This is a genomic window from Pseudomonas sp. Z18(2022), assembly GCF_036346535.1.
GTDB lineage: Bacteria > Pseudomonadota > Gammaproteobacteria > Pseudomonadales > Pseudomonadaceae > Aquipseudomonas > Aquipseudomonas yamanorum_A.
Genome location: NZ_JAOTOA010000002.1, coordinates 170043 through 400728, shown reverse-complemented (window position 1 = coordinate 400728; position 230686 = coordinate 170043). Strand labels below are relative to the sequence as shown.

The 230686-nt window shown below is 60.9% G+C and carries 195 protein-coding genes, 2 tRNA genes and 3 pseudogenes (2 of these 200 only partly in view); 105 read left to right on the top strand and 95 right to left on the bottom strand.

Annotation, left to right across the window (positions count from 1 at the left end; translation table 11 throughout):
- A protein-coding gene (glnE, locus tag V3W39_RS07105) for a bifunctional [glutamate--ammonia ligase]-adenylyl-L-tyrosine phosphorylase/[glutamate--ammonia-ligase] adenylyltransferase (RefSeq protein WP_330212424.1) crosses the window boundary here: on the bottom strand, positions 1 to 2392 show its 5' portion. The gene continues 548 nt to the left of window position 1, outside the view; only the first 2392 of its 2940 coding nucleotides appear in the window; it begins with the start codon at positions 2390 to 2392; its stop codon lies off the left edge, out of view.
- Positions 2393 to 2775: 383 nt separating this feature from the next.
- Between glnE and aceE the strand changes: the two genes are divergently transcribed.
- The 4 genes from aceE to msrA all read left to right on the top strand — a co-directional run bounded on the left by aceE (position 2776) and on the right by msrA (position 10804).
- Positions 2776 to 5421 (top strand): pyruvate dehydrogenase (acetyl-transferring), homodimeric type, encoded by a 2646-nt coding sequence (aceE, locus tag V3W39_RS07100; RefSeq protein ID WP_177041194.1) that lies wholly within the window; start codon positions 2776 to 2778, stop codon positions 5419 to 5421.
- Positions 5422 to 5432: 11 nt separating this feature from the next.
- Positions 5433 to 7076, top strand: coding sequence for a dihydrolipoyllysine-residue acetyltransferase (gene aceF, locus V3W39_RS07095; RefSeq protein WP_177041192.1), 1644 nt, complete (start codon positions 5433 to 5435; stop codon positions 7074 to 7076).
- Between the two features lie 315 nt (positions 7077 to 7391).
- The gene (locus tag V3W39_RS07090; RefSeq protein WP_177076095.1) at positions 7392 to 10082 is read left to right on the top strand and encodes a putative bifunctional diguanylate cyclase/phosphodiesterase; all 2691 of its coding nucleotides are present in this window, start codon (positions 7392 to 7394) and stop codon (positions 10080 to 10082) included.
- 74 nt (positions 10083 to 10156) lie between these two features.
- The gene (gene msrA / locus V3W39_RS07085) at positions 10157 to 10804 is read left to right on the top strand and encodes a peptide-methionine (S)-S-oxide reductase MsrA (protein ID WP_177041524.1); all 648 of its coding nucleotides are present in this window, start codon (positions 10157 to 10159) and stop codon (positions 10802 to 10804) included.
- Between the two features lie 98 nt (positions 10805 to 10902).
- On the opposite strand, the gene V3W39_RS07080 is transcribed toward msrA, so the two are convergent.
- Entirely contained in the window at positions 10903 to 11739 is an 837-nt protein-coding gene (locus tag V3W39_RS07080; protein WP_076015494.1) for a 23S rRNA (adenine(2030)-N(6))-methyltransferase RlmJ, read from the bottom strand.
- Positions 11740 to 11913: 174 nt separating this feature from the next.
- Here V3W39_RS07080 and V3W39_RS07075 point away from each other — a divergent pair, with 174 nt between their 5' ends.
- Complete coding sequence (locus V3W39_RS07075; protein ID WP_330212423.1) at positions 11914 to 13191, top strand: O-acetylhomoserine aminocarboxypropyltransferase/cysteine synthase family protein; 1278 nt, start codon at positions 11914 to 11916, stop codon at positions 13189 to 13191.
- Here V3W39_RS07075 and V3W39_RS07070 read toward each other — a convergent pair.
- Positions 13177 to 13890: a DUF4123 domain-containing protein gene (locus tag V3W39_RS07070; protein WP_330212422.1), complete on the bottom strand. Its 714-nt coding sequence runs from the start codon at positions 13888 to 13890 to the stop codon at positions 13177 to 13179. The genes V3W39_RS07075 and V3W39_RS07070 overlap by 15 nt on opposite strands.
- Positions 13887 to 15908, bottom strand: coding sequence for a type VI secretion system Vgr family protein (locus tag V3W39_RS07065; protein WP_330212421.1), 2022 nt, complete (start codon positions 15906 to 15908; stop codon positions 13887 to 13889). Before V3W39_RS07065 ends, V3W39_RS07070 begins: the two co-directional genes overlap by 4 nt.
- Before the next feature lie 187 nt (positions 15909 to 16095).
- On the opposite strand from V3W39_RS07065, the gene V3W39_RS07060 reads away from it, so the two are divergent.
- The 3 genes from V3W39_RS07060 (at position 16096) to V3W39_RS07050 (ending at position 17745) form a co-directional block, all read left to right on the top strand.
- Positions 16096 to 16590, top strand: coding sequence for a DUF2165 family protein (locus V3W39_RS07060; RefSeq protein WP_177076087.1), 495 nt, complete (start codon positions 16096 to 16098; stop codon positions 16588 to 16590).
- A 173-nt stretch (positions 16591 to 16763) separates the two neighbouring features.
- Entirely contained in the window at positions 16764 to 17366 is a 603-nt protein-coding gene (locus V3W39_RS07055) for a hypothetical protein (protein ID WP_256352261.1), read from the top strand.
- Positions 17356 to 17745, top strand: coding sequence for a hypothetical protein (locus V3W39_RS07050; RefSeq protein ID WP_330212420.1), 390 nt, complete (start codon positions 17356 to 17358; stop codon positions 17743 to 17745). The genes V3W39_RS07055 and V3W39_RS07050 overlap by 11 nt, the downstream gene beginning before the upstream one ends.
- Positions 17746 to 17840: 95 nt before the next feature.
- Here the strand turns inward: V3W39_RS07050 and putP are convergent, their stop codons facing one another.
- Positions 17841 to 19325, bottom strand: a complete 1485-nt coding sequence (gene putP / locus V3W39_RS07045) for a sodium/proline symporter PutP (protein ID WP_010169263.1) — start codon at positions 19323 to 19325, stop codon at positions 17841 to 17843.
- 122 nt (positions 19326 to 19447) lie between these two features.
- Positions 19448 to 19753: a hypothetical protein gene (locus tag V3W39_RS07040; protein ID WP_177041178.1), complete on the bottom strand. Its 306-nt coding sequence runs from the start codon at positions 19751 to 19753 to the stop codon at positions 19448 to 19450.
- A gap of 29 nt (positions 19754 to 19782) precedes the next feature.
- On the opposite strand from V3W39_RS07040, the gene putA reads away from it, so the two are divergent.
- Complete coding sequence (gene putA, locus V3W39_RS07035) at positions 19783 to 23736, top strand: trifunctional transcriptional regulator/proline dehydrogenase/L-glutamate gamma-semialdehyde dehydrogenase (RefSeq protein ID WP_330212419.1); 3954 nt, start codon at positions 19783 to 19785, stop codon at positions 23734 to 23736.
- 236 nt (positions 23737 to 23972) lie between these two features.
- Positions 23973 to 25775, top strand: a complete 1803-nt coding sequence (locus V3W39_RS07030; RefSeq protein ID WP_330212418.1) for an acyl-CoA dehydrogenase — start codon at positions 23973 to 23975, stop codon at positions 25773 to 25775.
- On the opposite strand, the gene V3W39_RS07025 is transcribed toward V3W39_RS07030, so the two are convergent.
- Complete coding sequence (locus V3W39_RS07025; protein ID WP_003209415.1) at positions 25772 to 26065, bottom strand: cell division protein ZapA; 294 nt, start codon at positions 26063 to 26065, stop codon at positions 25772 to 25774. The two genes, V3W39_RS07030 and V3W39_RS07025, sit on opposite strands and share 4 nt — an antisense overlap.
- Positions 26062 to 26292, bottom strand: a complete 231-nt coding sequence (locus V3W39_RS07020; protein ID WP_003209413.1) for a hypothetical protein — start codon at positions 26290 to 26292, stop codon at positions 26062 to 26064. The genes V3W39_RS07025 and V3W39_RS07020 overlap by 4 nt, the downstream gene beginning before the upstream one ends.
- Positions 26293 to 26515: 223 nt before the next feature.
- Here V3W39_RS07020 and V3W39_RS33745 point away from each other — a divergent pair.
- The 5 genes and pseudogenes from V3W39_RS33745 to selO all read left to right on the top strand — a co-directional run.
- A pseudogene (locus V3W39_RS33745) lies at positions 26516 to 27289 on the top strand (MCP four helix bundle domain-containing protein); the annotation flags it as partial.
- Positions 27290 to 27322: 33 nt separating this feature from the next.
- Positions 27323 to 28195 (top strand): methyl-accepting chemotaxis protein, encoded by an 873-nt coding sequence (locus V3W39_RS33740; protein WP_405046157.1) that lies wholly within the window; start codon positions 27323 to 27325, stop codon positions 28193 to 28195.
- Positions 28196 to 28427: 232 nt separating this feature from the next.
- Positions 28428 to 30170 carry a potassium/proton antiporter gene (locus tag V3W39_RS07010; RefSeq protein WP_177041170.1) on the top strand — a complete coding sequence of 581 codons (1743 nt, stop codon included), beginning with the start codon at positions 28428 to 28430 and terminating at the stop codon, positions 30168 to 30170.
- Positions 30171 to 30240: 70 nt separating this feature from the next.
- Positions 30241 to 33591 carry a mechanosensitive channel MscK gene (mscK, locus tag V3W39_RS07005; protein WP_177041168.1) on the top strand — a complete coding sequence of 1117 codons (3351 nt, stop codon included), beginning with the start codon at positions 30241 to 30243 and terminating at the stop codon, positions 33589 to 33591.
- 50 nt (positions 33592 to 33641) lie between these two features.
- The gene (gene selO / locus V3W39_RS07000; RefSeq protein ID WP_330212417.1) at positions 33642 to 35105 is read left to right on the top strand and encodes a protein adenylyltransferase SelO; all 1464 of its coding nucleotides are present in this window, start codon (positions 33642 to 33644) and stop codon (positions 35103 to 35105) included.
- Positions 35106 to 35110: 5 nt separating this feature from the next.
- Here the strand turns inward: selO and V3W39_RS06995 are convergent, their stop codons facing one another.
- Together V3W39_RS06995 and V3W39_RS06990 are read right to left on the bottom strand one after the other, a co-directional pair.
- Positions 35111 to 35512 carry a helix-turn-helix domain-containing protein gene (locus V3W39_RS06995; RefSeq protein WP_177076072.1) on the bottom strand — a complete coding sequence of 134 codons (402 nt, stop codon included), beginning with the start codon at positions 35510 to 35512 and terminating at the stop codon, positions 35111 to 35113.
- Positions 35509 to 35805, bottom strand: a complete 297-nt coding sequence (locus V3W39_RS06990) for a type II toxin-antitoxin system HigB family toxin (RefSeq protein ID WP_177076070.1) — start codon at positions 35803 to 35805, stop codon at positions 35509 to 35511. The genes V3W39_RS06995 and V3W39_RS06990 overlap by 4 nt, the downstream gene beginning before the upstream one ends.
- 236 nt (positions 35806 to 36041) lie before the next feature.
- Between V3W39_RS06990 and trxC the strand changes: the two genes are divergently transcribed.
- Entirely contained in the window at positions 36042 to 36476 is a 435-nt protein-coding gene (trxC, locus tag V3W39_RS06985) for a thioredoxin TrxC (RefSeq protein ID WP_177076068.1), read from the top strand.
- Here the strand turns inward: trxC and V3W39_RS06980 are convergent.
- On the bottom strand, positions 36464 to 36700 hold the full coding sequence (locus tag V3W39_RS06980) for a DUF6124 family protein (protein ID WP_330212416.1): 237 nt from the start codon (positions 36698 to 36700) through the stop codon (positions 36464 to 36466). The genes trxC and V3W39_RS06980 overlap by 13 nt on opposite strands.
- Positions 36701 to 37002: 302 nt before the next feature.
- Positions 37003 to 37773, bottom strand: a complete 771-nt coding sequence (locus V3W39_RS06975; RefSeq protein ID WP_003209397.1) for a ParA family protein — start codon at positions 37771 to 37773, stop codon at positions 37003 to 37005.
- A gap of 347 nt (positions 37774 to 38120) precedes the next feature.
- Between V3W39_RS06975 and V3W39_RS06970 the strand changes: the two genes are divergently transcribed.
- The 19 genes from V3W39_RS06970 (at position 38121) to V3W39_RS06880 (ending at position 54404) form a co-directional block, all read left to right on the top strand.
- Positions 38121 to 38843: a beta-ketoacyl synthase chain length factor gene (locus tag V3W39_RS06970; RefSeq protein ID WP_177041160.1), complete on the top strand. Its 723-nt coding sequence runs from the start codon at positions 38121 to 38123 to the stop codon at positions 38841 to 38843.
- The gene (locus V3W39_RS06965; protein ID WP_330212415.1) at positions 38819 to 39631 is read left to right on the top strand and encodes a lysophospholipid acyltransferase family protein; all 813 of its coding nucleotides are present in this window, start codon (positions 38819 to 38821) and stop codon (positions 39629 to 39631) included. Before V3W39_RS06970 ends, V3W39_RS06965 begins: the two co-directional genes overlap by 25 nt.
- Complete coding sequence (locus tag V3W39_RS06960; RefSeq protein ID WP_008439197.1) at positions 39609 to 39878, top strand: phosphopantetheine-binding protein; 270 nt, start codon at positions 39609 to 39611, stop codon at positions 39876 to 39878. Before V3W39_RS06965 ends, V3W39_RS06960 begins: the two co-directional genes overlap by 23 nt.
- Positions 39879 to 39887: 9 nt before the next feature.
- On the top strand, positions 39888 to 40142 hold the full coding sequence (locus V3W39_RS06955) for an acyl carrier protein (RefSeq protein ID WP_003209389.1): 255 nt from the start codon (positions 39888 to 39890) through the stop codon (positions 40140 to 40142).
- Positions 40139 to 40684 carry a hypothetical protein gene (locus V3W39_RS06950; protein ID WP_177076066.1) on the top strand — a complete coding sequence of 182 codons (546 nt, stop codon included), beginning with the start codon at positions 40139 to 40141 and terminating at the stop codon, positions 40682 to 40684. The genes V3W39_RS06955 and V3W39_RS06950 overlap by 4 nt, the downstream gene beginning before the upstream one ends.
- Positions 40681 to 42351 (top strand): ApeI family dehydratase, encoded by a 1671-nt coding sequence (locus tag V3W39_RS06945; protein ID WP_330212414.1) that lies wholly within the window; start codon positions 40681 to 40683, stop codon positions 42349 to 42351. The genes V3W39_RS06950 and V3W39_RS06945 overlap by 4 nt, the downstream gene beginning before the upstream one ends.
- A 185-nt stretch (positions 42352 to 42536) precedes the next feature.
- Positions 42537 to 43271 (top strand): glycosyltransferase family 2 protein, encoded by a 735-nt coding sequence (locus tag V3W39_RS06940; protein WP_330212413.1) that lies wholly within the window; start codon positions 42537 to 42539, stop codon positions 43269 to 43271.
- Positions 43268 to 44203: an LpxL/LpxP family acyltransferase gene (locus V3W39_RS06935; protein WP_330212412.1), complete on the top strand. Its 936-nt coding sequence runs from the start codon at positions 43268 to 43270 to the stop codon at positions 44201 to 44203. Before V3W39_RS06940 ends, V3W39_RS06935 begins: the two co-directional genes overlap by 4 nt.
- On the top strand, positions 44187 to 45728 hold the full coding sequence (locus tag V3W39_RS06930) for an HAL/PAL/TAL family ammonia-lyase (RefSeq protein ID WP_177076064.1): 1542 nt from the start codon (positions 44187 to 44189) through the stop codon (positions 45726 to 45728). Before V3W39_RS06935 ends, V3W39_RS06930 begins: the two co-directional genes overlap by 17 nt.
- Positions 45721 to 46146 carry an acyl-CoA thioesterase gene (locus V3W39_RS06925; protein ID WP_177041146.1) on the top strand — a complete coding sequence of 142 codons (426 nt, stop codon included), beginning with the start codon at positions 45721 to 45723 and terminating at the stop codon, positions 46144 to 46146. Before V3W39_RS06930 ends, V3W39_RS06925 begins: the two co-directional genes overlap by 8 nt.
- A gap of 32 nt (positions 46147 to 46178) precedes the next feature.
- Positions 46179 to 46841: an outer membrane lipoprotein carrier protein LolA gene (locus tag V3W39_RS06920; RefSeq protein ID WP_177041522.1), complete on the top strand. Its 663-nt coding sequence runs from the start codon at positions 46179 to 46181 to the stop codon at positions 46839 to 46841.
- Entirely contained in the window at positions 46831 to 49149 is a 2319-nt protein-coding gene (locus V3W39_RS06915) for an MMPL family transporter (protein WP_177114263.1), read from the top strand. Before V3W39_RS06920 ends, V3W39_RS06915 begins: the two co-directional genes overlap by 11 nt.
- Entirely contained in the window at positions 49146 to 49880 is a 735-nt protein-coding gene (locus V3W39_RS06910) for a class I SAM-dependent methyltransferase (RefSeq protein WP_169386550.1), read from the top strand. Before V3W39_RS06915 ends, V3W39_RS06910 begins: the two co-directional genes overlap by 4 nt.
- A complete protein-coding gene (locus V3W39_RS06905) occupies positions 49877 to 50362 on the top strand; it encodes a hypothetical protein (protein ID WP_330212411.1) in 486 nt (161 codons plus the stop codon). Before V3W39_RS06910 ends, V3W39_RS06905 begins: the two co-directional genes overlap by 4 nt.
- Entirely contained in the window at positions 50359 to 51525 is a 1167-nt protein-coding gene (locus tag V3W39_RS06900; RefSeq protein WP_330212410.1) for a beta-ketoacyl-[acyl-carrier-protein] synthase family protein, read from the top strand. Before V3W39_RS06905 ends, V3W39_RS06900 begins: the two co-directional genes overlap by 4 nt.
- A complete protein-coding gene (locus V3W39_RS06895) occupies positions 51522 to 51983 on the top strand; it encodes a hotdog family protein (RefSeq protein ID WP_177041139.1) in 462 nt (153 codons plus the stop codon). Before V3W39_RS06900 ends, V3W39_RS06895 begins: the two co-directional genes overlap by 4 nt.
- Positions 51980 to 52708, top strand: coding sequence for a 3-oxoacyl-ACP reductase FabG (gene fabG, locus V3W39_RS06890; protein ID WP_076015466.1), 729 nt, complete (start codon positions 51980 to 51982; stop codon positions 52706 to 52708). The genes V3W39_RS06895 and fabG overlap by 4 nt, the downstream gene beginning before the upstream one ends.
- Positions 52708 to 53934, top strand: a complete 1227-nt coding sequence (locus tag V3W39_RS06885; protein WP_330212409.1) for a beta-ketoacyl-ACP synthase — start codon at positions 52708 to 52710, stop codon at positions 53932 to 53934. The genes fabG and V3W39_RS06885 overlap by 1 nt, the downstream gene beginning before the upstream one ends.
- A 26-nt stretch (positions 53935 to 53960) precedes the next feature.
- Positions 53961 to 54404, top strand: coding sequence for a hypothetical protein (locus tag V3W39_RS06880; protein ID WP_177041135.1), 444 nt, complete (start codon positions 53961 to 53963; stop codon positions 54402 to 54404).
- Positions 54405 to 54752: 348 nt separating this feature from the next.
- Here the strand turns inward: V3W39_RS06880 and V3W39_RS06875 are convergent, their stop codons facing one another.
- Entirely contained in the window at positions 54753 to 55643 is an 891-nt protein-coding gene (locus V3W39_RS06875; protein ID WP_177041132.1) for a LysR family transcriptional regulator, read from the bottom strand.
- 124 nt (positions 55644 to 55767) lie between these two features.
- Here V3W39_RS06875 and V3W39_RS06870 point away from each other — a divergent pair, with 124 nt between their 5' ends.
- On the top strand, positions 55768 to 57042 hold the full coding sequence (locus V3W39_RS06870) for an MFS transporter (protein ID WP_177076050.1): 1275 nt from the start codon (positions 55768 to 55770) through the stop codon (positions 57040 to 57042).
- A gap of 28 nt (positions 57043 to 57070) precedes the next feature.
- On the opposite strand, the gene V3W39_RS06865 is transcribed toward V3W39_RS06870, so the two are convergent.
- The 12 genes from V3W39_RS06865 to pilM form a co-directional block, all read right to left on the bottom strand.
- Positions 57071 to 58318: a type II toxin-antitoxin system HipA family toxin gene (locus V3W39_RS06865; protein ID WP_330212474.1), complete on the bottom strand. Its 1248-nt coding sequence runs from the start codon at positions 58316 to 58318 to the stop codon at positions 57071 to 57073.
- A gap of 16 nt (positions 58319 to 58334) precedes the next feature.
- On the bottom strand, positions 58335 to 58586 hold the full coding sequence (locus tag V3W39_RS06860; RefSeq protein ID WP_177076046.1) for a helix-turn-helix transcriptional regulator: 252 nt from the start codon (positions 58584 to 58586) through the stop codon (positions 58335 to 58337).
- A gap of 151 nt (positions 58587 to 58737) precedes the next feature.
- Positions 58738 to 59805, bottom strand: coding sequence for a uroporphyrinogen decarboxylase (hemE, locus tag V3W39_RS06855; protein ID WP_003209355.1), 1068 nt, complete (start codon positions 59803 to 59805; stop codon positions 58738 to 58740).
- 239 nt (positions 59806 to 60044) lie between these two features.
- The gene (locus V3W39_RS06850; protein ID WP_177041123.1) at positions 60045 to 61463 is read right to left on the bottom strand and encodes an FAD-dependent oxidoreductase; all 1419 of its coding nucleotides are present in this window, start codon (positions 61461 to 61463) and stop codon (positions 60045 to 60047) included.
- 32 nt (positions 61464 to 61495) lie between these two features.
- Positions 61496 to 65941, bottom strand: a complete 4446-nt coding sequence (gene gltB, locus V3W39_RS06845; protein WP_177076042.1) for a glutamate synthase large subunit — start codon at positions 65939 to 65941, stop codon at positions 61496 to 61498.
- 348 nt (positions 65942 to 66289) lie between these two features.
- Positions 66290 to 67843: an SPOR domain-containing protein gene (locus V3W39_RS06840; protein WP_330212408.1), complete on the bottom strand. Its 1554-nt coding sequence runs from the start codon at positions 67841 to 67843 to the stop codon at positions 66290 to 66292.
- 10 nt (positions 67844 to 67853) lie between these two features.
- Complete coding sequence (gene aroB / locus V3W39_RS06835; protein WP_330212407.1) at positions 67854 to 68954, bottom strand: 3-dehydroquinate synthase; 1101 nt, start codon at positions 68952 to 68954, stop codon at positions 67854 to 67856.
- Between the two features lie 147 nt (positions 68955 to 69101).
- Positions 69102 to 69620 (bottom strand): shikimate kinase AroK, encoded by a 519-nt coding sequence (gene aroK, locus V3W39_RS06830; RefSeq protein ID WP_003209345.1) that lies wholly within the window; start codon positions 69618 to 69620, stop codon positions 69102 to 69104.
- A 4-nt stretch (positions 69621 to 69624) separates the two neighbouring features.
- Positions 69625 to 70962: a type IV pilus secretin PilQ gene (locus V3W39_RS06825; protein ID WP_330212473.1), complete on the bottom strand. Its 1338-nt coding sequence runs from the start codon at positions 70960 to 70962 to the stop codon at positions 69625 to 69627.
- Positions 70963 to 71031: 69 nt separating this feature from the next.
- Positions 71032 to 72048 (bottom strand): pilus assembly protein PilP, encoded by a 1017-nt coding sequence (locus V3W39_RS06820; protein WP_330212406.1) that lies wholly within the window; start codon positions 72046 to 72048, stop codon positions 71032 to 71034.
- Positions 72045 to 72596: a PilN domain-containing protein gene (locus V3W39_RS06815; RefSeq protein WP_177041116.1), complete on the bottom strand. Its 552-nt coding sequence runs from the start codon at positions 72594 to 72596 to the stop codon at positions 72045 to 72047. The genes V3W39_RS06820 and V3W39_RS06815 overlap by 4 nt, the downstream gene beginning before the upstream one ends.
- Positions 72596 to 73249: a type IV pilus biogenesis protein PilM gene (pilM, locus tag V3W39_RS06810; protein ID WP_330212405.1), complete on the bottom strand. Its 654-nt coding sequence runs from the start codon at positions 73247 to 73249 to the stop codon at positions 72596 to 72598. Before pilM ends, V3W39_RS06815 begins: the two co-directional genes overlap by 1 nt.
- Before the next feature lie 220 nt (positions 73250 to 73469).
- Here pilM and V3W39_RS06805 point away from each other — a divergent pair, with 220 nt between their 5' ends.
- Positions 73470 to 75926 carry a penicillin-binding protein 1A gene (locus V3W39_RS06805; RefSeq protein WP_442968396.1) on the top strand — a complete coding sequence of 819 codons (2457 nt, stop codon included), beginning with the start codon at positions 73470 to 73472 and terminating at the stop codon, positions 75924 to 75926.
- 196 nt (positions 75927 to 76122) lie between these two features.
- Here V3W39_RS06805 and V3W39_RS06800 read toward each other — a convergent pair whose 3' ends face one another.
- The 3 genes from V3W39_RS06800 to rpmE form a co-directional block, all read right to left on the bottom strand.
- The gene (locus V3W39_RS06800) at positions 76123 to 77391 is read right to left on the bottom strand and encodes a malic enzyme-like NAD(P)-binding protein (RefSeq protein ID WP_177076036.1); all 1269 of its coding nucleotides are present in this window, start codon (positions 77389 to 77391) and stop codon (positions 76123 to 76125) included.
- 182 nt (positions 77392 to 77573) lie between these two features.
- Positions 77574 to 78362 (bottom strand): thermonuclease family protein, encoded by a 789-nt coding sequence (locus V3W39_RS06795; RefSeq protein ID WP_442968395.1) that lies wholly within the window; start codon positions 78360 to 78362, stop codon positions 77574 to 77576.
- 41 nt (positions 78363 to 78403) lie between these two features.
- The gene (rpmE, locus tag V3W39_RS06790) at positions 78404 to 78634 is read right to left on the bottom strand and encodes a 50S ribosomal protein L31 (protein WP_003209330.1); all 231 of its coding nucleotides are present in this window, start codon (positions 78632 to 78634) and stop codon (positions 78404 to 78406) included.
- Positions 78635 to 78930: 296 nt separating this feature from the next.
- Here rpmE and V3W39_RS06785 point away from each other — a divergent pair, with 296 nt between their 5' ends.
- The 10 genes from V3W39_RS06785 to V3W39_RS06740 all read left to right on the top strand — a co-directional run bounded on the left by V3W39_RS06785 (position 78931) and on the right by V3W39_RS06740 (position 91786).
- Positions 78931 to 81150 (top strand): primosomal protein N', encoded by a 2220-nt coding sequence (locus V3W39_RS06785; RefSeq protein WP_330212402.1) that lies wholly within the window; start codon positions 78931 to 78933, stop codon positions 81148 to 81150.
- Between the two features lie 234 nt (positions 81151 to 81384).
- Entirely contained in the window at positions 81385 to 83121 is a 1737-nt protein-coding gene (argS, locus tag V3W39_RS06780) for an arginine--tRNA ligase (protein ID WP_330212401.1), read from the top strand.
- 1 nt (position 83122) lies between these two features.
- On the top strand, positions 83123 to 83827 hold the full coding sequence (locus V3W39_RS06775) for an SPOR domain-containing protein (RefSeq protein ID WP_177041109.1): 705 nt from the start codon (positions 83123 to 83125) through the stop codon (positions 83825 to 83827).
- A 212-nt stretch (positions 83828 to 84039) separates the two neighbouring features.
- Positions 84040 to 84570 (top strand): ATP-dependent protease subunit HslV, encoded by a 531-nt coding sequence (gene hslV, locus V3W39_RS06770; RefSeq protein WP_177041108.1) that lies wholly within the window; start codon positions 84040 to 84042, stop codon positions 84568 to 84570.
- A gap of 38 nt (positions 84571 to 84608) precedes the next feature.
- The gene (gene hslU / locus V3W39_RS06765) at positions 84609 to 85946 is read left to right on the top strand and encodes an ATP-dependent protease ATPase subunit HslU (protein ID WP_177041107.1); all 1338 of its coding nucleotides are present in this window, start codon (positions 84609 to 84611) and stop codon (positions 85944 to 85946) included.
- A 103-nt stretch (positions 85947 to 86049) separates the two neighbouring features.
- Positions 86050 to 86427: a DUF971 domain-containing protein gene (locus tag V3W39_RS06760; protein ID WP_330212400.1), complete on the top strand. Its 378-nt coding sequence runs from the start codon at positions 86050 to 86052 to the stop codon at positions 86425 to 86427.
- 249 nt (positions 86428 to 86676) lie between these two features.
- Positions 86677 to 88356 (top strand): class II poly(R)-hydroxyalkanoic acid synthase, encoded by a 1680-nt coding sequence (gene phaC, locus V3W39_RS06755; protein ID WP_330212399.1) that lies wholly within the window; start codon positions 86677 to 86679, stop codon positions 88354 to 88356.
- Positions 88357 to 88508: 152 nt separating this feature from the next.
- Positions 88509 to 89354 (top strand): poly(3-hydroxyalkanoate) depolymerase, encoded by an 846-nt coding sequence (gene phaZ / locus V3W39_RS06750; protein WP_010169185.1) that lies wholly within the window; start codon positions 88509 to 88511, stop codon positions 89352 to 89354.
- A 101-nt stretch (positions 89355 to 89455) separates the two neighbouring features.
- Positions 89456 to 91138, top strand: coding sequence for a class II poly(R)-hydroxyalkanoic acid synthase (gene phaC, locus V3W39_RS06745; RefSeq protein WP_177041100.1), 1683 nt, complete (start codon positions 89456 to 89458; stop codon positions 91136 to 91138).
- A gap of 27 nt (positions 91139 to 91165) precedes the next feature.
- Positions 91166 to 91786: a TetR/AcrR family transcriptional regulator gene (locus tag V3W39_RS06740; protein WP_177041099.1), complete on the top strand. Its 621-nt coding sequence runs from the start codon at positions 91166 to 91168 to the stop codon at positions 91784 to 91786.
- A gap of 168 nt (positions 91787 to 91954) precedes the next feature.
- Here the strand turns inward: V3W39_RS06740 and V3W39_RS06735 are convergent, their stop codons facing one another.
- The 3 genes from V3W39_RS06735 to V3W39_RS06725 form a co-directional block, all read right to left on the bottom strand.
- Entirely contained in the window at positions 91955 to 92977 is a 1023-nt protein-coding gene (locus V3W39_RS06735; RefSeq protein WP_177076030.1) for a phasin family protein, read from the bottom strand.
- 12 nt (positions 92978 to 92989) lie between these two features.
- Positions 92990 to 93412: a phasin family protein gene (locus tag V3W39_RS06730; protein WP_177041095.1), complete on the bottom strand. Its 423-nt coding sequence runs from the start codon at positions 93410 to 93412 to the stop codon at positions 92990 to 92992.
- Between the two features lie 105 nt (positions 93413 to 93517).
- Positions 93518 to 93793, bottom strand: coding sequence for a polyhydroxyalkanoic acid system family protein (locus tag V3W39_RS06725; RefSeq protein ID WP_008439272.1), 276 nt, complete (start codon positions 93791 to 93793; stop codon positions 93518 to 93520).
- A gap of 143 nt (positions 93794 to 93936) precedes the next feature.
- Between V3W39_RS06725 and ubiE the strand changes: the two genes are divergently transcribed.
- The 11 genes from ubiE to V3W39_RS06670 all read left to right on the top strand — a co-directional run bounded on the left by ubiE (position 93937) and on the right by V3W39_RS06670 (position 104221).
- Positions 93937 to 94707, top strand: coding sequence for a bifunctional demethylmenaquinone methyltransferase/2-methoxy-6-polyprenyl-1,4-benzoquinol methylase UbiE (gene ubiE, locus V3W39_RS06720; RefSeq protein ID WP_003209306.1), 771 nt, complete (start codon positions 93937 to 93939; stop codon positions 94705 to 94707).
- Positions 94707 to 95330, top strand: a complete 624-nt coding sequence (locus V3W39_RS06715; protein ID WP_330212398.1) for a ubiquinone biosynthesis accessory factor UbiJ — start codon at positions 94707 to 94709, stop codon at positions 95328 to 95330. Before ubiE ends, V3W39_RS06715 begins: the two co-directional genes overlap by 1 nt.
- On the top strand, positions 95327 to 96931 hold the full coding sequence (ubiB, locus tag V3W39_RS06710) for a ubiquinone biosynthesis regulatory protein kinase UbiB (RefSeq protein ID WP_177041091.1): 1605 nt from the start codon (positions 95327 to 95329) through the stop codon (positions 96929 to 96931). The genes V3W39_RS06715 and ubiB overlap by 4 nt, the downstream gene beginning before the upstream one ends.
- A gap of 41 nt (positions 96932 to 96972) precedes the next feature.
- On the top strand, positions 96973 to 97365 hold the full coding sequence (hisI, locus tag V3W39_RS06705) for a phosphoribosyl-AMP cyclohydrolase (protein ID WP_010169173.1): 393 nt from the start codon (positions 96973 to 96975) through the stop codon (positions 97363 to 97365).
- Between the two features lie 2 nt (positions 97366 to 97367).
- Positions 97368 to 97700 carry a phosphoribosyl-ATP diphosphatase gene (locus V3W39_RS06700; protein WP_003209299.1) on the top strand — a complete coding sequence of 111 codons (333 nt, stop codon included), beginning with the start codon at positions 97368 to 97370 and terminating at the stop codon, positions 97698 to 97700.
- A gap of 25 nt (positions 97701 to 97725) precedes the next feature.
- Positions 97726 to 98004, top strand: coding sequence for a twin-arginine translocase TatA/TatE family subunit (locus V3W39_RS06695; RefSeq protein WP_017478213.1), 279 nt, complete (start codon positions 97726 to 97728; stop codon positions 98002 to 98004).
- Positions 98005 to 98014: 10 nt separating this feature from the next.
- Positions 98015 to 98461, top strand: a complete 447-nt coding sequence (gene tatB, locus V3W39_RS06690; RefSeq protein ID WP_177041089.1) for a Sec-independent protein translocase protein TatB — start codon at positions 98015 to 98017, stop codon at positions 98459 to 98461.
- Entirely contained in the window at positions 98458 to 99249 is a 792-nt protein-coding gene (gene tatC / locus V3W39_RS06685; RefSeq protein ID WP_003209295.1) for a twin-arginine translocase subunit TatC, read from the top strand. The genes tatB and tatC overlap by 4 nt, the downstream gene beginning before the upstream one ends.
- Entirely contained in the window at positions 99246 to 99953 is a 708-nt protein-coding gene (locus tag V3W39_RS06680; protein ID WP_177114293.1) for a 16S rRNA (uracil(1498)-N(3))-methyltransferase, read from the top strand. The genes tatC and V3W39_RS06680 overlap by 4 nt, the downstream gene beginning before the upstream one ends.
- Positions 99954 to 100226: 273 nt before the next feature.
- Positions 100227 to 102143 (top strand): methyl-accepting chemotaxis protein, encoded by a 1917-nt coding sequence (locus V3W39_RS06675; protein ID WP_330212397.1) that lies wholly within the window; start codon positions 100227 to 100229, stop codon positions 102141 to 102143.
- A 170-nt stretch (positions 102144 to 102313) separates the two neighbouring features.
- Positions 102314 to 104221, top strand: a complete 1908-nt coding sequence (locus tag V3W39_RS06670) for a HAMP domain-containing methyl-accepting chemotaxis protein (protein ID WP_330212396.1) — start codon at positions 102314 to 102316, stop codon at positions 104219 to 104221.
- A 156-nt stretch (positions 104222 to 104377) separates the two neighbouring features.
- Here V3W39_RS06670 and V3W39_RS06665 read toward each other — a convergent pair whose 3' ends face one another.
- The 22 genes and pseudogenes from V3W39_RS06665 to hutC all read right to left on the bottom strand — a co-directional run bounded on the left by V3W39_RS06665 (position 104378) and on the right by hutC (position 131338).
- Complete coding sequence (locus V3W39_RS06665; RefSeq protein WP_177041081.1) at positions 104378 to 105112, bottom strand: amino acid ABC transporter ATP-binding protein; 735 nt, start codon at positions 105110 to 105112, stop codon at positions 104378 to 104380.
- Entirely contained in the window at positions 105105 to 106064 is a 960-nt protein-coding gene (locus V3W39_RS06660; RefSeq protein ID WP_093202652.1) for an amino acid ABC transporter permease, read from the bottom strand. The genes V3W39_RS06665 and V3W39_RS06660 overlap by 8 nt, the downstream gene beginning before the upstream one ends.
- 142 nt (positions 106065 to 106206) lie before the next feature.
- Positions 106207 to 107004: a transporter substrate-binding domain-containing protein gene (locus V3W39_RS06655; protein ID WP_010169158.1), complete on the bottom strand. Its 798-nt coding sequence runs from the start codon at positions 107002 to 107004 to the stop codon at positions 106207 to 106209.
- A gap of 219 nt (positions 107005 to 107223) precedes the next feature.
- Entirely contained in the window at positions 107224 to 108027 is an 804-nt protein-coding gene (locus V3W39_RS06650; protein ID WP_177076024.1) for a transporter substrate-binding domain-containing protein, read from the bottom strand.
- Positions 108028 to 108247: 220 nt separating this feature from the next.
- Positions 108248 to 110838: pseudogene (mdoH, locus tag V3W39_RS06645) on the bottom strand (glucans biosynthesis glucosyltransferase MdoH).
- A complete protein-coding gene (locus V3W39_RS06640) occupies positions 110831 to 112582 on the bottom strand; it encodes a glucan biosynthesis protein G (protein WP_310503510.1) in 1752 nt (583 codons plus the stop codon). The pseudogene mdoH and the gene V3W39_RS06640 overlap by 8 nt, the downstream one beginning before the upstream one ends.
- 267 nt (positions 112583 to 112849) lie before the next feature.
- Entirely contained in the window at positions 112850 to 113287 is a 438-nt protein-coding gene (gene dtd / locus V3W39_RS06635; RefSeq protein ID WP_017478202.1) for a D-aminoacyl-tRNA deacylase, read from the bottom strand.
- A complete protein-coding gene (gene pip, locus V3W39_RS06630; RefSeq protein WP_330212395.1) occupies positions 113284 to 114255 on the bottom strand; it encodes a prolyl aminopeptidase in 972 nt (323 codons plus the stop codon). The genes dtd and pip overlap by 4 nt, the downstream gene beginning before the upstream one ends.
- 103 nt (positions 114256 to 114358) lie before the next feature.
- Positions 114359 to 115294 carry an alpha/beta hydrolase gene (locus V3W39_RS06625; RefSeq protein ID WP_177076019.1) on the bottom strand — a complete coding sequence of 312 codons (936 nt, stop codon included), beginning with the start codon at positions 115292 to 115294 and terminating at the stop codon, positions 114359 to 114361.
- 173 nt (positions 115295 to 115467) lie between these two features.
- Positions 115468 to 116415, bottom strand: a complete 948-nt coding sequence (locus V3W39_RS06620; RefSeq protein WP_177076017.1) for a choline ABC transporter substrate-binding protein — start codon at positions 116413 to 116415, stop codon at positions 115468 to 115470.
- A gap of 249 nt (positions 116416 to 116664) precedes the next feature.
- On the bottom strand, positions 116665 to 117465 hold the full coding sequence (gene hutG / locus V3W39_RS06615; protein ID WP_010169145.1) for an N-formylglutamate deformylase: 801 nt from the start codon (positions 117463 to 117465) through the stop codon (positions 116665 to 116667).
- A gap of 11 nt (positions 117466 to 117476) precedes the next feature.
- Positions 117477 to 118682 (bottom strand): imidazolonepropionase, encoded by a 1206-nt coding sequence (gene hutI, locus V3W39_RS06610; RefSeq protein ID WP_330212394.1) that lies wholly within the window; start codon positions 118680 to 118682, stop codon positions 117477 to 117479.
- A 17-nt stretch (positions 118683 to 118699) separates the two neighbouring features.
- The gene (locus V3W39_RS06605) at positions 118700 to 120106 is read right to left on the bottom strand and encodes an amino acid permease (protein WP_294737743.1); all 1407 of its coding nucleotides are present in this window, start codon (positions 120104 to 120106) and stop codon (positions 118700 to 118702) included.
- Between the two features lie 181 nt (positions 120107 to 120287).
- A complete protein-coding gene (hutH, locus tag V3W39_RS06600; RefSeq protein WP_085984627.1) occupies positions 120288 to 121826 on the bottom strand; it encodes a histidine ammonia-lyase in 1539 nt (512 codons plus the stop codon).
- A 114-nt stretch (positions 121827 to 121940) separates the two neighbouring features.
- The gene (locus tag V3W39_RS06595) at positions 121941 to 123464 is read right to left on the bottom strand and encodes an HAL/PAL/TAL family ammonia-lyase (RefSeq protein ID WP_330212393.1); all 1524 of its coding nucleotides are present in this window, start codon (positions 123462 to 123464) and stop codon (positions 121941 to 121943) included.
- Positions 123465 to 123601: 137 nt separating this feature from the next.
- Positions 123602 to 124426, bottom strand: coding sequence for a quaternary amine ABC transporter ATP-binding protein (locus tag V3W39_RS06590; RefSeq protein ID WP_259195232.1), 825 nt, complete (start codon positions 124424 to 124426; stop codon positions 123602 to 123604).
- A complete protein-coding gene (locus tag V3W39_RS06585) occupies positions 124423 to 125274 on the bottom strand; it encodes an ABC transporter permease (RefSeq protein ID WP_017478193.1) in 852 nt (283 codons plus the stop codon). The genes V3W39_RS06590 and V3W39_RS06585 overlap by 4 nt, the downstream gene beginning before the upstream one ends.
- Before the next feature lie 71 nt (positions 125275 to 125345).
- Complete coding sequence (locus V3W39_RS06580) at positions 125346 to 126311, bottom strand: ABC transporter substrate-binding protein (RefSeq protein ID WP_259195231.1); 966 nt, start codon at positions 126309 to 126311, stop codon at positions 125346 to 125348.
- Positions 126312 to 126380: 69 nt separating this feature from the next.
- Positions 126381 to 127838 carry a purine-cytosine permease family protein gene (locus tag V3W39_RS06575; RefSeq protein ID WP_177120403.1) on the bottom strand — a complete coding sequence of 486 codons (1458 nt, stop codon included), beginning with the start codon at positions 127836 to 127838 and terminating at the stop codon, positions 126381 to 126383.
- 150 nt (positions 127839 to 127988) lie between these two features.
- Entirely contained in the window at positions 127989 to 129659 is a 1671-nt protein-coding gene (gene hutU, locus V3W39_RS06570) for a urocanate hydratase (RefSeq protein WP_177041055.1), read from the bottom strand.
- Between the two features lie 411 nt (positions 129660 to 130070).
- Entirely contained in the window at positions 130071 to 130631 is a 561-nt protein-coding gene (locus V3W39_RS06565) for a HutD/Ves family protein (RefSeq protein ID WP_330212392.1), read from the bottom strand.
- Positions 130628 to 131338 carry a histidine utilization repressor gene (hutC, locus tag V3W39_RS06560; protein WP_003217980.1) on the bottom strand — a complete coding sequence of 237 codons (711 nt, stop codon included), beginning with the start codon at positions 131336 to 131338 and terminating at the stop codon, positions 130628 to 130630. Before hutC ends, V3W39_RS06565 begins: the two co-directional genes overlap by 4 nt.
- 147 nt (positions 131339 to 131485) lie before the next feature.
- On the opposite strand from hutC, the gene V3W39_RS06555 reads away from it, so the two are divergent.
- Complete coding sequence (locus V3W39_RS06555) at positions 131486 to 132850, top strand: formimidoylglutamate deiminase (protein WP_177114315.1); 1365 nt, start codon at positions 131486 to 131488, stop codon at positions 132848 to 132850.
- 113 nt (positions 132851 to 132963) lie between these two features.
- Here the strand turns inward: V3W39_RS06555 and V3W39_RS06550 are convergent, their stop codons facing one another.
- Both V3W39_RS06550 and V3W39_RS06545 read right to left on the bottom strand, forming a co-directional pair.
- A complete protein-coding gene (locus tag V3W39_RS06550; protein ID WP_177041051.1) occupies positions 132964 to 133533 on the bottom strand; it encodes a lipocalin family protein in 570 nt (189 codons plus the stop codon).
- Between the two features lie 32 nt (positions 133534 to 133565).
- Positions 133566 to 133820, bottom strand: a complete 255-nt coding sequence (locus tag V3W39_RS06545; RefSeq protein ID WP_003217986.1) for a hypothetical protein — start codon at positions 133818 to 133820, stop codon at positions 133566 to 133568.
- Positions 133821 to 134053: 233 nt separating this feature from the next.
- Here V3W39_RS06545 and V3W39_RS06540 point away from each other — a divergent pair, with 233 nt between their 5' ends.
- Positions 134054 to 134326 carry a type II toxin-antitoxin system Phd/YefM family antitoxin gene (locus V3W39_RS06540; RefSeq protein WP_177114317.1) on the top strand — a complete coding sequence of 91 codons (273 nt, stop codon included), beginning with the start codon at positions 134054 to 134056 and terminating at the stop codon, positions 134324 to 134326.
- Positions 134323 to 134646 carry a type II toxin-antitoxin system RelE/ParE family toxin gene (locus tag V3W39_RS06535; protein ID WP_330212391.1) on the top strand — a complete coding sequence of 108 codons (324 nt, stop codon included), beginning with the start codon at positions 134323 to 134325 and terminating at the stop codon, positions 134644 to 134646. The genes V3W39_RS06540 and V3W39_RS06535 overlap by 4 nt, the downstream gene beginning before the upstream one ends.
- A 56-nt stretch (positions 134647 to 134702) precedes the next feature.
- Here V3W39_RS06535 and V3W39_RS06530 read toward each other — a convergent pair whose 3' ends face one another.
- The 4 genes from V3W39_RS06530 to V3W39_RS06515 form a co-directional block, all read right to left on the bottom strand.
- Positions 134703 to 135713, bottom strand: a complete 1011-nt coding sequence (locus V3W39_RS06530) for a class 1 fructose-bisphosphatase (protein ID WP_177041047.1) — start codon at positions 135711 to 135713, stop codon at positions 134703 to 134705.
- Positions 135714 to 135820: 107 nt separating this feature from the next.
- Positions 135821 to 137176 (bottom strand): DUF3999 domain-containing protein, encoded by a 1356-nt coding sequence (locus V3W39_RS06525; RefSeq protein WP_330212390.1) that lies wholly within the window; start codon positions 137174 to 137176, stop codon positions 135821 to 135823.
- Positions 137176 to 140712: a DUF2339 domain-containing protein gene (locus V3W39_RS06520; RefSeq protein ID WP_330212389.1), complete on the bottom strand. Its 3537-nt coding sequence runs from the start codon at positions 140710 to 140712 to the stop codon at positions 137176 to 137178. The genes V3W39_RS06525 and V3W39_RS06520 overlap by 1 nt, the downstream gene beginning before the upstream one ends.
- Positions 140713 to 140886: 174 nt before the next feature.
- Complete coding sequence (locus V3W39_RS06515) at positions 140887 to 143337, bottom strand: glycogen/starch/alpha-glucan phosphorylase (protein ID WP_177041044.1); 2451 nt, start codon at positions 143335 to 143337, stop codon at positions 140887 to 140889.
- Between the two features lie 235 nt (positions 143338 to 143572).
- On the opposite strand from V3W39_RS06515, the gene V3W39_RS06510 reads away from it, so the two are divergent.
- Positions 143573 to 144007, top strand: coding sequence for a YkgJ family cysteine cluster protein (locus V3W39_RS06510; RefSeq protein WP_017478181.1), 435 nt, complete (start codon positions 143573 to 143575; stop codon positions 144005 to 144007).
- A gap of 195 nt (positions 144008 to 144202) precedes the next feature.
- Here the strand turns inward: V3W39_RS06510 and typA are convergent, their stop codons facing one another.
- A complete protein-coding gene (gene typA / locus V3W39_RS06505) occupies positions 144203 to 146023 on the bottom strand; it encodes a translational GTPase TypA (RefSeq protein ID WP_053140412.1) in 1821 nt (606 codons plus the stop codon).
- 139 nt (positions 146024 to 146162) lie between these two features.
- Positions 146163 to 147617: a tRNA uracil 4-sulfurtransferase ThiI gene (gene thiI, locus V3W39_RS06500; protein WP_063033503.1), complete on the bottom strand. Its 1455-nt coding sequence runs from the start codon at positions 147615 to 147617 to the stop codon at positions 146163 to 146165.
- Positions 147618 to 147951: 334 nt separating this feature from the next.
- On the opposite strand from thiI, the gene glnA reads away from it, so the two are divergent.
- From glnA to ntrC, 4 genes are all read left to right on the top strand, one after another.
- Positions 147952 to 149358: a glutamate--ammonia ligase gene (glnA, locus tag V3W39_RS06495; RefSeq protein ID WP_177041043.1), complete on the top strand. Its 1407-nt coding sequence runs from the start codon at positions 147952 to 147954 to the stop codon at positions 149356 to 149358.
- Positions 149359 to 149543: 185 nt separating this feature from the next.
- Entirely contained in the window at positions 149544 to 150080 is a 537-nt protein-coding gene (locus V3W39_RS06490; RefSeq protein WP_177114325.1) for a chorismate mutase, read from the top strand.
- 366 nt (positions 150081 to 150446) lie between these two features.
- Complete coding sequence (gene glnL / locus V3W39_RS06485; protein WP_003218001.1) at positions 150447 to 151532, top strand: nitrogen regulation protein NR(II); 1086 nt, start codon at positions 150447 to 150449, stop codon at positions 151530 to 151532.
- Positions 151529 to 152965 (top strand): nitrogen regulation protein NR(I), encoded by a 1437-nt coding sequence (gene ntrC, locus V3W39_RS06480; protein WP_008435682.1) that lies wholly within the window; start codon positions 151529 to 151531, stop codon positions 152963 to 152965. Before glnL ends, ntrC begins: the two co-directional genes overlap by 4 nt.
- Before the next feature lie 623 nt (positions 152966 to 153588).
- Here ntrC and V3W39_RS06475 read toward each other — a convergent pair.
- Positions 153589 to 154029 (bottom strand): hypothetical protein, encoded by a 441-nt coding sequence (locus V3W39_RS06475; RefSeq protein WP_177041041.1) that lies wholly within the window; start codon positions 154027 to 154029, stop codon positions 153589 to 153591.
- On the opposite strand from V3W39_RS06475, the gene V3W39_RS06470 reads away from it, so the two are divergent.
- Positions 154028 to 154483, top strand: coding sequence for a tRNA (cytidine(34)-2'-O)-methyltransferase (locus V3W39_RS06470; protein ID WP_003218007.1), 456 nt, complete (start codon positions 154028 to 154030; stop codon positions 154481 to 154483). The two genes, V3W39_RS06475 and V3W39_RS06470, sit on opposite strands and share 2 nt — an antisense overlap.
- Before the next feature lie 157 nt (positions 154484 to 154640).
- Here V3W39_RS06470 and secB read toward each other — a convergent pair whose 3' ends face one another.
- Genes secB through V3W39_RS06455 form a run of 3 tightly spaced genes read right to left on the bottom strand, consistent with a single transcriptional unit; the run spans position 154641 to position 155838 of the window.
- Positions 154641 to 155126, bottom strand: coding sequence for a protein-export chaperone SecB (gene secB, locus V3W39_RS06465; protein ID WP_003218009.1), 486 nt, complete (start codon positions 155124 to 155126; stop codon positions 154641 to 154643).
- 42 nt (positions 155127 to 155168) lie between these two features.
- Positions 155169 to 155423 carry a glutaredoxin 3 gene (gene grxC, locus V3W39_RS06460; RefSeq protein ID WP_177041040.1) on the bottom strand — a complete coding sequence of 85 codons (255 nt, stop codon included), beginning with the start codon at positions 155421 to 155423 and terminating at the stop codon, positions 155169 to 155171.
- A 1-nt stretch (position 155424) separates the two neighbouring features.
- The gene (locus V3W39_RS06455) at positions 155425 to 155838 is read right to left on the bottom strand and encodes a rhodanese-like domain-containing protein (RefSeq protein ID WP_177041037.1); all 414 of its coding nucleotides are present in this window, start codon (positions 155836 to 155838) and stop codon (positions 155425 to 155427) included.
- A gap of 151 nt (positions 155839 to 155989) precedes the next feature.
- On the opposite strand from V3W39_RS06455, the gene gpmI reads away from it, so the two are divergent.
- From gpmI to V3W39_RS06430, 5 genes are all read left to right on the top strand, one after another.
- A complete protein-coding gene (gene gpmI, locus V3W39_RS06450; RefSeq protein WP_330212388.1) occupies positions 155990 to 157516 on the top strand; it encodes a 2,3-bisphosphoglycerate-independent phosphoglycerate mutase in 1527 nt (508 codons plus the stop codon).
- A gap of 254 nt (positions 157517 to 157770) precedes the next feature.
- Positions 157771 to 159075, top strand: a complete 1305-nt coding sequence (locus V3W39_RS06445) for a murein hydrolase activator EnvC family protein (RefSeq protein ID WP_330212387.1) — start codon at positions 157771 to 157773, stop codon at positions 159073 to 159075.
- 31 nt (positions 159076 to 159106) lie between these two features.
- Positions 159107 to 160414, top strand: coding sequence for a S41 family peptidase (locus tag V3W39_RS06440; RefSeq protein ID WP_003218023.1), 1308 nt, complete (start codon positions 159107 to 159109; stop codon positions 160412 to 160414).
- Between the two features lies 1 nt (position 160415).
- A complete protein-coding gene (locus V3W39_RS06435) occupies positions 160416 to 161198 on the top strand; it encodes a divergent polysaccharide deacetylase family protein (protein ID WP_330212386.1) in 783 nt (260 codons plus the stop codon).
- Between the two features lie 133 nt (positions 161199 to 161331).
- Positions 161332 to 162648, top strand: a complete 1317-nt coding sequence (locus tag V3W39_RS06430) for a Vps62-related protein (protein WP_330212385.1) — start codon at positions 161332 to 161334, stop codon at positions 162646 to 162648.
- On the opposite strand, the gene V3W39_RS06425 is transcribed toward V3W39_RS06430, so the two are convergent.
- From V3W39_RS06425 to V3W39_RS06395, 7 genes are all read right to left on the bottom strand, one after another.
- Positions 162601 to 163359, bottom strand: a complete 759-nt coding sequence (locus V3W39_RS06425) for a substrate-binding periplasmic protein (RefSeq protein WP_177114330.1) — start codon at positions 163357 to 163359, stop codon at positions 162601 to 162603. The two genes, V3W39_RS06430 and V3W39_RS06425, sit on opposite strands and share 48 nt — an antisense overlap.
- A 66-nt stretch (positions 163360 to 163425) precedes the next feature.
- On the bottom strand, positions 163426 to 164196 hold the full coding sequence (gene hisF / locus V3W39_RS06420) for an imidazole glycerol phosphate synthase subunit HisF (protein WP_003218030.1): 771 nt from the start codon (positions 164194 to 164196) through the stop codon (positions 163426 to 163428).
- Positions 164197 to 164205: 9 nt separating this feature from the next.
- The gene (gene hisA, locus V3W39_RS06415) at positions 164206 to 164943 is read right to left on the bottom strand and encodes a 1-(5-phosphoribosyl)-5-[(5-phosphoribosylamino)methylideneamino]imidazole-4-carboxamide isomerase (protein ID WP_027605077.1); all 738 of its coding nucleotides are present in this window, start codon (positions 164941 to 164943) and stop codon (positions 164206 to 164208) included.
- Between the two features lie 39 nt (positions 164944 to 164982).
- Positions 164983 to 165240 (bottom strand): DUF2164 domain-containing protein, encoded by a 258-nt coding sequence (locus V3W39_RS06410; RefSeq protein WP_003218033.1) that lies wholly within the window; start codon positions 165238 to 165240, stop codon positions 164983 to 164985.
- Positions 165240 to 165878 carry an imidazole glycerol phosphate synthase subunit HisH gene (gene hisH / locus V3W39_RS06405; protein WP_177041031.1) on the bottom strand — a complete coding sequence of 213 codons (639 nt, stop codon included), beginning with the start codon at positions 165876 to 165878 and terminating at the stop codon, positions 165240 to 165242. Before hisH ends, V3W39_RS06410 begins: the two co-directional genes overlap by 1 nt.
- Positions 165878 to 166471, bottom strand: coding sequence for an imidazoleglycerol-phosphate dehydratase HisB (gene hisB / locus V3W39_RS06400; RefSeq protein WP_003218037.1), 594 nt, complete (start codon positions 166469 to 166471; stop codon positions 165878 to 165880). Before hisB ends, hisH begins: the two co-directional genes overlap by 1 nt.
- Positions 166472 to 166762: 291 nt before the next feature.
- Positions 166763 to 168424, bottom strand: coding sequence for an OFA family MFS transporter (locus V3W39_RS06395; RefSeq protein ID WP_177075986.1), 1662 nt, complete (start codon positions 168422 to 168424; stop codon positions 166763 to 166765).
- 324 nt (positions 168425 to 168748) lie between these two features.
- On the opposite strand from V3W39_RS06395, the gene V3W39_RS06390 reads away from it, so the two are divergent.
- The 4 genes from V3W39_RS06390 (at position 168749) to V3W39_RS06375 (ending at position 172477) form a co-directional block, all read left to right on the top strand.
- Positions 168749 to 170965 (top strand): AsmA family protein, encoded by a 2217-nt coding sequence (locus V3W39_RS06390; RefSeq protein ID WP_330212384.1) that lies wholly within the window; start codon positions 168749 to 168751, stop codon positions 170963 to 170965.
- The gene (mutY, locus tag V3W39_RS06385; protein WP_330212383.1) at positions 170962 to 172029 is read left to right on the top strand and encodes an A/G-specific adenine glycosylase; all 1068 of its coding nucleotides are present in this window, start codon (positions 170962 to 170964) and stop codon (positions 172027 to 172029) included. Before V3W39_RS06390 ends, mutY begins: the two co-directional genes overlap by 4 nt.
- Positions 172026 to 172298, top strand: a complete 273-nt coding sequence (locus tag V3W39_RS06380; RefSeq protein ID WP_010169058.1) for an oxidative damage protection protein — start codon at positions 172026 to 172028, stop codon at positions 172296 to 172298. Before mutY ends, V3W39_RS06380 begins: the two co-directional genes overlap by 4 nt.
- A gap of 103 nt (positions 172299 to 172401) precedes the next feature.
- A tRNA-Phe gene (locus tag V3W39_RS06375) sits at positions 172402 to 172477 on the top strand.
- Between the two features lie 91 nt (positions 172478 to 172568).
- On the opposite strand, the gene V3W39_RS06370 is transcribed toward V3W39_RS06375, so the two are convergent.
- The 3 genes from V3W39_RS06370 to V3W39_RS06360 form a co-directional block, all read right to left on the bottom strand.
- Positions 172569 to 172859, bottom strand: coding sequence for a hypothetical protein (locus V3W39_RS06370; RefSeq protein ID WP_256351878.1), 291 nt, complete (start codon positions 172857 to 172859; stop codon positions 172569 to 172571).
- Positions 172860 to 173092: 233 nt separating this feature from the next.
- A complete protein-coding gene (locus tag V3W39_RS06365; protein ID WP_330212382.1) occupies positions 173093 to 174733 on the bottom strand; it encodes an ArnT family glycosyltransferase in 1641 nt (546 codons plus the stop codon).
- An 87-nt stretch (positions 174734 to 174820) separates the two neighbouring features.
- Positions 174821 to 175786, bottom strand: coding sequence for an arsenic resistance protein (locus V3W39_RS06360; RefSeq protein WP_330212381.1), 966 nt, complete (start codon positions 175784 to 175786; stop codon positions 174821 to 174823).
- Between the two features lie 172 nt (positions 175787 to 175958).
- Between V3W39_RS06360 and V3W39_RS06355 the strand changes: the two are divergent.
- Positions 175959 to 176876 (top strand): annotated as a pseudogene (locus V3W39_RS06355) (alpha/beta hydrolase family protein); the annotation flags it as partial.
- 76 nt (positions 176877 to 176952) lie between these two features.
- Positions 176953 to 177366 (top strand): hypothetical protein, encoded by a 414-nt coding sequence (locus V3W39_RS06350; RefSeq protein WP_177075974.1) that lies wholly within the window; start codon positions 176953 to 176955, stop codon positions 177364 to 177366.
- Between the two features lie 141 nt (positions 177367 to 177507).
- On the opposite strand, the gene gabP is transcribed toward V3W39_RS06350, so the two are convergent.
- Entirely contained in the window at positions 177508 to 178899 is a 1392-nt protein-coding gene (gene gabP, locus V3W39_RS06345) for a GABA permease (RefSeq protein WP_177041023.1), read from the bottom strand.
- A gap of 554 nt (positions 178900 to 179453) precedes the next feature.
- On the opposite strand from gabP, the gene V3W39_RS06340 reads away from it, so the two are divergent.
- The 6 genes from V3W39_RS06340 (at position 179454) to V3W39_RS06315 (ending at position 183914) form a co-directional block, all read left to right on the top strand.
- On the top strand, positions 179454 to 180227 hold the full coding sequence (locus V3W39_RS06340; protein WP_169386600.1) for an ABC transporter ATP-binding protein: 774 nt from the start codon (positions 179454 to 179456) through the stop codon (positions 180225 to 180227).
- 13 nt (positions 180228 to 180240) lie between these two features.
- Positions 180241 to 180990: an ABC transporter substrate-binding protein gene (locus V3W39_RS06335; protein ID WP_010169040.1), complete on the top strand. Its 750-nt coding sequence runs from the start codon at positions 180241 to 180243 to the stop codon at positions 180988 to 180990.
- 73 nt (positions 180991 to 181063) lie between these two features.
- Positions 181064 to 181759, top strand: coding sequence for an ABC transporter permease (locus V3W39_RS06330; RefSeq protein WP_010169038.1), 696 nt, complete (start codon positions 181064 to 181066; stop codon positions 181757 to 181759).
- A gap of 38 nt (positions 181760 to 181797) precedes the next feature.
- Positions 181798 to 182487, top strand: coding sequence for an ABC transporter permease (locus V3W39_RS06325; RefSeq protein WP_029615812.1), 690 nt, complete (start codon positions 181798 to 181800; stop codon positions 182485 to 182487).
- The gene (locus V3W39_RS06320; RefSeq protein ID WP_330212380.1) at positions 182468 to 183682 is read left to right on the top strand and encodes a methyltransferase; all 1215 of its coding nucleotides are present in this window, start codon (positions 182468 to 182470) and stop codon (positions 183680 to 183682) included. The genes V3W39_RS06325 and V3W39_RS06320 overlap by 20 nt, the downstream gene beginning before the upstream one ends.
- Positions 183683 to 183707: 25 nt before the next feature.
- Positions 183708 to 183914 (top strand): hypothetical protein, encoded by a 207-nt coding sequence (locus V3W39_RS06315; RefSeq protein ID WP_177041021.1) that lies wholly within the window; start codon positions 183708 to 183710, stop codon positions 183912 to 183914.
- 10 nt (positions 183915 to 183924) lie between these two features.
- Here the strand turns inward: V3W39_RS06315 and bcsQ (V3W39_RS06310) are convergent, their stop codons facing one another.
- The 10 genes from bcsQ (V3W39_RS06310) to bcsQ (V3W39_RS06265) form a co-directional block, all read right to left on the bottom strand.
- A complete protein-coding gene (bcsQ, locus tag V3W39_RS06310) occupies positions 183925 to 184866 on the bottom strand; it encodes a cellulose biosynthesis protein BcsQ (RefSeq protein ID WP_330212379.1) in 942 nt (313 codons plus the stop codon).
- Between the two features lie 172 nt (positions 184867 to 185038).
- A complete protein-coding gene (locus tag V3W39_RS06305) occupies positions 185039 to 186166 on the bottom strand; it encodes an alginate O-acetyltransferase AlgX-related protein (protein WP_330212378.1) in 1128 nt (375 codons plus the stop codon).
- A gap of 12 nt (positions 186167 to 186178) precedes the next feature.
- On the bottom strand, positions 186179 to 187594 hold the full coding sequence (locus V3W39_RS06300) for an MBOAT family O-acyltransferase (RefSeq protein WP_177114350.1): 1416 nt from the start codon (positions 187592 to 187594) through the stop codon (positions 186179 to 186181).
- Positions 187595 to 187611: 17 nt separating this feature from the next.
- Positions 187612 to 188277 (bottom strand): alginate O-acetyltransferase AlgF, encoded by a 666-nt coding sequence (locus V3W39_RS06295; RefSeq protein WP_177041013.1) that lies wholly within the window; start codon positions 188275 to 188277, stop codon positions 187612 to 187614.
- Positions 188277 to 188948: an SGNH/GDSL hydrolase family protein gene (locus V3W39_RS06290; protein ID WP_010169025.1), complete on the bottom strand. Its 672-nt coding sequence runs from the start codon at positions 188946 to 188948 to the stop codon at positions 188277 to 188279. Before V3W39_RS06290 ends, V3W39_RS06295 begins: the two co-directional genes overlap by 1 nt.
- Before the next feature lie 16 nt (positions 188949 to 188964).
- Positions 188965 to 192816: a cellulose biosynthesis protein BcsC gene (locus V3W39_RS06285; RefSeq protein WP_330212377.1), complete on the bottom strand. Its 3852-nt coding sequence runs from the start codon at positions 192814 to 192816 to the stop codon at positions 188965 to 188967.
- Entirely contained in the window at positions 192798 to 193994 is a 1197-nt protein-coding gene (bcsZ, locus tag V3W39_RS06280) for a cellulose synthase complex periplasmic endoglucanase BcsZ (RefSeq protein WP_177120386.1), read from the bottom strand. The genes V3W39_RS06285 and bcsZ overlap by 19 nt, the downstream gene beginning before the upstream one ends.
- The gene (gene bcsB / locus V3W39_RS06275) at positions 193991 to 196249 is read right to left on the bottom strand and encodes a cellulose biosynthesis cyclic di-GMP-binding regulatory protein BcsB (RefSeq protein WP_177041007.1); all 2259 of its coding nucleotides are present in this window, start codon (positions 196247 to 196249) and stop codon (positions 193991 to 193993) included. Before bcsB ends, bcsZ begins: the two co-directional genes overlap by 4 nt.
- Positions 196246 to 198465 carry a UDP-forming cellulose synthase catalytic subunit gene (bcsA, locus tag V3W39_RS06270; RefSeq protein ID WP_177120384.1) on the bottom strand — a complete coding sequence of 740 codons (2220 nt, stop codon included), beginning with the start codon at positions 198463 to 198465 and terminating at the stop codon, positions 196246 to 196248. Before bcsA ends, bcsB begins: the two co-directional genes overlap by 4 nt.
- Positions 198462 to 199445 carry a cellulose biosynthesis protein BcsQ gene (bcsQ, locus tag V3W39_RS06265; RefSeq protein WP_177114437.1) on the bottom strand — a complete coding sequence of 328 codons (984 nt, stop codon included), beginning with the start codon at positions 199443 to 199445 and terminating at the stop codon, positions 198462 to 198464. The genes bcsA and bcsQ (V3W39_RS06265) overlap by 4 nt, the downstream gene beginning before the upstream one ends.
- 690 nt (positions 199446 to 200135) lie before the next feature.
- On the opposite strand from bcsQ (V3W39_RS06265), the gene V3W39_RS06260 reads away from it, so the two are divergent.
- Positions 200136 to 200372, top strand: coding sequence for a DUF2790 domain-containing protein (locus V3W39_RS06260; RefSeq protein WP_177041004.1), 237 nt, complete (start codon positions 200136 to 200138; stop codon positions 200370 to 200372).
- Positions 200373 to 200490: 118 nt separating this feature from the next.
- On the opposite strand, the gene V3W39_RS06255 is transcribed toward V3W39_RS06260, so the two are convergent.
- Positions 200491 to 200901, bottom strand: coding sequence for a hypothetical protein (locus tag V3W39_RS06255; protein ID WP_330212376.1), 411 nt, complete (start codon positions 200899 to 200901; stop codon positions 200491 to 200493).
- A gap of 285 nt (positions 200902 to 201186) precedes the next feature.
- On the opposite strand from V3W39_RS06255, the gene V3W39_RS06250 reads away from it, so the two are divergent.
- The 14 genes from V3W39_RS06250 (at position 201187) to V3W39_RS06185 (ending at position 215406) form a co-directional block, all read left to right on the top strand.
- Positions 201187 to 201262, top strand: a tRNA-Thr gene (locus V3W39_RS06250).
- Positions 201263 to 201426: 164 nt separating this feature from the next.
- Complete coding sequence (locus V3W39_RS06245) at positions 201427 to 202755, top strand: tyrosine-type recombinase/integrase (RefSeq protein ID WP_330212375.1); 1329 nt, start codon at positions 201427 to 201429, stop codon at positions 202753 to 202755.
- A 904-nt stretch (positions 202756 to 203659) separates the two neighbouring features.
- Positions 203660 to 204640, top strand: coding sequence for an integrase domain-containing protein (locus tag V3W39_RS06240; RefSeq protein ID WP_330212374.1), 981 nt, complete (start codon positions 203660 to 203662; stop codon positions 204638 to 204640).
- Positions 204637 to 204912 carry a hypothetical protein gene (locus V3W39_RS06235; RefSeq protein WP_330212373.1) on the top strand — a complete coding sequence of 92 codons (276 nt, stop codon included), beginning with the start codon at positions 204637 to 204639 and terminating at the stop codon, positions 204910 to 204912. Before V3W39_RS06240 ends, V3W39_RS06235 begins: the two co-directional genes overlap by 4 nt.
- A gap of 184 nt (positions 204913 to 205096) precedes the next feature.
- Positions 205097 to 205507, top strand: coding sequence for a hypothetical protein (locus tag V3W39_RS06230; protein ID WP_330212372.1), 411 nt, complete (start codon positions 205097 to 205099; stop codon positions 205505 to 205507).
- 76 nt (positions 205508 to 205583) lie between these two features.
- Positions 205584 to 206648 (top strand): restriction endonuclease, encoded by a 1065-nt coding sequence (locus tag V3W39_RS06225; RefSeq protein ID WP_330212371.1) that lies wholly within the window; start codon positions 205584 to 205586, stop codon positions 206646 to 206648.
- Positions 206649 to 207236: 588 nt separating this feature from the next.
- Positions 207237 to 208907: a P-loop ATPase, Sll1717 family gene (locus tag V3W39_RS06220; RefSeq protein WP_330212370.1), complete on the top strand. Its 1671-nt coding sequence runs from the start codon at positions 207237 to 207239 to the stop codon at positions 208905 to 208907.
- Between the two features lie 506 nt (positions 208908 to 209413).
- Positions 209414 to 210397, top strand: coding sequence for an AraC family transcriptional regulator (locus V3W39_RS06215; protein ID WP_330212369.1), 984 nt, complete (start codon positions 209414 to 209416; stop codon positions 210395 to 210397).
- Between the two features lie 157 nt (positions 210398 to 210554).
- Positions 210555 to 211589, top strand: coding sequence for a DUF1254 domain-containing protein (locus V3W39_RS06210; protein WP_330212368.1), 1035 nt, complete (start codon positions 210555 to 210557; stop codon positions 211587 to 211589).
- Between the two features lie 72 nt (positions 211590 to 211661).
- On the top strand, positions 211662 to 212504 hold the full coding sequence (locus V3W39_RS06205) for a MipA/OmpV family protein (RefSeq protein ID WP_259195198.1): 843 nt from the start codon (positions 211662 to 211664) through the stop codon (positions 212502 to 212504).
- A 14-nt stretch (positions 212505 to 212518) separates the two neighbouring features.
- Positions 212519 to 213331, top strand: coding sequence for an acid phosphatase (locus V3W39_RS06200; RefSeq protein WP_330212367.1), 813 nt, complete (start codon positions 212519 to 212521; stop codon positions 213329 to 213331).
- Positions 213332 to 213344: 13 nt separating this feature from the next.
- Entirely contained in the window at positions 213345 to 214103 is a 759-nt protein-coding gene (locus tag V3W39_RS06195; RefSeq protein ID WP_330212366.1) for a hypothetical protein, read from the top strand.
- A gap of 52 nt (positions 214104 to 214155) precedes the next feature.
- Positions 214156 to 214575 (top strand): hypothetical protein, encoded by a 420-nt coding sequence (locus V3W39_RS06190; protein ID WP_330212365.1) that lies wholly within the window; start codon positions 214156 to 214158, stop codon positions 214573 to 214575.
- A 489-nt stretch (positions 214576 to 215064) separates the two neighbouring features.
- Positions 215065 to 215406: a DUF6124 family protein gene (locus tag V3W39_RS06185; protein ID WP_259195192.1), complete on the top strand. Its 342-nt coding sequence runs from the start codon at positions 215065 to 215067 to the stop codon at positions 215404 to 215406.
- A 70-nt stretch (positions 215407 to 215476) separates the two neighbouring features.
- Here the strand turns inward: V3W39_RS06185 and V3W39_RS06180 are convergent, their stop codons facing one another.
- From V3W39_RS06180 to V3W39_RS06160, 5 genes are all read right to left on the bottom strand, one after another.
- Positions 215477 to 216187 (bottom strand): SDR family NAD(P)-dependent oxidoreductase, encoded by a 711-nt coding sequence (locus tag V3W39_RS06180; protein ID WP_330212364.1) that lies wholly within the window; start codon positions 216185 to 216187, stop codon positions 215477 to 215479.
- 31 nt (positions 216188 to 216218) lie between these two features.
- Positions 216219 to 216869, bottom strand: coding sequence for a DsbA family oxidoreductase (locus V3W39_RS06175; protein WP_330212363.1), 651 nt, complete (start codon positions 216867 to 216869; stop codon positions 216219 to 216221).
- Entirely contained in the window at positions 216866 to 217081 is a 216-nt protein-coding gene (locus V3W39_RS06170; protein WP_177075948.1) for a tautomerase family protein, read from the bottom strand. The genes V3W39_RS06175 and V3W39_RS06170 overlap by 4 nt, the downstream gene beginning before the upstream one ends.
- A 202-nt stretch (positions 217082 to 217283) precedes the next feature.
- The gene (locus V3W39_RS06165; protein WP_177040985.1) at positions 217284 to 218570 is read right to left on the bottom strand and encodes an OprD family porin; all 1287 of its coding nucleotides are present in this window, start codon (positions 218568 to 218570) and stop codon (positions 217284 to 217286) included.
- Between the two features lie 272 nt (positions 218571 to 218842).
- The gene (locus tag V3W39_RS06160) at positions 218843 to 219550 is read right to left on the bottom strand and encodes a DsbA family protein (protein ID WP_330212362.1); all 708 of its coding nucleotides are present in this window, start codon (positions 219548 to 219550) and stop codon (positions 218843 to 218845) included.
- A 227-nt stretch (positions 219551 to 219777) separates the two neighbouring features.
- On the opposite strand from V3W39_RS06160, the gene V3W39_RS06155 reads away from it, so the two are divergent.
- Entirely contained in the window at positions 219778 to 221850 is a 2073-nt protein-coding gene (locus V3W39_RS06155) for a TonB-dependent receptor (protein WP_330212361.1), read from the top strand.
- Between the two features lie 179 nt (positions 221851 to 222029).
- Here the strand turns inward: V3W39_RS06155 and V3W39_RS06150 are convergent, their stop codons facing one another.
- The 3 genes from V3W39_RS06150 to V3W39_RS06140 all read right to left on the bottom strand — a co-directional run bounded on the left by V3W39_RS06150 (position 222030) and on the right by V3W39_RS06140 (position 226639).
- Positions 222030 to 222242, bottom strand: a complete 213-nt coding sequence (locus tag V3W39_RS06150) for a hypothetical protein (RefSeq protein ID WP_177040979.1) — start codon at positions 222240 to 222242, stop codon at positions 222030 to 222032.
- A gap of 243 nt (positions 222243 to 222485) precedes the next feature.
- A complete protein-coding gene (gene aguA, locus V3W39_RS06145) occupies positions 222486 to 223592 on the bottom strand; it encodes an agmatine deiminase (protein WP_177114374.1) in 1107 nt (368 codons plus the stop codon).
- 137 nt (positions 223593 to 223729) lie between these two features.
- The gene (locus V3W39_RS06140) at positions 223730 to 226639 is read right to left on the bottom strand and encodes an aminotransferase (RefSeq protein WP_330212360.1); all 2910 of its coding nucleotides are present in this window, start codon (positions 226637 to 226639) and stop codon (positions 223730 to 223732) included.
- Positions 226640 to 226817: 178 nt separating this feature from the next.
- On the opposite strand from V3W39_RS06140, the gene rfbB reads away from it, so the two are divergent.
- The 5 genes in view from rfbB to V3W39_RS06115 are tightly spaced (at most 36 nt apart) and all read left to right on the top strand, a layout consistent with a single transcriptional unit that may run on beyond the window.
- Positions 226818 to 227900, top strand: coding sequence for a dTDP-glucose 4,6-dehydratase (gene rfbB / locus V3W39_RS06135; protein WP_330212359.1), 1083 nt, complete (start codon positions 226818 to 226820; stop codon positions 227898 to 227900).
- Complete coding sequence (rfbA, locus tag V3W39_RS06130; RefSeq protein ID WP_177040970.1) at positions 227897 to 228772, top strand: glucose-1-phosphate thymidylyltransferase RfbA; 876 nt, start codon at positions 227897 to 227899, stop codon at positions 228770 to 228772. The genes rfbB and rfbA overlap by 4 nt, the downstream gene beginning before the upstream one ends.
- Complete coding sequence (rfbC, locus tag V3W39_RS06125) at positions 228769 to 229314, top strand: dTDP-4-dehydrorhamnose 3,5-epimerase (RefSeq protein ID WP_177040969.1); 546 nt, start codon at positions 228769 to 228771, stop codon at positions 229312 to 229314. The genes rfbA and rfbC overlap by 4 nt, the downstream gene beginning before the upstream one ends.
- On the top strand, positions 229311 to 230192 hold the full coding sequence (gene rfbD, locus V3W39_RS06120) for a dTDP-4-dehydrorhamnose reductase (RefSeq protein WP_330212358.1): 882 nt from the start codon (positions 229311 to 229313) through the stop codon (positions 230190 to 230192). Before rfbC ends, rfbD begins: the two co-directional genes overlap by 4 nt.
- A 36-nt stretch (positions 230193 to 230228) precedes the next feature.
- Positions 230229 to 230686 carry the beginning of a sensor histidine kinase gene (locus V3W39_RS06115; RefSeq protein ID WP_177075934.1) on the top strand. The gene runs 1351 nt beyond the window's last position, so the window shows 458 of its 1809 coding nt (coding positions 1–458); its start codon is at positions 230229 to 230231; its stop codon lies beyond the right edge, outside the window.

The following is a 230686-nucleotide window of genomic DNA, read 5'->3' as shown; positions in this document are numbered from 1 at the left end:
CCTGGTAGCGCGCAAACGCCCCCAGGGAACTCACCAGCAAACCGGAGGCGCCCGACGGCCGCAGGCGCATGTCCACTTCATACAGCTGCCCGGAGTTGGTCTGGGTGGTCAGCAAGTGAATGATCCGCTGGCCCAACCGGGTAAAGAACTGCGCACCGTCGATCGGCTTGGCGCCATCGGTTTCGGCTTGCGGGTCACCGTCGTGGATGAACACCAGGTCCAAGTCCGAACCATGCCCCAATTCGATGCCGCCGACTTTCCCATAACCGACAATGATGAAGCCAGGATCGCACAAGGTGCCGTCCACCCGCTGTGGCGAGCCGTGGCGCGCGACGGTCTGGCGCCAGGCCAGGGCCAGCACTTGCTCGAGGATGGCTTCGGCGAGCCAGGTCAGGTAGTCGCTGACTTTCATCAGCGGCAGGCTGCCGGCGATTTCCGAGGCGGCCACCCGCAGGCGGTGGGCCAGCTTGAAGTGACGCAGGGCTTCCATCTGCTGCTCAAGGTCATCCTCGGGGATGCGTGTCAGGCGCTCGCGCAACTCGGCGGCCAGTTCCGGTGCCAATGGCGGCTTGAACAGGCGACCTTCGTTGAGCAATTCGTCCAGCAGCAGCGGGAAGCGGGTGATCTGCTCGGCAATCCACGGACTGGCGGCGCACAGGGTCAGCAGGCGACGCAAGGCGTCGGGGTTTTCCGTCAGCAGTACCAGATACGCAGAACGTCGGGCCACGGCCTCTACCAGCGGCAATACCCGTTCAAGTACCAGGTCCGGGTTGGCGTGCTCGACGGCCTGAGCCAGCAGGCGCGGAATAAATGCATCCAGACGCTCGCGCCCCAATCGCTGCATGGCGCGCAATTGCGGGCTGCTGCGCAGGCCAGCCAAGGCTTTCAAGGCTTTGGGCGCGTCGGTGAAACCGCCTTCCTGCAACTGCCGGCAAGCGGCCTCTTCGTCCTGGGACTCTTCCCACAGCGGCAACCACTCACCGCCCACCACCAACTCGCTTTCTTCGCCCTCTTCTTCGTCCGGGTCGGCGATCACCTGACGGAAATGCCAGTCCACCCGGCCACGCCAGTACATCAGGCGCTCATGGAACGCGGCCCAGTCCGGGAAGCCCATCATGAAGGCAATCCGCGCCTGGTCTTCGGTGCCGTCCGGAAGCATTTGGGTCTGGCGATCGGCAATCGCCTGGATCGCGTGCTCGGTGTAGCGCAGGAATTCATAGCCATCGCGCAGCTCGGCGATCACCGCCGGCGGCAGGTAGCCCTGGCCTTCCAGCGTGCCCAGCACTTTTAGCAGCGGCCGCTGTTGCAGGCTCAGGTCGCGGCCACCATGGATCAGCTGGAACGCCTGGGCGATAAATTCGACTTCGCGGATGCCGCCCGAGCCCAGCTTGATGTTCTCGGCCATGCCCTTGCGCCGCACTTCCTGCTGGATCAGCTGCTTCATGGTGCGCAGCGCTTCGATGGCGGAGAAATCCAGGTAACGCCGGTAGACAAACGGCCGGAGCATGTCGAGCAGTTGCGCGCCGGCCACCTGGTCACCGGCCACCACCCGCGCCTTGATCATCGCGTAGCGTTCCCAGTCGCGGCCCTGATCCTGGTAGTACTGCTCCAGCGCGTTGAAGCTGAGCACCAGCGCCCCGGCTGAACCGTAGGGCCGCAGGCGCATGTCGACGCGAAATACAAAGCCGTCGACGGTCATCGGGTCCAGGGCCTTGATCAGTTTTTGACCAAGGCGGATGAAGAACTCCTGGTTATCCAGCGGGCGCTTGACGCCCACGGTGTCGCCACCTTCCGGGTAGGCGAAGATCAGGTCGATATCGGACGACAGGTTCAACTCCACGGCGCCGAGCTTGCCCATGCCGAGGATGACCATGTGCTGCGGCTCGCCGCTGCGACGGCCGGTGGGCGTGCCGAACAGGACGCAGTGGCGCTGGTACAGCCACTGGTACGCCTGGTCGATGCTGGCGTCGGCCATGTCCGAGAGGTCACGGCAGGTTTGCACCAGGTCCGCCTGTCGGGTCAGGTCGCGCCAGATGATCCGCACTTGCTGGCGGGTGCGCTGGCGGCGCAGAACGCGGCCCAGTTCGTCTTCTGTTTCGGCTTGTTGCACGGCAGCCGCAATCTGGCCGCACAGCTCACCAGGGGCAAAGCTGCGGTCCAGTTCGCCCCAGGCCACCAGCTCCAACAACATCAAAGGGTCACGAACACTCTGTTCAATGACGAAATCACTGGCGGCGCACACACGGGCAAAGTCAGCCCAACGTTGCGGCGTCCACGCAGAAAGGCCATTATCGCCGTCCAATCCGGCCACGGCGTCACGAAATGACTGCTCGGCCCGCTTGGCAAATGGAAGCAGGATGGCCGGCAATTCGGCCTGCACTGGAAGGCTCATGGTCTATCCTTGATCGGCGCGTAAATGGCTTGTTGCTGTGAACGCAAGAACCACGCTCGGTGAAGGACTGTCGAACAAAGGTTATAAATAGCTGAAATTAAATTTATTTTGGCAGGCAACATCAAGATTTCACCTTTTCTTGTTCGCAAATGACCAACAATAACGATTATGCTCGCCAGCTAGACCGAGCAATCCGCTCAGTCTTGTGTAGTTTTACTACTCGTATATACATTCGAAAGGCTGAAATGGCCGACGATTTGTAGTAAAACTACAGGACGCCGAAGCAACCTTCGGCCATCCAAGAATTTATGTCGTCTGCCCACAAGGCCAGTCGCAAACTTCAGGCAACCGATTCTGGTAGCCTTTCCGCCCTGGAGCAAGCCATGCAAGACCTCGATCCCGTCGAAACCCAGGAATGGCTGGACGCCCTGGAATCGGTTCTCGACAAAGAAGGCGAAGACCGTGCTCACTACCTGATGACCCGTATGGGCGAACTCGCGACCCGCAGCGGCTCGCAACTGCCTTACGCCATCACTACGCCATACCGCAACACCATCCCTGTTACCCACGAAGCACGCATGCCTGGCGACCTGTTCATGGAACGCCGCATTCGCTCGCTGGTACGTTGGAACGCCATGGCGATGGTAATGCGCACGAACTTGAAAGATTCGGACCTGGGCGGTCACATCTCCAGCTTCGCTTCCAGCGCAACCCTGTATGACATCGGCTTCAACTACTTCTTCCAGGCCCCGACCGAAGAACACGGCGGCGACCTGATCTACTTCCAGGGCCACACCTCGCCAGGCGTCTACGCCCGTGCGTTCATGGAAGGCCGCATCACCGAAGAACAAATGAACAACTTCCGCCAGGAAGTCGACGGCCAGGGCCTCTCGTCCTATCCGCACCCTTGGCTGATGCCTGATTTCTGGCAGTTCCCGACGGTATCCATGGGCTTGGGCCCGATCCAGGCGATCTACCAGGCACGCTTCATGAAGTACCTGGAAGCCCGTGGCTTCATCCCTGAAGGCAAGCAGAAAGTCTGGTGCTTCCTGGGCGACGGCGAGTGCGACGAGCCGGAATCCCTGGGCGCCATCTCCCTGGCTGGCCGCGAGAAGCTGGACAACCTGATCTTCGTCATCAACTGCAACCTGCAGCGCCTCGACGGCCCGGTTCGCGGCAACGGCAAGATCATCCAGGAACTCGAAGGTGTGTTCCGTGGTGCTCAGTGGAACGTGACCAAAGTCATCTGGGGCCGTTTCTGGGACCCACTGCTGGCCAAGGACGTCGACGGTATCCTGCAACGTCGCATGGACGAAGTCATCGACGGCGAGTACCAGAACTACAAAGCCAAAGACGGCGCGTTCGTACGTGAACACTTCTTCAACACGCCTGAACTCAAGGCAATGGTTGCAGACCTGTCCGACGACGAGATCTGGAAACTCAACCGTGGCGGCCACGACCCGTACAAGGTCTACGCGGCGTACCACGAAGCGGTCAACCACAAAGAACAACCTACCGTCATCCTGGCCAAGACCATCAAGGGTTATGGCACCGGTGCCGGCGAAGCGAAAAACACGGCGCACAACACCAAGAAAGTCGATGTCGACAGCCTGAAGTTGTTCCGCGACCGCTTCGACATCCCGGTCAAGGACGAAGAGCTGGAGAACCTGCCGTTCTTCAAGCCAGAGCCAAACAGCGCCGAAGCCCGCTACCTCAGCGAGCGTCGCACTGCACTGGGCGGTTTCGTGCCACAGCGCCGCGCCAAGTCTTTCGACATTCCTACTCCGCCACTGGATACCCTCAAGGCTATCCTGGACGGCTCGGGCGACCGTGAAATCTCCACCACCATGGCCTTCGTGCGAATCCTCGCGCAGCTGGTCAAGGACAAGGAAATCGGCTCGCGTATCGTGCCGATCATCCCGGACGAAGCCCGTACCTTCGGTATGGAAGGCATGTTCCGTCAGTTGGGCATCTACTCCTCCGTCGGCCAGCTCTACGAGCCAGTCGATAAAGACCAGGTGATGTTCTACAAGGAAGACAAGAAGGGCCAGATCCTCGAAGAAGGCATCAACGAAGCGGGCGCCATGAGCTCCTTCATCGCTGCCGGTACTTCGTACTCCAGCCACAACCAGCCAATGCTGCCGTTCTACATCTTCTACTCGATGTTCGGCTTCCAGCGTATCGGCGACCTCGCCTGGGCCGCTGGCGACAGCCGTACCCGTGGCTTCCTGATCGGCGGCACCGCCGGCCGGACCACGCTGAACGGCGAAGGCCTGCAACACGAAGATGGTCACAGCCACATCCTGGCCGGCACCATCCCGAACTGCCGCACCTTTGATCCAACCTACGGCTATGAGCTGGCGGTGATCATCCAGGACGGCATGAAGAAGATGACCGAAGAGCAGCAGGACGTTTTCTACTACATCACCGTGATGAACGAGTCCTACCAGCAGCCAGCCATGCCGGCCGGTGTCGAGGAAGGCATCATCAAGGGCATGTACCTGCTCGAAGAAGACACCAAGGAAGCCGCTCACCACGTGCAACTGATGGGCTCCGGCACCATCCTGCGCGAAGTGCGTGAAGCTGCGAAAATCCTGCGTGAAGAGTTCAACGTCGGCGCTGACGTATGGAGCGTTACCAGCTTCAACGAACTGCGTCGCGACGGCCTGGCCGTAGAGCGCAGCAACCGCCTGCACCCGGGCCAGAAGCCTGCGCGCACCTACGTTGAAGAGTGCCTGGCTGGCCGTAAAGGTCCGGTGATCGCCTCTACCGACTACATGAAACTGTTTGCTGAACAAATTCGTCAGTGGGTACCGTCCAAGGAATTCAAAGTCCTGGGCACCGACGGTTTCGGCCGTAGTGACAGCCGCAAGAAGCTGCGTCACTTCTTCGAAGTCGACCGTCACTTCGTGGTGTTGGCAGCCCTGGAAGCCTTGGCTGACCGTGGTGAAATCGAACCTAAGGTGGTAGCAGACGCTATCGTCAAGTTCGGGATCAACCCGGAAAAACGCAACCCACTGGACTGCTGAGGAGACTTTCTGTGAGCGAACTCATTCGCGTACCTGACATCGGCAGCGGTGAAGGTGAAGTAATTGAACTGTTTGTGAAGGTCGGCGACACCGTCGAAGCCGACCAGAGCATCCTGACCCTGGAATCGGACAAGGCGAGCATGGAAATCCCTGCTCCCAAGGCCGGCGTGGTCAAAAGCCTGAAAGTGAAGCTGGGCGACCGCCTGAAAGAAGGCGACGAACTGCTTGAGCTGGAAATCGAAGGTGCCGCTGATGCGGCCCCTGCGGCGGCCGCTCCTGCTGCTGCCCCGGCTGCCGCTGAAAAGCCTGCCGCTGCTGCCGAGGCCCCTGCGGCCCCGGCTGCTGCACCTGCTGCTGCCGCTACCGTCCAGGACATTCATGTTCCGGACATCGGTTCGTCGGGCAAGGCCAAGATCATCGAGCTGCTGGTTAAGGTCGGCGACACCGTCGAAGCCGACCAGTCGCTGATCACCCTGGAGTCCGACAAGGCCTCCATGGAAATCCCTTCGCCGGCTGCCGGTGTGGTGGAAAGCATTGCCGTGAAGCTGGAAGACGAAGTCGGCACCGGTGACTTCATCCTCAAGCTGAAAGTAGCGGGCGCTGCGGCTCCTGCTGCTGCCGCTCCAGCCGCCGCTGCTCCGGCCGCCAAGGCTGAAGCTGCACCTGCCGCTGCGCCTGCGCCTGCTGCAAAAGCCGAGGCCGCACCGGCTCCGGCGGCTGCACCTGCGCCAAGCGGTGCCAAGGTTCATGCCGGCCCTGCCGTGCGCCAACTGGCCCGTGAATTCGGCGTCGAGCTGAGCGCGGTCACTGCCAGCGGTCCTCACGGTCGCGTGCTGAAGGAAGACGTGCAGGTTTACGTCAAATCCATGATGCAGAAGGCCAAGGAAGCTCCGGCTGCCGGCGCTGCTACCGGTGGCTCGGGCATTCCGCCGATCCGCACCGTCGACTTCAGCCGCTTCGGCGAAATCGAAGAAGTGCCGATGACCCGCCTGATGCAAATCGGCGCGGCCGGCCTGCACGCCAGCTGGCTGAACATCCCGCACGTGACTCAGTTCGACCAGGCCGACATTACCGACCTGGAAGCTTTCCGCGTTGCGCAGAAAGCCGTGGCCGAAAAGGCTGGCGTGAAACTGACCGTGCTGCCACTGCTGCTCAAGGCTTGCGCGCACCTGCTCAAGGAACTGCCGGACTTCAACAGCTCGCTGGCGCCTAGCGGCAAGGCGATCATTCGCAAGAAGTACGTGCACATCGGCTTTGCCGTCGACACGCCGGATGGCCTGCTGGTACCGGTCATCAAGAACGTCGACCAGAAGAGCCTGCTGCAGCTTGCCGCTGAGGCTGCCGCACTGGCTGCCAAGGCCCGTGACAAGAAGCTCACCCCGGACGACATGCAGGGCGCGTGCTTCACCATCTCCAGCCTCGGGCACATTGGCGGCACTGGCTTCACGCCAATCGTCAACGCGCCGGAAGTGGCGATCCTCGGTGTTTCCAAGGCCACCATCCAGCCTGTGTGGGACGGTAAAGCGTTCCAGCCGAAGCTGATGCTGCCACTGTCGTTGTCCTACGATCACCGTGTGATCAATGGCGCCGCGGCTGCACGCTTCACTCAGCGCCTGAGCCAGTTGCTGAACGACATCCGCACCATCCTGCTTTAAGCCTCAACAGGTCTTCTGCCCGTGCAGAAGACCTGGTTTTACCGATTTCCGAGCGCCACGCTCGTACCTCAACCCCGCCAATTGGCGGGGCTTTTTTTGCCTGCTTTTCGCACAAAAGTTGGACACGGAAATTGAGCTTGTACACCGCCCATCACCCCGGTTGCAGAAAACCGCCCGCTGGCCGATAACCCACTTATAGCACTTAGCCTTCATCCTCTCTTGTCAGCCCGTGCTGCATGATGCAACCTTGCCGCAGGCAACAGTAAAGAGGGCGTGAGCCCGGCGCGATGCGCATTTTTCCAAGCGAGTTTCCCCATGAAAAGCCAACCCGATGTCGCCCGTACGGCGGCCGAGGTAGTGACGCAATTACCGGTGCCTTCGCGCCTCGGTATGCTGCGTTTCGAGCGGCTTAATGAGGCAAGCTGGGCCCTGCTGTACCTCGACCCCAACTGCGAACGCCAATTCGGCCTGCCCGCCGTGGAATTGTGCGCCCTGATCGGCTCGCCCTACGCCAGCCTGATGGAGCCCCAGGCGCGCTATCAGTTGCATGACGCGATCCAGGAACAGCTGACCATCAGCCCGCATTACCTGGTGCGCTACACCCTGCACACCAATGACGGCCCCTTGAGCCTGCTGGAACTGGGCGAGGCCTACAAGCAACACAATCGCCACCTGCTGCGCGGCTACCTGATGGTGGTCGACGGCCTGTTCAGTGATATGCCGCTGGCCCCGGCGGCGGATCTCGAAAGCCAGAACAGCCGCCTGCAGATCGCCCTTGAGCTCAACCAGCGTGCCCAGCAGGAACAACTGCAGCACCTTGAGCGGGTGCGCGCCCAGCAGGAGCTGATCCTGCTGCTGGCCCGCCAGCGCTACAGCACCAATAACTCACTGCGCGAAGCCGCCGAGCTGATAACCCGCAGTGCCTGCGATATCTACCAGATTGACTGCGCCAGCATCTGGAACCTCGAAAACCAGCACCTGGTGCCGATTTCCGCCTACCACCGCGACGATCAGCAACACCACTTGCCTGAACCGATCGATGCGAGCAGCTTCCCGGACTATCTGGAAGCCCTGCAAACCAGCCGTGCCATCGACGCCACCAACGCCATGCGCGACCCGCGCACCCGGGAAATGGCCGAGAGCCTGCGCCCGCGGGATGTCCACGCCATGCTCGACGCCAGTATCCGCGTCGACGGCAATGTGGTCGGCGTCCTGTGCCTGGAGCAAAGCGGGAGCACCCGCGCCTGGCAGTCCGACGAGATCGCCTTTGCCGGTGAACTGGCCGACCAGTTCGCCCAGGTGATCAACAACCACAACCGCCGCACCGCCACCAGCGCCCTGCATTTGTTCCAGCGGGCGGTGGAGCAAAGTGCCAACGCATTCCTGCTGGTCAATTGCGACGGCGTGGTGGAGTACGTCAACCCCAGCTTTACCGCGATTACCCAGTACAGCACCGAAGAAGTCCACGGCCACCTGCTGTCGGAACTGCCGGCGCTGGAGAACCTCAGCGAGTTGCTGTTCGATGCACCTTCAAGCCTGGCCAAGAGCAACAGCTGGCAAGGCGAGTTCAAGAGCCGGCGCAAGAACCTCGAACCCTACTGGGGCCAGTTGTCGATCTCCAAGGTGTATGGCGATAACCGCGAGCTGACGCACTACATCGGCATCTACGAAGACATCACCCAGACCAAGCTGGCCCAGCAGCGCATCGAGCGCCTGGCCTACACCGACAACCTGACCAACCTGGGCAACCGCCCGGCGTTCATCCGCAACCTCGACGAACGCTTTGCCCGGGACAGCGACAGCCCCATCAGCCTGCTGCTGGTAGACATCGACAACTTCAAGCGGATCAACGACAGCCTTGGCCACCAGACCGGTGACAAGCTGCTGATCAGCCTGGCACGGCGCCTGCGCAACAGCCTGACTGCCAGCGGCAGCCTGGCGCGGTTTGCCAGTAACGAATTTGCCGTGCTGCTGGACGATACCGACCTTGAGAGCGGCCAGCAGGTCGCCAGCCAGTTGCTGGCCACCCTCGACAAGCCGATGTTCGTCGACAACCAGTTGATCAGCGTCACCGGCTCCGTGGGCCTGGCCTGCGCGCCGCTGCATGGCCGCGACCCGCAAACCCTGATGCGCAACGCAGGCCTGGCGCTGCACAAGGCCAAGGCCAACGGCAAACACCAGGTTCAGGTGTTTACCGAAGCACTGAACGCCGAAGCCAGCTACAAGCTGTTCGTGGAAAACAACCTGCGCCGTGCCCTGACCCAGAACGAGCTGGACGTGTTCTACCAGCCCAAGCTGTGCCTGCGCAGCGGCCGCCTGCTGGGCATGGAAGCGCTGTTGCGCTGGAACCATCCGGAAAAGGGCATGATCCGCCCCGATCAATTCATCAGCGTGGCTGAAGAGACCGGGCTGATCATCCCCATCGGCAAATGGATCGCCCGCCAGGCCTGCCGCATGAGCCGACAGCTAACGTCTGCCGGCATGGGCAACCTGCAGGTGGCGATCAACCTGTCGCCCAAGCAGTTTTCCGACCCGGACCTGGTGGCCTCGATTGCCGCAATCCTCAAGGAAGAACAGTTGCCGGCCAACCTGCTGGAACTGGAGCTGACCGAAGGCCTGCTGCTGGAAGCCACCGAAGACACACGCCTGCAACTGGACCAGTTGAAGAGTTTTGGCCTGACCCTGGCCATGGACGACTTCGGCACCGGTTACTCGTCGCTGAGCTACCTGAAGAAATTCCCGATCGACATCATCAAGATCGATCGCAGCTTCATTCATGAAATCCCGGACAACCAGGACGACATGGAAATCACCTCGGCGGTGATCGCGATGGCCCACAACCTCAAGCTCAAGGTCGTGGCCGAAGGCATCGAGACCGCTGAGCAACTGGCGTTCCTGCGCCGCCACCGTTGCGACGTCGGCCAGGGCTACCTGTTCGACCGGCCAATCCCGGGCTCCGAGTTGTTGAAGATGCTTAAACGTTATCCTCGCGGGCCAATCGCCTGACAGCGCGGTAACACTCGGGCACACTGGCAGTCTGAATTCTTATCTGTAACTCAATCTGACTGAGAGGACTGATGATGGTCTTGCGCTCGGAAATTCTGGTGAACAAAAACGTGCTTCCTACTCAAGAACAAGCTTTGCCTGGCCGTGAAACCCCGATGTCGCTGCCCGAGACGCACTTCGTCAATGGCAACCCGCTGCTGGGCCCGTTTGTCGACAACGTAGAGTTTGCGATCTTTGGCCTGGGTTGCTTCTGGGGCGCAGAGCGTCGTTTCTGGCAGCGTGACGGCGTGGTCAGCACGGTAGTGGGTTATGCCGGCGGCTACACGCCGAACCCGACGTACGAAGAAGTGTGCTCGGGCCTGACCGGCCACAGCGAAGTGGTGTTGGTGGTGTTTGACCAGGACAAGATCAGCTACGAAGAGCTGCTGAAAATGTTCTGGGAACTGCACAACCCGACCCAGGGCATGCGCCAGGGCAATGACATCGGCAGCCAGTACCGCTCGGTGATCTACGCGGTCAAGCCGGAGCACCTGGAGGCGGCGAAGGCCAGTGCACAGGCGTATCAGAATGAACTGACCAAGGCCGGCCTGGGCACCATCACCACGGAAATCGAAGAAGCGCCGACGGTGTACTTCGCCGAGGCGTACCACCAGCAGTACCTGGCGAAGAATCCCCAGGGTTATTGCGGGATCGGCGGCACAGGCGTGACCTGTCCGATCTGACGCCAAAAGCATCGCGGGCAAGCCCGGCTCCCACATTGGAATGCGTTCCAATGTGGGAGCCGGGCTTGCCCGCGATAGCGATCCAGCAAACGATACAACTATTCAGCGATCAGCCAATCCATCTGCCACCCACCCTGGGTTTGCCCAAGCTGCTTGGACAACCACGGCAACAGCTCACGCAACTCCTCCTCCAACCCCCACGGCGGATTGGCAATCGCCAGGCCCGAGCCGGTCAGGGTGTTGGGCGTGTCCAGCGGATGCACCAGCAATTCCACCCGCAGCAGCTTCGGCGCACCGGTGCCAGCCAGGTCCTGGTAGAAGCGGCGCAGCATGCGCTGGTCTTTCACCGGGTACCAGATCGCGGCAACCGTCTGACGCATCCGGCTCACGGCTTCCTTGAGGGAAGCGGCGCAGCGCTGCATCTCATCAAGCTTTTCGAACGGCGGATCAATCAGCATCAGCGCGCGTTTTTCCGGCACCGGCAGCAGCGCCCGTGGCACATGCCAGCCTTCGCCGAGGTGGACTTTCACCCGACGGTCGCCCTTCATGTTGTCCTTGAGCAGCAGGCCGTCTTCCGGGTGTTTCTCGTTGAGCAGCACACGGTCCTGAGGTCGTGTCAGGCGCCGCGCCAGCTCTGGTGAGCCGGGGTAGTAGCGCAACTCGCCATCCGGGTTCATCTCGTGCAGCACACGCATGTAATCGGCGGTCAGCGGTGGCAGGTCAGCCTGGCCCCACAGGCGTGCGATGCCTTCCAGGTACTCACCGGTGCGGTTCGCCTGGTCGCCCTGCAGGTCGTACAGACCAATGCCGGCGTGGGTATCGAGATAGGCAAACGGCTGTTCCTTGCGCGACATCAGGGCGATGAGGCGGGTCAAGGTCAGGTGTTTGAAGACATCGGCGTGGTTGCCGGCGTGAAAGGCGTGACGATAATTCATGGTTGCTCCTGCGCAGGGGGCGAAGTTTACCTTTTACGCAGGCAAAGGTGCAGGGCTGCGCGTCAGGTGGTGCTTATGCCGCAAACGCAGGAGCTGTGCCGAAAATAGTCTAATTGCCGGCACAGAAGCGGATTTATTGTGGCCAGCAATTATCCATGGAGGTCATAAAAACTCATGAAAGACGCCACCATCGCCCTGCACCACGGCTTCAAGTCGGACCCCACCACCAAGGCCGTCGCCGTGCCGATCTACCAGAACGTCGCCTTCGAATTCGATAACGCCCAGCACGGTGCCGATCTGTTCAACCTGGACGTTCCCGGCAATATCTACACCCGCATCATGAACCCCACCAACGACGTGCTGGAGCAACGCATCGCGGCGCTGGAAGGCGGCATCGCGGCCCTGGCCGTGTCGGCCGGCAGCGCGGCGATCCACTATGCGATCCAGACCCTGACCCGCGCCGGCGACAACATCGTGACCACGCCGCAGCTGTACGGCGGCACCTACACCTTGTTCGCCCACTTGCTGCCGAGCTTTGGCGTCGACGTGCGTTTCGCCCGTGACGACTGCGCCGAAGCCATCGCCGAACTGATCGATGACAACACCAAGCTGGTGTACTGCGAAAGCATCGGCAACCCGGCGGGCAATATCATCGACATCGAAGCCCTGGCCGATGTCGCCCACGCCCGCGGCGTGCCGCTGATGGTCGATAACACGGTGGCCACGCCGATCCTGTGCAAACCGATCCAGTTCGGCGCGGACATCGTCGTGCACTCGGTGACCAAATACGTGGGCGGGCATGGCAACTCGCTGGGTGGCGTAATCGTCGACAGCGGCACCTTTCCCTGGACGCAGTACCCGGAGAAATTCCCCGGTCTCAACCAGCCCGAGCCGGCCTATCACGGCGTGGTCTACACCGAGAAATTCGGCCCCGCCGCGTTTATCGCCCGAGCCCGCACTGTCCCCCTGCGCAACACCGGCGCGGCCCTGGCGCCGATGAATGCATTCCTGCTGCTGCAAGGTTTGGAAACCCTGGCCTTGCGCATGGAGCGCCATACCGAGAACGCGCTGAAGATCGCGCATTTCCTGCAAGACCACGAACAGGTGGAATGGGTCAGCTATGCCGGCCTGCCGGATCACCCGCACCATCATCTGGCGCAGAAATACATGCAGGGCAAACCGTCGGCGATTCTTTCGTTCGGCCTGAAGGGCGGTTACGAGGCCGGCGTGCGGTTCTACGACTCACTGCAAATCTTCAAGCGCCTGGTGAACATCGGCGATGCCAAATCCCTGGCCTGCCATCCGGCGTCTACCACCCATCGCCAGATGAATGAACTGGAACAGGCAAAGGCCGGGGTGAAGCCGGAGATGATTCGCCTGTCGGTGGGCATCGAAGCCATTGAAGACCTGATCGAGGACCTGCAGCAGTCCCTGGCTTCAACCCAACTCTGAGGCCAGCCACGCAGCCAGCGCCTGATGGCTGACATCCGGCCTGCGCACAAAGTGAGCGACCTTGTGTTTCAAGGTCGCCGGCGCAAAGGCGCTGTGCAGGTCCGGGCGCTGTTCTTCCAGCCATTGCAGCAGGTTGTCTACCAGCGTGACGCTCGATTGTTCACTCAGGTACTGGAGAACCTGCGGCGGTACTTGCCACCACGGGCTGGGCTTTGTCGCTCCCGCCGTCGAGATCGCGACCTCATGCGGGTGACCATTGATCCAGTAGCGACTGAATACAGGGAGCAACTCCCGCGCCCCAGGCCCGAGCGCCTGCAAAACAGGCAGCGTGTAGGCTCCATCCCAAAAGCGAAAAAACACCGCCTGCCCATCCGGCAACAGCACCTTGGTCAGGCTGCGCAAATGCTCGGTAACGGTTTGCAGAGAACAGGACGACACGGCCAGCCAACCCCAGTCGGTACCTTCGCATTCAGCGGCCCATTCCAGAAAAGCACTATCAACGGCAACTACTGCAACGCAGGGCATCACCTCATCCCACGCTGCATACTCGCTACCCGCCCAGATTGGACTGAGTGCCCGCCCATCGGTACGACGCCAGGCCTCGAGCGGCTTGCAGTCACTGGCATTGCCCAACACCGCAAACAACTGCTCGCCCACCTGCAACGGCGCAGACTCAAGCCAGAGCCCGGGAGAAATCATGGTGCACCTCCAGCCAACGATGCACTGCGATGCAGAGACGTATTGCACGCGCCATTCCGGCAGCGCTCGCACTCCTCACAAAAGGGCGCACCGCGTTTCAGGCTGAACACCTGCACGGCACTCAGTGGTGCCGGAATTACCGCCAGCAGTTTTTCCTGTAGCCCTGGCATCAGCGGTGCTCCCGCCGGTGCAGGCGCCCCGCCCAGCTGGATCGGAACGCTGCTGAAAATCCCGCCCGCCGACACATTGATCCACTGCCCACCAGCCTGGAGGGTCGCGCTGGCGCCCGCATCGATAACAATGCTTTGCCCCGCGCCGATTTGAATGGTCAGCCCGGCACGCACCTGCTGCGAGCCGGTGATCATCAGGTGATCGTCCTGCTTGAGTTCAGTCAGGCGGTTACCGTGAACGGTGCGCTGCTCTTCGCCCTGAAGCTCGTGACGGTCAAGACCTTTGATGATCACACTGCGTTGATTGTCGACCTGCACGTGCTGGTCATGGAGTACGTGCTGGGTCCAGTTGCGCTGGGCCCGCAGGTAGATTTCCTCGGCGCCCTTGCGGTCCTCGATCCGCAGCTCGTTGTAGCCACCGCCGCCGGGGCTGGTCTGGCTACGGAAGATACTGCGGGTCTTGTCCGCCGGCAGGTCCAGGGGCACCGGCGTCGCCGCGTTGGCCAGGCAGCCGACCACCAGCGGCGTGTCGGCGTCGCCGTCGACGAAGCCCACCAGCACTTCCATGCCCACCCTCGGGATCAACACTGCGCCGTAATGCTCATGGGCCCAGCCACTGGCCACCCGCAGCCAGCAGCTGGAGTGTTCGTTGTTTGCGCCAGCGCGATCCCAGGCCAGTTGCACCTTGACCCGGCCGTACTCATCACAATGAATTTCACTGTCGACGGGCCCGGTGACCAGCGCATTCTGGTAACCGGATATCGGCGTGCGTGGCGGCGGTAGCCCGGGGCGAAACACCGTGTCCCACGGCGTGGCGACGAAGGTGTTGCTGTAGCCCTGGGCGGCTCCATCGCCCACAGACTCTTCGAGCACCTGCGGCTGGCTGCCGGTATGAGTGATCTGCGTCACCAGCCACAGATCATTCCACTCCTCCCGTGGATGCGCTGCCAGCTTGAAGAACTGACCACTGACCAACGCCGGCTGATCACCACTGCCATGGGCCTGGCGATAGTCGCCGCGGTGCCGCTCAAGGGCCCGTTGCGCCAGGTGTCTGCCATGGGGGCGGTCAGTGAAATGCCCGGGGTAATCGTGATTTTCCAGGGACGGGAGCTGTTCACCGAGCACTTCGCTTTCCAGCTGCAGGCGCGGTTTGCGAAAGTCATAATCCCGCAGGTTCACACCCGTTGTCCGGGTTTCCAGGCGCACTGAAAAGCGCTTGATCACGGGGGTATCGGCGACCATCCCTGAGCCAGGCGCATACTCCGTCGGCTGCTCGCCCTGGCTGAACACCGCCTGGTCATCGCCAAACACCAACAGGTGCCCGTCGGGGCTGTGCTGGAAATGGTAGTGAATCCCCAATTCGGCACACAGCCGCTGGATAAACCCCAGATCGCTTTCACCAAACTGCACGCAATACTCGCGCTCGTGATACTCAGCGCCCAGCCTGAATTCGAATGCATCGCCCTGGATGCCCTGCCCCTCCAGCACCTGCCTGATGATCTGCGGCACGCTCTGGTGCTGGAAAATACGTTGATGACTGCTGTGTTGCAGGTACGCCAGGCGTGGCACCAGGCTGATCTGGTAGCGCGTCAGGCGCCGGCCGGAATCGCCTTGGGCAACGCGGTAGACCTGGCCGTGAACGCCGTGCCCCTGGGCATCAAAGCCCAGGAAGGCCTGGCGATGCAGGAGGCTCTCAAGGTCAAGGTCCGGCTGCTCGCTGACCAGTTCCAGGTCAAAGCGAAAAGGCTGGCTGATGGCTTCGTTGCCCTTGAACTCATAAACCTTGAGATCACTGGGCATACCGTCGAGGGTCAGGGTGAAAGCACTTTGATTGGCAGGAGCGAACATCCGGTGTTTCTCTGCGAGTAGTGGGCGAGCGATTCTGCACCAGCTTTTTGCCAAGCTGAGCGCGCCGCAGGCAAATCAGTAAATCCCTACATCCCAGGCGCTTTAATCTTCATGTATCAGGCGTCGAAGCCCTACCACCAGCATGCTAGCGTATTCATCCCCATCGCCCCATGACAATGGAAAAAACATGGCCACCCGTTACGCAAAAATCGTCCTGACCCTGGCCCTGGCAGCCTTCGCCACACTCGTCGCCTTCAGCAACATCACCGACTACGGCTCCAACTTCGCCTTCGTCAAACATGTGCTGAGCATGGACACCACCTTCCCGGGCAACGCCGCGATGTATCGGTCCATCACCACGCCGTGGCTGTGGCACGCTGCGTATTGGCTGATCATTGCGGGTGAGGCACTGACGGCAGTGTTGCTGGCACGAGGCGCGCTGGCCTTGTGGCGGGCTCGCCGTGCCACCGGCGCCGAGTTCCACCGCGCCAAGAAAGGCGCAGTCACGGGTCTGACCCTCGGGTTTGTGGTGTGGTTTTTCGGCTTCATGGTGATCGGCGGCGAATGGTTCCTGATGTGGCAATCCCATCAGTGGAACGGCCAGGAAGCCGCGTTCAAGTTTTATATGGCGATCCTGGGTGTGCTGATTTTTCTTAATCAGCCGGATGCTGATCACGGCTGAAAGACTACGAAATCGACGCCGGTGGATGCTCTTTCACAAACTACTGTCAGATAGCAGACGGTAGTTTGTAGCCCTTTTCCCAAAGTATAAAAAACGCCTCACATTCAACGCTCACATCCCCCAGGTGAGCCCTTAAATTGCGGTGCCATCTCCATCGGAAAGGCCCGCATAATTTGCAGGACATTGGCAAAACGCTCGAAGAAATTGATGCACCGCACAAACAGTCTCTACGCCAGGGCGGCGGTGCCGTGCGGGACGATTTCCTGGCGCGGCGCCGAACCCTGTTTGCCAAGCTGGAGGCGCAAATGCAAGGCTTTGCGCGTTACGGCACCCGTTTGCGCAATGAGGGTTCGATCAAGAAAATGCTCGGGATATCCACCCGAAGTTATCTGCACACCGGGGAAATCAACAGGTATGCCGAAACGCTTGCGCGGGTGTCGAAGACGGCCAAGCTGCTGAAAAATGGAACGCCGCTGGGAATTGCGCTGAGCACTACGGCGTCGGCGCTGGAAATCAAGGAGGCTTGCTCTACAGGGAGAGAAGAGCAATGCAGGCAAGCGAGATATGTGGAGGTGGGGAAGTTGGCGGGCGGGGTAGCAGGTGGTTTTCTAGGTGGTGCCGCGGGTTCCGGGTTGTGCTTTCTCGTATTGGCGCCCACAACTGGCCCTGGGTCATTAGGCTGCCTATTGATAGCGGGTGGTGTTGGGGGCGCTGCCGGAGGAAATCTGCTTGGGATTGCCGGCGAAAAAATCGGGGATCTATTGTATGAACATTGACCACGCCCTCCAGTACCCCTTGAAAGATCTGGTGCTTATAGGCTCCTCCTTTCTCATGATTGCTTACGGCATGTTCGGAATGTACCTGGCTTACCGAAAGCTTGAGGTAATGGAAAGCCATCTCAACAAGTGTCGCCTTGTCGAGTTCCATAGTGGCTTCTGGGGAAGCTCGCCGCGAGGCAGAATGCTAAGACTAGGTGCAGTCTATGCGGCACTCGTGTTTACCAAACGAAATGCAAGACGCGGCATCATCGATTTACAGCAGGTACAAGACTTTCCGAAAGGCATGAAATACCTACTGCACTGCACTGCTATTTTCGGACTGATGTGGATAACAGCTGCGGCAATCTTCTACTTTTGCTATTACCTTACGCTGTAAAAAACTGCGGCCTTTAAGCCTTTCAAAAAAAAACGGCCCGTCATCCAAAAGATGCGGGCCGTTTTCAGTTCAGCGGGCCTTCAAGCCCCCGCCGATTACTTGTTGAGGTTGTAATCCGCCTCGGCCGCATCAAACCGCTGAACCATGCCAGCCGTCGGCGCGCCCAGCTTGCTCACGAAGTAAATTGCCAGGCTCGCGAAGATAAAGCCCGGGATGATTTCGTACAGGCCCAACAGGCTGAAGTGCTTCCACACGATCACCGTGATCGCGCCCACCAGGATGCCGGCCAGCGCGCCATTGCGCGTCATGCCTTTCCACAGGACGGAGATCAGCACTACAGGACCGAACGCAGCACCAAAACCGGCCCAGGCGTAGCTCACCAGGCCCAACACGCGGTTTTCCGGGTTGGCGGCCATGGCGATGGCGATCAGCGCCACCAGCAGCACCATGGCACGACCGACCCATACCAGTTCAACCTGAGAGGCGTTTTTGCGCAGGAAGGTTTTGTAGAAGTCTTCGGTCAGGGCGCTGGAGCACACCAGCAACTGGCAGCTCAGAGTGCTCATTACCGCCGCCAGGATGGCCGACAGCAGCACACCGGCAATCCACGGGTTGAACAGCAGCTTGGCCAGTTCGATGAACACACGCTCGTGGTTCTCGGTCACGGGGCCGGCGACTTCCGGGTGCGCCGAGAAGTAGGCGATACCGAAGAAGCCCACCGCCACGGTGCCACCCAGGCACAGGATCATCCAGGTCATGGAGATACGACGCGCATTGGCGATCGACTTCACCGAATCCGCCGCCATGAAACGCGCGAGGATGTGCGGCTGGCCGAAGTAACCCAGGCCCCAGCCCATCAGCGAAATGATGCCGATGAAGGTGGTGTTTTTCAGCATGTTGAAGTTGTCAGGGTTCTGCGCTTCGATCGCCAGGAAGGTGGTATCGACGCCACCGGTGGCCAGCAGCACGATGATCGGAGTCAGCAGCAGGGCGAAGATCATCAGCGTGGCTTGTACGGTGTCTGTCCAGCTCACCGCCAGGAAACCACCGACAAAGGTGTAGGCAATCGTCGCGGCAGCACCGGCCCACAGCGCGGTCTCGTAGGACATGCCGAAGGTGCTTTCAAACAGGCGGGCGCCGGCCACGATGCCGGAAGCGCAGTAAATGGTGAAGAACACCAGGATCACCACTGCAGAGATGATCCGCAGCAGGCCGCTTTTATCTTCGAAACGGCTGGAGAAGTAATCCGGCAGCGTCAGGGCGTCGCCGTTGTGCTCGGTCTGCACCCGCAGGCGACCGGCTACAAACAGCCAGTTCAGGTAGGCACCAACGATCAGGCCGATGGCGATCCAGCTTTCCGACAGGCCAGACATGTAGATCGCGCCGGGCAAGCCCATCAGCAACCAGCCGCTCATGTCCGAGGCGCCGGCCGAGAGCGCGGTGACCACGCTGCCGAGGCTGCGACCGCCCAGAATGTAGTCGGAAAGGTTATTGGTGGAGCGATAGGCCATGAAGCCGATCAGCACCATGGCAGCGATATAGATCACAAATGTGATCAAGGTAGGATTACTTACGCTCATTGAGTTACGCCCTGGCTTTGTTTTTATGTAGCGGCGGTCTGTCAGGACGGCCACCCACTCGCAAGTGGATAGACGAAGCCTGGCGCCGCGCATTTATGACTGACGTTTCCCCAGGAAAGCCATCAGCCGATGAACCGTCCGTAAGAGGTTGCACCTTGGGCGCGAATGCTATTCAACAAAGTAAATAAGGTGCAACCAGTTTCTTGAGAATAAGTTGCACCTTGATGTTTTTTTAAGAAAACACCGTGTTTTTGCTCCTTTTCGGAGCAAGCACAGCCAAAGTCAGAACCAATTGCACCAAGGCGCAGCCGATTCGGCTGCGGCGATAATTTTTCCCGATCAGCATCAAAAAAATCATGGATAAAAAGGGTTGCACCCGGTTGCACCTCTCTCGGCGCAAAGCTAATCTTGCCGCCAGCTGATGCCACGCGGTAGTGGCACCCATGAGGATAAAAAGATGGCTACGACCACCCTTGGGGTCAAACTTGACGACCCGACCCGCGAGCGCCTGAAGGCGGCCGCGACCTCCATTGATCGCACGCCGCACTGGCTGATCAAGCAGGCGATTTTCAATTACCTGGAGAAACTCGAGGGTGGTGCAACCCTGGCCGAGCTCAACGGCTTGGCCAGCAAGGACGCAGAAGAAGCCGGTGAGGTCCAGACCGACCACGCCCACCAGTGCTTCCTGGAGTTCGCCGAGAGCATCCTGCCGCAATCCGTGCTGCGTGCCTCGATCACCGCCGCTTACCGTCGCCCGGAGCCGGAAGTGGTACCGATGCTGATCGAGCAGGCTCGCCTGCCAGCGGCAATGGCCGAAGCCACCAACAAACTCGCCTCCTCGATCGCCGAAAAACTGCGCAATCAGAAAAGCGCCGGCGGCCGTGCAGGTATCGTCCAGGGCTTGCTGCAAGAATTCTCCCTGTCGTCCCAGGAAGGCGTCGCGCTGATGTGCCTCGCCGAAGCACTGCTGCGCATCCCGGACAAGGGTACCCGCGACGCGCTGATCCGCGACAAGATCAGCACCGGCAACTGGCACCCACACTTGGGCAACAGCCCGTCGCTGTTCGTCAACGCCGCCACCTGGGGCCTGCTGCTGACCGGCAAGCTGGTCGCCACCCATAACGAAGCCGGCCTGACCTCGTCCCTGAGCCGCATCATCGGCAAGAGCGGCGAGCCGATGATCCGCAAGGGCGTCGACATGGCCATGCGCCTGATGGGCGAGCAGTTCGTCACCGGTGAAACCATCGCCGAAGCCCTGGCCAACGCGAGCAAGTTCGAAGCCAAGGGCTTCCGCTATTCCTACGACATGCTCGGTGAGGCTGCACTCACCGAACACGACGCGCAGAAGTACCTGGCCTCGTACGAACAAGCCATCCACTCGATCGGCAAAGCGTCCCACGGTCGTGGGATTTATGAAGGCCCGGGCATCTCCATCAAGCTTTCGGCCCTGCACCCGCGTTACAGCCGTGCGCAGTACGAGCGCGTGATGGACGAGCTGTACCCGCGCCTGCTGTCCCTGACGCTGCTGGCCAAGCAATACGACATCGGTTTAAACATCGACGCCGAAGAAGCCGACCGCCTGGAGCTGTCCCTCGACCTGCTGGAACGCCTGTGCTTCGAGCCGCAACTGACCGGCTGGAACGGCATCGGCTTCGTGATCCAGGCTTACCAGAAGCGTTGCCCGTATGTGATCGACTACGTGATCGACCTGGCGCGCCGCAGCCGCCATCGCCTGATGATCCGCCTGGTGAAAGGCGCGTACTGGGACAGCGAAATCAAGCGCGCCCAGGTCGAAGGCCTGGAAGGCTACCCGGTGTACACCCGCAAGGTGTACACCGACGTTTCCTACATTGCCTGCGCACGCAAGCTGCTCTCGGTACCGGAAGTTATTTACCCGCAGTTCGCCACCCACAACGCCCATACGCTGTCGGCGATCTACCACATCGCCGGTCAGAACTATTACCCCGGCCAGTACGAGTTCCAATGCCTACACGGCATGGGTGAACCACTCTACGAGCAGGTTGTAGGCAAGGTCTCCGAAGGCAAGTTGAACCGTCCGTGCCGCGTGTACGCACCGGTCGGTACCCACGAAACATTGCTGGCCTACCTGGTGCGTCGCCTGCTGGAAAACGGCGCCAACACTTCGTTCGTCAACCGTATCGCCGACCAATCCATCTCGATCCAGGAGCTGGTGGCGGATCCAGTGGCCAGCATCGAGCAGATGGCGACGCTGGAAGGCGGCTTCGGCCTGCCGCACCCGCGTATCCCGCTGCCCCACGACCTGTATGGTGCCGAGCGCGCCAACTCCGCCGGTATCGACCTGGCCAACGAACACCGTTTGGCGTCGCTGTCCTGCGCCCTGCTGGCTACCGCCCACAACAGCTGGAAAGCCGCGCCGATGCTCGGTTGCGCTTCCAGCAATGAAGCCGCAGTGCCGGTGCTGAACCCGTCCGACCTGCGTGACGTGGTCGGCCACGTACAGGAAGCCACCGTCGAAGACGTCGACAACGCTATCCAGTGCGCCTTGAACGCAGGGCCAATCTGGCAGGCCACCCCGCCCGCCGAACGCGCCGCGATCCTGGAACGTGCCGCTGATTTGATGGAAGGCGAGATCCAGCCACTGATGGGCCTGCTGGCCCGCGAAGCCGGCAAGACCTTCGCCAACGCCATCGCCGAAGTGCGTGAAGCCGTGGACTTCCTGCGTTACTACGCAGTGCAGGCCCGCAACGACTTCACCAACGACGCCCACCGCCCATTGGGCCCGGTGGTGTGCATCAGTCCGTGGAACTTCCCGCTGGCGATCTTCAGTGGCCAGGTTGCCGCTGCACTGGCCGCCGGTAACCCGGTACTGGCCAAGCCGGCTGAGCAAACCCCATTGGTGGCCGCACAAGCCGTGCGCCTGCTGCTGGAAGCCGGGATTCCGGAAGGCGTGCTGCAACTGCTGCCGGGCCAGGGCGAAACCGTCGGTGCCCGCCTGGTGGGTGACGATCGCGTCAAGGGCGTGATGTTCACCGGTTCCACCGAAGTGGCGCGCCTGCTGCAACGCAACGTCGCCGGCCGACTGGATGCACAAGGTCGTCCGATCCCGCTGATCGCCGAAACCGGCGGCCAGAACGCGATGATCGTCGATTCCTCGGCGCTGACCGAACAAGTGGTCATCGACGTGGTGTCGTCAGCCTTCGACAGCGCCGGCCAACGCTGCTCGGCCCTGCGCGTACTGTGCTTGCAGGAAGATTCCGCTGATCGCGTGATCGAAATGCTGAAAGGGGCAATGGCTGAGTGCCGCCTCGGTAACCCGGAACGCCTGTCGGTGGATATCGGCCCGGTGATCGACGCCGAAGCCAAGGCTGGCATCGAGAAACACATCCAGGCCATGCGCGACAAAGGCCGCAACGTTTACCAGGTGGCCATTGCCGACAGCGAAGAGGTCAAGCGCGGCACCTTCGTGATGCCAACCCTGATCGAACTGGAAAGCTTCGATGAGTTGCAGCGGGAGATCTTCGGCCCGGTGCTGCACGTGGTGCGCTACAAGCGTAAAGAGATCGACCAGCTTATCGGCCAGATCAATGCCTCCGGCTATGGCCTGACCCTGGGCGTGCATACCCGTATCGACGAGACCATCGCCAAGGTGATCGACAACGTCCATGCCGGTAACGTCTACGTGAACCGCAACATCGTGGGTGCCGTGGTCGGCGTGCAACCGTTCGGCGGCGAAGGCCTGTCGGGTACCGGCCCTAAAGCTGGCGGCCCGCTGTACCTGTACCGCCTGCTGTCGACACGTCCTACGGATGCCATCGAGCAATCCTTCGTTCGCGGTGATGCTCTGGCCGCACCGGATGTACGCCTGCGGGATGCCATGAGCAAGCCGCTGACCGCCCTGCAAGCCTGGGCCGACAGCAACAAGCTCAGCGACTTGAGCGCCCTGTGCGTGCAGTTCGCCACGCAATCCCAAAGCGGTATCACCCGCCAACTGGCCGGCCCGACCGGCGAGCGCAACAGCTACGCCATCCTGCCCCGCGAGCACGTGTTGTGCCTGGCGGAAGTGGAAGGCGACCTGCTGACGCAACTGGCCGCCGTGCTGGCAGTCGGCAGCTCGGCGGTATGGCCGGAAACTGAATTGACCAAGGCCGTGTTCGCACGCCTGCCGAAGGATATTCAGGCGAAGATCACGCGAGTGGCTGACTGGACCAAGGATGAAACCGTGTTTGATGCCGTACTGCATCACGGCGATTCCGACCAACTGCGTGGGGTTTGCCAGCAAGTGGCCAAGCGTGGCGGGGCGATTGTCGGGGTTCACGGCTTGTCTTCGGGCGAAACCGGGATTGCCCTGGAGCGCCTGGTGATCGAGCGCGCGCTGAGCGTCAACACTGCGGCGGCGGGCGGTAACGCCAGCCTGATGACCATCGGCTAACTGACAAAACGCGGTCGAAATGTGGGAGCTGGCTTGCCTGCGATGGCATCACCTCGGTGTATCTGACACATCGAGGTGCCTGCATCGCGGGCAAGCCCGGCTCCCACAAAAGCTCCCACATTGACCGCGTCCCAGCTTCCTCCCTGTTTTGCCCCTCCATCACCCAGATCAATCTTGCTATCCAGCCTCTATTTGCGCACTTAGACTCAGGCCTATTCCCACACAGGTAAGCCGCCATGTCCGAGACGCTGCTCAGTTCCCGCAATCTGGCTTTCGAGCTGTACGAAGTCCTCGATGCCGAGGGCCTGACCCAGCGCGAGCGGTTTGCCGAACACAACCGCGAAACCTTCGACGCCGCCATCGGCACCGCCCGCAGCATTGCCGAGAAATTCTTCGCGCCGCACAACCGCAAGGGTGACGAGAACGAACCGCGCTACGAGAACGGTCAGGCGATTCTGATTCCTGAGGTGAAACCGGCCGTAGATGCCTTCCTCGAAGCCGGCTTTCTCAATGCCGCCCGCAGCTTCGAAGCCGGTGGCATGCAGCTGCCGACCCTGCTCTCCCAGGCCTGTTTCGCACACTTCCAGTCGGCCAACGCCGCCTCCACGTCCTATCCGTTCCTGACCATGGGCGCCGCCAACCTGATCGAGAGCTTCGGCACCGAGGAGCAGAAGCAACGCTTCCTGCAACCGATGATCGAAGGCCGCTTCTTCGGCACCATGGCCCTGACCGAGCCCCATGCCGGTTCATCACTGTCGGATATTCGCACCCGCGCAGAGCCGGCAGCTGACGGCAGCTATCGCCTCAAGGGCAACAAGATCTTCATCTCCGGCGGCGATCACCCGCTGTCGGAAAATATCGTGCACATGGTGCTGGCCAAGCTGCCGGACGCGCCCGCCGGAGTGAAGGGCATTTCGCTGTTTATCGTGCCCAAATTCCTGGTCAACGACGACGGCAGCCTGGGCAAACGCAACGATGTGCTGCTGGCCGGGCTGTTTCACAAGATGGGCTGGCGCGGTACCACGTCGACTGCGCTGAACTTCGGCGATAACGGCGAGTGTGTCGGCTATCTGGTGGGCAAGCCGCACCAGGGCCTGAGCTGTATGTTCCAGATGATGAACGAGGCGCGGATCGGCGTCGGCATGGGCGCCGTGATGCTCGGTTACGCTGGCTACCTGTATTCCCTGGAGTACGCCCGCGAACGCCCCCAAGGCCGCCTGCCCGACAGCAAGGATCCCCACACCGCGCCGGTGTCGATCATCCAGCACGCCGATATCAAGCGCATGCTGTTGACGCAAAAAGCCTACGTGGAAGGCGCCTTCGACCTCGGTCTGTATGCCGCGCGACTGTTCGATGACACCACGACGCTCACCACCGAAACCGAGCGCAAACAGGCCCACGAACTGCTGGATCTGCTGACGCCGATCGTCAAATCCTGGCCGTCGGAGTTTTGCCTGAAGGCCAACGAGCTGGCGATCCAGATACTCGGCGGCCACGGCTACACCCGCGAATACCCGGTGGAACAGTACTACCGCGACAACCGCCTGAACCCGATCCATGAGGGCACCCACGGCATTCAGTCGCTGGATCTATTGGGACGCAAGCTGGCGCAGAACGGCGGCGCGGGCTTGAAGCAACTGATTCGCCTGATCGCCGAGACCGGCGCGCGGGCACAGGAATACCCGTCGCTGACCGCCTTGCGGGAACCGCTGGAACAGTTGGTGGCACGCCTGCAAAGTGTCACCCTCGGCCTGCTGACGGATCTCGCCCAGGGCAAGGTCAACAGCAGCCTGGCGAATTCGGCGCTGTACCTGAAAGTGTTCGGGCATACGGTGATTGGCTGGCGCTGGCTGGAACAGGCGATTCGCGCCGAGGAAGGGCTGGCCAAAGGCAATGCTGCCGATGTCGCCTTCTATAAGGGCAAGCTCCAGGCCGCCCGGTACTTCCTGACGTGGGAAATACCGGGCTGCCATCATGAACTGGCGATTCTCGAGGCACGTGATGACACGTGCCTGGGGATGCAGGATGAGTGGTTCTAAGGCGTTCCAATCGCCTTGGAAATCACCTCGACCGTGGCGCTGACTTGCTCTTGGTAACGGTCGAGTTCCTGCTGGTGGTGCTTTTGCATTTCGATCTGCTCGGCGCACAGGTTCAGCGCCGCCAGCACCAATAGCTTGTCACCGATCAGCGTCGGGTACTTTTTCTTGGTAGTGGCCAGGGATGCCTTGAGCATCGTCACGGCGCTCATCAGGGTGTTGTCTTCCCCCTCCGGCGCCTTGATCGAGTAATCCTCACCGAGAATCGAAACGACCTTTATCCCTTCATTCATGCGCTGACAGGACCTGCGCTCACACGCTCAACCAACGCCTGGATACGGGCAGCGGTGGCGCCCTGCTTTTCTTCCTGTTCCATCAGGTTCAGCTGCAAGCTGTCGTTTTCATCCTTGGCGCGAGCCAGTTCGGCCTTGAGGGATTCGTTGGTGCCCAGCAGATCCTGGTTCTGCTGTACCAGGTCGCTGACCAGTTGTTCCAGTTGGCTGAGGGATGCTTCTAACATTTTGATTTCTCGGGCTTTTTCAAAGGGCGGTGACGATAAAGAAAATTCACCTCGGATGCCAGGGTTATCCCCGGCGCGGGGCCTTGATTTTACAGGGCAGGCCACGCTTTCGAGCCTTAGTGACTGCATTTATGGCATCTGGTTCCTGAATCCCGTCGGCCCGTCCAAATCTGCGACAAAAGCGCGCACCCCCTCAAGACTTTAGTCGTATGACCGATAGGTCATGGACACCCCGCCCAAACCCCGCATGGATCGCGCTTCTCCCCAGGATCACAGCATGTCTCTTCGTAATATGAATATCGCGCCGCGAGCCTTCCTCGGCTTCGCGTTGATTGGCGCGCTGATGTTGTTTCTCGGCGTGTTCGCGTTGAACCAGATGAGCAAGATTCGCGCGGCGACGCAAGACATCACCCTGAGCAGCGTGCCGAGCATTCGTGCCCTGGATGAGTTCACCCAGCTGACCCTGCGCCTGCGGGTGCTGTCCTATCGCTTGCTGACCAACCGCGAGCCCGACGTCCAGCAAAAGACCCTTGAGTCGTTTGACGTGCGCAACCAGCAGATCCGCACCGCGCAGGGCATCTACGAAAAACTCATCGATAGCAGCGAAGAACGTGCTGCCTACGATGAATACGTGCGCCTGCTGGCCCAGTACCATCAGATCGAAGAGCGCATGAAGAGCCTGTCCCGGGCCAATCAGGTGGAAGAACTGCGCACGCTGCTGAACACCGAGTTGCTGAGCAACTCGGATCAGGTCAACGCCGTCTTGAACCGCCTGCTGGACATCAACAACAAGATGGCCCTGGCCACCAACCAGCAAGCTGCCGACCAGTACGACATGGCCTTTGAGCTGGTGGTGATCCTGCTGATCCTGGCCACTGCGCTGACCATGCTGTTCGCCTGGCTGCTGACCCGCAGCATTACCCAGCCGATTGCCCAGGCCCTGGACGCCGCCGAGGAAATCGCCGAAGGCAACCTCACCCGCCCGATCAAGGTGGAAGGCAACGACGAAGCCGGCCGGCTGCTGCTGGCAATGGCCAAGATGCAGGACAAGCTGAAGGACACCTTGCAGCGCATTTCCGGCTCGGCCACCCAACTGGCCTCCGCCGCGGAAGAGCTGAACGCCGTGACCGACGAAAGCGCCCGCGGCCTGACCCAGCAAAACAACGAAATCGAACAGGCCGCCACGGCGGTGAACGAGATGACCAGCGCGGTTGAAGAAGTGGCCCGCAACGCGGTCAGCACCTCCGAAGCCTCGAAAAACGCCACTTCGTCTGCGGGCGATGGCCGTGATCTGGTGCAGGAAACCGTCAGCGCCATCGAGCGCATGAGCAGCGACGTGCAAGCCACTGCCACCCTGATCGGCAACCTGGCGGAAGAGTCCCGGGACATCGGCAAGGTGCTGGACGTGATTCGCGGCCTCGCCGACCAGACCAACCTGCTGGCCCTGAACGCGGCGATTGAAGCGGCGCGCGCCGGTGAAGCCGGGCGTGGTTTTGCGGTGGTGGCGGATGAAGTGCGGGCCCTGGCCCATCGCACCCAGCAGTCCACCAGCGAAATCGAGCGGATGATCGGCAGCATTCAGGCCGGTACCGAGCATGCGGTGGATTCGATGCGCAACAGCACCGAGCGTGCGGAATCGACGTTGAACATCGCCAAGGGCGCGGGGATGTCGCTGGATACCATCAATACCGCCATCGTTGAAATCAACGAGCGCAACCTGGTGATCGCCAGCGCCGCTGAAGAGCAGGCGCAAGTGGCACGGGAAGTGGATCGCAACCTGGTGAATATCCGTGATTTGTCGGTGCAATCGGCGACCGGTGCCAGCCAGACGAGCGCGGCGAGCAGTGAGCTGTCGCGGTTGGCGGTGGATTTGAACGGGATGGTGGGGCGGTTCCGGCTTTAACTGACACCGGTGATCCCTTGTGGGAGCTGGCTTGCCTGCGATAGCAATCTGACAGTCACGATCTCCAGTGACTGACACACCGCGATCGCAGGCAAGCCAGCTCCCACATTTGACCTGCGTACATCCCCAACACCTTTTTTGACAGCACAGCAATTCAACAGGTTAGAATCGCTGGCACGCAGACTGCATGGTCAGTTTGCGCCTCGTCTTTCCTGCTCATGGAGTACTGCCTTTGAATGCGACGACCATCAACAGCCTGTTCTTGATCGGCGCGTTGCTGGTAGGTGCGAGCATTCTGGTGAGTTCTCTTTCGTCCCGCCTGGGGATCCCGATCCTGGTGATCATCCTGGCCGTGGGCATGATCGCCGGCGTCGACGGCGGCGGCATCATCTTCGATAACTACCCTACCGCCTACCTCGTGGGCAACCTCGCCCTGGCCGTGATCCTGCTCGATGGCGGCCTGCGAACACGGGTAGCCAGTTTCCGCGTGGCGCTCTGGCCCGCGTTGTCCCTGGCGACGGTCGGGGTGCTGATCACCACCGGTCTCACCGGCATGGCAGCCGCCTGGCTGTTCAACCTCAACATCATTCAAGGCCTGCTGATCGGCGCCATCGTCGGCTCCACGGACGCCGCCGCCGTGTTCTCGCTGCTGGGCGGCAAAGGCCTGAACGAACGGGTCACCGCCAGCCTGGAAATCGAATCCGGCAGTAACGACCCGATGGCGGTGTTCCTCACCGTCACCCTGATCGACATGCTCGCCAGCGGCCAGACCGGCCTGCACTGGAGCCTGCTGACGCACCTGATCCGCGAATTCGGGATCGGCGGCATCATCGGCCTGGGCGGTGGCTGGTTGATGCTGCAGATGGTCAACCGGATCAACCTGGCCAACGGCCTGTACCCGATCCTGGTGATTTCCGGCGGCCTGTTCGTGTTTGCCCTGACCAACGCCTTGCACGGCAGCGGCTTCCTCGCCGTGTACCTGTGCGGCCTGGTGATCGGCAACCGCCCGGTGCGCAGCCGTCATGGCATCTTGCATATGCTCGACGGCATGGCCTGGCTGGCACAGATCGGCATGTTCCTGGTGCTGGGCCTGCTGGTCACGCCCCATGACCTGCTGCCCATTGCGCTGCCGGCCCTGGGCCTGGCGCTGTGGATGATTCTCTTCGCACGGCCGCTGTCGGTGATCGTCGGCCTGCTGCCGTTCAAGGCCTTCCATGGTCGAGAGAAAGCCTTTATCGCCTGGGTCGGCCTGCGCGGCGCGGTACCGATCATCCTGGCGGTGTTCCCGCTGATGGCCGGCCTGCCCCACGCCCAGCTGTACTTCAACCTGGCGTTCTTTATCGTGCTGGTGTCGTTGCTGGTACAGGGCACGAGCCTGCCGTGGGTCGCCAAATTGTTGAAAGTGACGGTACCGCCCGAGCCTGCGCCGATTTCCCGGGCGGCCCTGGAAGTGCACGTCACCAGCGAGTGGGAGCTGTTCGTCTATCGCCTGGGTGCCGAAAAATGGTGCATCGGTGCGGCCCTTCGCGAACTGAAAATGCCCGAAGGCACGCGGATCGCTGCGCTGTTTCGCGGCCAACAACTGCTCCATCCGTCGGGTAGTACGGTGCTGGAAGTCGACGATCTGCTCTGCGTGATCGGCCATGAACACAACCTGCCGGCCCTCGGCAAACTGTTCAGCCAGGCACCGCAACGGGGCCTCGACCTGCGCTTCTTCGGCGACTTCGTACTGGAAGGCGACGCCCAGCTGGGCGCGGTTTCGGCGCTGTACGGGCTCAAGCTCGAGGGCATCGACCCGGACATGCCGCTGAGCCGCTTCATCACCCAGAAAGTCGGCGGTGCGCCCGTGGTCGGCGACCAGGTGGAATGGAACAACACCATCTGGACCGTCGCGGTCATGGACGGGAACAAGATCGGCAAAGTCGGCGTCAGATTCCCCGAAGGAAGTCGCCCGGGTCCCGGACTCTTCCTCTAAACTGCGGGGCGACGGCGCGCCAGTCGATGTCAGGACGCCCCCTATTTATCACCTTGCTTGACCGGTCTCTATGACAATCCTGCGCACCTTTTTAGCCACTGCCCTGCTAGGCCTGACCCTCTGCGTCGGCACCGTACACGCGGCCGACCCGCCCAGCATCGACTCCGTCCAGCAAACCCTGGACAAGCTGCCGGACCGCAAGCTGCCCGACGCCGACATGAAGGCGCTGCAATCCATCCTGCAGCAGACCCTCACCTTCCTCGGCAACCAGCAGGACTATCAGCAGCGTCTGGTGGACCTCAAGCGCCAGCTCGAAGACGCGCCGCGCCAGACCGTCGACAACCAGCGCGAACTGGTCCGGCTCAAGGCCACCAAGGTAATTCCGGTCGCCCAGCGCTACGCCACCTTGCCGGTGCCGCAACTTGAGCAACTGCTGGTGCAGCGCACCACCCAGCAAGGCGACCTGCAAAAGGAACTGGCCGACGCCAACAGCCTGACCATCGCGGCGCAGACCCGCCCCGAGCGCGCCCAAACCGAAATCAGCAGCAGCCAGACGCGTATCCAGCAGATCAGCGCGACCCTCAAGGCCGGCAAAGACAACGGCAAGACCCTCAGCGGTGACCAGCGCAACCAGCTGAACGCCGAGTTGGCCGCCCTCAACGCGCTGATTCCCTTGCGTCGCCAGGAACTGGCCGGCAACAGCCAGCTGCAAGACCTTGGCAACAGCCAGCACGACCTGGTGCTGGAAAAAACCGCCCGCCTTGAGCAGGAAATCCAGGACCTGCAAACCCTGATCAACCAGAAGCGCCTGGCCCAATCCCAGGAAACCGTGACCCAGCAATCCATCGAAGCCCAAAAGGCCGGTGGCAGCAGCCTGCTGGCCACGGAAAGCGCGGCCAACCTGAAACTGTCCGACTACCTGCTCAAAAGCACCGACCGGCTCAACGAACTGACCCAGAAAAACTTGCAGACCAAGCAGCAACTGGACAGCGTGACCCAAAGCGACTCGGCCCTGGACGAGCAGATCAACGTACTCAAGGGCAGCCTGTTGCTGTCCAAGATCCTCTACAAACAGAAGCAGGCCTTGCCGCGCCTGACCGTAGACCGCGACCTGGCGGACGACATCGCCAACATTCGCCTGTACCAGTTCGAGGTCAACCAACAGCGCGAACTGATCAGCACCCCTAGTACCTACGTCGACAGCCTGCTGGCCAACCAGCCGGCCGACCAGGTGACGCCACAACTGCGGCGCACCCTGCTGGAACTGGCGATCACCCGCAGCGACCTGCTGGAGCGCCTGAGCCGGGAACTGAGCGCACTGCTCAACGAATCCATCACCCTGCAACTGAACCAGAAGCAACTGCTGAGCACCGCCACCACCCTGCGGGCGACCCTCGACGAGCAGATGTTCTGGATTCCCAGTAACAAGCCGCTGGACACCGAATGGCTGGAAACCGTACCGGCGCACCTGAGCAAACAGGTCACCACCCTGCCGTGGGCTTCAAGCGTCAGCGAACTGTATGACGGCCTGACCCAACGCCCGCTGCTGTTCCTGCCCCTGCTGCTGTTGATCGGTGCCCTGCTGTGGCGCCGCAGCGCCCTGTATGCCCGGCTGAAAAAAATCCACATGGACATTGGCCACTTCAAGCGCGACAGCCAGTGGCATACGCCGGTGGCGATCCTGGTGAATATCGCCCTGGCGATGCCGGTGGCGCTGGGCCTGGCGCTGTGCGGCTATGCGCTGCAGATCGACGCCCGCGGGCAAAACGCCAACCTCGGCGCGGCCCTGCTACAGATTGCCCAAGCGTGGCTGGTGTTCTACACCGCCTACCGAATCCTTGCGCCCGGCGGCGTGGCAGAGCTGCATTTCCGCTGGGAAAAGCCCCAGGTCGAATTCCTCCAGGGCTGGGTGCGCAAGCTCGGGCTGGTGGTACTGGCATTGGTGGCCGTAGTAGCCATCGCCGAGCACCAGCCGGCAGCACTGGCAGACGACGTGCTCGGCATTGGCGTGGTACTGACCTGCTACGCCTTGATGGCGTGGCTGCTCGGTCGGCTGCTGCTCAATAGCCCGACCCACGAAAAAGCCTCGCTGTTCCGCAAAGCCGTCGGTCTGGTGTTTACCGCACTGCCGGTCGCGCTGTTTATTGCCGTGTGTTTTGGCTACTACTACACCGCTCTGAAACTCAGCGACCGGCTGATCAACACCCTGTACCTGCTGATGTTCTGGCTGGTGATCGAAGCCACCTTCGTACGAGGCCTGGGGGTTGCCGCACGGCGCCTGGCCTACGCGCGGGCCCTGGCCAAACGCCAGGCGGCCAAGGAAGCGGGTGATGGCGAAGCGGTGATCGAAGAGCCGACCCTGGACATCGAACAGGTCAACGAGCAGTCGATGCGCCTGATTCGCCTGGCCTTGCTCGGTGGCTTTATCGCCGCGCTGTACTGGGTGTGGTCTGACTTGATCTCGGTGTTTTCCTACCTGGACAACGTCACCCTCTACGAATACACCAGCGGCACCGGCGCCAATATCAGCATGGTGCCCATCAGCATCGGCGACTTGCTCGGCGCCTTGATCATCGTCGGCATCACCTTCGCCCTGGCACGCAACCTGCCCGGCCTGCTGGAAGTGTTGGTGCTGTCCAAGCTCGACCTGGCCCAGGGCAGCGCCTACGCCACCACCACGCTACTGTCCTACGTGATTGCCGGCGTGGGCTTTGTCTCCACCCTGTCGACCCTCGGCGTGAGCTGGGACAAATTGCAATGGCTGGTGGCCGCGCTGTCGGTGGGGTTGGGCTTTGGTATGCAGGAGATCTTCGCCAACTTCATCTCCGGCATCATGATCCTGTTCGAGCGCCCGGTGCGGATCGGCGACACCATCACCATCGGCAACCTGTCGGGCACGGTGAGCAAGATCCGCATCCGCGCCACCACCATCACCGACTTCGACCGCAAAGACATCATTGTCCCGAACAAAACGTTCATCACCGGGCAACTGATCAACTGGTCGCTGACCGACACCATCACCCGGGTCACCCTGAAACTGGGCGTGGACTACGGCTCGGACCTGGACCTGGTGAAGGAATTACTGCTCAAGGCCGCCGCCGAAAACCCGCGCGTGTTGAAGGACCCGGCGCCCCACGTGTACTTCCTCAACTTCGGTGAAAGCACCCTCGACCACGAGCTGCGCATGCATGTGCGGGATCTTGGCGACCGCAACCCGGTGATCGATGAGGTCAACCGCTTCATCAACCGCGAGTTCAAGAACCACCACATCAACATCTCGTTCCGGCAGATGGAGGTTTACCTGAAAAACCTGCATGGCCAGGAATACAAGCTGGTGCCGGTAGAGGAAGAAAACCGGACCATCCTGCCGCCCGCCCAGGACCAGGACCTGCCCGAGCCGCCGCCCGCCAAACTCGACTAAACGCGTTATCCCCAGCAGAATGGTCGGACATTCTGCTCAGGAGATGGCCGTTGAAAGCCCTCGACGAACTGACCTTCGACAACCGCTTCGCCCGCCTGGGCGACGGTTTCTCAACCCACGTACTGCCCGAGCCCATCGACGAACCGCGTCTGGTGGTGGCGAGCGAGGCGGCCATGGCGTTGCTGGATCTCGACCCTGCCGTGGCCGAAACGCAGGTATTCGCCGAGCTGTTTGGCGGGCACAAGCTGTGGGCCGAGGCCGAGCCGCGGGCGATGATCTATTCCGGGCATCAGTTTGGCTCGTACAACCCGCAACTGGGCGACGGCCGCGGGCTGTTGCTGGGCGAGGTTTATAACCAGGCAGGCGAGCATTGGGACCTGCACCTCAAGGGCGCCGGGCAAACCCCGTACTCGCGCATGGGCGATGGGCGCGCGGTGCTGCGCTCGTCGATTCGGGAGTTTCTGGCCTCCGAAGCGCTGCATGCGCTGGGTATTCCCAGCAGTCGCGCACTGTGTGTGATCGGCTCTGACACACCGGTGTGGCGCGAGAAACAGGAACGGGCCGCCATGGTGCTGCGCCTGGCCCACAGCCATGTGCGCTTTGGGCATTTCGAATATTTCTACTACACCAAGAAACCCGAGCTGCAGAAGGAGCTGGCGGAGCACGTGTTGTCGTTGCACTTCCCGGAGTGCATGGAACAGCCCGAGCCGTACCTGGCGATGTTCCGCGAAATCGTCGAGCGCAATGCCGAGCTGATCGCCAAATGGCAGGCCTATGGGTTCTGCCACGGCGTGATGAATACCGACAACATGTCGATCCTCGGCATCACCTTCGACTTTGGGCCCTTTGCGTTCCTGGATGACTTTGACGCGCAGTTCATCTGCAACCACTCGGATCATGAAGGGCGTTATTCCTTCAGTAATCAGGTGCCGATCGGGCAGTGGAATTTGAGCGCGTTGGCGCAGGCGTTGACGCCGTTTATCAGCGTTGAGGCTTTGCGGGAAACGCTGGGGTTGTATCTGCCGTTGTTCCAGGCGCGCTACCTGGACCTGATGCGCCGCCGATTGGGCCTTACCACCGCCGAAGATGACGACCAGAAGCTGGTGGAGCGCCTGCTGCAACTGATGCAGAACAGCGGCGTCGACTACACCCTGTTCTTCCGCCGCCTGGGGGATGAATCAGCCGCGCTGGCTGTGGCGCGACTGCGCGACGACTTTGTCGACCTCAAGGGATTTGAAGAGTGGGCGGATCTGTACAAGGCCCGTGTGGAGCGCGAAGCCAGCGGCACAGAAGAGCAGCGGCGTGAGCGGATGCATGGGGTGAACCCGCTTTATATCCTGCGCAATTACCTGGCGCAGAACGCTATCCAGGCGGCTGAGCTGGGCGATTACAGTGAAGTGCGTCGGCTGCATGAAGTGCTGACCAAGCCGTTTGAAGAGCAGCCTGGGATGGAACAGTACGCCCAGCGGCCGCCGGACTGGGGGAAGCATTTGGAGATTAGTTGTTCGTCGTAAGCGAGCTAAATGAAGGTTTCCACTGAAACGCCAAAACGCTCCGCCAGCCAACGAATCTGACGCAAGTTGAGCTGGCGCTTACCGCTCAGCACTTCCGAAACGACTGATTGCGTACCAACGCCCGGCAGATCACTTTGGTTCAAGCCGTGCTCGCTCATCATTGACCGCAATACATCAACCCCACTGGCAACGGGCATCGGGCGGTGTTCAAGGTCGTAGGCCTCGATCCAGTCGCTGAGAATGTCCACCAGACTCATGAGTGGGCTGGATTCGTCCTCGCCTATCAGGTCCAACAATTCGTCGAGAGCATTGACCAACACATCATAGTCCGCCTCGCTCTTTGGTTTGCGCAGCAATGGCGAAACAAATTCCCAATGCTCGGCAGCGCGTTTAATGAGTGCACTCATTTGATTTTCTCCCTCCACCTACCTTGCTCGTATTCGCGGTGATCGAGCAGGTACTTGATATAAATTCGTTGCACCTGGTAATGCACAAAGGCGATCAGCCGGAGCTTATTGCCCCCGATATCGAACACATGAAATTGCCCTACTTTATCCGTCGCTGGAAACATTCCTTTCATCGACGCAAAGTCTGCGGGGCTGTTGCGCTTTACTCGCCGATACCACTCATCGAGCGCCGTCGCGGATCGCGGCCATTTTTCTTTCGCTTCCCAAATCCTTTTTTCGCTGATTACTCGCATGCAACATCCTTATCGCATCTTGCTATGAAGGTTAGTCTCGGCGCCCAACTATCGCAACTTGCGATAATCCAAAACAGACCAATGGCGCAATTGCGGAACAACCTCAACAGCCTAGATACAACACCTCACGTCAGCACAGGCGAAAATGTATGAGCATGAGTCATTCGCGTCGACGCTTGATAAACCTCTGCCCTGGCTCCAAATAGAACCCATTGGCCACTTTCACGGAGCCCACCATGTCCGACTCTCTCGTCATCCCCTGCCCCCACTGCAGCGGTCTTAACCGCATCCCCAATGAACGCCTGGGCGATGCGCCTAAATGCGGGCGCTGCAAGCAACCGGTGCTGTTAAGCAAACCCTTTGAGCTGAAACAGGGCGACTACGCCAGCCAGATCAAAGGCGACCTGCCGTTGCTGGTGGATGTGTGGGCCGAATGGTGCGGGCCGTGCAAGTCGTTTGCACCTGTATTTGAACAGGCTGCCGAGCAGTTGGCCGGGAAGTGCCGATTGGCCAAGCTCGATAGCGAGGCCAATCAGCAGTTATCCGCTCAGTTGGGTATTCGCTCGATTCCCAGCCTGATCCTGTTCAAGAATGGCCGGGAAGTGGCGCGTCAGAGCGGGGCGTTTCCGTTGCCGCAGTTGATGAGCTGGCTGCGCAGTCAGGGCGTTTGAGGTAGCGGGACGCCCCGGTCCATCACTTGCCCCATCAGCAATACGCCCAATTCGCTCAATTGATGAATGGCCAACGCGACATCGCGCTGCTTGCCGGTGAGGTCGTCGGAAAGGTCGAGCAAGAGGGTGGTGACTGAGGAGAAGGTTTCGTAGGTGTTGAGGATCAGGGTTTCGTTGGTTTGGCCGGGCATAACTGTGAAAAGGCTGGGGGTAGTTCTAAGCATAATCGACGCTCCTGGATTGAACGACGCCTCTCACAGGCTACTAAACCCGATCACTGAGAATTCAGCGACCGGGCAACCTTAGAGACGCCCATCCAGACGCACAAGCCGGCGGATTCTGGCGTAACTGTAGGCAACGGCGCAAGACGACGATTTCCCTGTAGGAACAAAGACCCAATGTGGGAGCTGGCTTGCCTGCGATAGCATCACCTCGGTGTAACTGACAAACCGAGTTGACTGCATCGCGGGCAAGCCCGGCTCCCACACAAGCAGGCTCCCACATGGGTTTTGTGTTGCCTGCTAAATCACGCGTTTTCCAGCAGGTTATGCAACTCCACAAACTGCTGTGTCAGCTTGTGCCGTGGGTCCAGGTGGATCAGCGGCATGTTGGCCTGGTGCGATTCACGCATGCGCACCGAGCTGGTCAGGTACACCGGCAACACCGGCAAGCCTTCGGCAATCAGTTCATCCAGCATCTGCTGCGGCAGGCTCGCCCGGGCCTGGAACTGGTTGACCACAATCCCTTCCACTTCCAGCCCTTCGTTGTGGTCTTCCTTCAATTCTTCAATCTCTGCCAGCAGGCCATACAGCGCCTGACGGGAGAAGCTGTCGCAATCGAACGGGATCAACACGCGATCAGCGGCAATCAGCGCCGAAACCGCATAAAAATTCAACGCCGGTGGCGTATCCAGGTAAATCCGGTCGTAGTCCTCGCTCAATTCATCCAGCAGCTTTCGCAGCTTGTTGATCTTGTGCTTGGCCTCAAGCTTGGGCTGCAAGTCCGCCAGTTCCGCCGTGGCGGTGATGACGTGCAGGTTGTCGAACGGGGTCTCGTAGATATCTACCTGGTTTTTCTTCGAAAACGGCCCGGAAGACAGGGTTTGCTTGAAGAAATCGGCGATACCCATAGGAATATCATCGCCGGTCAGGCCGGTGAGGTACTGGGTTGAGTTGGCCTGGGCATCGAGGTCCACCAACAGGGTTCGATAGCCTTCGCTGGCGCTGACCGCCGCCAGGTTGCAGGCGATGCTGGACTTGCCAACTCCGCCTTTTTGGTTGAACACCACGCGCCGCATGGAAAAACCTCCGTGTATCAATGAATGACCGAGTGTAGAGGGCAAAAGCGCTGGTTAGCTACCTCGTTTGTTCCTGTACTACAGCATCAGAGGCTCTATCTCGCACAACAATTTCCCGTCCGTCCGACAAAGCAGGAATTGCCTGACACCTGCTGCCCCACCTGCATGACGGACAATCTGTAATTCTTTACAACCAATTTGTAATCACTCGTGAACAATTCTTTACCAAAGTTTGCTAGAACCCCACGGCACCGGGATAATGCGCCCCACTCGGCCATTGCTCCCTGTCCCCGTATCCGGGGCCAACAGCCGCACAAGGATGCCCGCAGGGGCGGGATAACTTCTCAGTGATCAATTTCAACATCGCCCAATGGCGCGCCTGGGCCCCAGGGCTCGAAAGCGCGGACGACTGGCGCGCCTGGTGCCGGCAGCCGACGTTGCTCGCCAGCAGCGACGCTGCCCCCGATGTGTCGTTCCTGCCGGCCATGCAGCGCCGGCGCCTGAGCCGCCTGGCGCGCATGGCCTTCAGCGTGGGCTGGCCACTGGCCGAAGGCCTGCAGCAGCTGCCATTGGTGTTCGTTTCCCGTCACGGCGAAACCCCGCGCACCCTCGATATTCTCAGCGACCTGGCCAACGACGAGCCGCTGTCGCCGACCCAGTTCAGCCTGTCGGTGCACAACGCGGTGATTGGCCTGTGGTCGATCCTGCGCAATGAAACCAGCGAAATGACCGCCCTCGCCGCCGCCGGTGACGGCCTGGAGCACGGCATGCTCGAAGCTGCTGCCCTGCTCAATGAAGGCGCACCGGCTGTGTTGCTGATCATTACCGAGGAGCAGCCGCCCGAAACCTACGCCCGCTGGATCGACGACGTGCCCTTCCCCTACGCCCTCGGCCTGTTGCTGACGCCGGGCGACGAGTGGCAGCTGGAACTGAATACGGCCGCTGTCCAACCCACCACCAAAGCCCAGTGGCCCCACGCCCTGAACCTGCTGCGCACCCTGCTGAACGAACAGGGCGCCTGCCAACATGCCTGGAAGAACCGAGTATGGAACTGGCAACGCAAGCCCTGACCGAAAAGCCTCGGCAGGCCTACTACTGGCGCCTGTTCGCCACCGCTGCCGCCTTCGCCCTGTTTGGCCTCGGCGGCCTGTGCTTGCGCGTGCTGGTGTTTCCGCTGCTCAGTTGCCTGCCGGGAGATGCCAAACGGCATCAGCGGCGCGCCCGCCACACCATCAGTTGTCTGTTCTGGCTGTTTATCCGCATGATGACGCGCCTGGGCATTCTGACCTACAGCGTCGAAGGCGCCGAAAAGCTCGGCCGTCCCGGCCAGATGATCATCGCCAACCACCCGTCGCTGGTGGACGTGGTGTTCCTGATCGCCTTGATGCGCCAGACCAACTGCGTGGTCAAACAGAGCCTGTGGCAGAACCCGTTCACCCGTGGGCCGGTGCGCGACGCCGGCTACATCAGCAACGACGGCAGCGCCGACATGCTCGACGCTGCCGCCGACGCCCTGCGGGACGGCCAGACGCTGATCATTTTCCCCGAGGGCACCCGCACTTCGCCGGGCCAGGCACCGACCTTTCATCGCGGCGCCGCCGCCATTGCCTTGCGAGGTGCGAGCATCATTACTCCGGTGGTGATCAGGGTCAGCCCCACCACCCTGACCAAGGCCGAACCCTGGTATCGCATCCCCAATCGCCGTTTTCACTTCAGTTTGCGCGTGGGTGCCGATATAGAACCACAGGCGTTTGCCGCACAGGGCCCTGCGCCCCAGGCATCACGCAAGCTCAACGATTACCTGCACCAGTATTTTATTAAGGAGCTCGCCGAAGATGAGCGACCAACACCGCCTTGAGCACGACATAAAAACGCTGATCATCGAGGCCCTGGGCCTGGAAGACATCAGCGAGAGCGACATCGGCAACGAGCAAACCCTGTTCGGCGAAGGCCTTGGCCTGGATTCAGTCGACGCCCTGGAATTGGGCCTGGCAATCCAGAAAAAGTACGGCATCAAGATCGATGCCGACGCCAAGGACACCCGCAATCACTTCACCAACGTGGCCAGCCTCGCGGCGTTCGTCACGGCCCGACAGGCAGCTTGAGACCGTACCATGCAAACTCGTGACGATATTTTCAACACCTTGCGCGACGCCCTGGTGGAACTGTTTGAACTGGAACCTGAACGCGTCACGCTCGACGCCAACCTGTACCAGGACCTGGAAATCGACAGCATTGACGCAGTGGACCTGATCGACCACATCAAGCGCCAGACCGGCAAGAAAATCGCCGCCGAAGAGTTCAAGGCCGTACGCACGGTCAACGACGTGGTCGAGGCGGTCTACCGTCTGGTTCAACCGGCCGCATGAGCCGGCTGATCGGCCTTGGCCTGTTGCTGGCGGGGCTGCTGTACCCTTTTGCGGTGTATTACGGCACGGAGCATTTTGCACCGTGGCAATTCGGCCTGCTGCTGGGCAGCCTGTGGCTGTTGCGCGCCCTGACCGGCGCCAGGCGCCCGGGCAGTCGCTGGATGGCCGCAGCGATCATCGTCTTTTGCCTGATGCTCGCCTGGTTCGACAACCCGCAGATGCTGCGCTGGTACCCGAGCCTGGTCAGCGCGTTCATGTTGACGCTGTTCGGCCTGAGCCTGAAATACGGGCCGCCGATGGTCGAGCGCCTGGCCCGCATGACCGAGCCGCAATTGCCCGAGAAAGCGATTGTGTACACGCGCCAGGTCACCGTGGTGTGGAGTGTGTTTTTTCTGTGTAACGGCCTGCTCGCCGCCGCCCTCACCTTGTGGGCGCCGCTGAGTTGGTGGACGTTGTACAACGGCATGATCGCCTACGGGCTGATGGGGCTGTTGTTTGCCGTGGAATGGCTGGTACGACAAAGGGTTCGAGGCCGCGTATGAATTGGTTGAATCTTGAGCACTTGCTGCTTGAGCCTGTAGGTCAGCGTTGGGTTACCACCGAACCTGCCCTGGATCACCCACAGCTGTGGGAGAAGTGCCTGAGCCTGGCCGCCGGCTTGCAAGCCCGGGGCATCCAGCGCCTGGCCGTGCACCTGGAAGATGCCGGCTTGCTGGCGATCGCCCTGCTGGGTGCGTGGCGCGCCGGAGTCAGCGTGTTGTTGCCCGCCGACCTGCAACCCCAAACCCGCCAGCGCTGGGACGACGCCGTCGACGCCTGGCTGACCGAGGCCGGCGACCTGGACGCGCTCTATCAAGCGCCATTGAGCGCCGCTGCCCTGGACCTGGACGCCATCTGCCTGAGCCTGTGCACCTCCGGCTCCAGCGGCGAGCCCAAGCGCATCGACAAAACCCTGCGCCAGATGGCCAATGAGGTCCAGGCCCTGGAAACGCTGTGGGGCGCCGACCTGGGCGAGGCCTGCATCATCGGCAGCGTCGCCACCCAGCATATCTATGGCTTGCTGTTCCGGGTGCTTTGGCCGTTGTGTGCCGGGCGCACCTTTGTGCGCCGCCAACTGGCATTCCCCGAGGACCTGCAGCGCGCCAGCCGCGAGCATGCGCAGTTCGCCTGGGTTGCCAGCCCGGCGCTGCTCAAGCGCATGGGCGACAACCTCGACTGGCCAGCGCTCACACCGGTCAAGCGGGTGTTCTCCTCCGGCGGCGCGCTGCCCCTTGAAGCCGCCACCAGCCTGCATCAACGCTTGCAGCAATGGCCGACGGAAATCCTCGGCAGCTCGGAAACCGGCGGCATCGCCTGGCGCCAGGGCGAACAACCGTGGCAGCCGTTTGCCGATGTGCACCTGAGTCAGGACGCCGACGGCGCCTTGCGCATTGCCTCGCCGTACCTGCCCGCCGGGCATATCGAACACACTGCCGACGCCGCGAACATCCACGCCGACGGCCGCTTCGAATTGCTGGGCCGCCTGGACCGCATCGTCAAGCTGGAAGAAAAACGCATCTCCCTGCCAATGCTCGAACAGGCGCTGGCAGACCACGCCTGGGTCACCGAAACCCGCCTTGGCGTGGTGCAGGAAAACCGCGCGTCCCTCGGTGCCCTCGTGGTGCTCAGCAGCGACGGTTTGCATGCCCTGCGCAACCAGGGCCGGCGCACCGTCACCCAAGCCCTGCGCCAGCACTTGAGCCAACACTGCGAAGCCCTGGCCCTGCCCCGCCGCTGGCGCCTGTTGCGCCAATTGCCATTGAACAGCCAAGGCAAGCTGCCCCAGGCCGAGGTCGAAGCCCTGCTGCTGGCACCCCGCCCGAAAGCGCCGCAAGTGCTGGAGCAAGTCGAAGCCAACGGTGAATGGACCCTGCAACTGGCGATCCCGCCGGACCTCGCCTACTTCAGCGGCCACTTCCCGCAAACCCCGGTGCTGCCGGGTGTGGTGCAAGTGGATTGGGCGCTGAGCCTGGGCCAGCAACTGCTCAAGCTGCCGGGCCAATTCGCCGGGATGGAAGTGCTCAAGTTCCAGCAACTGGTGCGTCCGGATGACCGGATCGAACTGCACCTGCGCTTTGATCAGGAGCGCGGCAAGCTGTACTTCGCCTACCGCAATGAGACGGCGGCCTGCTCCAGTGGGCGCATTCTTTTGGAGCTGGCGAGTGAATAACCCTCTGTGGCAAATCCGCTCCCTGTGGCGAGGGAGCTTGCTCCCGCTGGAGTGCGCAGCACTCCCAACCCAGGCACTGTGGTTTATCAGACAGGTCTCGGTCGCCTGTATTGGGGCCGCTTCGCAGCCCAGCGGGAGCAAGCTCCCTCACCACAAAAAGCGCTTCTGCCAACAGGGTGCCTGTTATGCATAACCCCTGCGCCCTGATCCCGGTCTACAACCACGAGGCCGCCGTGCCCGCCGTGGTGCGCACCGTGCTGGACAGCGGCCTGCCGTGCCTGCTGGTGGACGACGGCAGCAGCCCCGCCTGCGCCGCCGTGCTGGCGCAACTGGCAACCCTCGACAACGTCTCGCTGCTGACCCTGCCCGCCAATCAGGGCAAGGGCGCCGCGGTGATGGCCGGCTTTCGCGAAGCTGCGCGCCTGGGTTTCACCCATGCCCTGCAAGTGGACGCCGACGGCCAGCACGACCTGCGGGAAGTCGGCACCTTCCTCGACGCCTCGCGCACCCACCCCAATGCGGTGATCTGCGGCTACCCGGAATACGACGACAGCGTGCCCAAGGGCCGCCTTTACGCGCGCTACCTGACCCACGTGTGGGTGTGGATCAACACCTTGTCGCTGCAAATCCGCGATTCCATGTGTGGCTTTCGCGTGTATCCCTTGCCGCCGGTATTGGCACTGATGGACTCGGCCAACATCGGCAAGCGCATGGATTTCGACTCCGACATTCTGGTGCGCCTGTCGTGGCGCAACCAGCCAATGCGCTGGCTGCCGACCCAGGTGCATTACCCCGCCGATGGCCTGTCGCACTTTCGCCTGGTGCACGACAACGCGCTGATTTCCTCGATGCACACCCGGCTGTTCTTCGGCATGTTGGTGCGCGCGCCAATGATCCTCTGGCGCCGGTGGCAGGCATGACCCAGGACACCCGGCACTGGGCCGACCGCGAAGAGCGCGGCAGCTTCTGGCTGATGAAATTCACCGCCTTCGCCGCCAAAGTCCTCGGGCGCCGGTTGCTGAGCCCGCTGCTGTACGGCATCGTTTTGTACTTCTTCCTGTTCGGCCGCACGGCCCGCCAAAGCGCCTGGCAGTACCAGCAACGCCTGGCCGACTGGGGCCAGCGCGACGACCTGCGCCCCACCCACCGGCGGGTCTTCGGCCAGTTCATGGCGTTCGCCGACGCCTTGCTGGACAAGCTCGACGTATGGAACGGCAAGCTGCGCCTGGAACAGATCGAAATCATCGACCCGGCCCAACTGCGCGGCCAGCTGCGTAGCGAACACGGGCAGATGCTGGTGGGCGCGCACTTGGGCAATCTTGAAGTGTGCCGCGCCCTCGCCGAGCTGGGGGAAAAGGTCACGATGAACGTGCTGGTGCACACCAAGCACGCCGAACGTTTCAACCGCATCCTGGGCGAAGCCGGGGCAACCAATCTGCGCCTGATCCAGGTCAGCGAACTCGACCCTGCGGTAATGATGATGCTCAGCCAGCGCCTGGACGACGGCGAGTGGCTGGCGATTGCCGGCGACCGCGTGCCGCTGCATGGAGGGCGCACGGTGCGGGTGGACTTCCTCGGCCATGACGCCGCCTTTCCCCAAGGCCCGTGGCTGCTGGCCGGCCTGCTGAAATGCCCGGTCAACCTGCTGATGTGCTTGAAGCATCAAGGCCGCTACCGCCTGATCATCGAGCCGTTCGCCCAACTGATCGAATGGAAACGCAGCGACCGCCAGCAGGTGATCGCCCAATGGACCGCCCGCTACGCCGAGCGCCTGGGCCAGTTCTGCCTGGAAGCGCCCCGACAATGGTTCAACTTTTACCCTTTCTGGAAGACCGATGACGACGCATCTTGAGCCGGTAACCTTCGGCGAACTCCCTTTGCGCATCGAAGACGTGCTGGCCCTGGCCAACCGTCAGGCGCCGACTCAATTGCAAGCCGATGCCCCGTATCGCCAGCGTATCGCCAAGGGCGCGCAGTTCCTCGATTCGTTGCTGGACAAGGAAGGCGTGATCTACGGCGTGACCACCGGCTACGGCGACTCATGCGTGGTGGCGGTGCCGCTGGAGCACGTCGAAGCGCTGCCTCGCCATCTCTACACCTTCCACGGCTGTGGCCTGGGCAAGTTGCTGGACGAGCAAGCCACCCGCGCCGTGCTGGCGGCGCGGTTGCAGTCGCTGTGCCACGGCGTTTCCGGGGTGCGCGTGGAGTTGCTGGAGCGCCTGCATGCATTCCTTGAATTCGACGTGCTGCCGCTGATTCCTGAAGAAGGCTCGGTGGGCGCCAGCGGTGATTTGACGCCGCTGTCCTACGTGGCGGCGACCTTGTCCGGTGAACGCGAAGTGATGTTCCGAGGCGAACGCCGCCAGGCCGCCGACGTGCACCGCGAACTGGGCTGGGACCCGCTGGTGCTGCGCCCGAAAGAAGCCCTGGCGCTGATGAACGGCACCGCCGTGATGACCGGCCTCGCCTGCCTGGCCTTCGCCCGCGCCGACTACCTGCTGCAACTGGCCACACGCATCACCGCGCTGAACGTGGTGGCGCTGCAAGGCAACCCGGAGCACTTCGACGAGCGCCTGTTCGCCGCCAAGCCGCACCCGGGGCAGATGCAAGTCGCCGCCTGGCTGCGCAAGGACCTCGCGATTGATGCCCCGACCGCGCCGCTGCATCGCCTGCAAGACCGTTACTCGCTGCGTTGCGCGCCCCACGTTTTGGGCGTGTTGGCCGACAGCCTGAACTGGCTGCGCTCGTTCATCGAGATCGAACTCAACAGCGCCAACGACAACCCGATCATCGACGCCGAAGAAGAACGCGTGCTGCACGGCGGCCACTTCTACGGCGGCCACATCGCGTTCGCCATGGACAGCCTCAAGACCCTGGTGGCCAACGTCGCCGACCTGCTGGACCGCCAACTCGCCCTGCTGGTGGACGTGCGCTACAACCACGGCCTGCCGAGCAATCTGTCCGGTGCGCCGGCCGAGCGGGCGATGATCAACCACGGCTTCAAGGCCGTGCAGATCGGCACCAGCGCCTGGACCGCCGAAGCGCTGAAAAACACCATGCCGGCCAGCGTGTTCTCGCGCTCCACCGAGTGCCACAACCAGGACAAGGTGAGCATGGGCACCATCGCGGCCCGCGATGCGATTCGCGTGCTGGAGCTGACCGAACAAGTCGCCGCCGCCACCTTGCTGGCCGCCAACCAGGGCGTGTGGCTGCGGGCCCAGGCGCAAGACGCCCGCCCGCTGCCGCCGGCGCTGGCCGCCATGCACATTGAGCTCGCAAAGGACTTCCCGCCGGTGATCGAAGACCGCGCACTGGAAGGCGAACTGCGCCTGTGCCTCAAGCGCATCGCCGAGCAACACTGGAGGCTGCATGCGTAGCCAGGGCGTGTTGCATTGCGACACTGAAATCCTCGTGCCGTTTTTCGATATCGACACCATGAACGTGGTGTGGCACGGGCACTACGTGAAGTACCTGGAAGTCGCCCGCTGCGCCTTGCTGGACAAGCTCGGCCACAACTACACCACGATGCTGGAGTCGGGCTACGCCTGGCCGGTGATCGATATGCAACTGCGGTATGTGCGCGGCGCGACCTTCGGCCAGACCATCAACGTGCGCGCCAGCCTGGTGGAGTGGGAGAACCGCTTGAAGGTCAATTACCTGATCAGCGACAAGGCCACCGGCGAGCGCCTGACCCGCGCCAGCACCGTGCAAGTGGCGGTAGAAATTGCCAGCCGCGAGATGCAGTTGGCCTCGCCGAAAGTATTTGTCGACGCAGTCGAGAGGGCACTGTCATGACACACCACCCTGTGGGAGCGGGCTTGCCCGCGATGGTCGTCAACGATAACGCGAGACGCCTGACACTTCTCGGCGCCCTCAGGTTCTTCGCGAGCAAGCTCGCTCCTACAAGGACCGCGTTAATGCTGTTGTTGAGTATTCCAAGTCTGGCCCACGCCTTCGACCTGCAACAACTCAGCGATCAGCTGGCAAAACCGTCAGTAATCCACGGCAACTTCATCCAGGAAAAACACCTGCGCGCCCTGCCGCAACCGCTGGTCAGCAAAGGCACTTTCGTCCTGGCCAAGGACCACGGCCTGCTGTGGCTGCTGAAAACCCCGCTGCAACAGGACTACCGCATCAGCGCCACCGGCATCGCCCGGCGTGACGCCAGCGGCTGGCAACTGCTGCCGAACAAGAGCGCCGGTGCCGAGCAGAACCGTTTGTTCCTCGCGGTTTTGCAGGGCGACAGCAGTGGCTTGCAGCGTGACTTCGAACTGCAGCTGCAAGGCGAAGCCAGCCAGTGGAAACTCACGTTGATCCCGCGTTCGCTGCTGCTCAAACAGGTCTTCACCCAGATCAATATCGACGGCGGCGAACTGGTGCAGAAGATCGAGCTGCTGGAAACCCAGGGCGACAGCACTGTATTGCGGATGCAGGACAGCACCAGCAACCAGCCATTGAGCGACGCGGAGCAACACGACTTTGCCGAGTGAACGCTGGTTGCCGCGCCTGTTTCTTATCCTGCTGGTGGCCGTGTTGGCCCTGGCGGGTTGGCAATGGCGCCATGGCGCGCCGCTGTCGGCGAACCTGATGGAACTGGTGCCCGGCACCGCGCCGGACGCGCTGGAGCTGCGCGCCGAACAGCGCATGCAGGAACCGCTGAACCGCGAAATGCTGGTGCTGGTGGGGCATGCCGACCGGCAAAAAGCCGTGGCCATGGCCCAGCAATTGGGCGAGCGCTGGCAAGCCAGCGGCCTATTTGAAAAGGTCCAGTGGAACCTCCAAGCCGACCTCCCGGCCCTGCGTCAGCAGTTGCTGCAAGGCCGGCTGGCGATGCTCTCGGCCAAGGACCGCGAGCAGTTGATCGACGAGCCCCAGGCGTTTATCCAGCAGCGGGTCCAGGCGCTGTTCGACCCGTTCACCGGCTTTAGCCTGGTGCCAAGCCAGGACGATTGGCTGGGCCTCACCGGGCGCATCCAGAACAGCCAACCGCAACACGGCTCGGTGCAACTGGATATCGGCAGCGGCGCATTGATTGCCGATGCCGACGGCAAAAGCTGGGTGCTGCTGCGGGCGCGCACCACCGGCAATGCGTTCGACATGAAACTGCCGCTGCAAGTGGCCGAATTACTCAAGGCCAGCCGCGAGCAGGCCGACCAGCAAGGCGCGCAATTGCTCGCTGCCAGCGGCCTGTTGTACGCGGCCAATGGGCAGCAGCAGGCCACGCGGGAGATCACCTGGGTTGGCGGCGGTGCGACGGTCGGGATTCTGTTGCTGTTGCTGCTGGCGTTCCGGCGCTGGCGGGTGTTGCTGGCGTTCGTGCCGGTGCTGGTGGGCATGCTGTTTGGCGCGGTGGCGTGTGTGGCGCTGTTCGGGCATATGCATGTGATCACCCTGGTGCTGGGTTCGAGCCTGATCGGCGTGGCGGTGGATTACCCGCTGCATTACCTGTCCAAGAGCTGGAGCATGAGCCCGTGGCGCAGCTGGCCGGCCTTGCGCCTGACCTTGCCGGGCCTGAGCCTGAGCCTGGCCACCAGTTGCATCGGTTACCTGGCCCTGGCGTGGACGCCCTTCCCGGCGCTGACGCAAATCGCGGTGTTCTCGGCGGCGGGCCTGGTGGGTGCTTACCTGTCGGCCGTGTGCCTGTTGCCGGCCTTGCTCAAGGGCGTCGACCTGCGTCCGGCGCAATGGCCGCTGCGCATTGCCGAGGTCCTGCTGAGCGTGCGTGAGTCGCTGCTCAAGCGCCTGCCGAGTCCGGTGCTGTTGGTACTGGTACTGGTGTTTTGCGCCGGCGGCCTGTGGCACCTGAACAGCAAGAACGATATCCGCCAATGGATCGGTGCACCGCCGCAGTTGCTGCAGGAAGCCCAGGCGGTTGCGCGGATTACCGGGTTTCAGCCCACCAGCCAGTTCTTCCTGGTGCGGGCAGACAATCAACAACAGTTGCTGGAACGCCAGGCCGCGCTGGGCCAGCGCCTGGATCAGTTGGTGAACATGGATAAGCTCCAGGGTTACCTGGCGCTCAACCAGTTGGTCAATGCGCCCGCCGAGCAACAGCAACTGCGCGAAGCCCTGAACCAGCTGCCGCAGTACTGGCAGCCATTGCTCGACCTCGGCGTGCCCGCCACCGCACTGCAAGCCGAGCTGGCCCAGTTGCAGGCCCTCCCCACCGAAGACATCGATGCAGCACTGGTCGGCCCGCTGGCCGAGCCGTGGCGCACGCTGTGGCTGGGGAATGTCGACGGCGGCGTGGCCGCAATGGTGAGCCTGCAAGGCTTGAACAACCCGGCCCTGCTACGGGTGCAGGCCCTGGATCTGCCCGGCGTGCAGTTGGTGGACCGCCTCGGCGACTTGAACCAGGTGTTTGCCGCCACGCAGATCAGCGCGGCCGAATTGAAATTGATGTCGTGCGTGTTGATCGTGCTGTTGCTGATCCTGCCGTTCGGCTTCGGCGGTGCCTTGCGCATCGTCGCCCTGCCGCTGCTGGCAGCGCTGTGCAGCCTGGCCAGCCTCGGTTGGCTGGGGCAGCCACTGACGTTGTTCAGCCTGTTCGGCCTGCTGCTGGTGACCGCCATCAGCGTCGACTACGCGATCCTGATGCGTGAACAAATTGGCGGCGCCGCCGTGAGCCTGTTGGGCACACTGCTGGCCGCCGTGACTACTTGGCTATCGTTCGGCCTGCTGGCCATTTCCAGCACGCCGGCGGTGAGTAATTTTGGGCTATCGGTGAGTTTGGGGCTGGCATTCAGCTTCATGCTGGCACCGTGGGCCGCCCCGTCAGGGACAAGGAAGAAAATATGAGCAGCCAGTATTTAAGTAAGAACTACGTCGAAGAAACCAAATTCGGCTTCTGGTTCCTGCGCAGCCACACCTGGCAGCACCATGTGCTGCGCGTGGCAATCAACGACCTGCGCAGCCTGTTCAGCGACCCGCTGCCGGTCGCTCCGGTGCTGCTGGACGCCGGCTGCGGCCAGGGCAAATCGTTCCAGTACCTGCAGCAGGTGTTCGCCCCCGAGCGCCTGATCGGCCTGGACGCTGACCCCCACAGCCTCGACCTGAGCCGAGCAGAAGCCGCGCGCCAGGGATTATCCATCGAGTTGATCGGCAGCGATTGCGCGACCCTCGATGTGCCCGACGCCAGTGTCGATGTGCTGTTCTGTCACCAGACCTTCCATCACCTGGTGGAACAACATCGCGCGCTGAAAGAGTTCTACCGGGTGCTCAAGCCGGGCGGCTATTTGCTGTTCGCCGAATCCACCGAAGCTTATATCGACACCTGGGTAATCCGCTGGCTGTTCCGTCACCCGATGCATGTGCAGAAAAGCGCAGAAGAGTACCTTGAGATGATCCGCGAGCAGGGCTTTGAGTTCGGCCCGCAGAACGTCTCGTACCCGTACCTGTGGTGGAGCCGCGCCACCGATTTCGGCCTGCTTGAACGCTGGGGCCTGCGCCAGCCGCCACCGGCCGGCCAGCGCGAAGAAACCCTGGTCAACGTGGTCGCCCGCAAACCTTTAGCGAGCCCTGAAACATGATCCGAATGCTGTTGATCGGCTGCCTGTTGCTGCTGAGCGCCTGCGCCAGCCAGCCGCCATTGCCGTCGAAAAACCCGGTGCTGAGCCTGCCGCTGCAACTGCACGTGCAGCGTGAACAGGACGGCCAGCGCCAGGACTGGTTGCTGGTGATGCAGCGCGAAGGCGGCGGGATTCGCTGGTCGATGATGGACCCGCTGGGCATTCCCCAGGCCCGCCAGAAGCTGGTCAACGGCGCCTGGCAGGCCGACGGTCTGCTGCCGCCCAATCCCCAGGCCCGGGAGCTGTTTGCCGCGCTGCTGTTTGCCCTGACTTCGGCGGATGAAGTGTCGGCGCTGTACCCCGGCACCCAGGAAATGGACCTGACCCGTACCCTGCCGTCCCACTGGAAGATCACCTATCACTCCTCCCTGGTGTTTCGCGTGGACGTGATTGGGCAGCAACACCTGAGCTACCGCATCTCGCCCCTTGAGGCCGCCCGATGACCGCCTACCTCAACGCCCTCGGCGTGATCTGCGCCCTGGGCCGCGACAAGCGCGAAGTCAGCCGCAACCTGTTTGCCGGCGACTGCTCCGGCATGCGCGCCGAAAGCGGCTGGGTGCCGGAGCGTGTGCTGCCGGTGGCGGGCGTGAAGGGTGAACTGGCGGCCCTCCCGGCCGGGCTGGAATCCCATCACAGCCGCAATAACCAGCTGTTGCTGGAAGCGGCGTTGCAGATTGACGACGAGATCCGCCAAGCGATCCAGACCTTCGGTGCATCGCGCATCGGTATCGTGCTCGGCACCAGCACCTCGGGCATCGATGAAGCCAGCCGGGGTATCGCCCATTACCTGCGGGAGAAGCAGTTCCCCGGCGACTACGACTACCAGCAACAGGAGCTCGGCGCCCCGGCCAATTTCCTCGCCGACTGGCTGCAACTGAGCGGCCCGGCCTATGTGATTTCCACCGCCTGCACCTCCAGCGCCCGGGCGCTGATGAGTGCCCAGCGCCTGCTGGACCTTGGGGTGTGCGATGCAGTGATCTGCGGTGGCGTCGACACGCTGTGCAAGCTGACCCTCAATGGCTTTTCGTCGCTGGAAGCGGTCTCGGCAGAGCGCTGCAACCCGTTTTCGGTGAACCGCAACGGCATCAATATCGGTGAAGCCGCCGTGCTGTTCCTGATGAGCAAAACCGCGGCGCCGGTCGCACTACTGGGCAGTGGCGCCAGTTGCGACGCCCACCATATTTCGGCCCCCGAACCCACCGGCAAGGGCGCGCTGCAGGCGATGCGCAAGGCCCTGGCCAGCGCAAAACTGGCGCCTGCTCAGATCGGCTACCTGAACCTGCACGGCACCGCCACGCAACACAACGACGCCATGGAAGCCCTGGCGGTCGCGGCGCTGTTCCCGGACGGCGTAGCCTGCTCGTCGACCAAACCCATGACCGGCCACACCCTCGGCGCCGCCGGTGCGCTGGAAGCGGCGTTCTGCTGGCTGAGCCTCGACGAAGGTGGAGTGCCGCCCCACGTCTGGGATGGCCAGGCCGACCCGGCACTGCCCGTATTGAAGTGGGCGTCGCCCGGCGATGCTCTGGAAAAACGCTGCCTGATGAGCAACTCGTTTGCCTTCGGCGGCAACAACGTCAGCCTGATTATCGGAGACGCCCCATGATTGACTGGCCGCTCGCCGAACTGCTGCCTCACGCCGGTGACATGATCCTGATCGATCAGGTCCTGAGCTTTGATGAAGAACAGATTCACACCCGTCTGACGGTCAAGCCCGACGGTCTTTTCAACCGCACCGACGGCAGCCTGCCCGCGTGGGTCGGGATTGAGCTGATGGCGCAAAGCGTCGCCGCCTACGCCGGTTGCCGCGCACGCCAGAAAGGCGAAGCCGTGGAATTGGGCTTCCTGCTGGGCACGCGCAAATTCGAGTGCAACGTCGAGCACTTTCCCGCCGGCAGCGAGCTGACCATCCACGGCCTGCGCTCCCTGGAAGACGACAACGGCATGGGTGTGTTCGAATGCCACCTCACCGGCGACGGTATCCAGGCGAGTGCACGCCTGAACGTATTTCGACCGCCCCAGGCGGCCAACTATTTAGATGAATCGAAGGACACCACGCCATGACTGAATCCGTATTGGTGACCGGCTCCAGCCGTGGCATCGGCCGCGCTATCGCGTTGCGCCTGGCCCAGGCCGGGCACGACATCGTGCTGCATTGCCGCAGCGGGCGTGCCGAGGCGGATGCAGTACAGGTCGAAATCGAAGCGCTGGGTCGCAAGGCCCGAGTGTTGCAATTCGATGTGGCCGACCGCGCCAGCTGCAAGGAAATTCTTGAAGCAGATGTGGAAGCACACGGCGCGTATTACGGCGTGGTGCTCAACGCCGGGCTGACCCGCGACGGGGCGTTCCCGGCGCTGTCGGAAGACGACTGGGACGTGGTGATGCGCACCAACCTCGACGGGTTCTACAACGTGCTGCACCCGGTGATGATGCCGATGATTCGTCGTCGCGCCGCCGGACGCATCGTGTGCATCACGTCGGTGTCCGGGCTGATCGGCAACCGTGGCCAGGTCAACTACAGCGCCTCCAAGGCCGGTTTGATCGGCGCCGCCAAAGCCCTGGCCATCGAGCTGGGCAAGCGCAAGATCACCGTCAACTGCGTGGCTCCCGGGCTGATAGACACCGCGATGCTGGATGAAAACGTGCCCGTGGAAGAACTGATGAAAATGATCCCGGCCCAGCGCATGGGCACCCCCGAAGAAGTCGCCGGGGCGGTGAATTTCCTGATGTCGGCGGAAGCCGGCTACATCACCCGCCAGGTACTGGCCGTGAATGGAGGCCTGTGCTGATGAAGCGCGTGGTGGTCACCGGCATGGCCGGCGTTACGTCCCTGGGCAGCGATTGGGCAACCATCGCCGCCAACTTCCGCGCCAACCGCAGCGGTATCCGGCGCATGGACGAGTGGGATCGCTTCACCGAACTGAATACGCGGCTGGCCGGGCCGATCGATGATTTCGTGGTGCCCGCCCACTGGACCCGCAAGCAACTGCGCAGCATGGGCCGGGTTTCCCGCCTGGCGGTGTGGGCGGCAGAACAGGCGCTGAAAGACGCCGGTCTACTGGGCGACGAGTCGATCAAGGACGGACGCATGGGCGTGGCCTGTGGCTCGTCCACCGGCAGCACCGACGAGATCAAGGCCTTCGGCAATATGCTGCTGAACTCGGTGGCCGAGGGGCTGAACGCCAACTCCTACGTGCGGATGATGCCCCACACCACGGCGGCGAATATCAGCATCTTCTTTGGCCTCACCGGCCGGCTGATCCCCACGTCCAGCGCCTGCACCAGCGGCAGCCAGGGCATCGGCTACGCCTATGAAGCCATCAAGTTCGGCCGCCTGCCGCTGATGCTGGCAGGTGGCGCCGAGGAGCTATGCCCCACCGAAGCCATGGTCTTCGATGCCTTGTACGCCACCAGCCTGAAAAACGACGCCCCGCAAACCAGCCCGCGCCCCTACGACAGTGGCCGTGACGGCCTGGTGATCGGCGAAGGTGGCGGCATGCTGGTACTCGAAGAGCTGGAACACGCACTGGCCCGTGGCGCGTATATCCATGCCGAAATCGTCGGCTTCGGCAGCAACGCCGACGGCCAGCACACCACCCGCCCCGAACAGAAAACCATGCGCCGCGCCATGGAGCTGGCCCTGGAAGACGCAGGGCTGCAACCCGACGCCATCGGCTATGTGAACGGGCATGGCACTGCCACCGACCAGGGCGACATCGCCGAAACCCTGGCCACCAGCAGCCTGTTCGGCAGCCGCATGCCCATCAGCTCCCAGAAGAGTTTCCTCGGGCATACCCTGGGCGCGTGCGGCGCGCTGGAGTCATGGTTCAGCATCGAAATGATGAACCGCGACCAATACGTGCACACCTTCAACCTCGACCACATCGACCCGCGCTGCGGCGAGCTGGACTACCTGCAAGGCGAATTCCGCGAGCTGCACAGCGACTACGTGATGAACAACAATTTTGCCTTTGGCGGCGTCAACACTTCGCTGATTTTCCGCCGCTGGGCGTAAGTTTTTTTACTGACTGGAGAAATGGAATGTCTTCCCTGCTACGCGCAACACTGGTTGCTTTGGCCCTGCTCACCACCGCTGGCTGCACCAACAAACCGGTGCTCAACACCCAGCACGACTTGCCGGCGAACCCGCAGGTCAACGAAGAAAAAATGAAGCAGACCATCGTGGCTGCCCTGAACAAACGCGAATGGGTGGTGCAGCGCCTGAGCCCGCAACTGGTACAGGCCGAGATCAACGTGCGTAACCAGTACCACGCTGAAATCGACATCCGCTACACGGCCACCAGCTACGCCATCACCTACCGCGACAGCCGCGACCTGGGCTACAAGGACGGCAAGATTCACCGCAACTACAACCGTTGGGTGAGCATGCTGGACCGGGACATTCTGGCGGCGCTGCGCACCAATGGTGTGAGTGACAACGGGTCGGCGGCACAGTTGTTCCAGCAGACAGGGACTTCGAAGTAGAACTGAAATACCAGAAACGACAAAGGGCGCCTTTCGGCGCCCTCTTCACAAACAGGTTGGCTTGTCATCGCCGGTTCCTGCCTGGCTCTGCGATGGCTGGTTGCCCAGGATCCTCAGAGTCTCACAAGCCCCTTTCGGGAACTCGGCCAGTATGCCTGAAAACCTGCACCCGGCAATCGGTGGCAAAGCGCCTTGCCTTGCGAAGATCAAAGGTGGGAGCTGTCGAGCTTTAGCGAGGCTGCGATGGCGTCGGCACTATCAACATTGATGTTGCCTGACCTACCGCTATCGCAGCCTCGCTAAAGCTCGACAGCTCCCACACTGGATTTACATCGTCCATGGCTTGACCTACTGCCCACTCGCCACAAGCAGCTCAACAAACGCTTTCGCCATCGGCGTCTGCTGGCCCTTGCGCTGCACCAGCCACACCGCCGTCACCGCTTCCTGGTCCAGCAAGGTTCGGTAAACCACGCCATCGATGCGGATCCGCTGATACGACGCCGGCAGCACCGAAACACCCAACCCCGCCGCCACCAGGCCGATGATGGTCATCGCCTCCCCGGCCTCTTGGGCAAAGTGCGGGCTGAAGCCGGCATCCCGTGCCAGGTTCAGCAACTGGGCATACAAGCCGCTGCCATAAGTGCGCGGGAAAAATACAAACGGCTCTTCGGCCAATTGCGCCAGGTGCAGCCCGCGCTCGCTGCCTTCCACCAACGGATGCCCGGCATTCAGCACCGCCACCAAGGGTTCGCGCATCAGTTCCACGACGCTCAGGGAATCCGGCAACGGCAACGGCCGCATCAATCCCACCTGTATCGACTCATCCACCAGCGACTCGGCGACTTCCGTACTGCTCATCTCCTGTAGATTCAGATGCACCGCCGCAAATGCCTGGCGAAACGCGAAGATCGCCTGTGGGATGCTGGAGTTGAACGGCGCGGAAGACGTGAAGCCAATCTTCAGCTCACCCAATTCCCCCAACTGCGCCCGACGCGCCACGTCCGCCGCTTTGTCCACCTGCGCCAGCACCAGACGCGCCTCTTGCAGGAACAGCCTGCCCGCTTCGCTCAGCTCGACCCGACGATTGGTACGCTCAAACAGCCGTGCGCCAATCTCCTGCTCCAGCGCCTGGATCTGCTGGCTCAGGGGCGGCTGGGAGATCCCCAGCACCTGCGCGGCGCGGCCAAAGTGCAGCTCTTCAGCCACGGCGATGAAGTAACGCAGGTGGCGCAATTCCATGAAAGCCTCATTAGGTCGTAAAAGCTCTTAAACAGGTCGAACAATATATTGGAAAGAATCATTAGCGAGCTATATTCTTTTTTGCATTGCCGCCCTGGCAGCCTTTTCCTCTCCGAGGTCCCGCGTGAAATCTGCTGTCGCTCCGCTCGCTCAAGAAGTACCGCCCACCGCCCTCGATGAGGTGGTGGCACAGCTCAACGAGCAGTTCATCGAAAAAGGCACCCCGATGTTCATGCGCACGGTGCTGGCGCTGTTTTCCGGTGGTTTCGCCACCTTCGCCCTGCTCTACTGCGTGCAGCCGATGATGCCGGCGCTGTCCCACGAATTTTCCATCAATGCCGCGCAAAGCAGCCTGATTCTCTCGGTGGCTACCGGCATGCTCGCCATTGGCCTGCTGATCACCGGGCCGATTTCCGACACCCTGGGACGAAAGCCGGTGATGGTGGCCGCGCTGTTCTGTGCCGCGCTGTGCACCATTGCCAGCGGCCTGATGCCGAGCTGGGAAGGCATCCTGCTGATGCGCGCACTGGTGGGCCTGTCCCTCAGCGGCCTGGCAGCGGTGGCCATGACCTACCTGAGCGAAGAGATCCACCCGCAACACATCGGCCTGGCCATGGGCCTGTACATCGGCGGCAACGCCATTGGGGGGATGAGCGGGCGCTTGATCATCGGTGTCTTGATCGACTTCGTCAGCTGGCACACCGCAATGCTGATCATCGGCGCCCTGGCGCTGATCGCGGCCACGGTGTTCTGGAAAATCCTCCCCGAATCGCGCAACTTCCGCGCCAGCACCCTGCGCCCGCGCAGCCTGATCGACGGCTTCACCATGCACTTCAAGGATGCCGGCCTGCCGTGGCTGTTCCTCGAAGCCTTCGTGCTGATGGGCGCCTTTGTGACGATGTTCAACTACATCGGCTATCGCCTGCTGGCCGACCCATACGATTTGAGCCAGGCCGTGGTGGGTTTGCTGTCGCTGGTGTACCTCTCGGGCATCTACAGCTCGGCCAAAATCGGCTCCCTGGCCGACCGCCTGGGCCGCCGTCGCGTGCTGTGGGGCACCATCGTGCTGATGCTCGGCGGCATCGCCCTGACCCTGTTCACCCCGCTGTGGCTGGTGGTGCCCGGCATGCTGATCTTCACCTTCGGCTTCTTCGGCGCCCACTCCGTGGCCAGCAGCTGGATCGGCCGCCGCGCACTGAAAGCCAAGGGGCAGGCGTCGTCGCTGTACCTGTTCAGCTATTACGTGGGATCGAGCATTGCAGGCACCGCGGGTGGTTTCTTCTGGCACTACGCCGGCTGGAACGGGATTGGCGGGTTTATCGTCGCGCTGTTGATCGTCGCGTTGCTGGTGGCGTTGAAACTGGCGAAGTTGCCGCCGTTGCAGGAAGCCAGGGCTTAGTTAAGCCGTGCCCCATAAAAGAGCCGCATCACTGCGGCTTTTTCACAACAGGCTTTCGTTTCATCCCAGGCCTCACCGAATCATGAAGCGCCATGGCACGCCCTGCATCCCATTCCGCCTGCATCGCTGAAAAAAGCTGCGCATCGATTCGTGATTGATGCGTGACCAACGCCTGCGACATCGCCTGCGCAACTTGCTCAATGATCAACGCCGGTTTTTCTACAGCACAGTGCTTACGCCCGAATTCAATCAGTTGCTGGCGATCGGGATAGGTCTTCACCTTGTTCATCTTGATTGCCAATGTTCGGTCAACCAGTGAGCGGCCTGACTTCGGGTTGTAATTCTCATACACCGTAGTCGTGGTGACATCGAACACCGGCGCCAGTTGCACCGTTTCGCGAGCCTCTGGATGGGTGTAAGTCACCCCGAAATTTTTCAGGTGAGCATCACCGTTACGCACCATGACCGACAGGCAGACGGAAGAGAAAAACCGTTCAAGCTCGCGCAACGGGTCCCCATATCGGCAGACTTCATTGATCACCGCCGCAAGGGTTTCATAACTCTGGGAGTACTTGTAATTGTCATGCGGGTCTTTGTTGAGGCTCAGCAGAACGGCCATGTCTTCGAAGCCCAACCTGCCGCTGGGGGTCAGGTCGAAACGCTCCATGACAAATAGATCACCCCTTTCGGAAAGCCAGAAAGGAGGCGTCTCCAGACCTGCCATCCTGGCCGCCTCCAGGCAAAGGAACTCATTCTGTGCCAAGTGGGCATACTCGTCAGCACCGGACTTTACGATAAGGTCGGAGCTGAGCATGGTTTTGCGGCTGCCGGTCAGCTTGTCCAGATCCGGCACCAGCACCTTGGGCTGCACGCCCGAAATTCCTGATTCGAAATAGGTATCGACCAGAAACTCAAAAACACCTCGGGAAGTATCTGCCGAGAGAATTTCATGGAGTCCGACCTGTGCACGAACGGCTACCGATGGCTCAGCGGGATTCTGGTAGGTGAGCCGCCCAATCTGATTACCACCGATGACCGATAACAGGCGCATTTCATCCACCTGCATATGCTTGGCCATCCGCCGTTTTATCTGATCGGCCAGAAACCCTTCCGGCACGTTCATATCGAAAATCGGATGCAGCACGTTACTGACCGACGGCGTCGGGTCATAGGGCATGACCAATGACACTTCCCGCGCGGGCTCGGCAGAATCGTAAGAAAAAGCGAACTGCGAGCCTTTCGACAATTCGCCGCAATGCCCTTGTGGGGTCATCACGTTGAGCAACTTGACCCTACTCATCATGTTCTACCAGGTCGGCAAGGGATTTGAGGTCGATGCGTTTATCCACCACTTCCAAAGCCATTCCCAATGCCGCGGTAACCCGGAATACCGAATACATTGCTACGTTTTCGCCCGCCTCAAGGCCAATGATGGTCTTGCGGTTGCACTTGGCCTTGGTCGCAAGCTGTTCCTGGCTATAGCCTTTGGCGCGACGCAACTGGCGTATTCTCTCGCCTAGAGCGGTTGGATTCGCGATGAGCATAATGTTACCTATAACGGACATTTTTAACTGATATGTCGATTATGTCCTTCATTACGGACATTTCAACCATCATACGACTGCCGGTGCTCTCGCAAAAAATATCACCCACAAAAAAGCCCGGCATCTGCCGGGCTTTTTCATTGCCGCCTTATCACTCGTGATACTGCGCCGACAATTCATGCACCGCCCGCAGGAACGCGCCTGCGTGCTCCGGATCAACTTCCGGGGTAATGCCGTGGCCAAGGTTGAACACGTGACCGCTGCCTTTGCCGTAGCTGGCGAGGATACGCCCGACTTCAGCGCGGATGGCTTCCGGCTTGGCGTACAGCACGGTCGGGTCCATGTTGCCTTGCAGCGCTACCTTGTTGCCTACGCGGCGACGGGCTTCGCCGAGGTCGCAGGTCCAGTCCAGGCCCAGCGCGTCAGCACCGGCGTCGGCGATGCTTTCCAGCCACAGGCCACCGCCCTTGGTGAACATGATGACCGGCACTTTGCGGCCTTCGTGCTCGCGGATCAGGCCGCTGACGATTTTGCGCATGTAGGCCAGGGAGAATTCCTGGTACGCCGCCGCCGACAGGTTGCCGCCCCAGGTGTCGAAGATCTGCACCGCTTGCGCGCCGGCCATGATCTGGCCGTTGAGGTAGGAAGTGACCGACTGCGCCAGCTTGTCCAGCAGCAGGTGCATGGCCTGCGGGTTGTCGTAGAGCATGGCCTTGGTCTTGCGGAAGTCTTTCGACGAACCGCCTTCGACCATGTAGGTGGCCAGGGTCCACGGGCTGCCGGAGAAGCCGATCAGCGGCACGCGGCCGTTCAGCTCGCGGCGGATGGTGCTGACGGCGTCCATCACATAGCCCAGGTCCTTGTGAGGATCGGGGATCGGCAGGGCTTCGATGTCGGCCAGGGTGCTGACGACTTTCTTGAAGCGCGGGCCTTCGCCGGTTTCGAAGTACAGGCCTTGGCCCATGGCGTCAGGGATGGTCAGGATATCGGAGAAGAGGATGGCCGCATCCAGCTGTGGATAGCGGTCCAGCGGTTGCATGGTGACTTCGCAGGCGAACTCCGGGTTCATGCACAGGCTCATGAAGTCGCCGGCGTGGGCGCGACTGGCGCGGTATTCCGGCAGGTAGCGACCGGCCTGGCGCATCATCCACACAGGGGTGACGTCCACGGGTTGCTTGAGCAGGGCACGAAGGAAACGGTCGTTCTTGAGGGCAGTCATGTCGGCATCCGCAAAAAAAGTGCGGGCATTTTCTCAGAGCGCGACGCAAAAGGCACGGCAAGAGCCGTGCCTTTTGTCTATCGGGTCAATTTGTCGCAATGACTGGCATCACAAACCCCAATGTGGAATGGGGTTTGTGTGGGAGCTGGCTTGCCTGCGATGGCGGTGGTGAATTCAACATCGCTATCGCAGGCAAGCCAGCTCCCACATTTTGATCCCATTTCAACCCGGGATTGGGGTCAGACTTGCAGGTAATCCAGGATCCCTTCAGCAGCATTGCGCCCTTCGAAGATCGCGGTTACCACCAAATCAGAACCGCGAACCATGTCGCCACCGGCGAAGATTTTCGGGTTGCTGGTCTGGTGCTTGTACTGGCCTTGTTCCGGGGCTACCACGCGGCCCTGGCTGTCGGTCTGGATTTCGAACTGCTCGAACCACGATGCCGGGCTTGGGCGGAAGCCGAAGGCGATGACCACGGCGTCTGCCGGGATGATCTCTTCGGAACCCGGGATCGGCTCAGGGCTGCGACGGCCACGGGCGTCCGGTTCGCCGAGACGGGTCTCGACCACTTTCACGCCTTCGACACGGTCTTCACCGACGATAGCGATCGGCTGGCGGTTGTAGAGGAATTTCACGCCTTCTTCCTTGGCGTTCTTCACCTCTTTGCGCGAACCCGGCATGTTGGCTTCGTCACGACGGTAGGCACAGGTCACCGACTTGGCGCCCTGGCGAATCGAAGTACGGTTGCAGTCCATCGCGGTATCACCACCGCCCAGCACCACGACCTTCTTGCCTTTCATGTCGACGAAATCTTCCGGCGACTTTTCAAAGCCCAGGTTGCGATTGACGTTGGCGATCAGGAAGTCGAGCGCGTCATACACGCCCGGCAGGTCCTCACCGGCAAAGCCGCCCTTCATGTAGGTGTAGGTGCCCATGCCCATGAACACGGCATCGTATTCTTCGAGCAGTTGCTCCATGGTCACGTCCTTGCCGATTTCGGTATTGAGGCGGAACTCGATACCCATGCCGGTGAAGACTTCGCGACGATGGCTCAGTACGGTTTTTTCCAGCTTGAACTCGGGGATGCCGAAGGTCAGCAGGCCACCGATTTCCGGGTTCTTGTCGAACACCACCGGGGTCACGCCGCCACGCACCAGTACGTCGGCGCAGCCCAGGCCCGCCGGGCCCGCGCCGATGATCGCGACGCGCTTGCCGGTCGGCTTGACCTTGGACATGTCCGGACGCCAGCCCATGGCGAACGCAGTGTCGGTGATGTACTTCTCCACCGAACCGATGGTCACCGCGCCGAAGCCGTCGTTGAGGGTGCACGCGCCCTCGCACAGACGGTCCTGCGGGCACACCCGGCCGCACACTTCCGGCAAGGTGTTGGTCTGGTGCGACAGCTCGGCGGCGGCGAGGATGTTGCCCTCGGCCACCAATTTGAGCCAGTTGGGAATGAAGTTGTGCACCGGGCACTTCCATTCGCAATACGGGTTACCGCAACCCAGGCAGCGGTGGGCCTGATCGGCCGAGTGCTGGGGTTTGAAGGGTTCGTAGATTTCCACGAACTCTTTCTTGCGTTGACGCAACAGTTTCTTCTTCGGATCTTTGCGCCCGACATCGATGAACTGGAAGTCGTTATTCAGACGTTCAGCCATGTTAAAACCTCATCAAACTCTTCAGGCGCATATCACTGCGGGTTGGCACGGATGCTGGAAAGCAGCGATTTCAGGTTGGCAGCCTTGGGCTTGACCAGCCAGAAACGACGCAGGTAGTCATCGAGGTTTTCAGCGAGGTTACGACCCCATTCGCTGTTGGTTTCCTCGACATATTCGTCCAGCACATGCTGCAAGTGGTTGCGATAGGATTCCATCGCTTCGCCGCTGATCCGCTGGATCTCCACCAACTCGTGGTTCACCTTGTCGACGAAGGTGTTGTCCTGGTCGAGCACGTAGGCGAAACCGCCGGTCATGCCCGAACCGAAGTTGTAGCCGGTCTTGCCCAGCACCGCGACAAAACCACCGGTCATGTACTCGCAGCAGTGATCGCCGGTGCCTTCCACCACGGTGTGGGCACCGGAGTTACGCACTGCGAAACGCTCACCCGCCGTGCCCGCTGCAAACAGCTTGCCGCCGGTTGCGCCGTACAGGCAGGTGTTGCCGATGATGGCACTGTCTTGAGTCTTGTAGACGCTGCCTACCGGCGGAACGATCACCAGCTTGCCGCCGGTCATGCCCTTGCCCACGTAGTCGTTGGCGTCGCCTTCGAGGTACATGTTCAGGCCACCGGCGTTCCACACGCCGAAGCTCTGCCCAGCGGTACCCTTGAAGCGGAAGGTGATCGGCGCCTTGGCCATGCCCTGGTTGCCGTGCTTGCGCGCGATTTCGCCGGAGATGCGAGCGCCGATGGAACGGTCGCAGTTGCAGATATCCAGGGCGAATTCGCCGCCACTTGCGTCGTTGATCGAGGAGCTGGCCATGTCGACCATCTTCTCGGCCAGCAGGCCCTTATCGAACGGCGGGTTGCGGTCAACCTGGCAGAACTGTGGCTTGTCGGCCGGGATGTGATCGCTGCCCAACAGCGGCGTCAGGTCCAGGTGCTGTTGCTTGGCGGTCTGGCCTTCGAGGATGTCCAGCAGGTCGGTACGACCGATCAGCTCTTCCAGGGAGCGCACGCCCAGCTTGGCCAGCCACTCACGGGTTTCTTCGGCGACGTAGGTGAAGAAATTCACCACCATGTCGACGGTACCGATGTAGTGGTCCTTGCGCAGCTTCTCGTTCTGAGTCGCCACGCCGGTGGCGCAGTTGTTCAGGTGGCAGATGCGCAGGTATTTGCAGCCCAGGGCGATCATTGGCGCGGTGCCGAAGCCGAAGCTTTCAGCGCCGAGGATTGCAGCCTTGATCACGTCGAGGCCGGTTTTCAGGCCGCCGTCGGTCTGTACCCGGACCTTGCCGCGCAGGTCGTTGCCGCGCAGGGTCTGGTGAGTTTCAGCCAGGCCCAGTTCCCACGGTGCGCCGGCATACTTGATGGAGGTCAGCGGCGAAGCGCCGGTGCCGCCGTCGTAGCCGGAGATGGTGATCAGGTCGGCATAGGCCTTGGCCACACCGGCGGCGATGGTGCCCACGCCGGCTTCTGCTACCAGTTTCACCGAGACCAGGGCCTGCGGGTTGACTTGTTTGAGGTCGAAAATCAGCTGCGACAAATCCTCGATGGAGTAGATGTCGTGGTGCGGCGGTGGCGAAATCAGGGTCACACCCGGCACTGCGTAACGCAGCTTGGCGATCAGGCCGTTGACCTTGCCGCCTGGCAGTTGCCCGCCTTCACCCGGCTTGGCGCCCTGGGCCACCTTGATCTGCAGCACTTCGGCGTTGACCAGGTATTCCGGGGTCACACCAAAGCGGCCAGTGGCGACCTGCTTGATTTTCGAGCTCTTGATGGTGCCGTAGCGCGCCGGGTCTTCACCACCTTCGCCGGAGTTGGAACGCGCACCCAGGCGGTTCATGGCTTCGGCCAGGGCTTCGTGAGCCTCAGGCGACAAGGCACCCAGGGAAATACCGGCGGAGTCGAAGCGCTTGAGGATCGATTCCAGTGGTTCGATCTCGCTGATGGCCAGCGGCGTGTCCAGGGTTTTCACCTTGAACAAATCGCGGATCATCGACACCGGGCGGTTATCCACCAGCGCGGTGTATTCCTTGAACTTGGCGTAGTCGCCCTGCTGCACAGCGGCTTGCAGGGTGCTGACCACGTCCGGGTTGTAAGCGTGGTATTCGCCGCCGTGGACGAACTTCAGCAGGCCACCTTGCTGGATCGGCTTGCGCGCGCTCCAGGCTTCGGCTGCCAGGGCTTTCTGCTCGGCTTCGATGTCGACGAAACGTGCGCCCTTGATGCGGCTCGGCACACCACGGAAGCTCATCTCGCAGACTTCTTCCGACAGGCCGATGGCTTCGAACAATTGAGCGCCGCGGTAGGACGTGACGGTGGAGATGCCCATCTTCGACAGGATCTTCAGCAGGCCCTTGGTGATGCCTTTACGGTAGTTCTTGAACACCTCGTAGAGGTCGCCCAGGACTTCACCGGTACGGATCAGGTCGCCGAGTACTTCGTACGCGAGGAACGGATACACCGCCGAAGCGCCGAAGCCGATCAACACCGCAAAGTGATGCGGGTCGCGGGCGGTGGCGGTTTCAACCAGGATGTTGGAGTCGCAACGCAGGCCTTTTTCGGTCAGGCGGTGGTGCACCGCGCCGGTGGCCAGGGACGCGTGGATCGGCAGCTTGCCCGGAGCGATATGGCGGTCGGTCAGGACGATCTGGGTACGACCGGCGCGCACGGCTTCTTCAGCCTGATCGGCAACGTTACGCACAGCGGCTTCAAGGCCGAGGCTCTCGTCGTAGTTCAGGTCGATGATCTGCCGGTCGAAGCCCGGGCGGTCCAGGGTCATCAACGAACGCCACTTGGCCGGGGAAATGACTGGCGAGCTGAGGATCACGCGGGAAGCGTGCTCTGGCGATTCCTGGAAGATGTTGCGCTCGGCACCGAGGCACACTTCCAGCGACATCACGATGGCTTCGCGCAGCGGGTCGATCGGCGGGTTGGTCACCTGGGCGAACTGCTGGCGGAAATAGTCGTATGGCGTACGCACGCGCTGGGACAGCACGGCCATTGGCGTGTCATCGCCCATGGAGCCGACGGCCTCGTAGCCTTGCTCGCCCAGTGGACGCAGCACCTGGTCACGCTCTTCGAAAGTGACCTGGTACATCTTCATGTACTGCTTGAGCTGGTCGACGTCGTAGAAAGCCGAACCATGGTCGTTGTCTTCCATGGTCGCCTGGATGCGCAGGGCGTTCTTGCGCAGCCATTGCTTGTACGGGTGACGGGACTTCAAGCGGTTGTCGATGGCATCGGTGTCGAGGATCTGGCCGGTTTCGGTGTCCACGGCAAGGATCTGGCCCGGGCCAACGCGGCCCTTGGCGATCACGTCTTCCGGCTTGTAGTTCCACACGCCGATTTCCGACGCCAGGGTGATGAAGCCATTGGTGGTGGTCACCCAACGCGCCGGGCGCAGGCCGTTACGGTCGAGCAGGCACACGGCGTAGCGACCGTCGGTCATTACCACGCCGGCCGGGCCGTCCCACGGTTCCATGTGCATCGAGTTGTACTCGTAGAATGCACGCAGATCCGGGTCCATGGTTTCGACGTTCTGCCACGCTGGCGGAATGATCATGCGCACGCCACGGAACAGGTCGATGCCGCCGGTGACCATCAGCTCGAGCATGTTGTCCATGCTGGAGGAGTCGGAACCCACGCGGTTGACCAGCGGGCCGAGCTCTTCCAGGTCCATCAGGTCGTTGGCGAACTTGGTGCGACGAGCCACGGCCCAGTTGCGGTTGCCGGTGATGGTGTTGATCTCGCCGTTGTGGGCGAGGAAGCGGAATGGCTGGGCCAGCGGCCATTTCGGCAGGGTGTTGGTGGAGAAGCGCTGGTGGAACACGCAGATTGCGGTTTGCAGGCGCTCATCGCTCAGGTCTGGATAGAAGGCGGTCAAGTCCGCCGGCATCATCAGGCCTTTATAAATGATGGTCTTGTGGGAAAAGCTGCAGATGTAGTGGTCGGTGTCGGCGGCGTTGGCCACGGACGAGCGACGACGGGACGTAAACAGCTTGATCGCCATGTCCTGGTCGCTCAGGCCGTCGCCTGCGATGAACACTTGTTCGATCTGCGGCAGGCGCTCCAGGGCCAGGCGGCCGAGTACGCTGGTGTCGATCGGCACTTTGCGCCAGCCGACGAGCTGCAGGCCGGCGGCCAGGATCTCGCGGTTCATGTTCTCGCGAGCGGCTTCGGCTTTTACCGGGTCCTGGTTGAAGAACACCATGCCCACGGCGTATTGCTTGGGCAACTCGGCGCCGAAATGCTCCTTGGCGACAGCGCGCAGGAACTGGTCGGGCTTTTGAATCAGCAAGCCGCAACCGTCACCGGTCTTGCCGTCGGCGTTGATCCCACCGCGGTGGGTCATGCAGGTCAGGGCCTCGATGGCCGTTTGCAAAAGGGTATGACTGGGCTCGCCCTGCATATGGGCTATCAGGCCGAAACCGCAGTTATCCTTGAATTCATCGGGTTGGTACAGACCTGCTTTCATAGACACTTTCTCACCAGGCTGCCTCTTATTTCGAGGCAAATTTCTTTTCAATTCAACCGGTTACCTTCCACGCCGAACGTACGCCGGCTTAGCGGGGGCAAAAGGGAGGTCATTGTACACACCGACACAGACGCTCACAAATTTAGCGACGAAATGTCGCAAATCTATGTCGCATTTATGAAAGGTTTAAAGCGATATGCTGTGCTAGTCAAAACTTTTTTAATTCTGACCGCTACGACTCAAAAGCTACGTGACGCAGACACCACAAAGCGCGCGGCCTTCAGGGCTGCACGCTGTGTTGTTTTTTTGAGGTGCCGAGAGGGCAGCCTGGGTAAGGCCGCCGGATCTTCAGCGAGTTGTTGCCAGTTCTTGTTGAACGCTGGCGACAGTGCGAGGCCAAGGTTTACCAGCCTGAACCTTCGCTGGCAAGGCCTTGATAGCGGATTCCGCTGCGGTACGGCTGGAGAAGTTGCCGTACGTGATCACGTAGAGAGGCTTGCCGTTGAGTACTTTCTTGAAATAACGGTACTCGCCGCCCTGCTCTTTCACGAACGCCTGGGCGTTGGCTTCAGAGCTGGTGCCGAGGATCTGCACCACGAAGTTACCGGTAGGCTGGCTGCTGTACCAACTGCTGCCGGTAGCGCCGGCCTTGGCCACGGTCACCGGTTTTTCAGCAGGCTTGGCCGCTGGAGCCGGTTTGGCCGCAGGTGCCGGGGCTGCCGGCTTGGCCGCAGGGGCTGGCTTGGCGGTTGCAACCTGGGCCGGCACAGGCGCCGGCTTGGCAGCAGGCTGGCCCGCAGGCACGCCAGCCGGTGGTGCAGTGGTGGTCACGGTCGGTGGCGTGGCGCTGGAGCCTTCAACCGGCACGCCGTCGTCGCCTTCGCTGATACCGCCAGCGGCTTCAGCCAACGGACCACGCATCACAGGCTGGCCGACCATCGGCAAGTTGGTGGGCTGGCCGGAGTTGGCAAATTCAACGTTCGGTGTTGGCTTGCCCAGTGGCAACTGCGCCTGTTCGGTTGGCGCGCCAGCGGTGGTCGGGGCCTTGCTGCGACCTGGAATCAACCAGGCGGCGGCGACAGCGACCACGACAACGGCAGAAATTGCCAATACGTGCTTCTTAGGCATAGTAAACCCCATCTTTGGACGCTTTACCGCGGAGCGGCTGGCAATCATGGCTTCGATCATTGCATCCCGGGCAACCTGGTTGATGGTGCCAGGCCAGCCGTCGGAGCTTTCGTGAATATCAGAGATCTGCGCAGCGGAGAAAAGTTCGATGCCCTGCCCTGCGCCTTCCAGCCGTTGGGCCAGGTATTCGCGGGTTTCTTCTTCTTCGTACGGCTGCAGTTCGATGACGTGGAACAGCTCCTGCTCGCCGCTGATCTGCTCAAGTTCGGCAATCAGCGAAGACTCACCAAACAGGAACACATGCGGGCGGCCTTCAGGCGTACCGGCCGCCAGGGCCAGCAAGGCCTCCAGGGCGGATTCGTCGAGCTGCTCGGCGTCGTCCACCAGCAGGTAGACTTCCTGGCCGGTGAGGCCCAGTTGCACCACTTGCTTGAGGATTGCGTTTGGCTCGGCGGTGGACACGTCCAGGGCCTGGGCCACTTGGCGCAACACGCCCGCCGCATCACCGGCGCCACGGGCGGAAACCACCACGCTCTGTACCGATTGCTTGTTGGTGCTGGCAACCAGCGCCTGGCGCAGCAAGGTCTTGCCGCTGCCCAAGGGGCCTGTGACCACCAGCAACAGCTGGCTGTAGCGCGCCAGATGGTGCAATTGCCCCAGCACCGGCTTGCGTTGCGCAGGGAAAAATTTGAAACCAGGCACCCGTGGAGCAAAAGGGTCATGGCTTAACTGGTAATGGCCGAGGAACGCCTCGTCGGCATGCAAACTAGTCATCGGGATCTTATTAACCTTTAAGCTGGGCCAGGGCGCGGTAATCCGCTCCCAGCGTGGCCTGTAAAATCTCTTTCGGATAATCGTCGGTCACTACCGCTTCGCCCATTCGGCGCAACAGCACCAGTCGCAGTCGACCGTCGATCACTTTCTTGTCTATTGCCATGTGTTCGAGAAAATCTGCCTCGGTCATCTCCTCGGGAGGAATGACCGGCAACCCGGCGCGCTGGAACAGGCGGATCCCGCGATCACGCTCCTGGGCACTGATCCAGCCCAGGCGTTGCGACATCTCAAGTGCCATCACCGTGCCAGCCGCTACGGCCTCTCCATGCAACCACACACCATAGCCCATGTGGGTCTCGATCGCATGGCCGAAGGTGTGGCCGAGGTTCAAGGTGGCACGTACACCAGACTCACGTTCGTCGGCATTCACCACCAGCGCCTTGGCGGCGCAGGAGCGGGAAATCGCTTCGGTCAGCACCACCTGGTCGAGGGCGCGCAGGCCGTCAACGTGCTCTTCAAGCCAGGTCAGGAACGGCTCGTCGCAGATCAGCCCGTATTTGATGACTTCCGCCAGGCCTGCGGACAACTCGCGAGGCGGCAGGGTATTGAGGGTCGCGGTATCGATCAGCACCACATTCGGCTGATAGAACGCGCCAACCATGTTCTTGCCCAGCGGATGGTTGATGCCGGTCTTGCCGCCCACCGACGAATCGACCTGGGACAGCAACGTGGTCGGCACCTGGATAAAGTCGACGCCGCGCTGGTAACAGGCGGCCGCAAAACCGGCCATGTCGCCGATCACACCGCCACCCAGCGCCACCACAGTGGTACGTCGGTCATGACGGGCAGTCAGCAGGCCATCAAAGATCAGTTGCAGGGTTTCCCAGGTCTTGAAGGCCTCGCCGTCGGGCAACACCACCGAGATCACCGAGTACGCCGCCAGGCTGCGGCTCAGACGCTCAAGATACAGCGGCGCGACCGTTTCGTTGGAGATGATCGCCACTTGCCGCCCGGCAATATGCGGTGCGAGCAACTCGGGCTGGTCCAACAAACCTTCGCCAATGTGGATCGGGTAGCTGCGCTCGCCAAGATCGACCTTAAGTGTCTGCATGTGTCCCCGCGTTGAAGATGAAAGCAGGCGTATCGCCCTACATTAACGTTGTCGGCAACGTCGGGATCTGACGCCGCCTGATGGCTCTACGCCACAACTCGGACGGTCATGACGCGCCGCCGAGAATAGCGCATTTCGGCTCTGGCTTTAACGGGGTGGCAACTGCGCCAGGCGCTCAAGAATGTCGAGAACGACCATTCGTGGCGGCCGCTCATCGGTTTCCACCACCAGATCGGCGATTTCCCGATAAAGCGGGTCGCGCAGCGTCAGCAGGTCCCGCAGGGTTTTTGCCGGGTCGGCGGTGCGCAGCAACGGGCGATTGCGATCGCGAGCGGTGCGGCCCACCTGCTGCTCGACAGAGGCATGCAGATAAACCACGCGACCGCCAGCATGCAGCGCCCGGCGGTTCTCATCGCGCATCACCGCGCCGCCGCCGGTGGCCAATACCACGCCATCGCAGCCGCACAGCTCGGCAATCATCGCCTGCTCGCGGTCGCGAAAGCCCAGTTCGCCTTCCTTATCGAAGATCCACGGGATATTGGCGCCCGTGCGCAATTCAATTTCCTTGTCGGAATCTTTGAATGGCAGGCGCAGCTCTTTGGCCAGCAAACGGCCGATGGTGCTTTTTCCAGCCCCCATCGGTCCAACAAGAATCAAATTTCGCACAGAATCAACGACTCACAGCAATCGCCTGGTTATTCATAATACGCGGAGTCAGGAATACCAGCAGCTCGGATTTTTTCTCCGAAACCACATCCCGCCGGAAAAGGCGGCCAAGATACGGCACATCGCCCAAAAATGGCACTTTATCTACCACTTTGCTTTGGGTATTGGAGAAAACCCCGCCAATCACGATGGTCTCGCCATCCTTGACCAGCACCTTGGCGTTGACCTCGTTTTTCTTGATCGGCGGCACGTCGTTGAGCTTATTCAGGTAGTCGGGCTCATCCTTGGTGACCTTGACCTCCATGATCACCCAGCCATCCGGGGTGATTTGCGGGGTCACCTCCAGGGATAGCGAGGCCTCCTTGAATGACACCGAGGTGGCGCCAGTAGAACTGGACTCCTGGTAGGGAATCTCGGTGCCCTTGAGGATTCGCGCAGTTTCCTTGTCGGAGGTGACCACCTTGGGCTGCGAGACAATTTCCCCGTTGCCGGTTTTTTCCATGGCGGTGAGTTCCAGGTCCAGCAGCAGGTTATCGGTGATAAAGGCGACCCCCAGGCCGGCACTGCCGTTGATCGAACCCAGATCGACAAACGGCGAGCTGGGCGCAGTCTCGGGCGGCTCGGCACCTTCTGCCAACGGCGGCCTGATCCCGCCAGCGCTCCAGTTGCCCCGGCTGGCCTGCCCGCCCCAGCGCACGCCAAGGCTTTTGTCGTAATCCACATTGGCCTCGACAATCCGCGCCTCGATCATCACCTGGCGCACCGGAATATCCAGTTGCGCCACGATCCTGCGCAGTTCCTCCAAGCGCTCCTGGGTCTGGTAGGCGATGATGTTGTTGGTGCGATCATCCACCGCCACTGAGCCGCGCTCGTCGGTTGCGCCCTCCAGGCCCACGGCAGACTGGAACAGCTTGGCCAGGTCCGCCGCCTTGGCGTAATTGACTTGCAGCAGCTCGCGACGCAGCGGCGCCAACTCCGTCATTTGCTTGCGCGACTCCAGCACCAGCAACTCGCGAGCGGCCAACTCTTCGGCCGGCGCGACCAGCAACACGTTGGCCGTTATACGCTTGCCCAGCCCCTTGGTTTGCAACACCAGGTCCAGGGCTTGATCCCACGGCACATCCTTGAGCCGCAGGGTGATCGAACCCTGCACATCGTCGCTGGCCACCAGGTTAAGGCCCGCCACGTCGGCAATCTGCTGCAGCACCGCACGCAGTTCGATGTTCTGGAAGTTGAGGGATAGCTTTTCGCCGCTAAACACCAAACGTTCAGTGCTCAGGGGCACATTGCCTGGTGGCGGCAGGTGGATCAGGTCGATTCGATTGGGCACAGCCATGACCATCGGTGCCGTGAACGCTATCCATAGCGCCACACCGAAGGACGAAAAAGTCCTTTTCATTGTTTGTTTCCGTTATGAGTTTACGTTCAGGGCAAGGGTTTGCGAGCGTTCCAGCCAGGCGCCCTGGCCATCAGGGAAGAGCTCGGCGAGTTCGACATGGGAGTCATGAATCGCCGTGATGCGCCCGTGGTCCGGGCCGAGGTAATCGCCGACTGCCAGGCGATGGATAGACGACGCCCCGCGCAACAGGGCGTAGGTCTGGGTACCAAGGGACAAGGTCCCAACCATCTCGAACTGCTCTACGGCGAAGCCTTCGAGAACGCCTCGGGGCCTGGTGAGATCAGGTCCGGCAGCCGGTCGCCCGACGGGCCTCACAAACTGGCCAGAGGGCGGCTGAAACGGATCACGCAGGGAGGCAAAATCGTAGGCAACTGGCTGTTGCGGCCTGGTTTCGGTGGGCGCCTGCGATGACTCCCGCAGATCATCACCCGCCTGGGGGTTGTAGCGATAAGTCTTGGCCACCAGGTTGAGGCGCAACACGGAAGGGTCGACATGATTGAGCGCCAAGTCATGCACCGTGACTATCCGGGGCAGGCCGGCCAAGCCATTGATCAACGCCGCCAGATCGTGAAAGGTCCCGGTAACGCCTATTTGCATGGGCGATTCGATAAACAGGTGTTGAGGTTGGTCATCCAGAAGTTCGATGGCCTCCAGCACCAGGCCATTGGCGGCACTCAGGTGGCTGATGTCCTCAAGCAGGCCAGGCACTTCGGCCTCTGCAGACAGTTGCCGCAACAGGTTGGCGAAGTTGCCTCGCATGGTTTCGAGTTCGCGAGCCTGAGACTCCAGGCCAGACGCCTGGCTGGTTTTCAGCGCAACCTGCCGCTCAAGCGCCACTTCCTGCGCTTCCAGCCGGCGCAATTGTTCACGCGCTCCGCTCAGGTAGAAGGTATTGCCTAAAACCCACAGCACGCAGACAAGCGCGCCACCCAGCAATGCCTTGCCAGGCAGTGGCCAGTTAGCGGCGTTTCGGTAGAGTTGGGCGATGTCGAGTTCCGTCAGCCTGGCCAGGCCTGACGCCCCTCTCATTGGCGCACCTCAGGCGAATCACCATGGCGAACCGTCAGTTGAAAGCCATTATCGTCGCCATCCTGCGCGCCTCGAACCCGCTGAAGCCGGGGCGCCTGCAAGTCGTCGGCAGCCTCGAGATCCCGCATGAACCGAGCAATGTCCTGATTCGATTCGGCGGTGCCGCTGATCGAAACAGAACCACCGTCAACGCTCACTTCACGCAACTGCACACCGTCCGGCACCGCTCGGGCCAACTGGTCCAGCAACTGGGCGCTCGCCGAACGGTCGTCCTGCAAACCCTGCACAACCTTCATCCGCTCCATCAACTGCTGGCGCTGCTCATGCAACCCGTCAATGGCCTTGATCCTGGAGTCCAGCCCGGTAACAGCCTGGCTCATCTGGCTGTTGCGGGCCAATTGCCGATCAATCGCGCGGTCGATCACCTGGTCAGCCAGCCATACGGCGGCCAGCGCCACCGCCGCAGCCGCCAGCAAGAACACCAGGAAATACTTGCGCCGCCGCTCATTCCGTTCTGCGCGCCACGGCAGCAGGTTGATTCGTGTCATCAGTCGAAACTCCTCAGGGCCAACCCGCAGGCCACTCCCATCCCCTGGGCATCCACGGCCCATTGCGCGCCATCGACACGACGGCCCGGCGTGATGCTGCCCGAAGCCTGCCTGCCCGCGCGGTCCAATGCAAATGCTTCGACATCCACGATCCGCGTCGCCAGCCCGGCCAGGGCCAAAACCGCCTCACGGGCCTCCACCTGCTCCTTCAGGCAGGCGACAAGCAGCACGTCGATTCGTTTGGGGTCTCGGGCGGACGGGGCCTGTACCTGAAAGTCGATAGCCACATCCTGCAACGGATACGGAATGTACTGGTCCGCCTCCTCATGGATTCGACGCACCATTTCAGCCTCGGCGAGCCCGGCCTCCATCTCAAGTACACGTGTGATCACCGAAGGCCCGGCCACCGCCACCGCCGCATGCCTGAGCGATGTACGCGCCTGTGCCAGCGCCCGGGAAAGCACCTGCGCGACAACATCAAAGTCCACTACGCTGCTGTCGACCACCGCATGGGCCGGCAGCTGTTGCATGCCATAGGCCCGGACGCTGTAGCCGCTGACTGAAGCCTCCAGCTGCACTACCCTGACGCTGGCGTCATTGATATCCACGCCCAGGACAGCATCGGCTTTTCGCCTGAAAAATCCCTTTCTCATAAAACTCCCCAAAACTTTCCCTGTCTTACGGACTGATTGTTGCCAGGCTTCATGCATTCGGTCGGCTTGTATGAGCGGTGCGAATGACGCCCGAAGCCGAAAAATGCTTTAATGCCCAGCGTTTTTTCCCGCGTTTATCTGCTGGCCGGGTCGATCCACCGCTTGCCGTGCATGCCCCGACGCCTAACCCATTCTTTTCCTTGGAAATCCAAAAGCCTTGATTCGTCTGCTGAAGTTTTTCGGGTACTCCATTGTCGCGATCGTCTGCGGGCTGATGCTCGTGCTCAGCGGGGCTTATCTCTACCTTAGTCCGGGTTTGCCCTCCGTAGAGGCCCTGAGAAGTATCCAGTTGCAGATTCCTTTGCGGGTCTACAGCAGCGATGAAAAACTGATCGCGGAGTTCGGCGAAATGCGCCGCACCCCGATCCGTTTCGCCGACATTCCACCCAACTTCATCAACGCACTGCTGTCGGCTGAAGACGATAATTTCGCCAATCACTACGGCGTAGACCCAAGCAGCCTGGTGCGGGCGGCCACGCAGTTGGTAAAAAGCGGACACATTCAGTCCGGTGGCAGCACCATCACCATGCAGGTGGCGAAGAACTTCTTCCTCACCAGCGAACGCAGCTTTTCCCGCAAGGCCACGGAAATCCTCCTGGCGTTGCAGATCGAACGTCAGCTGACCAAGGACGAAATCCTTGAGCTGTACGTCAACAAGATCTACCTCGGCAACCGTGCCTACGGCATCGAAGCGGCTTCCCAGGTTTACTACGGCAAGTCGATTCGTGACGCCAGCCTGGCGCAGATGGCGATGATTGCCGGCCTGCCAAAAGCCCCTTCGCGCTTCAACCCCCTGGCCAACCCGGCGCGCAGTAAAGAGCGTCGCGACTGGATCCTGGGCCGCATGTACAAGCTGGGCAAGATCGACCAGGCGGCGTACGAAAGTGCCGTGGCCGAGCCGTTGAACGCCAGCTATCACGTGCCGACGCCGGAAGTGAATGCCCCGTATATCGCCGAAATGGCCCGGGCCGAGATGGTCGGCCGTTATGGCAGCGAGGCGTACACCGAAGGTTTCCGCGTAACCACGACTATTCCGAGCAACCTGCAGGAAATCGCCAACAAGTCGGTGCACGACGGCCTCGTCGCCTATGACCAGCGCCACGGCTACCGCGGCCCTGAATCGCGCCTGCCGGGCAAGACCCTGAGCGCCTGGACCGTCGAGCTGGGCAAACAGCGCCCGATCAGCGGCCTTGAGCCCGCCATCGTCACCCAGGTGAAGAAAGATGGCGTGCAGGTGCTGACCCGCACCGGCGAAGACCATGTGTCGTGGGACAGCATGAAATGGGCTCGCCCGTTCCTGAACACCAACAGCATGGGCCCGATGCCCAAGCAGCCGTCGGACGTGGCGCAGGTCGGTGACCTGATCCGCGTACAACGCCAGAAAGACGACAGCCTGAAATTCAGCCAGGTGCCCGTGGCCCAAGGCGCACTGGTGTCGCTTGACCCGCAGAACGGCGCGATCCGCGCCCTGGTCGGCGGCTTCGCCTTCGAGCAGAGCAACTACAACCGCGCCACCCAGGCCAAGCGCCAGCCGGGCTCCAGCTTCAAGCCGTTCATCTACAGCGCCGCCCTGGACAACGGCTACACCGCCGCCAGCCTGGTCAACGATGCACCGATCGTGTTTGTCGACGAGTACCTGGACAAGGTCTGGCGTCCGAAGAACGACACCAACACCTTCCTCGGCCCGATCCGCGTGCGTGAGGCGCTGTACAAGTCGCGCAACCTGGTGTCGATCCGCCTGCTGCAGGCGATGGGCGTAGGCAAGACCATCGACTACATCACCCGCTTCGGCTTCAATAAATCGGACCTGCCGCCCAACCTGTCCCTGGCCCTGGGTACCGCCACGCTGACGCCGATGGAAATCGCCACCGGCTGGAGCACCTTTGCCAACGGCGGCTACAAGATCACGCCGTACCTGATCGACAAGATCGAAAGCCGCAGCGGCGAAACCCTGTTCACCGCCAACCCGCCGCGGGTACCGGGCGATGTGGTCAATGGCGTTGCAGCCACTGACGGTCAGGCAGCACCGACCAACGGCGGCATTACCATCGAGCCGACACCAGGCGAAGCCCCGGCAGCCGGCGCACCTGCCGCGCCACAAGCGCCGGCCGTGGCCGAGCGAGTGGTGGATGGCCGTACCACCTACATCCTCAACAGCATCCTGGAAGACGTGATCAAGAAGGGTACCGGCCGCCGCGCGCTGGCCCTGGGCCGCGCTGACATCGCCGGTAAAACCGGTACCACCAACGAATCCAAGGATGCGTGGTTCTCGGGCTACAACGCCGACTACGTGACCACCGTATGGACCGGTTACGACCAGCCGGAAAGCCTTGGGCGCCGGGAGTTCGGCGGCACCGTCGCGCTGCCGATCTGGATGAGCTACATGGGTGCCGCGCTCAAGGATATGCCGCTGCATACCCAGCCTGAGCCGGAAGGCATCCTCAGCCTGCGGATCGATCCGGTCAGCGGTCGTGCGGCAGCGCCGAGCACGCCGAATGCGTACTTCGAACTGTTCAAGAGCGAAGACACGCCGCCATCGGTCAACGAGCTGGGCAACGGTGTTGCACCGGGCAGCCCGCTGCCAGCGGACGAGGCGGCGCCGATCGATTTGTTCTAACGCAAATCCCCTGTGGGAGCGGGCTTGCTCGCGATAGCGGCGGGTCAATGACAGGTGTATTGACTGTCCTGCCCCCATCGCGGGCAAGCCCGGCTCCCACAGGGACGATGCAACACTCGGAACAATGTTTTAACCAGCCACAAAAAAAGCCCCGACTCGCAAGAGCCGGGGCTTTTTGTTGGTGCGCTACAACGGCTTAGCCGTTGAACACATCATCCACGCTTTGCAGCGGGTAGTGCTTCGGATACGGCAAGGTGGCCACACCGGTCTCGATCGCGGCTTTGGCCACGGCATCGGAGATCAGGGTGATCAGGCGCTTGTCCATTGGTTTCGGGATGATGTACTCACGACCGAATTCCAGCTTGATGCCGCCGTAGGCGTCGCACACTTCCTGAGGCACCGGCAGCTTGGCCAGTTCGCGCAGGGCGTTGGCGGCAGCCACTTTCATTTCTTCGTTGATGCGCTTGGCGCGAACGTCCAGGGCACCACGGAAGATGAACGGGAAGCCCAGTACGTTGTTGACCTGGTTCGGGTAGTCCGAACGGCCGGTGGCCATGATCACGTCGTTACGGGTGGCGTGGGCCAGTTCCGGGGAGATCTCCGGGTCCGGGTTGGAGCATGCGAACACGATCGGGTTGGCCGCCATGGACTTGAGGCCTTCGGCGCTCAGCAGGTTCGGGCCGGACAGGCCAACGAACACGTCTGCACCGTCGAGGGCGTCAGCCAGGGTACGCTTGGAGGACGGATGCGCGAACATCGCCTTGTACTGGTTCAGGTCGGTACGCTCGGACTGCACAACGCCCTTGCTGTCGACCATGTAGATGTTTTCCAGCTTGGCACCCATGCTCACCAGCAACTTCATGCAGGAGATGGCCGCAGCGCCGGCGCCCAGGCAAACGATCTTGGCTTCGCCGAGGGTTTTGCCAGCGATTTCCAGGGCGTTGATCATGCCGGCCGCAGTAACGATTGCGGTGCCGTGCTGGTCATCGTGGAAAACCGGGATGTCGCACTGTTCGATCAGGGCCTTTTCGATCTCGAAGCACTCAGGTGCCTTGATGTCTTCCAGGTTGATGCCACCGAAGGTGATGGAGATGCGCTTTACGGTGTCGATGAAAGCCTGTGGGCTTTCGGAATCGACTTCGATGTCGAATACGTCAATGCCGGCGAAGCGCTTGAACAGCACGCCTTTACCTTCCATGACTGGCTTGGAAGCCAATGGGCCGAGGTTACCCAGGCCGAGGATCGCGGTGCCATCAGAGATCACTGCAACCAGGTTGCCTTTGCCGGTGTACTTGTAAGCCAGTTCAGGATCGCGGGCGATTTCACGTACGGGCTCGGCAACGCCAGGGCTGTAGGCCAGCGACAGGTCGCGGGCGGTGGCAGTGGCTTTGGTGAGCTCTACACTCAGCTTTCCTGGACGAGGATGGGCATGATATTCGAGAGCGGCAGTTTTCAAATCAGACATATCGGCATTCCGCTTTTACTGTTGGTCGACGGACCGCCGAGGATACTCGTGTCGCAAAGCCCCTACAAGACTGGGCAGTCACAGGTGTCAAGGGCCCTGCCCTACGACTTTTGGCCAAGAGCCACGGGATACAAGGGCTTAACTGTTCACAATCGTACGAAAAAATGTCTACAATTTTTTTCTTATGGTGCCGGTTGAAGCATGCCGGGATCGGTCAGTGGCAACAGCCAGCGTGCCTGGCCATTTTTCAGGCCGCCGCGTCGCGAGCGGTCCAGCACCCAGCCGCGGGCTTCGATGGACTGGCCCTGCAAACCCTTTAACAGCGAACTGTCGAACCGGTCCACCAGATTGGGTGCAATGCGTAATACCAGTGAATCCTGCAACTCAATCCAGATTCCACCCCGATTGCGCTCGATTTTGCTGACCCGGCCGCCGATTACGGCAAAGCCCGAGCGCTGGATTTTCGCCGCTTCTACCACCGGTGACTGGCGCCACAAGCCCAGCCGGGCCTGACGCGCGCTGCGTTCGGCGGCCTGCTGACAGGCAACCAACTCCACATTCGGTGCGACCGCCACCTGGAAGCCGAGGCCTTCGGCCAGCAACTGCGCCTCCAGATTCGCGCCGTTGGCGCCGTAGAGATGCGCCAGGGTGCGCCCGTAACGGTCCTTGCTCTCCCGGCCCGGCACCACGCCCACTCGCCCACCGCTCGCATCCACCAGGCTTTGCAGGCGCTCGCGGGCGGCCACGGCGAAGGGTTCGTCAGTGCGGCCCTGCTTGCCGGTTTCCGGGGCGTTGACGCCGATCATGCGCACGCTGCGGCCGTCCTTCAGGCGCACGGTGTCGCCATCCACCACCCGCTGCACGTCGAACGTGGCAAGAGACGAGGGCGCAGGGCAGAACACGTCGGCCTGGGCGGGCGCCAGCCAAATCGCAGACACAAAAAAGGCGCCCGCAAGGGACGCCTTTTTCATCAGCGAGGACAAGCCATACAGGCCATCCAAGCGAACCAGCCTTACTCGGCTTTAGGAGCAGCTTTAGCGCCGAAAGCACCGAAGCGGGTCTTGAAGCGATCAACACGGCCGCCAACATCCAGAGTCTTCTGCTTGCCGGTGTAGAACGGGTGGCACTCGTTGCACACGTCGATTGGCAGAGCTTTGCCGAAAGTCGAACGGGTTTCGAACTTGTTACCGCAGCTGCAGGTAACGTCGATGGCAACATAGTTTGGATGGATATCGGCTTTCATGGTGTATTCCTCAGGCTAGCGTGCCGCCAATCAACACTATTGTTGAATACCGCACGTAATTAGGCCGCGGATTCTACCAGACCTTTTTAAACGCGCAAGAAGCACTACGGCCCCTTTCATCAGAAAAGCGCGGCATACCAAGGCCCTGTGGGAGCCGGGCTTGCCCGCGATGCAGGCGCGGTGGTCTCTCAGGTACACCGTGCCGACACTATCGCGGGCAAGCCCGGCTCCCACATCCACCGCTGGTCTGCTAGGCTCGCGCCCTTCTTCGCCGCCCGTCATATGAGAACCCCCGCGTGCCCGACGCCATTTTGCGCCTCGCCCTGCCCTCGCCCCTGCGCCGCCTGTTCGATTACCGGGCACCTGCCGGCGTATTGCGGTCGCAGTTGCAGCCGGGCATGCGCGTACGGGTGCCGTTTGGCCGCCGGGAGATGATCGGCATCCTGGTAGAGGTCGCCGATCACAGCGAAGTGCCCGCCGAGAAGCTCAAGCCCGCCGTGGCCATCCTCGACACCACGCCCCCGCTGCCGCCCGCGCTGTTCAAGCTGTGCCTGTGGACCTCGCAGTATTACCAGCACAGCCTCGGCGACACCTTGAGCTGGGCGCTGCCGGTGCTGTTGCGCCAGGGCGAACTGGCCGAGGCGCGCCAGGAGCGTTTCTGGTCGATGGTGCCGGGCGCGCGCATGGACGACCCGCGCATCGCCCGCGCCCCGCGCCAGCGTGAAGCCCTGGCCACATTGGCCCAGCATCCCCACGGCGTCGCCCATCAGCTGCTAAGCAAGCTGATGCTGAGCAAGGACAGCCTGGACTTGCTGCTGGCCAAAGGCTTGGTGCAGGTAGAAATCCGCAAGCACGCACCCGGCGAGCGCCACGAACACTGGCTGGCCCAACCGGAACTGCCGCTCAACCCCGAACAACGCGCGGCCTACGAGGCGATTCGCGCCGGTTTCGACAGCTTCCACGCGTTCCTGCTGGCGGGCGTCACCGGCAGCGGCAAGACCGAAGTCTATTTGCAGTTGATCCGCGAAACCCTCGAAGCCGGCAAACAGGCACTGGTGCTGATCCCCGAGATCAACCTCGGCCCGCAAACCCTGGCGCGTTTCGAACAGCGTTTCAACGCGCGCATCGCCCTGGTGCACTCGGCGGTCAACGACCGCGAGCGCCTGGAATCCTGGCTCGCCGCCCGGGATGGCGAGGCCGACATTATTATTGGAACGCGCTCGGCGCTGTTCACCCCGATGAAAAATCCCGGGCTGATCATCATCGACGAAGAACACGACGGCTCCTATAAACAGCAGGAAGGCCTGCGTTACCACGCCCGCGACCTCGCGCTGGTGCGCGCCCGCCAGGAAAACATCCCGATTGTGCTGGGTTCGGCCACGCCGTCCCTGGAAAGCCTGCACAACGCCTACACCGGGCGCTATGGCCTGCTGCGCCTCAATGAGCGTGCCGGCGGTGCCAAGCAGCCACGCTTCCTGCGCCTGGATGTGAAAAGTCGTCCACTGGACAGCGGCATTTCCGGGCCAATGCAACAAGCCATCGGCCAGACCCTCGCCGCAGGCCAGCAAGTGCTGGTGTTCCTCAACCGTCGGGGTTTTGCGCCGACGCTGCTGTGCCATGACTGCGGCTGGATGTCCGAGTGCAAGCGCTGCGATGCGCGAATGACCGTGCACCAGCGCTCCGGCGAGCTGCGCTGTCATCACTGTGGGCATGTGGAACGGGTGCCGCGCCACTGCCCGCAGTGCGGCAAAGTCGACTTGCGGCCGGTGGGCGCCGGCACCGAGCGCGCCGAGGAAAGGCTGGGCATTCTGTTTCCGGATTACCCGGTGCTGCGGGTCGACCGTGACAGTACCTCGCGCAAGGACGCGATGAATCAGCTGTTTGCCACCATCCAAAAAGGCCAGCCGTGCATTCTGGTGGGCACGCAGATGCTTGCCAAAGGACATCACTTCCCACGGGTGACCCTGGTGTCGATCCTGGATGCCGACGGCGGGTTGTTCTCCGGGGATTTCCGCGCCAGCGAGCGCATGGCGCAGCTGATCGTGCAGGTCGCAGGCCGTGCCGGGCGGGCCGAAGAGCCGGGCAAGGTGATCATCCAGACGCACCTGGCCGACCATCCGTTGCTGATTCAACTGACAGAACAAGGCTACTTTGCCTTCGCCGAACAAGCCCTGAGCGAACGCCGCTCCGCCGGTTTGCCGCCGTTTGCGCACCTGGCGCTGCTGCGGGCCGAGGCGCACAAGCCGGGCCAGGCCGAAGGTTTCCTGGATGAAGCGTGCAGCGAGGCTGAACGTTTGCTGGGGGAACTGGGTCTGACCGGCATCGAATTGCTCGGCCCGGTACCCGCACCAATGGAGCGCCGCGCCGGGCGTTACCGCGCCCAGCTACTCTTGCAAGCCAGTGCCCGCGCCCCGCTGCATCGTTTATTAAGCAGCTGGTTACTTGCCCTGGAGCAAATGCCCAGCGGTCGCCAGGTGAGATGGTCGCTGGACGTAGACCCGGTAGATTTGTACTAAACCCCTGTGGCGAGGGAGCTTGCTCCCGCTGGGCTGCGTAGCAGCCCCAAAAAAGCCGGGAGCGCTACGCACTCCAGCGGGAGCAAGCTCCCTCGCCACAGCAAGCTCCCTCACCACAGGTTAATCGTCCGTCAAGGTCCAGCGAAGGTTGGCAAGCCCGCCCTCGCCACGGATAATGCCCAGTTTTTCCACCTGCGCATCGCGCGCCACCGCTTGCGGTCGAAAGAGAACACGATGAAAGACACCATTCGCCAGCTGATCCAACAAGCCCTCACCCAACTCGTCAACGAAGGTGTGTTGCCTGAAGGCCTGACGCCGGCGATCCAGGTGGAAAATACCCGCGACAAGACCCACGGCGACTTCGCCAGCAACATCGCGATGATGCTGGCCAAGCCCGCCGGCCTGAAGCCGCGCGACCTGGCGGAAAAAATCATCGCCGCGCTGCCGGCCGACCCGCAGGTCACCAAGGCGGAAATCGCCGGCCCCGGCTTTATCAACTTCTTCCAGAACACCCAGGCCCTGGCTTCGCGCCTGGACGCGGCCCTGGCCGACGCCAAAATCGGCGTGCGCAAGGCCGGCCCGGCACAGCGCGTGGCAATCGACCTGTCGGCACCGAACCTGGCCAAAGAGATGCACGTGGGCCACCTGCGCTCCACCATCATCGGCGACGGCGTGGCGCGGGTCCTGGAGTTCCTCGGCGACGACGTGATCCGCCAGAACCACGTGGGCGACTGGGGCACCCAGTTCGGCATGTTGATGGCCTATCTGCAGGAAAACCCGATTACCAGCAATGAGCTGTCGGACCTGGAGAACTTCTACCGCGCCGCCAAGAAGCGTTTCGACGAATCCGAAGAATTCGCCGACCGCGCCCGTGGCCTGGTGGTCAAGCTGCAAGCCGGCGATGCCGAATGCCTGGAGCTGTGGAGCCGCTTCCGCGAGATCTCGCTGTCCCACTGCCAGGAAATCTACGAGCTGCTCAACGTCAAACTGACGATGGCCGACGTGATGGGCGAAAGCGCCTACAACGACGACCTGATCAACGTGGTCAACGACCTCAAGACCAAGGGCCTGCTGGTTGAGAGCAACGGCGCCCAGTGCGTGTTCCTCGAAGAATTCAAGACCGCCGACGGCGACCCGCTGCCGGTGATCATCGTCAAGGCCGATGGCGGCTACCTGTACGCCACCACCGACCTGGCCGCCGTGCGCTACCGCAGCGGCGTGCTGAAAGCCGACCGCGCCCTGTACTTCGTTGACCAGCGCCAGGCCCTGCACTTCCAGCAAGTGTTCGAAGTGGCGCGCCGCGCCGGTTTCGTGACCCACCCGATGCAGATGGAGCACATGGGCTTCGGCACCATGAACGGCGCCGATGGCCGCCCGTTCAAGACCCGTGACGGCGGCACCGTGAAGCTGATCGACCTGCTGAACGAAGCCCAGGACCGCGCCTACAACCTGGTGAAGGAAAAGAACCCGGAGCTGGCCGAAGCTGACCTGCGCAACATCGCCCGCGTGGTGGGGATTGGCGCGGTGAAATACGCCGACCTGTCCAAGCACCGCACCAGCGACTACAGCTTCAACTTCGAACTGATGCTCAACTTCGAAGGCAACACCGCCCCGTACCTGCTGTATGCCTACACCCGGGTCGCCGGCGTGTTCCGCAAGCTGGGCAAGGACTTCAGCGAAGTCGAAGGCCAGATCAACCTTGAGGCGCCGCACGAGCAGGAACTGGCCGCCAAGCTGGCGCAATTCGGCGAAGTGCTGAACAGCGTCGGTGAAAAAGGCACGCCGCATATCCTCTGCACCTATTTGTACGAAGTCGCCGGTTTGTTCTCCAGCTTCTACGAGAACTGCCCGATCCTGACCGCAGACGACGAAGCCCAAAAGCAGAGCCGCCTGCGCCTCGCCGCACTGGCAGGACGGACCCTCAAGCAAGGCCTGGAGCTGTTGGGCCTGGAAACTCTGGAGCGTATGTAAGTTGGCTGCCAAGAAAAAACCTGCACCCAAGCGCGGCGCCAGCCGCTACCAGGCACCGGCGAAGAAACCTATCCCGGGCTGGATGTGGCTGGCGATCGGCCTGACAGTCGGCGCCTTTGTGGTGTTCCTGATGAAACTGGACCCGGGCAAGGGCGATGACGTCAAACGGGTCAAGCAAGAGCAGCAGAAGGCTACGAAAATGGCCGAGGCGAACAAAACGCCACCTAGCCCGACTGCGCCCGTGAAGCCGAAGTACGACTTCTACACGCTGCTGCCGGAATCGGAAGTGATCGTGCCGCCGGACGCCGTGCCGGAGAAAACCTTGCCGACGCCGCAGCCTGTGCCGACCACACCGGTTACCCCGGCGGAAGCGGCGAAAATCGACACCGCACGGGCCCAGGCTGCACTGGCCGGGATTACCCCGCCGCCACCGCCGCCGGTTGCCACGACTAAAGCGGCGCCGGTGACCAAGTTCTTCCTGCAGGCGGGCTCGTTCCCGAAACAGGCGGATGCGGACCGCGTGCGGGCGCAGATTATTCTGCTGGGGCAGGCGGTGACGGTGGAGTCCGGGACGGTTAAGGATGCGACCTGGTATCGCGTGCTGGTAGGGCCGTTCAGCAACCGTGAACAGCTGACCGTGGCGCAGAAACAACTGGCGGGCGCAGGGTTTAGCAACCTGTTGTTACAACAACGCCAAAGCCGCTGATTGCGCCTCGCCGAAACCCTGCAGGAGCCGGCTTGCCGGCGATGAGGCCTCTGAATTGTGTGTGATTCTTGAGGCCGCCATCGCTGGCAAGCCAGCTCCTACAGGACTCGCACCACTCGTCCGCCCTCCCGTCCTACAGTTGAAATCCCCCCCGCCACCCCCATATGAGTTCCATCAGGGCATTTTCGCCCCGCAGCGTGGAGACTCTCCCCTTGACCACCATCGTTTCAGTTCGCCGCCACGGCAAAGTCGTCATGGGCGGCGACGGCCAGGTTTCACTTGGCAATACCGTGATGAAAGGCAACGCGAAAAAAGTCCGTCGCCTGTACCACGGCCAGGTCCTCGCCGGTTTCGCTGGCGCCACCGCTGACGCCTTTACCCTGTTCGAGCGCTTTGAAGGCCAACTTGAGAAGCACCAGGGCCACTTGGTCCGTGCCGCCGTCGAGCTCGCCAAAGAATGGCGCACCGACCGCTCCCTCAGCCGCCTGGAAGCCATGCTGGCCGTCGCCAACAAAGACGCGTCCCTGATCATCACCGGCAACGGCGACGTGGTTGAACCCGAAGAAGGCCTGATCGCCATGGGTTCCGGCGGCGGCTATGCCCAGGCCGCAGCCAGCGCACTGCTGAAGAAAACCGACCTGTCGGCCAAGGAAATCGTCGAGACTGCCCTGGGTATCGCCGGCGACATCTGTGTCTTCACCAACCACAACTTCACCATTGAGGAGCAGGACCTCGCCGAATAAGCCCCAGGCTTATTCCCGCTTGAGGACCGCCAATTACTATGTCCATGACTCCCCGCGAAATCGTCCATGAACTCAATCGCCATATCATCGGCCAGGACGATGCCAAGCGCGCCGTTGCCATCGCCCTGCGTAACCGCTGGCGCCGGATGCAACTGCCCGAAGAATTGCGCGTTGAAGTAACCCCCAAGAACATCCTGATGATCGGCCCGACCGGTGTCGGTAAAACCGAGATCGCCCGACGCCTGGCCAAGCTGGCCAACGCGCCGTTCATCAAGGTCGAAGCCACCAAGTTCACCGAAGTGGGCTACGTAGGCCGTGACGTCGAGTCGATCATTCGTGACCTGGCCGACGCGGCGCTGAAACTGCTGCGCGAACAGGAAATGACCAAGGTCAGTCATCGCGCCGAAGACGCCGCCGAAGAGCGCATCCTCGACGCCCTGCTGCCACCGGCACGCATGGGCTTCAACGAAGACGCCGCGCCGAGCTCGGATTCCAACACCCGCCAGCTGTTCCGCAAGCGCCTGCGTGAAGGCCAACTGGACGACAAGGAAATCGAGATCGAAGTCGCCGAAGTGTCCGGCGTCGACATCTCCGCACCGCCTGGCATGGAAGAAATGACCAGCCAGTTGCAGAACCTGTTCGCCAACATGGGCAAGGGCAAGAAGAAAAGCCGCAAGCTCAAGGTCAAGGACGCGCTGAAACTGGTGCGCGACGAAGAGGCCGGGCGCCTGGTCAATGAGGAAGAACTCAAGGCCAAGGCCCTGGAAGCGGTCGAGCAGCACGGCATCGTGTTTATCGACGAGATCGACAAGGTCGCCAAGCGCGGCAATTCCGGCGGTGTGGACGTCTCTCGCGAAGGCGTACAGCGCGACCTGCTGCCGCTGATCGAAGGCTGCACCGTCAACACCAAGCTGGGCATGGTCAAGACTGACCACATCCTGTTTATCGCCTCCGGTGCGTTCCACCTGAGCAAGCCAAGCGACCTGGTGCCGGAACTGCAAGGCCGTCTGCCGATTCGGGTGGAGCTGAAAGCGCTGACGCCGGGCGATTTCGAACGCATCCTCAGCGAGCCGCATGCGTCGCTGACCGAGCAATACCGCGAGCTGTTGAAAACCGAAGGCCTGGGGATAGAGTTCCTGCCGGATGGTATCAAGCGTCTGGCGGAGATTGCCTGGCAGGTCAACGAGAAGACCGAGAACATCGGTGCCCGCCGCCTGCACACCCTGCTTGAGCGCCTGCTGGAGGAAGTGTCCTTCAGTGCTGGCGACATGGCGGGCGCGCAGAATGGTGTGGCGATCAAGATCGACGCCGACTACGTCAACAGCCACCTGGGCGAATTGGCGCAGAACGAAGATCTGTCTCGTTATATCCTGTAGGTCATGTGAACCCCCTGCAGGAGCCCGGCTTGCCGGCGATGGCGATTTCAAGGTCGCCATCGCCGGCAAGCCGGGCTCCTACATGATCTGCTCGGATCCCGTCATGACCAAACTGCCTACTGCCATCAACCTGCACAAAGCCTCCAAGACCCTGGGCCTCACCTACGGCCCCGATGAGGTCTATCGGTTGCCCGCCGAATTCCTGCGGGTGCACTCCCCCTCCGCCGAAGTCCAGGGCCACGGCAAACCGATCCTGCAATTCGGCAAGCTCAATGTCGGCTTGACCAAGATCGAACCCGCCGGCCAATACGCACTGAAATTGACCTTCGATGACGGTCATGACAGCGGATTGTTCACCTGGGACTACCTCTATCAACTTGCCGTGCGTCAGGACGCGCTGTGGGCGGATTATCTTGCCGAGCTGAAAGCCGCCGGAAAAACCCGCGACCCGAGCCAGTCGGTCGTGCGGCTGATGCTCTAGCTCAGGCCTTTTGCTCATTAGTGGGCATTTTCTAATTCCATCTGCTTGAATGCCCCTCTGTCGTGGCCAACGATTGGCCCGCTTGCGAAAAAAATTAAACTCGGGTAACCAATGGAACTGGCAAGTTCCCTGCATTTGACGATGCGGTATTAACGGTCACCCGAGCAGTAGTACCAGGCTGTGCTGTGTGGCAAGTAGTGGTACACAGCGGTACCCGGTACTCGTCTGTCGGACAATGGAGCGTCGTAGATGAGTAACAAGAACAACGATGACTTGAAACGCCAGGCCTCGGAAAACACCCTGGGGCTGAACCCGATCATCGCGTTACGGAAAAAGGATTTACTGGCATCCGCTCGGATGGTGCTGACCCAGGCCATCAAACAACCGTTGCACAGCGTCAAGCACGTCGCGCATTTTGGCGTCGAATTGAAGAACGTGGTGTTCGGCAAATCACAGCTGACACCCGAGGCCGACGACCGCCGTTTCAACGACCCGGCGTGGACCCAGAACCCGCTCTACAAACGTTACCTGCAAACCTACCTGGCGTGGCGCAAGGAGCTGCACGACTGGATCGGTGAAAGCAACCTGTCGGAACACGACATCAGCCGCGGCCACTTCGTCATCAACCTGATGACCGAAGCCATGGCGCCCACCAACAGCGCGGCCAACCCGGCGGCAGTCAAACGCTTCTTCGAAACCGGCGGCAAGAGCCTGCTGGATGGCCTGTCGCATCTCGCCAAAGACATGGTGCACAACGGCGGCATGCCGAGCCAGGTCAATATGGGCGCCTTTGAAGTGGGCAAGAGCCTGGGCACCACCGAAGGCTCGGTGGTGTTTCGCAACGATGTGCTGGAGCTGATCCAGTACAAGCCGGTCACCGAACAGGTGCATGAGCGCCCGCTGCTGGTGGTGCCGCCGCAGATCAACAAGTTCTATGTGTTCGACCTGTGCCCGGACAAGAGCCTGGCGCGCTTCTGCCTGCGCAATCACCAGCAGACGTTTATCGTCAGCTGGCGCAACCCCACCAAGGCCCAGCGTGAATGGGGCCTGTCGACTTACATCGAGGCGCTGAAAGAAGCGGTCGATGTGGTGAGCGCAATCACCGGCAGCAAAGACATCAACATGCTCGGCGCCTGCTCCGGCGGTATCACCTGCACCGCCCTGCTGGGCCACTACGCGGCGCTGGGGGAGAAGAAGGTCAACGCCCTGACTCTGCTGGTGAGCGTGCTGGACACCACCCTGGACACCCAGGTAGCGCTGTTCGTCGACGAGCAGACCCTGGAAGCGGCCAAGCGCCATTCCTACCAGGCCGGCGTGCTGGAAGGCCGCGACATGGCCAAGGTATTTGCCTGGATGCGCCCCAATGACCTGATCTGGAATTACTGGGTCAACAATTACCTGCTGGGCAACGAGCCGCCGGTGTTCGACATCCTGTTCTGGAACAACGACACCACCCGCTTGCCGGCCGCATTCCATGGCGACCTGATCGAACTGTTCAAGAACAACCCGCTGGTGCGCGCCAATGCCCTGGAGGTATGCGGCACGCCGATCGACCTGAAACAGGTCACCGCCGATATCTATTCCCTGGCCGGCACCAACGACCACATCACACCGTGGCAGTCCTGCTACAAATCGGCGCAGCTGTTTGGTGGCAAGGTGGAGTTCGTGCTGTCCAGCAGCGGGCATATCCAGAGCATTTTGAACCCGCCGGGCAACCCCAAGTCGCGCTACCAGACCAGCGATACGATGCCGGGCAAGGCCCTCGACTGGCAGGAGAACGCCACCAAGCACACCGATTCGTGGTGGCTGCACTGGCAGGCGTGGCAGGCGGAGCGGTCGGGCAAGCTGAAGAAAGCGCCGACAGCACTGGGCAATAAAGCGTACGCAGCGGCTGAAGCGGCGCCGGGCACTTACGTACACGAAAGGTAGGCTGGAACGGGATCAACTGTGGGAGCTGGCTTGCCTGCGATGGCATCAACTCGGTGTGCCAGATACACCGCGGCGTCTGCATCGCAGGCAAGCCAGCTCCCACACTGACCGTTTTCCGGCAGGGAAATAGCGCCATTTCACAGGGTACGAGCATGCCGCAACCGTTCATCTTCCGTACCATCGACCTGGATGGCCAAGCCATCCGCACGGCGGTACGCCCGGGCAAGCCTCACTTGACGCCGCTGCTGATTTTCAACGGCATCGGCGCCAACCTTGAGCTGGTGTTTCCGTTCGTCCAGGCCCTGGACCCGGACCTGGAAGTGATTGCCTTTGATGTGCCGGGAGTCGGCGGCTCGTCGACCCCCAGCCGGCCTTACCGCTTCCCTGGCCTGGCCAAACTCACCGCACGCATGCTCGATTACCTGGACTATGGCCAGGTCAACGCCGTGGGGGTTTCCTGGGGCGGGGCACTGGCGCAGCAGTTTGCCTATGACTACCCGGAGCGCTGCAAGAAGCTGATCCTGGCCGCCACCGCCGCCGGTGCCTTCATGGTGCCGGGCAAACCCAAAGTCTTGTGGCTGATGGCCAGCCCGCGGCGTTATATCCAGCCGTCCCACGTGGTGCGCATTGCGCCGATGATCTACGGCGGCTCATTCCGTCGGGATTCGAAACTGGCCGCCGAACACGCCAGCAAAGTGCGCTCGGCGGGCAAGCTGGGCTACTACTGGCAACTGTTCGCCGGGCTTGGCTGGACCAGCATCCACTGGCTGCACAAGATCAAGCAGCCGACCCTGGTACTGGCCGGCGATGACGACCCGCTGATCCCGCTGGTCAACATGCGCATGCTGGCCTGGCGCATTCCCAACGCCCAACTGCACATCATCGACGACGGTCATCTGTTCCTGATTACCCGGGCCGAGGCGGTGGCGCCGATCATCATGAAGTTTCTCCAGGAGGAACGCCTGCGGGCGGTGATTCACCCGCAACCCGCGCTTTAGACGGTGGCGGTCAGGACGACCGCACCGCGCAACTTGGCCAGAACCGACTATGGTTCTGAATTGGCGTGCTTGTTGATGGCTTGACGAAGGAGTGTTGGCGCATGCGAGAAAGACCCGTATCGAACCCGGTGCCCACACCCGCCGCGTTCATCAATATTGAAAGTGCGATCACCGGCCTGCGCGGCCGGGATCTGCTGTCGACCCTGCGCAGCGTCGCCGCACACGGCCTGCGCAACCCGGTGCACACCGCCCGTCACGCCCTGAAGCTGGGCGGGCAATTGGGCCGCGTGTTGCTGGGGGAAACGGTGCACGAGCCGAACCCGGCGGACAGCCGCTTCGCCGACCCCACCTGGCAGCTCAACCCGTTTTACCGGCGCAGCCTGCAAGCCTACTTGAGCTGGCAAAAACAAACCCGTCACTGGATCGACGACAGCAACCTCAGCGCCGACGACCGGGCGCGGGCGCACTTTGCCTTTGCCCTGCTCAACGACGCCGTGTCGCCGTCCAACACGTTGCTCAACCCGCTGGCGATCAAGGAGCTGCTCAACTCCGGCGGCAACAGTGTGGTGCGTGGCGTCAGCAACCTGTTCGACGACCTGCTGCACAATAACGGCCTGCCACGCCAGGTCACCAAACAGGCCTTCGAAGTCGGCAAAACCGTCGCCACCACCCCCGGCTCGGTGGTGTTTCGCAATGAGCTGCTGGAGCTGATCCAGTACAAGCCCATGAGCGAAAAACAGTACGCCAAGCCGCTGCTGGTGGTGCCGCCGCAAATCAACAAGTACTACATTTTCGACCTGAGCCCGAACAACAGCTTCGTCCAGTTCGCCCTGAAAAATGGCCTGCAGGTGTTCATGGTCAGCTGGCGCAACCCGGATGTGCGGCATCGGGAATGGGGCCTCTCCACCTACGTCGCCGCCCTGGAAGAAGCGCTGAACGTGTGCCGCGCAATCACCGGTGCCCGCGAGGTCAACCTGATGGGCGCCTGTGCCGGAGGCTTGACCATCGCCGCACTGCAAGGCCATCTGCAGGCCAAGCGCCAGTTACGCCGCATCTCCAGCGCCAGCTACCTGGTGAGCCTGCTGGACAGCCAGATAGATAGCCCGGCCACACTGTTCGCTGACGAACAGACCCTGGAAGCCGCCAAGCGCCGCTCTTACCAACAAGGCGTGCTCGACGGCCGGGACATGGCCAAGGTGTTCGCCTGGATGCGCCCCAATGACCTGATCTGGAATTACTGGATCAACAACTACCTGCTGGGCAAGGAGCCGCCGGCGTTCGACATCCTGTACTGGAACAACGACAACACCCGCCTGCCCGCCGCGCTGCATGGCGACTTGCTGGACTTCTTCAAGCACAACCCGCTGAGCCATCCCGGTGGCCTGGAAGTCTGCGGCACACCCGTCGACTTGCAGAAGGTCACGGTGGACAGCTTCAGCGTGGGCGGGATCAACGATCACATCACGCCGTGGGACGCGGTGTACCGCTCCACCCAACTGTTGGGTGGGGACAAGCGCTTCATTCTGTCCAACAGCGGGCATATCCAGAGCATCCTCAACCCGCCGGGCAACCCCAAGGCCAACTACGTCGAGAACCTCAAGCTGAGCAGCGACCCGCGCGCCTGGTACTACGACGCCGATCATGTCGAAGGCAGCTGGTGGCCCAATTGGCTGGCATGGATCCAGCAGCGCTCCGGCGTGCAGCGCGAAACCCTGACCGCCCTGGGCAACCAGAATTACCCACCGATGGAAGCGGCCCCAGGCACGTACGTGCGAGTCCGCTGAGCCCAACGACGATTTTAAGAAGACTGGATGAAGACCCGCGACCGTATCCTTGAATGTGCCTTGCAGTTGTTCAACCACAAGGGCGAGCCGAACGTGTCGACCATGGAGGTAGCCAATGAAATGGGGATCAGCCCCGGCAATCTCTATTACCACTTCCATGGCAAGGAGCCGCTGGTGCTCGGGCTGTTCGAGCGCTTCCAGGCCGAGTTGGCGCCGTTGCTCGACCCACCTGAGGACGCGCAGCTGGCGGCCGAGGATTACTGGCTGTTTTTGCACCTGATCGTGGAGCGCATGGCGCACTATCGGTTTCTGTTCCAGGACTTGTCGAACCTGGCAGGACGCTTGCCGAAACTGGCCAAGGGTATTCGCAACCTGCTGACGGCGCTCAAGCGCACGCTGGCCTCATTGCTGGCCCGGCTCAAGACCGACGGGCAATTGGTCAGTGACACCCAGGCATTGGGGCAGTTGGTGGAGCAGATCACCATGACCCTGCTGTTTTCCCTGGACTACCAGCGGATTATCGACCGGGAGGGCGAGGTACGAGTGGTGGTGTACCAGATCATGATGCTGGTGGCCCCGCATTTGCTGATGCCGGCGAGGCTCGCGACGGAGCGTTTGGCGCTGCGTTACCTGGACGACTCGGACTAACAAACACCCCAATCAATGTGGGAGCTGGCTTGCCTGCGATGGCGGTGGCTCAGCTACAAATGTATTCACTGAGCCTGCGCTATCGCAGGCAAGCCAGCTCCCACAGTGGATCACAAACAAAAAAGCCCGACCTTCGCAGGCCGGGCGTTTTTATATGTCCTGCAAAAATCAGGACTGACTGGTAGGCGCCGGGGTTGCCGGCGTTGCAGTCGAGGTAGCAGCAGGCGTCGGTGGAGTGACCGAGTTGGTCGCCGGCGCTGGAGTTGCAGGCTTGGCCACTACCGCTGGCTTTGGCGCTGCTGGTTTTTTGGCTACGGCAGGCTTCTTGGCCGCGGCCGGTTTTGCAGCTGGCTTGGCCGCTGCAGGTTTTGCAGCCGCAGGCTTGGCGGCGGGCTTGGCAGCAACCGGCTTGGCTGCAGGTTTCGCAGCGGCTGGCTTGGCAGCAGGCTTCGATGCAGCAGGTTTGGCGGCAGCGGTTTTAGCCGCTGGCTTGGCTGCTGCTTTTGCTGCCGGCTTGGCTGCGGGTTTAGCCGCAGGTTTTGCAGCTGCTTTAGCGGCCACTGGTTTAGCGGCAGGCTTGGCGGCCGGTTTGGCCGCTGCGGTTTTAGCCGCAGGCTTGGCAGCCGGTTTTGCAGCAGCTTTGGCAGGCGCCTTGGCCGCTGGCTTGGCTGCCGGTTTGGCGGCGGCCTTGACCAGAGGTTTGGCGGCGGTTTTTGCAGCAGGTTTGGCCGCTGCAGTTTTAGCCGCAGGCTTGGCAGCCGGTTTAGCCGCTGCCGTTTTAGCCGCGACTGGCGCAGCTTTAAGGCCGGTGAGTTTTTCGATTTGCTTGGTCAAGGTATCGACTTTGCTGTGCAGCGCTTTCACTTCAGTACGGCTAGGCACACCCAGTCGCGAAATGGCACTGTTCAGGCGCTTGTCAAAAGCCCCTTCCAGTTCGCCCCACTTGTCGCTGATACGTGATTTGGCAGAACCGGCGGAAGCCTTTGCCGCATCGACTTGTTTACCCACTGTGCTCTTGGTCAACTTCTCGGCCTTCTCGCCGTCTTTAACCAAAGTCTCGAAGTATTTGCCGCCGTCACTGCTCACCTTCGAGTACACGCCTAAACCAGCCAGCCAGATCTTGCGGGAGTATTTTTCAACTTCCCCGATCCACGAGCTGCCTTCTTTATCAGTAGTCTTTTTAACAGCCATCCCGTTGTCTCCTTAGTGTTTACGCGCGACACGTTCGAGCAATGCCGTCAGCTCATCGAGCTTAGCAGAGAGTGTCTCCACGTCATGTTTAGACGGAATGCCGATCCGATTCAAGGCACTTCCAACACGACTATCAAAAGCTCTTTCAACTTTATCCAGTTGCACTTCGACTCGACCTTTGACGCCGAAGACTTCGCTCTTGACTTGATCAATCTGACTGTTGGCAGCATCAAGTTGTTCAATCACAACTTTTTTGCCTTTACTTTCAACATGTTGACCAGTCTTAACGAGTTCCTTGAAGTACTCGGCGCCCTCGCTGCCGACCTTGGCGTAAGCCCCCAAACCGGCCAGCCAGATCTTGCGGGCATAGGTTTTAACCTCGCTCAGGGTGTTAGTTCCGGTAGCAATTTTTTTCTTCAAAATAACTTTGGCCATGGTGCACCTCACGCATAAAGGGGGGAGGAACTGCCCACAGAAGTTGAGGGCTTGGGCACAAAGTAGGCAGAAAAATTAGAATCGGCACCCTAAGAAGGTCGAAAATCAGGCCAGGGCTTTATCCAGTGCCTTCTCGATTTCGGACTTGATGGTGCCACTCATGGCCGACATCAACAGGCCCAGTTCCACTTCGATGCGCAGGGAATCTTCAGCCACTTTAACGGTGCCTTTAACTCCCGAGCGCTTGAGGTTCAGTGTGTCGCCGGCCCACGAAGACTCCAGGCCATATTGCTCCTTGAGTTTGCTCGCCAACTTGTCGGCTTTTTCTCGGGCAGCGTCTTTGCCCAGTGTGTGGGCACGTTCAACCTGTATACGGGCCATTTGAATGACTCCTCGTTATAGAGACTTGTCGACCCGCCATGCGGCAAAAGGTCTCGGTGGCCACCTATCTTACCTTCAGCCTTGCCAAGACAAAGCATGCCTTGGGGATTAGAATGCCCCCATTCTCTTTTGGTGACAGCGATATGACTGATCAGCGCAAAGGCAGCGATGCCGAACCCACCACTCACTTCGGCTTCAAGAACGTCCCGGAAAGCCAGAAAGCGGAAAAAGTCGCCGAGGTGTTCCACTCGGTAGCCGCCAAGTACGACTTGATGAACGACGTGCTGTCCGGCGGCATGCACCGCCTGTGGAAGCGCTTCACCATCGAGTTGTCGGGCGTACGCACCGGCAACCGCGTGCTGGATATCGCCGGCGGCACGGGCGACCTGGCTGCCAAGTTCTCCAAGCTGGTGGGCCCCACCGGCCAGGTGGTATTGGCCGACATCAACGGCTCGATGCTCAAGGTCGGTCGTGATCGCCTGCTGGATAAAGGCGTGGCGGGCAATATCGAGTTCGTCCAGGCCGACGCTGAAAAGCTGCCGTTCCCGGACAACCATTTCGACTGCGTGACCATCGCCTTCGGCCTGCGTAACGTGACCCACAAGGAAGACGCGCTGCGCTCCATGTTGCGCGTACTCAAGCCCGGCGGTCGCCTGCTGGTCCTGGAGTTCTCCAAGCCGACCAACGCGTTGATGTCCAAGGTCTACGACACCTACTCGTTCGCCTTCATGCCGTTGATGGGCAAGCTGATCACCAATGACGCCGAAAGCTACCGCTACCTGGCCGAATCGATCCGCATGCACCCCAACCAGGAAACCCTGAAGTCGATGATGGTAGAGGCCGGTTTCGACCGCGTGACCTACCACAACATGACCTCGGGTATCGTCGCCCTGCACCGCGGCATCAAGCCCTGATGTTGTTCGCGGGCCTTCTCGCCAGCGTTGAACACGGCCTCAACCGTGTCTTGCGCCTGGACAGCACCGCCCTGGCGCGGCTGGCGCACCTGAACGGCAAGATCATCGCCGTCGATTGCACCAGCCCCGCCTTGCAGCTGTTTATCCTGCCCAGCGATGAAGGCCTGTTGCTGGCGTCCCACTGGGCCGCCGATGCCGACTGCACCCTGCGTGCGTCCGGCTCAAGCCTGCTGCGCCTGGCCATGAGCCGGGACAAGACGGCGATCCTCCACGGCCCCGACGTGGATCTTGAAGGCGACAGCGCGGTGCTGATGGACCTGGCCGCCGTGCTGCAAGACCTGGAACTGGACTGGGAATACGAGCTGTCACGCTGGCTCGGCCCGGTGGCCACGCAACTGATCAGTGGTCACCTGCGCAGCCGTACGCGCTGGTACCAGCAAGGTTTCGCCAGCCTGAACCAGAACCTCGCCGAATACCTGAGCGAAGAATCGCGCACCTTGGTCGGACAACGGGAAGCCGAAGCGCGCTTTCGCGAACTCGACCAGGCCAAACTCGACCTGGAACGACTTGAGGCGCGCTTCGAGCGCCTGAGCCGCTCCCTTGATTCAAGCGATAACGCATGAAGCTGCTCGCCGTCCGCCGTTTGTTTCGTATCCAGCGCGTCGTAATCCGCTACCGCCTCGATGACCTGCTGTTCGCCCTGCCGCTGCCGTGGTTTCTGCTGGCGGTGCGCTATGTGCTGCCGTGGCGCTGGTTCCCGCGCAAAACCCTCGACCTGAGCCGTGGCGCCCGCCTGCGCCTGGCGTTGCAGGACCTGGGACCGATCTTCATCAAGTTCGGGCAGATTCTCTCCACCCGCCGCGACCTGTTGCCCGAAGACATCGCCGACGAGCTGATGCTGTTGCAGGACCGCGTCCCGCCGTTCGACTCGCAACTGGCGGTTACGCTGATCGAAGAACAGCTCGGCAAGAAAATCAGCGAAGTGTTCAGCCGCTTCGACATCGCCCCGCTGGCCTCGGCCTCGGTGGCCCAGGTGCATGCCGCGCAGCTCAAAAGCGGCGAAGAAGTGGTGGTGAAGGTGATTCGCCCGGGGCTCAAGCCGATCATCGGCCAGGACCTGGCGTGGCTGTTCATCCTCGCCCGCGCCGCCGAGCGTTTCTCGGCCGATGCGCGCCTGCTGCACCCGGTGGACGTGGTGCTGGACTACGAAAAAACCATCTACGACGAACTCGACCTGTTGCGTGAAGCGGCCAACGCCAGCCAGCTCAAGCGCAACTTCGAAGGCTCGCCGTTGCTGTATGTGCCGCAAGTCTACTGGGACTGGTGCCGCCCGAAAGTACTGGTGATGGAGCGCATCTATGGCGTGCAGGTCACCGACCTCGCGACCCTGGCCGACCAGCGCACCGACATGAAGATGCTCGCCGAGCGCGGCGTGGAAATCTTCTTCACCCAGGTGTTCCGCGACAGCTTCTTCCACGCCGACATGCACCCCGGCAACATCTTCGTCAGCACCGTGAACCCGTGGAGCCCGCAGTACATTGCGATCGACTGCGGCATCGTCGGCAGCCTGACCCCCGAAGACCAGGATTACCTGGCGCGCAACCTGTTCGCTTTCTTCAAGCGCGACTACCGCCGCGTGGCGCAGTTGCACATCGATTCGGGCTGGGTGCCGGCAGAAACCAAACTCAACGAATTCGAAGCGGCGATCCGCACCGTGTGCGAGCCGATCTTTGAAAAACCGTTAAAAGATATTTCCTTCGGCCAGGTGCTGATGCGCCTGTTCCAGACCGCGCGGCGCTTCAATATGGAAGTGCAGCCGCAGTTGGTGCTGTTGCAAAAGACCCTGCTGAACATCGAAGGCCTGGGCCGCCAGCTCTACCCGGACCTCGACCTGTGGAACACCGCCCAGCCATTCCTCGAGCGCTGGATGCGTGACCGTGTCAGCCCGAAAACCCTGCTGGGCAATCTGCAAAGCCAGGTCGAGCAATTGCCGCACCTGGCCAACATGACCCGCGACCTGCTGGAGCGCATGTCCCAGCCCCACGCCAAGGACCCGGCGCCGCCGTGGCACAAGCGCAAGGACGACTGGTTCCTGCGCCTGCTGGGCGCCGCGCACCTGGTGGGCGGTACGATACTGGCCGCCGGCGGTCCGCTGAATGAACTGGGCCATTGGCCGGCTGGCATTATGGTCGCCGTGGGCGTGTATCTGATCGTGCGTCGATAGCCAATCCGGTTATACACTGTCGCAAATTGCCGGAGCCGAAAATGAAAGACTGGCTGGACGAGATCAAGTGGGACAGTGACGGCCTGGTGCCGGCCATTGCCCAGGACTACAAGACCGGGCGCGTACTGATGATGGCCTGGATGAACCGCGAGGCCCTGAGCCTGACCGCCGCCGAGAACCGCGCCATTTACTGGTCACGTTCCCGTGGCAAACTGTGGCGCAAGGGCGAAGAGTCCGGGCACGTGCAAACCCTGCATGAGATGCGCATCGACTGCGACGCCGATGTGGTGATCCTCAAGGTCGAACAGATTGGCGACATCGCCTGTCACACCGGCCGTCACAGCTGCTTCTACCGCGTGTTTGAAAACGGCGAGTGGAAGACCGTCGAGCCCGTACTCAAAGATCCGCACGCTATCTATTCGGCAGGACACTGACCATGAGCGATACCCTCAACCGTGTGGCCCAGGTGCTGGAAGACCGCAAAGGCGCGGACGCTGACAGCTCTTATGTCGCCAGCCTGTACCACAAGGGTCTGAACAAGATTCTGGAAAAACTCGGCGAGGAATCCGTCGAGACGATTATTGCTGCCAAGGACGCGCAAATCAGCGGCGACTGCAGCGACGTGATCTACGAAACTGCCGACTTGTGGTTCCACAGTCTGGTCATGCTCGCCCAACTGGGGCAGCATCCACAGGCAGTGCTTGATGAACTGGACCGTCGCTTCGGCTTGTCCGGGCATGCCGAAAAGGCCTCGCGCCCGTCCGCCTGACCAACTTTTACAGAGGAATTGCAGCATGGGCATTTTTGACTGGAAACACTGGATCGTCATTCTTGTGGTCGTTGTGCTGGTGTTCGGCACCAAGAAACTGAAAAACCTCGGCACCGACGTCGGTGAATCGATCAAGGGCTTTCGCAAGGCCATGAACGACGACGAAAAGCCTGCCGACCCGGTCGTCAACCCGGTGCCACCGGCGCAGCCTGTGCACCCGCAGGCCACTCAGCCGATCACTGAACGTCGCACCTTCGACGTACAGGCCGAGCACGTCAAAGAGCAGAACCAAAAAGACTCGTGAGTACTGAATAATGTTTGGTATCAGCTTCTCTGAACTGCTGCTCGTCGGCCTCGTGGCCCTGCTGGTACTGGGGCCGGAACGCCTGCCCGGTGCCGCGCGCACGGCCGGCCTGTGGATCGGGCGCCTGAAACGCAGTTTCAACGCCATCAAACAGGAAGTTGAACGGGAAATCGGCGCCGACGAGATTCGCCGGCAACTGCACAACGAACACATTCTGTCGTTGGAGCAAGAGGCACGGAAGATTCTCTCGCCGGTACAGGAAACGCCCAAGCCGGTTGAACCTGTGGCCGAGCACTCGATTGCACCGGCTGCCGCGCCCGCGCCTGCACCGGTCGCTGACCCCGTGCACGCCGCCGAGCCTGCGCCCGCAGCGCCCGTGACCCCGACCGAACCCGCGCCGACGCCTGCCGTGTCGCCCGCGCCCCACGACCCTACATTGCCGCCGCGAGCCCCATGAGCGCTGATAAACCGGAAACCGACCAGCACATGCCACTGGTCTCGCACCTCACCGAGTTGCGCACCCGCCTGCTGCGCTGTGTCGCGGCGATCTTCATCATCTTTGCCGGACTGTTTGCCTTCACCCAGCAGATCTACACTTTCGTCTCCACGCCGCTGCGCAATTACTTGCCGGCCGGCGCGACGATGATCGCCACCGACGTGTCGTCGCCGTTCCTCACGCCGTTGAAGCTGACGATGATGGTCTCGCTGTTCCTGGCGATCCCGGTGATCCTGCATCAGATCTGGGGCTTTATTGCGCCGGGCCTGTACAAGCATGAAAAACGCATCGCCGTGCCGCTGCTGGTGTCGAGCATCCTGCTGTTCTACACCGGGATGGCCTTCGCCTACTTCCTGGTGTTCCCGCTGATCTTCAAATTCTTCGCCGCCGCCACCCCGGCCGGTGTGGAGATGATGACCGACATCACCAGCTACCTCGACTTCGTGATGACGCTGTTCTTCGCCTTTGGCGTAGCGTTCGAAATCCCGGTGGCCGTGGTGCTGCTGGTGTGGATCGGCGTGGTCGACGTCAAATACCTGAAGAAGATCCGCCCGTACGTGATCATCGGCTGCTTCGTGGTCGGCATGATCCTGACGCCGCCAGACATCTTCTCCCAAACGTTGCTGGCCGTGCCGATGTGGATGCTGTTCGAGATTGGCATCCTGTTTGGCAGCCTGGTGAGCAAGCGTGGCGATCACCCGGATGACCAACCCGCCGACGACGACCAGCCGCCAGCGACCCAGCCGTGAACCTGCTGCTGCTTGAGGAGGCCGACTTTATCGCGGCCGACCGGGTGGTGCTGCGTGATCGGCGCCTGGTGCATATGCAGGAAGTCCACCGTGCCGCGGTAGGCGACAGCCTGCGGGTCGGGCGCATTGGCGGGCTGATGGGCAATGCTCAGTTGCTGCGCCTGGAGTCTCAGGAAGCCGAACTGGCAGTGACCTTCGACCAGCCGCCGCCGGCCAAACTGCCCCTGACCCTGCTACTGGCCCTGCCCCGCCCGAAGATGCTGCGCCGGGTGCTGCAAACCGTGGCCTCCATGGGCGTGCCTCGGGTGGTGCTGGTGAACAGCTACCGCGTGGAAAAGAGCTTCTGGCAGACGCCCTTCCTGGAGCCGGAAGCGATTCGCGAACAACTGATCCTTGGCCTGGAACAATCCCGGGACACCGTGCTGCCCGAGATCGTGATCGAAAAGCGCTTCAAACCGTTCGTCGAAGACCGCCTGCCGGCGCTGGCGCAAGGCACCCTCGGCCTGATTGGCCACCCAGGTGACTATCCACCCTGCCCTCGCGGTCTGGATGAGCCGGTGACGCTGGCCATCGGGCCGGAAGGCGGCTGGATTCCCTATGAAGTGGATCTGCTGGCCAAGGCCGGGTTGCAGCCAGTGCAACTGGGGGCTCGCATCCTGAGGGTCGAAACCGCTGTTACCGCGCTGCTCTCAAGACTCTTCTAAATCCCAATGTGGCGAGGGAGCTTGCTGTGGTGGGGGAGCTTGCTGTGGCGAGGGAGCTTGCTCCCGCTGGAGTGCGCAGCGCTCCCAGGATTTTGGGGCCGCTACGCAGCCCAGCGGGAGCAAGCTCCCTCGCCACAGCAAGCTCCCTCGCCACTAAAGCCCCCTCACCACAACAAGCTCCCTCACCACAAACGCCATCCCGCCTACAGAATCCAATGTCCCTGCCGATAGCCTCTGAATAAGTCCAAGCCTTGTTCCAGGGGAGTTCGCAGCATGTATCGTTGGTTAGCCGAGAAACTGGGGAATGTAAGCGTCAACCGCAAGCTGGGCATAGGCTTCGGCCTGGTATTGATCCTGACCCTGCTGATCACCTTTACCGGCTGGACCGGCCTGAGTGGCGTGATCAGCCGCGGCGACAAGCTGGGCTATATTTCCAGCCTCAACGGGCTGACCAAGGACCTGCGCCTGGCGCGCCTGGACTTCGAAATGCGCCGTGGCGAACAAGGCACCGGCGCGGTCAACGACTTGATCACACAACTGGACACCGGCCTGAAAACCGCCGCAGAGCTGATCGAGCAACCCGACGACAAGCTCCTCGTGGAGCAACAACAGGACGCCCTGGGCCAATACAAAAAAGCCTTTGGCACCATGGTCCAGGCCGGCCTCAAGCGTGAAGGCGCCCGCAGCAAGCTGGGCGATACCGCCGACAACGCCGTGGCAAAAACCAACGAAGTGGAAAAATCCCTGCTGCAAGGCGACAGCGTCACCCTGTTCAACAGCGTGGTCGACCTGAGCAAACTGATCCAGCAGGCGCGCTTCCAGGTGCGTGGCTACACCTACAGCGGCAAGGTCGAAGCCGAACAGCCAGCCCTGGACGCCATCGACAACGCCCTGAAAAAAATCACCGACCTCAACGGCCAGTTGCCCGAGCAATACCAGGCCAACCTGCAGGAGGCCAGCGTATCACTGCAGGCCTACCGCTCTGCCGTCAGCCAATACCGCGATTCCCAGGTGGCTACCGCTGCCGCGACGAAAATCATGGCCGAGCAAGGCGATATCCTGCTCGACCGCAGCAATAAACTCACCCTCTCGCAAACCGTGGTGCGTGACACCGACACCGCCCACGCCAAGGAACTCTTGCTGCTTGCCACCGCCCTGGCACTGGCCTTCGGCATACTCGCCGCCTGGGCCATCACCCGGCAGATTGTTATCCCGCTGAGCCAGACCCTCAAAGTCGCCGAGCGGGTAGCGGCCGGTGACCTCAGCCACAATTTGATCTCCGAACGCCGCGATGAGCTGGGCCAACTGCAGCGGTCCATGCAAAGCATGACCGTAGGCCTGCGGGAACTGATCGGCGGTATCAGCGACGGCGTCACCCAGATCGCCAGCGCCGCCGAACAACTGTCGGCCGTCACCGAGCAGACCAGCGCCGGGGTCAACAGCCAGAAGGTCGAGACCGACCAGGTGGCCACCGCCATGAACGAAATGGCCGCCACCGTGCAGGAAGTCGCCCGCAACGCCGAAGAAGCCTCCGAGGCGGCCGTAGCCGCCGACCAGCAGGCCCGCGAAGGCGACAAGGTGGTGGGTGAAGCCATCGCCCAGATCGAGCGCCTGGCCAGCGAGGTGGGCAACTCCACCGAAGCCATGGGCCATCTCAAGCGCGAGAGCGACAAGATTGGCAGCGTGCTGGACGTGATCAAGTCCGTGGCCCAGCAAACCAACCTGCTGGCCCTCAACGCGGCGATTGAAGCCGCCCGTGCCGGTGAAGCCGGGCGCGGTTTTGCGGTGGTCGCCGATGAAGTGCGCAGCCTCGCCCAGCGCACGCAGAAGTCCACCGAGGAAATCGAAGAGCTGATCGTCGGCCTGCAAAGTGGCACCCAGCAAGTGGCGACCATCATGGACAACAGCCGCAACCTCACCGACAGCAGCGTCGAGCTGACCCGCCGGGCCGGCAACGCCCTGGAGAACATCACCCGCACCGTTTCGACGATCCAGGCGATGAACCAGCAGATCGCCACCGCGGCCGAACAACAAAGTGCCGTGGCTGAAGAGATCAACCGCAGCGTGCTTAACGTGCGGGATGTTTCCGAGCAGACCTCGGCGGCCAGCGAAGAGACGGCAGCGTCCAGCGCTGAACTGGCACGGCTGGGGATTTACCTGCAAACCCTGGTAGGCCGCTTCAAGGTCTGACCCGCGCGCGGCGGCCATCAGGGCCGCCGCCACGACAACTTGTGAAATTTCCTACACGCTTTTCAGGTCGTGGATTACACACCTGGCGCCGAATAACAGTAGCGTTTCAACGCCCCCTGACCTCTTCAGCCGGACGCTCGAAACGCTCCTTTTATTCGTTGGAGGTCCACATGCTTCGTCCACTGACCCGCCTGCTTGGAAACATCAGCATCAGCGTCAAACTTGCCCTGGGCTTTGGCCTGGTGCTTAGCCTCAGCCTCATCATCGCGGCAACGGGCTGGCAAGCCTTGAACGCCTCACTCAATCGCTCACAAAAGCTCACGACCCTCTCGCAATTAGCCGTTGTCGGTGAAGAGCTGCGTGCTGATCGCATTGTCTATCGCACGCTCAACGACCCCGCCAGCCTGTCCAAGATCGAGCAGCACATGGACAAGATCGACCAGTTTCTGGTGGATCTTTCCCCACGATTTACCGACCTGATCAATCAGCAGCAGTTGCAGGAAAGCCGACGCTTTGTCACCAGCTTCAAAACGGCCCTCAGCGGCCTGGAGGGGCTGACCAAACAACGCGAGAACGCCCGCGAACAGCTCAAGCGCAGCTCAGTCCAGAGCAGTGACACCCTCTCTGAACTGTCCAGCAACCTGCCCAATCAGGACGACGAAAAGGCCCTCGACGCCGTAGAACAATTGCGCCGGGCCATGGAGCAAGCCGAGGACCGCGCCCAAAGCCCCGCTTGGGCCGCCGCGTCACTGGACGCCTATGCCAACGGCCTGAATGATGCGCTGCTGGCGCTGGATGGCGCTCAAGCGGCTGTAAGCGCGCTACCGGTTGATGCCAGCGCCCTTAGAACCGCACTGCTCGGCTTTCGGACTCACCTGACACGCCTCAAGGAGGCCCAAGTGACCACCGAAACCACCCAGAACCAGCTTGAGCGATGGGTGGATCAGTTACTCAAGCAAAGCGACCTGTTGAGCCAGGACCAAACCACCAAACGTGACACGGAGGCCGGCCTCGCCCGTACCCTGCTGCTCAACGTCAGCGCGCTGGCGCTGTTGCTCGGCATCGTGGCCGCCTGGCTGATCGCCCGCCAGATCGTCGCGCCGCTGCGCCAGGCCCTCCACGTGGCCAACCGGATTGCCGAAGGTGACCTGAGCCACGACATCCAGACCTCACGTCAGGATGAACTGGGGCAGTTGCAGCGCAGCATCGGGCAAATGACCCTCAACCTGCGGGGCTTGATCAGCGGCATCGGCGACAGCGCCCAACAGATCGCCAGTGCCGCCGAACAACTGTCTGCCGTCACCGAACAGACCCGCGCCGGGGTCGATGGGCAGAAACAGGAAACGGAACAGGTGGCCACTGCGATGAACGAAATGCTCGCCACCTCCCAGGAAGTCGCGCGCCATGCCGAGCAAGCTTCACTGGCCGCTGCCGAGGCAGACCAACAGGCGGGCCAGGGTGATCAGGTGGTCGCCGAGGCCATTACCCAGATTGAGCAGCTGGCTCAGGAGATGCTCCGTTCAAGCCAGGCCATGCAAGGGTTGCAACAGGAGAGCCGGAAGATCGGCAGCGTACTGGAGGTGATCAAGTCAGTCTCGGAGCAGACCAATCTCCTGGCCCTCAACGCAGCGATCGAAGCGGCCCGCGCCGGCGAGGCCGGCCGAGGGTTTGCCGTGGTCGCCGATGAAGTGCGCAGCCTGGCGCAACGTACCCAGCAATCGGCCGAGGAAATCGAGGAACTGATCAGCGGCCTGCACCGAGGTACGCAGCAGGTTGCGGACATCATGGACAGCAGCCGCAGCCTCACCGACAACAGCGTGCAACTGACCCGTCGCGCAGGCGATGCCTTGGCCGGTATCACCCGGACCGTGTCGGTTATCCAGGAGATGAACCCACAGATTGCCGCCGCTGCCGAAGAGCAGACCGCAGTGGCAGAGGAGATCAACCGCAGTGTGCTGAAGGTCAAGGATGTGTCGGAACAGACCTCGGCCGCGAGCCAGGAGACGGCGGCGGCCAGTGTCGAACTGGCGCGCCTGGGCGCGGATTTGCAGGTGTGGGTGGGCAAGTTCAAGGTCTGAAGAAGCCCGCTGCCGACTGTGGGGAGGGTGCTTGCTGTGGCGAGGGAGCTTGCTCCCGCTGGAGTGCGCAGCGCTCCCGGCTTTTTGGGGCCGCTACGCAGCCCAGCGGGAGCAAGCTCCCTCGCCACAGCAAGCTCCCTCGCCACAAGAAGCGTTTTACAGAACTTGACGCAGGAAGGCTTGGGCCCGGGGGTCCTTCGGCGAATCGAAGAATTGCGCCGGAGCGGCGTCTTCCAGGAGTTTGCCGTGATCGAAGAACAGCACCCGATCAGCCACTTCCCGGGCAAAACCCATTTCATGGGTGACGCAGACCATGGTCATGCCTTCCAGGGCCAGGGTCTTCATCACGTCCAGCACTTCGCCGACCATTTCCGGGTCAAGCGCCGAGGTGGGCTCGTCAAACAGCATCACCTTGGGCTCCATCGCCAGCGCACGGGCAATCGCCACGCGCTGCTGCTGGCCACCGGAAAGCCGCGACGGAAATTCGTTGGCTTTCTGCGCGATGCCGACCTTTTCCAGGAGCGCCAGGGCCTTGGCCTCGCGCTCTTTCTTGCCGCGCTTGCGCACGACTTTTTGCGCCAGGCAGAGGTTTTCCAGCACGGTCATGTGAGGGAACAGGTTGAAGTGCTGGAACACCATGCCGACTTCCCGGCGATAAGCGTTCACGTCGGTCTTCGGGTCTGCCAGTTGCAGGCCGTCAATGCTCACCGAGCCGGAATCGAACTCTTCCAGGCCGTTAAGGCAACGCAGGAACGTCGACTTGCCGGAGCCGGACGGGCCGATCACCACCAGCACTTCACCCTTGGCCACCTGCGTGGTCACGTTATCCACCGCGCGGACTACGTGGCCACGGGTGTCGAAGACTTTTACCAGATCGCGGACTTCAATCACTTTGCGCGAGCCTCCGCTCAAGCCGGCTGGCGATTTTCGACAGCGGCAGGTTGATCAGCAGGTACAGGCCTGCCACGCAGAACAGAATTTCAAACGGCGAGAACGAGGTGGTGATGACCTCGCGGCCGCTTTTCAGCAGTTCGGTAATCGCGATCACCGACACCAGGGACGTGTCCTTCACCAGGCTGATAAATTGCCCGGCCAGCGGCGGCAACACGCGCTTGAAGGCCTGCGGCAACACCACATGGCGCATCGACTGGCCGGCACTGAGCCCCAAAGAACGTGCCGCTTCATTCTGGCCACGGGCAATCGACTGCACGCCGGCACGAATGATTTCCGCCACATAGGCGCCGGTAAACAGCGACAGCGCGGCGATCCCGGCGAACTCCCGGGACAGGTTGAGCACGGTGCCGATAAAGAAATAGAAAATGAAGATCTGCACCAATAGCGGCGTACCGCGTACCAGTTCGACGTAGATCGTCGACAGATCGCGCAAAGTCGGGTTATTCGACAAGCGACACAACCCGGTCGCCAGGCCGATCAACAGGCCCAGCACCCCGGAAACCACCGATAGCCACAACGTGGTCCACAAGCCCCACAACAACGGGCCCGCCGCCCAATGCCGGGTGACGCCGATCACATCGCCCTCGGCCACGTCATCGTCCTTGGCCACTTGCAGGCTGTTCTCGGCCACGGTCAGGTGCTGCTCGTTGCCCTCACCGTTACGCAGGGTGACTTCAGCTACATCGCCCTTGCGCACCAGTTCGCTGACGGTGGAAATGTCCGACGCCCGCTGGGACTCTTCTGCCTGGTAGACGAAGTACTGCGGAACACGGTTCCAGCGCCATTCGTAGGACATCAGCGAGGTGGCGTAATACAACGCGCCGGCCAGGCCGACCAGCACCAGCACCGTCAGCAGGTGCCAGGGCCATTGGGCTTTTTTCTGTTTCATTATTTAACATCCATCAGGGGCGGGATGTACCCCGTATGTGGCGAGGGAGCTTGCTCCCGTTGGGCTGCGTAGCAGCCCCAAAAAAGGCGGGAGCGCTACGCACTCCAGCGGGAGCAAGCTCCCTCGCCACACAAGCCAAGCGTTATTCCATGTCCTTGAGCCACTCGGAGCTCTTGAACCACTTGTCATGGATGCGATCGTAGGTGCCGTCGTTGCGGATCTGGTGCAGGAAGTTGTTGATGAAGTTGATGCTGTCGTAGTCGCCCTTCTTCAGGCCGAACGCCAGGGGCTCGAAGGTGAACGGCTGGTCGAGGAATACCAGCTTGCCATTGCCGACCTTGTTCACCGCCACCACGTTGTACGGCGCGTCGTAGACAAAGGCGTCGGCCTTGCCGTTGACCACGTCGAGCACGGCTTCCTGCTCGTTGTCGTAGCCGTGGTACTTGGCCTTGGAGATCAGCTTCTTGGCCACCATCTCGCCGGTGGTGCCGAGCTTGGAGGTCAGGCGGTACTTCTCGTCGTTCAGGTCTTTGTAGGACTTGATGGTGCCTTCCAGCTCCTTGCGAATCAGCAGGGTCTGGCCGACCACGATGAACGGTTCGCTGAAGTTCAGGCGCAGGTTGCGTTCCTGGGTCAGGGTCATGCCGCTGCCGATCATGTCGAACTTGTTGGTCAGCAGGGCCGGGATGATGCCGTCGTAGCCGGTGGAGATCGGCTCGAACTTGACGCCCATGGACTTGGCCATGGCCTTGAGGATGTCAACTTCAAAGCCGATGATTTCACCGCGCTTGTTGGTCATCTGGAACGGCATGTAGGTCGGGTCCATGCCGACTTTCAACGTGCCGCGCTTGACCGCATCATCGATGGCGCCGGCGTGGGCCGCGTTGACCGCCACCAGTGCGGTGACGCCTAGCAGCAGCATCGAAAGATACTTTTTCATCATCAAGTCCCCTGAACCCATTTTATGGTGAGATCGGCGCGCAAAAGGGCTGCACCATTTCGGGGTGCGATCCTAACTCACTCCCCGCCCGGTACAAAGGTTTCACCGGGATTTGTTGCCAAGGGATGACAGAAAAGCCCCACAACGGTGCAGGGAACCCTGCCGCTAGACATGTCAACGCACAGGCCAGCCAATTGATTGATGTGTAAGCAGTTATGACTACCAGCCCACCTCCGTCATCCAGTCCGTGTCTTTGAACCACTTGTCATGCAGCCGATCGTAGGTGCCGTCCTGCGCCACCTGATTGAGGAAATGATTGATCCAGTTGAGGCTGTCGTAATCGCCCTTTTTCACCCCGAACGCCAACGGCTCGTAGGTGAAGGGTTGTTCCAGCGCCAACAGCGTGCGGTTCTGGGGCTTGGTGATGGCGATCAGGTTGTACGGCGCGTCATGGATAAAGGCGTCCGCCTTGCCCTCCACCACCTGGCGCACCCCTTCTTCAGGGGTCGGAAAACTGTGCAACCGGGCAGCGTCGAGAAACCTCTTCGCCGCCGCCTCGCCCGTGGTGCCTTCGGCCGCCGCGATCCGGTAGCCGGCTTCGTTCAAGTCTTCGATGCTGTGGACCTGCTCGGCCAGCCGCGGATGCAGCAGCACGGTCTGGCCGACGATGATGAAGGAATCGCTGAAATTGAGTGTCAGGTTGCGCTCCTGGGTGACCGTCATGCCGCTACCGATCAGGTCGAACCGGCTGGCCAGCAGGCCGGGTATCAGGTCGGTATAGGGCACTGAGACCAACTCCAGCTTCACCCCCAGCGCCTTGCTCATCTCCCGCAGCAGGTCAATTTCAAAGCCGACGATGCGGCCCTTCTTGTCGGTCATCTCGAAGGGCACGTAGGCCGGGTTGGTGCCAACTTTCAGCACACCGCGGCGAACGGCTTCGTCTATTGCCCCGGCATGCGCCAGGTAACCATGGGAAAACGTGACGATGCCGAGCAACAGCATCGATAAATACCTTTTGATCATGAAACGCCCCTGTTCCGTTAAACACTCCCACTCCCAGCCACGCACAAGTTCGCGTAAACCAGGGGCTTCGAGTCAGATTTTGGGGGCGATGCTAACCCACTCACAGGCACGGCAATACGCCTTGGTGAAGGGTCTTTTGTTTCGAAATAACAAGGAGTTAGCGCGGAAGAACAGAGGGGAAAAACAACGTAGGACGGTTGCCAAAAACGCCCCCGAGGCGTTACCTCGGGGGCGTCCGAATCAGGCCGGTTGAACCTGGGACGACAGTGGTTTCAATGGCAGCAACGGCGCATGCGGATCAGCCTTGACCGATGCCCGCCAGGCGTTGAGCCATTCGGCGTGACCTTCGCTCCAGACCTGCTCGTGCAAACGAGCCAGGGCGACCGGGTCGCTGAGCAAGGCCAGGCGTTCGCCGTTGTTGAGGCCGGCAGGGCCGACTTTCAGCGCATGACGAACACGCTCGGCGCGCAGCCATTCGATCGGCTCCGCCTGCCCGTGACGGGACGTCGCGAGGGCACACGCCAGGGCGTTTTGCTGAGGATCGACCACCGCCCGCACAAAGCCGTCGTTCAGCGCATGCCAACGGTTTTCGTGGGTGTATTTGTCGGTCGACAACAGCGCCTGGGGCGGATTGTATTCCTCGGGGATCAGGAACAGGCTCTCGTCACGGGACTTGAGGCCCAGCTTGACCCGGCTGGAAATCACCGACACCGGAATCGACAGCATCAGCGAACCCACGATCGGCACCAGCCACCACAGGAAGCTTGGGTTCAACCACACCACCAGCAGTGCCCAGAAGAAGCCGAGCAAGGTCTGCGGACCGTGGCGCTTGACCGCCTCGCTCCAGGGCGTGGAGTCGTCGTCACGCTGTGGCGAGTTCCAGGTCGCAGCCCAGCCGAGGAACGCGGCGAGTACGAAACGGGTGTGGAAGATCATCCGCACCGGCGCCAGCAACATGGAGAACAGCATCTCCAGCAGCATCGACAAGGTCACCTTGAACTTGCCGCCGAACTCTTTCGCGCCCTTGGCCCAGATCAGGATGATGCTCAGCAGTTTAGGCAGGAACAGCAGCACGATGGTGGTGGAGAACAGCGCCACCGCCTTGTCCGGATGCCATTGCGGCCACAGCGGGTACAACTGGCGTGGCGCCATGAAGTACTGCGGCTCCATCAGGGTGTTGACCGCCAGCAAGGCCGTCGACAGCACCAGGAAGAAGAACCACAACGGCGCCGACAGGTACGACATCACGCCGGTCAGGAACACCGCACGGTGCACCGGGTGCATGCCTTTTACCAGGAACAGGCGGAAGTTCATCAGGTTACCGTGGCACCAGCGACGGTCACGCTTGAGTTCGTCCAGCAGGTTCGGCGGCAGTTCTTCGTAGCTGCCCGGCAAGTCGTAGGCAATCCACACGCCCCAGCCGGCACGGCGCATCAGCGCCGCTTCAACGAAGTCGTGAGAGAGGATCGCACCGGCAAAAGCGCCTTTACCCGGCAACGGCGCCAGGGCGCAGTGCTCGATAAACGGCTTCATGCGGATGATCGCGTTGTGGCCCCAGTAGTGGGATTCACCCAGCTGCCAGAAGTGCAGGCCGGCGGTAAACAGCGGGCCGTACACACGGGTGGCGAACTGCTGCATGCGCGCATACAGGGTGTCCATGCCCGACGCACGCGGCGCGGTCTGGATAATCCCGGCATCCGGCGTGGCTTCCATCAGGCGTACCAGGCTGGTCAGGCATTCGCCGCTCATTACGCTGTCAGCGTCGAGGACCACCATGTACTTGTAGTCACCGCCCCAGCGACGGCAGAAGTCGTCGAGGTTGCCGCTCTTGCGTTTGACGCGACGGCGACGGCGGCGATAGAAGATCTTGCCGAAGCCACCGGCGTCGCGGCACACGTCGAGCCAGGCTTGCTGCTCGGCGATGCAGATATCGGCCTCGTTACTGTCGCTGAGGACGAAGAAGTCGAAACGGTCCAGGTCACCGGTGGCGGCTACCGATTCGAACGTTGCGCGCAGGCCGGCAAATACCCGGGGCACGTCTTCGTTGCAGATCGGCATTACCAGCGCGGTGCGGGCGTCTTTCGGAATCGGCTCGTCACCGGCACTTTTGCCGGAGATACGGTATTTATCGTGACCGGTCAGCAGTTCCAGGAAGCCCATCAGCGCGGTCCAGAAACCGGCCGAGACCCAGCAGAACAGAATCCCGAACAGTACCAGGATGCTGGTTTGCAGGGCGTAAGGCAGTACCTGGGTAGCGGTTTGCAGCAGGGTCTGGTTGCGGATCTCGTCAAAGTCGACGAAGGACCAGCCCTGGTACGGCATGATGCCTTTCATGTACCAGCCTGCGACGATCGTCTGGCCGAGCATCAGCACCAGCAGGATATAGCGACGGATCGAACCGACGGTGCGCCAGCGCGCAGCCGGCAACACGCGCTCATCCTTCGGCGGTGCCGGAGGGTTGGTGCGACCGGTCAGGCGGCGCCAACCACGCACCAGGATATTGGTGCGCCACGGCTCAGGCACGACCTTGGTCCGACGAATCGGCGGTGTAGCCTTGAGGCAGACCCGGCCGCTGGCATCGAGCGCCAGCATTTCGGCGTCTTGCAGCTCTTCGGCGGTGTTGAGGGTCAGCCGCGCACCTACCGACGTTTGGGCAGCGTCGGCCGGCGCATCGAACGTGGACGACGACAGGCGCTTGTGCAAATCACTGAAGGACTCGCAGCCCGCCAGTTCGGCGCGCTGCTCATCGGTCATCGGTAGATGCGCCAGGTACTCGGCAAGAGTCTCTGGCTGGACTTGGGAATTACTCATCGGCAGGCAACTGATAGCTCCAGGTTTCGGTCAGGACTTGCTCTGTCTTGGCCTGATCCTGGGTAGGGAGTGGTGTGGCTGGGGCAGCCGCTTCCGGCTGCTTGGCGTCCTTGTCCTTGGCGTCTTTCTTGGCCGCTTTCTCGTGTTGCTTGGCCAGGACCTTGTCGGCTTTAAGCACTTGGGTCGAAACCTTCTCCGGCTCAGGTGTCACGATATCCTGGACCAGGGCAGCACGCATTTCGGTCGGCTTGCCTGCGTCCTTGATCTTCATGCGCAGGGTCAGGCGCCAGCCTTGGGTGTGCGGGTTGTAGCGCACGCTGTTTTCAACGATTTCGGCGTTGTCGCCCACGCTGACCTGGCTGCGAACCGGTGCATCCGGTGCGAGTTTCTTCAGGGACGGGCCCTCGAAGTCCACCAGGTAAGCCACGCTGCCGTCTGGCTGGCGGATCAGGTTGGATTGCTTGACGTCGCCGGTGGAACGCAGGGTCTGCTTGACCCAGGCGCTTTCAGGCGAATGGAACTCGGCGTCTTTCAACGTCCAGTGCAGGCGGTAGGCGACGTCCAGCGGCTTGCCTGGCTCCGGCAGTTTTTCCGGGCTCCAGAAGGCAACGATGTTGTCGTTGGTCTCATCGGCGGTCGGAATCTCTACCAGGTCGACGGAACCCTTGCCCCAGTCGCCATCAGGCTCGATCCAGGCGCTTGGGCGCTTGTCGTAGTTGTCGTCGAGGTCTTCGTAGTGGCTGAAGTTGCGACCGCGTTGCAGCAGGCCGAAACCACGCGGGTTTTCCACGGTGAAGTTGCTGACCGACAGGTGTTTCGGGTTGTTCAGTGGGCGCCAGATCCACTCGCCGTTGCCGGCATGGATCGACAGGCCGCTGGAATCATGCAGCTCGCGACGGTAGTTGAGGACCTTGGACGGCTGGTTGGCACCGAACAGGAACATGCTGGTCAGCGGGGCGATGCCCAGCTTGGTGACCTTGTCACGCAGGTACATCTGGGATTTGACGTCGACGATGGTGTCGGTGCCAGGGCGCAGGATCAGGCGATAGGCGCCTGTGGCCCGTGGCGAATCCAGCAGGGCGTAGATCACCAGCTGTTTCTCACCCGGCTTTGGACGCTCGATCCAGAACTCGGTGAAACGCGGGAATTCTTCGCCGGACGGCAACGCAGTGTCGATCGCCATACCGCGGGCAGACAGGCCGTAGACCTGGTCTTTACCCACGACGCGGAAATAGCTGGCGCCGAGCATGGTCATGATTTCGTCTTGCTTGTCGCCCTTGTTGATCGGGTACAGCACACGGAAACCGGCATAACCCAGCTGTTCGGTGGACTTGGGATCGAACTTGACGTCGCCGAAATCGAAGCGGGACGGGTCGTACTTGATTTCCTGGACGCTGTCGGCGGTGACTTCGTTGATTTTCACCGGTGTATCAAAGTGCATACCCTGGTGATAGAAGGACAGCTTGAACGGGGTGTTCTGATCGGCCCACTCGGCTTTTTCGTTGCGGAAACGAATTTTCTGGTAATCAGCGAATTTCATTTCGCGGAATTCGTTCGGCAAATTGCTGCGCGGAGCTTCGTATTTCTGCCCGGCCAGCTCTTTTGCCTTGGCCGACACATCATCCAGACTGAATGCCCACAGTTGACCCGCGCCGAACAGGCAAAACAGGGCAGAGCCCGTTACCAGTGCGTTTCGTAACCGTTTGGCAGACAATTTTGGTGCATTACAGGGACTAACAATCACGAGCAACCCTCGCCGAAAACAGATCAAAAAACCAACGGCCAGCTATCTATATGCCAGGTTGGCGAGCATTGTTCCGACTCCCATGGGGCTAAATGATTCCCCACTGGCGATCGGACAAGTCTCTACCTAAGTCAAAAATGGACCAATTTACGCTGATCCCCGTAGCGCGCGATTATCTAGTAGCCCGCGTGACAACGCATCAGGGTCAGCGAAGTATTTGTAGCGAAAACCCGGTTTTTTGGGCATTACAAGTCGTTTTCAGTACATTCACGTCTGTAACAGGAAGGTGACCGGCCCGTCATTGACCAAATGCACCTGCATATCAGCGCCAAAACGCCCCGCCGCTACCGTGCCATGCAATTGTTGCGCTTGTAACAGCAGGTAGTCGAAAAGTGCTTCGCCCAACGCCGGCGGTGCCGCCGTGGAGAAGCTGGGACGCAAGCCGCTCTTGGTGTCTGCCGCCAGGGTGAACTGCGACACCAGCAGCAACCCGCCGCCAATGTCTTTCAAGGACAGGTTCATCTTGCCCTCGTCGTCGCTGAACACCCGATAGTTAAGCAGCTTATGCAGCAGCTTGTCGGCGCAGGCTTGGGTATCTGACGGTTCGACAGCCACCAGCACCAGCAAACCCTGGTCGATGGCCCCCACTACTTGCCCTTCTACCTCGACCCGGGCGCCGCGCACCCGTTGCAAAAGCCCCTTCATGCTTCTTCAGGCGGCAGATCAAGCAGGCGCCGTGCCATTTCACTCGCCGCACGCACCAGCGCATCGGCGATGCCGGGTTCGGCAGCCGCATGGCCGGCCTCGCGGATGATCTGCAGCTCACTGTTGGGCCACGCCTGGTGCAGCTCCCAGGCGTTATCCAGCGGGCAGATCATATCGTAGCGGCCATGCACGATGACGCCAGGCAGATGGGCGATCTTGTGCATGTCGCGGATCAGTTGGTCTGGCTCAAGGAACGAGTTGTTGGTGAAGTAGTGGCATTCGATACGGGCAATCGACAGGGCGCGCTGGGGCTCGGAGAAACGCTCGATCAACTGCGGGTTCGGGCACAGGCCCAACATGCGGCCTTCCCACGTGGACCAGGCCTTGGCGGCGTGCATCTGGGCGATCTGGTCGTTGCCGGTCAGGCGCTTGTGGTAGGCGCCGAGCAGGTCGTGGCGCTCCTCCACAGGGATGGGCGCGAGGTAGTCCTGCCAGTAATCGGGGAACAGTCGGCTGGCGCCCGCCTGGTAAAACCACTGAATGTCCTGGGGGCGGGCCAGGAAAATGCCTCGCACGATCAGACCATGTACCCGTTCTGGATGGGTTTGCGCATAGGCCAGGGCCAGGGTCGAGCCCCAGGAGCCGCCGAACAGCACCCATTTTTCGATACCCAGGTGCTCGCGAATCCGCTCAAGGTCGGCCACCAGGTCCCAGGTGGTGTTGTTTTCCAGGCTGGCCCGCGGGGTGGAGCGCCCGCAGCCGCGCTGATCAAAAGTAACAATTCGGTACAGATTCGGATCGAAAAAGCAGCGGCTATTGGCGTCACACCCGGCGCCAGGGCCGCCGTGGATGAACACAACGGGCAAGCCTTCCGGGGAACCGCTTTCGTCGACGTACAGGACGTGGGTTTCGTCGACGGCCAGATCGTGCCGGGCGTAGGGTTTGATCTGCGGGTACAAAGTCTGCATTGCGCGCTCCGTAAGGGGTCGAGTTCATCCCTGGGGGGACGTCTATTATTCTGCCGTCTGGCATCATAAACCCGAATTGTGCAATGAGCATGTCCTGACGGACTTAGACCTGTGTCAGCAGAACACCACGCAGGTAATCCAGCAGATAAGCGTACAGCCGGTCGACCTCCGCGACCTGGCCTCGGGCGCGCAGGCAACCGTGGATCAGGCCTTTGCCGGGATACAGCGTGGCCGCCACCCCGGCCGCTTGCAGGCGCTCGGCGTAGAGCATGCCGTCGTCCCGCAGCGGGTCGAACTGGGCGACGGCGATCAAAGCCTGCGGCAGCCCGCTGAAATCCGCCGCCAGCAATGGCATGGCGTAGGGCGACGGTTTGCCTGGCCCACGCAGGTACAGCGCCAGGTAACACTCGGTGTCGGCCGTGCTGAGCAGTGGCGCGTCGACGCAGTCGCGGCGGGACGGCAAGTCGGCGGGGCCGCCCAGGCCGGGGTAGATCAGGATTTGCGCCAGGGGCTGCGGTTGATGGTCATCCCGCAGGCCCAGGCACAAGGCAGCCGCCAGGTTACCGCCCGCACTGTCACCGGCCACCACCAGACGTTGAAGGTTGATGTGACAAGGCGCTTCACCCGCCTGAATCGCCCGCCAGACCGCGCGGCAATCGTCGAAGGCGGCCGGGAACGGATGTTCGGGGGCCAGCCGATAATCAATGGCGATCACCAGCACCTGCAGAGCGTCGGCCAGCTCACAGCAGATAAAGTCGTGGGAATCCAGGCCACCCACCACCCAGCCACCACCGTGCATATAAAGGATGCATGGCCAGCCGGCATCGGGCGCGGGTGTCGTGGGTTGATAAATGCGTATGCCCACGCCACCGAGGGAACCGTCTGACACCTGCAACCCTTCCGGCCGCGCCGGGGTGAATGCCTGGCACATGCGGTCATAGCCTTGGCGCAATCCAGCCAGCGATGTGTCATCGCTGGTGAAGGATTCGGTTTTTTCGACGAAGGCGCACATTGGCGCGGAAATCGGGTAGTGGGACATGAAGGTGATCGTCCTGATAGGAAGACTCAAAGCACACCACAAGACAAATGTGGGAGCTGGCTTGCCTGCGATAGCGGTGTGTCAACCAACGCCATCGTCGACTGATACACCGCCATCGCGGGCAAGCCCGGCTCCCACATTGGCTCTCTGTTGTTTGATCTATCGTGTTCGCATCAGGGTTTCAGGCTGGCCTGTACCGCCGCTACGCCGTCTTTGCCATCCAAAGTCGTCACACCTGCCAGCCAGCGCTGCAGGTCCTCGGGGTTATCCCGCAACCACTGTTTGGCCACATCCTGCGGCGTCTTGCGGTCCATGATCGGTACCATCAACTGGCTCTCCTGGGCCGCGGTGTAGGTCAGGTTTTCCAGCAGGCGTGTCACGTTGGGGCAACGCTCGGCGTAATCCGGCGCCGTCACCGTGGAGACCGTGGCCATGCCCTCGTTGGCACCGAACACGTCTTCACTGCCGGTGAGGTAAGCCATTTTCATGTTGATGTTCATCGGGTGCGGGGTCCAGCCGACGAACACCACGAACTCCTTGCGATTCACCGCCCGCTGCACCGCGGCCAGCATGCCCGCTTCACCGGACGCCACCAGCTTGAAGCCGCCGAGGCCGAAGCGGTTGCTGTCGATCATTTTCTGGATATCGGTATTGGCGCCGCTGCCCGGCTCGATGCCGTAGATCTTGCCGCCCAGCTTGTCCTTGAAGCGGGCAATGTCGGCAAAGGTTTTCAGGCCGGCATCGGCGACGTACTGCGGCACTGCCAGGGTGGCCTGGGCGTCGGCCAGGCTCGGCTTATCGAACACCTTGACCTGATTGGCCGCGAGGAACGGCGCGATGTTGTTGTCCATCGCCGGCTTCCAGTAGCCGAGGAAGATATCCAGGCGCTTGTCACGGATGCCGGCAAAGATGATTTGCTGCACGGCGCTGGTTTGCTTGCTGTCATAGCCCAGGCCATTGAGCAGCACGTCGGCCATGCCGCTGGTGGCGATCACGTCAGTCCAGCTGACCACGCCCATGCGTACGACCTTGCAGGAGGCCGGGTCGGCGGCCATGGCATTCGCACTGATCAGTGCGGCGCCGGTGAGAATCAACAGACAACGGTTGAACAGTCTTTTCATCGATGCGGTCTCACTCGGCAGTTTTTATTGTGGGGATGGCGTCTGACGCGCCGTGCCCCACACCTTACCCAGCGAGACCTCGATAAAAGCGAACTGTGGCGACAGGGATTTGCACACAGACGACTTGGGAGGTGTGTTGCTGTTGAGGGCCTCTTCGCAGGCAAGCCAGCTCCCACGTTTGAATGTGTTTGCAATTCAAAAGGTGGGAGCCGGGCTTGCCCGCGATGGCTATCTCAGCTGCGCAACCAATCACCGATAGTGCTTCTGCCCCCAGGCCAGGAACCCTTCCAGCAACTCCTTCAATACCACCCGAGTCGGCTCGGCCAGGTCGGCGCGATAGCGGAACGGCTCAAACTCTTCCATGTACGTGCACTGCCCCAACTCCAGCTGCACCGCGTGGATATTCTCCGCCGGGTTGCCGTAGTGCCGGGTGATATGCCCACCCTTGAAGCGCCCGTTGAGCACATGGCTGTACTGCGGGTGACCGGCGCAGATGGCTTCCAGCTGGCTGGCCAGTTGCGGGTCGCAGGCTGCGCCATTGAAAGTGCCGAGGTTGAAGTCCGGCAGCTTGCCTTCGAACAGGTGCGGGATCACCGAGCGGATCGAGTGCGCATCAAACAACAATGCATAGCCGAACTCGGCCTTGAGCCGGGCCAGCTCGTTTTGCAGGGTGCGGTGATACGGCGTCCACACCTGCTCCAGGTACGTGGCGCGTTCGGCCTTGGACGGTTCCAGGCCTTCGCGGAACAGCGGCACACCGTCAAACAGCGTCGCCGGGTACAGGCCGGTGGTGGCGCCGACGTACAGCGGCTTGTCGTCTGATGGCCGGTTCAGGTCGATGACAAAGCGCGAATACTCGGCCGCCAGGGTGCTGGCGCCCAGTGCTTCGGCAAAGTCATACAGCGTGGGGATGTGCCAGTCGGTGTCCGGCAGGCTTTGCGCCTCGGGGATCAGCCCGGCTTGCACCGCCGGCGTCAGGCGCAGGCCCGCGTGGGGCATGCTGATCAGCAGCGGCACACGGCCTTGTTTGAAGTTCAGAACCTTATCCACAGCAGTACTCCTTAAACGGTGACATCGGCGCCGTGGCGCACGACGCGTTTATCCAGCTCGCCACCCAGCCAGTAGGCCAGGTCGGCAGGGCGATCGATCTGCCAGGCGACAAAGTCCGCGACCTTGCCCACTTCCAGCGAGCCGTGGCTGTCGCCCAGGCCCAGGGCGGTGGCCGCGTGTTGCGTGGCGCCGGCCAGGGCTTCTTCCGGGGTCATGCGGAACAGGGTGCAGGCCATGTTCAGCATCAGGCGCACCGACAACGCCGGCGAGGTGCCCGGGTTGAGGTCGCTGGCGATGGCGATCTTCACGCCGTGCTTGCGCAGGGCGTCCATCGGCGGCAGCTGGGTTTCCCGCAGGAAGTAGAACGCCCCCGGCAGCAACACCGCGACGGTGCCGGAAGCGGCCATGGCGATGGCGTCTTCCTCGGTCATGAATTCCAGATGGTCCGCCGACAACGCCTGATAGCGCGCTGCCAGGCTGGAGCCGTGCAGGGACGACAACTGTTCGGCGTGCAGTTTTACCGGCAAGCCGAGTTTCTGGGCGGCGATGAACACACGCTCCACCTGCTCCGGCGAAAACGCCAGGTATTCACAGAAGGCGTCGACCGCATCCACCAGGCCTTCCGCCGCCAGTGCCGGCAGCATCTCGGTGCAGATGTGGTCGATGTAGGCGTCGGCGCGGTCCACGTACTCCGGCGGCAACGCATGGGCCGCCAGGCAGGTGCTGCGCACACTGACCGGCAACTCGGCGCCGAGGCGACGGATCACCCGCAGGATCTTGCGCTCGCTGGCCAGGTCCAGGCCGTAGCCGGACTTGATCTCGACGGTGGTCACACCGTCGCGCAGCAAACTGCGCAGGCGCTTGTGGCCGCTGGCAAACAGCTCATCTTCGGTCGCCGCGCGCGTGGCGCGTACGGTGCTGGCAATACCGCCACCGGCGGCGGCGATCTCGGCGTAGCTCACGCCTTGCAGCCGCTGCTCGAACTCGCCGCTGCGATTGCCACCGAACACCGTGTGAGTGTGGCAGTCGATCAGCCCGGGGGTGACCCACGCACCTTGCAGGTCATGGGTGGTTGCGTAGTCCGCCTTCGGCAGATCGACGCGCGGGCCGATCCACTCGATGAGCGTGCCCGAGGTAACGATGGCGGCATCCTCGATGATCGAGTAGTTGCCCTGGGCCATGGTTGCAACGTGGCAGTGTTGCCAAAGCGTTTTCATTCAACACCTGCGTTAGGTTATCGGTGAGACAAAGCCGGGTCGTAGTGGACCTTGGCCGTTTGCCCGGCGGCGGGCTTGACCCACAGCAGGTAGGCAACGATCAGCAGGACGATCCACACGGCGCCGACCATTAGGGCGGCCTGGGTGTCCGGGAAGTAACCCAGCACGCCGAAGATAAACAGCATGAACACGATGGCGGCCGCTGGCGCATAGGGCCAGAACGGCACCGGGAATTTCAGCTCGGCGATCTGCTCCTGGGTCATCGCGCGACGCATCGCCACCTGGGTGACCAGGATCATCAGCCACACCCACACAGTGGCAAAGGTCGCAATCGAGGCGATCACCAGGAACACGTTTTCCGGGATCAGGTAGTTGAGCACCACGCCGCCCAGCAACGCAGCACCCATCACCACCACGGTCATCCACGGCACGCCCTGTTTCGACAGCTGGGCAAAGCCCTTGGGCGCCTGCCCTTGCTGGGCCAGGCCGTACATCATGCGGCCGGCGCCGAAGATGTCGCTGTTGATGGCCGAGACGGCAGCGGAGATCACCACGATGTTGAGGATGGTCGCTGCCGAGCCTATCCCCAGGTTGCTGAAGATCTGCACGAACGGACTGCCCTGGCTGCCGATCTGCGGCCACGGGTAGATCGCCATCAGCACAAACAACGTCAGCACGTAGAACAGCAGGATACGCAGGGGCACCGCGTTGATCGCCTTGGGAATCACGCGCTGCGGGTCCTTGGCTTCGCCGGCGGTGATGCCGATGATTTCGATGCCGCCAAAGGCGAACATCACCACCGCGAAGGACGCAATCAAGCCGCCCACGCCGTTGGGCATGAAGCCGCCGTGGGCCCACAGGTTACTGAGGCCGGTAGCCGGCGCGTCGCCCGCCGAGTGAATGCCGAACAGCATGATGCCGAAGCCACCAAGGATCATCGCGACGATGGCGCCGACCTTGAGCAGCGACAGCCAGAACTCCATTTCGCCAAAGACTTTGACGTTGCACAGGTTCAGGCCGCCGATCAGCAACACGATGCCCAGCACCCAGACCCAGCGCGCGACTTCGGGAAACCAGAAGCCCATGTAGATGCCGAAGGCGGTCACGTCGGCGAGGCAGACGATGATCATTTCAAAGGCGTAGGTCCAGCCGAGGATAAAGCCGGCCATCGGGCCCAGGTAGGTGCTGGCGTACTGGCCGAAGGAGCCGGACACCGGGTTGTGCACGGCCATTTCGCCGAGGGCGCGCATCACCATGAACACGGCGGCGCCACCGATCAGGTAGGCCAGCAGTACAGCGGGGCCGGCCATCTGGATGGCGGAGGCAGAGCCGTAAAACAGCCCGGTACCGATCGCGGAACCGAGGGCCATGAAGCGAATATGTCGGGCTGAGAGCCCGCGTTTCAAACCTTGTTCCTGGTGCATTTCTCGTCCTTAATTATTTTTATCCTGAGAAAATTCGAATCTGCAGAAGATCAATGTGGGAGCTGTCGAGCCTTGGCGAGGCTGCGATAGCGGTGGGTCAGGCTACGAAAATGTTGCCTGTGCCGGCGCCATCGCAGCCTCGCCAAGGCTCGACAGCTCCCACACTGGATCGGTGTGGCTGTTACAGGCTCGGGAGCAACTTCGCCGGCACCAGCTCATTCAGGCAGCGCGTTGCCAACAGCTCACTGGCGGCATTGATGTCTGGCGCAAAGAACCGGTCCTTCTCATAAAACGCGACTTTGCTGCGCAGGATCCCGCGTGCCTTTTCCAGCGCGGGTGAAGTCTTCAAGCCATTGCGCAGGTCCAGGCCCTGGCACGCCGCCAACCATTCCACCGCCAACACACCGCGGGTGTTCTCGGCCATTTCCCACAGGCGCTTGCCCGCAGCCGGAGCCATCGACACGTGGTCTTCCTGGTTCGCCGAGGTAGGCAGGCTGTCGACGCTATGGGGATGCGCCAGCGCCTTGTTCTCGCTGGCCAATGCCGCTGCCGTCACCTGGGCGATCATGAAGCCGGAGTTCACACCGCCATTGCCCACCAGGAACGGCGGCAGTTGCGACATGTGCTTGTCCATCATCAGCGAGATGCGGCGTTCGCTCAGGGAGCCGATTTCCGCGATGGCCAGCGCCATGTTGTCCGCCGCCATGGCCACCGGTTCTGCGTGGAAGTTGCCGCCGGAAATCACGTCACCTTCCGCCGCAAACACCAGTGGGTTATCCGATACAGCGTTGGCTTCCACCACCAGCACTTCGGCCGCCTGGCGGAACTGGGTCAGGCAGGCGCCCATGACTTGCGGCTGGCAGCGCAGGGAGTACGGGTCTTGGACCTTGTCGCAGTTCTCGTGGGATTGGGACACTTCGCTGCTTTCGCCCAGCAGGGCGCGATAAGCGGCGGCGGAGTCGATCTGGCCACGCTGGCCACGGGCCGCGTGAATACGCGCGTCGAACGGCGAGCGCGAACCCAGCACGGCTTCCACCGTCAGGGCACCGCAAGCCAACGCACCGGCAAACAAATCTTCGCCTTCGAACAGGCCACGCAGCGCGTAAGCGGTGGAAACCTGAGTGCCGTTGAGCAGCGCCAGGCCTTCCTTGGCCGCCAGGGTCAGCGGCGTGAGGCCGGCGACTTTCAACGCTTCGGTGGCTTCCAGCCATTCGCCTTTATAGCGGGCCTTGCCTTCGCCCAGCAGCACCAGCGACATGTGGGCCAATGGCGCCAGGTCTCCGGAGGCCCCCACCGAACCTTTCAGCGGAATGTGCGGGTAAACCTCGGCGTTGATCAGGGCGATCAGCGCGTCGATCACCTGCCGGCGAATCCCGGAAAAACCCCGGCTCAGGCTGTTGACCTTGAGCACCATGACCAGCCGCACCAGCGCATCGCTGATGGGCTCACCGACGCCGGCGGCGTGGGACAGCACCAGGGAACGCTGGAGGTTTTCCAGGTCTTCGCTGGCGATGCGGGTCGAGGCCAGCAGGCCGAAACCGGTGTTGATGCCGTAGGCGGTGCGGTTCTCGGCGAGAATCTGCTCCACACAGGCAACACTGGCTTCGATCTGGGCCGAGGCGCTGTCATCCAGACTGAGGGTTACCGGCTGCTGGTAGATGGCTCGCAGTTGGGCAAGGCTCAGTTGGCCTGGAATCAGGTTTAGCGCAGTCACATTCATGCTCCTTTTGAGAGTGTTGTTAACTACCAGTCGCTCCGGATGCTTCCGTTATCCGCCGCTGTGCTCTTTTAGAGGATCAGTCGGCTTGGCACGCTGGTTATTGTTGGGAAAAGATCAGTGCAAATTCGGTAGCGTGCGTTGCAGTAAATCGGCGTGCTTGAGCAACGCGGCTGCGGCCGCGATGTCCGGCGCCAGCCAGCGGTCCTGGTCGTAGGCCGGGACGTGTTCGCGCAGCAAACGCCAGGCGGTATCGGTACCGGCGCCGAAGCGCTGCTCCTGGAGAAACTCGAACGCCTGGGCCGCCAGCAGGTACTCGATGGCGAGGATCTGGGTGACGTTTTCCAGCACCGAATGCAGCTTCAGCGCCGCGTTGGTGCCCATGCTCAAGTGGTCTTCCTGAAGGCCCGAGGTGACGAAGTTGTCGAGCACCGCCGGTTGCGCCAGCTGGCGGTTTTGCCCGCACAGCGAAGCGGCGACGTACTGCACGATCATCATCCCGGAGTTGACCCCGGGGTTGCTCACCAGGAACGCCGGCAGGCCACTGACGTGGGGGTTGATCAGGCGGTCCAGGCGGCGCTCGGCGATGGAGCCGATTTCAGCCATGGCGATGGCCAGCATGTCGGCCGCCAGGGCCACGGACTGCCCGTGCGGGTTGGCCTGGGAGACCACGCGGTAGTTGTCTGGCGTGCCGAGCACCAGCGGGTTGTCGCTGGTGCCGTTGAGTTCGGTTTCGATCTGCCGGGTGGCGTGCTCCAGTTGATCGCGGGCAGCACCGTGCACCTGGGGGATCGAACGGATGCTCAGGGCGTCCTGGGTGCGAATGCCTTTGCTGCTGGCGATCACTTCACTGCCATCGAGCAGTGCTCGCAGATTAATGCCCACTTGCTGCATGCCCGGGTGCGGCTTGAGGGCGATGATCTCTTCGTCGAAGGCGTCGATCTGACCGCGCTGGCCTTCAAAACTCATGGCGCCAATCACATCGGCCCACTGCAGCAAACGGTGCGCATCGGCCAGGGCCAGGCAACTGAGGCCGGTCATGCACGGCGTGCCGTTGACCAGGCACAGGCCGTCTTTGGCACCCAGCACCACCGCCTGCAAACCTTCTTCGGCGAGTGCCTGGTGCGCCGGGACGATGCGGCCCCGGTAGCTCACATTGCCAACACCGAGCAAGGCGATGCTGATGTGGGCCATGTGGGTCAAATAGCCCACCGAGCCCTGGGACGGAACCTGCGGCGTGATGCCATGGTTGAGCAGCGCCAGCAGTGAGTGCACGACTTGCGGATGCAGGCCGGACTTGCCGTGGCTGTAGTTGATGATGGCGCAGCAGATGATCGCGCGGGTCTGTTCGTCGCTCAGCGCCGGGCCGACGCCGCAGGCGTGGCTGAGCAGGGTGTTGCGCGACAGCCGGCTGAGTTGCTCGCCCTTGAGCGAAACGTTGCACAAGGCGCCCAGGCCGGTGTTGACGCCATAGGCGCGCTCGCCGCTGGTGACGATGCGCTGGACGATGGCCTGGGCATTGTCGATTCGCGCCCAGGCCTGGCCCGAGAGTTCGAGGACAGCACCGTGGCGGGCCACGGCGACCACGTCCTGCCAGCGCAGCGGGGCGTCGGCGATGATGATTTTTTCAGCCTGGGACATCTTTGTACCTTCTCCAATTCTTGTGCAGCTTCACCGGCCTCATCGCAGGCAAGCCAGCTCCCACAGGGGGAATGCATTTCAAATGTGGGAGCTGGCTTGCCTGCGATAGCGACAGTCAACTCACCACCAATCGCGGGTCAAACCACGGCAGCCCGCCGCTGAACAAATCGGTCCACATACTCATCCGCCGGCGAATGCAAAATCTCCCGAGGCGTGCCGACCTGGATCAGCTTGCCGTCCTTGAGGATCGCAATGCGGTTGCCGATGCGCACGGCCTCGTCGAGGTCGTGGGTGATGAAGACGATGGTCTTGTGCAGGGTCTTTTGCAGTTCCAGCAACTGGTCCTGCATCTCGGCGCGGATCAGCGGGTCGAGGGCGCTGAACGCTTCGTCCATCAGGATGATGTCGGTGTCGGCCGCGAGGGCGCGAGCCAGGCCCACCCGTTGGCGCATGCCGCCGGACAGCTGGTGCGGGTATTTGTTTTCGTAGCCCTTCAGGCCCACGGTTTCGATCCAGTGCAGCGCACGCTCGGTGCACACTTGCTTGGTTTCGCCGCGCACTTTCAGGCCGTAGGCGACGTTGTCCACCACGCTCTTGTGGGGCAGCAGGCCGAAGCTCTGGAACACCATGCTGATCTTGTGCCGGCGGAATTGGCGCAAGGCTTCCATGTCCAGTTGCAGGATGTCTTCGCCGTCCACCAGGATCGCGCCGCTGGTGGGGTCGATCAGGCGGTTGAAGTGGCGCACCAGGGTCGACTTGCCTGAACCCGACAGGCCCATGATCACGAAGATCTCGCCGGTGGCGATGCTCAGGGACAGGTCGTTCACACCCACCACGCAACCGGTGTCGGCCAGCACCTGGTCCTTGGTCTTGCCCTGGCCAATCAGCGCCAGTGCTTCCTTGGAGCGGTTGCCGAAGATCTTGAATACGTTTTTGACTTCAATCTTGCTGACGGTAGTCATTTGCTCGCCTCATGCCGTGGACGACCATAGGCCTGGGTAATGCGGTCGATGACCACTGCGAGAATCACGATCGCCAGGCCGGCTTCAAGGCCACGCCCGACGTTAAGCGTCTGGATGCCGACGAGTACGTCTTCACCCAGGCCACGGGCACCGATCATCGAGGCGATCACGACCATCGACAGGGCCATCATGGTGGTCTGGTTGATCCCGGCCATGATGCTCGGCAGGGCCAGCGGCAGTTGCACGCCGAACAGTTGCTGCCAGCGGTTGGCACCGAAGGCGTTGATCGCTTCCATGACTTCACCGTCGACCTGGCGAATGCCCAGGTCGGTCAGGCGAATCAGCGGTGGCGCAGCGTAGATCACCGTGGCGAAAATCGCCGGCACCTTGCCCAGGCCAAACAGCATCAACACCGGGATGAGGTACACGAAGCTGGGCATGGTTTGCATGATGTCCAGCAGCGGCATCAACACCGAGCGCAGGCGGTTGCTGCGGGCCGACAGAATTCCCAGAGGAATGCCGATCAGCACCGAGATCACCGTGGCCACCATCATCAGTGCCAGGGTTTGCATCAGCTTGTCCCACAGGCCAACGGCGCCCACCAGGAACAGCAAGCCGACGATCACCGCCGTAGTGACCACCTTGCGTGTGGCGTGCCAGGCAATGCCGCCGACAATCGCCAGCATCAACCACCAGGGTGCCGCGCGCAGCACGCCTTCCAGGTTGACGATGGCCCACAACAGGGTGTCGGAGATGTGCCGGAACACATCCCCGTAGTTGGTCACCAGCGAATCAACCCAACTGTTGACCCAATCGGCGATGGAAAACGTAAAACTCTCAGGAAACATAGTGTGCTCTCGATCCAGTGGATTGTGGCCGGGCTTCCGGCTGCCTGCGAGGGCAACCGGAAACGCTCAACCTACAAGGCCGCTTCGATTTTCTTGGCTGCGTCGTCGCTCACCCATGCGTGCCAGACTTCAGGATGTTCCTTGAGGAAAATTTTCGCCAGTTTTGGTGATTCAATTCGCTCTTTGGCCATGCGGCCCAGGTTCTGGTTCAGCAGGTCGATAGGCAGATTGACCTTTTCCAGCACGGCCACCAATTCCGGCGCTTGCTCGTGGAAGGTCTTGGACAGACCGACCTTGATGCTCACGCTTTTATCCACACCGGGCTTTTCTTCGAGTTTGACCAGGTCGACCTGGCCCATCAGCGGGGTGGGCGACCAGTAGTAGAACAGGATCGGCTCGCCGCGCTTGTAGCTCGACAGCACTGCCGCATCCAGCGCCGGTCCGGTGCCTGGACGGAAGTTGGTGTAGGTGCTTTCCAGGCCATAGCTTTTCAGCATTTCGCTGTTGTCCAGCTCACAGGTCCAGCCGGCCGGGCAGTTGTAGAAGCGGCCCTTGGACGGTTCTTCCTGGTCCTTGAACACCGAGGCGTATTTGGCCAGGTCGGCGATGTTTTTCAGGTCCGGCGCCTTGGGTTCCAGCTTGCGCTTGGCATCGCCTTCGATCACGTAGCGCGGCACGTACCAGCCTTCAACCGCACCTACCACCGGAGCGCCGACACCGACGACTTTGCCGGCCTTCTCGGCCTTGTTCCAGACTTCGCTGCGGCCAACCCACTCCTCGGCGAACACCTGGATGTCGTTGCTGCTCAGGGCGTTCTCCATGGTGATGGAGTTGCCCGGCAGGCTATCGGTTTTGCAGTCGTAGCCTTTTTCCAGCACGGTTTGCAGGATGTCGGTGAGCAACATGCCGCTTTCCCAGTTCAGGCCGGCGAATTTCACCGGTTTGCCGGATTCGCACCAACCGGCCGCCTGGGCGCCAGCAGAAGCCAGCAAGCCTGCCGAGAACAAAGTGGCCAGCAGGGTCTTATTCATTTTCATTGTTGTGACGCTCCCAATCTTGAAATGGATTACGGCAGTCAGTAGGCATCCTGCCCTGTCCACGTCCCATCAGGCCTGTGCAGCCAGCCCGTTTGTCGTTGGTGCAGCGCCCTGCTCTACCGGCAGGATCAGGTGTTCAGGTATTGCGCTGTGCCACTTTTTGGCGGCCCAGTAGTAAAGCGCAGCCGGCACCACCAGGCCGATGATCCAGGAGATATCGGTGTCGCCGAGGCTGGCAACCAGTGGTCCGGTGTAGAAATGCGTGGAGATGAACGGCATCTGGATCAGCACGCCGAACACGTAGATGCTGATGCCCATCACGTTCCAGCGACCGTAGCGGCCGTCGGGGTTGGACAGTGCCGGGATGTCGTAGCGCTCTTTGGTGATGCAGTAGAAATCCACCAGGTTGATCGCGCTCCAGGGCGTGAAAAACGCCAGCAGGAACAGGATGAACGCGGAGAAATCCTTGAGGAACGAGTCCTTGCCCAGCAACGCCAGCGCGGCCGCAATCGACACCATCACGAAGATGTACAACAGGCGCGTGCCACTGCCGATATGCCGACTGCCACGGAAGCCACTGATGATCGTCGCGATCGACATGAAGCTGCCGTAGGCATTCAAGGTGGTGACGGTGACCTTGCCGAAGGCGATGCTGAAATACAGCAACGCCGCGACGATCCCGGTGCCGCCCAGGCCGACGATGAATGACACTTCGTGGTGAGCGAATTGCGAGCCGGCCAGGGCCGCGGCAAACACACCGAACACCATCGACGCCTGCGCACCGATCACCGAACCGAGACCCACGGCCCAGAAGGTTTTCGAAGCCTGGGTGCTGCGCGGCAAGTAACGCGAGTAGTCCGCCACATAGGGGCCAAACGCGATCTGCCAGGACGCCGACAGGGAAATCGCCAGCAGGAAACTGCTGAGAGAAAAATGCTTGTTGCCCAGCAACGCACCGATGTCGTTACCGGCCAGCAACTTGTAGAACAGGTAGACGAAAGCCACTACGCCCAGCACGCTGGCAACCCGGCCAATGCCGTGAATGACGCGGTAGCCGAAGATCGTGAACACCATGATCAGCCCCGCGAACAGCACGATGCCCACCCAGTCCTCAACATGGAGCAACTGCGCCACCGCCTGCCCCGCCAGCAACGAGCCGCTGGCAGAAAAACCGATGTACATCAGGCACACCAGCACCAGCGGGATCACCGCGCCATACACGCCAAACTGCACGCGGCTGGAGATCATCTGCGGCAAGCCCAGTTGCGGGCCTTGCGCCGCATGCAGCGCCATGACGCCGCCGCCCAGCAGTTGACCGATCAGCAGACCGATCAACGACCAGAACACATCACCGCCCAGCACCACGGCCAGGGCCCCGGTGACAATCGCGGTGATTTGCAGGTTGGCACCCAACCACAGGGTGAACTGACTTAACAGACGGCCGTGTCTTTCCGCTTCCGGGATGTAGTCGATCGAACGCCTTTCGATCAACGGGGTGCTGCTTGCACGAGCGTCATTTACAGCCATTGTTGTTCAACCTCTGATGGATTGTTCTGCATGCGGATTGCTCTTCTGTGGGAGCTGGCTTGCCTGAGATGGCATCACCTCGGTCTTACTGACAAACCGAGTCGCCTGCATCGCGGGCAAGCCCGGCTCCCACAGGAACCGAGCCGGTCTTTATTTGATCATCGGCAGGTTCAGGCCCTGCTCTTTGGCGCAGTCGATCGCGATCTGGTAACCCGCATCGGCATGACGCATCACCCCGGTGGCCGGGTCGTTGTGCAGCACGCGAGCGATACGCTCGGCGGCTTCGTCGGTACCGTCGCAGACAATCACCATGCCCGAGTGCTGGGAGAAGCCCATGCCGACACCGCCGCCATGGTGCAGCGAAACCCAGGTGGCGCCGCTGGCGGTGTTGAGCAAGGCGTTGAGCAGTGGCCAGTCGGACACGGCGTCGGAACCGTCCTGCATCGACTCGGTTTCACGGTTGGGGCTGGCCACCGAGCCGGAGTCGAGGTGGTCGCGGCCGATCACGACCGGTGCCGACAGCTCGCCGCTGCGCACCATTTCGTTGAACGCCAGGCCCAGCTTGGCGCGCTGGCCCAGGCCAACCCAGCAGATACGTGCCGGCAGGCCCTGGAAGCTGATGCGCTCGCGGGCCATGTCCAGCCAGTTGTGCAGGTGGGCGTCGTCCGGGATCAGCTCTTTGACTTTGGCGTCGGTCTTGTAGATGTCTTGCGGGTCGCCCGACAGCGCAGCCCAACGGAACGGGCCGATGCCACGGCAGAACAGCGGACGGATGTAGGCCGGTACGAAACCCGGGAAGTCGAAGGCGTTTTCCACACCTTCTTCCTGCGCCATCTGACGGATGTTGTTGCCGTAGTCGAAGGTCGGGATGCCTTGCTTCTGGAACTCGAGCATGGCTTTGACGTGCACGGCCATCGACTGTTTGGCAGCCTTGATCACGGCGGCCGGTTCGGTCTTGGCGCGGGCGCGGTATTCATCCCAGGTCCAGCCGGCGGGCAGGTAACCGTTGAGCGGGTCGTGAGCGCTGGTCTGGTCGGTGACCATGTCCGGGCGCACGCCGCGCTTGACCAGTTCCGGCAGGATTTCAGCCGCGTTGCCCAGCAGGGCGATGGAAATCGCGCGGCCTTCCTTGGTGTATTTGGCGATGCGCGCCAGGGCGTCGTCGAGGTCAGTGGCTTGCTCGTCGACATAACGGCTGTTCAAGCGGAAGTCGATGCTGACCTGCTGGCATTCGATGTTCAGCGAGCAGGCACCGGCCAGGGTCGCGGCCAATGGCTGGGCGCCGCCCATGCCGCCGAGGCCGGCGGTCAGGACCCAACGGCCCTTGAGGTCATCGTTGTAGTGCTGGCGACCGGCTTCGACGAAGGTCTCGTAGGTGCCCTGCACGATGCCCTGGCTGCCGATGTAGATCCAGCTGCCGGCGGTCATCTGGCCGTACATGGCCAGGCCCTTGGCGTCGAGTTCGTTGAAGTGTTCCCAGCTCGCCCAGTGCGGCACCAGGTTGGAGTTGGCGATCAGCACGCGCGGGGCATTGCTGTGGGTCTTGAACACGCCGACGGGCTTGCCGGATTGCACCAGCAGGGTTTCGTCGTCATTGAGGTTGGTCAGGCTTTCGACGATCTGGTCGTAGCATTCCCAGTTGCGCGCGGCACGACCGATGCCGCCGTACACCACCAGTTCTTTCGGGTTTTCGGCAACCTGTGGGTCGAGGTTGTTCATCAGCATGCGCAGCGGCGCTTCAGTCAGCCAGCTTTTGGCGGTCAGCGTATTGCCGCGTGCGGCACGGATTTCAACGTCACGGTACTTGGTAGGCTTGGTCACAAAAAATTCCTCAACGATCAATGCGCGAACATGATTGGTGCGAAGAGGATGTCCATGGACTCTTACGCACACATCTTTACTTGTACATACAAGCATATGCAATCAAGCGGCCAACTTTGCGCGCAAGGTTTGAAGAATTTTCCGGGATGAGGGTGAAAGCCTTGGAAAATAAGGCTTCGCTGCTTGATGAATTTTCTTACAGGGGATTTTTACAGCGCGGGAGACTTGTCACCGAGGCAGTGCTTTGCGCCATGCTGGGGCGTTCGGTAACAAGTTGGTGCGGGGGTTGGAAACAGTTTCCAGCGTCGCTGGAGATCAACTGTGGGAGCTGGCTTGCCTGCGATAGCGGTTGGTCAGCCATGCATCTGCTGCTGATACACCGCTATCGCAGGCAAGCCAGCTCCCACATTTTTAACCGCGTTTAGTCAGCTCGATGACGCAGCAACGACCCGTGACGCTGACGTCCAGCAGGCCGGTGTTACCGTCCAGTTGCAGGCAGTCGTGACGGCTCAGACGCTCACCGAGCACCTTCACTTCATCGGCCACACTGAACACCAGCACGGTGTGCGCGGCGCTGAAGAAACGCTGCGTACCGTCCATCCACTGCAACCGCGCCTGATAGCGCTGCGGTGAATAGATCAGGTTGAAATCGCGGATCGGCCCGCCGATCAATCGGCAGGACACCTGGCTGTCACCCTTGAACGGGAACGGCTGCAGCGGTAACAACCCGCGCTGCTCCTCGCCGTCCACCGTGAGCACCATGCCCGAGCCTTGCAGCACGGTGATGATCCGCTGGTACCCGGCGAAGGTAGAAAACCCGCCCGACTCGGCGATATCGGCGATCGACAGGCGCCAGCCAAAACCGTCCAGGCCCTCGCCTGCATCACGGGTGATTTCTTCAGTGCTGCCGCCGCCGTTTTTCCACGGCATGCGCACGTAATCGGCGGCGCGCCAGACTTTCATCGAACTCATTTACTGAAACGTCCTTCCAGGCTATGACGGGAACCGGGGTGGATCAAACGCGCGGCGGTCACCGGCTGGCGGCCCGACCAGGTGCGGCGGCGAATCAGCAGGCATGGCTCGCTGGTTTCGATTTGCAGCAGCTTGCATTCGTCGGCGTCGGCGAGGATCGCCTCAACTACGTGCTCGCCTTCGGTCAGCGGCGCCACCTGGTTGAGGTAGGCATATGGCGTTTGCTGGGTGAAATCCTGCTGCAGGTATTCCGGCGCTACCAGGGCGTTGACGAAACGGTCTTCGATTTGCACCGGGATGTCGTTTTCGTAGTGCACGATCAACGAGTGGAACACCCGCCCGCCTTCGCGCATTTCCAGGGCGACGGCGCGCTCGGAACCGGCAGCTTCTTCACCGAGGGTAATGACTTTGCAGGTATGACGATGGCCGCGGGACGCGATCTCGTCGGCAATGTTGTGCACTTCAAACAGCGCCGACTGGCTCTTGGGCTCGGCGACAAACGTGCCCACGCCTTGCATGCGCACCAGCAGGCCTTCGGCGGTCAACTCACGCAGGGCGCGGTTGATGGTCATGCGGCTGAAGCCCAACTGGTTGACCAGTTCGCTTTCCGACGGCACGCGGTAATGAGGCGGCCAGTTGCCGTTGAGAATCTGCTGGCTGATCATCTGTTTGACACGGGCATACAAGGGCGCCGGACTTTCGTCCATGTGGGCAGCCAGTGAAGACTTGGCGGGCGGAGTCGGCACAGGGAATCCTTGCAGGTGAAAAAGAAGCATAGCTTGCCGGAGTTTACCGAGCAGGCAAACGTCTGTATATGTATATACAAATAAACACACGACCGGGGTGCCTTAATCATGTCCGCTTTCTTTGCCGAACGCGCGCTGCTGCCTAATGGATGGGCCAATGATGTACGTCTTGAAGTCAGCGCCGACGGCCTGCTGACCAAGGTTGAGCCCAACGCCAGCGCAGACGGTGCCGAACGGCTCAGGGGGCCGGTGCTGGCGGGCATGCCGAACCTGCATTCCCACGCGTTCCAGCGGGCAATGGCCGGGCTGGCGGAAGTGGCCGGCAACCCGAACGACAGTTTCTGGACCTGGCGTGACTTGATGTACCGGATGGTCGGCAAGATCAGCCCCGACCAACTGCAGGTCATCGCGCGCCAGCTGTATATCGAGATGCTCAAGGCCGGCTACACCTCGGTGGCCGAATTTCATTATGTGCACCACGACGTCAACGGCCAGCCCTATGCCGACCCGGCGGAGCTGTCGCGGCAAATCAGCCAGGCAGCCGCCAGCAGCGGCATCGGCCTGACCTTGCTGCCGGTGCTGTACAGCCATTCCGGTTTCGGCGGCCAGGCACCCAATGAAGGCCAGCGGCGCTTTATCAACAGCACCGAAAATTACCTGAACCTGCAATCACGCCTGCAACCGATCCTGGCCGCACAACCGGCGCAGCAACTGGGCCTGTGCTTCCACTCGCTGCGTGCGGTCACGCCACAGCAGATCAGCGAAGTACTGGCCGCCAGCGACAAGGCGTGCCCGGTGCATATCCATATCGCCGAGCAGCAAAAGGAAGTCGACGACTGCCTGGCCTGGAGCGGCCAGCGTCCGCTGCAATGGCTGTATGACCATGTTGAAGTGGATCAGCGCTGGTGCCTGGTACACGCCACCCACGCCAATCCGGAAGAAGTGACATTGATGGCCAAGAGTCGGGCGATTGCCGGGCTGTGCCTGACCACTGAAGCCAATCTGGGCGACGGGATTTTCCCGGCGGTGGATTTCCTGGCTCAGGGTGGGCGCATGGGGATTGGTTCCGACAGCCATGTATCACTGAGCGTGGTGGAAGAATTGCGTTGGCTGGAATACGGGCAGCGTCTGCGGGACCAGCGGCGCAACCGGCTGTATCGCAGCGATCAGCCGATGGTCGGGCGTACGCTGTTCGATGCCGCACTGGACGGTGGTGCCGAGGCACTGGGGCAGCCGATCGGGCGCCTGGAAGTCGGCAAGCGTGCCGATTGGCTGGTGCTGGATGGCAACGATCCGTACCTGGCGACGGCGAACGAAGACGGGATTCTCAATCGCTGGCTGTTTGCCGGCGGGGATCGTCAGGTGCGCGATGTGCTGGTCAACGGCCAGTGGGTAATTCGCGACGGGCATCACGCTGCCGAAGAAGACAGCAGCCGGGCGTTTACCCAGGTCTTGCGGGATTTGTTGGGCTGACAGACTGCACATAACAAAATGTGGGAGCTGGCTTGCCTGCGATAGCAGTGGTGAATCCAACACCGCTATCGCAGGCAAGCCAGCTCCCACATTGGAATGGTAGCGCTCTTCAGTTACTGCGAAGTCTTCGCCATCTGCTTGTCCGACGTCCGCCAGATCAACCGGGTAGTGTCATACCCCTGTTGCCGCGCCCTGCTCAGCAGGTCTTCGCGAGTGTCGGCACTGACTGTCGGCGTGCGGGACAATAACCACATATAGCGCCGGCTCGGGCTGCCGACAATGGCGGTCTTGTAGTCATCGCTGATGTACAACACCCAGTAATCGCCCTTGGTCACGCCCGGCAGCAGCGCGGTGAACCAGTTATTGAATTCCACCCAGAGCTTGTCGGTCCTGCCGGCAACTTGCGGCGTGGCCGTGCCCTTGGCTTCCTGCCACTTCCACTCCGGCGTCAGGCAGCGGTTGAACACCGACATATTGCCATCGGGCAGCAGCGTGTAACGGGCTTCGGACTGCGCGCAATTGCGCTGGAAGTACATCGGCAAACGGGCCAACTCATACCAGGTGCCCTGGTAACGCTTGAGGTTGACGCTGCCAACCGTCTTGGGTTGCAGATCATCGCCAGAATGGCTGGCGCAGCCCGCCAAAAACAGGCTGGCGCAGAGGTATAGAACGAAACGCATCATGTTGTTTTTCTCCCGCAGGCTTTCGCCCCGGTTTACTTCAGGCCTTGCCCGGAAAAAATCAGTACTTTGTCACCGGCGTATTGCACGCTGATAAAGCTGTTTTTATCGCCCCAGGTGCAACTGGACATACCCAGCGCGCCAGAACAATCAGTCGGCTTGCCCAACAACGACTCCACCTCGGCCTTGGGCATGCCGGCCGACAGTTTTGCGTAATTTTCTTGAGTGACCTTGCTGCAAGCGGCCAGAAGCACGCAAAACGACAACAGGGCGAGACGGCGTAACGACATGGAAAAACTCCTGGAGAGACGAAGCAGCTTGGGGGTCTGCCAGAAGCTTAGAAGGGAAAAGGGGTGTCTGGTTCCCGATGGGGGGTGGTATTTCTTTTTTCAATCCAGCGACTTTATTCGGGCTTAAAAAATGGGTGCGTTTCGTCGGATGACAGCGGCAATAAACCACTGCAATGTCACGAAGGACCAAATAAAGACTAAAATCAGTCCTATCTTCGAGAAAGGATCGTCCCGTGAAACTCTCATCCCAGATCAAACCCATCAGCTACTTGAAAAGCCACACTGCAGAGATCGTCAAAAATTTAACTGAAAGCCGTGAGCCACTGGTAATCACCCAAAATGGTGAGGCCAAGCTGGTTGTGATGGACGTGAAAAGTTTTGAAGAACAAGAAGAAACCATGGCCCTGTTGAAGCTTCTAGCCTTAGGTAGCCGACAAATTGAATTGGGCCAGTTTCAAGACATGGAGGACGTGTTCGCGGAACTGGACAAGGACGATGAACAATGAGTTTCAACGTTGTAATCCTTCACTTCGCCAAAAACGACCTCAAGGAAATTAAGTCCTATCTGATCCGACAGTTCTCTGCAGCGTCATGGCAACAAACCTATGACACGTTGAAGCAAGCTCTTCGTCGCCTGGAAACCCAGCCTTATGCCGGATCCATACCCGAAGAACTTGAAAAGCTCCATCTCGGCCGCTACCGACAGACTGTGTGCGGGATGAATCGGATCATTTATGAGATCCAAGATAAAACCGTTTACGTCCATATCATTGCCGATACACGGAAAAGCTTTCAGGCGTTACTGCTGAAAAGCCTTATTCAATAAACAAAAAAGCCCCGAAATGCTGAAAGCATTCGAGGCTTTTTGCTTACCGCAAAGACTTACGCCTTGTGGTAACCGGTCACACGCTCAACTTCTTCCTTCGAACCCAGGAACACCGCCACGCGCTGGTGCAGGCCTTCAGGCTGGATGTCGAGGATGCGCTGGTGGCCGTCGGTGGACGCACCGCCCGCCTGCTCCACGAGGAACGACATCGGGTTGGCTTCGTACATCAGGCGCAGTTTGCCTGGTTTGGACGGCTCGCGGCTGTCACGTGGGTACATGAACAGGCCACCACGGGTCAGGATGCGGTGCACGTCGGCAACCATCGCAGCCACCCAACGCATGTTGAAGTTCTTCTTCAACGGGCCTTCCTCGCCTTCCATCAACTCGTTCACGTAGCGCTGTACCGGAGCTTCCCAGTGACGCTGGTTGGACATGTTGATGGCGAATTCCTGGGTAGTCGCAGGAATGGAGATGTCTTCGTGGGTCAGCACGAAGCTGCCCATTTCACGGTCCAGGGTGAAGCCTTTGACGCCATCGCCCAGGGTCAGCACCAGCATGGTCTGCGGGCCGTAGATCGCGTAACCGGCAGCCACCTGCTCGGTGCCTGGCTGCAGGAAGGCCTTTTCGTTCAGGGCTTCGTTCTGGCTCAGGTATTCGTTCGGGCAACGCAGTACCGAGAAGATGGTGCCTACCGGTGCGTTGATGTCGATGTTCGAAGAACCGTCCAACGGGTCGAATACCAGCAGGTACGCGCCTTTCGGGTATTTGCCCGGGATCTGGTAGGCATTGTCCATTTCTTCGGACGCCATGCCGGCCAGGTGACCGCCCCATTCGTTGGCTTCGAGCAGGATTTCGTTGGAAATCACGTCGAGCTTCTTCTGTACTTCGCCTTGTACGTTTTCAGTGCCCATGCTGCCCAGGACACCACCCAGCGCGCCTTTGGAGACGGCGTGGCTGATTTCCTTGCAAGCACGCGCCACCACTTCGATAAGGAAGCGCAGATCGGCAGGCGTGTTGTTGCTGCGGGTCTGCTCGATCAAATAGCGACTCAGGGTAACGCGGGACATGGAAGGCTCCGGAAATAGGGGGCTAAAAACCCGCGCAGTTTAACGCGAGTCGGGGCGTATTTCCTCATATGAGAGGATTTAAACCCAATAGAGTTCATGGACTTTATTTAACGTGCCACCGGCGGCTTGCGCAGCAAACTGTAGGCCATGGCCCCCAGTGCCGCCACACCGAGCAGCAGCACGGCCCAGAGACCGAGTTTTTTCCAGTTCGGCCCGGTATCAACAGTGGCCACAACCGCAGGCGAAGTCACCACTGCCTCGCCCGCCACTTTCGCCTGCCCAAGCCCCGCGAGGCGCTCGGCGCTGTAATCCGGAATCAACGTCGACAGCGGCAAATTCGCGCCCTTCACCGACGGGTTGCCCAACGCCAAAGTGAACGGTGGTTCGCCCCGCGCCAGGAACACCAACTGCGTGGCCCGAACCGCAAAGCTCAAGGCCGGTGCCTCCACACCGAGACCGCCGCCGCGCTCGTCCACGTCGAGTTTGAGCTGAGCAACGGCCTGGCCCGGCAACTGCAATTCGTTCTGCAGAACATCCTGGCCATTCTGCGTCAGCCGGTAAAGCAAACCGCTGCTCAAGGGCTGCCAGGCCTGATTGCTTTCCCGGCGGCCCGACAAGGTGACTGGCGCGAGGCTGTTGGGTTGGCTCAAATCAATACGCAAACGTTCGACGTTCAGCGCATTGGGCAACTGCCAGCTGTATTCGCCGGCCTTGAGACGGCTGCCCGACAAAGGCTGCGACCACACCAGCGGCAACGGCAAGCTATGGGCATTGACGCTTTCCAACTGCGCCGACGTCAGCGCCGGTGCGGCCTGGCCTTTCCACAGCAGGCGCAGATAACGCGCCGATTGCCCCGGCAAACTCACTTCATGCTGCTCGACGCGCTCGTCGGCAAACGACAGCCGCGCCACCTGCCCTTCGCCCCAGGAACGCCAGTGCTGCAAGTCGTCGCTGGCTTCGATGCTGAAACGCTGGAAGCCGTCGCGCTCGCTGGTCCAGTCGAGAATCAGTTGCTGCAACGGGGCCTTGATCGCACTGGCATCGAGCAGCCAGCCGCGCAGGACTTCTTCGCCGGCCTCCAACTGGCTGGGCGGCTGCACCTGCACCAGCGTGCCCGTGGATGTGGATTGCACGCGTACGCTGGGCACGGTCTCAGTGGAGTCGGCCGCGGCGTACAGTGGAAACCACTTCACGTTGGCCAGGCTGCGGCTTTCGGTACTTTGCGCCGACTGCCGCGCCAGCGCGTAAGCCTGGGGCTCGCCGGCGGCGTTGAACACCCGCACGTCACTCAGGTCAGCCTGGCGGGCACTCAACTGCACCGCCAGCGGCAGTTCCAGGCGGTACCACGGGCCTTCGCCGCTGACCGTCAGCGGCACCCGCGTGGTGAAGTCGGCGGGGGTTTCCTGGGCCCAGGCCGAACACGTTGTGCACAACCCCAACAGCACCACACTCAGCTTGCCCATCAAGAGGCCACTCCTTCAGATTCAACCACCGGCTCGGGACGCTTGGGCGGCAACGGGGCGAAATAGCCCACCACCAGCAACAGCCCGCCCACACCGATAAACGATACGATCCGCGCCAGCCCGCCGCGGTTGCTCAGTTCGACGAAGAACAATTTGGCGACCACCACCGCGATCAACACGGCACCGATCAGCCACACCTCGCGCCGATGACGCAGATGGCCACCGATCATCAGGCTCAGGGCAATCAGGGTCCAGACGATCGACAGCCCGGCCTGTACCAGCATCGATTCCAGCAGCGCATCCAGATGGAACGGCACGCCACCCCAATGGTGAGCCGTGCGCATCACCAGGGCGGTGAAGAAGGCGAACAACGACACTCCGGCGACCGCCTGGGCGATCAGTTCGGCGCGTGGCCCACGCTGGGGTGCGGCGCTGCGGGACCACAGGTACACACCCAATAGCGCGAACAATAAACCCAGGTCCAGCGGGTTAAGCAGCGGCACATACGGCAGCGGCTCGGCGGTGCCGTCGCTGAAGATATTTGCCAGCCAGAACCAGCCAAGCATCAACACCGCCAACGGCAACGCGGCATACAACCGGTACTCGCGCGGGTACGCCGACACCGGCCATGGCCAGTTGCGCGGCACAGCAGCCAGCACCAGGTACAGGCTTGGCAGAATCGCCCAGCCCAGCCAGCGCCAGGCGTTGTATTCCTCGGACAGCAGTAACAGGCCGTAGCGCAGCTCCAGCGCCAACACGCCAATCAGCATCCAGCAGCCGAGCACATGGGCGGCGCCCAAGGCTTTTTCCGGGATGACCAAGGCCAGGCGCCGCAGCGAAACGAAGTGCACCGCAAACACCGCCGCCCACGCCAGCCAGGCGAAATTTGCCGCCGGGTGATAACGCGAGTCCCATGACCCCAGCAACACCACGCCGGCCGCCGGCATCAACAGCGCGCACAGCAAGCCCAGCGACGCCCATTGCAGCCTCAGGGCCAACACCGCCCAGATCGCCACACTCACCGCCGCCACTGCCAACAGCCAGGTACCTTGCAGCGTCGAGGGCGCAAAACGCAGCACTTCACTGACCAACGCCAGCGTCCACCAGGCCGCGCCCCACACCAGCAGCACGTCGGACAAGCGCTGCAGACTCAACGCCTCGAACACTGGCGCATGCGGCCGACGCTGCAAACGCCAGGCACCGACCAGCGCCGCCAGCCCAAGCACCATCGGCGTCCAGAAACCGCTATGGCCCAGGGGACGCAAGCCTTCGCTGGTCAGCGGCCCGAGCAAGTCCGGCACCGCGATCAGGAACGAAGCGCCGCCGATCACTTGCAGCAACAACCCGAAGACAAAACTGACGCGCTGTTGCAGATACAGGCTCAGCCAGATGATCAACAAGCCACTGGCCGCCCACACGCCGCTGGCGGTCTCCCATGGCAGCACGAACAGCACCGCCAGATTGATCAACACCAGCCCGGCCAGCAGTACTACCGACAAGCCACGCAACAACCGCACGTCGCTGCGCACCATGCTGTCCCGCGCGGCCAGCAGCATGCCGCCGATCAACGCCAGGCCTATCAGCGAAGCGGTGAGCAACCCGCTCCAGCCGGCACTGAACACCGCGCTTGAATCGACGCCCGCCTGCAGGCGCAGCAGGAACAGCGCGCCACCCAACAGTTGCACGGCAAACGCGGTGAAGAGGAACGTACGCGAGCCGATGCGCAGGCCCACCAGCAAGGTTGCAAGGCCCGCGATTGCCCAACTGATGGCGGTGCCTTGGGTCAACAGCAGCAACGGGGCAAGCAGGTACAAGAAACCCAGGCCGACACTGGCCAACACTGGCAAGCCGCGACGCTCCCAATTCGCCGCTTGTTCAACCGAGGCTTTGCGCAGTTGAGAGAAACTGAACAGCAATGCCGCGCCCAGCAACAACGCCCCCAACGGTGCGCCATCCAACAGGCTGGTTTCGCCAACCCGCAACTCGCTGAGGAACGCCAGCGCCGAGCCGACTTGCAACAGCAAGCCAAACGCCCGCGCCAGAGGCCGCTGCTGACGCAGGCCGAGCCAGAAGATCCCGGCGCCTTCCACCGCCCAGGCCGCTGCGGTCCAACGTGCGTCGAGGCCCAGTGGGATCGCCAGGCTGGCGAAGATCACACCCAGTGCCAGGCAGGTTTCCGCCAGCAGCAAGGCGCGCCCGCCACTCAGCAAACGGGCCAGGCCCATGTAGATAATGCCCAGGGCCAGCGCGCTGAACGCAGCGGCAAACTCCAGGTGCTGCACCAGCGCAAACTGCAACCCGAAGCCCACCACCGGCGGACCGAACAGCATGCTGCCGTCGACATAATCGCCCTTGGCCGCCGACCAGCGCAGCAGCGCGCCACGGCTGTCATCCTGCGGCGCATCGCTCATCTCCAGCAATTTGCGCCGGGCGAACAACAGGCCGATGCCGAGGTACATCAGGAAAAAGAGAATCAGGAACGGCTCGGTGCTCCACAACAATTCGGGTGTGTAGGAGCGCATGCCCCAGGCGAAGCCGATGCCGAAGGTGCCGACGAATCCGATCAGGTTGAGCAGGCGCCAGGCCTTGAACCAGGCGATGGCAAGGATGCCCGCGTTCAGCAGGGCGAAATAGCTGAACAGCGCCACATGGTTGCCGGCGCCGGTGGACGTGAGGATCGGTGCCGCAAAACCGCCGAGGGCAGCGGCGCAGGCCAGGCCGAGGGCGTCCTGGGTAATGGCCAGGATCGCCGAAAAAACCGTGACCGCCACCAGCAGACCGAGGGCGGCACCGGGATCGAGCAGCGGGTGCAGGCGCATGGCCGCGAACACCGTCAGGTACAGCACGGCGATGCCGGTGCCTTGCAGCATCAACCCGTAGTTGCTGTTGCGCAGCCGCAGCCACCAGCCCAGGCCCAGCAAGGCCAGCGCACAGCCGGCAACGCCCGCATAACGCAGCTCGATCGGCACCACCATGCCTTCAGTGGCATAACGCAGCAGGAACGCCAGGCCGAGGAACAACAGCACCACGCCGACCCGCAAAACAGTGTTGCCACCGAACAGCCAGTTGCGTGCGCCACTGATGGCGCGCTCGATGAGATTGGGGCCACGGGGCACCGCTGGCGCGGCGGGCTGTTCAGGGATGCTGTCGCTCGGTTCGGCCCTCCAGACGTCAGCCGGCAATGGCTGGCTGGGCTCGGCCGCTACCGTTGCGTACGCAGGTTCCAATTCGGCGGGTAATTCCCAGACGAGTTCGGGCGACGCCGTTACCGGCAGCGGCTCTTCGACAAGGATAGGTTCGGGGGTTTCAACGGCAGCCGGCCTTTCCAGCAAGGCCAGACGTTGCTCCACCCCTTTCAGGGCGTTGCGGGCAGACTCCAACTGACGGCCTTGCTCCTCCGTGCGCGAGGCGAGCATCGACAGGCGGATCGCCTGGCCAATGCCCAAACCGAGGAGCGCACCAATGCCCGCATCACTGAACGACTCGTCGAGTGTCCAGCCGAGCACCAGGCCAATCAGCATGAAAATCCATTGCATGGTCGATATCCCTAAGCAGCCCGAAGCGGGCAAACCGAGGCTTAGTATATCGACACAACCCAAATGTGGGAGCGGGCTTGCCCGCGATGCAATCTCCGCGGTTTCTCAGTAACACCGGGGTGATGCTATCGCAGGCAAGCCAGCTCCCACACAAAGCAGCGGGATCTGCGGTGCCTAGTCCAACGCTTTCCAGATCTCGGTCGCATACTCGCGGATGGTCCGGTCCGACGAGAACCAGCCCATGCGCGCAGTATTGAGCACCGCCGAGCGCCACCACTCCTTGGAATCATGCCAATGCGCCTCGACCCGGGACTGGGCATCCCAGTAGGAATCGAAGTCGGCACAGACCAGGAAGCGGTCGTAGTCGATCAGCGAATCCACCAACCCGGCATAACGGCCCGGATCATCCGGCGAGAACACCCCGCCACGAATCGCTTGCAGCACATCGTTCAAGCGATGGGACGCGGCGATTTCCGGCCCGGCATTGAACTCACCGGCGTGTTTGCGCGCTTCCACCTGCTGGGCGCTGAGGCCGAAGATGAACATGTGGTCGGCGCCCACCCGTTCGTGCATCTCCACGTTGGCGCCGTCCATGGTGCCAATGGTCAGCGCACCGTTAAGGCCGAATTTCATGTTGCTGGTGCCCGACGCTTCAAAACCGGCAGTGGAAATCTGCTCCGACAGGTCGGCCGCCGGAATGATGCTTTCCGCCAGGCTGACGTTGTAGTTGGGCAGGAACACCACCTTGAGCAACCCGCGCACCGTCGGGTCGTTGTTGACGGTACGGGCGATGTCGTTGGTCAGCTTGATGATCAGTTTGGCCTGGTGATAGCTGGCCGCTGCCTTGCCGGCGAAGATCTTCACCCGAGGTACCCAGTCGGTGCCCGGCTCGGCACGGATCGCCTGGTACAGCGCGACGGTGTGCAGCAGGTTCAACAGCTGGCGCTTGTACTCGTGGATCCGCTTGACCTGCACATCGAACATCGCCGCCGGGTTGACCGAAATCCCCAGGCGCTCGTGAATGATGTCGGCCAGTGCCCGCTTGCTGTGCAGGCGCTGTTCGGCGAAGGCCTTGCGGAAGGCTTGCTTCTCGGCGAACGGCTCCAGGTCCACCAGGCGCTGCTCGGGGTTATCCAGTACGTCCGGGCCCAGGGCCTCCACCAGCATCGCGGTGAGTTTGGGGTTGGCCTGGTACAGCCAGCGGCGGAAGGTAATGCCGTTGGTTTTGTTGTTGATGCGGTCCGGGTAGAGCTTGTGCAGTTCGGAGAACACCGTGCTGCGCATCAGTTGGGTGTGCAGGCCGGACACGCCGTTCACGCTGTGGGAACCGAGAAACGCCAGGTTGCCCATGCGCACACGGCGGCCGTTGTCTTCCTCGATCAGCGACACCGCACGCAGCACGTCAAAGTCGTGGATGCCCTTGGCCCGCAGCGAGTCGATATGTTGGGCGTTGATCAGGTAGATGATCTGCATGTGCCGCGGCAGCATGCGCTCCATCAAGCCTACCGGCCAGGTCTCCAACGCCTCGGGAAGCAAGGTGTGGTTGGTGTACGACAGGGTTTCGACGGTGACGTCCCAGGCGGCATCCCACGGGATGTCGTGCAGGTCCACCAACTGGCGCATCAACTCGGCCACCGCGATCGACGGGTGCGTGTCGTTGAGCTGGATGGCCGCGTGTTCGCCCAGGCTCAGTACCGAGCCGTGCATGTTCTTGTGGCGGCGCAGCAGATCCTGCAGCGAGGCGGAAACGAAGAAGTATTCCTGGCGCAGGCGCAGTTCCTGCCCCGCTTCGGTGCTGTCAGCCGGGTAAAGCACTCGAGAGATGCTTTCGGCACGGGCCACTTCGGCCACGGCACCCAGGTGGTCACCGGCGTTGAAGCGTTCCAGGTGCAGGTCTTCCACGGCCCGGGCACGCCACAGGCGCAAGGTGTTGACGCTGGCGCCACGCCAGCCGACCACCGGGGTGTCGTAGGCTACCGCACGCACGGTTTCATTCGGCGACCAGACCTGGATCGACTTGCCGGACGCATCCAGCAGGGTTTCCACGCCGCCACCAAAGCCGATCGGGTAGATCACCTCGGCGCGCTCGAACTCCCACGGGTTGCCGAAATCCAGCCAGCGTTCGGTTTGCTCCTGCTGCCAGCCATCGACAATCGCCTGACGGAACAGGCCGTGCTCATAACGAATGCCATAACCGTGGCCGGCAATACCCAGGGTCGACATGCTTTCCATAAAGCACGCTGCCAGTCGGCCAAGGCCACCGTTGCCCAGGGCCGCGTCGGGCTCCAGCAGGCGAATGCGCTCCATGTCCACACCCAGCTCGCTCATGGCCTCGCGGGCCACGTCCAGCAAGCCGAGGTTGCTCAGGCTGTCGTAAAGCAAGCGGCCGATCAGGAATTCCAGCGAGAGGTAATAGACCCGCTTCTGCCCCTTGCGGTAGATGTGCCGCGTGTGGTCCATCCAGTGGTCGACCATATGGTCGCGGGCGGCCAGTGCAATGGCTTCGAACCAGTCGTGATCGAAAGCGTGATCGGGGTCCTTGCCCACCGCATAGGTAAGTTTGGTCAAGACGGCATCGCGAAATGCGGCTACCTCTGCTTCTCGTACAAGCGGTTCCTGAGACATCGATGCGACCTCGGGCGAGATAGAAGGAGTTGCTAGAGCCTAGACGGTCTGACAGACGGTAGACGCTCTGGTTCGGCAGTTTTTTAACTCATTCACCTTTGCGGGAATTTGATGCAGGGGCCGTGCCCGTTTGTGGCTCGGCGCAGCCTTCGAGCTGAAACCCGGAAGATATTGTTCAAAAAAGCACCAATTCCGGTATGATCCCGCGCCGGATAACACCCCTCTTGGAAACCTGATGAAGCCTCAACTGATCGCCGCCGCGGAACTCGACCGTCTCGAGACCTGGCAGAAATACTCAAGCCATATGTGTGGCGGCTGCGTGTCGAGCTGCTGCACCCTGCCGGTTGAGGTGAAGATCAAGGACCTGATCCGTATCGGCATCGTCGATGAGTTCGAGCGTGGCGACCCGCCGAAGAACATCGCCAAGCGCTTGCAGAAGGAAGGTATCGTCGAGCGCTTCAACGCCAAATCCGAGATCTTTACCCTGCAGCGCATGAGCAACAACGATTGCCTGTACCTGGATCGTAAGAGCCGCTTCTGCACTATTTATGACAAGCGCCCGGATACTTGCCGCAATCACCCGAAAATCGGACCGCGGCCGGGGTATTGCGCGTACAAGCCGAAGGAAGTGGTGCGCGAGACCAAGTTCAAGACCCTCGACAAGTTCTGATCCAGATTTTTGTGGGGTCCTTGAGGGCCCTATCGCAGGCAAGCCAGCTCCCACAGTTGAATGTGTTCACCTATCAAAATGTGGGAGCCGGGCTTGCCCGCGATGAGGCCGTCGCAGTCACCACAAAAACTGCAGGCATAAAAAAACGCCCCCGGCCTTTCGACCGGGGGCGTTTTTCATTCAGCCTGAGTTAACTCAGTTCTTGGCTTTCTTGGCAGCGCGGGTACGCTCGCCTTCGTCCAGGATCTTCTTACGCAGGCGGATCGACTTAGGCGTGACTTCGCACAGCTCGTCGTCCTGGATGAATTCCAGGGCCTGTTCCAGGGTGAAGCGAACAGGTGGAACCAGAGCGATGGTTTCGTCTTTACCCGAAGCACGCATGTTGTCGAGCTTCTTGCCTTTGGTTGGGTTGACGCCCATGTCGTTGTCACGGCTGTTCAGGCCAACGATCTGACCGTTGTAGATCTCTTGACCGTGTTCAACGAACAGCTTGCCACGCGCCTGGAGGGTTTCCAGGGAGTAGGTCAGCGCCTTGCCGGTTTCTACCGATACCAGAACACCGTTCTGACGGCCGGACATGTCGCCGGACTTCATGGTGTCGTAGCGATCGAAGATCGAGGTCAGGATGCCAGCGCCGTTGGTCAGGGTCAGGAACTGGTTACGGAAACCGATCAGACCACGAGCAGGGATGTTGTATTCCAGACGCACACGGCCTTTGCCATCCGGCACCATGTTGGTCAGGTCGCCCTTACGCAGGCCCATCTCTTCCATGACCTTGCCCTGGGATTCTTCAGGGGTGTCGATGGTCACGTTTTCAAACGGTTCCTGCTTCACGCCGTCAACAGTACGGATGATCACTTCCGGACGACCAACGCCCATTTCGAAGCCTTCGCGACGCATGGTTTCGATCAGTACCGAGAGGTGCAGCTCACCACGGCCGGAAACCTTGAACTTGTCAGCCGAGTCGCCTTCTTCAACGCGCAGAGCAACGTTGTACAGCAGCTCTTTGTCCAGACGTTCCTTGATGTTACGGGAAGTCACGAACTTGCCTTCTTTACCGCAGAAAGGCGAGTCGTTTACCTGGAAGGTCATGGAAACGGTTGGCTCGTCAACGGTCAGAGGCTTCATCGCCTCGACAGTGTCCGGCTGGCACAGGGTGTCGGAGATGAACAGCGAGTCCATACCGCTTACGCACACGATGTCGCCGGCGAAAGCTTCTTCAACGTCGATACGGTGCAGGCCGTGGTGACCCATCAGCTTCAGGATACGACCGTTGCGCTTCTTGCCGTCGGCGCCGATGGCGACAACCGGGGTGTTCGGCTTGACGCTACCACGAGCGATACGGCCAACGCCGATAACACCCAGGAAGCTGTTGTAGTCCAGTGCCGAGATTTGCATCTGGAACGGGCCTTCACGGTCAACCTTCGGTGGTGGAACGTGGTCAACGATTGCCTGGTACAGCGGGGTCATGTCTTCCGCCATGGCGGTGTGTTCCAGACCGGCAATACCGTTCAGGGCAGAAGCGTAGATCACCTGGAAATCCAGCTGTTCTTCGGTAGCACCCAGGTTGTCGAACAGGTCGAAGATCTGGTCCAGAACCCAGTCCGGACGCGCGCCTGGACGGTCAACCTTGTTGATGCACACGATCGGACGCAGGCCGGCTTCGAAAGCCTTCTTGGTCACGAAACGGGTTTGCGGCATAGGGCCGTCTTGAGCGTCAACCAGCAGCAGAACGGAGTCAACCATCGACATTACGCGTTCTACTTCGCCGCCGAAGTCGGCGTGGCCCGGGGTATCCACGATGTTGATGTGGTAGCCGTTCCAGTTGATGGCGGTGTTTTTAGCCAGGATGGTAATACCGCGCTCTTTTTCCTGGTCGTTGGAGTCCATCACGCGCTCGTCGTTGAGCTCGTTGCGCTCCAGGGTGCCGGATTGACGCAGGAGTTTGTCTACCAGGGTGGTTTTACCATGGTCAACGTGAGCAATGATGGCGATGTTGCGTAGATTTTCGATCACTTGTGTATCTCGATCAGAGGATTCGGTGTGCTGACAGGTCGTGGCAGCGATTAACAGTAGAGTCAGGCCTTGCCGTTACAGCTTGACGGCAGAGTCGGGGGGCCGGTGACGCAGGCCACAGGCAAACAGCCCCGGGCTCTTAGCTCGGTCGATAAACGCGCACATTGGCATGCCCCTCACTGAGCAAATGGTGGGCATGCAGGCGACTCATCACGCCTTTGTCGCAATACAACAGGTACTGACGGCTGTCATCCAGTTCCTTGAAACGCGCATTCAATGCATAGAACGGCAGCGTTTGTACGTCGATGCCAGCGATTTCCAGCGGCTCGTCTTCAGCGGCATCCGGGTGACGGATGTCGATGATGATCTGACCGGCCAGAGCCTCGCTGACTTCTTCGATCTGCAAATCCTGGCCCAATTCGTCGATAACCCGATCGATCGGCACCAGTTTGGCGTTCTCCAGCGCACGCTCGAGAACCGCCATGTCGAACTGTTGTTCTTCGTACTCCACGCGGTTGCGCTTGGCGTGGGTCTTGGGGTTCACCGAGATGACCCCGCAATATTCCGGCATGTGCTTGGCGAAATCCGCCGTGCCGATCTGGGTCGCCAGGTCGATGATGTCTTGCTTGTGACTGGCGATCAGCGGGCGCAATACCAGCTTCTCGGTCACAGAGTCGATCAATGACAGGTTCGGCAGGGTCTGGCTGGACACCTGGGAAATCGCTTCACCGGTGACCAGTGCGTCGATTTCCAGCCGATCCGCGATTCGGGACGCAGCGCGCAACATCATACGCTTCAATACTACGCCCATATGACTGTTATCGACTTTCCCGAGAATTTCTCCCAGGACTTCCTCGAACGGTACGCTGACAAACAGCACCCGTTGCGAGCTGCCGTACTTCTTCCAGATGTAATGCGCGACTTCCATCACGCCCAATTCGTGTGCACGCCCGCCCAGGTTAAAGAAGCAGAAGTGGCTCATCAGCCCGCGGCGCATGATCTGGTAGGCCGCCACGGTGGAATCGAAACCGCCGGACATCAATACCAGGGTCTGTTCCAGGGCGCCCAGCGGGTAGCCGCCGATGCTGTCGTGCTGGCTGTGGATCACAAACAACCGTTGGTCGCGAATTTCCATCCGCACTTCAATTTGCGGCGCTTTCAGGGAAATTCCGGCGGCGCCGCACTCGCGACGCAGCTTGCTGCCGACGTATTTTTCGACATCCATGGAGCTGAACGGATGCTTGCCGGCGCGTTTGCAACGCACCGAAAACACCTTGCCTGCCAGCACATCGCCGTAGTGCTGCTTGCACTTTTCGGTGATGTCGTCGAAGTCGCCCAGCGGGTACTCGTCGACCTGCAGGAAATGCGCGATGCCCGGCACGCAGCTCAGGCGCTCGGTCATGTCCTTCAAGGCTTTGGGGTCTGTGAGGCGGGTTTCCAGCTCGAGATTGTCCCACACACCGTTCACCACCACCGCCGGGTCCAGATCGCGGAGCACGGCACGGATATTCTTGGCCAATTGACGGATGAAACGCATCCGTACCGGTCGGCTCTTGATGGTGATCTCGGGGAAGACTTTAACGATTAATTTCATGAAAACAGCGCGCGCAGGCCCAGCCGAAAAAGGGGGGCGCGGATTATAGCGGAAATCGCTCAAGGTTTAACCAGTTAATATGCAACTGACCTTTCGCGCACCAAAACGGGTCATAAACGAAAATAAGCGCTACATTGCGGTGCGCAATTTATTCCGTTTCAGCGGATTGCACCTTTATAGGGGCGTTTTTGTGGCAAAAAACCCATGTCGGGGCACTGGCATGCAATTTGCTCTCTTGTGAGGCAGGTTGCCTTGGTCGAGTATTCGCGCCGGCATCACCCACATTCTAAGGGCTAACTCCACTACCCCAGCCCGAAGCCACCCGGAGGACACTATGTCGAAGTCGGTTCAACTCATCAAAGATCATGACGTCAAATGGATTGATCTGCGCTTCACGGACACAAAAGGCACTCAGCACCACGTGACCATGCCGGCTCGCGACGCGCTGGATGACGCCTTCTTCGAAGAAGGCAAAATGTTCGACGGCTCCTCCATTGCCGGCTGGAAAGGCATCGAAGCTTCCGACATGATCCTGATGCCGGACGACAGCACCGCCGTACTCGACCCGTTCACCGAAGACCCAACGCTGATCATCGTCTGCGACGTGATCGAGCCTTCGACCATGCAAGGCTACGACCGTGACCCACGTGCGATCGCCAAGCGTGCCGAGGAATACCTGAAGTCGACCGGTATCGGTGACACCGTATTCGTAGGTCCGGAACCAGAATTCTTCATCTTTGATTCGGTCAAGTTCAAGTCCGACATCTCTGGCTCCATGTTCAAAATCTTCTCCGAACAAGGTTCGTGGATGTCCGACCAGGACGTGGAAGGCGGCAACAAAGGCCACCGTCCAGGTATCAAAGGCGGCTACTTCCCGGTTCCTCCGTTCGACCACGACCACGAAATCCGTACCTCCATGTGCAACGCCATGGAAGAGATGGGCCTGGTCATCGAAGTTCACCACCACGAAGTGGCGACTGCCGGCCAGAACGAAATCGGTGTGAAGTTCAACACCCTGGTTGCCAAGGCTGACGAAGTTCAGACCCTGAAGTACTGCGTACACAACGTGGCTGATGCCTACGGCCGTACCGCTACCTTCATGCCTAAGCCTCTGTACGGCGATAACGGTTCGGGTATGCACGTTCACCTGTCCATCGCCAAAGATGGCAAGAACACCTTCGCTGGCGAAGGTTATGCCGGCCTGTCCGACACTGCCCTGTACTTCATCGGCGGTATCATCAAGCACGGTAAGGCCCTGAACGGCTTCACCAACCCGTCGACCAACTCCTACAAGCGTCTGGTCCCAGGTTTCGAAGCTCCAGTAATGCTGGCCTACTCGGCTCGCAACCGTTCCGCTTCGATCCGTATTCCTTACGTGTCCAGCCCTCGCGCTCGCCGTATCGAAGCCCGCTTCCCGGATCCGGCAGCCAACCCGTACCTGGCCTTCGCTGCCCTGGTAATGGCCGGCCTGGACGGTATCCAGAACAAGATCCACCCTGGCGACGCCGCCGACAAAAACTTGTACGACCTGCCGCCTGAAGAGGCCAAAGAGATCCCACAAGTGTGCGGCAGCCTGAAAGAAGCCCTGGAAGAGCTGGACAAGGGCCGTGCGTTCCTGACCAAAGGCGGCGTGTTCAGCGACGACTTTATCGATGCCTACATCGCCCTGAAAAGCGAAGAAGAAATCAAGGTCCGCACCTTCGTACACCCACTGGAATACGAGCTGTACTACAGCTGCTGATCCGGTAGCGCCGCTTAACGTGGCGTGATGAAAAAGGCCTCCTTCGGGAGGTCTTTTTTTTGCCCGCAAAACCCTGCGGGAGCGGGCTTGCCCGCGAAAAACTCAAGGACACTGCATTTCTTCAATATTTACGCGTTATCGTTAACGACCTTCGCGGGCAAGCCCGCTCCCACAGGAGATCACCGTTGAAACGTCGACTTGCGTTCGCCTTGCTGTTCGTCAGCGCCAATGTATTCGCAGCACCACCCACCCTCGCCCCACTGCTCGACAGCATCGCCGAGCGCCTGGCGATCGCCGACCAGGTGGCCCTGAGCAAATGGGACAGCCACAAGCCCGTCGAGGACCGTGCACGAGAGCAGGACGTGATCGCCAGCGTGGTGGCCCAGGCGCCGAGCTACAAACTGGCACCGGCGCAAGCCGAGCAGTTTTTCTCGGCCCAGATCGAGGCAAACAAATTGGTGCAGTACGCCCACCTGTCCGACTGGCAACTGCAAGGCAAGGCGCCCAATGACCCACGCCCTGACCTGGTCGGGCAGATTCGCCCAAAACTGGACCTGCTGCAAAAACGCCTGCTGCAACAACTGGCGGACTTCACCCCGGAGCGCAGCAACCCGCAGTGTCCGCAATGGCTGGCCCAGGCCAATCACGCACCTGCCAACGACCCGCTGCACCAACTGGCGATGATTCGCGCCACTGCCGAGTTGTGTGTCTACCAGAACTAAAACTGCGTACCCAATCAAAAGTGTGGGAGCTGGCTTGCCTGCGATAGCGGTGTGTCAGCAACCAAAATACCAACGGGTAGTCAGCTATCGCAGGCAAGCCAGCTCCCACAGGTTTCAGTGACACGAGTTCCTGAACAGATTTTTCAAAATCGCACTATATTGGTGCGATACGCTGCACCCTTCCCACTTGCCCAGCCCATTTTGGTTCGAAACTTCCCGCTCAAGCTGGCAGAACGCCACAGTTTCGCGCCTTAAGCCCCCATTTCAGGGCTTTAACGCTTCTTTTCGGAGCTTTGGTTTGGTTTTTGCATTTTCCTTGTATCAGCGTGTGCCTCAAGCCCGCGCCTTGCTCCAAAAGAGGTCCTAATGACCATCAGCGACGCACTGCACCGCCTGCTACTCGACAACCTGACCACCGCGACCATTCTGCTCAATGACGAACTGCGCCTTGAGTACATGAACCCGGCGGCGGAGATGCTGCTGGCCATCAGCGGACAGCGCAGCCATGGGCAATTCATCAGCGAACTGTTCACCGAGTCGGCCGAGGCCTTGAGTTCGCTGCGCCAGGCCGTGGAGCAGGCGCACCCGTTCACCAAGCGCGAAGCGATGCTCACCGCCCTCACCGGCCAGACCCTGACCGTGGATTACGCGGTCACACCGATCCTGAGCCACGGCGCCACCTTGCTGCTGCTGGAGGTGCATCCTCGCGATCGCCTGCTGCGCATCACCAAGGAAGAGGCGCAACTGTCCAAGCAGGAAACCAGCAAGATGCTGGTGCGCGGCCTGGCCCATGAGATCAAGAACCCCCTGGGCGGGATTCGCGGCGCTGCACAGTTGCTGGCCCGCGAGCTGCCGGATGAGAACCTCAAGGACTACACCAACGTCATCATCGAGGAAGCCGACCGCCTGCGTAACCTGGTAGACCGCATGCTCGGCTCCAACAAGCTGCCGTCGCTGGCGATGACCAACGTCCACGAGGTTTTGGAGCGTGTTTGCCAGTTGGTGGAGGCCGAAAGCCAGGGTTGCATCACCTTGGTGCGCGACTACGACCCAAGCATCCCCGACGTATTGATCGACCGCGAGCAGATGATCCAGGCGGTGCTCAATATCGTGCGTAACGCCATGCAGGCCATCAGCAGCCAGAACGAACTGCGCCTGGGCCGCATCAGCCTGCGCACCCGCGCCCTGCGCCAGTTCACCATCGGCCACGTGCGCCATCGCCTGGTGACCAAGGTCGAGATCATCGACAACGGCCCGGGCATCCCGGCCGAACTGCAGGAAACCATCTTTTTCCCAATGGTCAGCGGCCGCCCGGACGGTACCGGGCTCGGCTTGGCCATTACCCAGAACATCATCAGCCAGCACCAGGGTTTGATCGAGTGTGAGAGCCATCCCGGCCACACCACGTTCTCGATCTTTCTGCCACTGGAACAAGGAGCCCCATCGACATGAGCCGTAGTGAAACTGTCTGGATCGTCGATGACGACCGTTCTATCCGCTGGGTCCTGGAGAAAGCCTTGCAACAGGAAGGCATGACCACCCAGAGCTTCGACAGCGCCGACGGGGTGATGAGCCGCCTGGCTCGCCAGCAGCCCGACGTGATCATCTCCGACATCCGCATGCCCGGCGCCAGTGGCCTGGACTTGCTGGCGCGGATTCGCGAGCAGCACCCGCGCTTGCCGGTGATCATCATGACCGCGCACTCGGACCTGGACAGCGCTGTCGCGTCCTATCAGGGCGGCGCCTTTGAATACCTGCCAAAACCGTTCGACGTGGACGAAGCGGTGGCGCTGGTAAAACGCGCCAACCAGCACGCCCAGGAACAGCAGAACCAGGAAGCCCCGCCAGCCCTGACCCGTACTCCGGAAATCATCGGCGAAGCGCCAGCGATGCAGGAAGTGTTTCGCGCCATCGGGCGTTTGAGCCATTCCAACATCACCGTGCTGATCAACGGCGAGTCGGGTACCGGTAAAGAGCTGGTGGCCCACGCCCTGCACCGTCACAGCCCACGGGCGGCGTCGCCGTTTATCGCGCTGAACATGGCGGCGATTCCGAAGGATCTGATGGAGTCGGAACTGTTCGGCCATGAAAAAGGCGCGTTCACCGGTGCGGCCAACCTGCGCCGTGGCCGTTTTGAACAGGCCGATGGCGGCACGCTGTTCCTCGATGAAATCGGCGACATGCCGGCCGACACCCAGACGCGCTTGCTGCGGGTGCTGGCAGATGGCGAGTTTTATCGGGTAGGCGGGCACACGCCGGTCAAGGTCGACGTTCGCATTATCGCGGCGACCCACCAAAACCTGGAAACCCTGGTGCATGCCGGGAAATTCCGTGAAGACTTGTTCCACCGCTTGAACGTGATCCGTATCCACATCCCCCGGATGTCGGACCGCCGCGAAGACATCCCGACCCTGGCCCGTCACTTCCTCAGCCGCGCCGCCCAGGAGCTGGCCGTCGAGCCGAAGCTGCTGAAAAGCGAGACCGAGGAATACCTGAAGAACCTGCCATGGCCGGGCAACGTACGTCAGCTGGAGAACACCTGCCGCTGGATCACGGTGATGGCTTCGGGGCGCGAAGTGCATATCAGCGACCTGCCGCCGGAGCTGCTGAGCCTGCCTCAGGATTCGGCACCGGTGACCAACTGGGAGCAGGCGCTGCGCCAATGGGCCGACCAGGCTTTGGCACGTGGCCAGTCGAACCTGCTGGACAGCGCTGTACCGGCCTTTGAGCGGATCATGATCGAAACCGCCCTCAAGCATACCGCCGGTCGTCGTCGCGACGCCGCCGTGCTGCTGGGCTGGGGCCGCAATACCCTGACGCGCAAGATCAAGGAGCTGGGGATGAAGGTCGACGGTGGGGATGATGACGAAGGTGATGAGGCCTGATCACTAATCCCTGATCCACTGAAGATCTAATGTGGGAGCCGGGCTTGCCCGCGATGGCGCTGTGTCAGTCACTGGATGTATCGACTGACACAACGCCATCGCAGGCAAGCCAGCTCCCACATTTGTTTTGTACCCGACTAACGACCGTGCACCGCTTCAATGCACCACGAACCGGCATCGCGCACGCATCCAACGCCTTAAACACATGCCTTGTTAAATAAATATTAAAAGCTGAAAACGCCAAAGCCCCGTATTCCGGGGCTTTGCGCTTTCTGAAGAAATTTTTTGGCACAAATTTTCAATTCTGGCACGCGCCCTGCAATAACCCTGTTACTACCCAGTTTCGGGGACCTTGGTACAGGCAGGCCGAGAATCCCCTCTTTACACCCGGGGTGCTTGATGCGGATCGCGTCGCGCCCCACACCCGTTTCGGGAACCTCGGTACAGGCAGGCCGGGGATTCCCTCTTTAACACCGAAGCCTTTGGCTTCACCCCGTTTTGGGAGCCCTGGTACAGGCAGGCCGGGAACTCCCTTCTTTACACCCGGGGCTTATGAGGCAACTCGCCCATAGCCCCAGCCCGTTTTGGGAACCTTGGTACAGGCAGGCCGGGGATTCCCTCTTTTATTCCTCCCGGAGATGGATCTCCAACCGCCAGCGTCCTTCGACCTTCTCCCCCGACCATTCCCCGCGCAACGGCCGAGCCGCCACCAGGTTCAGCAGCAAGCCGCCATCGGTCTTGCGCACGCGCCAGTTCACATCCTTGTCGTTGACCTTCAGTTGCCCACCCTGAGCCTTGCCCAGCGCATCGAACAACAGCGCCACGGTGCCGTCGATATGCTCGCCGTGCAGCTTGGGTTCGCTGTTGAACCACACCACCAGGCCATCGGCGGCGGGCTCTACCTGCTGCAGCTCAACCGGGTCTGGGGTGGTCAGCCGGCCGATCATCAGGCCCACCATCAGGCCGACAATCGCCAACGAGCCTAAAACCCGTGGCAGAAGCTTCGGCCTGGGATCTTCTTCAGGGGTAGAATGCAGCGCATCTTTGCCTTCGGAGCCGTGCATGTTTCACGTCATCCTTTTTCAACCAGAAATTCCGCCGAATACCGGCAACGTTATCAGGCTGTGCGCCAACAGTGGCTGCCACCTGCATTTGATCGAGCCGCTGGGCTTCGACATGGACGACAAGCGCCTGCGCCGTGCCGGGCTGGACTACCACGAGTACGCCACCCTGCAACGCCACGCCGACCTTGCCAGTTGCCTGGAAAGCCTGAACCACCCTCGGCTGTTCGCGTTTACCACCAAGGGCTCGCGGCCGTTCCATGATGCCAGCTTTGCCGAAGGCGACGCCTTCCTGTTCGGCCCGGAAAGCCGGGGCCTGCCGGCGGATGTGCTCGACGCCCTGCCCGACGGCCACCGTCTGCGCCTGCCGATGCGCGAAGGCTGCCGCAGCTTGAACCTGTCCAACACCGTGGCCGTGGCCGTTTACGAAGGTTGGCGGCAACTCGGTTTCAAGTAACGCACATAACAAATGTGGGAGCGGGCTTGTGTGGGAGCCGGGCTTGCCCGCGATGCAAGCACCTCGGTGTGTCAGTCACACCGCGGTGATGCTATCGCAGGCAAGCCAGCTCCCACACAAACCGGCTCCCACATTTAGTTCTGCGTCAGGTTCGAAATTATTGAACCGTTGGCGAACCTTCCTGTTGCATGCGCTGCAGCTCTTGCGCATACAGGGCATCGAAGTTCACCGGAGCCAGCATCAGCGCCGGGAACGAGCCACGGGTGACCAGGCTGTCCAGGGTCTCACGGGCATACGGGAACAGGATGTTCGGGCAGAACGCGCCCAGGGTGTGGCTCATGGACGCTTCGTCCAGGCCCTGGATCAGGAAGATACCGGCCTGCTGCACTTCAGCGATGAAGGCCACTTCTTCGCCGTTCTTGACGGTCACCGACAAGGTCAGCACCACCTCGTGGAAGTCGCCTTCCAGGGCCTTTTGGCGGGTGTTCAGGTCCAGCGCGACGCTCGGGGTCCATTCCTGACGGAAGATGGCCGGGCTTTTTGGCGCTTCGAACGACAAGTCGCGTACGTAAATACGCTGCAGGGAAAATTGTGGGCCTTGAGCCTCTTCTGCTGCCGCTTCGGTGTTCTGTTGGTCAGTCATCGCAGATCCTTCGTGATCTTGGGGTCTTTTAGGGGTTGTGAGTCAGACGTGAAGCAGCGCATCCAGTTTACCGGCGCGCTCGAGTGCGAACAGGTCATCGCATCCACCGACATGCTTGTCACCGATCCAGATCTGCGGCACGGACGTGCGTCCCGCTTTCCTGGTCATCTCGGCGCGCACCTGGGGCTTGCCATCAACCTTGATCTCGTCGAAGGCAATGCCCTTTTTCTCAAGCAAGGCCTTGGCCCGCATGCAATAAGGGCAATAATCGCTGGAATAAACGACAACCTGGCTCATATCACTTCACCAGCGGCAGGTTATCGCCACGCCAGCTGGAGATACCACCCGACAGTTTGGCGGCGTTGAAGCCGGTTTTCAGCATCTCGCGGGCGTGGGTGCCGGAGTGCTGACCCTGGGCATCGACCAGGATGATGGTCTTGGCCTTGTACTTTTCCAGCTCGGCCAGACGCGAAATCAGTTTGTCCTGGGGAATGTTCAGCGCGCCAACAATGTGACCGGCGGCGAAATCCTTGGCGGGACGAATGTCCACCACTACGGCCTCATCCTTGTTGACCAGAGCGGTCAACTCCGACGTGCTGAGGCTGCGGCCACCGCGGCTCATTTCGTGAGCGATCAGCAGCGCCAGCAGTACGACGAACGCACCAGCGAGCAAATAGTGGGTAGTGGCAAATGCAATCAGGTGATCAACCATCAAGGAGGTTCCAGGGCGTTAAAATGGCGGTAAGTATACACAGCCGTCATGGTCGGCCAACCCCCGTAAAGCGGTGACGTGGTCGGAACTTCGCTTTAAACTGCCACTCCCTTTTCAATTGCCTTCATTCATTACCGCCGCGAGAGGATCTATGACTACTACGCCTAAACCTTTGGTCCTGATAATTCTCGATGGCTTCGGACACAGTGAAAGCCACCACGACAACGCTGTGTACTCGGCCAGCAAGCCAGTACTGGACCGTCTGAGCGCTACCGTACCGAACGGCCTGATCTCCGGGTCGGGCATGGATGTTGGCCTGCCGGACGGCCAGATGGGCAACTCGGAGGTCGGCCACATGAACCTCGGCGCCGGACGAGTGGTATATCAAGACTTCACCCGCGTGACCAAAGCGATCCGCGACGGCGAATTCTTCGAGAATCCGACCATCTGCGCGGCCGTGGATAAGGCCGTCAAGGCCGGCAAGGCGGTGCACTTCATGGGCCTGCTGTCGGACGGCGGCGTCCACAGCCACCAGGACCACCTGATCGCCATGGCCGAACTGGCCTTCAAGCGCGGTGCCGAGAAGATCTACCTGCACGCCTTCCTCGACGGCCGCGACACCCCGCCAAAAAGCGCCCAGTCCTCCATCGAACTGCTGGACGAAACCTTCAAGACCCTCGGCAAAGGCCGCATCGCCAGCCTGGTGGGCCGTTACTTCGCGATGGACCGTGACAACCGCTGGGACCGCGTGGCCCAGGCCTACAACCTGATCGCCGACGGCCAGGCCGAATACAACGCCGCCACCGCCCAGGAAGGCCTGGAAGCCGCCTACGCCCGTGGCGAGAGCGACGAATTCGTCAAGGCCACCACCATCGGTGAGCCGGTGAAGATCGAAGACGGCGACGCGCTGGTGTTCATGAACTTCCGCGCCGACCGTGCCCGCGAGCTGAGCCATGTGTTTGTCGATCACGGTTTCAAGGACTTCCAGCGCGCCCGCCAGCCGAAAGTCGAATTCGTGATGCTGACCCAATACGCCGCCAACATCCCGGCCCCGTCGGCGTTCGCCCCGGGCAGCCTGGAAAACGTGCTGGGGGATTACCTGGCGAAAAACGGCAAGACCCAACTGCGCATTGCCGAAACCGAGAAATACGCCCACGTGACCTTCTTTTTCTCCGGCGGTCGTGAAGAACCGTTCCCGGGCGAAGAACGCATCCTGATCCCGTCGCCAAAAGTCGCCACCTACGACCTGCAGCCGGAAATGAGTGCCCCGGAAGTCACGGACAAGATCGTCGACGCCATCGAGCACCAGCGTTATGACGTGATCGTGGTCAACTACGCCAACGGCGACATGGTGGGCCACAGCGGCAACCTGGAAGCGGCGGTGAAAGCCGTGGAATGCCTGGACCTGTGCGTCGGCCGCATCGTCGACGCCCTGGACAAGGTGGGCGGCGAAGCGCTGATCACCGCCGACCACGGCAACTGCGAGCAGATGTCCGACGAATCCACCGGCCAGGCCCACACCGCCCACACCACCGAGCCGGTGCCATTCATCTACGTTGGCAAGCGCGACCTGAAAGTGCGTGACGGCGGCGTGCTGGCCGACGTGGCACCTACCATGTTGATGCTGATGGGTCTGGAGAAGCCGAAAGAGATGACCGGGACCTCAATCCTGGTCTGACCCCGAAGCACCGCGTAATCCTGTGGGAGCTGGCTTGCCTGCGATAGCATCAACCTGGTGTATCTGAAACACCGAGGTGCCTGCATCGCCGGCAAGCCAGCTCCCACAAGGTTCGGAGGCGGCTTCAGGGATGTCCTTTTGCCATACTGCCGCCACTCGGCACCTAACTTGCCTGCCTTGCCGAATTGGGCGTTTTTTTTGCAGCGTGGGCCGGGCATACTAGGCCGTCCCTTTCCCTGGTGTCGCCCGCCTCTATGCTTCGCGCCTTGATTACCCTCGCTCTTGTCTGCCTGCTCCAACCGGCGTTTGCCGATGAGCGCGCACAAACCCAACAACAGTTGGACGCTACGCGTCAGGACATTACCGAGCTGAAGAAACTGCTCGGCAAGCTCCAGGAAGAGAAATCCGGCGTGCAGAAAGACCTGCGCGGCACGGAAACCGAGATGGGCAAGCTGGAGAAGCAGGTCCAGGAGCTGCAAAAGGAACTAAAGAAGAGCGAGTCGGAACTGGAGCGACTCGACGGTGAGAAAAAAAAACTCCAGAGCGCCCGCGTTGAACAGCAACGCCTGATCGCGATCCAGGCCCGCGCCGCCTACCAGAACGGCCGCCAGGAATACCTCAAGCTGCTGCTCAACCAGCAGAACCCGGAAAAATTCGCTCGCACCCTTACCTATTACGACTACCTGAGCAAGGCCCGCCTGGAGCAACTGAAAAGCTTCAACGAGACCCTGCGCCAGTTGGCCAATGTCGAAACCGAGATCGCCAACCAGCAGTCGCAGTTGCTCGACCAGAAAAGCGCCCTCGACAGCCAGCGCGACGAGCTGGACAAGGTGCGCAAGGAGCGCCAGCAAGCGCTGGCCAAGCTGAACGACGACGTAAAGGCCCGCGACACGAAGCTCAAGAATCGCGAGCAAGACCAGGCCGACCTGGCCAAAGTCCTGAAAACCATCGAGGAAACCCTGGCTCGCCAGGCCCGCGAGGCCGAAGACGCGCGGCAAAAAGCGCTGATCGCCCAGCAGGAAGCCGAAAAAAAGCGCGAGCGTGAGGCCGCCGAGGCAGTCGCCAGCGCCACCACCGACGCCCCGGCCCCGCGTAAACCGGCGCGCGCAGCCCCTGGCCCGCTGGTTTCCAGCGCCGGCGAATCCTTCGGCGGACCTTTTGCTTCGGCCCGAGGCAAACTTCCATGGCCAGTTGATGGTCGACTACTGGCACGCTTTGGTGAAACCCGTGGCGATGACACCCGCGCCAAGTGGGACGGTGTGATGATCAGCGCCGGTGCCGGCACCCAGGTCCATGCCATTCACGGCGGCCGTGTGGTGTTCGCCGATTGGCTGCGTGGCGCAGGTTTGTTGGTGATTCTTGACCACGGTAATGGCTATTTGAGCCTTTACGGCCACAATCAAACTTTGCTTAAAGCGGCAGGTGATGTTGTAAAAGCCGGTGAATCCATCTCCACTGTCGGTAACAGTGGTGGCCAGGACACTCCGGCGCTGTACTTCGCTATTCGTCAGCAGGGCCGCCCGAGCGACCCAGCACAATGGTGCCGCACCCAAGGATAAGGGTCGCATCTACATTAGGAGTTCGTTCGACATGCTGCATTTGTCCCGCCTCACATCGCTGGCCCTGACGATCGCCCTGGTGATCGGCGCGCCTTTGGCATTCGCCGACCAGACCGCCCAGTCAGCCACGGCCGCGACCACCAAGGCCCCGCTGCCGCTGGACGAGTTGCGCACCTTTGCCGAGGTCATGGACCGGATCAAGGCTGCCTATGTCGAACCTGTGGACGACAAGACCCTGCTGGAAAATGCCATCAAGGGCATGCTCAGCAACCTTGACCCGCACTCCGCTTACCTCGGCCCGGAAGATTTCGCCGAGCTGCAAGAAAGCACCAGCGGTGAATTCGGTGGCCTGGGCATCGAAGTCGGCGCCGACGACGGCAACATCAAGGTGGTCTCGCCGATCGATGACACCCCGGCGTCGAAGGCCGGCATCCAGGCCGGCGACTTTATCGTCAAGATCAACGGCCAGCCGACCCGCGGCCAGACCATGACCGAAGCCGTCGACAAGATGCGCGGCAAGATCGGCCAGAAAATTACCCTGACCCTGGTGCGCGACGGCGGTACACCGTTCGACGTGACGCTGACCCGCGCCACCATCACGGTCAAGAGCGTGAAGAGCCAGTTGCTGGAGTCGGGCTACGGTTACATCCGCATCACCCAGTTCCAGGTCAAGACCGGCGACGAAGTGGCCAAGGCCCTGGCCAAGCTGCGTAAAGACAACGGCAAGAAACTCAGCGGCATCGTGCTCGACCTGCGTAACAACCCGGGCGGCGTGTTGCAGGCGGCAGTGGAAGTGGTCGACCACTTCATCACCAAGGGCCTGATCGTCTACACCAAGGGCCGTATCGCCAACTCCGAACTGCGCTTCTCGGCCACCGGCAACGACCTCAGCGAAGGCGTGCCGATGGTTGTGCTGATCAACGGCGGCAGCGCCTCGGCCTCGGAAATCGTCGCCGGCGCCCTGCAAGACCAGAAACGCGGCGTGCTGATGGGCACCACCAGCTTCGGCAAAGGCTCGGTGCAAACCGTGCTGCCGCTGAACAACGAGCGCGCCTTGAAGATCACCACGGCGCTGTACTACACGCCAAATGGTCGCTCGATCCAGGCCCAGGGCATCGTGCCGGACATCGAAGTGCGCAAGGCCAAGATCACCAACGAGGCCGACAGCGAGTTCTACAAGGAAGCCGACCTGCAAGGTCACCTGGGCAACGGCAACGGCGGCGCCGACCAGCCTACCGGCAGCGGCTCCAAAGCCAAGCCGATGCCACAGGACGACGATTACCAGTTGGCCCAGGCACTGAGCCTGCTCAAGGGCCTGAGCATTACGCGCAGCCGTTGATATGCGTCGTGGCCTGATCATCGCTTTGCTGTGCTGTCTGGCGGGAGTTGCCCAAGGCAACCCCGCCAGTACTGCCCCCGCTGAACACAAAGCCTACCTGACCCTGATCATCGATGACCTCGGGCAAAACCTGCCCCGGGATCGTCGCGTGCTCGCCCTGCCCGGCCCTGTGACCACGGCGATCATGCCCGACACACCCCACGCCGCCGAATTCGCCCGCGAAGCCCACAAGGCCGGCAAGATCGTGATCCTGCACATGCCCATGGACCCGGCCACCGGCCCGTTCGCCTGGCACCCGGAGTTGCCCATCGAAGAACTCGGCAAACGCCTGGACGCCGCCTTCAAGGCCGTGCCGTACACCGCCGGCATCAACAACCACATGGGCAGCCGCATGACAGCGCAGCCCGAGGCCATGGCGTGGTTGATGGGCGAATTGCAACGGCGCCACAAGTTCTTCGTCGACAGCCGCACCAGCGCCCAGACCGTGGCCGCTGCCGAAGCGCAGAAGATCGGTTTGGCCAGCGTCTCGCGGGACGTGTTCCTCGATGACGAGCGCACTGAAGCGGCCATCACCACCCAGCTGCAAACCGCGATCAAGCTGGCCCACAAACAGGGTTCGGCGGTGATGATCGGCCACCCTTATCCACAGACCCTGGCGGTGCTGGAACGCGAGCTGCCCAAGCTCAAGGCCCAGGGCATCGAGTGGATCGATATCAAGCTGATGATCAGCCTGCGCAGCAATCGCGCGATGGCTGGCCATGGCAAAGACGGCACCTATCGCTGACCCCGTGATGGGTTCCGGGCGCTCTATATAGCTACCGCTGGGCGCCTCCCGTTTTATTCAATAGTTGCAGCGCAGCCGCACAGGCCACCCATACCGGGGCCTGCAACTTTTAATAGAATTGGGACGACAAACCATGCAACCCATACGATTCAAAGATCTGCTGATCAACTTCACCACGGAGTTTGACCTGCTCTGGAGCGCCAAGGATTCAGGCGCCGATAACGCTGCCACCTTTTGGCGCCCCAACACGACGGCCGATGCGCTGAACAGTTTTTCTTCATTGGGTGACGTAATCGTCAGCGACTATCGCACGATCAATAACCGAAAATTCGTCGCGGTGGTCAGCGAAGCAGACAGCGTCAATGGCACTGCGCTTCGAGCGCCGGTGGACTTTAATCTGGTCTGGAAAAACTCCGGAAAGAAGGTTCGATCCGAGTGTTCCGTATGGAAACCCGTGCCTCCCGAAGGCTATGTGGCAATGGGGATGGTCTGCTGTATCGGTTATGACAAACCGACGCTGAATGCGATTCGTTGTGTCCGGGCTGACCTGGTGGTCGATGCCTATATCGGCAACCCGATATGGAGCGACAAGGGCAGCGGCTCTCAAATGGACTTCAGCGCCTGGGACATTCACACCCCCGACGTCCAGCCCGCAGAAGCCTATATCGCAGCGGGCACCTTTTACGGCGCCGACAGCTGGACCCGGCCTTCTTTCGGCGCCAGGCCGTACGCCTTGCGCATGGAGCTGGCAGTGCAGGAAAGCACCCTGCCTGCACCACCCACACCGCTTGCCCTGGAAGAAACCGAAGCGTCTTCCCACGTTTGCGAGTTGCCGTGGTTTGTCGTGAAAGACAGCAACCTGACGCCACTTGAGCAACTGCATCAATCGCCCATCTATCGACTGGAAAGAAGCGACCGCTATCTACCTGTCGGCGTTGGGCACAATACGACGCCCCAGGGCAAAACGTTCAACTGGACGGCACGCAAGGGCGAGGCAGGCGATAGCTCGGTAGACTTCATAGCGGCGACGGGTATTGAGTTTGCGTACGAGTGGTCACCGATTACTCGACCGGTGATTTTTTCTGCACACCTGAACAAGTCCTTCACCCATACCGCCCAATCAGCGAAAGGCTGGGGCACTTCAACCTCACTGGAAGTGGCGGCCTACGTGCCGGCGAGCCAGACCATCGCGGCCTACGTTGTACGCAGCGAATACAAGCTCTATCGACAGGACGGCAGCCAATTGGCAGCCACCGTCAGCTACACCAACGGCGACACAGTGTATTTCAGCGAATCAACGGCACAGGCGCCTGAGGTAGACGAACCAGCACCCGTCCTGGTTCCACCCGTAGAGCCAGGCCCGGTCGAGGAAGCACCTGTTACCCCGCCAGGAGAAACGGCTTTAGAGATAACGCCCCATGATTTGATCGACGACACCTTCTTCTCGTAACTGATCCAGGGCTGCCTGAAGCTTGGCCACCACGTCATCCGGCACATTCTTGTTCAATGCCAGATACAGCTCGGCGCTGTTGAAGCGCAGTACGGTCTTGAGCCCCGTCACCCCGACCTGGCGCGCCAGATAACGGCCCGCCGGGTCACCGGTTGCCCAGAGGTCGATCTGGCCATCGATCAGTTTCTGCGCATTGTCCTGGTCCCGCAGCACGATGACCGGCTTCAGGCCCTGCTTCTCCAGGCTCTCGGCGATGGCATCGCCCTTGTAGGCGCCGATCTTGTAGCGCCGGGCCTGCTCCAGGTCACTCAACTGGATCTTGCTGTCAGCCTTGGCCAGCAGCACCCAATCGTCCGGGCCGATGGGGCCGACCCATTTGAACAGCGCCTCACGGTCCGGCAGGCGCGCCATCACGAACACACCGTAGCCGGGCTTTTCCAGGGCGAGTTTGTAGATTCGCTCCCAAGGGAAACGCAGGGTGAGGTTGTAGGAAATGCCGGCACGCTGGAAGGTCTCGCGGACGATGTCCACGGCGATGCCTTCGATGTTCTCTTCCTTGGCGAAGTTCTTGCCGTTTTTCGCCATGTTGTACGGCGGGAAGTTTTCCGTCAGCAGCACCAGGGAAGCGCTGTCGGATGGTTCATCAGCGTGAGCCGAACCCGTCAACAGAACGGTGGTACTGGCAAGGGCGAGCAGCAGGTCTTTGAACATGAAAGTTACCGGAATCCATGGCAAGCCCAGAGAGTGCCGCGAGCCTGCCATGGTGTCCAGTGACGTTTAGCGTACGACGATACCGCGCGCCGCCATGTAGGCCTTTGCCTCAGGTACGGTGTATTCGCCGAAGTGGAAAATGCTCGCCGCCAGCACTGCGCTGGCGTGGCCTTCGATCACGCCGTCGGCCAGGTGCTGCAGGTTGCCGACGCCGCCCGAAGCAATCACCGGGATGCCCAGGGCATCGCTGATGGCGCGGGTCACGCCCAGGTCGAAGCCGTTTTTCATGCCGTCCTGGTCCATGCTGGTCAGCAGGATTTCACCGGCGCCCAGGGCCTCCATCTTCATCGCCCACTGCACCGCGTCCAGCCCGGTTGGCTTGCGCCCGCCGTGGGTGAAGATCTCCCAGCGCGGGGTTTCGCCGGGGCCTGAGACTTTCTTGGCATCGATGGCCACCACGATGCATTGCGAACCGAAGTGCTGCGCGGCTTCGCCGACGAACTCCGGATTGAACACGGCCGCAGTGTTGATCGAGACCTTGTCTGCGCCAGCGTTCAGCAGGTTGCGGATGTCTTGCACGGTGCGCACGCCACCGCCCACGGTCAGCGGGATAAACACCTGGCTGGCCATGCGCTCGACGGTATGCAACGTGGTGTCGCGACCGTCGACGCTGGCGGTGATGTCGAGAAAGGTAATCTCGTCGGCACCCTGTTCGTCGTAGCGACGGGCGATTTCCACCGGGTCGCCGGCGTCACGGATGTTCTCGAACTTGACGCCCTTGACCACGCGACCGTTGTCGACGTCCAGGCAAGGGATGATGCGTTTGGCCAGCGCCATGGTCAGTCCTCAGCCGTTGTAGGCGTCGCAGTAAGCCTGGGCTTCAGCGACGTCCAGGGTGCCTTCATAGATCGCACGGCCGGTGATGGCGCCGATGATCCCTGGCGCCTTTGCGTCCAGCAGCGACTTGATGTCGCCCAGGTTATGGATACCGCCGGACGCGATCACCGGGATCTTCGTGGCGGCAGCCAACGCAGCGGTGAACGGTACGTTGCAGCCCTGCATCATGCCGTCTTTGGCGATGTCGGTATAAACGATGGCAGAGACGCCGTCGGCTTCAAACTGCCTGGCCAGGTCGATCACCTGGACGGTGCTGATCTCGGCCCAGCCGTCGGTGGCGACGAAACCGTCTTTGGCGTCCAGGCCCACGATCACCTTGCCGGGAAATGCACGGCAGGCTTCGGCAACGAAGGCAGGGTCTTTGACCGCCTTGGTACCGATGATCACGTAGCTCACGCCCGCTTTCACGTAGTGCTCGATGGTTTCCAGGGAACGGATGCCGCCGCCGATCTGGATCGGCAGGTTCGGGTAGCGCCTGGCAATCGCCGTGACCACTTCACCGTTGACCGGCTGGCCTTCGAACGCACCGTTCAAGTCCACCAGATGCAGACGACGGCAGCCACCTTCCACCCACTTGGCAGCCATGCTCACCGGGTCATCGGAGAACACCGTGGAATCTTCCATACGGCCCTGGCGCAGACGTACGCAGGCGCCGTCCTTGAGATCGATAGCGGGAATAATCAGCATCTGGCAAACCTTATTCGATATTCAGCGTTGCTCGGGAAATCAGGGTTTCTCGAGCGCCCACAAGTCGCTTTCGATGCTTTCGAACCTTTCTTTAAGGTGCGTCTGCACATCGAAAATCGCCCTGTTGTAATAGTGCGGAGCAATTTCAGTGGTGAACAGTTCGAGGATTTCTGCAACCTCGAACGAACCGAGCTTGAGCTCGAAGCGGTCTTCCATGAAACGCTTGATCTTGTCGGTGGCCTCACTCTCCTGCTGGGGAGTGAGGTTCAGGATCGGCGGCTTGACCTTCTTGGCCATTACCAGCGCCCGTCCCACGCGGCGAAGTTCTGCAGCAATTGCAGGCCATGGGTATGGCTCTTCTCCGGGTGGAACTGCACGGCAAAGCGCGAACCGTCGGCCAGGGCCGCGGCGAAGTCGACGCCATAGTGCCCGCCACCCACCACCTGGCGCGGGTTACCGGCGGCGATGTAGTAGCTGTGCACGAAGTAGAAACGCGCAAGGTCGGGCACGTTGTGCCACAGCGGGTGATCCACGGTCTGGCGCACTTCGTTCCAGCCCATGTGCGGCACCTTCAGGTGCTCGCCGTCTTCGTGCAGGCCCTTGCCGAAAAACTTCACCTGGCCCGGGAACAGGCCGATGCAGTCGACGCCGTCGTTCTCTTCACTGCTGTCGAGCAAGGCTTGCATGCCCACGCAGATGCCGAGGAACGGCCGGTCCTGGCTGACTTCACGCACCAGGCTGTCGAAGCCCAGGCGGCGAATCTCGGCCATGCAGTCGCGAATCGCGCCGACCCCTGGGAAAACCACCCGGTCGGCTTCGCGAATCACGTCGGCATCGCTGGTGATCAGCACCTTGCCGGCACCTACGTGTTCGAGGGCCTTGGCCACCGAGTGCAGGTTACCCATGCCGTAATCGATAACCGCGACCGTCTGCATTACAGGACGCCCTTGGTCGACGGCATTTGCCCGGCCATGCGGTCATCCAGCTCCACAGCCATGCGCAGGGCGCGACCGAAGGCCTTGAACACGGTCTCGATCTGGTGGTGGGTGTTGGTGCCACGCAGGTTGTCGATGTGCAGGCTGACCAGCGCGTGGTTGACGAAGCCCTGGAAGAATTCCTGGAACAGGTCGACGTCGAAGCCGCCCACGGTGGCGCGGGTGTACGGCACGTGCATCTGCAGGCCCGGGCGGCCGGAGAAGTCGATGACCACACGCGACAGCGCTTCATCCAGCGGGACATAGGCGTGGCCGTAGCGACGGATGCCTTTCTTGTCGCCGATGGCCTTGGCAAATGCCTGGCCCAACGTGATACCGACGTCTTCCACCGTGTGGTGGTCGTCGATATGCAGGTCGCCCTTGCTGACGATATCCAGGTCGATCAGCCCGTGACGGGCGATCTGGTCCAGCATGTGCTCAAGAAAAGGTACACCGATATCAAATCGGGCCTTTCCGGTGCCATCCAGGTTAATCGAGGCTTTGATCTGGGTTTCCAGAGTGTCGCGCTCGACGGACGCCTTACGTTCGGCCATCACCAGCTCCGCAAAATCATTGGGCGAAAAAGGCAGCCATTATAGGGGCGCGGGCGCTAAACAGAAACATCGGAGGGGATAAGACTGACGAGTTGACGCGAGGAATGTCGGGGATAGACATGTGCATACAGGTGAGCACGGGTTCAGGCGGGACTGGATTATGTGGGAGCTGGCTTGCCTGCGATGCAGACACCTCGGTGTTTCAGTTACACCATGGTGATGCTATCGCAGGCAAGCCAGCTCCCACAAAAGCCCGGCTCCCACAGGAACCGGGCCCACTCTGCCGTGGTGTTAGTGGAACAGTACTGCGGTTTTCTGCAGGGTGACCCACACGCCCCACGCCAACGGAATACCCACCGCCAGCCAGGCGGCAACCGCCAACGGCACGCTGCCGGAGGAGGCTTTCCATTCCAGCACGGTGCTGGAATCGGCGCCCTTGTCGTGGCCCAGCGCCTGTTCGGCAGCCAGTTCCGCGTCGGTCATGAAGTACTTGTCTGCCACCGGCCGTACCAGCAGGTTGCAGATGAAGCCCAGCACCAGCAGGCCGGCGAGGATGTACAAGGTGATGTCGTAGGCCGCAGCGCGTTCAACGCCGATGCTCAACTGATACTCACGCAGGTAGTTCACCAGCACCGGGCCCAACACGCCCGCTGCTGCCCATGCCGTCAGCAGGCGACCATGGATCGCGCCCACCATTTGCGTACCGAACAGGTCCGCCAGGTAAGCCGGGACAGTCGCAAAACCACCGCCGTACATCGACAGGATGATGCAGAAGGCCGCGACGAACAGTGCCACGTTGCCCAGATGGCCCAGGTTCGGGATCAGCGCATACAGGGCAAAGCCCAGGGCGAAGAACACGAAGTAGGTGTTTTTACGGCCCAGGTAGTCGGAGAACGACGCCCAGAAGAACCGGCCACCGATGTTGAACAGGCTCAACAGACCGGTAAAGCCGGCGGCAATGGCCGCGATGGACGCCAGTTGGCCGGCATCCAGCTGGCCAAACGTCAGACCGTTACCCAGCAACTTGCCGCCGAACACTTCCTGCAGCAGCGGCGAAGCCATGCCGAGGATGCCGATACCGGCAGACACGTTCAGGCACAGCACCAGCCACACCAGACGGAATTGCGGGGTTTTCCAGGCCACGTTCACGTGCACGTGACGGTGGGTGATCATCGCGTTGCTGGCTTTCTTCGCCGGGGCAGTCCAGCCCTCAGGCTTCCAGCCGGTCGGCGGAACACGGTAAGACAAGGCGCCGCCAATCATGAACACGAAGTAGATCACGGCCATGACCACGAAGCTCTGCCACACGCCAACGCTGGTCGGCGAGGCAAAGTGCCCCATCAGCGCAGCTGCCAACGGGGCGCCAACCATCGCGCCGCCGCCGAAGCCCATGATCGCCATGCCGGTGGCCATGCCGCGTTTGTCCGGGAACCACTTGATCAGGGTCGAAACCGGCGAGATGTAGCCCAGGCCCAGGCCGATACCGCCAATGACCCCGGAGCCGATCCACATCAGCCAGATCTGGTGGGTATAAATCCCCAATGCCGAGATCAGCAGGCCGCCACACCAGCACAAGGCCGATACGACGCCAGCCTTACGTGGCCCGGCATGTTCCAGCCAGCCGCCCCAGATCGCTGCCGAGCAGCCCAGGAAGATGAAGAACAGGGTGTAGATCCAGCCCAGCATGGAGATGGGCCAGTCGCATTGGGACGAGAAGACCTGGCTGATAAAGCTCATGTCCGGCGCGCAGGCGACCGGTGCGGTAATACCCAGCGCCTTGGACAGCGGCAGCCAGAACACCGAAAAACCATAGGCCATGCCGATGCACAAGTGGATGGCCAGGGCGGCCGGTGGTACCAGCCAACGGTTGAACCCGGGCTTGGCGATAATGCGCTCCTTGGACAGGAACGCAGGCTGTGCGGCAGTTGAACCTGCCACAGTGCTAGTGCTCATTGGTGTTTCCCCCAGTTATTAGTATGTGTCCGTCGGGCGCTCTCTCCTTTGGCCTTACACGCAAGGCGTGGCCATATTTGTTGAGTAAAGCTCCATTTTTGCGCGACGTTTAGTCGCAGAAGGCGGACGAACACGCAGAGATTAGCATCTGTGGATGACAGAAAAACCAAACTGATATCACCTTTTTCGGGATATCTGATTTGTTTGACGCCAAAATTCCGTTTTCCGGCCTCTAGATACAATGTAACTATCCGCGAACTGACGTAAGCCTTCGGGCGTTATACTCTGCGGCTAAATTTTAAAACGACATACAAGGACTCGCCCATGAAAGCGTTCGGCAAAATCCTGGGTCTGGTACTTCTCGGGCTGTTGCTGATCATTGTGGCTCTAGGCTTTGCCCTGACCCATCTCTTCGATCCCAACGACTACAAAGACGAGATTCGCCAGATTGCCCGCGACAAGGCCCACATCGAGCTGACGCTCAATGGCGACATCGGCTGGAGCCTGTTCCCCTGGCTCGGCCTTGAACTGCACGAGGCCAGCGTTGCGACCCTGACCAACCCGACCCAGCCGTTTGCCGATTTGCAGATGCTCGGCCTCTCGGTGCGCGTGCTGCCGCTGCTGCGCCGCGAAGTGCAGATGAGCGATGTGCGTGTCGAAGGCCTGAACCTGCGCCTGAACAAAGATGTGCATGGCCATGGCAACTGGGAAGACATCGGCAAGAATGTGCCGGACCCGAGCACGCCTGCCAGCACGCCCGCCGTCGCTGAAGCGGCCACGCCGCCCAAGCCTGAAAAGCCGCCACAGCCGATCCGCCTGGACATCGACAGCCTGACCATCAACAACGCCCGCGTCGAATACAACGACGAGCAGACCGGCAAGCAGTTCAGTGCCGAAAGCATCCAATTGAGTGCCGGCGCCGTGCATGAAGGTGCAAGCATCCCGCTGAAACTCACCGCCTTCCTCGGCACCAACCAGCCGCTGATGCGCGTCAAGACCGAGCTGAACGGCAACTTGCGCATTCAACGCGCCCTCCAGCGCTACCAGTTCGAAGACATGAAACTCACCGGTGAAGCCACCGGCGAGCCGCTGCAAGGCAAGACCCTGACCTTTTCGACCCAGGGCCAATTGCTGGTGGACCTCTCCGCCAACATCGCCGAATGGACTGGCATGAAGCTGTCGCTGAACCAACTGCGCGCCCTGGGCGAGCTGAAGGTCAACGACCTGGACAAGACCCCGCAACTCAGCGGCGCCCTGTCGATTGCCCAGTTTGACCTGGCCAAGTTCCTCGACAGCGTCGGCAACCCGCTGCCACCGATGGCCGCGGGCAGCCTGAGCAAGGTCGAACTGGTCAGCCGCCTCAAGGGCACGCCCACCAGCCTGGCGCTTGAAGACCTCAACCTGAAACTCGACGAGAGCACCTTCACCGGTCGCGTGGCCGTGGATGATTTCGCCAAGCAGTCCCTGCGGGTACAGCTCAAGGCCGACACGTTCAATGCCGACAACTACCTGCCAGCAAAATCCGACGCCGCCAAAGGCGCGACGGCCGCCCGCCAGGCTGAAGTGCAAAACAGCGAAGCCGGCGCCATGGCGGCCGGAGGCACCACACCGCTGCCGGACGCCCCGACCAAGGGCGCGTGGAGCACCGACAAACTGCTGCCACTGACCCGCCTGCGCGCCCTGGACGTGAATGCCGACCTGTCCTTCGGCCAACTGACCCTGAGCAAGCTGCCGATCCAGAACGCCGCACTGAAAGCCTCCGGCCTCGATGGGCAGCTCAAGCTCGACACCTTGAGCGGCGGCCTCTACAACGGCACCTTCCAGGCCAACGGCAACCTTGACGTGCGTCAGGACATCCCGTTGCTGGCGCTGCAAACCCGCATCAAACAAGTGCCGGTCGAGCGCATCCTGCAAGCCCAGGGGCAGAACCCGCCGGTGAAGGGCCAGCTCACCCTCGACAGCAATCTCAATGGCCGCGGCAATAGCCAGAAGGCCCTGATCGACAGCCTCAACGGCACCGCCAGCTTCGTGATCAATAACGGTGTGCTGCTCAACGCCAACCTTGAGCAACAACTGTGCACCGGCATCGCCTTGCTCAACCGCAAGACCCTCAGCGGCGAGCAGCGCGGCAAGGACACCCCGTTCCAGGAACTCAAGGGCAACCTGACCTTGCGTAACGGCGTGGCCAGCAATCCGGACCTGAAAGTGCGCATCCCGGGCCTGACCGTCAACGGCAACGGTGACATCGACCTGCGCGTGCTGGGCATGGACTACCGCGTGGGCATCATCGTCGAAGGCGACCAGCGCGAAGTGCCGGACCCGGCCTGCGAGGTGGGTTCCAACTTCCAGAACATCGAAGTCCCACTGCGCTGCCGCGGCCCGCTGGAACTGGGCGCCAAGGCTTGCCGCCTGGACAAGGACGGCCTGAGCCAGGTCGCTATCAAGGCGGCAGGCAACAAACTCAGCGAGAAGCTTGAACAGAAGCTCGACAAGGTCAATCCACAGTTGAAAGATGCTCTGAAAGGCCTGTTCAAACGATGAGAAGCGAGCAATTTTCAACGGCGGTGCTCGACTGGTACGACCGCCACGGTCGCCACGACCTGCCCTGGCAACAGGGCATCACGCCTTATCGGGTATGGGTCTCGGAGATCATGTTGCAGCAGACCCAGGTCAGCACCGTGCTGAACTACTTCGACCGGTTCATGGCTTCCCTGCCGACAGTCGAAGCCCTGGCTGCCGCGCCGGAAGACGAAGTGCTGCACCTGTGGACCGGCCTGGGTTACTACACCCGGGCGCGCAACCTGCAAAAGACCGCGAAGATTGTCGTGGCCGAATACGCTGGTGAGTTTCCCCGTGACGTCGAAAAGCTCACCGAACTGCCCGGCATCGGCCTGTCCACCGCCGGCGCGATTGCCAGCCTGAGCATGGGCCTGCGGGCGCCGATCCTCGATGGCAACGTCAAACGCGTGCTGGCACGCTTTACCGCGCAAGAGGGTTACCCGGGCGAGCCGAAGGTTGCCAAGCAGTTGTGGGCCACCGCGGAGCGCTTTACGCCCCATGACCGGGTCAATGCCTACACCCAGGCGATGATGGACATGGGTGCCACGCTCTGCACCCGCAGCAAACCCAGTTGCCTGCTGTGCCCGCTGGAAAAGGGCTGCGAAGCCCACATGCTCGGCCTGGAAACCCGCTACCCGATCCCCAAACCCCGCAAGACCGTGCCCCAGAAGCGCACGCTGATGCCGCTGCTGGCCAATGGCGAAGGCGCGATTCTGCTTTACCGTCGCCCTTCCACGGGCCTGTGGGGCGGTTTGTGGAGCTTGCCGGAGCTGGATGACCTGAGCGACCTGGAACACCTGGCCAACCAGCACTCCCTGGCGCTGGGCGAGCAACAGGCACTGCCGAGCCTGATCCACACCTTCAGCCACTTCCAACTGGCTATCGAACCCTGGCTGGTCCAGGTCCAGGAGTCTGCCCATCACGTGGCCGAGGCTGACTGGCTCTGGTATAACCTCGCCACCCCGCCGCGCCTGGGCCTTGCCGCCCCGGTAAAGAAACTGCTGAAGCGCGCGGCTGAAGTATTGAACGCAGGAGTTCCGTCATGACCCGCACCATCATCTGCCGCAAGTACCACGAAGAATTGCCCGCCCTGGAACGCGCCCCGTTCCCTGGCGCCAAGGGCCAGGACATTTTCGACAACGTCTCTGCCAAGGCCTGGGCCGACTGGCAAAAACACCAGACCCTGCTGATCAACGAAAAACGCCTGAACATGATGAACGCCGAAGACCGCAAATACCTGCAAGGCGAGATGGACAAGTTCTTTTCCGGCGAAGATTACGCCAAGGCCGACGGCTACGTGCCACCTGCTGAATAATTGATCAAATTTGGGGGTTGGCCCGTAAGCGACGGTAATAATTAAATATTTTTTGAAAACTTGCTTGACGACCCCCTGAAAAACCCGTTTAATGCGCCCCGTTGCCCAGATAGCTCAGTCGGTAGAGCAGGGGATTGAAAATCCCCGTGTCGGCGGTTCGATTCCGTCTCTGGGCACCACTAATTAGTTTCAGGTGGTGCAAACGTCATCTGAAACACACAAGAAACCCGCCTGGTGCGGGTTTTTTGTTGTCTGAATTTTTTGCCCCCTTCAGCCCCCTCCGCGCATCAACGTCAACACCGCAGCCCGCTCCTGCTCGGAGATGTGAAAACCACTCTCCTCCACGCGCGCAATCCAATCCTGCGCCGAAAGCGACTCACCAAAACGCACCAGACGCCCGTAGCGCCTAAACACCGCCTCCAGCACCCCGATCATCGACGGGTAGCTGCAGCCGCCGTCAAAACAAATACTGAGGCCGCCAAACCAGGAACGGCCGATCACGTGAGCACTACCGGCACTCTCAGCGCCCGCGTACGCAAAATCCATTTTTACTGCTTCCATGTCACATCCAGAAATCATCACTACGAAAGTACCAAAGCCTAGCAGACGCGTGCTTTACGGCAGGCTGCAAAGCGTTTTATCAGACCCGACGGTCATTTAAACGGCGACCATACAGCAAGACGATCCAAACCGTCGGGGACCCGCTGCGCCTTATGACCCTATTGATCTGTCCTTAATTCCCCAGTGATCGCCTCTCGCATCACCCAGGAGCCACGACGAATAAGGCAACTGACTCACTTCACCAGAAACACCATTAGCGGGTTGTCATTCAATCGCCCGCTGAACACCGGCGCCATATGCTCCAGTGGCGTGCCATTGAGCAACGCGGTTTGCTTGCGCTCCACGATCACCCAGGCCGGACGCGGCAGCGTGTCCACCAGCAAGGGTTCGTTGCGCCCGATGAACAGCGGCTTCTCGTCGTGATCCAGGTTCATGATGTAGCGGATCGCCCAGGTGTCCTTGGCCAGATCGACAAACACCAGGGTCCCGGGGTTGCCGGCTCGCAGTTTCTCCACCGCGCCAACGAAGTTCCTGGTGTCGAATTGCAGGTCCTTCGCCGGCTCCACCACCTTCACCAGCACCAGCCATTGGGTAGCCAATGCAATAAGGCTGAGCACTACCAGGCGCCGGCCGAGACTGCCCTGCAAACGCCGCCAGGCAAGCACGGCGGCCAGTTGCAGCACAATCAGCACACCCACCAACGCCGGCACTGAAACGTCCGGCCAGTAACCGTGCTTGTGCCACAGGTGCCGACAGACAAACACCACCACGATCCCGAGCACCGGCAAGGCCGCCACCAACCACTCATAACCACGACGCACACCCAGCAGCCAGCCCTGGGCCTGGAGCAAGCCGTAGGCCGCCACTGCGGCGAACATCGGCACCATCGGCACAATGTAATAAGCGCGCTTGAAGTGCGGGATGGACAGGCCCAGCAGAATCATCAGCCCGCAGGCGGCCAGGCGCACCGCCAACTGCACATCGGCATCCTCGTTGCGCACCGACCATTTGTGACGCAGGACAATCATCGTCGCCAGCGCCAGCGGCACCACCGGGAAATAGCGGTACAGGCTCAACTTGAAGTAGAAGTAGAACGCCTCGCCGGTTTCGTCGAGGCGCCCGGTAAACTGCATCCTGAGCACATCATCGACAAAGGCATCGCCGCCGCTGATCCGCGCCAGCTTCAACAGCACCCACCAACAGCCTGCCAGCAGGATCAGTCCGATAACCCCGTGGGCAATGACCTTTTTCAGCAGTGCAATCCGCTCTTGCCGCGTGCGGGCCGGGCCCATCGCCCAGTAGACACAGACCACCCCGCACACCTCGACCAGCCCCAACGGACCGCGAATGGCAAACGCCACCACGAATAACGGAAAGACCGCATATTGGCGCAGCCGCGAGCCCATGCGCTCGCCGGTATGCAACAGATAGAAACTCGCCAGGCACAGAAACGAGACCATCTGGTCCAGGCACACCGAACGCGACTTTTCCAGCAACTGGGCGGTCAATGCGGTGAGCAGTACCGTCAGCAGCGCCCACGCCCGACCGGACGGTGCCAGCAAGCGGTAGATCAGCGCCATGACCCCGGCCGATGCCAGGGCGGTAGGCATCACGTTGGCCAGATCATTGGGCGCCCCGAACAAGCGGGCAAAGAGGTAGCTGAGATACGTCGCCGTGCCGGGATAGTCCGGGTAAGACTCACCATAGGTGGTCGGAAAGAGGCTCGGGCCGTGGCGAAACATCTCTTGCATGAAGACGGCCCATCGGCCATCGAAGCCTTGTGGCTGCTGGTCCCAGATCCCCAGGGTAAACAGCAGCAAGGCGATGAAAAAGATTCCCAGCGATTCCATTCGAAAGCGGTTGTGTTGATCCATTGTTCAGCCTGTCAGGTGGGGTAAACCGGCCCATGTTGCCGAACACTCTCCTGAATAACCCCTGAACGGAATCAAACATTCATCCGCCTAACGACGATCGGGCCAAATCAGCAGCGGCATCAGCCGGATGTAGAGTAGCTCCCCCACCAGTTCCACCAGGGTTTGCGTGATCACCGCTGCGCCAGCGAGCCCACGGATGTCTTCGGGCAACGCCAGCGCCAGCGGCAACACCACCAGAGAATTGCGCGTAGAAGCACTGAAGGTGACCGCCCGCGCCGTACTCGCCGGCAGCTTGAACAACCGCGAAGCCAATGCGCCCATCAGCGGCGCCAGCAACAGAAAGCCGACGTAAACCGGAATCACCGGCGCCAGCAGGCCGATATCGCGGACCACCGCGGTGATTTGCGAACCGATCACCACCATCAGCACCAGCGCCATGGCCGGCACGGGCAGCCAAGCCCAGGCATCGTTCCAGGCACTGATGACCTGAGAGCGCCGGGACAGGGAAGTCGTCAGCACCGCCAGAATCATGGGCGCCACGATCAGCAGCAGGAAGGCCTCGACAAACGGCCCCACCGAAACCACCACCTGCGATTGCGCCCCCAGCATCAACCCCAGGTACAGCGGCAACAGCAACAGTTGCAGCAGCAACAGGATCGGGGTCGCTGCCAGCATCAACCGTGAATCACCCTTGCCGATGTGGGTGAACACCACCACGTAGTCGATGCACGGCGTCAACAGCACCAGCAACGCTCCCACCAGAATCGCCGGTTGCGCTACCAGGCCACGGGTCAGCGCCCACACCAGCAACGGAATCAGGATGAAGTTGGCCAGCAGTAACGCGCACATGAAGCGCTTGTTGCCCAAGCCCTGGCGCAGGTCCAGAAACGGGATTTGCAGGAACATCGCGTACATCAGCACGGCGATGGCGGGCGTGACCAGGGCGGCCAGGCCTTGAGACATGGAGGGCGCCAGCAGGCCGACAACGGCAGCCAGCAGCACGACGGCGAAGTAGATCGGGATCTGGTTTTGCTCGAGGGTGTCGCGAGTCATGGACAGGTTCTGATAGGGCGAGAGGGCCCAAGCCTAGGCATTTGAGTCGCTCAGGTCGAGCATCAGAAAATCGTCGGGGTCTTAGCGACAGAAATTTGTTAGCTTCGACTTCTTATAAAACTGCGCACGGGCCTCTGACGCCCCATCGAAAGCGCAATGATCGAGCTAGCTCATGAATCTGCCAATCCGCCCCCAAGCCGAACCCTTCCGCGAAGCCGCCGCCGACGGCCACCTCATTGGCGGCTTCACCTGGCGCCACATCAGAACCGACCTCGAGCGCCCGGTAGTCATCATCAACGCCGCCACCTCCGTGCGCTGCCGTCACTATTCACGCTTCGCCGACTACCTGTTTGCCAATGGCTTCGATGTCATCACCTACGACTACCGTGGCATCGGCGAATCCCGCAGCGGCTCGCTGAAGGGCTTCAAGGCGTCATGGTCGGATTGGGGCGTGCTGGACTTCGAAGCGATCCTGCAGCGCGCGCAGCGGGAGTTTGCGGGGCAGCCGATTGATGTGGTCGGGCACAGTTTTGGTGGGTGCGCGGCGGGCCTTGGGGCCTCCGGCGCGGTGATCCGGCGATTGGTCACGGTGGGCGCGCAGTTCGCCTATTGGCGCGACTACGAGGCGAGCGGGCGCTGGCGGATGTTTACCAAGTGGCATGTGGTGATGCCGTTGGTGACCGCGATGTTTGGCTACTTCCCGGGCAAGCGCATGGGCTGGCTGGAAGATACGCCGGCAGGTGTGGTGCGCGATTGGAGTACGCCGACGGCAGGTTATGAAAAACGCCCCAGCGGGCGGGCGTTGAGTGAGCTGCCGTTTTCTCGGGTGAAGGCGCAGGTATTGGCGATCAGCATCACCGATGACCCATTTGGCACAGTGCCGGCAATCGAGCGCCTGCTGAGGTACTTCGAAGGCAGCGAGCGCACGCACCTGCGGATCGCCCCTGAAGATATCGGCGAAAAGGAAGTCGGACATTTCGCGTTCTTTCGAAGCCAGTATCAGGATCGGTTGTGGCCGATTGCGCTGGCGTGGCTACAACGAGGGGAATTGGCCGAAGGCACTCCGGGCCACCAAGTGACGGATCGCACCTAGAAACCCTTGGGATTTCCCCGGACCTGCGCTTCAATACGCCATTCCCAGATCCTGACACCAAGGACGTGAGCCCATGGCCTCGCCGAACAAGCAGCAAAAACGCGCCCACCGGGCAAAAGCCAAGGCCAAGCAGAACCGCACTCAACGCGCCGTCGCCACCAAGCCCGATGCCTTCGCTGGCGATGACAGCCGCATTGACCTTGAATCGGTGGATTTGACCGAGCTGTTCCTGGAGATGCGCACCGCTGGCGAAACCAGCCAGCAGGCGCTGTGTGCGGTGTTCCTGGCGCACCCGCTGCTGGCGGTGGTGCTGGAGCAGGAAGGTGAAGAGGAAGCGACTGACTTTATCCTTGCGGCGCTGATCGAGTATCGCCAGTGGGCCACGGATACCGAGGATGAAGCAGCGGCCCTGGCGTGGATTGAATCGCCAGAGTTCCAAGCCGATTACGTGGCGGCATCACAGGCACTGGTTAATTCCGAAGGCTGATACAAAACGCAATGTGGGAGCCGGGCTTGCCCGCGATGGCGGTGAGTCAGTCAACATCTGTCTCGACTGACACACCGCCATCGCGGGCAAGCCCGGCTCCCACAGTTTTTTACAGCGCTTGATGGATCGTATTTCAACCCATCAATTCAACACCGCAGCCCCAACCTTCCGGCCCTTGCGCCGACGAGACACCATCAGCCCCGCCGCAACCACCAGCAAGCTCAGGATCCCGGTAGCCATGATCTCCACCCGGTGCGCTTCCTGGAACAGCATGATGGTCAGCACGCCCACGATGAACACGATCACCGCGTACGTCAGGCCCGGGAACAGCCACATCTTGAAGGCAATCTTCTCGCCCGCTTCGGTGCGCTTCTGGCGCATGCGCAGTTGCGACACGGCGATCACCAGGTACACCAGCAAGGCGATCGCGCCGGAGCTGGCCAGCAGGAATTCAAACACGGCAGCCGGGGCCACGTAGTTGGCAAACACCGCCAGGAACGCCGCGCCGGTAGACAGCAACACCGCCCAGTAAGGCGTGCCGCTCTTGTTGGTGATCTTGGACACAGCCGGCGCATCGCCGCGGCGGCCCAGGGAGAACATCATGCGCGAAGCGGTGTACAGCGCCGAGTTCAGGCAACTGGTCACCGCCACCAACACCACCAGGTCAACGATCAGCTTGGCATTCGGAATGCCCATGCGCTCCAGAACGGTCTGGTAGGAACCGACCGCCGCCAGTGCAGGATCATTCCACGGCACCAGGGCCACCACGATGAAGATCGACACCAGGTAGAACAAGCCGATCCGCCAGATCACCGAGTTGGTGGCCTTGGAAATCTGCTGGCCCGGGTTCTTCGATTCAGCGGCCGCGATGGTCACGATCTCGGTGCCCATGAACGAAAACATGGTGGTCAGGATTGCCGCCAACACCGCGCCCATGCCGTTGGGCAGGAAGCCTTGAGTGTCGAACAGGTGCGAAACCCCGCTGACCTGGCTGCCCGGCAGGAAGCCGAAAATCGCCAGGATGCCAAGGATCACAAAGCCGATGATCGCCACCACTTTGATCAACGCAAACCAGAACTCGAACTCGCCGTAGTTCTTCACGCTGAACAGGTTGGTCGCCGTCAGCAGCAAGGTGATGATCAAGGTAAACGCCCAGATCGCCACGCTGGGAAACCAGGCGTGAAGGATGGTCGCGGCAGCGTTGGCTTCCAACGGAATCACCAACACCCAGAACCACCAGTACAACCAGCCGATGGTAAAACCGGCCCAGTGCCCGATCGCGCGGTCGGCATAAGTAGAGAACGAACCGGTATCCGGCGAAGCAACGGCCATCTCGGCCAGCATGCGCATCACCAACACCACCAGGGTACCGGCGGCGGCATACGCCAGCAGCACGGCAGGCCCGGCCGCAGCAATCGCGTGGCCGGAGCCGACGAACAACCCGGCACCGATAACGCCGGCAATCGACAGCATGGTGACGTGACGCGGTTTGAGCCCCTGTTCGAGGTCATTGGAGCTTTGCGTACTACTCATTGACACACCTTTGCGAGGAATTGCGAATACGGTCCACCCGGCCTGGCGTCTTTCTCGTGAAAAGAAACCAACGGGGCGTTCTTTATTTTTTACGCAAGATTTGCGCCAAAATGTTACAGAGCCGCGATTGACGCGGGCTGTAGGGAAACTCAATAGCTCACGTAAGTCACTGACACTAATGGCATTCCGCTATAGCGTTACTGTGCGACCCACTTCAAAGACGAACAGGCGCACCAAAAACACACACAAATTGTGCGTGACGCCCTATTAAAGGGCTGATAAGGACCGTTCACCCGTTTAACCCTTCCAACACCCGGCCAAAGCTGGCACCATCGCGCCCTTTTTTACGCAAAACCTGTGGGAATCCGGGTTCAAACGGCTGTTCGGTTGTTGATGGCGCGACACACTGCTGTGCCGATGCGACACCCTGCCGCACACCGCCTGATAACCGCCCGCAGGGCTGTTGGCTGTCATCCAAACGCTATGCTAGCTTGGCGCCTCGCCAGGAAGGCGGCCCAACAGCAGGAGCGCAATGAACACAATGAGGACCCCACATGGCTGAGGCCACGCCCGCGCTTGAAATCCGCAACTTGCATAAACGCTATGGTGAGCTGGAGGTGCTTAAAGGCATCTCGCTGACCGCCCGCGACGGCGATGTGATCTCGATCCTGGGTTCCTCCGGTTCCGGCAAGTCCACGTTCCTGCGCTGCATCAACCTGCTGGAAAATCCGCACCAGGGGCAAATCCTGGTGGCCGGTGAAGAACTCAAGCTCAAGGCCGCGAAAAACGGCGAACTGGTGGCCGCCGACGGCAAACAGATCAACCGCCTGCGCAGCGAGATCGGTTTTGTGTTTCAAAACTTTAACCTGTGGCCGCACATGAGCATCCTCGACAACATCATCGAGGCCCCGCGCCGCGTGCTCGGCCAGAGCAAGGCCGAGGCCATCGAAGTCGCCGAAGCCTTGCTGGCCAAGGTCGGCATCAGTGACAAGCGCCACGCCTACCCGGCGCAATTGTCCGGCGGCCAACAGCAACGCGCCGCCATCGCCCGCACCCTGGCCATGCAGCCCAAGGTCATCCTGTTCGACGAGCCCACATCGGCCCTTGACCCGGAAATGGTTCAGGAAGTACTTAATGTGATCCGCGCACTGGCCGAAGAAGGCCGCACCATGCTGCTGGTCACCCATGAAATGGGCTTCGCCCGTCAGGTGTCCAGTGAAGTGGTTTTCCTGCACCAGGGCCTGGTCGAAGAGCAAGGATCGCCACAGCAGGTATTTGAAAACCCGCTTTCGGCGCGCTGCAAACAATTCATGTCCAGCAACCGCTAACGGAGCAACATGCATGCAGAACTATAAAAAATTCCTCCTGGCTGCCGCCGTTTCGATGGCATTCAGCGCCTCGGCAATGGCCGAGACCTTGACCATGGGGATCGAAGCGGCCTACCCGCCCTTCAACAATAAAGACGCCAGCGGCAACGTAGTGGGCTTTGACAAAGACATCGGCGACGCCCTGTGCGCCAAGATGAAAGTCGAGTGCAAGGTGTACGTCTCCGATTGGGACGGCATCATCCCGGCCCTGAACGCCAAGAAGTTCGACTTCCTGGTCTCCTCGCTGTCCATCACCGATGAACGCAAGCAGGCCGTCGACTTCACCGACCCGTACTACTCCAACAAGCTGCAGTTCATCGCGCCCAAAGCCACCAAGGACTTCAAGACCGACGCCGGTTACCTGAAGGGCAAGATCATCGGTGCACAACGCGCGACGCTGGCCGGTACCTACCTGGAAGACAAGCTGCCGGACACCACCGCCAAGCTCTACGACACCCAGGAAAACGCCTACCTCGACCTGACTTCCGGCCGACTGGACGGGATGCTCGCCGACAAGTACGTACAGTACGAGTGGCTGAAAAGCAAAGACGGTTCCGCCTACGAGTTCAAGGGCGACCCGGTGGTAGAGAGCGACAAGATCGGTATCGCCGTGCGTAAAGGCGATGCACTGCGCGAGCGCTTGAATACCGCACTGGCTGAAATCAAGGCCGACGGCACCTACAAGAAGATCAACGACAAGTACTTCCCTTTCAGCATCGAGTGATCCTGAATGGCCTGCCCGGCGTGCTCCCTTGAGTGCGCCGGTCCTGAGCTTTGCCTTGCGAAACGACTAAACCATGAATTTCGACCTCTACGGATTCGGCCCGGCGCTCGCCGCTGGTGCGCTGATGACCGTCAAGCTGGCGCTCACGGCCCTGTGCCTTGGGTTGGTGCTCGGCCTGGCCGGCGCCTTGGCCAAGACTTCCCCGTACAAGCCCCTGCAATGGCTTGGCGGCGCCTACTCCACGCTGGTGCGTGGCATCCCGGAACTGCTGTGGGTGCTGCTGATTTACTTCGGCACGGTCAACCTGATGCGTTCCCTCGGGGAGTTTTTCGGCAACCCCGACCTGTCCCTCAGCGCCTTCGCCGCCGGGGTTATCGCCCTGGGCCTGTGCTTTGGCGCCTACGCCACGGAAGTGTTCCGCGGGGCGATCCTGGCAATCCCCAAGGGCCACCGTGAAGCCGGTGTCGCGCTGGGCCTGTCGAAGTTCCGGATCTTCACCCGGTTGATCATGCCGCAGATGTGGCGCATCGCCCTGCCGGGCCTGGGCAACCTGTTCATGATTCTGATGAAGGACACCGCGCTGGTCTCGGTGATCGGCCTGGAAGAAATCATGCGCCACGCGCAGATCGGCGTGACCGTCACCAAGCAGCCCTTCACCTTCTTTATGGTCGCGGCCTTCATGTACCTGGGCCTCACCGTCCTGGCGATGACCGGCATGCACTTCCTGGAAAAACGTGCCGCGCGCGGCTTTGCGAGGAGCACGCAATGAGTGGCGACTACAGCTGGCTGGCGCATTTCGACCTCGGCCTGAACTGGGCCGTGATCATCAAGTGGCTACCTCGGTTGGCCCAGGGCGCAACCCTGACCCTGGAGCTGGTGGCCATCGCCGTGATCGCCGGCCTGCTGCTGGCGATCCCGCTGGGCATCGCCCGCTCTTCACGCCTGTGGTACGTGCGCACCCTGCCCTACTGCTACATTTTCTTCTTCCGTGGCACGCCGCTACTGGTGCAGTTGTTCCTGGTGTATTACGGCCTGGCGCAGTTCGACGCCGTGCGTGAGAGCGCCATGTGGCCCTACCTGCGGGACCCGTTCTGGTGCGCTACCGCCACCATGACCCTGCACACCGCCGCCTACATCGCCGAGATCCTGCGTGGCGCGATCCAGGCCATCCCGCCGGGTGAAATCGAAGCGGCGCGGGCACTGGGCATGTCCAAGCCCAAGGCGCTGTTCTACATCATCCTGCCGCGTGCCGCGCGCATCGGCCTGCCGGCCTACAGCAACGAAGTGATCCTGATGCTCAAGGCCAGCGCCCTGGCCAGTACCGTGACCTTGCTGGAGCTGACCGGCATGGCCCGCACGATCATTGCCCGCACTTATCTGCCCGTGGAGATTTTCTTCGCCGCCGGGCTGTTCTACCTGCTGATGTCCTACGTCCTGGTGCGCTTCTTCAAGCTGCTGGAACGCTGGTTGCGGGTCGATGCCTGCCAGGGCCGCTGACGCCTCGTTGACGGGTGAGCAACTGCTCGCCCGCTTCCAGGCGCTGGACGCGTTCCTCACCGAGCATCAAGGGCTGTGGCGACCACGGCCCTTTACCCACCTGCAATTGCCGTGGGAAACCCGGCACCCCGAGCTGGCCCACTGGCTGCGACAGCGCTCGCTGGCAGACGCGGAAAGCAGCCATAACCAACCTCACACCCTGCCGGCACCCGCGCCCTTTCCCGAGCTGGCGATACAGTCGCTGAATCTCAGTGCTGTGGATAACTTACCGTCCAGTGCCCTACCAGCCGCCCACCATCGTTTGAACATCGATGTACCCGGCCGCAAATGGCAGCAGATCGAAGCCTTCGGTGCCGCGCTGCAATTCGCCGCAACACCAAAACACTGGCTCGACTGGTGCGCCGGCAAGGGCCACCTCGGCCGCCGGCTGCTGCAACCCGGGCAACAACTGACATGCCTGGAATACGACCCGGCCCTGATCGCCTCGGGGCAGGCGCTCAGCGAACACCATCGATTGCCCGTCACCCATCGCCTGCAAGACGTGATGGCCGACGTGCAGATCAGTCGCGACCAAACCCCGGTCGCCCTGCACGCCTGCGGCGATCTGCATGTACGCCTGCTCCAGCTGGCCAGCGCCGCCGGTTGCCGGCAACTGGCCGTGGCGCCCTGCTGCTACAACCGAATCCGTGCCGAGGAATATCAGCCGCTCTCCGTTGCCGCCCGGGCTTCATCCCTGCGTTTATCCGTGGAAGATCTCGGCCTGCCGCTGAGCGAAACCGTTACCGCAGGCGCGCGGGTGCGCCAGCAGCGCGATACGTCGATGGCCAGGCGCCTGGGCTTTGATACGCTGCAACGGCAACTGCGCGGCAGTGACGAGTACCTGACCACCCCGTCCCTGCCCGCGAACTGGCTGGCCAAGCCATATGCCGATTACTGCCGCGAACTCGCGTCGCTCAAGGGATTATCCACAGGTGAACAGGATTGGTCGGCCCTGGAAGCCCAAGGCTGGCGGCGCTTGGCCGAGGTAAGAAACCTGGAATTGCTGCGTGGCCTGTTTCGGCGCCCGCTGGAGATGTGGCTGGTGCTGGATCGCGCGCTGTTTCTCACGGAGAACGGCTACACGGTGCACGTCGGCAGCTTCTGCGAAACACCGCTGACCCCGCGCAACCTGATGCTGCTGGCCGAGCGCAATTAAGGGGCATTTTGTCGCAGCGTGCCCTGTGGATAACTCTGTTGATGGAATTCTTGCGCAGGCCGTAGCAGCAAGCTTTACAGGGCAAAATGCTGACTGGTCATTTTTTGTTCATAAAATAAAACGCACGCAAAACAGGCAGTTGCAGCCTGATGAGAACCGCTCCGCAAAATTGCGGTTTCATGACATGTCCAACCAACCGATTGTGCATAAGCATCTGGCGTTAGCGGCATAACCCGGGCTTTTCAGCGGGCAATCAACAGGCGGCAAAGCTCGTTGATATCGTCACAGGCCATGCTCGCGGCTTCGTTATCCAGCGGGTCGCTGCCAAAGGCCAGGGCCTCGCTGATCGTCGAATCCCGGTGCACCACTTCCAGCAGGTTTTCACCCAGGCGCTTCTTGAACACCTCGACCATGTCGAGGCTGAAGCCGGAGGTCTCGTCGAGCTGGTTGATCACGAAATGGCAGCGCAGCGCCGGCTGGCGACCAAGGTGCGGCGCCAGCAACTGTTCCATCTGCTCCAGGGTGCCAAGGGAGGCGGCATCCGCCTGGGCAATCACCAGCACCACATCGGCCACGTTCAGCGCCTGATGCAGGTAGACGTTGTTGCCCGCCGGGGTGTCGATGATCACGGTGTCGTGCTCACTCAAGCCCAGGGCCGACAGATGTTGCGCCAGCCAGTCCGGCTCCTGTTTCAGCCAGCGCTGGAGGTCTTCCTGCTGACGGATATCGGTTTCGCCAAAGGTGATCACCTGGCAACCGGCAAAGCCTGAATGAAGGATCTGGCTCCAGCGCTCGTTGTGCAGGCTGGTGCGCCCGATGCCAGGCAAGGCGTGGCTCAGGCCGAAGTGATGATAGAGCGCGTTTTGCGGGTCCAGGTCCAGCGCCACTACCGGCCGCCCCAGGCGTTGCATACCGCTGCTGAGTGCCGTGGCCAGGGTGCTGCGGCCCACGCCGCCGTTGACCGACACCAGCGCCACCACATTCGCACGGATGCTCGGGGCTTCGCGCCGCTGCTCGTTGGCACAGGGGGAATGCGGGGAGAACGACGCGCCGCTGCCCATGTTCAGGCTGGCGCTGTCATCGACGGGGATGTCTTCGAAGAATTGCAGCATCGAATCCATTCCCTGGACATCACTGGCAGTTGTCTTATCAAACAACTCAAAAAGATCATCGGTTCGGCTCATCGCCAACACTCCTCACGACGCATCGTAAAGACGTGAAAGGTCAGCTGTACTGATGCTTACCGCAGGTCTTTTTGTGGGCGCCTTTGTGTACGCATTCTGTGACAAAGGATCGAGAGTGTCATTATTTTGGTGTTTCTGAAGAAATCTTTAAGACGAGCGGTAAAAGGTCAATTTACTGACTAATCTTTATCGAATCGTACGGCGTCTGCAAATCACGCTCCGGAATTTCCCAGATCAGCAGCTTGGGCGGCGTTTGCTTGAACGCCGGGCTGTCGAAATAAGCTTTGGCGGCACCAGAAAATTCGCCACCGTCTTTGCTGAAATTACCCACCGGTGCATTCATGGCTTTTTGCAGGAAACCCACGAAGTTCGAATTACGCGAGAACGAAGTGCCGATCAGCGCCACGTTCGGCAGCCCGGCGTCGCCAAACAAATCGTCAGGGTTGCTGGACGCCGCAGGACCATTCTCATGGGCCGTACTGGCGGCAACTTGCTCGCCCACCGGCTGCAACTTCGGCGGCAACCAGTCGAGACCGGCCAGGCGCACCAGGTCACCCGGACGCGGTGCCAGCGGCGCCTGGGTAATGTCGAAGGCCTGTTCCGGCGTGGCCTTGATACCCCGCTGCTGAATGCGTTGGGCCACGGCACGGGCGCCGGCATTCGAGCCGATTTCGCTCCAGTGGGTGTCGGTGCGCAGGAACGCTTCCGGGCCGAGGGGTTTGAGGGTGTCGGTCAAATCCAGGACTTCAACGCCCGCCGCTTGCAGCTGCGTGGTCCATTGCTGGATTCGGCCATCCAAGACGGTCGGACGATACAGGCCGCAACGTTCGGCGGCGGCAATGCGGGTTTTATCCGGCACCACCACTACTTGCAGATCAATACCGCGTTGGCCGAGCTGCTTTTGCAGGTCGATCACCGCGTCCGCCTTAGTGCGCGCATTGTCGTCGGCGTGACGGTTGAGCTTCAGTTCATCGCTGATAAACAGCCAGCCCGGGCAACCCTGGCGCACCCGCGGCCCGGTGTCGCTGAACGCCAGCCAGCTGGCGCCGCGCTCCAGGTTCGCCGCTTCAATCGCCATCGGCGCCTTGGACAGTTCCTTGGCAAACCGATGGGTCACGTCGCCATGCAACAGCATGTCGCTGTCGACCTTGGGCGGCAGGAAACTCACCGGGCCCTTGACCATCAGCCAGACGCAAGACAACAGCCCCGCCGCCAGGAAAGGCACCAGCACCCAGCCCGCCAGGGGGCTGGTGCGAACGGCCAATTCACTCGGTGGGGTCGGCGCGGTAGGGGCGGGCATCGTCAGGCTTCCTTAGAACTGAAAGTACAGAAACGGTACGGCATCGCGGCTGGCAATCAGCGCGAACGACAACACAAACCCGGCCACCGGCCACAGGGACGCGGCCACCACAAACCAGGGCTGCGTACCAAAACGCTGCTCGCAGCGAGTCTGCCAGATCGGCGCGATGATGCACACCAAGCCGAGCAACACGGCCATGCCATGGGCCGGACGCATGGCCACCGCCAACGCATCACCCAGTGCAATGCCATGCATGCCGAATTGGCCGGCGTACATGGTCAGTGCCGAATGGAAGTCCGGCGCGCGGAACAGCGTCCACGCCAGGCACACAAACAGCAGCGTCAAAATGTGCGACAGTGCCAAAGGGATACGCGGCAACGTCGAGCGCGACCACGCCCGGTCGATGCACAACGCAATACCGTGGGCCGATCCCCACAACAGGTAGTTCCAGCTGTCACCGCCATGCCACAACCCGGCAATCGCCATGGTCAGGAACAGGTTGCGGTAGGTGCGCCACACGCCGTCGCGGTTACCGCCGAGGGCGATGTACAGGTAGTCCCGCAGCCAGCTGGACAACGACAGATGCCAACGCCGCCAGAAGTCCTGGATGCTGCTGGCCAGGTACGGCCGGTTGAAGTTTTCCGGGAAGTGGAAGCCCAGCATCAAGCCCAGGCCGATGGCCATGGCGCTGTAGCCGGCGAAGTCGAAAAACAGTTGCAGCGAGTACGCCAGGCAGCCGATCCAGGCATCCACCAGGCTCGGGTTTTCCAGGTGGAAGGCGATGTCCACCAGCGGCGACAAGGTGTCGGCCACCAGCACTTTCATGCCCATGCCGATCATGAAGCGCCGGGCACCGAGACTGAAATTCGGCCAGTTGAAATAGCGCTGGTTCAGCTCGCGCCGTACCCAGTCATACCGAATGATCGGGCCGGCAATCGAGTGGCCGAACATCGAGATATAGGTGGCGTAATTGATGAAGCTGCGCTCCACCGGCACCGTATGCCGATGCACGTCCACCAGGTACGAGATCGCCTGCAACACAATGAACGACAACCCCGCCGGCAACGCCACGCGCTGCCACTCCAGCGGCATGGCGCCGTACCAGGTGATCACCTCGCTCACAGTGCCCGCGACGATGTTGGCGTACTTGTACCAACACAGCACGGCGGTGTTGAACACGATCAACGCGATCAACAACCGCACCCGGCCTTTGCCGTCTTCACGGGAACGGTCCACCAGCAAGCCGCCGACCCACGCCACCACGGTCAACACCATGTGCAGGAACAGGAACAACGGGCTCAACCAGCCGTAGAACAGCCAGCTGCCGATCAACAGGATGACGTTGCGCCAGCCCGGACGGGCCAGCGCATAAATCAACAGGAAGGCCGGCAGGAACAGCGTGAGGAATTCCAGTGAGGCAAAGACCATGGTGGTGTCGGGCCCGATCAGTTAGCGAGCGTGTCGGAGGTAAACAGCAACCTCGAACCGGCAGCCGATGGCAGGGCCAGCACGCTGTAGCGCTCGCCGGCCTTGAGGGTGAAGGTCAGCGGTTGGCCGACCGGCGCATTGGCGCACTTGAGCTGCACCGACAGTTCCACCGGGTTGATCATGCGGCGCGAAATCGAACCTTCAGCGACCTTCTTGAACAGCTCGGCTTTTTGCGCCACGGCTTCCAGGCTCGCGTCGGCGCAGGCTGCGTCGGCGTTGATAAAGGCCAGCGAGGCCTTCAGCGCATTGAAGTCGTCGGGTTGTTCGTGGATCACCAACTGGCGCGTGCCGCCCTTGGCATCCGGCACGGCGACCACGGTGGCGAACTCACCCGGTGCGACGGTCACGGCCAGCTCGGAATCCTTGCCGCCCTGGCTCAATACGCCCTTGATCGGAGTCTTGCCGCCCGACACTGGCAGGTAGTCAGACACCAGCTTGTCGCCGCCCAGTACCAGGCTGGCCTTGGAACCTTGTGGCAGCAATTTCAGCTCGCCGTCGGTGCCGTTGGCCAGGCGCAGGAACGCCGAATCTTTCTCCGGGCCGGTGGGGTAAAGCGGGATGTCGGCGCTGTAGGCGCTGACGCTGGCAAGCAAGGTCGCCAGGCCCAGGGTAATGCGCTTCATTATTGCGCTCCCTTGGTCACAGCGGCCGGTGGCAACTTCGCCAGGGACTCGCCGATCGCCTTGGCCCACTTCTGGTAGCCGTCGATGGTGAAGTGCTGGCCGTCAGTGGTGATCCACTGGCCCGGCTTGGAGAAGGTCAGCGAGTCGACGTAGGTGCACGGCGCCACGTTGGTGGCGAGGAACTGCGACATCACCTTGGTGCGCGCGTCATCCTTCTTGTACTGCGAACCGACCTTGCCCCACGCCGGCCCGACCCACACGCACTTGGTGCCGGTTTCGGTGATGGCTTTGGTCAGGGAGGTCACGCTTTTCCAGGCCCAGACTTTCGGGAACTGCGGCTCCGGGTACGAAGCCATGGTGTCGGCGATGATGATCACCACCAGGTCCGGCTTGTCCTTGGCGATCAGGTCTTTGATCGGCGTGGTGCTCATGCCGTTCTTGCCGAAAATCTCGGCCTTGCCGCCGGGCAGACGCTCGGCGCCGCACTCGACTTTCTTCGGCACGATCCAGTCGGCCGCACCGGCCCCACATGCGCCGATGGAGTGAACCTTGGCGCCTTGAGCAGTGAGATTGTCCTGCAGCGGGTTGAGCAGCGAATCAGGAAAGCTCATGTGACTTTCGCCCAATACCAGCAGGGTCAGGCCGGCAATAGCAGAAGCGGAAACAGGCATGGATGACTCCTATCAATCAATTCGAATAAGGGGAACGGTACGGACTGACCGGCAAGGGCATAGGCCCGCTCAGGTCTTCAAACAGGTAGCGCAGGTAGGCGTTGCCGACGTACTGGCGATAGTCCTGGGCGTTGTCGAGACCGACTTCGCCACCCAGGTAAAAGCGCGAGCTGAGGCGGTATTCGGCGGCGGCGTTGAAGCTGTAGCCGATGCCGGTTTTTGTATCTTGGGCATAGTTCGGATTGCCCCGGGCACGCTGAAGCTGGTCATGCCCCGGGAAATAATCGACTGCATCTTGCTCGATACGCTGGAGGCCCACCGAACTTTTTATCTGGTAGCTGAAGCGATCAAAGCTCTGCGCCCAACGCACCGGCACACCCAGGGAGTAGAAGCCCTGTGGACTGAAGTAGCCGCCCTGGCCGTAGGTGTAGTAACCCTGGTTCTCTTTGAAGCGCATGTACGAACCGCTGAGACCAAGGGTCAGGGTGTCGGTCGGGGTATTGCGCAGGTACCAGTAGATGCCGCTGCCCAGTTCCAGGCGGGTGTTGTCTTCGACGTTATTGCCCAGCATCTCGTGCAACGACGCGTAGCCATACACACCGAGCTTCTGGTTGTCGTAGCTCAGGTCGCCACGTCCACCGTTGGCGGTCACGCCGCCCCATTTTTCGCCGGTGCGCTTGTCTTCGGAACCGGCAAAGGAGGTCACGCTGTCGGTGACCGGACGCCGCGAAACGTTGACGCCGTAACGGAAGTTGGAGCCCTGGGAAAACGGCCGCGAGACACTGGCGCCACCGATGATGGTGTCGTACAGGAAGCCCAGCGGGCTGACGCCGATATCGGCCTTGAGGCCTTCATCCGGGTTCTCCACGGCAACGGCGAAACCGACACCCGTGTCGCTCTGAGAGCCCGCCGGGTTGGCAGTACCACCGCCAAACCGGGTGGCGGAGTCGCTTTTCACACTGCCGGAACTCAAGTGCACCGGCGTCACACGTGCGGCAACATTGAGATCCCCCACCGGCATCCGCACCTCGAACGGCGCCTCAACGTCAGTGATTTTGCTCAACCCGCTTTCACCGTTATTGCTGCGAACGCTCAAACCCTGCACCACATAACCGGTGCGATCCCGCAGGATCGTATCCAGCGCACGACGCGCCGGGCTCAGGTTGGCGGTGTCGAGGGAAGCAATCTTCGACGGTGGCTCGAACGGCTCATTCCAGTTGTTCGACGCCGGACGCCCGGAGGCGGCCAAGGCGTTTTCCGGCACGACATTGGTCGGCGCATCAATCGGCGGCGGTACTGGACCGGCGACGGTCAGGTCAGTGACCTGGCGACGCTGGCCCGGCAAGCCGACGAAGGGGTTGTAAGGCACGCCCTGGGAACCGGCCTGGGCCAGTTGCGTCTGGCTCTTCTGGCTGTTCTCAATCGCCAGCGCCTTGCGCAGCAGCGCAGCGGCTTCGTTGTTTTTGCCCAGGCCCTGATAGATGCGCGCCGCCGAGGTGAGGATCTCCGGGTTACCCGGTTCCAGGGACAGCGCCTTTTCACTGGCGCTTTCCGCCAGGCCACGGTCACGACCTTGCAGCGCGATATCCGCCAGGCCCAATTGCAGGCGGGCGTTGTTCGGGTTCTGCTGGATCAACGGAGCGTAAAGCTCCATGGCTTTTTTGCTGTTGCCACTGGCCGCGTACATCCGCGCTAAGGCACCTACCGCCAGTGCATCGTTAGGGCGCTGGGCAAGGGCCGGCGACAGCATGTCGTAGGCCGCGACCAGGTCGTTTTTCTCGCGCAAGGCGTCGGCCTGTTTGACCCGGTACAGGTAGATCAAATCGTCGTAGCGCTGGCGACCGGTTTCACTCAATGGCTGGCCCTGCACTTCGCGCAGGATGTCGCCCGCCTCGGTGTAGTGGTTGGCCTTGAGCAGCACGTTGGCGTACAGCAGCTTCTGGTCGACGGTGGGGTTCGGGTTGTTATCCACCACCTTCTGCATGATATCCAGGCCCTGCTGGGTGGCACCGACTTCCACATACGCGGCAGCCAGAATCGCCAGGCGCTCAGGCTTCTGCCGGGTCATGGCTTCACTGCGGCCCAGCAGCGCGAGGGCTTCCGGGCGCTGGCCACGGCGTGCGGTCTCGATGGCGATGTCGGTCTGCTTGTGCAGCGCGATATCGATGCCCAGCTCGTTCATGTCGGCGGTACGTTGCCCGGCCGGGATCCGCGCCAGGGTCTCTTCGGCTTTCTTCCACTCGCTCAACTCGGCCGACAACAGCGTGCTGGTGTACAGCGCGTCCGGCTGGTTCGGTTGCTTGGCCAGCAAGCCGTCGATCAGCGCGCGGGCGTTGCGAATCTGGCCGTCGCGCAGGTAGATGCGTGCCAGGGCGAAGCGCGTCCACGGGTTTTCCGGGTCGGCATCGAGGGCTTGTTTGTAGGCGGCTTGCGCGGCTTTCAAATCACCCCGTTGCTCGGCCAGCTTGCCGACCTGAGTGGCGCGCAACGCGGTGATCTTCACACTCGGCGCAAACTTGGCGCGCTCGGCGGGCGATACCGAGTCGATCAGCTTCAAGGCTTCTTCCGGCTGCCCGGATTGGGACAAAACGTTGATCAAACCACTCAGTGCATCCGGGTCGCCAGGATGACGGGCGAGCACTTTGCGGTAGCCGGCTTCGGCGGCTTCGAACTGATTGTCCTGGGCCTGGAAGCCGGACAGCGCCACGGCCGCGCCGGGCTGGCCAGGGTTCAGGCGTTCGGCCTGGGCCACCAGGTCACGGGCCTGGCTGGTACGACCGCCACGCTGCGCATCGCGAGCCTGGTTCAGCAGGTTCCAGTAGCGCACATCATTGAGCGCCGACTGCCACGCCGCGCCACCCGGCAAACGGGTGGCCTGTACCAGGTAGCTTTCGGCCTCGCTGAAGCGCTGCTGCTGTTGGCGCAGCACGCCCATGCCACCCAGGGCATCGACGTCGTTGGATTTTTCGCTGAGGCGCGCAGCCAGCAGCGGCTCGGCGGTTTTCAGGTCGCCGTCATCCAGCGCCTTGAATGCCTTGGTCATCTGCGGATCACGTTGCCAACCGGCGCCGCTCTTGCCCTGGGCGATGCCCTTGTTCATCAGCGCACGGATCTCGGTGTCGTCCGGGTGCACCGCGAGGAACTGCTGGAACAACGGCACCTGGTCGCTCTTCGGCGGGCCGAGCCAGATCAGCGCAAAGCGCCAGGTTTCATCGGCATTGCCGCCCACGTCGTTGTTCGGCGCCAGCTTGGCCAGCGCACGAATGCCGTCGGCCCGGGTGGCCGGGTTACGCGCCAGATGCTTGGCCAGGAACAGCGCCACAATCGGGTCATTCGGCCGCTCGCGGGACAAGCGTTGCAAGCCGGCGATGGCTTCGTTCGTGCCCTTGGATGTAAAGCCCAGGGTGTTGTAATACTCGCGGGCGACCAGGCCCTGAGGCTGGCGCCCCTGGAAGATCTGGCGATACAACGCCACCGCCTGCTCACGCTCTTCTTCAGGCTCGCCCAGCTCGCGGGCCTGCTCCAGCAACTTGGCGTTGGCCGGAATATTCAGGGTGATGTCCTGCTCCAGCAGCAAGGCCTGGCGCGGCACCGGGCTCAACGCCTGCAGGCGGGCCAGGTACTTTTGCGCTTCAGCCGGGCGCTGTTGCTGCACCGAAATCAAGCCGATGCCATACAGCGCATCCGGTTGCTCGGGGCTCAGGCGCAGCAGTTTCTGCCAGGTCTCGAGGGCGCGTTCCGGGTTCTTTTTCGACTGCCAGTAATAACCCTGCTCGATCAGCAGGCTTTGCGGGTCAGTGGTTTCGGCAAAGCTGGCGGTAGACGCCAGGGCCGCCAGAATCGCAACGGCTAGCGTGTGACGGCGCATGCTGACTCCCAGGATAATTTCACCGTGCCGTCTTGTTCGAAACGGTACTTTTGATCAGCGAAGCCCTGGCCGAACAGGCTGAGCATGTAGTCGTAGTAGATCGGCTGCGCACTGTCCGGGGCCGAAGGCGCGAGGGCTTTCGCGAGGGCGTCGTCGACCTTCTGCTTTTGCAGTTGCGCCAGGGCGGTTTCGCCCCGGGCCTGGAAGAAGGCCATGGTGGAGGCCGAGAAACCCGTCGGCGTGTAGCCGTTGTTTTTCTCGACTTCACCGGTCAGCACATGGACTTTCTCCGGAGGAAAACCGGCGACCGACGAAGCGGTCGCCCGGGAAATCCCGCCCAACGCCTTGAGCATCGGCGCGGCCAGCGGGTCGCTCTTGGCGGTCATGCCGGCCCAGAGGTACGTGCGGATCGCGTCGTAGCTGCCCAGGTCATCGGAAAACGGATCGACGATAAACAGCCCGGTGTTCGCACTGGTGGCGCGATAACCGACCCAGTTGGCCGCCAGGCCGTGGGGGTTGCTCGGTTGGTCAGCGAGCATCTTCGCGTTGCTCTCGGCCACTTCGTTCCAGCCGGCGTTCGGGCGTTCTTTTGCAAAGCGACGCAGTTGCGGCAGCACTTGATAGCTTGGGTTGAAGCGCCACAGGCCGCCCGGATGCGCATAGCCCACCGGCCCCGGCAACAGCATCTTGCCCAGGCCCGGCACACGTACGATCAGGTTGCGTTCAACGTTGGCCAGCACCAGTTGCGCGTCGCTGCGGTACTGCGGTGCATTCCACACGCGCGCCGCTTCGAGCAAGGCGTAGGCCATCCACAGATCGGCGTCGCTGGCGGAGTTGGGGTCGATCGTGCCCCACTTGCCGTCGGCGCGCTTGCCCCACAACCAGGCCGGCAGGTTCTGGCCGATGTCGGCGCCTGCCATGTTGGCCTTGGTCCAGGTCCAGAGCTTGTCGAAGGTCGCCCGGTCATTGCCCACCAGGGCAAAAAACATCGCGTACGACTGCCCTTCCGAGCTGCTTTCCGTCGGCTTCATGGACGAGTTCAACACCCGGCCATCGTCCTGGATAAAGCGCTTGGCATAGTTCTGCCACAGCGGCCAATCACAGGTCTGTGCCTGGGCGGCACCGGCAAACAAGGTACTGCCGATCACGGCCAGAATCGCGCTACGCAAAGGGCTCATGCCAACCGCCGTTTTGCACGGGCACGCAGTGCCAGGTAGATCAGGCAGGTCAGCACCAGCAGACCGAGGAAGGTGATTGCCAACATCCAGCCCAGGTTCTGGGACAGCTGCCATTGCATGAATTTGAAGTAGTTCAGGTCGCCGACGTAGTACTGCTGGTCGGCGACCAACGAGCTGATCTGCGTGCCCTGCACCACCGCCAGGCTGCCCTGGATCGAGTCTTTGTAGTCGTCACCGCCAATCAGCGCCGAGGTCGCTTCAAGCAGGCCCTGCGGCTGATTGCTGGCGATCAGTACCACGCTGCGCCCGGCCTTGAGCGGCGATTGGAAACCGGCGAACCAGGTGCTGTTGCTCAAGCCGCTGAAGGTGATGCCGGCGTTGGCCGGATGCTGGTTGGCGGCGGCGTCCGGGCTGATCCAGCTGCGCACATAGCGCGGCAGGTCAGACAGCAGGAAGTGGTGCTGCGGGCCGTCGCTGGTAGCCGGCAGGTACTGCTGCCATTGCTGCAACAGCGGCTGGTTGCCGCCGGTGGCGAGCACCAGCAAGTCTTTGTCGGCAACGCTTTGCACGTCCTTGGCCTGCACCACTTTGACAGCCGTGGCCGGGTAGCCGGTGGACTCGCCGAAGCGGCCCATCACGGTCAGGTAAGCGCTCAGCTCATCGGTGCCGACGTTGTCCGGCATCACTACCGCGGATTCCGAAAGGTCAGCCAGGCGGGTGAACGGGAAGCCCGAATCGTTGAACACGCCGAGGTTCGGCATCGCAATAAAGTGCTGGTAGGTGCTCAGGTCCAGGCTGGAGTCCGGGTCAATCGCGCCACGCATGTTGTCGACGATGATGTCCCGGCATTCGCCTTCCTTGATGTAGTCGTACATGAAGCGCAGTTGCAGCTTGGACTTGGGCGAAGCCGAGCTGATCGGCAACAGGGTCGTCACTTCACGGGGCAGGGTTTCATCTTTCTTCAACTGGTCCAGCAGGCTTTGCCCGCCGCCCAGGTTGGTCACCGACGGCAACGCCACGGACTTCATGAACTGGTCGTTCAGGCCAATCAGCAAGGACGAGTTGGTAGACACCTGCTGTGGCGTGTAGCGGTATTTGACGTTGAGCGGCACGCCCTCTTCACGCCAGTTGAACAGGTCGGGCGGCAGGCGCAGGTCGACGCTGATCGGGCCCGGGTTGTAGCCGGAGACGTTGAGTTTTTTCAGCTCCACCAGCTCGCCAAGGCGTACCGGGCGGTTGCTGGGCAACCAGTTCGGCGCATCGTACGGGCGGCGCGGGGCCAGGGTGTCGAGCTTGGTGATGACCACGCTGTTGCCGGTCAACACCGGGTTGCCCAGTACCACCGCGGTGGCGGCGCGCTTGAGCTCGGCGCCGTCGCGGCCGGAGACGATCAGCAGCTTGCCATTCGGGTCGTTGGGGTTGGCGATCAGGGTCAGGGTCGGCCCTTTTGGCTCGGGTACCGCCACACCGTGTACGTCCACGGCCTGGGTGCTTTGCACCAGCACGATGGCGTTGCCCTTGGCCGGGATCTCGCCGAGGGTGGTCGGGAACGTCGCACCGCGGTAGCTGGCCATGCCGCCTACCCACGACGACAGTGCACCGGCGGCTTCCAGCGCGGCGTTGTCCGGCGCGGTGGCAAACACAAACGGCAGGCTGACCTGGCGCGCATCACGCTTGTCGAAGAACGGCAGCGGCAGCACCGACAGGTCGTCCTTCAAGACGATCGGCTGCACCTGCACTTTCAGCTCGCTGCTGTTGCTGATCTTGGCCCACAGGCTGCTGTGCAGGGGGTCTTCACAGGACATGGTGTAGTGGCCGATGAACTGCAGGCTCAAGCGGTTGAATTCGGTGATCAGGTGCGCCGGGATCTGCACCAGCTTTTCCTGCTGGATGCCTGCGCCGTCTTTGGGCAGCGGCAGGCTGGCGGCGACTTCGTCGTTGACCAGCACGTTGATCTGCGACAGGTCCGCCAGCAGCGCCGGCGAGTAGCTGTACTTGAGCAGCAGTTGCGCGCCCTTCACTACTTCATCGGCACGGATGTCGAAGTTGACGCTGTCGGACGCTTCCACGCCTTGCAGGTTCATGGTGTCGCGGCGGCCCAATTGCTTGAGGGTCAGGCTGTAGCCGTCATCCGTGCTCTGCACCGCAACGGCGGGTGCAGCAGCCTGTGCCTGCGAGCCCAGGCCCAGCAGCGAAGCGATCATCAGCGCGAGCACACCGCGCGACTGCGGGCGGGCAAATATCGTGGAAGTCATGGCTTGTCCATCAGCGTATCGAGCGGTTGTGAGGGAGTGCGGCGCAGGGCCAGACGCAATTCATGCAGCGTGGCGCGGCCCAGGGTAAACAGGCCGCCGATGCCGATGGCACCGACTTCACGCAGGGCAGACAACGGTGTATCGGGCTGGCCGGCGCCCCAACTGGCGGCCCAGGTGTCGGCGCGGGAAAACGTCAGGCGTACCAGTTCGCTTTGCTGGCGCAGGGACAGTGCATCGAATTGCGCGCCAATCTGCGCGCCCTTGCTGAACACCACCCGCGCCTGGAACAGGCTGTCCTGGCCATTGCGCGACAGCACCAACTGCACCGGTTCGCCCTGGGCAATCTGGTGCCCGTCGGCGAGGATCAGGCCGAAGCCGTTTTGCGAGAAATCCTGAGTGGTGCCCTTGAGCACACGGCCGTCGGCGCAGATCACGCTGACCGGCAATTTTGCGCTGACCCGCGGCTCGGAACGCACTTGCCGCGCCTCCGAAGCCACCGCCACTGCCGCGCTGGTGATGATCAGGTTGTAGAGGGTCCAGGTCAGGTTGATTGCCACGGTGACCGCGGTGGACTCATCGCCCCAGATCAACTGATAGAGACCGAAGCCCAGCCCGACCAGGTTCACCGCCAGCAATACCAGGTACGGCCGCGCGAGTTTCCAGTCGAAGAATTGCTTGTCGATGATCCCGCCCTTGTCGGTGACGTTGAAGCCACCGGCCTTCGGGTTGACCAACGCCACCAGCACCGGCGGCAGGATGTACCAGGCCAGCACGGTCTCGTAGACCTCGTTCCAGAACGAGTGGCGGAAGCGCCCCTGGATCCGCGAGTTGGTCAGGCTCGAATGCACCAGGTGAGGCAATACATAGGCGACGATCATCAGCGCCGAAGCATGGAAAATCTGCGCGCCGAAAATCAGGTAGGCCAGCGGTGCGGTCAGGAACACCAGCCGCGGCAAGCCATAGAAGAAGTGCAGCATGGCGTTGGCGTAGCAGATGCGCTGGCCCCACTTCAGGCCTTTGCCCAGCAGCGGGTTGTCGGTGCGGAAAATCTGCGCCATTCCCCGCGCCCAGCGAATGCGCTGGTTGATGTGGCGCGACAGGCTTTCAGTAGCCAGGCCCGCTGCCTGCGGGATTGCCAGGTAAGCGGTGTTGTAGCCCAGGCGGTTGAGCTTGAGGGCGGTGTGGGCGTCTTCGGTCACGGTCTCGACGGCCACGCCGCCGATTTCCAGCAATGGCTTACGGCGGATCACCGCACACGAGCCGCAGAAGAAGGTCGCGTTCCACAGGTCGTTGCCGTCCTGCACCAGGCCGTAGAACAGCTCACCCTCGTTGGGCACGGCGCGGAAGGTGTCGAGGTTCTTTTCAAACGGGTCGGGCGAAAAGAAGAAGTGCGGCGTTTGCAGCATCGCCAGCTTGGGGTCCTTGAGGAACCAGCCGAGGCTGACCTGCAAGAAGGAACGGGTCGGCACGTGGTCGGCGTCGAACAGCGCGATGTATTCGCCGTCGGTGACCTTCAACGCTTCATTGAGGTTGCCGGCCTTGGCGTGGAAATTGTTGTCGCGGCGGATGTAGTTCACGCCGATCTTGCGGCAGAAATCGCGGAAGTCATCGCGACGGCCATCGTCGAGTACGTGGACCCGCAGCTTGTCCTTGGGCCAGTCCATCGCCTGGGCGGCGAAGATGGTCAGTTTGACGATGCTCAACGCCTCGTTATAGGTCGGGATGAACACATCGACAGTGGGCCACTCCGACGGCTCCGTCTTGAGCCACACCGGCTCGCGACGCAGCGGCCAGGCGGTTTGCACGTAGCCGAAGATCAGCACCACCAGCGCGTACAACTCGGCGAGCACCAGGCCGTAGCCGAAGAGCATGTCCAGCCAGGTTTCAAAACCCAGGGTGGAGGTCAGGCGCCAGTACATGTAGCGCAGCGACGCCACCAGCGACAACACCACCAGCGCGAGGATCGCCATGCGCCCGGGAATCTTGCGCAGCACCAGCACCGCGAGGAAGCATACGGCGGCAAACAGGCACTGGCTGTAGAGGTCCAGTGGCGCGCTGACGATGCTCACCAGCAGCAGGGTGCCGATCACGCAACTGATCACCACCAGCACTTTGCGCAGCGCATCGGGCCAGCGGTTGAAGCGCGAAATCGCGGCGTCCAGGCGCTGTTCAGTGCGCCCCGGGGTGTGGGGCGTAGAGGACGTAGTGTCGGTCATGGAAGGTCCGAATCGATGCGTTCGAGCAGCGTGCGGCACAGGGCATGAATGTCCTGGCAGCCGAGACTGTTGACGGTAGGGTCGAGGGGATCGCGGCCGTAGGCCTGGGCTTCGCTGAACGCCGGGTCACGGTGGACCGTGCCGAGCAATGCATCGCCCAGGCGCGCCTTGAACACTTCGGCCATGTCCAGGCTGAAGCGGTGGGCGCCGTCGAGTTGGTTGATCACGTAGTAACGCTGTGGCGGCTTTGCGCGCTCAAGGTACGGCGCCAGCACACTGTCCATCTGGGCCAGGGTGCTGAATGACGAGACGTCCGCCTGCACCGCCACCAACACCACATCGGCCAGGGCCATGGCCTGATGCAGGTACACCGTGTTGCCGGCGGGCACGTCGATCACTAGCGTGTCCTGGCCATTCAAGCGCAGGCCCGCAAGATGCTTGGGCAGCCATTCGGTTTCTTCGCCCAGCCAGCGATTGAGATTTTGTTGCTGTTCGTTGTTGGTCTCACCGAACGCCACCAGCCGGCAACCGGCAAAGCCACGCTCCGCAAGGCCTTCCCACGACTCATTGCTCAAACTCGCCGCACCGATGCCGGGCAGATTCAGGCCCAGGCACAAGTGATGACGCAGGGCGTTTTGCGGGTCCAGGTCCAGCGCCAGCGCCGGGCGGCCCTGACGCTGCAAGCCGCTGGCGATGGCGGCGGTCAGCGTGCTGCGGCCGACGCCGCCTTTTAGCGACACCACCACAATCACCTTGGGCGACGATTGCTCCGAGTACACCTCACCCGTCGGCCCTTCCACCACTTCGGGTGGCTGCACGTGACCGGCTTCGGCCTGGGTCAACTCCTCGAGCAAACGCAGCAATGGCGCCGACGGCGGCTCATCCCGGACGACCGGAGAAGCGGCCTTGACGGGGGTGGGCACGGCGTCGAAACGCTCGACGACCACATCATCCTCAAGATAATCGTGGACGGCCTGCAACTCCCGGTAGCCATTTGGATTGGCGCCCAGCTTATTGAATAGTTTTGAAATATCGTCTGCGCGACTCACCCACGGCCCTCCCCGATTAATAGCTTTAAAGGCGATAAAAAGGTCAGCGCATAAGGCTGACCTTGGTATTTCTAGTTATGTGTTGGCAGGCGGCATTCTGTGATATCAGATTGATGGTGTCAGTATTTTGATGCTTTTGGATTAATTCTTTCCGACGAGTGGCATTGTGTCGATTTTTTGACTTATTTTTGATTTTTTTACCATTTTCTTGCAGATCAAAAGGTTGTGATGCTTTATTGGTAAAATTGCTGGCCGACTGGTCAGGAAAAACCGCTTAGCTGACAAATCAAATTACAACTAAGTGATTAACCCTCAGCGCGCCATAAAAGCGATTAAACGATTCCGCTATTAATCTGACGCTTAATATTTCGAAACAGAATACGTAAAGGCTCGCCTTATTCAAGGGAAAACCGATGGTCGTTATGCCGAAAGCATCTAAGCAAAAGGCCTGACCGACTAATCCCTCTAACGGTCGGGTTTATGTATCAAGTTGTATGCAATTCCCCTCTCAATACATGGCGAGGCAAAAGGCCGGGGTGCATGACACAGGCCGGATACCTCCCGGGCGCTCAATAGGCTCCAACGAAACACATCACCTATTGAACCCCAGAGGACACCACCATGAACCGGACCACCTTCATCGCCAGCAGCCTGTTTGCCTTGCTCAACATTGCCGCCTTTTCAGCCCACGCCGAGGCCAGCCAAAAGCTGGATATTCAGCAAGTGCTGTCGACGGTGGACGATGGTGGTGCCGCGTGTGGAGTGGTGAATGCGCGGATGACTTACCTGGATTCCCATGGCCAGAAGCGCGTGTTTGAGTACATGAAGTTTGCGGACTCGTGCAATGAAGGCAGCTAACACGGTGAACAGCAAACCCTGTGGCGAGGGAGCTTGCTCCCGCTGGGCTGCGAAGCAGCCCCAAAAACAGTGGGAGCAAGCTCCCTCGCCACAAAATCTCATCTGAAGCTAAATCGCGTTAACCGCGAATACGGTGCTCGGTGAACTCATAATCCTCCTGGCAATCGCCAGTCGGGTCCGCCGCCACACTCACGTAATGAACCGTGTCGGTGTCGACCATCTTGTAGGTGTAGACATCCGGCGTACGCACGCCATCCGTTCTCAACTCATTCTTGCCATTGACCGCAGACCAGGTGCCGTTCTCGGTTTGAATCGGCTGGGTTTGCTGCGCATCACGGAAAAAGGTGATGGTGAAGCGGCCGTCGGGCTTGAGGTTGTTGTTCCAGGACAGGAACTGGCACTTGCCGCTTTCTGCGCGCAGGCCTTTCCATTGGCCGACGAGGGCCGGGTCGTTGGCAGGCTTGTTGGCGGCGCAGCCACCGAGGGTGGCGGCCAGGAAAATGAGAGCCAGGGAGAGATTCCGTTTCACGTGGTGCTTCCTTATATGAGTACATTCGTCGCGCGAACGCGCTCAGGATTGATCCTGATAGATGCCGATGGTTCGTTGAAGCGCCCCTTCATCCATGGGACGGCTGACGAAGAGTGGCATGTTGCCACCACCCACAGACCTTTTCCAGTGATCCAGCGCATGGGATTTGCGGGGTTTGGGTGATTGAAACGAGGCCGAGCAGAAAAAACCCAGGCGGTTGCAAAAATAGTCAGAATTCAGGGGTTTACAGAAGCTTGCCAATCGCTATAATCGTCGCCCTAACACGCCGGTATAGCTCAGTTGGTAGAGCAACTGACTTGTAATCAGTAGGTCCCGGGTTCGACTCCTGGTGCCGGCACCACATTAGGCTCCATTGCATTCTACTGAATGCTCTGGAAGCCCCGAAAACCCGCCCTTTGGCGGGTTTTTTCGTTCCAGGACCCTCTGTCGGGATCCAACAAAATCCCCCTTCCCCGAGGGTATGTTAGGGGTACTGCGATTTCCCGGTCAGGAGCGCGTACCCCTATGCCACGTCTAGCGATCCCCCTCAGCGACCTGCAATGCCGCACGGCCAAAACCCGCGAACGCGCCTACAAACTGTTCGACGGCGGCGGCATGTACCTTTTCGTCAAGCCCAACGGCGTGAAGACCTGGCGCTTGAAGTACACCAAGCCCAGCGGCAAGGAAGGTACGCTCATCATCGGCAATTACCCCATCGTTACCCTTTCCGTCGCACGGCGTAAGCGAGACGAAGCCAAGGCGTTGCTGCTAGACAACCTCGACCCAATGGAAGAAAAAAAGAAGGCCAAGATCGTAGCCCAGCGGGCGGCATTGCTTTTCGAAACCGTTGCTCTGGAGTGGCACGCCGACATGTCCCGTCGCTGGACCGAAGGACACGCAAAAACCGTGATGAGCCGACTGCGTACCCACGTCTTCCCGCTGATCGGCCAACGACCCATCGCTGAACTCGATACCCATGACCTGCTAGAGATCACCCAGCGCATCAAGAAACGCGGCACCATGGATGTGGCGTTAAGGGTACAGAACTACTTATCCACCATCATGCGCGGGGCCAAAAGGGCTCGGCAGATCACCATAAATCCTGCACTGGATCTGGCAGGCTCGATTCACGCGCCGCGCACAGTCCATCGCCCCGCCCTATCCCTCAACCGCCTACCCGAACTGCTACAACGCATCGACAACTACAACGGTCGCGAGCTGACGCGCCTTGCCGTCCTGTTGACGTTGCATGTATTCGTCCGCTCCAGCGAACTACGCTTCGCTCGATGGAGTGAGTTCGACCTTCAACGCGCCATGTGGGAAATCCCAGATACGCGCGCACCGATTGAAGGGGTACGCAACTCCACACGCGGGACCAAAATGAACGGCGACATTCAAATGGTTCCGCTATCGCCGCAGGTCATCGAAATACTGGAGCGCCTGCGCAGCCTCAGTCGCTTTTCAGAGTTGGTGCTACCGGGCGACCACAAGTACTGGAAGCCCATGTCCGAGAATACGGTGAACACCATGCTCCGCAACGTCGGCTATGACACCAGCAAGGACGTGTGCGGCCACGGCTTCAGGACCATGGCCTGTAGCGCTCTGCTGGAGTCCGGGTTATGGACCGACGCAGCCATCGAAAGACAAATGAGCCACAAGGAACGCAACCGTGTGCGTGCCGCGTATATCCACAAGGCCGAATTCCTCGAACAGCGCAGGCTGATCATGGCGTGGTGGAGCAACTACATCGACGCCAACCGCCATGGGCATGTGACACCCCACGAATTCGCTCACCCAGTCGGCGACAACATCACAGCCCTACAAAATAGCCGTGGCGCATCCAAACGTGGGTAAGCCTGTGAGATCACCGTTGTCCGCCCTTCCACGCGGGTCCATCCAAGCGGGGCTGCAAAGCCGCCCTGCTTGGATGGACCTCATTTGAAAAATCTAAAGCCCACGCAAATTGTCTGTGGAAAACCATAGATTTCCACCGGTGGATAATTTCATCCACAGCCGCAGAATTCCTGAAAATTCGAGCCTTGACCCAAATTATCCACAGGCGTAGAAAAGATCGGGCAAAGCGCTGTCTTTGACAGCAACCCAGGTAGCCAGAACCTTTAAGGCTACGCCACACCGTGGTGGTTCTCCCAAAGTGCGATTAGCGTCCGGCGGCTCGCACGTTCACTCACCGAGTGATGGATGCCAACTTCAGATCATTGCCATTGCGGCAAATACACACCCTACCCAACTGCCCTGCAGCAACCTATCCGCTTGGCCATTTCACTGCGCCAACCTGCGCCCGTCTCTTTCTCCCGGAAAGAGACGGGCGCTCCTACCGCTGCTGCAGCCCAACACGTACAAGGCTCTACGGCATTCCCTCTCGTGACAATCGACGTGACAAACACCGAAGTCACCAGCAACAGCGATGCAGATGATGGTGCCGCAGCCCAAGGAATGGACTGCACCTGACTGACAGTCAGGCATGCCTCGGTCATCGCATAGCTGCCTTCACCCAACTCAGGATCTCGCGGCGTTGGTTTCGTCAGCCAGCACAGCCTTCACCCGCCCACTTCCTCGGAAGTGCTCAGGAGGCCAGATCATGAGATGCCCAAGCTCCCGGTCGTAAAGAGCCGCCAGTCCCGCGTTAGTGGACAACCCTCACAGGTCGCAGGGGCCTTGATCCCTGATAACACTCAGCATTCATGGCGGGATGACGTGGGGAAGGTTTTAAAGGTTTGGCTTCGAGAGGAGTTCGATCATGCCATTGGTCGGTAGACGGGATGGGCGCAATTTTGGCTATGGCCGGCAATTGAGCTATGCGGGGCCGCAAGCGCTGAAAGATCTGTTTGGCGGCGGGCATTACGGGACGGTCAAAGCGCACAGTGATCGCTGGCAGGCGTTTGTTCGGTGGTGTCGGTCGGAGGATGGACCAGGATTTAACGATGCGCGGCAGATTAATTGGCAGACCTTGCTGGACTACGCCGGACACCTGCGCCAACAAGTTCAACGAGGTGAGCTGGCCATCGCGACTGCGCAAAACCGGTTGTCCAGTGTGAATCGGACCATGGCCGCGCTTCGCGGTGATCCGTATGTGAAAGTGTCGAGCCCGAGTAAGGCGCTTGGAATGCAGCGCACCAGTATTCGTCGTTCAGTGCCGCAAGGCCAGGACCGCGAACAGGTGAAGCGGATCGTAGAGGTGCTTTGTGAAAACCAGCAGCCGCGCGCCGCAGCCATCGCTCAGTTAGCGCGAGCCACCGGTATGCGCTTGCGCGAGGCGATTTTGGCCGACCTTCCCCGTCTAAAACGTGAAGCCAAGCAATTCGGAAAGATCAACATCCAGGACGGCACCAAAGGGGGCCGCTCAGGTGCCTCAGCGCCTCGTTGGATTACGGTAGATGATCATATTCGTGACGCACTGAGGCTTGCCGAATATGTCTCGCCCAACGGTAGCCGCAACCTGCTGGCACCGAACGAACGCTACCTCGATTTCTTGCAGGGAATCGTCTGCCCCGTACGGGACATCCTCCATAAGCACGACCTCAAAGGCTTCCACGAATTGCGGGCAGCCTATGCTTGCGAACGCTATGAGCAAATCACCCACCATCCCGCCCCCATCAACGGAGGCCATTGCTATCAACTCGACCGACGCCTAGATCAGGATGCCCGAGTACAAATCAGCTATGAGCTGGGGCATAACCGTATCGTCCTGGTGTCGGCTTACATTGGTGGTAGAGCATGAGCAAGCCATTCGATATGGAGCTGTTCCTGGGGGGCGTTCTAACTGGGTCGCACGCCACTCGCCAACGTCACCTTCGCCAAGCGAAAGCCATTCAAACGGCGATCGCTAATCGTTGGCAACGGGACAATCCATGGACCTGGCAGCGAAAACATCTCGCGTGGTTTCTAAACTACCAAGTGAACCAGAACGCTGAATCGACGCGCTATTACTATCTGCTGACTGTGCATTTACTCATTACTCGCTTAGGTAAATCTTGGCAGTTCAAGCAATAGACGAAGGAGCAACTGACCAAAATTGAACGCTCAAGAATCCTCTCAGATAATTGCTTCTATGGCAGTTCCCTTCATTGCCCTTCCTTATCGCCCTGCGTTACCCTCAGACTTTGTTACTCATCCAAAGCATAAGGATCGCTGTCATGGTCTATAACCTTGAGGTTAGAGGTACAGGGAGGTCACGGTGAGTGGGATTGTCTCCAGAATCAACCAAGGCAGGTATGACTCAGAAAAGAGTCTGGTGAACTTACGTGTTAACGCTATAAAAAAGAATCGGATTGACGTCATCGATGCGGTAAATCAGCGATTAAGAAAGCACTATCCAAAAATCTACGAGCGCCTCGTTGGACCACTCCACGAGCGCAAAAGAGACAAAAAATTCAGCTGTTATTGCAACTACCCCAAAAGCCTTTTTGCGATTTATCAGGACATAGTAAACAATAGAGTTCACTATCATTCTTTGATGTGTGATGCCTGCTGGCAGGACGACATCTCAAAAACTTGGGGCTACTACGGCTGGGCAAGCAAACTTATACCACAACAAACATGGCATGCTCTGTGCGAGGAGCGTGCTAACGACAAGTTTGTTGATTAGTTATTCTTCGCCGAAGAATAGAAAACCTTCTAATAAGTTTTCGTGATCACGCAGGCATGGTAGAAAAGGGTAGAGAATGAATATAAGAACTGCATCTGGATCGGGATCTAGCACGAGACGGGGATATGCCTTAGAAGACCTGTGTCGCGATATTTTGAAAGCCAACCACTGGCAGATTGATCCTCTGGATTCAATTCCGGATTATGGCATAGATATAACCGCTACGGAGCCGACTACCAGAGATCGTGTAGCGTTTGAGGTTAAATATACACGCAACTCCACCTTTCCTACATCGGCACTAATAATATCAGCTGAACGGCTTATAGAAATGGTAAGTGCGGCGGGAGTAGACAAGGCTGTACTCATAGTAGCCGCTGATATCCGTCCCGAAATAAAAAATCGAATTCAAGACAAATATAATTTACAAATCCTCAACTTAAACGACCTAATCTCTTTGGCAAGCATTGACCTAGAGCTTATGGACAGATTAGTACAACTATGCGAAGTTGATCTATCAGAGAGGCAATTTGACAGCAATGCAAACTCCATTATCAACCCTAAACATATTAGAGTAAAACCTAACACAACCTCAGCGAATGAGAATGAAAGAATCGGTCGGGGATTAATTGAAAAACTACAATCCATCCCGCTTGGCAGGGATGGCTGTTATGAATTCGAGGATATCGCAAGTGAAATCCTAAAATATTTGTTTGACGAAAATCTTACTGGCTGGCATCAGCAAAAAAGAACAACCGATGATTTACACCGCTACGACTTAATTTGCCGCGTAATCGACAACTCAACCATTTGGAAATTCATTTCGCAGAATCTTGACTCAAGATATGTATTGTTTGAGTTCAAGAACTACAAAGAGCAGATAGGCCAATCTCAAATTTATTCAACAGAGAAGTACCTTTATGAGAAAGCCAAACGTAAAGTTTGCTTTCTTATCTCTAGAACTGGAGCATCAGACAACGCCCTCGCTGCTTGCCAAGGCGCAATGAGAGAACACGGAAAACTAATACTTTGCCTTGATGATAAGGGATTGACTGAAATGATTAGTTGCAAAGTCTCAGGCGATGACCCGAACGAACTATTATTTGAGAAAGTAGATAAATTCCTAATGGAGCTCCCTAGGTGAACACATCACATGGCGTGTCATTCAAACGGACGCCACTAGCATGAGTCGCATTACTGACGCTTCAGCGAACGTCTACTACGGGATCAGGTTGTGTGAAAATATTTAAGAGTAAGTTTGAAAGTAAAACCCGGAACGAAAATTGCGCTCCTACGTAAATCTTAGGCCTGCTGACTAGCCAAACACCGACAGATTTTACGTAGCAACGCGAACTTCAAAACGGAGCATGTGTTTTCACACAGCCTGGGTCGTTGGCGCCCTGTCACGAATGAAAGGAGACGACCTGAAGCGAATATTCAAAATGCAACGTCATACCTAGGTTCAGTCGCATGCATCTGCCTACTTGAAGAAGTCTGGATCCTCTTCTGGGTTGATCCAGCAACGGCGCAGATGTAGCGATGCAAGCTCAACTACGTGTCGATTGAAGCCGCCTTCAAGGGCTTTGCGTTATATGGAGGTCAAGGATTTCCTCTGTATTCAGCAAAAATAAATTCGTGCCCTTTCTGCTATTGCTCACTATAGAATGGCATCTGGCCAGTACAAAAAATTAGTTTTCTTTAACAAAAATATCGTAATGCAAGGATTTAGGAATTGACTCCAGGAAAAGCCAAAGCAACACTTCCAGACCCATTTCCAATCGAAAAACTCCGTGAGTTAGACTTTGGTAGTAATGATGGGCATCGGGATGACCTCGCACAAGATATGTTCATCGTAACTTCAGCTGTTAAGAAGTTCTTTCTAAACAAACACTCTGTTATCGTTGGCGCCATAGGCACTGGGAAAAGTACACTTTTCAGACTATTGAAGAATCGTCACAAAGAAATTGATGCATTTAAAAATGACCTAATAATACCACTTGAAGAAGCGCTATCATTTTCCGAGCTGTCCGACTTCACCAAAGAATATTACATTGGAAAAGACGAGAGAACACTTTACCAGTTGCTCTGGAAGTTTAATATATTATCTAAGACTGCGATTGCAATATCGGGAATGCCAAATTTCCCTGAAAGCAAATCTGAGCAAACCATCAACAACTTCCTAAAAGAGTCATTAAGCACAGATGCTTATAGCAGCATCATCAGCAAAGTTAAGGACCTCATCTCGAATGCCAACATTAAATTTGAGGCTAATATTGCTGACCATCCGATTACGCTTGAGGCGGGCATCAAAAAATCAAGCACCAATAAAAAGAAAATCAATTTAGAGGAAGTACAAAGAGCTATTTCATCCGCAGTCAAAGAGCGAGGCTATGACAAAGCCACGATAATTATCGACAAAATCGACAGATTTGTTGCTGGAATTGAGTACGCCATACAGAGAAACTTTCTTACTGCACTTCTCGAAGTAGACGATGACATGGCGTCTGACAGCCACTTAAACCTTAAAATTTTTATCCGTTACGACCTTTTTGAAAGATTGAATTTTTCAAACCTTGGCTATGACAAGGTCGTTGACAATGCGGTAATACTTCGATGGAGCAAAGACGAAACTTTACGTTTTCTTGCGACTAGAATTTGTATGGCTTTACACAACGCTCAAATAGCAAACTTCCACAACATGATTTTAGCTACCGACTTGAGCGAGTATGGACTATCTTTCAGGGAACGTTTCTTACTTAATCCAAAGATACCTAAAATACTAAAAAAAGTAGTTAGCAAGAAACAAAAGGTTGAGCGTGATCAAAACCTATTTGGGAAGTTCGATAAGTCCTTTATAACCAAGGTCTTCCCAAGAAAAGCCATTCATTACTGCGCAAGTAGTCAGCAGACAGAAGAGATTGGAATATTTGAATTTCTTGGCGGTCATTTTATTGATGGCAACTCGGTTTGCACTCCTAGGTACATGCTTATATTTTTGAAAGAGGTTGTGAACAACGTAGCCTCTTATTACGAAGAAAACCCAGACCAAATATCCGAACTAGTACTAGTTGACAAAGACTACGAGTGGGATCTTTTCAAAAAGAAATGCGTATACACAGCATATATTGATGCCAAAGATATATACGTCAAAAACATCGGCACAGTAGACGAGAAGTGGGCCAAGCAATTTAGTAACTTCACATCAAAGAAAGGCAATAAAACAAAATTTGATTTCAAATGGATCAGAGCAAATTTATCAGATGTTTCCGAACAAGACTCGGTAGATTTTTTATCTTTCTTACAAGTGATAGGATATTTGAAAATATCCGAGCATCACTCAGACATAAAAAAGCGGGGTTACGAGCTTCCTATTTTATATAAAACTGCTCCAAATCATAACTAACCAACGCACAACCTATGGTTATGAAGGAATAAAACTTCATAACTCATAAAATAAGTGACGATTACTGTCGCGTTGGGGGAGGAACTGCAGGTCCAGGCCGACTCCTGCCTGTCAACTATGATGCTGGCTACGTCCATCCTCACAAGGATTACAAATGCGTAAATCCCAGATTCGATTCCACTGAAGACCATAACTAGCTGATTTATTTATAGTTACTAGTTGGGGTACGCCAAATTTTCCAGTGAACTCCAGACGCCCGGAAAACCTAGTCTCGCCGAAACATACCGTTCGTCTGGTGCCGCACCATACAAAACGAAGCCCTCGCAGAAATGCGGGGGCTTTGTTGTTTCTGGGGTATCCCCGCCCCTCGCTGCCTTCCTGCCTATCCCCTCGCCTTTCTTGTCGCCGAATCGACCATCGTGTTTACTGTCAATTGCGCCACAAGTGCCTCCTTGCGCGCCAAAACGGTTTTCAAGTGTATTGCCTTTAAACAGGTTCGAACGCTTATGACGATTGCTACGCCCTCCATCAAACTCAGCACGCTTCGGCAGATAGCGCCCTACCTGAGCATGCGAGGGGTGTCGCCGTTGGAGTTCTTTCGGCGCTTTGGTATTTCCCCCCACGTTTTTCATCAGGCTGATGGGTGGGTGCCGCGCGCGACCTGCTTTCATATCGCCAATGAAATGGCGGCTATCGCACAGGATCCTTTCGCCGGTGCGTCGGTGGGACACTTGATCGAAGTACGTTCACTCGGGGCCTGGGGCGACTTGATACTGGGCTCGACCAGCCTCGCTCAGGCGTGTGCAGTAGCGTCGATCCATACGGAGTTACTGCATCAGGGAGGGGAAGTAAAAATCGTCACCGAAGGCCGTACAACGAAACTCATCCACCAATTTACCGGACAGCACGGGGCTGACCCGAAGCAAGTGATTTTCGGCACGCTGGCGCTGCTTAGAAAAGTACCGCTCATGTCCGGCGAGCCTGGCGGCATTCGTGTGCATCTGAAAAACCCCAGGGAAAGAGGCGACGAGGCGCTTGAAGAATACCTGGGGCCGAACCTCGAAATGAACGCAACATACAACATGATCGAGTTCGACCGTGAGTTGCTCGACACGCCCCTGCAAGCTGTTCGGGATGACGCCTGGAAAGTCACCCAGGCCTTGAAGTCGACCGTTGAAACCGCCGACGTGCTCGCCAAACAGATAGCGGACCAGCAACTGTCCAAACTTGCCACTATTTCAAAAAAGATCGGACTGTCTCCGCGCACGTTGCAACGTCGCCTCGAACATTGCGGCATCGACTTCGATGCACTGCGTGACGAAACACGTCGCAGTGAAGCCTTTCAATTACTGGCCAGCGGTAAATACAGCGCGACCGAGATTGCCTACATGGTCGGCTACAGCGATCCCGCGCACTTTACGCGTGCCTTCAAGCGTTGGACCGGGAGCCCGCCGTCGCGCTATCGCTCCATCCTGAAACAGGGTCGCTAACCTCCTCGCTTCCTTCCCGTACAACTATTCGGCCCATTTCAGCGGTTGCCTTCGCGTGCGCGCTCACTTTGCTTTTGGCACCAAATGGCAAGTTTGCGCCGAGGCGTTCTTATACAGTCAAAAAATTAACGCCAACTTATAAGACCCTGAGGTTTAAATGTCTCACTCATGCACCGCCTGCGTCCTCGCCATCGCACTGGCAACGTTTGGAAGCGCGAACGCCCAGTCATTCCCGGAAGCGGTAATACCGGTGGGCGTGGATAACTTTGCCCGTGCCGAGTCCGATCTCTACCTGGGAAAAATGGTCGCGAGTGGCAGTTTGGGCCGGTTTGTTCATACCCGCGAAGCGGTACCCATCGACGCCCAGGATGTGGTGCGGATGAACCGGGACACGCTCTATTCGTCAGCGGTGTTCGACCTCGATGCAGGCCCCGTCACCATCACGTTGCCTGAGGCCGGTGGGCGGTTCATGTCGATGGCGGTGATCAATGAAGATCACTACGTCCCCATCGTCACGTACGGCGCAGGCCGCCGGACGCTGACAAAAGAGGCCGTCGGCACACGTTATGTATTTGTGGCGGTGCGCACGTTCTTCGATCCCGCAAATGGCAAAGACCTTGAAAAGGTACATGCACTGCAGGATGCAATCACCGTCAGCCAGGCCAAGGTTGGAGAGTTTGTAGTGCCCAAGTGGGACCTAGCGAGCCAGGCAAAGGTGCGCGAGGCTCTGGAGGTGCTGGGTTCGACGATTCCTGACTACAACCAGTCCTTTGGCCCAAAGGGCACGGTCAATCCAATCCATCACTTGATCGGCACCGCCACAGGCTGGGGCGGAAACCCGGCCAAGGACGCGATCTATCTCGGCGGCGTGATGCCGCACAACGATGGGGAAACCCTTTACCGACTTAAAGTTGGAGAGGTCCCGGTCAATAGTTTCTGGTCTGTCAGTGTTTATAACGCCGACGGTTACTTTCAGAAGAATCCCTATGACGCCTATTCGTTGAACAACCTCACCGCCAAGAAAAGTGAGGACGGCTCGATTGTTATCCAGTTCGGCGGTTGCGACGGGAAGATTGTTAATTGCCTGCCTACTACACCCGGCTGGAACTACACCGTCAGGCTTTATCAGCCGAGCGAACAAATACTGAATGGCAAATGGAGCTTTCCAAAGCCACAGCCCGTCGCACTCTAGTCAGTTATTCCCAAATTTTTAGAACTTAAAAAATTGCCAATACGTTTGGTTTTACACCAAAGGAAACAAGCGATGACAACCCTCTATGGTTCGAACTTTCTCAAGTACCCGGTGACGCTCATGACCGGTGCGGCGCTCGCTTTTGCGATGGTGTTGCCTGCACACGCCGACGATTCAAGTGAGCCCTCCGTGACCGTCGGTGGCGGACTTGCCGTTGGCCCGCTGTACGAAGGTTCCTCACACTACGCTGCGTTCCCGTCACTGAAACTCAAAGCGGTTTTGCCCACCGAAAACTGGGGCAAATTTACCGCATCCTTCCCGGAAGGGCTGCGCTGGGACCTACCGGGTTTGTCGCCTTTCGGGATCGCCCTGTTGCTGGGTTACGACCAGGGCCGCAAGGAAAGAATCCACACCCTGGGCGGTCGTGATGACTACCTCAAGGGCATGGGCAACCTGGACAGCACCGCGCTTGTCGGGGCGGAAGCGTATTGGATGCTACCGGCCGGACGCCTGTTCGTGCGCGGCCTGCAAGCCAGCCAGAGCCGCGATTACGGTGGCGAAAGCCTGGGGCGTACCGCGTTCCTGGAGGCCGGTTTCGCCACCGCCTACGCACTGTCTTCGACATTGACCCTGGACTCGACCCTATACGGCACCTGGAGCAATGAGAAAGACATGATGGCGCGCTTCGGCGTCACCGCCCAACAAGCGGCGCGCACCGGCTTCGACGAATACCACCCGGGCGGCGGCATGCGCGACGTGACCTTGAAACTGGGCCTCACCTGGCAATTGCAGCCACAACTGGCACTGGAAGGCGGCATCAAAACCTACGCCCTGGTCTCCGACGCCCGCAACAGCCCGCTCACGGGTGAAAACGTGGGCGCAGGCGCCTACCTGAATGCCCTTTACCGGTTTTGATCAGGGAACACTCGATGAAAACACTACATAAGCAGCTGGGTTTGGCCGGCCTGCTCTGGTCGGGGCTGGTACTTGCCGACGATGCCACCAAGGTCACAGACCCTCACTTCAAGCTGGCCCCAGGCTATCTGAACTCGGCGGATCTGCCATTGCGCCTGGCGTTGCTGGGCGCCCCGCCCAAGCCCGACTCTGCGGCGCTTGCACGGGATGAAGAAGCACGGCGAGCAGCGCTGTCGCTACGCGGTACGGCCCGGGAGAAACTCGCCGCAGCGGATGCGGAGCTGTCATTCCCGGGCCCGGCCAACGCATTCGTCTGCGCGATGGGCACGCCGATCAGCGAGAAAAATACACCGCATCTCTACACCCTGATGCAACGCACCCTGACCGATGCGGGCGGCTCCACCTACGCTGGGAAAAATGCCTACAACCGCACCCGACCGTTCGTGGCCCATAACGAAGGAACCTGTCGCAAAGACATGGAGCCGTTGCTGCGTACCGATGGCTCCTGGCCGTCCGGCCACTCTGCCGCGGGCTGGGCCTGGGGCCTGGTACTGGCGGAAATCAACCCGGCACGCGCCACCGAACTGATGACCCGCGGGTTGTCCTTCGGCCAAAGCCGGGTCATCTGCGATGCGCACTGGCAGAGCGACGTGGATGCAGGCCGCATCATGGGGGCCGCCACAGTGGCGAGCCTGCATAGCAATCCGGCATTCCTGGCGGACCTCGCGGCGGCGAAGGAAGAGGTCAAGGCTGCGCAAAAGGCTGGCCTGAAACCTACAGAAGACTGCGCGGCCGAGAGCGTGGCGCTCTCGCTGACCCAGCACTGATCGGGGAAACACCATGATCCACAGTGACAACGTCCGCCTGGCGCTGCTGGTTGGCGCTTTCGCGGTCGCCGGCTCAAGCCTGCCAACAGTGGCCAGGGCGGCAGACAGCGATGAATGGCAGTTCAACGGCGGGCCCTACGTATGGGGCGCCGGTATCCGTGGGCACGTGGGCCACAGCAGCACCGGGACCCAGTTCATAAAATCCGACTTCTCCGACATCGCCAAGACGGTCGATATGTCGGTGATGCTGATGGGTGAGGCGCGCCGTGGCCCCTACAGCGTGCTCGCCGACCTGATGTACATCGACACCGACACCCGCAACCGCCTGCCTGGAGGCGCCAAACTTGAGGTTGAAAGCAAGACGGCCTCCGGGTTCCTGGGTGGCGGCTACACCGTGCTGGGAGATGAAAACCGTCGGCTGGATGTCGCCGGTGGCGTGCGCGTCTGGTACAGCGGCACCACCCTCACCTTCCATGGTGGACCTCTTGGGGGCTCATCGGGCTCAGACAATGCGACTTGGGCAGACGCCATGGCGGGACTGCGCGGGCACTATGCCGTGAATGACCGGTTCTGGTTGTCATCGTGGGGAATGGCGGGCGCCGGGCAGTCTCGGGAGGATTGGGACGTGGCCGCGCTGGCGGGCTGGGAGTTCTGGCCGGGATTTTCAGCGGTGGCCGGGTACCGGGCCATGGGGGTGAATTATCGTCATGATGGGTTTGTGTACGACATTGTCCAGAAGGGGCCACTGCTGGGTATCAGTGGGCGATTCTGAGGTGTTGGGCTATTTTGATTTCACCCGAAAGGATGTCGCGGAGAGCCGGAACATGGTTCAAGAATTCAATCACCACCGTGAATGGATAGCAGCGCTTGATAAGTACGAGAAACTTCTGACTGAAAACCCCGACCTCCGCTGGGAAGGGCTACCGGCCGATCAGCACACCCGCATGGCACTCGGGTTGTACAAGCTCAAGTGCTTCGCCGAACGGATGCTCGAAGGCAGCACGGCAACCTGGGCCAGACTGGACGCCATGGACGAACTTCGGCTCCATCTGATCAGCGAGCACCACTGGACCCTGCAGGATGTGCGGCAGATACAGGACGAAGAGGATTTTGTGTTCCTTCTTCATGATGAGTTGCAACAGATGAAGCTGACCGAGCAAGAGGCTGGGCCTGTTCGGCAGTGGACGGATCATCTTGGGTCAAGGGGTGAGTACCAGCAGCACTACAGGGATTCTGCTTCATAGAGGGAGTGGGGGTTGGAGTAGGCTTTCAATTCAATAACGAGAATCGTGGTCTGACGCAGTTTTCCCGTTTTCCAGATAGACCAATTCCTGTAGAGAAGTCCCGCCTCAGATTTATGCAGAATTATGGGTAGCCAATAATTATGGCGTATCCATAAAAAGAGCTAATTCATGAGCACATGCCTCTGCGGCCCCGAATTTTCGTACACCCATATCAGCTTGCCTCCCCATCCTCCACCCCGCTAACCTCCCCCAGCCGCTGCAAAATCAGCGGCCGGATGTGGAAGTCCGTACTATGGCTAAAGGCGCTCAAACGCCCATGAACACCTACTGGCGTTTTTTTTCGCCTGTATTCTTGTGTTATGGCGGCTGTGGGCGGGGCACTTCGGTGCGCCGGGTTCCTTTAGCCCCGGTCTTCCACACCTGCGCACAGCTGCCACCCTCATGTGGAAGTGAGATTGGCAGTTCCTGAATCGCTAAAGGAGCTTCGCCATGTTCAAGGTCACACCTAACCCGCCTCATACCCCAATCGACGCCAAGCTTCATGCCGCCGCGCAGCGGGCGATTGATCATTACTTGCACTCATCAGACGATGCAGAACCTGCGGCGCGTTCAGGCAGTAATCTGTTCTCCGTTTCGCCCGATGTGGATACCGAAACGCTGCTGGCCAATGCCGCAGAAACCCTCTCGTCAGCCAATGAAATGGTCTCGAACCTGGCATTCGAGCTGGAAGGATCACAAAGGGCTGTGGCATTGGGGATTCAGCAACTGATTGAGTTGAGTTCAATCCTGGTAGATCGGGCGTTGGAACAGGTCGCGCCTTCAACCCGTTAATTCCGACAGGCCAACAAAAAACGCCCCGAACCATCACGGTCCGGGGCGTTTTTTCGTTCAGTCGCGTCGCTTAGTGCCCAGCACTCTGCCCACCATCCACATGCAGAATCTCACCCGTCACAAACCCAGCCGATTCCAGATACACAATCGCCTGCGCAATATCCCGCGCTTCACCCATATGCCCAACCGGATGCAAGCTACCCAACGCCGCATGCGTCTCTTCACCATGCATCGGCGTCTTGATAATCCCCGGGCTCACCGCGTTCACCCGAATCCCGCGCTTGGCGTATTCAATCGCCAGCGATTTGGTCGCGGAGTTCAGCCCGCCTTTGGTCAGCGAAGCCAGCACCGACGGCACGCCGTCAATCGCGTGGTCCACCAGGCTGGTGGTGATGTTGACGATGTGCCCGGCGCCCTGTTTGAGCATTTCGGTAATCGCCAGTTGGGTGATGTAGAAGAACCCGTTCAGGTTCACCGCCAACACGTTCACGTAGTCTTCGTGGGTGTAGCTGGTGAAGGGTTTGGCGACGAAGATCCCGGCGTTGTTGATCAGGCTGTCGATGCGGCCAAACCGCGTCACGCCTTCGCGGATGACGCGCTCGGCGGTGGCCGGGTCGGCGATGTCGCCGGCTACGGTAAGGATGTCTGGATCGGTCGACGGTTTGATCGACCGGGACGTCGCAACCACGCGGTAATCCAGCTCGCGGTAGGCCTTGACCGCAGCAGCGCCGAGGCCTTGGGATGCGCCAGTAATCACAACGACTTTTTTCGAATTGCTCATGATGAAACCTCTATAGGGAAAATGGGATGGTTCAAGCAGCCGCGGCGGACATTTCCCGCAGCATCTGTTCGTAGTAACTGACTGATTGCGACCCGGAGACCAGCTGGCGGCCGTTGAGCACCATGGCCGGCACGGAGTTGATGCCGTGCTCGCGGTAGAACACTTCAAGCTCGCGCACTTCGTTGGCGTAGGCGGTAGAGCCCAGCACCTTGCGTGCGGCTTCAATGTCCAGCCCGGCCTCGGCGGCCAAACGCGCCAGGGTTTCGTGGTCGCTGACGTTCTGGCCATCGCTGAAATACCCTCGCAGCAGCGCCCTTTTCAGCTCGGTCTGGCGCCCTTGCTGCAACGCCCAAAACAGCAACCGATGGGCGTCGAAGGTGTTGTAGAAGTGGCTGCGTTTTTCCAGGTCGAAGGTGAAGCCGATGGCCTCGCCCCGCTCCATCAGCATCTTTTTGCCGCTGGCGACTTCCTCGGCGCTGCGCCCGTATTTGCGCATCATGTGGGCGACGGCGTTTTCGCCTTCGGCCGGCATGTCGGGGTTGAGTTCGAAGGGTTTGAAGGTCAGTTCAACCTTCACTTCGCCTGCCAGGTTGTCGATGGCTTGTTCCAGGGCGGTGGCGCCGAGGGCGCACCACGGGCACACCACATCGGAGATGAAGTCGATGGTGACGGGCGCGCTCATGACGGATTTTCCGCGAGCTGCTTGCGGTACTGGGTGGTAGTGATGCCGGCATAGCCCCAGTTATCGGTGTCGACTTCTTCGATGACGATGTGGGTCAGGTCGGGGCGTTTTTTGAGGACGCGCTCGAGGGTTTCGGTGATTTCGGCAATGACCTGGGCTTTCTGCTCCGAGGTAACGCCGTCGCGGGTGATGCGTACGCTGACAAATGGCATGGCAAGGCTCCAGTGACTTGCCCATCGACATGGTGGGCAGGCAGTGAGGCCAATTTATGGGGTTGTTTGATGTGGATAAAGGTGGGGCGGAGTACTTCATTAGTGATGTGGTGTAATCAATAAGCTCAGATCGCAGGCATAAAAAAACCCCGAACCAGTCGGGGTTTTTTATCGCCTTGAATCAGGCGCGACGCTCAATCAATCAGAAAACGTTGATTGGGTAGTCGGCGAACAGACGGATCTCGTTACCGCCCACGTTGTAGTTGCTGGCGTTGTTGGAAACGCGCAACCACGACGCACGGGCACGCAGGCTCAGGTCTTTGGCCGGGCCGTTCTGTACCACGTATTTGAACTGGTTGAAGATCTCACGCTCGGTGCCACTGCCGCGGTTGGAACCGTCGTCAATGTTGGTGCCGCGCACGTAGGCGATGTTGTAGGTCAGGCCAGGCACGCCGAAGGCGCTGAAGTCCAGGCCGTAGCCTGCTTGCCAGGAGCGCTCGTCCTTGCCGTTGAAGTCAGACCAGTAGGAGTTGGCCAGCAGGATGGTGTTGCCACCGTCGCCGATGCCGCCTGCGTTGCGGTAGCCGCCGTACAGGTAACCGGTGTCACCGGTGCTGCGCTGGTGGGCCAGGGTGAAGCTGTGCGGGCCAACGGCCCACGTGGCGCCCAGGCTCCAGATTTTGTTGTCGCGAGCGTCGGCGTCACCTTGGTTTTCCAGGGCGAAACTACGGTCGAGCTTGGTTTTGTAACCGTTGAAGTCGAAGGTCAACGATTGTTTCTCTGGCAGGGCCAGCACGTAGTTGACGTTGACGTATTGCTTCTTCAGCACGTCCTGCATGTTGGAAGCGTAGAGCGCTGCCGACAGGCTTTCGGTGAATTTGTAGCTACCGCCGATGTAGTCGATGCTTTTCAGCGCGCCACTGTCGGAACCCTCGGCGCTCTTGCGAGCTTCCTTGGTGAAGTGACCAGCGTCCAGTTGCAGGCCGGCGATTTCTTTGGAAACGATCGAAGTACCTTCGTAGGTTTCCGACAACAGACGGGAGTTGTCGTACTGCAGCACCGGCACGGCTGGCATCTGCTGGCCGTATTTGATCACGGTGTTGGAGATGCGTGCCTTGACGGCTGCGCCGCCCTTGGCCAGGTCATCGGCTGCTGCGCCGCTGTCGCCTTGCTTGAAGAAGTCGATACCGCCAGCGCCGCTGCGACCTTTACCACCGTCCAGGCGAATGGCGTATTGGCCGATCACGTCCACACCCACACCGACGGTGCCTTGGGTGAAACCGGACTCGAACTTGCCGATGAAGCCCTGGCCCCATTCGGCTTTGTCTTGCTTGCCGTTCTTGTAGTCGCGGCTGATGTACGCGTTGCGTGCCGCGATGTTCAGGTGGCTGTCTTCAACAAAACCCTTTGATTGGGATTGGTCGTCAGCCATTGCTTGCGTAGCGCTCAAAATCCCCAGAGCGATCAGCCCCATCCGTTGTTTCAACATTTTCTTATATTCCTTATTACTGGTTGAGTACGCGCTGTGACACCAGGCTCCGTGTTGCTTTTCTGGTGTCGACTTTCCCCAGATAAAAAAAGGCCCGCGGACGACTAAAATGCCGCGGGCCTTTTTTTATTGGAGAAGTCATGGCGGTTAGCCACAGGCGTTGGGGCGAATCCTATCCGCGCCCTTTACTGTGTGTCAATTTCGTGAATCGTCTGTATTTAGGCTAAAAAAGTCTAAGAAACATTAAATAGCCATCATGGTGCAAGGCTCTATCAAGCCCGTCTCGGCTCTTCGCAACCCTGCAGGCCACACATTGGTGCACTCGATTGGGTGGTTGGAATCGAAATTGCGACTGTTTGTCTCAGCCACTCGGCAAAGGCTTGGGGCTTGCCCAGCCAGGGGCTGATGTCGAGTAATTGCAGTTGGCCGCCCTGCTCCAGGGCCAAGGTGGGAAAGCCCTGGCCGCCGATTTTTGCCAGCCATTGGCGGCTGTCTTTAATGTGAGCCTGGGTTTCTGCGCCCTGGATTTCATTGAAGGCTGTGTTGAAGACTTGAGGATCCAAACCGATGGACTCAGCCAGAGTCAGCAGCACGTCGTTATCGGCGATTCGGCGACCTTCGACATAGTGCGCCGTTTGCAAACGCGCCAATAATTCCAGGCCGCGACCGGCAACTTTTTCTGCGGCCAGCACCGCGCTGATGGGCGGGGCTGAGTCGAACACCGCGTCGTGGTCTCGCAGCAAGCCTTCGAAATACGCCTGGCCAAACGGTTGCCCGGTGTACTCGGCAATGCGCCGGTCGTGGGGCATTACGTAGTCACGCAACTGCGGCGAGACAGATTGGCGATTGGCGCCGGTCATCATGCCGCCGCCGTGCAGCTGGACAGGCAATACATCCCGGGCGGCATGCAGCAGCGGCTCGGCGCCGTAACACCAGCCGCACAGCGGGTCGTAAATGTAATGAAGCGTGGCTGCCGACATGACGGGCTCCGATAGACGTTGATGCCCGGCAGATTAGTCTTACCTACAGTTCGGAAAAACCCCGAATTGGCTCCCAGACTGTTTCGGGAATCGGTCGAATATCCCTGTAAAACATATGCCGTAACATTTTTCAGAAAGGTCAACTTAGGAATAGATAACCTACGCAAATAGTAAGCATTACCATTAACGCGCTTTTATCCTGCCAACCTTTTTGGATACACACCCCGATGCCTGCCCTGCGCCTGACGCCCATTACCCTTGGGCTTTCTGTACTGCTGTCTGCCGGATTTGCCTGCGCTGCCACCGTCCTGCCGGAAACTTCCGTGAGTGCTGAAGCCGACGAAGACGACCCGCGCGTCAAGGAAACCAGTACCGCTACCCGCACCGCCACACCCGTGCGCTACGTGCCCCAGGCCATCGACTCGGTGAAAACCGACAGCCTGCGTTCCTACGGCACCAATGACCTGGGCCAGGCCTTGAGCGGCGTGCCCAACGTCAGCAGCGGCGCCGACACGCGGTTCGACAGCCTGCGCATCCGTGGCTTCGACGCCAGCAATGACTTCTATCTGGACGGTATTCGCGACGACAGCCAATACGTACGCGACCTGCACAACATCGAACGCATCGAAGTGCTCAAAGGCCCGGCAGCCGTGTTGTACGGGCGCGGCGGCCAGGGCGGCATCGTCAACCGCGTGAGCAAGCTGCCCCAGGCCGGTCGCGCCTCCAGCATCGAAGCCCAGGGCGGCAGCGATGATTTGCGCAGCCTGTACGCCGACCTCAGCACCGACCCCACCGATAACATCAGCCTGCGCCTGAACATGGGCAACCAGGACAACAACAGTTTCCGCGACGGCGTCAGCGGCAATCGCCAGCTGTTTGCACCGTCCATGAGCTGGCAACTGAGCCCCGACCTGAACTGGCTGGTGCAGTACGAATACAGCCGTTACAACCGCACGCCCGACCGGGGCATTCCCGGGGTCAATGGGCGGCCGGCGGATGTCAGCCGCGGCACCACTTATGGTGACAAGCGCGATTACATCGACGACACATCCCAATCCCTGCGCTCCCGGCTGGCCTATGAGTTGAACGACAGTTGGCAACTGCGCCATACCCTGGGCGTGTTCACCCTCGACAGCGACTTCGATAACACCTACGCCGTCAGCTACGACCCCAAAACCAACAAGGTCGGGCGCCAGCGCTGGCAGCAGGACTTGACCACACGCAACATCCTCAACAACGTCGAGCTGGAAGGCGGCTTCAGCACTTTTGGCCTGGAGCATCGCTTGCTGACCGGAGTGGAATTGGGCAACCAGCGCCGCGACCCGAAACTCTATCGGGCGCCGCTCGCCGCCGTGCCGAGCGTGGATGTGTACAACCCCAACCCGGACCTGCGCCACAACGGTCGCCTGCCGGCATTCAGCAGCAGCCACACCGAAGTGCAAAGCCAGGGCGTGTATGTGCAGGACCAATTGCGCCTGAACGATCAATGGCAACTGCTCGCCGGTTTGCGCTACGACCGCTTTGATGTGGAGTCCACCAACAGACTGACCAACGCGTCGGAACAGGTCGTGAGCCACAGCACCAGCCCGCGGGTGGGCCTGGTCTGGACGCCGCTGGAACACCATTCGTTCTACGCCTCGTGGAGCAAGACCTTCTCGCCCACCGGTGGCGGCCTGATCGGCATCACGCCCAATGCGGCGGGCAACGCCAACGACCTGAGCCCGGAACTGACCAGGCAGAAGGAAATCGGGGTCAAGAGTGACTGGCTCGACGACCGCCTGAGCACCACTCTGGCGGTGTACGAACTGGAACTCTACAACCGCCGCACACGTGACCCGCTGGACCCGACCATCACCCTGCTCAGCGGCGAGCAGCGCTCCCGTGGCGTGGAGTTGACCGCTGCTGGCAAGATCATCGGCAACTGGTATGTACGCGGCGGCGTTGGCCTGCAGGACGCCACGGTGGTGAAGGACAACAACGGTTTTGAAGGCAAGCGCATCAGCGACGTCGCCAAGCGCAATGCGAGCCTGTTCGTCACCTGGAAACCGGAGATGGGCTGGTACGCGGAAACCGGGCTGACGCTGGTGGGTGAGCGTTATGCGGATAACGCCAACACCGTGCTGTTACCGGGTTATGGCCGCTGGGATGCACTGGCCGGGTTCCGGCAGAAGGAATGGGATGTAAGGGCGGCGCTGAACAATATCAGCGACAAGACGTACTACGCGTCGGCGACGAGTGCGGCGCAGATTCAGTTTGGGGACCCGCGTAGTCTGGTGGTTACCGGAACGTACAGTTTCTAAACAGCAACGCACTTTTCTGTGGCGAGGGAGCTTGCTCCCGTTGGGGTGCGAAGCACCCCCAAAATAAGGCGACTGTGTTTTTCCAGATAGAACTCGGTGATCTGTTTTGGGGCTGCTGCGCACCCCAACGGGAGCAAGCTCCCTCGCCACAAAGTCCGGTGCAACATTGAAAACAACCTTCAGTTCTGCATCAACTCACACAACGCCTGCACCTCATCCTCGCTGAACAACCCCACCGGGTACCGTTCGCTCATCACCCGGCGCGGGTCGGGCGTCCTGATCTGCCTCGAACCGTTTGCCTTCAACCAGAGCGCCAGCGCATGGATCGCGTCGCCGTTCACCCGCAAGGGGTGGAACGTACGCTTGTACATAAGGTTGATATCGGCATTCATTTCAGCGCTCTCTCCGACGGCTTGAGCGGCTAACTTACTCAAGGTTTATGACAGAACCGCTTAGTCAGACTAAGCGCTCCCTGTCGCAACAGCGATACAAGAGCTATGCCAATGTGCCCGGTTTGTCGGCACATGGTCACAAAAAAGCCCACGAACCTGACGGGCCGTGGGCTTGCTGTGAGCGCCCAAACCGCGGCGCACCCGATTGGCACTCAACCGGGTATCAGGCTGTTACAAGTGCACTCAGTTTTTGTGCGGCGCCGGCTGCTGCTGGGTCAGGCAGTGGATGTTGCCGCCCCCCAGTAACAGTTCGCGCCCCGGCACCATCACCACTTCGTGCTGCGGGAACAGGTTCTGCAAAATCTCCTTGGCGCGGCTGTCCAGCGGGTCGTCGAAGCTCGGCGCGATGATGCCGCCGTTGACGATCAGGAAGTTGACGTAGGAACCGGCCAACCGCACGGTGGGGTTGCGCTCCTGGGTGCCGTCGACCGGATCCACGCCCGCGCATTCTTCCTCGGTGGCGTACAGCGGCCCCGGGATCGGCATTTTATGCACTGTGAACGAGCGGCCCTGGGCGTCGGTGCTGCTTTGCAGGACGTCCATGGCGGCGTGGCAGCGCGCGTAGTTCGGGTCTTGCGGGTCATCGGTCCAGGCCAGCAACACTTCGCCCGGGCGCACGTAGCAGCAGAAGTTATCCACATGCCCGTCGGTTTCGTCGTTGAACAGGCCATCCGGCAGCCAGATGATCTTATCCACAGCCAGGTTGGCACTGAGCACCGCTTCGATTTCCTCGCGCTGCAGGTGCGGGTTGCGATTGCGGTTGAGCAGGCATTCTTCGGTGGTGATCAGCGTGCCTTCGCCGTCGACGTGAATCGAGCCGCCTTCCAGCACAAACCCTTCGGTGCGATAACGCGGGCTGCGCTCGATCTCGAGGATCTTGCCGCCCACCTGGGAATCGCGATTCCACGGCGAGTACAGGCCGCCATCAAAGCCGCCCCAGGCGTTGAAATCCCAGTTCACGCCACGCACTTCGCCGCTGTTGTTGATCACAAACGTCGGCCCGGTATCCCGTACCCAGGCGTCGTCGCTGGACATTTCCACCAGGCGGATATTCGGTACGTCCAGGCGCGCCCGGGCGTTTTCATACTGGCTGGCCGAAACCGCCACGGTCACCGGTTCAAAGCGTGCAATGGCCTTGGCCACTGCCACGTGGGCGGCCTGCGCCGGCTTGCCGCCCAGGCGCCAGTTGTCCGGGCGCTCGGGCCAGATCATCCAGGTCTGGGTCTGTGGCGCCCATTCGGCAGGCATATGGAAGCCGTCGGCGCGGGGGGTGCTGTGCAAAGTGGTCATGAAAAATCTCCTGGGACGGCTGCGTGAGCATGACGCCTTTATATCGGATAAAAATCGACCTTAAAAGACGATTTACATCTACCACTCATAAATTACCGGACAATTACCGATAACAATCGAATTACCCCGACAAATGGTTAAAGCGACTCGTCCAACACCTTCGCCAGCATGTCGACGAAGAAGTCCACGCTTTGCCGGGAAGTGACCATCGGCGGCTTGATCTTGAGGATGTTCAGATAGTCGCCGGTGGGCTGCATGAAGATCCCCAGTTCCCGCAGGCGATCACACAGCAGCGCGGTCTCTTCGGTGGCCGGTTCCAGGGTCTGCCGGTCGCGGACCAACTCCAGCCCCAGGTAAAACCCGGAACCATGCACCGCGCCCACCAACGGATGCTGCTCGACCAACGCTTCCAAACGGGCCTTGAAATGCCCGCCTACCACCTGGGCGTTTTCCCACAGTTTTTCTTCCTCCATCACGTCCAGCACCGCCATGCCGATGCGGCAACTCACCGGGCTGCCGCCTGATGACGAGAAGAAGTAACCCTCGGCCTCCAGCGCCTCGGCGATTTCCCGGCGGGTGATCACCGCGCCCAATGGCTGGCCGTTGCCCATGCCCTTGGCCATGGTGATGATGTCCGGCACCACGCCCTGCTCTTCAAAACCCCAGAAGAAATGGCCCATGCGGCCATAACCCACCTGCACTTCATCGGCGATGCACACGCCGCCCTGTCCCCGAACCAAGGCATATACCTGCTGCAAATAGCCGGGCGGCAAGGAGATCCCGCCGGCATTGCCGTACACCGGCTCACAAATGAAGCCCGCCAGTTGGCGGTTCTGCGCGGCGATTTTCGCCAGGTTATGCTCCACGCTGCGTACGTAGTCCGGCGCACTGTCCTGCCCGCGGAACTCGCCGCGATAGGTATTCGGCGCGGTCACCGGATGCACCCAGTCCGGGCGGCTGCTCAAGGCCTGGGGGTTGTCGGCAATCGAGGTCGACACCGCGTCCGCCGCCACTGACCAGCCGTGATAGGCCTCCAGCACGCTGAGCATGTCGCGCCCGCCGCTGTAGGCCCAGGCCAGGCGAATCGCCAGGTCATTGGCTTCGGTGCCGCTGTTGACCAGGAACACCCGATCCATGGAGTCCGGCGCCAGGGCCAGCAGACGCTCGGAGAATTCGGCAATCGCCGCATAGTGGAAGCGTGAGTTGGTGTTGAGCAGCGACCATTGCCGCGCCGCCACCTGGGCCATGCGTGGGTGACCGTGGCCGAGCACCGCGACGTTATTGAGCATGTCGAGGTAGGAGCGACCCTGCATGTCGATCATATGATTGCGCCAACCGCGCTCGATGCGCGGCGGGTCGATGTAATAGTGCTTCTGCGAGCGGGCGAAGCTGGCATCGCGACGGGCCAGCAAGGCCTCCGGGTCCAGTTCCGGCTCGGCGTCGCAGGCCAGCCCCAGCAAGGTAGCCGGGGATGGGCACAACGCTTGCCAGGCCACCGCCCGGGACGGCGTGCAGAACAGCGGCGGCTCGAGTTCGGCGCGGCACAGTTGCACCGTCAGCGGGCCGGCAACTTCGCCGAGCACTTGGCCTTTTACCACCGCGGCGCCGTGTTGCAACAACGCGCTCACGCCCCACAACCGCACACTCAACTGCGCGCTGTGCAGGCACATCAAGCCGTCGGCGGCGCAGTGCAAGGTACCGGCGAACGATGCTTCCACCGTGGCACCCAGGGGCATGTGCAGTTCTACGTGAAGCGGGAAAGTCTCAGGCTCGACGGCGCTGTCGGGCCGGGTACGGGACAGTCGGTATTGACCATAACGGCTGGCTGCCAGGCCATGGACCACAGCCGCTTGTTCCAGCAAGCGGCGATCAATGCCCTCCTGCTCCCAATTGCCCGCCTCGAAATGCGGGCTGAGCACACCCAGATCGATCAGCGCGAACTCACGCCCAACCAGCCCCGGCAACAACGGCGCAAAGCCTTCGCCGGCAATTGGCGGCAACTGGGCACCGACACAACCCAGGATCGCCGCCTCCATCAACTCAAAAGGCACCGAGGTGGCTACGTGGAAGATTTCCCACTCATGCTCGGCGTTCTTCAACAGGTAGGTGTTATCCGGGTCCAGCCTCTGCTGCTGCTCACTGCTCAGCACCAACACCGCAGCCCGCGCGACGATCAGCGGCCATAGCACCTGCAACTCTTCGTGCTGCAACGGAGTGATCGCGTGGCACGCCTGGATCGCCGGCAGAATGGCGAACGGATCGCCCTCGGCATGGTGCAGCAGTGCAGCGCAAGTCACCGACAGGTCGGCAATGCGCCAGGTACGCACCAGGTCGCCGAAGTCGATCACGCCCTGGACCTGCCAATGCCGCTGGGCGTCGCGCTGCCACACCACGTTGTCATCGGTGATGTCCATGTGCACGGCTTGCCACGGCAGGCGATCGGCCAACGGCGGCACCCGGCGCGCCACCTGCTCGGCCACTTGCTCCAGCGCCGCCCGCTGTGGCAGGTTTTCGAGGGTCGACAGCAGATGGGTGATCAGCTCAAGGGCATGGCGCGGGTCCCATTGCAGGGTGCGTTCCAGGCCCGGATGCTCGAAGCCGGCCAGCGCCAGGCTCATCCGCCCGCAGAGTTCGCCGAAGCCTGCGATCACTTCACGGCCCAGATGTGGGACATGGGTCAGCGGCTGGCCGTCGATGTAGTCCAGCAGCCGCAGGTGCACGGTGTGCCCGGCGACGGTTTCGGTCAGCAGGTCTTCGCCGCCAAGGGCCGAGATAACCTTGGGCACCCGCACATCCGAATGTTCCTGCAAATGCTTCAGGGCGGCGTGCTGGGCCTGCAGCTCGACGGCGGCATAGTCGCCCCGGCAGATTTTCAGCACAAAACGGCCTCGGTCACTGTCGATGCGGTAGTTGAGATCTTGCTGGCTGCCGAGCGACTTTAGCGTGCCACCGAGGTCGTAATGCTGCTCCAGTAGCCGCGCCGCAGGGTCCGGTCCGACTTGCGGGCATGGCAGACTGGCGCGATGAATCAACGTGGCGAGCAACATGTGACGACCCCTGGTGTTTTTATCAGACGCTTATATCGCCATTGTTGAAGGGGGTTACGCAACCCCCAGGCCCCACCCGGTGCCGTCAATCTGATGGTGTCCCCTTGCACCACCTGGCTTCACAACTCAAGCTATGCTCCATTCGCTTAATGTCTGTCTAAGGAAAAGGGCCTCCGACATGCGCATTCTCATCACTGGCGGCGCCGGATTCATCGGCTCAGCTCTGATCCGGCACCTGATTCAACACACCGGGCACGAAGTGCTCAACCTGGACAAACTGACCTACGCAGGCAACCTTGAGTCGCTGACCAGCATCGCGACCAATAGCCGCTATGAGTTCGTCCAGGCCGACATCATCGACCAGGCCACCGTCAGCGCCGTGCTGGCGCGCTTTGAGCCCCACGCGATCATGCACCTGGCGGCCGAGTCCCATGTGGACCGGTCCATCGACGGCCCGTCGGATTTTATCCAGACCAATATCGTCGGTACCTACAGCCTGCTGGAGGCCGCACGCGGCTATTGGCATAAGCTGGAAGAACCGGCCAAAAGCGCCTTCCGCTTCCACCACATCTCCACGGATGAAGTGTACGGCGACCTGCACGGCGTGGATGACCTGTTCACCGAGACCACGCCTTACGCGCCCAGCTCACCGTACTCGGCCAGCAAAGCTGCGTCCGATCACCTGGTGCGTGCCTGGCAGCGCACTTACGGCCTGCCGGTGCTGCTGACCAACTGCTCGAACAACTACGGGCCCTTCCACTTCCCCGAGAAGCTGATCCCGCTGGTGATCCTCAACGCCCTGGCCGGTAAACCGCTGCCGGTGTATGGCGATGGCCTGCAGGTGCGCGACTGGCTGTTCGTCGAAGACCACGCCCGTGCGCTGTTCAAAGTGGTGACTGAAGGTGTGGTGGGCGAGACCTACAACATCGGCGGCCACAACGAGCAGAAGAATATCGACGTAGTGCGCAGCATCTGCGGCCTGCTGGAAGAGCTGGCGCCACAGCGCCCGGCGGGCGTCGAAAAATTCACCGACCTGATCACCTTCGTCAAGGATCGCCCGGGCCACGACCAGCGCTACGCGATCGACGCCAGCAAGATCGAACGCGAGCTGGGCTGGGTGCCCGAAGAAACCTTTGAAACCGGCCTGCGCAAAACCGTGCAGTGGTACCTCGATAACCTGGAATGGTGCCGCAGGGTCCAGGACGGCAGTTATCAGGGCGAACGACTGGGCAACACCGACTTTAAGGATCTGATCGCATGATGAAGGGAATCGTACTGGCCGGTGGCTCCGGCACCCGTTTGCACCCCATTACCCTGGGCGTTTCCAAGCAGCTGTTGCCGGTGTATGACAAGCCGATGATCTACTACCCGATTTCGGTGCTGATGCTGGCCGGGATCAAGGACATCCTGGTGATTTCCACCCCGGTGGACCTGCCGCAGTACCGCAACCTGCTGGGCGATGGCAGCCAGTTTGGTGTGCGTTTCACCTATGCCGAACAACCGTCACCGGATGGCCTGGCCCAGGCGTTTCTGATTGGTGAAGAGTTCATCGGTGATGACCCGGTGTGCCTGATCCTGGGCGACAACATCTTCCACGGCCAGCATTTCGGCGACCAGTTGCGCACCGCCGCCGAGCGCCCATCCGGCGCCACCGTGTTCGGCTACTGGGTCAAGGACCCGGAGCGTTTCGGCGTGATCGATTTCGACAGCGAGGGCCGCGCGCTTTCCATCGAGGAAAAACCGGCGAAGCCAAAGTCCAGCTACGCGGTGACCGGGCTGTATTTCTACGATAACGACGTGATCAAGATCGCCAAGGCCGTCAAGCCATCGCCACGTGGCGAGTTGGAAATCACCGACGTCAACAACGCCTACCTCCAGCGCGGCGACCTGCATGTGGAGCGCTTCGGCCGTGGTTTCGCCTGGCTCGACACCGGCACCCACGACAGCCTGCTGGAAGCCTCGACGTATGTGCAGACCATCGAGCACCGCCAGGGTTTGAAAGTGGCATGCCTGGAAGAAATCGCCTACGAGAACGGCTGGATCGATCGCGACCATTTGCTGGAACGGGCCAAATACTTTGGCAAGACCGGCTACGGCCAATACCTGTACTCACTGGCCGGGGAGCAAAAATGAAGGTCACCGACACCTCGCTGCCGGGCGTACTGATCATCGAACCGAAAGTGTTCGGCGACGAGCGCGGTTTTTTCTACGAAAGCTTCAACGCCCGCGCCTTCGAAGAGGCCACCGGGCTCAAGCGTGACTTCGTGCAGGACAACCACTCGCGCTCGCAGAAAGGTGTGCTGCGCGGGCTGCATTACCAGCTCGAACATACCCAGGGCAAACTGGTGCGCGTCACCGCCGGCGAAGTGCTGGATGTGGCCGTAGACATTCGCCGTAGCTCACCCAACTTCGGGCAATGGGTGGGTGTGCGACTTTCCGCCGACAACCACCGCCAACTGTGGGTGCCGGAAGGTTTCGCCCATGGATTTGTGGTGCTGAGCGACTACGCAGAATTCCTCTACAAGACCACTGATTACTACCAGCCGAGCGCCGAGCGCAGCATCCTCTGGAACGACCCGACGCTGGCCATCGACTGGGAGCTGACCGAGGCGCCGCAACTGTCCGCCAAGGATCAGGCCGGCAAAAGCCTGCAAGAGGCCGACCTGTTCCCATGAGCACCCCGTTGAAAATTCTTATCAGCGGCCAATACGGCCAGGTCTCCCGGGAGCTGCAACAGCGCCTCCAGGGCTTGGGTGAGTTGATCGTGCTGGGCCGCGACCAGCTTGACCTGGCGCAGCCCGAGCAGATCCGCCAGCAAGTGCGTGCCCACCGCCCGGGCCTGATCATCAACGCCGCCGCGCACACCGCCGTCGATCAAGCCGAAAGCGAGCCGGAGGCGGCCTTCGCCATCAACGCCACCGCCCCCGGCGTCTTCGCCGAGGAAGCCAAGGCACTGGGCATTCCGCTGATCCACTATTCCACCGACTATGTGTTCGACGGCAGCAAGGCCGCGCCTTACAACGAGGGCGATGCAACCCATCCGCTGGGTGTCTACGGCGCAAGCAAGCTGGCCGGTGAACAGGCAATCGCCGCGGTCGGCGGTGAGCACCTGATTCTGCGCACCAGTTGGGTCTACTCGACCCATGGCAAGAACTTCCTGCTGACCATGCAGCGCCTGCTGCAGGAAAAGCCGCAGATGCGCATCGTCGCCGATCAGATCGGCGCGCCGACCTGGGCCGGCACCATCGCCAACAGCACCCGGGCCCTGATCGAACGCTGGCAAGCGGGCCAGGCCGGGGATTGGGGGGTCTACCACCTGACCGCCCAGGGCGAGACCTCGTGGTTCGGTTTTGCACAGGCAATCGGCGAGCAATTACGAGCCGAAGGCAAAGCTTGCGCAGAGCTGGAGGCGATTCCCTCCAGCGCCTATCCGACACCCGCCAAGCGTCCGCTGAACTCACGCCTCGATTGCAGCCACCTGCAACAACAGTGGCACGTATCGCAGCCGCAATGGCACGACGCATTGCGCGAGTGTCTTGCCGAGCAGGCGTAGGCATAATGCGCCTGTACCCACAGGCGCACGATTCCCATGACTCCACCCCTTCCGCGAAGACCCCGCTGGCGCAGCCTGGCCTTGCTGGCGCTGTGCCTGGCACCGCTGTTGTGGCCGCTGGAGCACTTGGCCGAGCGCTATTACCGCAGCGAACTGGCCGGGCAGAACCGCCAGACGCTGGACCTGTACGTCGCCAACCTGCTGGGCACCCTGCACCGCTACGAAGTGTTGCCGCAGATCCTCGGCGACCTGCCGGCCCTGCGCACCGCCATCGACGCGCCCCAGGTCAGCACCAACCTGGTCAACGCCAACCACCTGCTCAAGGACGTTGCCGCCCAGGCCGGGGTGGAAGTGATGTACCTGATGGACACCACCGGCAAGACCCTCGCCGCGTCCAATTGGGACAAGCAGGACAGCTTCGTCGGGCGTAACTTTTCCTTTCGCCCCTACTTCAGCGAAGCCATGGCCGGGCGCCTCGGACGCTTCTTCGGCCT

Coding starts and splice junctions, on each gene's coding strand:
- gabP (WP_177041023.1), bottom strand. CDS start 178,899: ATGAGTAGTACGCAAAGCTCCAATGACCTCGAACAGGGGCTCAAACCG.
- V3W39_RS06320 (WP_330212380.1), top strand. CDS start 182,468: ATGCCTGCCAGGGCCGCTGACGCCTCGTTGACGGGTGAGCAACTGCTC.
- V3W39_RS07070 (WP_330212422.1), bottom strand. CDS start 13,890: ATGATTTCTCCCGGGCTCTGGCTTGAGTCTGCGCCGTTGCAGGTGGGC.
- gpmI (WP_330212388.1), top strand. CDS start 155,990: ATGACTACTACGCCTAAACCTTTGGTCCTGATAATTCTCGATGGCTTC.
- glnA (WP_177041043.1), top strand. CDS start 147,952: ATGTCGAAGTCGGTTCAACTCATCAAAGATCATGACGTCAAATGGATT.
- hisH (WP_177041031.1), bottom strand. CDS start 165,878: ATGCAGACGGTCGCGGTTATCGATTACGGCATGGGTAACCTGCACTCG.
- hisF (WP_003218030.1), bottom strand. CDS start 164,196: ATGGCGCTGGCCAAACGCATCATCCCTTGCCTGGACGTCGACAACGGT.
- V3W39_RS06735 (WP_177076030.1), bottom strand. CDS start 92,977: ATGGCTGTTAAAAAGACTACTGATAAAGAAGGCAGCTCGTGGATCGGG.
- hutH (WP_085984627.1), bottom strand. CDS start 121,826: ATGAATGTGACTGCGCTAAACCTGATTCCAGGCCAACTGAGCCTTGCC.
- V3W39_RS06330 (WP_010169038.1), top strand. CDS start 181,064: ATGAATTTCGACCTCTACGGATTCGGCCCGGCGCTCGCCGCTGGTGCG.
- V3W39_RS06655 (WP_010169158.1), bottom strand. CDS start 107,004: ATGAAAAAGTATCTTTCGATGCTGCTGCTAGGCGTCACCGCACTGGTG.
- V3W39_RS06565 (WP_330212392.1), bottom strand. CDS start 130,631: ATGAGTTCGATGAAAGTCTGGCGCGCCGCCGATTACGTGCGCATGCCG.
- V3W39_RS06370 (WP_256351878.1), bottom strand. CDS start 172,859: ATGGAAGCAGTAAAAATGGATTTTGCGTACGCGGGCGCTGAGAGTGCC.
- V3W39_RS06555 (WP_177114315.1), top strand. CDS start 131,486: ATGTCCGCTTTCTTTGCCGAACGCGCGCTGCTGCCTAATGGATGGGCC.
- V3W39_RS06290 (WP_010169025.1), bottom strand. CDS start 188,948: ATGCCTGTTTCCGCTTCTGCTATTGCCGGCCTGACCCTGCTGGTATTG.
- V3W39_RS06885 (WP_330212409.1), top strand. CDS start 52,708: ATGAAGCGCGTGGTGGTCACCGGCATGGCCGGCGTTACGTCCCTGGGC.
- mscK (WP_177041168.1), top strand. CDS start 30,241: ATGACAATCCTGCGCACCTTTTTAGCCACTGCCCTGCTAGGCCTGACC.
- V3W39_RS06900 (WP_330212410.1), top strand. CDS start 50,359: ATGACCGCCTACCTCAACGCCCTCGGCGTGATCTGCGCCCTGGGCCGC.
- grxC (WP_177041040.1), bottom strand. CDS start 155,423: ATGAGCCAGGTTGTCGTTTATTCCAGCGATTATTGCCCTTATTGCATG.
- V3W39_RS06800 (WP_177076036.1), bottom strand. CDS start 77,391: ATGTCTGATTTGAAAACTGCCGCTCTCGAATATCATGCCCATCCTCGT.
- V3W39_RS06840 (WP_330212408.1), bottom strand. CDS start 67,843: ATGACTAGTTTGCATGCCGACGAGGCGTTCCTCGGCCATTACCAGTTA.
- bcsA (WP_177120384.1), bottom strand. CDS start 198,465: ATGACCGACACTACGTCCTCTACGCCCCACACCCCGGGGCGCACTGAA.
- V3W39_RS06195 (WP_330212366.1), top strand. CDS start 213,345: ATGATCCACAGTGACAACGTCCGCCTGGCGCTGCTGGTTGGCGCTTTC.
- V3W39_RS06990 (WP_177076070.1), bottom strand. CDS start 35,805: ATGCGAGTAATCAGCGAAAAAAGGATTTGGGAAGCGAAAGAAAAATGG.
- hutI (WP_330212394.1), bottom strand. CDS start 118,682: ATGAAAACGCTTTGGCAACACTGCCACGTTGCAACCATGGCCCAGGGC.
- V3W39_RS06525 (WP_330212390.1), bottom strand. CDS start 137,176: ATGGGCAAGCTGAGTGTGGTGCTGTTGGGGTTGTGCACAACGTGTTCG.
- V3W39_RS06245 (WP_330212375.1), top strand. CDS start 201,427: ATGCCACGTCTAGCGATCCCCCTCAGCGACCTGCAATGCCGCACGGCC.
- V3W39_RS06530 (WP_177041047.1), bottom strand. CDS start 135,713: ATGTCCCGCGTTACCCTGAGTCGCTATTTGATCGAGCAGACCCGCAGC.
- V3W39_RS06715 (WP_330212398.1), top strand. CDS start 94,707: ATGTTGTTCGCGGGCCTTCTCGCCAGCGTTGAACACGGCCTCAACCGT.
- V3W39_RS06535 (WP_330212391.1), top strand. CDS start 134,323: ATGAGTTTCAACGTTGTAATCCTTCACTTCGCCAAAAACGACCTCAAG.
- phaZ (WP_010169185.1), top strand. CDS start 88,509: ATGCCGCAACCGTTCATCTTCCGTACCATCGACCTGGATGGCCAAGCC.
- V3W39_RS06815 (WP_177041116.1), bottom strand. CDS start 72,596: ATGACACGAATCAACCTGCTGCCGTGGCGCGCAGAACGGAATGAGCGG.
- V3W39_RS06850 (WP_177041123.1), bottom strand. CDS start 61,463: ATGGCTGAACGTCTGAATAACGACTTCCAGTTCATCGATGTCGGGCGC.
- V3W39_RS06955 (WP_003209389.1), top strand. CDS start 39,888: ATGCAAACTCGTGACGATATTTTCAACACCTTGCGCGACGCCCTGGTG.
- secB (WP_003218009.1), bottom strand. CDS start 155,126: ATGACTGACCAACAGAACACCGAAGCGGCAGCAGAAGAGGCTCAAGGC.
- V3W39_RS06150 (WP_177040979.1), bottom strand. CDS start 222,242: ATGAATGCCGATATCAACCTTATGTACAAGCGTACGTTCCACCCCTTG.
- tatC (WP_003209295.1), top strand. CDS start 98,458: ATGAGCGCTGATAAACCGGAAACCGACCAGCACATGCCACTGGTCTCG.
- ntrC (WP_008435682.1), top strand. CDS start 151,529: ATGAGCCGTAGTGAAACTGTCTGGATCGTCGATGACGACCGTTCTATC.
- V3W39_RS06930 (WP_177076064.1), top strand. CDS start 44,187: ATGACGACGCATCTTGAGCCGGTAACCTTCGGCGAACTCCCTTTGCGC.
- V3W39_RS06510 (WP_017478181.1), top strand. CDS start 143,573: ATGAAGCCTCAACTGATCGCCGCCGCGGAACTCGACCGTCTCGAGACC.
- hemE (WP_003209355.1), bottom strand. CDS start 59,805: ATGACTGCCCTCAAGAACGACCGTTTCCTTCGTGCCCTGCTCAAGCAA.
- V3W39_RS06455 (WP_177041037.1), bottom strand. CDS start 155,838: ATGGTTGATCACCTGATTGCATTTGCCACTACCCACTATTTGCTCGCT.
- V3W39_RS06730 (WP_177041095.1), bottom strand. CDS start 93,412: ATGGCCAAAGTTATTTTGAAGAAAAAAATTGCTACCGGAACTAACACC.
- V3W39_RS06395 (WP_177075986.1), bottom strand. CDS start 168,424: ATGAGCACTAGCACTGTGGCAGGTTCAACTGCCGCACAGCCTGCGTTC.
- V3W39_RS06180 (WP_330212364.1), bottom strand. CDS start 216,187: ATGAGCAATTCGAAAAAAGTCGTTGTGATTACTGGCGCATCCCAAGGC.
- V3W39_RS06215 (WP_330212369.1), top strand. CDS start 209,414: ATGACGATTGCTACGCCCTCCATCAAACTCAGCACGCTTCGGCAGATA.
- V3W39_RS06260 (WP_177041004.1), top strand. CDS start 200,136: ATGAACCGGACCACCTTCATCGCCAGCAGCCTGTTTGCCTTGCTCAAC.
- V3W39_RS06515 (WP_177041044.1), bottom strand. CDS start 143,337: ATGTCTCAGGAACCGCTTGTACGAGAAGCAGAGGTAGCCGCATTTCGC.
- V3W39_RS06295 (WP_177041013.1), bottom strand. CDS start 188,277: ATGAAGCGCATTACCCTGGGCCTGGCGACCTTGCTTGCCAGCGTCAGC.
- V3W39_RS06965 (WP_330212415.1), top strand. CDS start 38,819: ATGGAACTGGCAACGCAAGCCCTGACCGAAAAGCCTCGGCAGGCCTAC.
- V3W39_RS06390 (WP_330212384.1), top strand. CDS start 168,749: ATGAAAGCGTTCGGCAAAATCCTGGGTCTGGTACTTCTCGGGCTGTTG.
- hisI (WP_010169173.1), top strand. CDS start 96,973: ATGAAAGACTGGCTGGACGAGATCAAGTGGGACAGTGACGGCCTGGTG.
- V3W39_RS06795 (WP_442968395.1), bottom strand. CDS start 78,362: ATGAAAAAGGCGTCCCTTGCGGGCGCCTTTTTTGTGTCTGCGATTTGG.
- V3W39_RS06160 (WP_330212362.1), bottom strand. CDS start 219,550: ATGTCGGCAGCCACGCTTCATTACATTTACGACCCGCTGTGCGGCTGG.
- V3W39_RS06185 (WP_259195192.1), top strand. CDS start 215,065: ATGTTCAAGGTCACACCTAACCCGCCTCATACCCCAATCGACGCCAAG.
- rpmE (WP_003209330.1), bottom strand. CDS start 78,634: ATGAAAGCCGATATCCATCCAAACTATGTTGCCATCGACGTTACCTGC.
- V3W39_RS06980 (WP_330212416.1), bottom strand. CDS start 36,700: ATGCTTAGAACTACCCCCAGCCTTTTCACAGTTATGCCCGGCCAAACC.
- V3W39_RS06910 (WP_169386550.1), top strand. CDS start 49,146: ATGAGCAGCCAGTATTTAAGTAAGAACTACGTCGAAGAAACCAAATTC.
- mutY (WP_330212383.1), top strand. CDS start 170,962: ATGAGAAGCGAGCAATTTTCAACGGCGGTGCTCGACTGGTACGACCGC.
- V3W39_RS06590 (WP_259195232.1), bottom strand. CDS start 124,426: ATGACTACCGTCAGCAAGATTGAAGTCAAAAACGTATTCAAGATCTTC.
- aroB (WP_330212407.1), bottom strand. CDS start 68,954: ATGCAGACACTTAAGGTCGATCTTGGCGAGCGCAGCTACCCGATCCAC.
- V3W39_RS07080 (WP_076015494.1), bottom strand. CDS start 11,739: ATGAATTATCGTCACGCCTTTCACGCCGGCAACCACGCCGATGTCTTC.
- argS (WP_330212401.1), top strand. CDS start 81,385: ATGAAAGACACCATTCGCCAGCTGATCCAACAAGCCCTCACCCAACTC.
- V3W39_RS07020 (WP_003209413.1), bottom strand. CDS start 26,292: ATGTTAGAAGCATCCCTCAGCCAACTGGAACAACTGGTCAGCGACCTG.
- V3W39_RS06605 (WP_294737743.1), bottom strand. CDS start 120,106: ATGCACCAGGAACAAGGTTTGAAACGCGGGCTCTCAGCCCGACATATT.
- pip (WP_330212395.1), bottom strand. CDS start 114,255: ATGCAGACTTTGTACCCGCAGATCAAACCCTACGCCCGGCACGATCTG.
- V3W39_RS06240 (WP_330212374.1), top strand. CDS start 203,660: ATGCCATTGGTCGGTAGACGGGATGGGCGCAATTTTGGCTATGGCCGG.
- rfbB (WP_330212359.1), top strand. CDS start 226,818: ATGCGCATTCTCATCACTGGCGGCGCCGGATTCATCGGCTCAGCTCTG.
- V3W39_RS06380 (WP_010169058.1), top strand. CDS start 172,026: ATGACCCGCACCATCATCTGCCGCAAGTACCACGAAGAATTGCCCGCC.
- V3W39_RS06650 (WP_177076024.1), bottom strand. CDS start 108,027: ATGATCAAAAGGTATTTATCGATGCTGTTGCTCGGCATCGTCACGTTT.
- hisA (WP_027605077.1), bottom strand. CDS start 164,943: ATGCTGATTATTCCCGCTATCGATCTCAAGGACGGCGCCTGCGTACGT.
- rfbA (WP_177040970.1), top strand. CDS start 227,897: ATGATGAAGGGAATCGTACTGGCCGGTGGCTCCGGCACCCGTTTGCAC.
- ubiE (WP_003209306.1), top strand. CDS start 93,937: ATGACTGATCAGCGCAAAGGCAGCGATGCCGAACCCACCACTCACTTC.
- V3W39_RS06440 (WP_003218023.1), top strand. CDS start 159,107: ATGCTGCATTTGTCCCGCCTCACATCGCTGGCCCTGACGATCGCCCTG.
- aceE (WP_177041194.1), top strand. CDS start 2,776: ATGCAAGACCTCGATCCCGTCGAAACCCAGGAATGGCTGGACGCCCTG.
- V3W39_RS07060 (WP_177076087.1), top strand. CDS start 16,096: ATGGCCACCCGTTACGCAAAAATCGTCCTGACCCTGGCCCTGGCAGCC.
- V3W39_RS06550 (WP_177041051.1), bottom strand. CDS start 133,533: ATGATGCGTTTCGTTCTATACCTCTGCGCCAGCCTGTTTTTGGCGGGC.
- V3W39_RS06825 (WP_330212473.1), bottom strand. CDS start 70,962: ATGGTCATGGCTGTGCCCAATCGAATCGACCTGATCCACCTGCCGCCA.
- V3W39_RS06860 (WP_177076046.1), bottom strand. CDS start 58,586: ATGCTCATCGCGAATCCAACCGCTCTAGGCGAGAGAATACGCCAGTTG.
- V3W39_RS06945 (WP_330212414.1), top strand. CDS start 40,681: ATGAATTGGTTGAATCTTGAGCACTTGCTGCTTGAGCCTGTAGGTCAG.
- hslU (WP_177041107.1), top strand. CDS start 84,609: ATGTCCATGACTCCCCGCGAAATCGTCCATGAACTCAATCGCCATATC.
- pilM (WP_330212405.1), bottom strand. CDS start 73,249: ATGAGAAAGGGATTTTTCAGGCGAAAAGCCGATGCTGTCCTGGGCGTG.
- V3W39_RS06760 (WP_330212400.1), top strand. CDS start 86,050: ATGACCAAACTGCCTACTGCCATCAACCTGCACAAAGCCTCCAAGACC.
- V3W39_RS06225 (WP_330212371.1), top strand. CDS start 205,584: ATGAATATAAGAACTGCATCTGGATCGGGATCTAGCACGAGACGGGGA.
- V3W39_RS06935 (WP_330212412.1), top strand. CDS start 43,268: ATGACCCAGGACACCCGGCACTGGGCCGACCGCGAAGAGCGCGGCAGC.
- ubiB (WP_177041091.1), top strand. CDS start 95,327: ATGAAGCTGCTCGCCGTCCGCCGTTTGTTTCGTATCCAGCGCGTCGTA.
- V3W39_RS06585 (WP_017478193.1), bottom strand. CDS start 125,274: ATGTTTCCTGAGAGTTTTACGTTTTCCATCGCCGATTGGGTCAACAGT.
- V3W39_RS07050 (WP_330212420.1), top strand. CDS start 17,356: ATGAACATTGACCACGCCCTCCAGTACCCCTTGAAAGATCTGGTGCTT.
- V3W39_RS06820 (WP_330212406.1), bottom strand. CDS start 72,048: ATGAGAGGGGCGTCAGGCCTGGCCAGGCTGACGGAACTCGACATCGCC.
- V3W39_RS06960 (WP_008439197.1), top strand. CDS start 39,609: ATGAGCGACCAACACCGCCTTGAGCACGACATAAAAACGCTGATCATC.
- V3W39_RS07075 (WP_330212423.1), top strand. CDS start 11,914: ATGAAAGACGCCACCATCGCCCTGCACCACGGCTTCAAGTCGGACCCC.
- V3W39_RS06340 (WP_169386600.1), top strand. CDS start 179,454: ATGGCTGAGGCCACGCCCGCGCTTGAAATCCGCAACTTGCATAAACGC.
- V3W39_RS06975 (WP_003209397.1), bottom strand. CDS start 37,773: ATGCGGCGCGTGGTGTTCAACCAAAAAGGCGGAGTTGGCAAGTCCAGC.
- V3W39_RS06995 (WP_177076072.1), bottom strand. CDS start 35,512: ATGAGTGCACTCATTAAACGCGCTGCCGAGCATTGGGAATTTGTTTCG.
- fabG (WP_076015466.1), top strand. CDS start 51,980: ATGACTGAATCCGTATTGGTGACCGGCTCCAGCCGTGGCATCGGCCGC.
- V3W39_RS06205 (WP_259195198.1), top strand. CDS start 211,662: ATGACAACCCTCTATGGTTCGAACTTTCTCAAGTACCCGGTGACGCTC.
- V3W39_RS06190 (WP_330212365.1), top strand. CDS start 214,156: ATGGTTCAAGAATTCAATCACCACCGTGAATGGATAGCAGCGCTTGAT.
- V3W39_RS06445 (WP_330212387.1), top strand. CDS start 157,771: ATGCTTCGCGCCTTGATTACCCTCGCTCTTGTCTGCCTGCTCCAACCG.
- V3W39_RS06210 (WP_330212368.1), top strand. CDS start 210,555: ATGTCTCACTCATGCACCGCCTGCGTCCTCGCCATCGCACTGGCAACG.
- V3W39_RS06170 (WP_177075948.1), bottom strand. CDS start 217,081: ATGCCATTTGTCAGCGTACGCATCACCCGCGACGGCGTTACCTCGGAG.
- V3W39_RS06425 (WP_177114330.1), bottom strand. CDS start 163,359: ATGTTCAAAGACCTGCTGCTCGCCCTTGCCAGTACCACCGTTCTGTTG.
- V3W39_RS06940 (WP_330212413.1), top strand. CDS start 42,537: ATGCATAACCCCTGCGCCCTGATCCCGGTCTACAACCACGAGGCCGCC.
- rfbC (WP_177040969.1), top strand. CDS start 228,769: ATGAAGGTCACCGACACCTCGCTGCCGGGCGTACTGATCATCGAACCG.
- V3W39_RS06475 (WP_177041041.1), bottom strand. CDS start 154,029: ATGCACGGCTCCGAAGGCAAAGATGCGCTGCATTCTACCCCTGAAGAA.
- V3W39_RS06235 (WP_330212373.1), top strand. CDS start 204,637: ATGAGCAAGCCATTCGATATGGAGCTGTTCCTGGGGGGCGTTCTAACT.
- V3W39_RS06920 (WP_177041522.1), top strand. CDS start 46,179: ATGGTCGTCAACGATAACGCGAGACGCCTGACACTTCTCGGCGCCCTC.
- V3W39_RS06285 (WP_330212377.1), bottom strand. CDS start 192,816: ATGCGCCGTCACACGCTAGCCGTTGCGATTCTGGCGGCCCTGGCGTCT.
- trxC (WP_177076068.1), top strand. CDS start 36,042: ATGTCCGACTCTCTCGTCATCCCCTGCCCCCACTGCAGCGGTCTTAAC.
- rfbD (WP_330212358.1), top strand. CDS start 229,311: ATGAGCACCCCGTTGAAAATTCTTATCAGCGGCCAATACGGCCAGGTC.
- V3W39_RS33740 (WP_405046157.1), top strand. CDS start 27,323: ATGGCCAAGATGCAGGACAAGCTGAAGGACACCTTGCAGCGCATTTCC.
- V3W39_RS06350 (WP_177075974.1), top strand. CDS start 176,953: ATGGCCTCGCCGAACAAGCAGCAAAAACGCGCCCACCGGGCAAAAGCC.
- msrA (WP_177041524.1), top strand. CDS start 10,157: ATGGTCTTGCGCTCGGAAATTCTGGTGAACAAAAACGTGCTTCCTACT.
- V3W39_RS06925 (WP_177041146.1), top strand. CDS start 45,721: ATGCGTAGCCAGGGCGTGTTGCATTGCGACACTGAAATCCTCGTGCCG.
- V3W39_RS06140 (WP_330212360.1), bottom strand. CDS start 226,639: ATGTTGCTCGCCACGTTGATTCATCGCGCCAGTCTGCCATGCCCGCAA.
- V3W39_RS06435 (WP_330212386.1), top strand. CDS start 160,416: ATGCGTCGTGGCCTGATCATCGCTTTGCTGTGCTGTCTGGCGGGAGTT.
- V3W39_RS06700 (WP_003209299.1), top strand. CDS start 97,368: ATGAGCGATACCCTCAACCGTGTGGCCCAGGTGCTGGAAGACCGCAAA.
- V3W39_RS06725 (WP_008439272.1), bottom strand. CDS start 93,793: ATGGCCCGTATACAGGTTGAACGTGCCCACACACTGGGCAAAGACGCT.
- bcsZ (WP_177120386.1), bottom strand. CDS start 193,994: ATGAGCCCTTTGCGTAGCGCGATTCTGGCCGTGATCGGCAGTACCTTG.
- V3W39_RS06430 (WP_330212385.1), top strand. CDS start 161,332: ATGCAACCCATACGATTCAAAGATCTGCTGATCAACTTCACCACGGAG.
- putA (WP_330212419.1), top strand. CDS start 19,783: ATGGCTACGACCACCCTTGGGGTCAAACTTGACGACCCGACCCGCGAG.
- V3W39_RS06335 (WP_010169040.1), top strand. CDS start 180,241: ATGCAGAACTATAAAAAATTCCTCCTGGCTGCCGCCGTTTCGATGGCA.
- V3W39_RS06175 (WP_330212363.1), bottom strand. CDS start 216,869: ATGAGCGCGCCCGTCACCATCGACTTCATCTCCGATGTGGTGTGCCCG.
- V3W39_RS06520 (WP_330212389.1), bottom strand. CDS start 140,712: ATGCAATGGATTTTCATGCTGATTGGCCTGGTGCTCGGCTGGACACTC.
- V3W39_RS06410 (WP_003218033.1), bottom strand. CDS start 165,240: ATGGCCAAGAAGGTCAAGCCGCCGATCCTGAACCTCACTCCCCAGCAG.
- thiI (WP_063033503.1), bottom strand. CDS start 147,617: ATGAAATTAATCGTTAAAGTCTTCCCCGAGATCACCATCAAGAGCCGA.
- bcsB (WP_177041007.1), bottom strand. CDS start 196,249: ATGACTTCCACGATATTTGCCCGCCCGCAGTCGCGCGGTGTGCTCGCG.
- V3W39_RS06880 (WP_177041135.1), top strand. CDS start 53,961: ATGTCTTCCCTGCTACGCGCAACACTGGTTGCTTTGGCCCTGCTCACC.
- hutC (WP_003217980.1), bottom strand. CDS start 131,338: ATGGACGAAAGTCCGGCGCCCTTGTATGCCCGTGTCAAACAGATGATC.
- V3W39_RS06545 (WP_003217986.1), bottom strand. CDS start 133,820: ATGTCGTTACGCCGTCTCGCCCTGTTGTCGTTTTGCGTGCTTCTGGCC.
- V3W39_RS06625 (WP_177076019.1), bottom strand. CDS start 115,294: ATGTCCCACTACCCGATTTCCGCGCCAATGTGCGCCTTCGTCGAAAAA.
- V3W39_RS06580 (WP_259195231.1), bottom strand. CDS start 126,311: ATGAAAATGAATAAGACCCTGCTGGCCACTTTGTTCTCGGCAGGCTTG.
- hisB (WP_003218037.1), bottom strand. CDS start 166,471: ATGGCCGAACGTAAGGCGTCCGTCGAGCGCGACACTCTGGAAACCCAG.
- V3W39_RS06620 (WP_177076017.1), bottom strand. CDS start 116,415: ATGAAAAGACTGTTCAACCGTTGTCTGTTGATTCTCACCGGCGCCGCA.
- V3W39_RS06595 (WP_330212393.1), bottom strand. CDS start 123,464: ATGTCCCAGGCTGAAAAAATCATCATCGCCGACGCCCCGCTGCGCTGG.
- bcsQ (WP_330212379.1), bottom strand. CDS start 184,866: ATGAGCCGAACCGATGATCTTTTTGAGTTGTTTGATAAGACAACTGCC.
- V3W39_RS06895 (WP_177041139.1), top strand. CDS start 51,522: ATGATTGACTGGCCGCTCGCCGAACTGCTGCCTCACGCCGGTGACATG.
- V3W39_RS06575 (WP_177120403.1), bottom strand. CDS start 127,838: ATGGCTGTAAATGACGCTCGTGCAAGCAGCACCCCGTTGATCGAAAGG.
- tatB (WP_177041089.1), top strand. CDS start 98,015: ATGTTTGGTATCAGCTTCTCTGAACTGCTGCTCGTCGGCCTCGTGGCC.
- V3W39_RS06300 (WP_177114350.1), bottom strand. CDS start 187,594: ATGGTCTTTGCCTCACTGGAATTCCTCACGCTGTTCCTGCCGGCCTTC.
- V3W39_RS06165 (WP_177040985.1), bottom strand. CDS start 218,570: ATGTTGAAACAACGGATGGGGCTGATCGCTCTGGGGATTTTGAGCGCT.
- V3W39_RS07065 (WP_330212421.1), bottom strand. CDS start 15,908: ATGTTCGCTCCTGCCAATCAAAGTGCTTTCACCCTGACCCTCGACGGT.
- V3W39_RS06740 (WP_177041099.1), top strand. CDS start 91,166: ATGAAGACCCGCGACCGTATCCTTGAATGTGCCTTGCAGTTGTTCAAC.
- V3W39_RS06155 (WP_330212361.1), top strand. CDS start 219,778: ATGCCTGCCCTGCGCCTGACGCCCATTACCCTTGGGCTTTCTGTACTG.
- V3W39_RS07090 (WP_177076095.1), top strand. CDS start 7,392: ATGAAAAGCCAACCCGATGTCGCCCGTACGGCGGCCGAGGTAGTGACG.
- V3W39_RS06470 (WP_003218007.1), top strand. CDS start 154,028: ATGTTTCACGTCATCCTTTTTCAACCAGAAATTCCGCCGAATACCGGC.
- V3W39_RS06360 (WP_330212381.1), bottom strand. CDS start 175,786: ATGACTCGCGACACCCTCGAGCAAAACCAGATCCCGATCTACTTCGCC.
- V3W39_RS06365 (WP_330212382.1), bottom strand. CDS start 174,733: ATGGATCAACACAACCGCTTTCGAATGGAATCGCTGGGAATCTTTTTC.
- V3W39_RS06905 (WP_330212411.1), top strand. CDS start 49,877: ATGATCCGAATGCTGTTGATCGGCTGCCTGTTGCTGCTGAGCGCCTGC.
- V3W39_RS06675 (WP_330212397.1), top strand. CDS start 100,227: ATGTATCGTTGGTTAGCCGAGAAACTGGGGAATGTAAGCGTCAACCGC.
- V3W39_RS07030 (WP_330212418.1), top strand. CDS start 23,973: ATGTCCGAGACGCTGCTCAGTTCCCGCAATCTGGCTTTCGAGCTGTAC.
- V3W39_RS06950 (WP_177076066.1), top strand. CDS start 40,139: ATGAGCCGGCTGATCGGCCTTGGCCTGTTGCTGGCGGGGCTGCTGTAC.
- gltB (WP_177076042.1), bottom strand. CDS start 65,941: ATGAAAGCAGGTCTGTACCAACCCGATGAATTCAAGGATAACTGCGGT.
- V3W39_RS06875 (WP_177041132.1), bottom strand. CDS start 55,643: ATGGAATTGCGCCACCTGCGTTACTTCATCGCCGTGGCTGAAGAGCTG.
- dtd (WP_017478202.1), bottom strand. CDS start 113,287: ATGAAGGGGCTTTTGCAACGGGTGCGCGGCGCCCGGGTCGAGGTAGAA.
- V3W39_RS06200 (WP_330212367.1), top strand. CDS start 212,519: ATGAAAACACTACATAAGCAGCTGGGTTTGGCCGGCCTGCTCTGGTCG.
- V3W39_RS06670 (WP_330212396.1), top strand. CDS start 102,314: ATGCTTCGTCCACTGACCCGCCTGCTTGGAAACATCAGCATCAGCGTC.
- phaC (WP_330212399.1), top strand. CDS start 86,677: ATGAGTAACAAGAACAACGATGACTTGAAACGCCAGGCCTCGGAAAAC.
- V3W39_RS06660 (WP_093202652.1), bottom strand. CDS start 106,064: ATGAAACAGAAAAAAGCCCAATGGCCCTGGCACCTGCTGACGGTGCTG.
- V3W39_RS06695 (WP_017478213.1), top strand. CDS start 97,726: ATGGGCATTTTTGACTGGAAACACTGGATCGTCATTCTTGTGGTCGTT.
- putP (WP_010169263.1), bottom strand. CDS start 19,325: ATGAGCGTAAGTAATCCTACCTTGATCACATTTGTGATCTATATCGCT.
- V3W39_RS06305 (WP_330212378.1), bottom strand. CDS start 186,166: ATGCCCGCCCCTACCGCGCCGACCCCACCGAGTGAATTGGCCGTTCGC.
- V3W39_RS07025 (WP_003209415.1), bottom strand. CDS start 26,065: ATGAATGAAGGGATAAAGGTCGTTTCGATTCTCGGTGAGGATTACTCG.
- phaC (WP_177041100.1), top strand. CDS start 89,456: ATGCGAGAAAGACCCGTATCGAACCCGGTGCCCACACCCGCCGCGTTC.
- glnL (WP_003218001.1), top strand. CDS start 150,447: ATGACCATCAGCGACGCACTGCACCGCCTGCTACTCGACAACCTGACC.
- aguA (WP_177114374.1), bottom strand. CDS start 223,592: ATGACCACTTTGCACAGCACCCCCCGCGCCGACGGCTTCCATATGCCT.